Here is a 216,035-nt window from a genome sequence, read left to right on the forward strand (position 1 = left end):
TTCTTGCTCATAATAGGTCTGAAAATGAGCAAGGTTGTGTTTTTGAGAACGATCCTGCTCATTAAAAATCTTAAATGCATGATAAGTCCAGAAGAAGCCAACGACTTATCACCGAAGCACATCAATTCGGCCACAACTCGTGATAAAAGCAGTGACTTATCACCGAAATCGGCATAAATGGTGATAAGTCCAGAAGAAGCCAACGACTTATCACCGAATCACATCAATTCGGCCACAACTTGTGATAAAAGCAGTGACTTATCACCGAATCACATCAATTCGGCCACAACTTGTGATAAAAGCAGTGACTTATCACCGAAATCGGCATAAATGGTGATAAGTCCAGAGAAGTAAAAGACTTATCACCGAAAAAGTGCTAAGCCAATAAAGCTTTAAAGAGAGTGCTCTTGGCTATCGAAATTTTGCGTATTTTAGAAAACTGTAAGTTAGGCATTCAGACTAAATTATTAATCAACCCTATTTGACGCAGCGACATCAAAAAGCGGAATCCCTTCTGAAGGATTCCGCTCTAATCATCATTATTTACGCTTTTTTGTTGCCTTTGACCATTCCAAAAATGAATGATACTACCAGGATTAAAATAATTGCACCGAGTAGTGTACCAATGACGCTCATGCCGCCTATTGTTGGTCCAATGTCCAGGCCGAGTGCGTTACCAATTGATGCACCGATGATACCTGCTAAAATGTTACCGATAATACCAAATGGAATATCTTTACTAATAATTGCTCCTGCAAGCCAGCCTAAAATACCGCCGACGATAATTGTCCATAACCAACCCATCTTTAAGACCTCCTAAAATTTATAAATACGATGTTCTACTAGAATACATTGCCTATTTCAGGAGGAGCTAAACATTTTGAACGCAATTTTCTATACAATTTTCCGTGCGCTTCTTAAGATAAAGAACAATATAAGGGAAAGAACGCCGCTGGCTGCACTGATCCAGTATATTGAACTGTAGTCTGCATATTGTGCAACGAGCCCGAATGTAATGGCGCCGAGCCCGACACCTAAATCAAAGGCAGAAAAGAATGTCGCATTTGCCATACCGCGCTTACGGGGCGGTGTGGTATTTATGGCAGAGGCCTGCAGTGCGGGCTGGACTGTACCGAAACCGAGGCCGTACAAAATTGCTCCAGCGAACAGATATATCGGACTGTCTAAAATTGCGAGCAGTGTAAGACCTGCAATTATTAAAATAATACCCGGTATAAAGACAATGGCGAGTCCGCGACGGTCGTAGATGCGTCCGGCGAAGAAGCGTGTCGTAACGAGTGCGAATGCGTAAAGTATAAAATAAATTTGAATATAATGAGGCTGAAAGCCTTCTGAAAATGTATATGCCGGCAGGAACGTTGCAATACCGCCGAAAGTAAATGTAATGAAAAACAGTAATGCAGAAGCGGGCAGTGCTCTTTTCTCAAAAAAATTAAAGCGCGATGCAGTATCAGCATCTTCCTGCATTTCCACATCTGTCAGCGGTTCCGGTTTTACGTAGCGCACATTTAACGCGAGCACTAAAGCGATTAACGTAAGCGATCCGCAAATAATGAACAGTGTAGAGAATTCGATATGATTTACTAAAAACAACCCGAGAGCAGGCCCGATAGCGAGTGCGAGGTTACCGCTCAAGCCGAAAAATCCGAGGCCTTCTCCCCGGCGGTCTTTCGGTACCAAATCTGAAGCGATGGTGCCGGATGCTGTATTCGACAGCCCCCAGCCGACCCCCTGCACAATACGCACGACGACAAGAATTAATATCGTTGTACTGATGGCGAGTGAGTATAAGGAGATAACGAGAATAATGAGCCCGGTTATAAACACCGGCGCACGGCCTGTCGTATCGAGCATTTTCCCTCCGAAAGGTCGGATTAACAAGGCAGAGAAAGTGAAAATCCCGACGATAATGCCGACCCATGTTTCATTCGAGCCGATTTCCTGTACGTATAGCGGGAGTGTCGGCAGCGTCATTTGAAACGATGTAAAAATAAAAAAGTTCGCGATAACGATAATGATGAAATCTTTCGTCCATATTCTGGACTTGCGGTTAGACATAGATCACCCTTCTTATGTAAGTACGATATTTGTCTTTATTTAATGTTAAGTCTACATGAGAGCAGGCGGTTTTTCATCATACCAGGTACCTATTGTGTTATTTAAATTGATATGTATATGATATTATTAAAGAAATTACATGCAGGGAGAAGACCAGTGAATTTATTAATGATAGACAATTACGATTCATTTACATATAATCTCGTTCATTACATAGAGAGCAATCCATATAAGGCCGGAATTAAAGTGGTCACACCTGATCAATTAGACGATAAACTGATAGAGGAATTTAATATTATCGGCATTATTATATCTCCGGGGCCGTCGCATCCTAAGGACCGCCCGGAAGTGCTGGACTTTATCGGAAGGTATTATAAGAAACTTCCGGTATTAGGAATTTGTCTCGGCCATCAGATGCTGTGGCATATGTTCGGTGGAGTCGTTACACGCGGCGAACGTCCGGTTCATGGGCATGCCTACGATGTGTACCATGACGGCAAAGGACTATATAAAGATATTAAGTCGCCGCTTAAAGGCTGCCGTTACCACTCGTTAACATGCAGCGGGGAGCTCGCAGAATTTAATATTACCGGCCGCACGGCGGACGGCATCAACATGGCAATCCGGCATAAAGACTATCCTGTATTTGGCGTCCAGTATCACCCGGAAGCTATATTATCGGAGCATGGCAGAGCGCAGCTCAATAACTTTATACGAATTGCAGCGGAGGAAAGTCATGAGAGCACATACAAAGTTTAAGAAGAACGGTACGGTAGAAAACCTGTACTTTACTAATCCAGTGGAAGTAATTACGAAAGATACACCGTTTAACGCGGCTTTAAATAAAGCTGAGCAATATCAAAAAGACGGGCTTTATGCGGTAATCGGCGTGACTTATGAAAAAGATGATTATATTATCGGTATTTATAAAAATCCGGTATCCTATACAGAGTTTTTAGATGGAAAGCAGCCTGAAGTTTACAGTATGAGCACGCCTGAACTCAGTGAAACGCGTGAAGAGATTGAAAATAATATTGAGCAGGTCAGAAATTATATACTGGACGGGCATACGTATCAGGTAAACTATACCACGCGTCTGTATGGTAATTTCAGAGGCGACAGCCACCAGCTGTTTTTAAAATTAAGCGCGCAGAACAACGGCGACTACGCGATGTATATCGATTATGACGACAAGCAGATTGTCAGTCTGTCGCCTGAACTGTTCTTTGAAATGGATAACAATCGTAAAATCTCAACGAAGCCAATGAAAGGCACCGCACCAAGGTTTGAAGATCCAAAACAAGATAAAGCAAGCTATGAGTTCTTAAGGAATTCGAAGAAAGATCAGGCGGAAAACGTTATGATCGTCGATCTCTTAAGAAACGACATCTCGAAAATTGCCAAAGCCAATTCAGTTAAAGCAGCTGAATTATTTACGATTGAAAAATATCAGACGGTCTATCAGATGATTTCAACAGTGGAAGCGGATGTCAGAGATGATGTAACATTAAGTGATACGTTTGATGCATTGTTTCCGTGCGGCTCGATTACCGGTGCGCCGAAGCAAATGACGATGCGTCTGATAGAGAAATTGGAAAAAACACCACGCGGATTTTACTGCGGCGCGCTCGGGATTTTATACCCGGATAGAGCGTCCGTGTTCAACGTGCCGATCCGCACGCTGACAATTACGAGAGACCGTTATATTTACAGTGCGGGCGGCGGAATTACATACGACTCGAATGCCTCGTCCGAGTTCGATGAAATACTGCACAAAACTTCATTCTTAAAACAGGGACAGTATGAACTGATTGAAACGATGCGTCTCATAGACGGTGAAGTTAAACGTTTCGGCTATCACGAAAATCGTCTCAATAAGAGCAGAGCACACTTTAATTTTTCACCAGCTGATTTCAACAGAGCAATTGCTTCTTATATAGAAGGAAACGAACTCAATTCGGGAGTATATAAACTCCGTGTGACACTGTCGCGTGACGGTTCCCTAAATATCTCGCACGCGGCGCTCGATAAGAATAATCAGCCGATGATCTCCGTGATCGCAAAGACGCCTATACTAGGTGCACCGGACTTTATCGTGCATAAAACAACAGTGAGACATCAGTACAGTGGGAAAACAAATGATTCTGACGTCGTTTTATACTATAATGATAACTTAGATATTACGGAGTTTAATATCGGCAACATCGTCATTAAAGAAGCGGGGGAATTTTATACGCCGCCTTTGTCTGCAGGCATCCTTAATGGTGTTATGAGACAGTCTTTAATTGACGACAAAGTTATTACTGAACAGAATATAACGATGAATGATCTGCAGCTTAAATACGAAAATGGTCAAATTGACTTGTTCATGATAAATAGTGCGCGGGAATGGGTGGCAATCACTCTCCGTAAATGAGGTGACTTATGTTTACATTAATTTTAATATTACTCGTTGTTGCAATAGTCATACTGACGCATTTCGTCGTCACGTATCTCTTAAGAAATGACATTAAAATCGTCGGAATCACGATCGGTTTCGTCGGTGTCATTATTGCAATAATTGTTTTTGGCATCGCGATGGGTAGTTTTACAGAATACGTTGCCGGCGAATTGGAATTCTTTTACCGATAAGAGGAGTGGACTCATGATTTTTGCAAATGGAGATAAAATAATTACGTATCAAGAAGATGCGTCTGTAATTAAAAATATTAAAGCGCAGTTTGATAAAGACAATCTGAATATTGATAATCCTCATATTGGGGAAGTCGTGTTTACGAAAAATACAGTCAGTTTTTACTATGACCCGGTTGAAGTAATGGAAAATGAAAATACAATCGAACCGGCAGCTTATATCATTGCTTTAGTAAAGCCTGTGCTCGACAGTGTAAGCGGGAGGAAATAATATGAGTTTAATTATACAAGAAGGCGGACTGCTCACGATTCTGCAGACCGTCGACAAACAGACAAACAGCAAGCAGAAAAATAATGAGTATAATGGTGCGGTAGACAGTCTGTCACCGATGCTCGCAAATAAATTAGTCGGCAATGACGTCAATGAACCGACGCTTGAAATGTCAGGTCAGCCTGCGGTGATTCAGTTTACCGAGCCGACGATTATCGCTTATTCAGGCGGAGATTTTAACGGCAGAGTCAGCGAAGAATACATTCAGCCAAACCGTATTTACCACGTGGACCGGGGAGACGTTTTATCGTTTCAGGGCTCAACGCGCGGCAGCAGACTGTATCTGGCAATTGCCGGCGGTATTGCTGTAGAGAAATCAAACGTGCTGCAGTCAGGTGACGAGGTCACTATGCGCCGCAACTACACGGCGCTGCACGATGAAATTTTCCATATGATGAGCAACAAGCGTAAAGTCAGCTGGGGCATCGGCATCTATTCGCTTGTCGAAGTTTACTTATCGGATATTTACCATATCGTGAAGCGCCCGGATGTGCCGGCTGAAGTATACGAGAGACTTGAAGAACGTGAATACACGGTAACGCGGGAAGAAAACCGTATTCAGCTGTCAGTCGAAGGACAGGAAATTGACTTTGTGGGCGCGGCTTGTGTCAGTCCGGGAGTACTCGGCGGAGTATATCTTGAGAATAATCTGCCGACGATTGCACTGAACGATTTTGATGCTGAGACAGAATTGACACATATCGGTACAATTCCAAGCTATCATATGCACAAACTTGGCCAGAAGCGCCGCGGTTCTAAAATTAAGTTTAAAGCAGTCGACAGCGATGCTGCACATGCAGAAACATACGGTCACTATTTATGGGTGAACAGTCTGTTTAAAGCAATCGACTATAAAATATCAAAAGAACTCGTTAAAGAAAAAATGTAAATAGCGCACAATTATTACAGATCTCCTGTTACAGTAGACACTTATCGGTGTAAACTGCCAAGCAGGAGATTTTTTGCGGGATTATTAATACTAAATACAACAAACCTTAATAAAAATAATGTATAATATAGCAGATTAATTATATAACAACGACATACATAAATGTAGGAATGATATTTTATGGAAGCTATACTAAAAGAATATTTTGGATATGATAAATTTAGATACGGCCAGCAGGAAATTATCGAAAACATTTTAGCCGGAGACAACGCGCTCGGTATTTTACCGACAGGTTCGGGGAAATCACTGTGCTATCAAATACCGGGTTTAATGTTCGAAGGTACAACGCTGGTTATTTCACCGTTGATTTCTTTAATGCAGGATCAGGTGGATTCACTGAAACGCCGCGGCATTAGTGCAGAGTGCATTAACTCGACGATGTCTAAACGAGATTTAAATGATGTTATGGGACGTCTGGTGCGCGGGGAACTGCAATTTTTATATGTTGCACCGGAACGTTTTAACAATGAAGGCTTTAAAACGGCGATCCGCCATTCAGTCATACCGTTCGTCGCCTTTGATGAGGCGCACTGTATTTCAAAATGGGGACACGACTTCAGACCGAGCTATCAGAGCATTATTCCGGAACTTAAAGCACTGCTTCCGGATGTGCAGATTATTGCAGTAACGGCGACGGCAACTGAAGAAGTTGAAGAAAATATTCAGGAACTGCTTAACATTAAAAACAAGGCAGTATTTAAGACGAGTGTAAAACGCGAGAACTTACAACTGTCTGTAAACGGCACTTACCAGCGCGAGCAGTTTATTCTGTCTTATATTAAAGAACGCATCGGCACTTCCGGTATTATATATGTATCGACACGCGCAGAAGTTGAAAAACTGTCGACGTATTTAACGGATAACGAGATTGAAAACGTAATTTACCACGGGGGTCTCGGTAAAAAAGAAAGAAATGAAAACCAGCAGAAATTCGTTACCGATGAAGTGAAAATTGTCATTGCGACGAACGCCTTCGGTATGGGGATTGATAAGCCGGATATCCGTTATATCATTCACTTTAACCTGCCTGGCGATTTAGAGAGCTACTATCAGGAAATCGGGCGTGCAGGACGCGATGGTGCTTTGAGCGATTGTATTTTATTATCCACGCAGCGCGATGTTAATCTGCAGCAGTTCTTTATCGACCGTGCAAGTGCTTCAGATCAGTATAAAGACCATATGCGTGAAAAACTTGATTTGATGCTGCAGTATAATAAAACGAGCAAATGCCTGAGCAGTTTTATCGTGAAATACTTTGACCCGAATGAATACGTTGAAGCATGCGGCCAGTGTTCGAGCTGTTTGTCGAATGAACGTACTGAACCGATGACGTCTGAAGCACGGTTAATTCTAGAACTGATTCAGGAAACCGACGGCCAGCTGTCGAAGGAACTTGTGATTCAAGTACTCCGCGGAGAAAGCGCAGATAATATTATGGCGCGCGGTTTAGACTCGCAGGAACGCTTCGGTGTGCTGGACTCATACCGCACGAGCGACGTGAACCATCTTGTCGAAGAACTTGTGATGCGCGGCTATGTTCACTATTCGTCCTACAAAATGCATCTCGTCGAGAAGAGTTTTGATATATTGAACAGCAAAGTTAAAATCTACACGGTGCCGTACCGCAAACATTACAACGAAAGAGTCGACGTGTCGACGGACTCATCGCCGAACGAGGTTTTATACGATAAACTGCTGAATACACGTAAAGATTTGGCAGATAAATATAAACTGGACGAGGACGCAATATTTACCGATCATATTCTAAAAGAATTTGCTAAGAAAATGCCGAAGTCGAAACAGGACATGATGCACATTCAAGGCGTCGGCAACTACAAACTGAAACACTACTGTCCGTACTTTCTGGAAGAAATCCAGCAGCATGGCGGAAAAAGCATATAGATATTAAGGTTATGAATACCGGCCGGAACTCTGGAAGTTCCGGCGTTTTTATTTGGGTAACGTGTTAGAAGACGCCTTGAAAACATCGGTTGTGGCACAATGAGCGGGTTTCATGTCAGAGGTAACCGTTTATCTCACCAATGAGCGGGTTTCATATCAGAGGTAACCGTTTATCTCACCAATGAACGGATTTCATGTCAGAGGTAACCGTTTATCTCACCAATGAGCGGGTTTCATATCAGAGGTAGTTGTTTATCTCACCAATGAACGGATTTCATGTCAGAGGTAACCGTTTATTTCACCAATGAACGGATTTCATGTCAGAGGTAGAAAGCAAACGTCGGCGTCATTTCCACGAAATCGTCCACACAAGCAAAAAATCCCGACTCTCAATGAGCCGGGACCGCGTTAATTCAAACTATAAATACAAGTCTATCTTTTTTTCTTGCCAACGACTTTAAGTTTCTTCGGGCGGTTTTTCATGTACATGTAGTAGCTTGCCGCGAAGATTATAACATAGCCAAGAATCGACAGCATGTCCGGCACTTCATTAAAGACGATAATACTGAACAGTGCTGTAAACAGTATTGTCGAATAGAAGAAGATCGATATTTCTTTCGCCGGTGCGTAGCTGTATGCGATTGTCAGTCCGAACTGGCCGACTGCGGCAAATACTCCTGAGAGTATCAGCAGCCAGAACTGTGTCATTGTCATCGGTTCAAACTGATAGATAAAGAACGGCAGCAGAGCGACGGTCGAGAAGAATGAAAAGTAAAACACGACTGTATAAAATTTCTCGCGGCTTCCGAGTATGCGGAGTACCGTATAGGCACCGGCTGCGAAAACTGCACCGAGGACACCGATGAGCGCGAAGTATGTATCACTTGAAAATGACGGTTTAATAATAAAGATTGCACCAAGTAGTGCGACGATAATTGAGATTATCTGGAACCTCCGGATGTATTCTTTTAAAAATACAGCGCAGAGTATTATAGTAAAGAACGGGCTCAATTTATTGAGAATATCAGCATCGCTCAAGACCATCCGGTCGATGGTGAAGAAATTCAGCAGCACACCGATCAGCCCAAGTCCCGAGCGGAGCAGCAGCCAACCCTGATTTTCACGTTTTCCGAACAGGCTCTCTCTATAATAGAGAACGAGAGCAAGTGCAATCAGCATCGAGATAAAGTTTCTGAAGAAAGTCTTTTGTACGGTAGGCAGATCGCCGGAATATTTTACAAACAGAGACATCAGACTGAATCCAAGTGAAGAAATAATCAGGGCGATAATACCTTTTACAACATTGTTCATTAACAACACTCCAAATTAATTTGTACGATAATTTCAATAATTTCATCAAATAAAAAGGGGAAAAGTTTCGTTATTTTTTTTATGAAATAATTTCAGGCATTCCATCACATATCCACCGTGCATTACGGCGTTTTATCTTCATTTATTTAGCGTGAAATTTTTAGAGAAGGCAGTTTTTTACATTGCTAATGGCAGTTAAATATGAGAATATAGAACATGTTAAACCATATATATTGTGTCTAATTAATGTTTCATACACTATATGTAGTGGTATTCAAAGATAAAGCAAGTGAAACATAATTTTTTAATAGAGAAACATCCGGATAGAACATATGTTCTGTTTATGCTATCCTTGAAAGGAGATGACAAAGTGATTATTGCTTATTATTCAATGACAGGTAATATCCGTCGTTTCTTAAATAGTATGGACATTCCAGACACCTATGAATTATATCAAATAACAGCCGCCAATGTCAGAGAGAAAATTAATGAGTCATTTATTTTAGTCACACCGACATACGGCTTTGGAGCTGTACCTGATACTGTTAAAGAATTTTTACGAGTAAACTCTTATAATCTGTTCGCAGTCGCATCGAGCGGCAACCGGAACTGGGGACAGAATTTTGCCAGAGCAGGCGAGTATATAAGCAACGATTACAGTGTGCCGCTCTTAATGAAGTTTGAACTTCACGGAACGCCTGATGAGCGCGCACAATTTGTAGTTGAATTAGAAAGGGCAGGGGAATTGCATGAAAGTATTAGATGAAAAAACTTACAACCACGTTGAATTGAATAATGAAGTCACGCAGCGCGACGACAGCGGTTTTTATAAATTAGAGAAAGATCTTGAAGCACTTGAGGTATTTATGGAGGAAGTCGAAGCGAAGACAATCCATTTTGACTCTGAACTTGAAAGATTGCACTACCTCGTGGATAACGATTTCTATTATGACCTGTTCAAAGAGTACAGCGAAACGGCACTTCAGGATATTATCGATCATGCAGATGCAATTGAATTTAACTTCAAGAGCTACATGGCAGCTAGCAAGTTCTTTAAAGATTACACTTTAAAAACAAACGATAAAAAACAGTATCTGGAAGATTACAGACAGCACGTTATAATCGTCAGTCTGTACCTTGCGAAAGGTAACATTGAAACTGCAAAACGTTTTATTACGTCGATGATGGAGCAGCGCTATCAGCCTGCAACACCGACATTCCTAAACGCAGGCCGTGCACGACGCGGTGAAATGGTTTCATGTTTCCTGCTCGAAGTTGAAGATTCACTGAACTCAATCAACTATATCGATTCAACTGCAAAACAGTTAAGTAAAATTGGCGGCGGTGTCGCGATTAACTTATCTAAACTGCGCGCACGCGGTGAAGCAATTAAAGGTATCGAAGGTGTAGCTAAAGGCGTTCTGCCTGTAGCGAAATCACTGGAAGGCGGATTCAGCTATGCAGATCAGCTTGGCCAGCGTCCAGGTGCCGGAGCTGTTTACTTAAACATCTTCCATTATGACCTGCCTGAATTCCTTGATACTAAAAAAGTAAACGCGGATGAAGATATCCGTCTGTCGACAATTTCTACCGGTCTTGTTGTACCGTCTAAGTTTTTTGAACTGGCACAAGACAATAAGCCGTTCAACTTATTTGCACCACACACTGTGGAACGCGAATACGGTATTGCACTGGATGACATGGACATGGATAAAATGTACGACAAATTAGTTGCTAATGATAATGTTAGAAAACGTGAATACGATGCGCGTGATATGTTAAATACAATCGCACAAACTCAGCTGCAGTCAGGTTATCCGTACTTAATGTTCAAAGATAATGCGAACAAAGTACACCCATTAGGCGATATCGGACAAATTAAAATCAGTAACTTATGTACTGAAATTTTCCAGCTGCAGGAAACGTCGGAAATTAACGACTACGGTACGGACGACGTTATTAAACGCGATATTTCATGTAACTTAGGATCTATGAACATTGCTAACGTAATGGATTCGGGCAAAGTGAAAGAAACTGTACACGAAGGAATCGAAGCATTGACACTTGTTAGTGATGACACGGCAATTGCAAACGCACCAGGCGTTAAGAAAGCAAACGATGAACTTCATTCAGTAGGACTCGGCGCGATGAACCTTCACGGTTACCTCGCTAAAAATAAAATTTCATACGAATCAGCTGAAGCAAGAGATTTTGCAAACATTTTCTTTATGATGCTGAACTTTTATTCGATCGAAAAATCGATGGAAATCGCTGCAGAACGCGGCGTCACATTTAAAGACTTCGAACGTTCAGACTATGCGACAGGGAAATATTTCGAGCGTTATGTTTCTGAAGATATTGCACCTGAATTCGATAAAGTTGCAGAATTATTCTCACACATTAATATTCCGACTAAAGAAGACTGGGCGGAACTTCAGCAAAAAGTTGAAAAGAACGGTCTTTATCACGCTTACCGTTTAGCAATTGCACCGACACAAAGTATTTCATACGTGCAAAATGCTACAAGCTCAGTAATGCCGATTGTTGATACGATTGAACGCAGAACTTACGGCAACTCGGAAACATTCTACCCGATGCCATTCCTGTCTAAAGAGACAATGTGGTACTACAAGAGTGCGTTCAACACAGATCAGATGAAATTAATCGATATGATTGCAACAATTCAGCAGCACATCGACCAGGGAATCAGTACGATTCTTTACGTGAACTCGGACATCTCTACGAGAGAGCTCTCGAGATATTACATTTATGCTCACCATAAAGGATTAAAATCACTGTACTATACAAGAAATAAATTACTCAGTGTCGAAGAATGTACGAGCTGTGCAGTATAAAGGAGATTAAACAATGATTGCAGTTAACTGGAATAAAGACGATGACATGACGAATGTCTTCTGGCGCCAAAACATCTCACAGATGTGGGTCGAGACAGAGTTTAAAGTGTCGAAAGATTTATCATCATGGGCAGGACTGTCGGAAGATGAAAAAGATACTTTTAAAAAGGTATTGGCAGGTTTAACAGGCCTCGATACACACCAGGCAGATGACGGCATGCCGTTGATTATGCTGCATACTCCGAACCTTAGAAAAAAAGCAGTCTATTCATTTATGGGAATGATGGAGCAGGTTCACGCGAAATCATACTCACATATATTTACGACGCTGCTGCCGACTAAAGAAACAGATGACCTGCTTGATAACTGGGTAATGCAAAATGAGCAGCTGAAATATAAAGCAGACAAGATTGTTACAAACTATTATAAATTACTCGATAAAAACCCATCAGCTTACGATGGATACATGGCACGTGTATCATCGGTATTCCTTGAGTCATTTTTATTCTACTCAGGATTCTACTACCCGCTTTATTTAGCAGGTAACGGCCGCATGACGACAAGTGGTGAAATTATCCGTAAAATTCTTTTAGACGAATCAATTCACGGTGTGTTCACTGGACTTGACGCACAGGAAATGAAAGCTGAACTCACTGCTGAAGAGCAGGAACGTGCAGACAAAGAAATGTACGTATTGCTTAATGAGCTTTATGAGAACGAAGTCATTTACACGAAAAGTCTGTACGACAAGCTTGGTCTGACAGAAGATGTACTGAACTATCTTCAGTACAATGCGAACAAAGCGTTGGCAAACTTAGGCTTTGATCCTTACTTTGAAGAAAAAGGCTTTAATCCGATTATCGAGAACGCACTTGATACGACGACTAAAAACCATGACTTCTTCAGTGTTAAAGGTGACGGCTACGTACTTGCATTAAACGTTGAAGCCCTGCACGACGAAGACTTTGTCTTTAACGATTAATAAATTTAAGGCACTCCTCTAAATCAGAGGAGTGTTTTTTTTGAAGGCTTTCGTTCGATTTTTTCTGCGGTGAGGATAGCCGGCTGCTTCGGGACTGGTGTGACGGGGTTTCATGTGTATCCGGGCTCTGCGGGACTGGTGTGACGGGTTTTCATGTGTATCCGGGCTCTGCGGGACTGGTGTGACGGGTTTTCATGTGTATCCGGCTGCTTCGGGACTGGCGTGACGGGTTTTCATGTGTATCCGGCTGCTTCGGGACTGGTATGACGAGGTTTCATGTGTATCCGGCTGCTGCAGGACTGGCGTGACGGGTTTTCATGTGTATCCGAGAGTCACAGGCATTGGCGTGACACTGCTTCATATCTGCTCCAGAAAACTCAAAGATTATCGTAAAGAAATTTTACACTCCGGTCATAAAAATGTCATGACATGGAATTTAAAGTCATGCTCAAATAATGTATGATTGTAAAGAGAGAATTTTGAAATGGGGATACATAAATGAAAATTAAATCAGGTCTTTTATCAGTTATGCTGCTTGCAGGATTAACTCTTGCAGCTTGCTCGGACGAAGAGGGCGGAAATCACAGTGATATGGACCACGATAGTCCGTCAAGCGATGAAATTAGATCGCTTGAAGTTGATTTACAAACTCCACAGAGTGTTCAGTCAGGCGAAGCTGCTGAATTTACAGCGCATGTTACTTCTAATGAAGAAGACGTAACAGATGCAGATCAGGTCATGTTTGAAGTGTTGCAAGGTGAAGAGTCGATGGAAATGGTCGAAGTGGAACACACTGAAAACGGCGAATATGTATTTGAGTATACATTCGAAGAACCGGGTGAATACAGTGTCATTGCACACGTTGATGCGTATCAGCTTCATACAATGCCTGAAGAATCCGTGACTGTTGAATAATAGTGTATTATTATAGTAATACTACTACGGGCAATTCTAGGAGGATATTATGGATCTAACAAGTAAAACTTATATCGTGTCAGGTGCAGCGACTTCATTAGGCAGAGAGACTGCGTTGGAATTGGCTCAGAATAATGCGAATATTATACTGGCGGGCCTGGAGTACAGCGAACTTGAGGAAGTATACGAGTCGCTCGCAGATACACCGGGACAGCATAAAATTGTGCTGCTCGAACAGTCTAAAGAAATTGACTGGCTGGATATCGTCGATGAGATTGAAGCGAACTACAATTCCTTAAACGGTATTATTTTAGTACATTCGATTTTTACAGATGATAAAACAGTGTATAACGTCAGCTTTAATGAGTTCAGCGATGTAATGTATGAGCATGTGTGGGGAACATATCTTGGAATCCGCACGCTGCGTCCGCTGTTAAAAGTGGAGAACGATGCTAAAATTATTAACGTTATCGAACCGGCATTTGAAGAGGTTTTCGAACGCAACTTATACTATACGGTTACAGGAGCGATTGAAGCTCTTACGCATTCAACATCTGTAGAACTGCGCCGCGAAGATGTCGATGTATACGCGCTCAGCTACCGTCCGACGTATAAAACAACAGAAGAAGAGCGTAAGAATCACAAAGCAATTAAAAAAATTAAAGCAATTTTAGATCACGATAAAGAGATACCGACAGGCGAAACGATTATTATCAGTTAAAGCTGTACGGGTAAGCTGCCTCTAGGCAGCTTATTTTTATAATAAGAAATTAGTATGTACAAAGGGTTTGAATTGTAAAAACTGAAAGTGTATAATGCATGTATGGTTATCAATGATAATCATTTTCAATTAAGGTGGGAAGACATGATTCAGAAGTTGTTCAGGATAGATATTTTAATTTTCCTACTGATCGTTTTATCAATATTTTCTATGTTTGTCGGAGTCAGTCAAATTCATATATCGGATATCTTTAATTTAACTGAAAATCAGATGTCTATACTTATACATAGCCGCCTGCCACGGACAGTATCAATTATCATCGCAGGCGCATCACTCGCAGTCTGCGGACTTGTGATGCAGCAGCTAACACGCAACAAGTTTGTATCTCCAACGACAGCAGGAACGACAGAGTGGGCACAGCTTGGTATTTTACTCGGGTTGATATTTTTCCCGGCGCTCAGCATGATGGGCAGGTTATTTTTTGCAGTCGCATTGGCACTACTTGGAACAATGCTGTTCATGAGCATTATTACGCGTATTAAATTTAAAGATGTTATATTTGTGCCGCTTATCGGCATGATGCTCGGCGGCGTTGTCGCGAGTGTCTCGACATTTTTAGCACTTAGAGCCGATATGCTCCAGGCGATTTCCGGCTGGATGCACGGCAGTTTCTCAACGCTGATATCAGGCAAGTATGAAATATTATATATCAGTATTCCGCTATTTATCGTCGTATTCATATATGCCTCGCGGTTTACAGTCGCAGGCATGGGGGAAGACTTTTCGATAAACCTCGGAATGAACTATAAGCGTATCGTCAATATCGGGCTGTTTTTAACTGCTGCAATGACAGCAATTGTGGTTGTTTCAGTCGGTATGCTGCCGTTTCTTGGGTTAATTGTTCCGAATATCGTCTCGATATTTCGGGGGGATCATCTGAAAGGAACGATCACCATAACAGCTATTACCGGCGCAATATTCGTTATGATTTGTGATATTCTCGGACGTATCGTTATTGCACCGTATGAAATTTCAGTCGGTCTGATGATTGCTACAATCGGCAGTGCAATTTTCTTAATCCTCATTTTCAGGAGGGTCAAAGATGCATAAAAACACTAAAATGATTATATTACTGGCAATCTTATCAATCGGATTTCTCGCATTTTACACGCTGTACGGCTTAAATCCGGACATTTATTTTTATCAGCTGCCGTCCAGACTTAAACGCATTGTTGCGATTGTTACCGTAGCAGTATCCATCGCCGTTTCTACAGTCATCTTCCAGACGATTGTTAAAAACAGAATTTTAACACCGTCGATTATGGGACTTGATTCGGTATACACATTCATTCAGACAGCGATTGTATTTTTAGCGGGTGTCAGTTCGCCGCTGCTTTTAAACTCTCAGTACAACTACTTTTTAAGTATGGGTGTACTCGTATTGTTCACACTGTTTGTCTTTAAGTTTCTCTTTAAAGTAACTAAAAACAATATATTTCTGCTCTTGTTAATCGGTATTATACTCGGTACGTTCTTTGGAAATTTATCGACGTTTATGCAGATTTTAATCAGCCCGGAAGATTTCTCCATTTTACAGGGAACTTTGTTCGGTTCGTTTAACGCAATTGACGAATCGCTGCTTGGGATTACAGGGATTATTGTTATCGTCATGCTGGTGTTAGTCTTTAAAGACTTTCACTCGCTGGACGTATTGTCTCTCGGACGCGATCATGCGCTGAATTTAGGCATCAACTACGATCGTAAAGTATCCTTTCTGCTCGTTATCGTGGCAATACTCGTGTCCGTTTCTACAGCACTCGTCGGGCCGATAATGTTTTTAGGACTGCTCGTCGTCAATCTGGCGCACGAACTGTTAAAAACATTCAGGCATTCTTATTTAATACTCGGTACAGCGCTGATCAGTATTATTACGCTGGTCATCGGACAGATGGTCGTGCAGTTCGTATTCGGGAATAACATTGAATTAAGTGTTATTATTAACTTAGTAGGTGGGATTTATTTCATTTACTTAATGCTTAGGAGGAATCGTACATGATTAGTGTCAAGGGAATCACTAAGAAATACGGCAGTAAAACAGTCGTAGATGACGTCTCAATTGATATAGAAAAAGGTAAGATTACTTCACTTATCGGACCGAACGGCGCCGGTAAAAGTACAGTCATTTCAATGATCACTCGTTTACTCGATAAAAATAGCGGAGAAGTTTTGCTTGAAGGCGATAATATTTTCACCCAGCCGCACGGTGAACTTGCGAAAAAGATTACGATTTTAAAACAGGCGAATCACCTGGAACTTAAAATTACAGTAAGAGAATTAATTTCATTCGGACGTTTTCCTTATTCAAAAGGCAGATTGAATGATGAAGATGAACAAATCATCGACGAAGCAATCAGCTATATGGGACTGAAGGAATTTGAAGACCGCTATATTGATGAACTGTCAGGCGGGCAGCGTCAGCGTGCGTATATCGCAATGACGATTGCACAGGACACGGAATATATTTTCCTCGATGAGCCGCTGAACAACCTCGATATGAAACACTCAGTACAGATTATGCAGATTTTACGCAGACTGTGCCGTGACAAAAATAAAACAATCATTATCGTTATTCACGACATCAACTTTGCATCATGCTATTCGGATAATATCGTTGCACTGAAAGACGGTAAAATCGCAATCAGCGGGACTGCAAATGAAGTCATCACTAAAGAAGTACTTGAAGGCATCTATGAAATGGAAATTAATATAGAATCAATTTGCGGACACAGAATTTGTTTCTACTTCGATGGGGTCATCGAAGGGGATTCTTCAGAACTCGCAGCAAACTATTTAATCGGCAACGCGTAACGACGCCTGTCATTAAAGGAGGTGAGGATCCGGCATTCGAATGTGTTTAGTAAGTAGCGCAGTATTTTTTTAGCGGGGGCTGAAAAAACAATTAAGAGGAGAACAGAGAAAAATGGAATTTAAAAAATTATACTTAATGCTCACTATGGCAGTAATCCTAGTACTTGCTGCGTGCAGTGGCGGTTCAGAAGAAGATACATCAACAGAAGAAAATGCATCAGAGGAAACAGCAACGGAAGAAACAGCAGAAGAAGAGACTGCTGAAGAAGACGCTTCTGAAGAAGAATCTGCAGATACAATTGCTTATGAAAACCAATTCGAAATCGGATCCGGCGAACGCGACGAAGAAGGCCAAGGAACACAAATCGATGAAACTGTAGAGCTTCCTAAAAACTCAGATAAAGTCGTAATTTTTGACCTTGGTGTCGCTTCAACATTTGCAGCGCTTGGCCTTGAAGAAAACATTATGGGACTGCCAAAAGGTGAAAACAATGCTTCACTTGGCAGTACTATTTCAGACGTATATGAATCAGACGAAGACTACGTAAACCTTGGTGGACTCAAAGAGCCGGACTATGAAGCATTAGCTGCTCTTGACCCTGAAATTGTTATGATTCACGGACGTCAGGCAAACTCAAACGTAGTAGGCGAGCTTGAAAAAGCTGCTCCAAACGCTGAAATTATTCACGTTGCAGCAGACAACTCAAACTACTTTGAGGATGTTAAAGAAATGACGATGTTTATCGGTGAAATGTACGACGTGCAGGATAAAGCACAGGAACTTGTAGACGATTTAGATGCACAGCTTGCAGAAGTTAACGAAAAAGTTGCAGCTGCAGAATTACCAATGCTGTTCGTGCAGACTAACGGCGGAAACTTATCATTCCACGGTGTAGGCGGACGTTATGACTTCCTATACAACGATTTCGGATTCACTTCAGCAGGTGAACAGGAGGAGTCGGAAGAAACAACAGACAGCCACGGTAACGAAATCAGCTTCGAGTTTATCGCAGAAACTAATCCGGGACTTATTTTATTAATGGACCGCGGTGCAGCAGTATCTGAAGGCGAAGCAACATCAACAGATGTATTAGTTAATGAAGTAACTTCAGGCGTTGACGCAATTAAAAACGACAATGTTTATGAATTAAATCCTCAAAACTGGTACTTAAACGCAGGCGGTTACTTAACAGCATTAGCTCAAGTTGAAGAAATTAATGCAGCAGTAGACGCAGCAACAGCAGAATAATAATAGTATGATATCTATAGAGAAGAAACCGGAAACCCTGATGGGTTTTCGGTTTCTTTTGATTATAGTTGGAAATAGAGGGGGAGTGTAGGAAATCTTGCGTGCAAAGGAGTTATGCCCCTCTGCCTGTGAACAGATCTTGCGAGCAAAGGAGTTATGTTCCTCTACCTGTGACGGAAAATTTTACCTCTGCTGCGTCATTGCGGCGTTTACAACCCGCCCCACTCCCCGCAGTAGCCAAAAACGCAAGAAAACACAAAAAAACGGCGAACATTATATCCGTCGGCCGTCATAATCAATATATAATTCTATTTCTCTAACTTATCTCCAATAATACGGACTTCGCGGTGCAGCACGACGCCGAATCGTTCCTGTATTGTGTCCTGTACGTGATGTATCAGTTCTTCGTAATCGCTGGCGGTGCCGTCGTCGACGTTAACCATAAATCCTGCGTGCTTCTTTGATACTTCAACGCCGCCGATGCGGTGGCCCTGCAAGCCCGCATCCTGAATCAGCTTGCCTGCGAAGTTGCCGGGCGGGCGCTGGAATACGCTGCCGCATGACGGATATTCCAATGGCTGCTTTGTTTCGCGTTTTTCTGTCAAATCGTCCATCACAGCTTTAATGTCTGCATAGTCTTTATCAGCAGATAATTCAAACTCAGCAGAGACGACAACGAGGTGTTCTGTCTGAACACGGCTTGTACGATAGCCAAGTTCTAATTCATCGAGTGTCAGCGTAACGAAATCGCCCATTTCGTTAATGGCAGTGACGTGCTTCAGACAATCTTTGACTTCGCCGCCGTATGCGCCTGCGTTCATGTAAACCGCGCCGCCGACAGAACCCGGTATACCGCATGCAAATTCAAGCCCTGACAGCCCATGCTGCAGTGCGGTTTGTGATGCATCGATAATCGCCGCTCCGCTTTCTGCGATCAATGTATTATCCGTTACTGTAATATCATTTAACTCCAATAGGCTGACGACGATACCGCGTATGCCACCGTCACGAATAATAATATTCGAGCCGTTGCCGAGATATGTCACGGGGAGGTTATGTTCTTTAGCAAATTTAATAACTGCTGCCGTATCTTCAATCGTTCCGGCTTCGACATATATATCCGCCGCTCCGCCTGTTTCTGTATAAGTATATTTATATAATTGTTCATCTGTTTTAATGATTGATGAATTTAATATATTTTTAAGCTCCTGGTTAAGCTGTAAGTTATTCAAATCAATGTTCCTCTCAAATCATACTTATTTATATTATAGTTTAAATAGAGAAAAATTTAAACTCACATAAATTATGATATAATGTACCATATTATAAATAAAGTAAATTATTCATAAAGCGAGGTTCTTATATGAATGACAAATCGCTGATATTACGCCCGTTCGGTCTGCTGCTCGTTCTGCTGCTGGCAGCCTGCGGAAACAATTTGAAAGCTGATTTACATACTTATGAAGAAAGTACAAAACAGCTGATCAGCCTTAATAATGAATTTAATAGCACTGTTAATAATATGAATTTCGATAAACTTCAGGCAATGTACTACGCAGATGAAGAGGTGGATATTGAATATCTGCAGAATTTAAAAACGGAAGTCGATGAAAATCTCGTGCCCATTACAGACAGCCTCTCTGAAGAGCTGGATAATATCGAAGTAACAAACAGCGAACTCGAGGAAGTACACAGAATTATAAGTGAGAGCATCAGCGTAAAGCAGGATTTTACATCTCAGATGTCTTCATTTTTAGACTCCTATGTACTGTCAATTGACTCTAATTCACAGCTCGTCTCGCTGAGCCAGTCGTTTATTACGCATCAGGAAGAGCGCGACAACATTATTGAATCAGCTGAAAGTCCTGAGGAAATCGATGAGATTAACCAGCTGATTGAAGTAATCAATGCTAACAGTGAAGGCCTCGATGAACATTCTACTGAATTCCATAATAAAAAAAGCGTGGAAGAAAAAGAGCAGTATGCCAACGAGATTCTATTACCGATGCTGGATGATCATATTGCAGCACTGAACGCACTGAACATATCGACGGATAAAGCAACTCGTGCACGTACGATTTCACTCGAGATGCATTATAATTACCGCACGTATTTTGAAGAACGTAAAAAAGTGATGGGTTCTGTTGAAAACCTGCAGGAAGTATCATTGCAAAATGTGCTGCCCCTCGTTGAAACAGCAGCGACACTCGACAGCCAGTATGAAGAAGCACTTGAAAACCAAAAAAATGAGGCCCGCTAGGAGTCTCATTTTTTTACATTGTTGCCTATGTCTTTACCAGTCTGCATATTATGCAGAGGATGCTGCGGATCTTTTTCGATTTTTGAAATCATTACATTTCTTAAAATTACAGTAATAAGCCAAAATGCAAAGACTGCTAGCAATATCCAGGACATTAAATTGTTGTTGTCAAAGTCTAAAAAGAAAAGTACAACGACGATAAACAGAATCGCATTAAGCGAGTCAAGGAATGTCCAGCGTTTTAATTTTTTAGTCATAATTAATCCTCCAGTACAGTTGCATTATATCATATGTTTTTAAACTGATTTGCTATATTTTTAAATAAGTGATAAATTATATAAAGTTATGAAAGGTGTGATGAAATGTTAACTAAAATAACCAGTATAGATGCATTTCAAAATCTAATTAAAAATAAAACTGAATTCTATTTTTTAAAACACAGTAACACTTGTCCGATATCTGCATCGGCTTTTGAAGAATTTCAAAAGTTCCATTATGAAAGAGACATGGACGGCTATTATTTAATCGTCCAGGATCATCGCGACCTATCTAACTATATCTCTGAAACTTACGATATAAAGCATGAATCGCCGCAGGCATTTTACTTCTCCAAAGGAAACGTGAAGTGGCACGATTCACACGGTAAAATTACATTAAGCACTCTGTCGAGTGTAGAAGATTAAAAAAAAACGAGCCGGGGCTCGTTTTTTTATTATCCGATTGGGGCAAACATTACTCTGTTTTGTCCCAGTTTTTTCGCTTCAAACAATGCGCCTTCCGCTTCTTTTAACAAATCGCGTTTCGTCGCACCGGTTGTATCTTTGTATCCGACACCGACTGAGACAGTCGCATTGACCGTATCGATTTCGTTGATGTGGAATTTCGAATATTCGACGCTGTTGCGTATTGCTTCACCGAGGCGGACGGTTTTATCGAATGAAAGGTTTGGAATAATCATCGCAAACTCTTCGCCGCTGTTTCTGAACAGATGACCGCCTGTCGGCACGTAATTTTTTAACAGCGATGCCATCTGGCGGATAATTTTATCGCCGGAATCGTAACTGTGCTTGTCATTATACGATTTAAAACTATCGATATCGATTAGCAGAAGACTGAGCGTGTCGTCATTTTCAAAATGATCATCGACTAATTTGTCGAGCGATTTAACATTGCCGAGCTGTGTTAAGTGGTCGATAAATTCATCATCATCGATACGTTTGTTTAATCTGTATATCGTATTAATATCTTCATACATCATATGTGCAACAAATATAATCAGCGATGTTACAACGAGTAGTATTATACCCGTCATTAATGATATATTGTAGAAGAATTGGTTCAAGACAATCATATATAAAGAAGTGAAGATAATATTCGTCACAACTAAATTCGCATTCGTAATTTTACGCATAAATGGCACGACCATTAGAAACAGCATGTACAGCGCTAAAAACACGATATAGACTGAGGTACTGTGTTCAAAAATAAAGTGATAGAAAAAATATACGACAGCAGCTGACATCAGTCCGTAGTAAAATTTATTATATGCTGCAAGAATTAACAGCGGAATAAAAAACAGTGAAAATTCGCCCTGTGATGTGCTGAATGGTACGAGCAGTGACAAAATTGACAATGTTGTCATTAAGAGTGACTGAAACAAGCCTGTTTCCACAATCTTTTTTTCTTCGAAAAATTGAATACGGTAAAAGAGGTAGATACCGCTTATAATCAATGCGATATTTAAAAGGAAATCAATAAACATGGCGCGCCTCCTGACCGGATGAATTAATATCTTCATTATACAATGATTTATTCATTAAGGAAAATTATCATTTGATTCTTTAAAAAGGAAACTTTTTATACCAAATATGGTATATTTAATTGGATTAAAAATACGGGTGAGAATATGTATACTTTATTTATTTTATGTATATCGTTCGCGATATCTTTATTAATAGTGCCGCTTTTTATATACCTTGCGAAACGTTTCGGGTTTGTAGACTATCCAAACTACCGCAAAGTGCATAAGGTGCCGATGCCTTATCTCGGCGGCGTGGCAATATTGCTGAGTTTCACTATTGTAACGCTGTTTGCTCAGCCGGTTGAAACTGAATATAAACCGATTATTATCGGTGCAGCGGTTATCTGCCTGATTGGTCTGATCGATGACAAGTATGATCTGAAGCCGTTTATTAAATTTCTCGGCCAGCTCGTTGCCATCGCAGTGCCGATTTCTTACGGTATTGTAATCGATACGATTACGCCGTTCGGTTTTGAAATCAACTTTGGTGTCTTTTCCATACTGGTCACTGTTATTTGGCTTGCAGCGATTATTAACGCGATAAACCTGATCGACGGCCTCGATGGTCTGGCTACCGGAGTAGTGATTATTGCACTGGCGAGTATCGCAATTATTACAATCTTCCAGCAGAATATCTTCGTTATGATGCTCTGTGTTATTTTACTCGGCGCATGTCTCGGATTTCTGCCGTACAATTTTCACCCTGCAAAAATTTTTCTCGGTGATAACGGAGCGATGATGCTCGGCTATATTATCGGTGTACTGTCGATTATCGGCTTTAAAAACATTACGTTTATATCGCTGTTTTTCCCGATTATTATACTCGGCGTGCCCTTTATGGATATATTTTTCGCGGCAATCCGGCGGTACAGGGAAGGTGTGTCCGTAATGCGGGCAGATAAAAACCACCTGCATCACAGAGTGCAGCAGCTTGGGTTCTCCCACAGGGAGACCGTTGTGCTGATTTACTTTATTGCCCTCTTGTTTGCAATCGGCGGTGTGATTATGTATCTCGCAACCGTTCCAGGTGCGGTAATCATCGGCATTCTGCTGCTGTTTACTATGAACATTGTCGTCGAAGCGACAAATCTGATCGGTTCAAACCGGCGTCCGGTGTTGAACTTTTTCCAGAAAGTATTTAATAAAATTCCATAATCAGACTTTTTCTTCAGCGATAATAATATCGCCTGCTTCATAATAGAAACTGTTGCTGGTAATTTCTCTTAAGGTGTTGACGATTTCGTCAGCGCCTTTTTCTTTAACGTGAATGACGTAGCTCACTTTATCAGTGTAATCCTGAGAGACGATGGACGCATCAGTCGTACCGAGGAAATGTTCAAACTTGCTTGTAAAAGTGTAGTCGAGCGTAACAGTCAGCGGTATCACCGGGACTTCAACAGCCCTGCCGGCTTCCTGGACCGCACTCGATGCCCCTTGTGAATACGCGCGGATTAAGCCGCCGGCACCAAGTTTAATTCCGCCGTAGTAACGCGTAACGACAACTGTAACATTATAGAGCTCTTCTTTTTTCAGCACTTCCAGTATCGGCACACCAGCTGTACCCTGAGGCTCACCGTCATCGTCCGCCTTTTGAATCAGCGCACTCTTACCGACGATATAGGCGCTGCAATTATGCGTGGCAGCTTTATGCTCTTTCTTTATATCAGCGATGAATGCCTTCGCTTCTTCTTCTGATTCAGTCCGTTTTATAAACGATAAAAACCGGGACTTTTTAATAACGATTTTTGTTTTTGCACTTTTGTAATTCATGTATTTTTGTTCCATACAAACACCTCAATAATAGTTTATCATATGTCTGATATGTAGTAGAATAGTTACGAGATGAATTGGAGGAGACGCATATGAAAGTTGCGGTTGTCGTGGATTCGACAAGTTATTTGCCTGAGCATATTTTAACCGGACATAATATATATACAATTCCATTAAATGTAGTTGTTGGAGATAAAGTTTTAAAAGAAAATGAAATAGATAACAAATGGTATTATGCGGAAATGGCATCACTGGATGAACTGCCGACGACGAGTCAGCCGTCTATCGGGGATTATATTTTACTGCTGGAATCACTGTACCGTGACGGCTACACCGACGTAATCAGTTTTCATTTATCAGCTGAACTCAGCGGTACGTGTCAAAATGCGAGAGCAGCTGCAGCAAGCGTCGACGGTATTAACGTACACGTGGTCGATTCAGAAATTGCTGCTGCACCGCTTGGCTTTATGGCCTTATATGCAGCTCAGAATATTGACAAAAAACCGCTTGAAGAAATACTTGCAGATGCTGATGAGATGAAGAAAAAAGGCAACATGAACGCATTCTTCCTAGTCGATACACTGACTAATCTGCAAAAGGGCGGACGATTATCGAACGCTCAGGCATTTATCGGCGGACTGTTAAAGATTAAACCGATTCTTGAATTTCAGGACGGTAAAATTGTCGCAATCGAAAAAATCAGAACGCAGAAAAAAGCGATGCTGAAAATTGAAGAGATGCTGGAGGCTGAATTCGAAAAGCACGCTGGCAAAGAACTGAAAGCCTGCTTAATTCATGCTAACGCAGAAGAACTTGGTAAACGTTATAAGATTGAGCTGGAAGAAAAATTTCCGCAGGTTGAATTTATTCTGCAGGAATTTGGACCGGTTGTCGGTACGCATTTAGGGGAAGGCGCACTCGGCATCGGTTTTACAACGTATAACGTAGACACTACCGGCTTATAATTTTATATTTTTAAACCGCAGCTTATTCAGGCTGTGGTTTTTTTTATTGGAGGAATTATTATGATCTTAAAACACGGCGCACCGGATATTATGTTTGACAGGGGAGTAAAGAATAATCAGTGCCTCCGCTGCGGCAACCGTGACAAACAATTGTTTTACACTTATTATTCTTCATATGAAAATACGCACATTACGTACTGTCTGCACTGCGTTGCGCTTGGCCGGTCTGATTCAGTTAATCCGCTGTACGGCTCGGAAACAGAGCGTAAGAGCGAGAACATTGATTACAGGCTTGAATTTGAGCTGAATGATATACAAAAACAAGCGAGTGCGCGACTGCTTGATGCGATTAAGAATAAACATAATCTGATGCTTTATGCGGTGACTGGCGCGGGGAAAACTGAGATTACATTTGAAGGTATTAAGTATGCCCGGCAAAACGGTTTGAATGTGGCATTCATCTCACCGAGAATCGATGTGGTTAAAGAAGTTTATTTAAGACTGGCAGATGCGTTTAAAGGAGTGCGGATTGATTTAATGTACAGCGGCGTAAAATCGGTGTTCTCTCATATGTTTACAGTCTGCACCGTACATCAGCTGTTTAATTGCATCCATCATTATGATGTCATTATTATCGATGAAGTCGATGCGTTTCCGCTGCCGGAAGAACCGCTGTTAATGAGTACGATAAAACGGGCGGCTGCGGATGATGCTTCGATTATTCTAATGACAGCAACGCCAACACGTGAAATGAAATTACTTGCCGGAAAAGATAACATCGTGACGATTGCACGCCGCTATCACGGTTATGATTTAGCTGTGCCTAACATTGTCTGGCATAATGCTGACAAGTATATTAAAAAGAAAAAAATACCGCCAAAACTTATTGAACTGGTCGATGGGATTATGAAGGGAAATAGAAAAGTTCTTATCTTTTTTCCGGATATCAACATGATGAAATCACTGGCTGCGGTAATGGAAATTAAATACAAACGTCTGGAATCGGTCTACAGCGGAGATAAGGCACGGTATAAGAAAGTGCAGATGATGCGGGACGGCGAGCTCGATATTCTGCTGACAACGACTATTCTGGAACGCGGTGTCACGTTTTTGAATATGGACGTAATTGTCATCGACGCACACCGGTTCGATAGTGCAAGTCTGATTCAAATATGCGGGCGCGTCGGGCGGAAACCAAAAGATCCGACAGGAAATATCTGGCTGATGACAACGTTTAATACTGCCGGCATCACGAAGACGCTCACTGCCATCAGACAATTTAATAAAGGGAGGGATACGCTTTGAGATGTTTAAACTGTCATGAGGTGATTAATGAAGAACCGACACTGATCTCGCTTTTTAAGAAAAATGAGCCGCTGTGTTTCACTTGCCGCACCGGACTGAACTTTAAATATCCGGGAGCACGATGCGGCAGGTGTCATCAGCTTGTGGCTGAAAAGACTGACATGTGCCGCGACTGTCACGTTCTACATGCCATTTATCCTGATATTAATAAAATGTATACGATAACTGATTATAATGAAGAGATGAAGCTGCTCATGCACCGTTATAAGTTTATGCGTGACTATGCGCTCAGTGAAGTGCTTGCTCTGTTGTGTGCATTTAACTTTAAGCAGTACGATTACGTCGTGCCTGTACCAATATCAAAGGCACGGATGAAGGAGCGGACTTATAATCAGACGTCAGCTGTACTGGAAGTACTCGGTGTAAAGTACACGGATATGCTCGGTACTCAGAAGGTGAAAAGACAGTCGGAACTCTCCAGGCAGGAGCGTATAAACAGTACAAATCCATTTTATTTACTTGAAAATGTTAGCAGCATGAACTTAACGGGTAAGAGTGTACTTATAACAGATGACATTTATACGACCGGCATTACAATACATCAGGCGGCAAATGTGATCAAAGTATTAAATTTTCAGAATATTGATGTGTTAACGTTTTCAAAAGCGCAGCACATTTGATATAATGAAGATAAGAAACAAAGGTACCTACAAGGAGGGCTCATCATGATTAGAGTTGAAATCAGAGGCGAAAACATTGAAGTAACAGACGCAATCCGCGAACATATCGAGGAAAAAGTTGCAAAACTTGAACGTTATTTCAATGACGTACCAAACACACATGCACATGTAAACATCAAGGTTCGTAATAATAAACGCGGTAAAGTTGAGATTACGATACCTATGAAAGATTTAACATTGCGTGCGGAGGAAGGACACGATGATCTTTATGCAGCAGTTGATTTAGTAATTGATAAGCTGGAAAGACAAATTCGCAAACACAAAACTAAAATAAACCGTAAATTCAGAGAGAAAAACCCTGAGGCCGATTTCTTTAATGCAACAGCGTTTGAAAACGGTGCACAAGAAGATAATGAAAACAATGACGAGATAGCAATATTCCGTTCTAAGGAGTTCACGCTGAAACCGATGGATTCTGAAGAAGCGGTATTGCAGATGAATATGCTTGGTCATGACTTCTTCGTCTTTAATGATAGAGAAACTGACGGTACTAGTATTGTTTACCGACGTAAAGACGGTAAATACGGTCTAATCGAAACAAATTAATACCAAATTTCATGAAACCCTGACGGCGGTTTACCCGCCTTCGGGGTTTTTTAATGTTACATATTTTATTTTCCTATATAATGGTGGTAAAATGTAATGATGTATAAACAGGTAATTTTTCACGAGGGAGAGAAAATCCATGGGTGTTTTGGATAAAATGTTCGATGGCAATAAAAGAGAGTTAAAAGCGCTGCGAAAACAAGCACAGAAAGTGCTTGAACTTGCACCGGAAATAGAAAAATTAAGTGATGATGAAATTAAAAATAAAACTGCAGAATTTAAAGAGCAGTTACAGACTGCAGAAGGTGACAGAAAGAAAGAAGAAAAAATGCTCGACGATATACTGACGGAAGCATTCGCTGTAGTACGGGAAGCATCGAAACGTACGCTCGGCATGGAACCGTTCGAAGTTCAAGTAATGGGTGGTATTGCCCTCCATAAAGGCGATATTGCAGAAATGAAAACCGGGGAAGGTAAAACGCTGACAGCGACTATGCCCGTTTATTTAAATGCATTGGCAGGACGCGGCGTTCACGTTATTACAGTCAACGAGTATTTATCTGAAATTCAGATGGAAGAACTTGAAGTGCTGTATAACTTCTTAGGATTGACTGTCGGGTTAAACCTGAATGCTAAAAACAGTACTGAAAAGCGCGAAGCATTTGCGGCGGACATTACGTATACGACAAATAATGAACTTGGTTTTGATTATTTAAGAGATAATATGGTGACGTACAAACAGGACCGTGTACTCCGCGGTTTAAACTTTACCGTAATTGATGAGGTCGACTCGATTTTAATTGATGAGGCGCGTACACCGTTAATTATTTCAGGTAAAGCGAAGGAAAGAGAAACGTATTACTTACAGGCACACCAGTTTTCTAAAATGCTGAAAGAGGAAGAAGACTACACGTACGATATTAAAACGAGAAATATTCAGCTGAACGAATCCGGTATGGAGAAAGCTGAGAAATGGTTTAAAATCGATAACCTGTATGACGTTCAGCACGTCAGCCTGCTGCACCATATCAATCAGGCCTTAAAAGCGAACTTCTCAATGGAGCGGGACGTGGATTACGTCGTTGAAGATGATGGCATTTTAATCGTCGACCAGTTTACAGGACGCACGATGAAAGGCCGCCGTTTCTCTGACGGGCTGCACCAGGCAATCGAAGCAAAAGAAGGCGTGGATATTCAAAATGAATCGCGCACGATGGCATCGATTACTTTCCAGAACTTTTTCCGTCTCTTCCATAAGCTGTCGGGCATGACAGGGACAGCGAAGACCGAAGAAGAAGAGTTTATGAACATTTATAATATGCGTGTTACACAGATTCCGACGAACCAGCCGGTTCAGAGACTCGATAATACAGATAAAATTTATGCGGCAGAAGAAATTAAACTGCGTGCAGTTGTCGAAGATGTAATCGACCGCCACAAAAAAGGACAACCGATTTTAATCGGTACTGTAGCGGTTGAAACGAGTGAGCTGATTTCAAATCTGCTGAAAAAACACGGCATACGCCATAATGTCTTGAACGCTAAAAACCACGGGCGTGAAGCGGAAATTGTTAAAGAAGCTGGTAAAAAAGGCGCGGTTACTATTGCGACCAACATGGCCGGACGCGGTACAGATATTAAACTCGGCGAAGGTGTTAAAGATCTCGGCGGACTTGCGGTAATTGGTACTGAGCGTCATGAATCACGACGCATTGATGACCAGCTCCGCGGACGTTCCGGACGTCAGGGTGACGTTGGTGAAAGTACGTTTTACCTGTCCTTAGAAGATGATTTAATGCGCCGTTTTGGTTCTGAAAGAATTCAGAGCATTATGGAACGGATGGGTATGAGCGAAGAAGAACTGACGAGCAAAATGATTTCACGCGGTGTGGAATCATCACAAAAACGCGTTGAAGGAAATAACTTCGATGCGCGTAAACGACTGCTTGAATATGATGAAGTATTGCGTAAACAGCGTGAAATTATTTACGGTGAACGCGATGAAATTATCGATCACGATGATGTATCAGAACTGCTGAACGATATGCTTGAACGCTCTGTGCAGCGGACAGTTGAATTTTATGATCTCGATACCGAAGAAGATATCGATTATGAGCAGTATGTTAAGACTCTGACGGATATGTATCTGCCGGAAGACGAAATCAATGCTGATGAAATCCGCGGCAGAGGTGCTGAAGAAATCTATACGATTGTTATGGATAAAGTAAAAGCTCACCTCGCAGAGAAAGAAGAAACGCTCGGAGAAGAAAAAATGCGTCTGTTCGAACGTATGATGATGCTCCGCACGATGGACCAGAAGTGGGTTGAACATATAGACAGTATGGATCAGCTGAGAACTGGTATTCATCTCCGTTCATACGGTCAGATTAATCCGCTCCGTGAATACCAGAACGAAGGTATTCAAATGTTTGAAAACATGCTCGTTAATATAGAGGATGATACTGCTAAATTTGTGCTGAAGACGACAGTCCGAACGGATGAAGAAATGAAACGTGAACAGGTTGTAGATAAAAAACAAATGCAGACAGGCGACGGCAAACAAAAAGCTAAAAAACAGCCGGTTAAACGCCAGGTTAAAGTCGGCAGAAATGATCCGTGCCCATGCGGCTCGGGCAGAAAATACAAAAACTGTCACGGACAATAAGTTAGGGGAAAAAATATGGAATTAAGTGAAGTAAAAAACTTTTTACAAAGCAGCAGAGATAAGTTAAATGACTTTAGGGGGTCTCTTTGACTTAGAAGAAAAAGAGACTCAGATTCAGGAACATGAAGAACTTATGCTGGACCCGGATTTTTGGAACGACAGCGATAAGGCAGCGGAGGTCATCGCAGAGAACAACCATTTGAAAAAAATTGTCGATGGTTTTAATTCACTGCGCGACTCGCTGGACGATATTGAAACATCCCACGAACTGCTGCGTGAAGAATACGACGAGGAACTGGCGGAACTGCTTGATGAATCCGTTAAAGAAACGTCAGCGGCAATTGAAGAGTATGAACTGAATCTGCTCCTAAGCGGCGAACACGATGCGCTGGATGCAATGCTCGAACTGCATTCAGGTGCCGGCGGCACAGAGTCTCAGGACTGGGCAGAAATGCTGCTCCGTATGTATCAGCGCTACAGTGAATCAGAAGGTTTCAAAATTGAAACGCTGGATTATCAGAGCGGCGATGAAGCGGGCGTGAAGAGTGTGTCTATATCTATTAAAGGACCGAACGCCTACGGCTTATTAAAAGCTGAAAAAGGTGTGCACCGTCTGGTGAGAATATCGCCATTTGACTCGTCGGGACGCCGTCATACGTCATTCGCTTCATGTGAAGTAACACCGCTGTTTAAAAATACGGATATTAAAATTGAAATCAATACCGATGATATTAAAATTGATACGTACCGTTCAAGCGGTGCCGGCGGACAGCACGTCAATACGACGGACTCTGCTGTCCGTATTACTCATCTGCCGACAGGAGTTGTTGTAACCTGTCAGAATGAACGTTCACAAATTAAAAACCGTGAACAGGCGATGCAGATGCTGAAAGCAAAACTGTATCAGCGTAAGCTGGAAGAACAGCGTGCAGAAATTGACGACATTAAAGGTGAACAGAAAGAAATCGGGTGGGGAAGCCAGATTAGAAGTTATGTCTTTCACCCGTACTCTATGGTTAAAGATCATAGAACAAACTACGAGGTCGGAAATACGGATAAAGTAATGGATGGAAACTTATCACCGTTTATTCATGCGTATCTGCGCTGGAGTATGTAATATATTTGGAGGTCTGTAATAAATGAAAAAAATACTGCTGACTGCAGGCTTTAGTATTGTACTGTTACTCGGCGCATGCGGCGGAGGAAATGAAGAAGAAACAGAAGAAGCGGCTGTGGTAGGTGACGGACAAGCGACATCAGAAGACGGTGAAGCAGTATACCGTGCAGCATCATGCTTCAGCTGTCACGGTGCTGATCTTGAAGGTGCATCAGGTCCGAACTTGCAAGAAGTCGGTGCGAGATTGAATGAAGAGCAGATTCGCACAGTTGTAGTAGAAGGAACGAGCGTCATGCCGGGCGGTTTGGTTGAAGACCAAGAAGACTTGGATAATCTGGTTGAATGGCTGTCGAATCAAAAATAATTTAACAGAGAAACACGGGCACATTAAATTGTGCCCGTGTTTTTAAATTTTCAAGAATAAAAAAGACTTTATGGCAGCTATAAAAACTAGCGGCGGGAAGCTTATATTTCGAATTAAAACTGAAATAATATTTGTGAAAAATGCTGTGACAAAAATGGATAAGTAAAATTACTCATGATAGAATCAACGTTTATCAGTTTGAAATAACTTAAATAATATTTTATATGTAAAGAAATGCTCTCTAGATTTCCACTAAGTTTCTTTTATATTACAAGTATATTACAATCAGCTTTTCTGCAAATCCTTATGCTATAGTTTACATCGTATCGTAATAGATAGATGTGAACGTAAACATTAGACAAAAACATATAAAAGAAAATATATTAAACTAATTATCTAGCAGGAGGAAATTCACTTTATGAAAAAAACAGTAGTATCTGTAGCAACTTTAACAGCAATCACAGGTGTAGCAGCAACAGCGGTTTCGGCAGACGAGTATACTATATCCAGTGGAGACACTTTATGGGGAATAGCTAGCGAAGTCGGTACATCAGTTGCAGACTTAAAAGCTGATAACGAACTTTCAAGTGACATTATTTTCCCAGGTGACGTACTTACGGTTAATCCGGAAGAAGAAGCGGCACCTGCTCCTGCTAGTAACGAATCATCATACATAGTTAAACCGGGCGACACGCTTTGGGCTATTGGAGCGGAATTCTCGTTAGATTATAATGAAATAAAGAAATGGAACAACTTATCTTCAGATTTAATCTTCGTCGGTCAGGAAATTTCAATTGACGAATCAGCAGTTTCAGCTCCAGCAGTAGAAGAAGCACCTGCTGTAGAAACACTTGAAGAGCCAGTTGTAGAAGAAGTTCAAGAAGTTGAACCGGCAGCAGAGGTTGTTGAAGAGCCAGTTGTAGAAGAAGTTCAGGAAGTTGAACCAGCGGCAGAGGTTGTTGAAGAGCCAGTTGTCGAAGAAGTTCAAGAAGTTGAACCAGCAGCAGAAGTTGTTGAAGAGCCAGTAGAAGTTGTTGAAGAACCAACTGCTGATGAAATTGCAGCTGAACAAGCTGAAGCAGACAGAATTGCAGCAGAAGAAGCGGCAGCTCAAGAAGCAGAAGCGGCTGAAGAGGAAGCAGCTGAACAAGCTGAAGCAGACAGAATTGCAGCAGAAGAAGCGGCAGCGGCTGAAGAGGAAGCAGCTGAACAAGCTGAAGCAGACAGAATTGCAGCAGAAGAAGCGGCAGCTCAAGAAGCAGAAGCGGCTGAAGAGGAAGCAGCTGAACAAGCTGAAGCAGACAGAATTGCAGCAGAAGAAGCGGCAGCTCAAGAAGCAGAAGCGGCTGAAGAGGCAGCAGCTAAACAAGCTGAAGCAGATAGAATTGCAGCAGCTGAACAGGCTGAAGCAGACAGAATTGCAGCAGAAGAAGCGGCAGCTCAAGAAGCAGAAGCGGCTGAAGAGGCAGCAGCTAAACAAGCTGAAGCAGATAGAATTGCAGCAGCTGAACAGGCTGAAGCAGACAGAATTGCAGCAGAAGAAGCGGCAGCTCAAGAAGCAGAAGCGGCTGAAGAGGCTGAAGAGGCAGCAGCTAAACAAGCTGAAGCAGACAGAATTGCAGCGGCAGAAGTAGCAGCTCAAGAAGCAGACAGAATTGCAGCAGCAGAAGCGGCAGCTCAAGAAGCAGAAGAAGCTGAACAAGCAGCGGCTGAAAGAGCTGCGGAACAAGCGGCAGCAGAAGAAGCTGAGGAACAGCCTGCAGCAGCAACTCCTGTTTCTAGCGCAAGCAACGGCAAGAACTACTATTCATGGGGTACATGTGCATGGTACGTATTTGAAAAACGTTCATCAATGGGTATGAGCGTTGGGAATACTTGGGGCGATGCTAAGAACTGGGCATCTAATGCTCAGTCAGCAGGTTACTCTGTAAACAACTCACCTTCAGTAGGTGCTATTATGCAGGCTCCAGCTTACACTAATGGTTCATACGGCCAAGGTCACGTTGCAATTGTTGAGCGTGTAAACGGTGACGGATCAATCTTAGTATCAGAAATGCAGTTCGGTGGCGGACTTGGCGATCAAAACACGAGAACTATTAGTGCTTCTCAAGTTTCAAGCCATAACTTCATCCACTAATATACATTAATAAAATCAGCGGGAATCAGGTCTATTCTATATAGATTTGTTCCCGCTATTTTTATACCTTTGAATAAATTTAAGAAAATAGGCTATTTAATACTATAGAATAAATAATTCTTAATCGATTTTACAGTCAGCTGCTTTTATAATGATTTAGGCCTTTCACAGTGTCCGATAAACTAAAATCACTTCATATATTACAGTATTAGAAAGGAGTACAATCAATGAGAATTATTTCAAATGATCACGATACAACAGTTGCACTGACTTCTTTAATTATCCTCGGTTTTTTGAACATTATAACGTTCAAACAGATTAAAAAGCTTGATGATAAAGTGACAGAGATGAGCGAACAGTGGCGAAAGGATCGTAAGAGTGATAATCACAAAATATAGTCTGAAAATTTTTTGTTATTCTTCACATTTTCTTAACCTCGGCAGACGGTACTTTCCTAGTGCGGTATGTTAAAATGATTAAAATGATATTAGAGGGAAAGTGGATTTAATGGCGGGGAAAAGGGGTATTACAATAGTTATTTTTGTCGCGTTTTTTCTGCTCATTGGGATAAGTATCGGTGCCGTTATTAATGTTTCCGATGATCAGATGAGAGAGCGGAGTCTGCAGACGCTGCAGGATTCAGAGGGGCGCGATAATCATCATGCGGTCGGCTTAAATTTACTGAATACGGAGTCGGATGCTGTAATTAACAGTAAAGTACCGCTGAACGAAATTATTCAGAATAACGAAGTGACTGTTGTAAATTTTTTCGCTTCTTGGTGTGAGCCGTGTAAACGGGAAACGCCTGAGTTAAATGAGTACGCGATGGACACTGCAGACAGTGATGTTCAAATTGTCGGTATTAATATCGATGACAGTGTTAAAAATCGCGATGAGTTTTTAGAAACTTACGATGTGCAGTACCCTGTGTTCGAACTGACTGACGAGGCGGGTATGACAGAGGAGTTTAAAATCAGCTTAATGCCGACAACTTTTTTTATCGATTCAAATGGTGAAGTTGTGCGGGCGTATATTGGAGAAATTGGACCGGAATTGATCACGAATTACATTAACTATGTAAAGGAGCGACAATAAATGGGAGTACATCAATATTTTAAAAGTTTAAATGACCTGGAGAAGCTTGTCAGATGTCCCGGCAAGTTTAAGTATCAGGAGCACAACGTTGCTGCGCATTCGTTTAAAGTAACGAAGATTGCTCAGTATTTAGGAACGGTTGAGGGGCATAAAGGCAATGAAATCGACTGGCGTTCTTTATATGAGAAAGCACTGAATCACGATTACCCTGAAATATTTACAGGGGATATTAAAACGCCGGTGAAGTATGCTTCTCTCGAGCTGAACACATTGTTTATGGAAGTGGAAGAAACGATGACAACGAAGTTTATCGAAACTGAATTTCCGCCGGAGTATCAGCAAATATATAAAGAACGATTGAAAGAAGGCAAAGACAGCACGCTTGAAGGACAGATTCTTTCTGTTGCTGATAAAATCGATCTTTTATACGAATCTTTCGGTGAAATACAGAAGCGAAATCCCGAACCTCTGTTTTTTGAAATCTATGAAGAATCACTCGCAACGATTAAACGTTTTGATCATTTAGTATGCGTGCGGGACTTTTTGGAAAATATATTAACAGAAATGCTGTCGGAACGTTTCATTCCAAAAGATGAACTGTTTGAAATAACGAACTCTATTCTGAACCGGGAGTAGCCGCTATGGATTTGTACTGGTACATGATGGCAATGGTCGTTCCAGCTACGACTGTCGTAGTATTTACGCGGCTGACACGTAATAAGTACGTAGCAATAATGCTGACTTTTATTCTTTTTGGTGCATCGATATACAGAGGTTTTTACCCCAGTGAGTGGGTAATTTACATAGATTCTGCATCGATTTTTGTAGGCTATATAATAGTAGAAATTTTTGAGCTCGATAATTTTAATACGAATAATGAAGAGTAGAGATGACCGAACAAATGTTTGTTATTTCTGCTCTATTTTTGTTAAAATAGTATAGATTAATAAATGGAGGCGAAACAATGGCAGATTTTGAGTTAGTTTCTAAATTTGAGCCGGCTGGTGACCAGCCTCAAGCGATTGAAGAATTAGTAAAACAAATCGGGTCCGGACAAAGACACCAGACACTTCTCGGTGCAACGGGTACCGGTAAAACATATACGATGAGCCAGGTAATACAGAGAATCGGCAAGCCGACTCTGATTATTGCGCATAACAAAACATTAGCAGGACAATTATACAGTGAGTTTAAAGAATTTTTCCCTAATAACAGAGTGGAGTATTTCGTCAGTTATTATGACTACTTCCAGCCTGAAGCCTACGTGCCGAGCACCGATACGTTTATCGAAAAAGATGCATCGATTAACGACGAAATCGATCAGCTTCGCCACTCCGCAACGAGTTCGCTGTTCGAAGGAGATGACGTTATCGTTATCGCTTCGGTCAGCTGTATTTACGGTTTGGGTAATCCGGATGAGTACCGTGATTTAGTTGTGACTATCCGTACGGGAATGGAGCTCGACCGCAATCAATTTTTACGCAAGCTTGTCGACATTCAGTATTCACGTAACGATATCGATTTTAAACGCGGAACGTTCAGAGTGCGCGGCGATATCGTAGAGGTATTTCCGGCTTCAAAAGATGAACAGTGTATACGCGTCGAATTTTTCGGTGATGAAATCGACAGAATTCGTGAAATAGATTATTTAACGGGCGAAGTGTATGCAGAACGCGAGCATCTGTCAATTTTCCCGGCATCCCACTTCGTTACGCGAGATGAGAAAATGAAAGTCGCGATTGAACGTATTGAAGTAGAGCTGGAGGCACAGCTGAAGAAATTTCGCGCCGAAGATAAACTTCTTGAAGCGCAGCGTCTCGAGCAGCGGACGAACTATGACCTTGAAATGATGCGCGAGATGGGCTTCTGTTCAGGTATTGAAAACTATTCAGTGCATACAACATTGCGTGAACCGGGCTCAACACCGTATACGCTGATTGATTATTTTAAAGATTTTCTTATTATGATTGATGAATCCCATGTTACTGTACCGCAAATCAGGGGAATGTATAACGGAGACAAAGCGCGTAAACAAGTGCTTGTCGATCACGGTTTCAGATTGCCGAGTGCACTCGATAACAGGCCGTTAATGTTTTCTGAGTTCGAAGAAAAGGCGGAGCAGCTGCTCTACGTTTCAGCAACACCGGGACCGTATGAAATTGAACATACGGAGAAGATGGTTGAACAGATAATACGTCCGACAGGTCTGCTTGATCCGACGATAGACGTCAGACCATCAGAACATCAAATCGATGATTTAATGGAAGAAATCCATGGAAGAATAGAACAGAATGAACGTGTGTTAGTAACAACATTGACTAAAAAAATGTCGGAAGACTTAACGACGTACTTAAAAGAAGCTGGCATAAAAGTACAGTACCTGCATTCTGAAATTAAAACGCTTGAGCGTATCGAAATACTTCGCGAACTGCGCGTCGGGACTTACGATGTGCTCGTCGGAATTAACTTGCTCCGTGAAGGATTGGATATTCCGGAAGTGTCGCTCGTAACGATACTCGATGCGGATAAAGAAGGTTTCCTTCGTTCGAACCGTGCACTTGTACAGACGATTGGCCGTGCAGCCAGAAACAGCAACGGGCACGTTATTATGTACGCTGATAAAATCACAGATTCGATGCAGTATGCACTCGATGAAACGTCGAGACGCCGCGAAACACAAAAAGCATTTAATGAAAAACATAATATTACACCGATGACAATTAAGAAAGAAATCCGCGATGTCATCAGTGCGCATATAGACATTAAAACAGATGATAAAGTTAAGAAAAAATCCGCGACGAAGAAACTTACAAAATCAGAGCGCGAGAAATTGCTTGAGAAACTTGAACAGGAAATGAAAGAAGCTGCCAGAGATTTAGACTTCGAAACAGCTTCTGAATTGAGAGATGCAATATTTGAGATTCAGGCAGAAGGGTGAGTTACATGAAAAATCCATTCATCAGCATCAGAGGTGCAAGAGAGAATAATTTAAAAGGTATCGATTTAGACATTCCGAGAGATCAGCTCGTCGTTATGACGGGCTTATCAGGCTCCGGTAAATCGTCACTTGCTTTCGATACGATTTATGCCGAAGGCCAGCGCCGTTATGTCGAATCACTCAGTTCATATGCACGCCAGTTTTTAGGGCAGATGTCAAAACCTGACGTCGATGCGATTGAAGGGCTGTCACCGGCAATATCAATTGACCAGAAAACGACGAGCAATAACCCGCGTTCGACTGTGTCGACGATTACGGAAATATATGATTACTTAAGACTGCTTTATGCAAGGGCAGGAACGCCTTATTGTCCCATTCACGATATTGAAATTTCTTCCCAGACAATTGAAGAAATGACCGATATTGTGATGCAGCTGCCGGAACGTACCCGTATTCAAGTATTTGCTCCATTAATGCGCGGTAAAAAAGGACAGCATAAAAAATTAATAACTGATTTAAGTAAAGAAGGCTACGCACGTGTTGTCGTTGACGGAGACATGTTTGATATAGAAGAAGTACCTGAGCTCAGTAAAAATAAAAAACACGATGTAGATGTCGTGATTGACAGACTTGCAGTCAGAGAAGGAATTGAGACCCGGCTCAGCGATTCGCTGCAAGTGGCATTGGAGAAATCCGGCGGTAACGTCACAATTAATGTCATTGACGGCGAAGACCTGCATTTCTCTGAAAACTTTTCATGTCCGGAGTGCGGTTTTACGATTTCGGAACTTGAACCGCGTCTGTTTTCATTTAATGCACCGTACGGTGCATGTGCAGAGTGCGACGGCCTCGGCATGAAAATGTCAGTCGATGAAACACTCGTTGTGCCGGATCAGGAAATATCATTGGACGACGGTGCGATTATTACATGGCAGCCGATCAGTTCAACGTATTATACGCAGCTGTTAACACAGGCTGCAGACTATTACGATATCGATATGACTGTACCGTTTAAAAAATTAAGCGATAAAGAAAAAGATATTATTTTTAACGGCAGCGAAGATGAAATAAAATTTAAATTCGCTCAGGATAACGGTGTAGTTCGTGAACGCAAGATGGCGTTTGAAGGTGTGCTGAAAAATATCGACAGACGATATAATGAGAGTCCTTCCGAATATACGAGAAATGTGATGGGGCAGTATATGCGTGAAATTGAGTGCAAACGCTGTGACGGGTACCGTTTAAACGATGAGGCACTTGCAGTTAAAGTAAACGATACGCATATCGGACAAGTCGTCGAACGTTCTGTTAAGGATGGCATAGACTTTTTCGACAATATTTCTTTATCAGCTCAAAATGAAGAAATTGCAGAACCGATATTAAAAGAAATTGACAGCAGATTGTCATTTTTACGCAACGTCGGGCTCGATTACTTAACTTTGAACAGAAAGAGCGGCACGTTATCCGGCGGAGAAGCGCAGCGTATCCGTCTGGCAACACAAATAGGTTCACGCCTCAGCGGTGTGCTCTATATTCTGGATGAACCGTCAATTGGACTGCATCAGCGCGATAATGAACGTCTAATCAACACTCTAAAAGATATGAGAGAACTCGGCAACACACTAATTGTCGTTGAGCACGATGAAGATACGATGCTCGCGAGTGATTATTTAATCGATATCGGTCCGGGTGCCGGTGAACACGGCGGGGAAGTTGTTTCCTACGGTACACCCGAGGAAGTTATGGCAGATGACAATTCATTAACGGGCCAATATTTAAGCGGCAAGCGCGAAATAGCACTGCCGGAAAATTACCGGAAACCCGATAAGAAAAAAGCATTTAAGATTAAAGGTGCCAGAGAAAACAATCTGAAAAATATAGATGTTAATATTCCGCTAGGTGTACTGAATCTTGTAACCGGTGTGTCCGGTTCAGGAAAGAGTACACTGGTCAATGAAATTTTATATAAGAGCCTGCACCACCAACTCTATAAAACGAAAGAAGTGCCGGGCGAACACGATAAAGTCGAAGGCATTGAGCATATCGATAAAATTATTGATATCGACCAGTCGCCGATCGGCCGTACACCGCGCAGTAACCCCGCGACTTACACAGGCGTGTTTGATAACATCAGAGATGTCTTTGCCCAGACAAATGAAGCAAAAGTCAGAGGCTACCAGAAAGGACGCTTCAGTTTTAACGTTAAGGGCGGACGCTGTGAAGCATGCCGCGGCGACGGTATACTCCGTATAGAAATGCACTTCCTGCCGGATGTCTTCGTTCCATGTGAAGTGTGTCACGGAAAACGTTATAACAGAGAAACACTTGAAGTGAAATATAAAGACAAAAGCATAGCAGATGTGTTAAAAATGACAGTAGAAGAAGCATATTATTTCTTTGAAAATCTGCCTAAAATTAAACGTAAAATTAAAACACTCGTCGATGTGGGATTAGGATATGTACGCCTCGGCCAGCCGGCGACAACATTGTCAGGCGGTGAAGCGCAGCGTGTGAAACTGGCGAGCGAACTGCACAGACGCTCGAATGGCAAAACGCTGTATATTCTCGATGAACCAACGACAGGACTGCACTCAGAAGATATTAAAAACTTAATTGGTGTGATTCAGCGTCTCGTTGAACAGGGGGATACTGTTGTAATTATTGAACATAACCTCGATGTAATAAAAGTAGCGGATCATGTTATTGACCTCGGGCCGGAAGGCGGCGAAGGTGGCGGAAACATCGTCGTAAGTGGTACAGTAGAAGATGTAATTGCCAATGAAAACAGCCACACGGGACATCATCTTAAGAAGTGGTTAACCAGAAACCATTAGGAGGTAATATCAGTGGAAAGTAAAGAGCGTATTTTGAAAATGCTTGAAGAAGGCAAGATAACTTCCGAAGAAGCAATCGAACTGATGTCGGCATTAAACTCGAAATCAGAGCCAGAAGCTAAAGAGAGAAAGAAACATACAGAACAAGATTCGTCCGGGAACAATGAATCAACAGGATTATTCGGTGACTATGTCGGCCAGTTTGTCGATGAGTTTAATAAATTCGTCAACAAAGATAAAGTGAATGACACATATACAAACGTCAAAAGTAAATTCGGTACTCAGCGTCAGGCGAAACAGATGTTTGACGGACTTGAAAAAGCATTTGACTCAGTCGGCTCATCTTTTGATTCAGTATTTTCACAAGGGCCGAAAAACCGTTTAATTGAAACAGTTGACACGCCGTTCAGCAGCGTTTCAGTAGATATCGCGAATGGTAATGTTGAACTGAAAAAAGGGGAACGCGGCAATGTTGTAAAGTTTGAAATTACACCATTTTACAGAAAACTGGATACGAAGAAAAATTACTTCCAGGATATAATCTGTGATGTTAAAAATGACGAGCTCGTTATCGTGTCGGATGTTAAGTCTGCACGTGTTAACGTGATTATCGAAGTGACTGAAGAAACACTCAGACGCATCATTTTATCGACGTCAAACGGCAATGTTAAAATCGCTGATAAATCATTTACTGATCTAACTGTCGATCTTTTAAACGGAGATATTGAACTAGCTCATGTGCAGGCGAAAAATGCATTTATCCGCACATCGAGAGGGAACATTAAAGTTTCAGAGGGCGAGTATAAAGGCATTGAAATCGTATCTATGCTTGGGACAATTTTAACTGATAATCTCGATGCTAAAACGATTGATATTTCATCAAACGGTTCGGTTAATATTGCGCTTAAGAAGGAAACTGAAGAAGCCACAATTAATTCAAATATGGGCAGCATTAATATCAGCGTACCTCACGGCAGAGAGCTTGAAGGACGTCTGTCGACTGTTCTTGGACAGATTAACTATCCACCTGAACTTGATGCACGCTATATGAAACAGCAAGATATCGGTTTTAAAGAGCTGATGCTTATAAATAACACAGACGAAGCTGGAATGTTCCTTGAAGTCGGCACAAAAGTCGGCAGTGTGACATTGCACCGCAGCTAAAAAATATTAATAAGTAAGGGCTGGCGAATGCCAGCCCATTTTTTGCTATAATGTAAGTTACAGTAAACTGATTTAAGAGAAGCCGGCCGGAGGTGCAGGGATGTTAGTAGTAAAAGATTTAGTCGAAGAATTTAACTTAAAAATATGGGGCGGAAATACAGGGCTTGAAAACGAAATTCCAAGCTTTGATTTGTCACGGCCCGGGCTGGAAATTGCGGGATATTTTTCTCACTTTTCATCTGACAGAGTCCAGATACTCGGTATGAAGGAAATTTCATTTTTTGAAAGGGTGCTTTCAGATCAGGAGCGCGAAGACCGTGCAAAACGTCTGTGCAGAAAAGAAACACCGTGTATTATCGTCACACGCAGCCAGCAGCCGCCGCTTGAATTAATCGAAGCGTGCAACCAGACAAATACAGTGCTCTTAATAACAGAAGACAACACGACAAATTTTACGAGCCGTATTACTACATACTTAGAAAAAAAACTGGCTCCCGAAACCAATATGCATGGTGTGCTTGTTGATGTGTACGGTATCGGTGTAATGATTACAGGAGAGAGCGGTATCGGTAAAAGTGAAACTGCGCTCGAACTTGTTAAAAACGGGCACCGTTTAGTTGCGGATGATAACGTTGAAATTAAAGAGGTAACAAAAAATGTGCTGATGGGTTCGGCGCCTGAATTGATTCAGCATCTGCTTGAAATACGCGGTCTCGGAATTATTAACGTCATGACATTGTTCGGAGCAGGGTGCATACTGTCTGAAAAACGTATTATGCTGAATGTTCATCTGGAAAACTGGACTGATAATAATACATACGACCGTCTCGGCCTTGAAGATAAAAAAATTAAGATTTTAAATTCAGAAGTGACAAAAAAAGTAATTCCGATTCGCCCGGGACGAAGTCTCGCAGGCATTATCGAAGTTGCAGCTATGAACCACCGTCTAAATCAGATGGGGCATAACGCAGCGGTTGAATTTAACGACCGTTTAAATGAAAAGATTAAAAACAACGGAGGCAACTCATGATGATTTTAAACGCCGCCATCGATCCGGTGGCAATATCGCTCGGACCGTTGTCCGTTCACTGGTATGGAATTATTATATTAACCGGTATGATACTCGGATACGTTTTAGCAAACAGGGAAACGATAAAAAAAGGACTTCCTGAAGATTTATTTATGGATTTAATGATGTATATCATTATTTTCTCTCTTATCGGTGCACGTCTGTACTATGTCTTCTTCAATCTTGACCATTATTTCTTTAACCCGCTTGATATTATCAAAGTGTGGGAAGGCGGCATGGCAATTCACGGCGGTCTGATCGGCGGATTCCTTGCCGGTATAATCTATACGAGAGTGAAAGGCTACAGTTTTTTCCAGGTGGCGGATATCGCAGCTCCGAGCATACTGCTCGGTCAGGCAATCGGGCGCTGGGGAAACTTTATTAACCAGGAAGCTCACGGCGGGCCGGTAGCAAGAGAGTTTCTCGAGAACTTAATGATTCCAGAATTTATTATTAATCATATGAATATCGATGGCACTTACTATCATCCGACATTTTTATACGAATCGGTATGGAGTATAATCGGCGTTATTATCTTATTTATAATACGTGCGAAATTACCACTCGGGCACACAGTTCTAGTTTATTTGATATACTATTCAGTCGGCCGGTTCTTTATCGAAGGCATGCGCACGGACAGTTTAATGATCGGCGATATGCTCCGGACAGCACAAGTTATTTCGGTCATCGCGATAATTGCGGCAATCGCAATTATGATTTACCGTCAGCAGAGGTACGATTTGCCTAAATACGGCGCCGTATACGGCAATTACGCAGCTAAAGATGAACCTAAACACAATAAGAAATCATCAACAGTAGTGAATAAGAAGAAAAAAAGGAAGAAGTAGCATGAGGAAATTAACCCGGCATACGGGCTTTAAAATAAATCCGCTGTGGCATTTATACCGCACTGTATCGATAGTTAAAGTTGCTAAAAACTTTATCGTTATAGAAACGGGCCGATTTTTACCGTCGACTAAGCTGAAACATAAATTATACCGGCGTTTTCTGAATATAAATTTGGGCGAACACGTATCATTTGCGTATAAAGCGATGCCTGATTTAATGTTTCCGGAATTGATTACAATCGGAAAAAATTCGATTATCGGTTATAATGCAACGATACTGACACACGAATATTTAACGGATGAATATAGAATCGGCAAAGTCAATATCGGTGAAAATACGATGATCGGTGCGAATACAACAATTCTGCCGGGCGTTAAAATAGGCAGCGGTGTAAAAATCGGGGCAGGTACAGTAGTTTCAAAAGACGTTCCCGATAATGCACTCGTCTACGGCAATCCAATGATTATAAGGGAGAGAACATAATGACTAATAAAAAAGTAATCTCTCTCGATCAAAACGGAGAGCATTACTACAGGCAGGGTATAAAAAAAAGACAGCAGAATAATAAAAAAGACGCACTCCAGCTCTTAAAAAAAGCACACGATAAAAACCCGGACAATGCGGATTATTTATCTGAGTATGTATATGTCATGGCTGAAAATGGATTCGGCAACGAAGCGGAGCACTTAATTATCGAAGCATTCGTCAATGATGATTACAAACCGGAGTACTTTTATATATTAAGTCAGATTAATATTATTAAACACGATGCAAATAAAGCATTTTTATATGGTGTGCAATATTCTACTTACCACCCCGATACAGATTACGGGGATAAGCTTGAAGAAATGTTCGATGTGGAAATCGATGATGAGGACGAACTTGAAAAAGAAGCAGAACGATTTATCGGCCAGCAGATTTTCCAGCATTTATTTATGAACGCAAAAGTTTCAGAGTCACTTGATTACCTCGATTCATTGCCGATGGACATACAGCAGGAACGCGAGTTCAGAAATTTAAAAGCGATGGCTTACTTATTTTTAAATAAGTATGAAGATGCTGAAGTACTGCTTCGGCAACTCTTGGAAGACGATCAGACAGATATGCATGCACTCAGCCATATGACGCTGCTGCATTATCATACTGAGCAGTTTGATGAGTATGAAGCGTATTTGAAAAAACTTGAAATCGTTGAGCCACTTGATGACGATGCACGATTTAAAGTCGGACTGGTATTAAATTTTCTGCAGAAGTATGAACATTCATATAAATTGCTCTTCCCGCTTTACAAAAAGCAGAAAATAATCAATTTCCAGCTGCTGCATGCACTTAGTTTTTCGAGTCATCATCTAGGCATGCATGAAGCATCGAAAATATACTGGACACGCATGCAGAATTTCCATCCGGTGGATGAGAAGTTCAGTCCGTGGAATAAACAAAAAGCCGCAAATAAAATACTCGCACTGGAAAGTATGTATCTGCATGATGAAGATCAGCACAAACGACTGCTCGCCTTATATTTAATAAGTAAAATAGAACCGCGCGAAGCAATTATTGGTTTATCGATATGGGATCATATTGAAACGCTGGATGACTATGAAAAACTGTATGTGACATTTTTATTCCAAGGGTTGAAACTGGTCCGTCTTGGACAGATGCATATCGGACTGGAACTGCTATATGACTTATCATTCAGAGATGAAGAGACATTGCTGATGTGGATTAACTTGTTTCATGATCTGTATGAAAAGCATAAAGAGTTTGACGATATTGAAAGCCATACCGCAGCAGCGCTGTATTTATATCCCGGGGGACGCAAGCTGACTAAAAAAGGCGTCGCTGAAATGTTTAATACGACAGTTTACAGACTTAATAAAGCAATAGAGAGAATAAAGCAGATATAATGATTTACGGGCAGAAAGCCTATATAATTAATTATATGTAGTAATTTTTTAAAGGAGAACGATTATGGAAGAAAAAACGATATATGACGTAGTAATAATCGGTGCAGGACCTGCAGGCATGACAGCAGCAGTCTATGCCTCACGTGCAGAGCTTAAAACAGTAATGCTTGAACGCGGTGTGCCAGGCGGACAAATGGCGAACACTGAAGAAGTAGAAAACTTCCCGGGCTTCAGTATGATTACAGGACCGGAATTATCTTCTAAAATGTTTGAGCACTCGCAGAAATTCGGTGCAGAATACAAGTACGGCGATATTAAAAGCGTTGAACTTGACGGCGACATTAAAATATTGAAAACATCGTCTGAAGACATTTATACGAAAAGTGTTGTTATTGCAACAGGCGCAGAATATAAAACAATCGGCGTACCAGGTGAAGATCTGCTTCGCGGACGCGGTGTGAGCTACTGTGCAGTATGTGACGGCGCATTCTTTAAAGAGCGCGAGCTTGTCGTTATCGGCGGCGGGGACTCAGCTGTTGAAGAGGGTGTATTCCTGACTAAATACGCGAGCAAAGTGACAATTGTTCACCGTCGTGATGAGCTCCGTGCTCAGAAAATTTTACAGGACCGTGCATTTAAAAATGATAAAATTAATTTTATCTGGGATACAGAACTGCAGTCAATTAACGGTGAAAGCCGCGTAGAATCAGTAACGCTGAAAAATAAAAATACAGGTGAATCATATGACTTTGATGCACAGGGTGTCTTTATTTATATCGGTATGCTGCCGCTGACATCACCGTTTAAAGACCTCGGTATTTTAAATGATGACGGCTATATCGTCACGAATGAAGAAATGGAAACTGAAATTCCGGGCATATTTGCCGCAGGAGATGTTAGAGAGAAATCACTCCGTCAGATTGTTACAGCGACAGGCGACGGCAGTCTTGCAGCGCAAAATGCTCAGCATTATCTTGAGAAGCTGGAAGACAATGAATAATTAATAGTATCAAATCCCCCGTAAGGGGGTTTTTTCGTAACGTTATCCGTTATAATATAAGTGAATGGCAAGATTGAAAATAAGTAAATTTGAGGGTGTGCTTTATGAAAAATTTAATCATAATTACAGGTATGAGCGGTTCAGGAAAATCTGTTGCACTGGAAGCAATTGAAGATACAGGCTATTTTTGTATCGACAATCTTCCCCCGATTCTTATTCCAAAAGTCGTAGAATTAATGGAGTCCACTGACGGTAAAATGAACAAAGTCGCACTCGGCATCGATTTACGGGGCAAAGAGTTTTTCGATGATTTAATTCAAAAACTGGAGACAGTTCTTAATAATGAAAGTATTATGCTGCGTATTGTATTTCTCGATACGGATGATGAGAGACTCGTCAGCCGCTACAAAGAAACGCGGCGCTCCCACCCGTTAAACGAAGGAGTTTCCGTACTTCAAGCAATTAAAAAAGAACGTGACATACTCGATGACTTAAAAGGACGGGCATCCGTAATAATCGATACGACGGATCTGTCACCGAAAGAGCTGAGAGACCGTATCTTCACTTTATATTCAGGCGGGCGTGAAGAATTTTTTGCTGTCAATGTACTGAGCTTCGGTTTTAAACATGGAATTCCAATCGATGCGGATTTAATGTTCGATGTTCGTTTCCTGCCGAACCCCTTTTATATTCCGGAGTACCGTCCTTTAACCGGGCTGAATTCAGAAGTCTATGACTACGTCATGAAGTGGCAGGATACTGATACGTTTTACGAAAAACTGTACGATATGATTAAATATTTAATTCCTCAATATATAAAAGAAGGAAAATCCCAGCTCACGATTGCGATAGGGTGCACAGGCGGACAGCATCGTTCTGTTGCATTGTCTGAACGCCTTGCACAAGATCTGAAGAATAAGTTCGCATTTTCGATTAACACTACCCACCGTGATGCAGCGATAGAAGGAACACTGAATGAAAAAGATTAAAATCGCAATTATCGGCGGGGGCACGGGTCTGGCAGTTTTATCGCGCGGCTTAAAAGAATATCCGATGGATATTTCTGCGATAGTATCGGTAGCGGATGATGGTGGGTCAACCGGAATTATCCGCGATCAGATCGATATGCCTGCACCCGGAGATATCAGAAACGTAATGTCTGCTTTAAGTGAAGTGGAGAGCAAGCTCGAGCATTTGTTTACGTACCGCTTTAAAAAAGATGAAATATCAGGACATTCTCTCGGTAATTTAATGCTCGCTGCGATGTATGATATCAGCGGTGATTTTGCGACTGCGGTCAGCGAGCTGTCAAAAATATTAAACGTTAAGGGTACAGTAATTCCGTCGACAAATGTCAGCCCTAAGCTCGCAGCAAGAATGGCCGATGATTCGATTATTATCGGTGAAAGCTATATTCCGAAAGTGCAAAAAGAAATTAAGGAAATGTACTTAATACCGACGAATATCGATGCGACACCAGCTGCGGTGGAAGCGATACTGGAAGCGGATATTATCGTGCTCGGTCCGGGCTCATTATATACGAGCATCATTCCGAATCTGCTGCCAAAAGGCATTGCCGAAGCAGTGACAGAATCAGCAGGTATTAAAGTATACGTCTCGAACCTTTTGGAACAGCCGGGTGAGACGATGGGCATGTCAGCCTACGATCATCTTTATGCGATTGAAAAGCATTTGAAGGCACGTGTCATTGACTATGTTATTTTAAACGAACAGGACGTCAATGAAGAAATGGCGGATACTTATAAAAATAGAGGCGTCGAAACTATTAGAAGCGAGCGGGATAAACTGGAAGCGCACGGGGTGACAGTTATCACAGATGATGAACTGATTATCGTTGATGAAGAACGTGTTGTGCGTCATAACAATGAAAAACTCGCTGAAATTATATACGATATTGTGATTGATCAAACCGAGACATTGAAGTATTAGGAAAGATTTTGAAAGGAACGTGGTAGCATGTCATTTGCTTCCGAAATGAAAAATGAACTAACGAGAATTGAAGTGGACGAGTGCTGCATGAAGAGCGAACTGTCCGCATTAATAAAAATGAACGGCGCGGTCAGTTACTTTGATGGGCAATGGGTTATTAACGTACAGACTGAAAATGCTGCGATTGCACGCCGTATTTTCACGCTGATTAAAAATGTATACAGAATAGAAATTGATTTGCTTGTAAGAAAAAAGATGAAGCTGAAAAAGAACAACGTCTATATTTGCCGCATTAAAAAAGAATCTAAAGATGTGCTCGCAGATTTGGATATTTTTTCAGGCGGTATACTGACGAATACAATTACCGATGAAATTAAAAACAAGGAATGCTGCAGAAGAAGCTACTTAAGAGGTGCATTTCTTGCCGGAGGTTCTGTCAATAACCCGGAAACATCGGCATATCATTTAGAGATTGGCTCGCTGTATGAAGAACATGCACAGGCAATTACAGATCTGATGAACAGCTACGAATTGAATGCTAAATATATAGACCGTAAACGCGGCTATATTATTTATTTAAAAGAGGCAGAGAAAATTGCAGAATTTTTAAGTCTTATCGGCGGTTATCAGGCACTATTAAAATTTGAAGATATACGTATCGTTAGAGATATGCGCAACTCGGTTAACCGTCTCGTTAACTGTGAGACAGCTAACTTAAACAAAACAATTAACGCTTCGATGCGCCAGGTGGAGAACATTAAATTTATCGATGCAGAAATTGGTATCGATGAACTGCCGGAGCGCTTAAGAGAAGTCGCGCGTATCCGCGTTGAACATCAGGATATGACCTTAAAAGAAATCGGCGAAGCTGTGTCAACTGGCGCGATATCAAAATCAGGTATCAATCACCGTCTGAGAAAACTCGATGAAATCGCAGATAAACTGCGAAGCGGGGACGAACTCGTACTTTAAAATAGCTTACTAAATAAAAAATCGCACTTGCTTCCCTTCGAAGGAATTCAAGTGCGATTTTTATTTGTATATTCTTCTAAGTGTTTTATTAACTGTAAATGTCTTCAATCGCCTGCTCTAATGTTGGATACAGATATTTAAAATCGCTGTTTAACAGCACGCGCGGATGAACTTTCTGTCCTTCAGTAACGAGCAGGGCACGTTCTCCGAGTACTTTATCGATTAAGAAGGCGGGTGTTTTAAAGAAGTTCGGCTTGCCAAGGACAGCGCTCAGCACTTTTGAAAATTCATGCTGTCTGACCTGTACAGGAGCCGTGACATTCACCGGGCCGCTGACTTCCTGATTCACACCGATAAACAAGAGGGCGTTAATGACATCGTCGATATGCACCCACGAGTACCACTGCTTGCCCGTCCCGATGTCGCCGCCGATATTTGCTTTATACAGCTTCGCCATCGTCGGCAGAGCACCGTTGTCTTTATCAAGAACTAAACCGAAGCGGGAGTAAACGACGCGAATGCCGAGCATTTCTAATTTTGCTGCCGCCGCTTCCCACTGGTTAACTACATCCGATAAAAAGTTTGTCGAAGATAGTTTGTCGAATTCATCATATTCCACGATTTCACTTGTCGGATAATAGCCGACCGCACTCGCGTTTATGAATGCGAGCGGTTTAATACCGGATTTTTCCAGCCACTTGCAAAGCATATTGGTCATATTCAGTCTACTCGACAGAATTAATTCTTTATATTCTTCTGTCCATTTGTTATTCAAAGATGCGCCTGCCAAATTGTACACAAGATCAAAATCATCCGGTAGGTCTTTAGTCCAGTCCAAATTGTTAAAGTTATTATCATCGTATTTAATATAATGTATATATGGGTGCTCTGACGTCTGTTCCTGACGGGTTAAAATATAAACGTGATGGCGGTCTTTTCGGAATGCGTGTGTTAATTTGGAACCGATAAAACCTGTGCCGCCTGTGATGAGAATGTTCAAATGTTTGACCTCCCAGTATATAAGATTACTTTTATTTTAATTGAAAAAAGAGTTTAAGTCACGTATGTGACTTAAACTCTAAAATAATCATCTTATTTTTCCGGTTCCATAACATGGTCGATCAAACCGTATTCTTTAGCTTGTTCAGCAGTCATGAAGTTATCGCGGTCAGTATCTTTTTCGATTTTTTCAAGCGGCTGGCCTGTGCGGTCAGCTAAAATCTGATTTAATTTCTCGCGGGTTTTTAAAATGTGTTTTGCTGCGATCTCAATTTCAGTTGCCTGACCCTGAGCGCCGCCAAGCGGCTGGTGAATCATAATTTCAGCATTAGGAAGCGCGTAACGTTTTCCTTTAGCGCCTGCAGTTAACAGGAATGAACCCATTGAAGCTGCAAGTCCAAGGCTGATTGTCTGTACATCCGGTTTAATGTGCTGGATTGTATCATAGATCGCCATGCCTGCAGTCACACTGCCGCCTGGTGAGTTAATATAAAGATAAATATCTTTTTCAGAGTCCTGAGCTTGTAAGAATAACAGCTGGCTGACTACCGAGTTTGCAACGTTATCATCGATTGCACTCCCGATCATAATGATTCTATCTTTTAATAGTCTTGAATAAATATCGTAAGCACGCTCGCCACGATTTGTCTGTTCAATAACTGTAGGTATTAAATTCATAATATTGCCTCCTGTTTTTGTGAACTAATTTAATTGATATTATATTTATAACACATTAGTCAAATAAGGTCAAAAGAAAGAACTTCTGCTGTGAATCACTTTATCATATTATTTAATTACGCATTTCGTCAATAATTAGTCTTTATTACTCACAGCTTCCTTGCTATAATGAAATGTGCTTAATTTATATTATTCTACCCCCGTGGTGTAATGGATAACACGTAAGATTCCGGTTCTTAAGATGGGAGTTCAATTCTTCTCGGGGGTGCTAAAAAAGAGGTGGGCGAGTTGTCATTCGAAGAACTTGAAACAGTCGATAAACCCGATGATAGTTTAGACGAAGCCTTTGTCCGAAAAGTGTTCTTTGTCTGTTTAAACAGCGGGAAAATTTTACTTGAAAGCGGTGCGGAAACGTATCGTATCGAAGATACGATGGTCCGTATGGCCGGTAACTATGGTATCGATAATGTTCAGGTTTTTGTAACGACAACGGTAATTATTCTGTCGATGAATGATTACGCCCTGTCTCAAACTATAAGAATCGATGAACGTGCAAATAATTTACAAAAAGTCGTGAATATTAACGACTTATCAAGAAGCATTTCCAAAGGTTTGCCGATAAAGGATGCAATTAAGACTATAGAAAACATTCACGAAACTGAAATGTTTCCATTCTGGCTGGTCGTATTTACCGGTGGGATGGTTGCCATTATGTTTCTGCTTCTGTTTAACGGTGCGCCGGTCGATATTCCGGTCGCAGCTGCCGGAGGTATGGCGGGTGTGCTGATTACAGAAAGCATTCAGCGCTATACTAAAATAAAGTTTTTTAACGAGTTCTTTGCGGCGTTCTTTATCGCTGTAATATCTGTATTATATGTGGAATTCGGTCCGGGAGCAGCACTGGAAACTATTATTATTGCGGCAGTGATGCCACTCGTTCCCGGTGTGCTTATTACAAATGCAATACGTGAAATGATTCGCGGTCATCTGATGGCAGGAACGATGAAAGGCGCTGAGGCCTCGCTTACAGCGATTGCAATCGGTGCCGGAGTCGGCCTCGTATTCATGGCGGTCTAGGAGGGGAACAATGTTATATGCAGTTCAATTTATACTTAGTTTCTTCGCCTCTGCAGGATTCGGCATACTGTTTAATGCACCGAGAAGAACGATACTCGCCGGCGGAATGAGCGGTGCTTTCGGCTGGCTGATGTACTTTATCGCGACCGAGAACGATATACAGGCGGTCATCGCTTCGTTTTTAGGTGCGATTGTACTGACTGCACTATCGATAATGAGCTCCCGTAAACTGAGAGCGCCGATTATTATTTTTATTACATGCGGCATTATTCCTCTTGTACCTGGCGGTCTGGCCTACAATGCTATGCGGAGTGTGGTGCTTGAGAATTACGACATGGCACTTGCCTACGGATTTCAAGTAGCCCTCGTGTCGCTGGCAATTGCAATGGGAATTATTTCAACCGAGATGATAGATTCATTATTTCAGACATTGAAACGTAAAGTTAAAAATATGCGGAAGAAAGAGGTTTAACTAATGCTGAATCTTACTTATTACACTCGCGACAACTGCCACTTGTGTAATGAAGGAAAACTGCAGATCAGACTGGCATTGTCTGAACTGAGAGATAACGTAGTGAAACTGACAGAAGTGAATATCGATAACGACGATGAACTGCAAGAAGAATACATGGTCCGCATTCCCGTTCTAAGTGACGGCGGCAATGTGATTCAAGAAGGCGTTCTCGACTTTGTAACTATATACGATTACGTAAAAGGCAATTATAAATAATAGATTTAAGAAGAGCGGCGGACCGAAATAGTCTGCTGCTTTTTTAATAGAATGTACTTAAAATATTTTTAATGTTTTAATAAGCAGGCGAGATATGTATAATTAAAGTGAATATAAATTTGGAGGCGCATTCATGAAGAAGACTCTTGAAGATGTTGAATTAAAAGGCAAAAAGGTATTAATACGGGCAGATTTTAACGTACCGATGAAGAACGGAAAAATTACAGATGATACACGTATTAAAGCTGCTGTAAAAACAATTTCCTACGTTTTAGCAAAAGGTGGAAAAGTAATCTTATTTTCACACCTGGGGCGTATTGAAACTAAAGAGGACAAGCGTGAATATTCATTAGCGCCGGTTGCTGAGCGTTTAAGCGAGATTATGGGTAAAGAAGTTCTGTTCAGTGATAAAACACGAGGCAAAGATCTTGAAGAAGGTATCGGGGAGCTTAAAAATGGTGAGGTCCTGATGGTGCAAAATACGCGTTACGAAGATCTGCACAACTCGAAAGAAAGTAGAAATGATGCTGTGCTTGGCAAGTACTGGGCATCGCTCGGCGATCTGTTTGTTAATGATGCGTTTGGTACAGCGCACCGCGAACATGCGTCAAATGTCGGGATCAGTGAGCACCTGCCTACTGTATCCGGGTTTTTAATGCAGAAAGAAATTGAGTTTATCGGCGGAGCTGTCGATAATCCTAAAACACCATTCGCAGCAATTTTAGGCGGAGCAAAAGTATCCGACAAAATTAACGTCATCGACAACCTGATTAATAAAGCGGATAAGATTTTAATCGGCGGTGGCATGGCTAACACTTTCTTAAAAGCGCAGGGGCATTCAATTGGCACGTCATTAGTGGAGGAAGACAATATTAAAATTGCCGAGGAGCTGCTCGAAAAAGCCGATGGTAAATTAATACTGCCTGTTGACGTTGTTGTCGCTGCAGAATTTTCAAATGAGGCAGAACACAGCAACGTTTCGGTGGATAACATTCCGGATGATATGATGGCCCTCGATATTGGTACAGAAACAGTTAAGTTATATGAAGAGGCGCTTAAAGGAGCGAAAACAGTCGTCTGGAACGGACCGATGGGCGTTTTTGAGATGTCAAACTTTGCACAAGGTACAGTCGGTGTCTGTCAGGCAATCGCAGAACTTGAAGATGCGGTTACAATTATCGGCGGCGGAGATTCTGCAAACGCAGCGCAAGTCCTTGGATTTGCTGATCAATTCAGCCACATTTCAACAGGCGGCGGTGCATCGTTAGAATACTTAGAAGGTAAGGAATTGCCGGGTCTGAAGGCAATCGATAACGCTGAGGAGGAGTAAGTCATATGCGTACACCATTTATTGCAGGAAACTGGAAAATGAATATGACAGTATCAGAAGCATCGGATTTTGCTGAAGAACTGTTAAAACTTAATCTGAAGGAAGGCGTAGAGGCGGTAATTTGTGCGCCTTTTATCGACCTGCCTGTACTTGTTGAAAAATTTAAAGAAACGAATGTTAAAATCGGAGCACAGAATGTCTACTACGAACAAAATGGCGCATTCACGGGAGAAATCTCAGCTTTGATGCTTCAGAATTTAGGCATCGATTACGTTATTGCGGGGCATTCTGAAAGAAGAGAACTTTTTGGAGAGTCTGACAGCGACGTTAATAAGAAAGTGCATGCTGTGATTGAGGCAGGCATGGTGCCGATTATTTGTGTCGGTGAGACAGAAAAAGAGCGCGAAAGCGGCGAGCATGAAGTGAAAGTTGCACGCCAGATTAAAGCGGCTCTTGAAGGTATTAAAGCTGAAGCGGCAGACGAACTTGTTATCGCTTATGAACCGATTTGGGCGATTGGCACAGGGAAAAGTGCAACGAGCGACGATGCTAACAAGATGTGCCGTTTGATCAGAAGTGAAATTGAAAAACTTTATAACGCGGAAACTGCAGAGCATGTACGTATTTTATACGGCGGTTCTGTTAAACCTGCAACGATTGAAGACTTGATGTCTAAGAGCGATGTAGACGGTGCGTTAGTCGGCGGCGCTTCATTGAAGACTGAAGATTATACGGCGTTAATCTCAGGAGCAGCGCAATGAAAAAGCCTGCTGCCTTAATTATTCTGGACGGTTTTGCCGAACGTGATGAAAAGTTCGGCAATGCAATTGCGCATGCAGAGATGCCGAACTTTAAAAGATATAAGGATGAATACCCGTATGGCAGGTTAAGTGCTTGCGGTCTCGATGTCGGTCTGCCTGAAGGGCAGATGGGCAACTCCGAAGTCGGTCATTTAAATATTGGTGCAGGACGCGTTGTGTATCAGAGTTTAACGCGCATCAATAAGGCGATTGAAGATGGCGAGTTTCATCAGAATGAAGTGCTGTTAAGCGCGCTTAAACATGCGAAGACAAATAATAGCAAACTGCACATTATGGGACTTTTGAGCGACGGGGGTGTGCATTCTCATTACAGTCATCTGTTTGAAGTGCTGAAAATGGCCAAAATTAATGGCCTTAATGATGTGCATGTACACGGATTTTTAGACGGGCGCGACGTGAGTAAAGCGTCGGCCCTGACCTACATAGAAGAGACGGAGCGACAGTTTGAGGACATTGGTGTCGGCAGCTTTGCAACAGTGAGCGGCCGCTACTACGCAATGGATCGCGACAAACGCTGGGACCGCGAACAGCTTGCATACGATGCACTGGTTCACGGAAAAGGAACGGTTTTCCCTACTGCTGCTGCGGGTATTGAGGCAAGTTACCACGATGAGGTGTTCGATGAATTCGTTGAGCCGTTTATCGTTAATGAACTGGGGACTGTCGGTAATAATGATGCAGTTATTTTTATTAACTTCAGACCGGACCGTGCAGCGCAATTGTCGGAAGCATTTACGGCTTCGGCATTTGATGGTTTCGACTGCGGCGGGACAATCGATAATTTAAAATTCGTTACATTTACAAAATACAGCGAAGCCGTTTTGGCGGATGTAGTATTTGATAAAATGGACTTGGTTAATACGCTGGGTGAAGTCGTATCTGATGCCGGGAAAACTCAGCTCCGCATTGCGGAAACTGAAAAATACCCGCATGTGACGTACTTTATGAACGGTGGGGGTCATGATGAATTTGACGGCGAATCGCGTATTTTAGTCAATTCACCTAAAGTGGCGACATATAATCTGCAGCCGGAAATGAGCATTTATGAAGTGACGGACCAGCTGCTTGGTGCATTGGATGAGGGGAACCTCGACATGGTGATTTTAAACTTTGCGAATCCGGACATGGTCGGCCACAGCGGTATGCTTGAACCGACGGTCAAAGCGCTTGAAGCGGTAGACGAATGTCTCGGTAAAGTAGTCGATAAAATTATCGCCCAGGATGGCACTGCGATTATTACAGCCGATCACGGCAACGCGGACGAAGTGGTGACGATGGCAGGCGAGCCGATGACGGCACATACGGTTAATCCGGTGCCGGTGATTGTTACGGACAAGTCTGTTATGCTGCGTGAAGGCGGACGTTTATCAGACTTAGCACCGACGATGCTTGATATAATGACGATTAATCAGCCTGAAGATATGACAGGTAAGAGCCTTTTAATTAAAAATACGTTATAATAAATTCGAACTTAACTAATAAAGGAGTAGGATGACATGCCATTAATTACAGACGTATATGCACGTGAAGTTTTAGACTCTAGAGGAAACCCGACAATCGAGGTTGAAGTGTTAACAGAAAGCGGCGCTTTTGGCCGGGCACTCGTTCCTTCAGGCGCTTCAACAGGGGAACATGAAGCGGTAGAACTTCGTGATGGTGATTCATCACGCTTCTTAGGCAAAGGTGTAGAGCAGGCAGTAGAAAATGTTAACTCAATTATTGCACCTGAATTAATCGATGGGGAATTCACTGTCTTAGAACAGGTTTCAATCGATAAAATGCTTATTCAGTTAGACGGGACGAAAAATAAAGAAAAATTAGGCGCTAACGCTATATTAGGTGTATCAATTGCCGTAGCGAAAGCAGCAGCAGATGTTCTCGGCCAGCCTTTATATAAATACTTAGGCGGATTTAATGCGGTGCAGCTTCCTGTACCGATGATGAATATTATTAACGGCGGCGAGCACGCTGACAACAGTATCGACATTCAGGAATTTATGATTATGCCTGTCGGCGCATCTACCTTTAAAGAAGCACTCCGCATGGGCACGGAAATTTTCCATCACCTTGCGAAAGTTTTATCAACTAAAGGCTACAGCACTGCAGTCGGTGACGAAGGCGGATTCGCTCCAAACCTGAAATCGAACGAAGAAGCTTTAGAAGTAATCGGCGAAGCAGTTGCTGCTGCAGGTTACGAGCTCGGTTCTGATATCGTTCTTGCGATGGACGCAGCTTCAAGCGAATTCTTTAACAAAGAAACGGGCAACTACGAGCTTAAAGGTGAGGGTAAAACTTACTCGTCAGAAGAACTTGTTAACTGGTACGGTGAACTTGTTAATAAGTATCCAATCATTTCAATCGAAGACGGGTTAGACGAAAACGACTGGGCAGGCACGAAGTTACTGACTGACAAAATTGGCGATAAAGTCCAGCTTGTCGGAGACGACCTGTTCGTTACAAACACTGAGAAGTTAGTTCAGGGAATTGAACAGGGCGTTGCAAACTCAATTTTAGTTAAAGTAAACCAAATCGGTACGCTGACGGAAACATTCGAAGCAATCGAAGTCGCACAGCGCGCAGGTTACACAGCAGTCATCTCACACCGCTCAGGTGAAACAGAAGATACGACAATCGCTGACATAGCTGTCGCAACAAACGCCGGTCAAATCAAAACAGGTGCACCATCACGCACAGACCGCGTAGCAAAATACAACCAGCTGCTCCGCATCGAAGACGAATTATACGAAACGGGCACATACAAAGGCCTGGCATCATTTTATAACTTGAATAAATAAGTGATATAAGTGGAAAACCCCTCGTGAGAGGGGTTTTTGTTTTGTGGTGGATAGGATAGTGAGAGCAGAGATGAGCAAGGTGGGTCAAAAAGTGATGAGCTTGCTCATAATTGGTGTGTAAATGAGCAAGATGGATCAAAAAGTGATGAGCTTGCTCATAATTGGCGTGGAAATGAGCAAGATGGATCAAAAAGTGATGACCTTGCTCATAATTGGTGCGTCAATGAGCAAGGTGGGTCAAAAAGTGATGACCTTGCTCATAATTGGTGCGTAAATGAGCAAGGTGGGTCAAAAAGTGATGACCTTGCTCATAATTGGTGTGTAAATAAGCAAGATGGATCAAAAAGTGATGACCTTGCTCATAATTGGTGCGTCAATGAGCAAGATGGATCAAAAAGTGATGACCTTGCTCATAAAATATGTGAAAGGGTGCAGACGATAGATGAAAATAAAAATTCCACTCAAAAACGCAATTTTTGTAAGTTGAGTATTTATTAGAATAATATTTTACCTTCGCGTTTATACTTGCGTACTGTGGAGCTGCTGACAACACCTCCACTTAACTTAGAAATCTTGGCGGCTGACACTTCCCATGATTCATTTAAAGTTTTCAATTCATCAATGAGTACCAGAACTATTTCGAAAGTACTAAATGTTTTAGTACATGAACGACAGCAATATTTATATGAATTAACCCGCTCCAGCTCCGCGACCGAATCGCACTGATAACAAAAGACGCCGGGAGGAGCTCCTCAAAGCAAACGTTCGCCGGCAAGTCGTACATGGATTTCTTCAAACGGCGGCTGTCCAGATAGCTTGAGAGAGCACTTTGGTCATAACGATTGGATACACAAATACCGCCTAGCCGCCGGTGTGTATTGCTCGGCACCAGCAGATTTTCTAAATTTGGCATATTGTAAATAGTTTGCCGCGGATTTACAAAAACTAGGTGCGAGGTGATGTCGTAGTTAAATCCGCCGGACCGAAGCAGAAAGTCGAGCGAAGTCCGCTGGCGGTTGACCTGCATGCTTAAGTCTTTGTATTCCCGGCCGCCGGTGAAGTGCCAGGACTTCGCACCGTAGACTAAATCAAAACCGAAGTTTTTCACTTCGAATGTATAAATACGATCACCGGCGACAAGCACGTTATCAATCTGAACTTCGCTCAAACCGCTGGCCACCTTCATCGTCGTCGCACCAGGATCAATTTTAAAGCGGTAATCTTTTAAATGGTATACATCGAGTTCCTGCACAAGCTCTTCGAGAAGTTTATCGAAACCGAGCTCTCCAGCGTAGCCGCGATGCAATTTATCCCTTTCTTTTTCTTCGGTCTCACCGAGAATTGTCCGCCTTGATAAAATCTGCAATTGTTTAAATTTTAATGGAATTATACGCATAGTATTAACATAGAATATAAGTGAATTATCTCCAAATGACAAAAATTCAAAAAATGAATTGTAAAATAGACAGTTCTTGCAAAATCACTCACTGCCCCTAATGTAACAACTACATTACAAAACTGCTGTTTACATTGCACATACAGTAAATTTTTGGTACTATTTATACTGTTAATATAAATCGGAGGGGTATCTTCATGCAGACACTACTCATCGTTCTGTTAATCATCGTGTGTATATCGCTTATCGCTGTAGTGTTACTACAATCCGGAAAAAGTGCCGGCCTGTCAGGAGCAATCGGCGGTGGTGCTGAGCAAATGTTCGGTAAGCAAAAAGCGCGCGGAATGGATCTTGTTCTACATAGAGCAACTGTAATTTTATCAATTCTATTCTTTATGATTATGCTGTTACTGACATACTTAGGTTAATACGATAAAGGGTGAGCCCGAATCCGATTAATACAGGATTCAGGCTCTTTTTTTATGATTGGAACGATGATTCTTTAGTATCACAGAAATTTAGCGTACAATAAAAGTAACACTATTTTGAGGTGACCTCATGAATATTAAATTACCTGAGAAATTTTACTTTAAAGAGCCGAGCGGCGATAATGCAGTTCTTCTGCTGCACGGTTTTACGGGCAACACGTCTGATGTGAGACAGCTCGGCCGGTATCTTCAGAAAAAGGGAATGACTTCTTATTCGATAAACTACGAAGGCCACGCGGAACATCCGAAGAAGATTACAGAATCTTCTCCGTTCGTCTGGTATAAACAGGTGGTTGAAGCGTACGATTTTCTAAGAGATGAGGGCTACAGTAATATTTTTGTAGCCGGTGTATCAATCGGTGGTGTAATGGCGCTGCGCCTCACGTTGGAGCGCGATGTTACGGGGCTCAGTACGATTTGCAGTCCAATGTATATGAAGGAATCTTCGAAGTTGTACGCGCAGTTTATCGGGTATGCAGAAAAGTATTTGAAGATGTTTGAAAACAAAACGCCTGAGCAAATAAAAAAAGAGACTGAAAATCTTAAGATGACAGGGACTTTTGATGATATCAGCACGTTTATTAATATGGTAAGAGGGAATTTAGATGATGTTAATGTCCCGCTGTTTGTGGCCCAGGCAACGCATGATAAAGTAATTGACCGAGACAGTGCAAATGTTATTTTTAACAGGACAGGGACTGAAGAAAAAGAAATTAAATGGTACGATAAAGGCGGTCACGTACTGACTATAGATGAAAGCAAGGAAGAATTATTTGAAGATATATACAATTTTATTGAGCAGCACGAATTACAGTAATAACAATAGATATGGAGGATTACAATGAGAGACTTTAAAGAAGAAATACTAGCCATTGTAAATAGCGATGACTACAAACCGATGACAATTGATGAGTTTAAAGAATCTTTTGGAGCGGATGACTCGGATGAATTCAAAGATATGGTGAAAACTTTAGTCTCTCTTGAAGAGTCCGGTAAATTAGTCCGAACGAAGAAAGACAAATATATGAAATCACCTGACTCAAACAAAGTGAAGGGTACTTTATCAATGCACAAACGCGGCTTTGGATTTTTACGTCCTGAGGAAGAAGAAATAGAGGATATTTTTATTCCGCCGACAGCAGTAAATGGTGCATTTGACGGTGATACGGTACTGGTTGAAGTCGAGAAGAGTACACGCGGCGATAAAACAGAAGGCCACGTGGTAAGCATTCTTGAGCGCGGAGTAACGAAATTCGTCGGAGAGTACAGTGCAAATGTTAACTATGGTTTCGTTGTGCCTGACTCGAAGACATTTAAAACCGATGTGTTTATTCCGAGAAATAATAATCTCGGTGCAATTGACGGCCACAAAGTGCTCGTTGAAATTACGAAGTTCCCGGATAATCCCGACCAAGGCAATCCGGAAGGCCACGTCGTTCAAATTCTCGGCCATAAAAATGATCCGGGAGTAGATATTTTATCGATTATATACCAGCACGGCATCGACATTGATTTCCCTGATGAAGTCCTGGAACAGGCTGAAGCAATACCTGACGAGATTAATCAGGATGATACTAAAGGCAGAGTCGATTTAAGAGACGACTTTACGATTACGATTGACGGCGCAGATGCGAAAGACCTTGATGATGCTGTCAGTGTGAAGAAATTGGATAACGGCAACTTCGAACTGACTGTCAGTATTGCCGACGTGAGTCATTATATTACGAAGAATTCGGCCATGGATGAAGAAGCGTATCACCGCGGCACGAGTGTTTATTTAGTTGACCGCGTAATTCCGATGATTCCGCACCGTTTATCAAATGGAATCTGTTCGTTAAATCCGCATGTCGACCGTCTGACACTGAGCTGCCGTATGGAATTTACACCGGGCGGTAAAGCGGTGGATCACGAAATTTTTGAGAGTGTAATTAATTCAGATTACCGTATGACTTACGGTGATGTGAATCTGATGCTGACAGATAAAGACGAGAGCGTTATTAATGAGTTTAAAGAAGTGTATGAGCCGCTCTTGGAAGCTGAAGCACTTGCAGCAGCATTGCGCGCTAAACGCGAAGGCCGAGGCGCTATCGATTTTGATTTCGATGAAGCAGCTGTAGTTGTCGGCGAAGACGGCACACCTGAAGATATCGTCTTAAGAAATCGTGGTACGGGCGAGAAAATGATTGAAGAATTTATGCTTGCAGCAAACGAAGCGGTCGCAGAGCACTTCCATTGGATGGATGTACCGTTTATGTACCGTATTCACGAAGAGCCAAAAGAAGAGAAACTGAACAAGTTCTTTGATTTCCTGACAGGTTTTGGTGTTGTAGTTAAAGGTAAAGGCAATCAGATTCATCCTCATGCACTGCAGGAAATTATTGAAGAAGTTAAAGGCCGTCCGGAAGAAATGGTTATTTCAATGCTGATGCTGCGCTCGATGCAGCAGGCGAAATATTCACCGGAGTCTCTCGGTCACTTCGGACTGTCGACTGAGTTTTACACTCACTTTACGTCACCGATTCGCCGTTATCCCGACTTAATTGTTCACCGTTTAATACGTGAATATCTATTTAACGGGAAAACAGATGCGAAGACAATCCGACGCAATAAGAGCGAACTGCCTGAGATTGCCAAGCATACTTCAGAAAGAGAGCGCCGCGCCCAGGATGCTGAGCGCGACACTGATGATCTGAAGAAAGCGGAATTCATGCTGAAACATGTTGGCGAGACTTTCGAAGGTGTCGTAGCCGGAGTAATGAACTTCGGTATGTTCGTTGAACTGCCTAATACAATTGAAGGACTTGTTCACGTCAGCCATATGACTGATGATCATTACAATTTCAATGAACGTGCCATGGCAATGATTGGGGAGCGTACAGGTACTCAGTTCCGTATCGGCGATAAAGTTGAAATAGAAGTGCTTGGTGTAAACCTTGAAGAACGCTTAATAGACTTTAAAGTTGTCGGCATGCCTGACAGAAAACGTCCGGAAAGAAGAAGCGCACCTGTTACCATTAAAGGTGATGCCAGAGATAACAAAAAAGAAAAAACACGCTCACGTGAAAAGAAAGGGAGCTTTAGTAAAGGCGGCAAGAAAAAACCTTTCTATAAATCTGTGGCGAAAAAAGGGAACGGAAAGAAGTAGAGGCTTATGAGTAAACACAACCAGAAGACTAAGCCGCTGGCACAAAACCGCAAAGCGAGTCATGATTACTCGATCGATGACACGATTGAAGCGGGCATTGTGCTGAGCGGTACAGAAATTAAATCAATACGACGGGGCTCAGCGAACTTAAAAGACTCGTATGCGCGTGTTTATCAGAATGAAATGTATGCCTACAACATGCACATTGCACCGTACGAAGAGGGCAACCGTTTTAATCACGAACCCTTGCGCACACGCAAGCTGCTCCTGCACCGTAAGGAAATTAATAAACTCAGAGGGCATCTTGATGCCCCGGGTAATGCGATTATTCCGCTGAAACTGTATATAAAGAACGGCATGTGCAAAGTGCTGTTAGGAGTTGCAACTGGTAAGAAAAAATACGATAAACGCGAAGATCTGAAGAAGAAACAAATGAAACGCGAAATTGACCGTGCAATGAAAGAGCAGTTCCGTTAATTTGTCAATGGGTTTTTATCGTGTTATAATATTAAGTGCTCGACGAAATACGTCGGTATTTAATTAATCCGGGGACGTTCCGGATTCGACAGGGGCTATTCGGGCATTTTAAGCGTGTCGGAGGTTTCGGCTTCGTCATCAACGATACTCAGTTATAATAACTGGCAAACAAAACAATTTCGCAGTAGCTGCCTAAGAGCGCTCTGCATCATCCCATGAGCTTTCCTATGGCCCGTGACGATGATCCAATTGAAATAGGATACGCTCTTTAATCTGCGGTCGGAAGATTGAGAGAAGAGATTAATCGGACTAGCATGGAATGAGGTTCGTTCATTACCATCATCCATGTGAAACTCAATAATGGACTACACACGTAGAAAGAAATGTTGCGAGGTCTCTGGACGCGGGTTCAACTCCCGCCGTCTCCATACTAAGACTCAATCCTTAAAGGGATTGGGTCTTTTTTTGTTTTATTAATATTTTATTCGAGTCATTTAATTAACCTTTAATCATTCGTCTACCGATTCATAACTTTTCCTGTGTAATTTATGTGTTAACACATCAAAGAAAGGGAGATATATTATGAAGATGGTAGTTATCCCATCGGGGTTTAAAGAATCTTTAAGTTCAGAAGAGGTAGGGTTTGCAATTGAAAAGGGAATTAACCGTGTCAGCAGAGAACACGATGTTATTGTGATTCCGATGGCTGACGGCGGGGAGGGTTTTGTTGAAACAATTGTTAAGTTAAAAAAAGGGGAAATTGTTAATACGGCAGTGACAGGACCGGTCGGTAAGAAAATAAATTCTTTCTTCGGTATTTTCTATGAAACGGTGTGAAAACTGCAGTAATAGAAATGGCTGCGATTGCAGGACTCCGCCACGTGCCGTATGATCAGAGAAATCCTTTATATACGACGACATACGGTATCGGTGAAACGATTATTGAAGCGCTGAACAATAACGCCGAGAGAATTTTAATCGGCTGCGGCGATTCAGGTACTTCGGACGGCGGTAGCGGGATGGCGCAAGCTATCGGTGTTAAGTTTTACGATAAAAATAATGAACTGTTAAATATTACAGGTGGTGTGGATATCGGTAATATTCACCATATTGATATGTCTGAAATTGATCCGCACATCCAGAATGTAAGTATAGATGTTGCAGTAAACTGGAAAAATGTACTCTGCAGTGAAAGTGGTGTGGCGAAAGTTTTCGGTCCTCAAAAAGGAGCGTCAAAAGAAGATGTGCAGCTCTTATCGAACAACTTCGACCATTTAGCGAAACTGCTTAAACAGCTGACCGGCACTGATTTATCATATGTAAACGGAGGCGGTGCATCAGGCGGTCTCGGTGCTGGGCTTGCGGGATTTATCGGTGCGGAGCTTCATCCGCGCTTTGATATTATACGCAAGTATATAGAGATATCTGATGCGATTCAGACCGCGGATATCGTAATTACCGCTGAAGGATGTATCGATTATCAGACGCCAAACGATAAAATACCGTCTGAAGTGGCGCGCATCGCAAAACAATATGATAAACCTGTTATTGCGTTTGCCGGAACAATCGGTAAAAAAGCGAGTCTGAACTATGAAAGCGGCATCGATGCGTATGCGAGTATTATTCCAAAACCGGCAACACTTGAAAAGTCCATGACAGACGCAGCGAAATGGCTTGAAAAATGCACAGAGAATACGATACGTCAAATTATGATTGGTACACAGCTAGCCCGGAATATTGAAGAATCCCCGGAGCAGTCCGTTAAATGACACTTAAATATAAAGTGCTGGGTATCGTATTTATACTGATTGCTGTGCTGATCGGTCTGTTAAAGGAATTGGATTACCTCGGTTCCTTAAGTTTTATCATATTTATATTTGCGCTAGGCATGTTTATATTTTCCAGTCTGCCTGCAGGACTCGTTGCATGGCTGTCGTTATGTGCCGGGGTTCTCTTTGGGCTGCCGGAAGAAATTATCTTTGAATCATTTAATGTCGATATTGTATGGCTGATGATTGGAGCATTTATAATTGCGGAAGTATTGGTCAAAAGCGGGCTGCTCAGCCGATTGACGCAATGGATAGAGCGACACTGTTATACGAAAGGGCGCGTGACATTCTTTACGTTTTTATTGATTCAGATACTGTCAGTCGCTGTGCCATCTACGTCGGGCAGAGCATCCGCAATGCTGCCTGTCTACAATATTTTAAGCGGCAGATTTCATCATCATAAGAAATTTTTCGGGATAGGAATACCGGTTCTGATTCTGATGGGGGCGAATACGACACTGCTTGGTGCAGGGAGTCATATTATTGGTATTGGAATTCTAAGTACGCAGACCGGCGAATCAATATCATATGTCGAGTTTTTAATATACGCGATGCCTTTTGGGCTGATCGTCGGACTGATAACTCTATTTATATTAAAAATGATGTACTTTAAAGATTTTGGCTATGACTTCGAAGTTAAATCTGAACAAGAGAAAAGACCTTTTACTGAAAGAGAGAAATCTGCACTGATTTTGGTCGGGATTACAATCCTGCTCTGGCTCGGTGAACCGGTTCATGGACTCGATATCGCATTTGTCACAATACTAATGAGCTTAATAATGATGCTGCCTCACTTTAAGTTAATCAGCTGGAAAGAAGGGCTCTCAAGCGTGTCATGGAGTTTAATATTCTTCGTTGCGGGTGCAGCAGCACTGGGTAAGCTGCTGGTTGATTACGGAGTAACGGATTATTTTCAATATATATTAATGACTTTATTCAGCGGATTGAATGTCACGTCGGAACTGACGATTCTCTTAATCATTATATTAATCAGTGTGTTATCGCATATTCTGATTACGAGCCATACGACACGGGCAGTAGTTTTAATACCGGTATTTATAATACTGGCAGAATCATTTAATTTAAATACACAGGCAGCGGTATTTATCGCGCTGCTAGGAATTAATTTCTGTGTGACGCTGCCGGTCAGCTCAAAAGCGCTGCTGATATTTTACGAAAGTGAAGACCGTCCGTTTGAAAGCCGGGAACTGATGAGGATGAGTATGATGCTTCTGCCTGTCTATATTGTGCTGATGATTTTAACGTATTATATGTACTGGCAGCATATCGGCTCGAATTAATTTAAATTTATGTTTAAGCTGCATCTGAGTGGGAATATACTAACTGTACAAAAAATACTATTTATTTAATTAAGGAGTGTTTTAAATGGCAGAAAAAGATAGCAAGTTCGAACAGTTAAAAGGTAATGCTAAAGAGACAATAGGTAACGCAGTAGGAAACGAGAAGATGGAAAAAGAAGGCATGCAGGAAAAAGCTGCTGGTAAAGCGAAAGAATACGTAGAAAAAGGTACCGATAAAGCTAACGAATCTATCGATAACTTTTCTGACAAATTTAAAAAATAATATTTACAAAAATGGAGCTGTATGAATTACGGCTTTATTTTTGTGATTAAATACTATGTTTGGATTAAAGTACAATTCGAGAGTAAGATTGAACTGATACTAAAATATTAGGAGGCATTTATAATGGCAGTTAAATATGAAATCAATGCAGTAAACACAGGCGGCCGTAAAGGTCATGTTACAACAGGCGACAAAGCAATCGATTCACCGGTAATTCCGCCGGATCAAAGTGGCGAGGGTGTTAACCCTGAACAATTATTCGCTGCAGGTTATGCATCATGCTTTAATGGCGCATTCGACTTAATGATTAAAAAAGGCGGCGTTCGTAACGCAGAGCCGGAAGTTGATTTGACAGTACGTCTTGAAGAAGACGGCGAAGGCGTTAAACTTGGTGTAGATATTAAAGCTAAAGTTAAAAACATGTCTCAGGAAGACGCAGAAAAATATTTAGAGCAGGCACACGATTTCTGCCCGTACTCTAAAGCAACACGCGGCAATATCGACGTGGATCTATCAGTAGAAGTAGTAGAATAATTATAATAGAACAAAAAGAAGAGTCCGTGAGGGCTCTTCTTTTTGTTGCTGCCGGATATAGGGGGCTTGAGAGGTGATATATCTCCACGGCGGCACAGAATACGTGAGAGCACGCCACCAGAGTCAAAACTAATTTACTCTATCTCTACATCAAATATCGCATTCTCACCTGAATCGTTCATCAGAGGCTCGAATACAGCAACCACATCTTCAGGCGCCTTGACTAATCCGTAGGCCATGTGACCGGTGATACTTTCTCCTGGAGCAAGATCAGCAGGCAGGGCGCTGTCCATGTCATAGCTTCTTACGTGTTCACCGCCTGCTTCCAATGTTATATCGCGTCCTGCAGGAAATACTTCATCACTACCATTTTCGTAGGTAACATCCAGCACGAGTACGCCGCTGACGTCGATAATACTGGTGTCATTGCGTTCATCTGTTAAGTAGGCATCGTTTATAGTCACTGTAATGCCGTTAAGCTCAACTGCCTCGCCGATTTGGTAGTTGTCTGTTTCTGCTGCTTCGCCTGCTTCTTCATCGACTTCGTCAATTTCAACAACTTCCACTTCTTCATTATCTGATGATATTTCCGGTTCTTCGTCATTCTCTCCACTGCTGCATGCTGACATAAATAATGCTGCAGCCAGTGCTGGCATAAAGATAAACTTTTTCATTTACTTTAACCTCCGGGATACTATAATGGTTTTATGATACCATTAGATTGAAATATCTATCAATCGCATTCAGTACGTACAAAGGGGAAGACTTATGAATACAACGAAAATTGTCGTCACACTTTCTGGTCATAATGACGACGAAATAAATGCAGAAATTAGCAAGGCGAAAGAGAATATAAATGATTTTGATATTGTTGAAATACGCGGTGATGTATTCGATGCTTTAAACCGTGAGGATCATGCTAAAAATGTCAGCTGCATTATCGATGAATTTAAACCGCTGAATAAGGAAATAATTTATACATACCGCACAGCGAGAGAGGGCGGCAGCGGTTCTAAAACGACGGTTGAATACGAAGCTCTTTTGAAAAAAGTGTGTAAATTAATGGACATTGATTATATCGACATCGAAGTGGACACAGGTGATAAAATTATCGCTTCCATCAGTGAAACTGCACGTGTGAATAATGTGGCTTGTTTGATGAGCCATCATAATTTTAAAGAGACGCCGGATACAGAAGGTATTTTATCGATGTTTAATAAAATGAATACGCTTGGCGGTGATTTGTATAAAGTTGCATATTTCCCTCAGAATGAGGCGGATGTCAGCAATGTAAGCGCAGCAGTAAAAATTGCTAAACAGCAGTACGGGGACAGAGTGATCGGGATTTCGATGGGAGAGCTCGGCAAAGTGACGCGCACTGCACAGGGTGAAGCGGCTTCTGCTTTTACATACGGCTTTATAGCGAGAGATGCGGCACCGGGACAGATTCACGTTACAGAATTACGTAAAACTTTTACAAAATAAAATATTAAGCAATTTTTACATCCGCTTAACAGCAGCATAATAAACCGGTGGTAGAGTAAGAACTAGAAGATATAAAAATACAACTCTTCTCCCCGACCCCCTTGTCCGAGACCTTCCCCTGAGGTTTCGGACTTTTTTCATTTTTACATATGTATAAATTAATTTATCTGGGGTATTATAAAAGTAAGAATTATTTCTTACTCGGGAGGATAACTATGATTACATTTTATGAATACCCTAAATGCACAACTTGCCGCAAAGGTAAAAAGTTTTTAACAGATAACAATCTGGAGTTCACTGTGATCGATATGGTTAAGCATGTACCTGCGAAAGATACATTAAAAGGTATCCTGGACAAATCATCCCATCCAATTGATGATTTCTTTAACAAGCGCGGTACTAAATTTAAAGAGCTGGGCCTGAAAGAACGTATGGATGACCTCAGTGAAGAAGAAAAACTGGAGCTTCTTGCAAGTGACGGAATGCTGATTAAACGCCCAATGGTGGTACTTGATGAGGATGTATTATTAGGTTTCAAAGAGGAAACTTATAAAAATGCATTACTGAAATAATTCCGCTTGCTTAAAGTGTGTTAAATATGTAACAATGAGTATGATAAGTTAAAAGGGAGGTTTTAGCGTGTCATTACCACAAGATTTAAAGTACAGTGAAGATCATGAGTGGATCAAAGTTGAAGGAAATACTGTTACTATCGGTATTACTGATTTTGCACAGTCTGAACTTGGAGATATCGTTTTTGTCGAACTTCCAGAAGAAGGCGACGACATCTCTACAGGTGATTCATTCGGCAGCGTAGAATCAGTGAAAACTGTTTCAGAACTATATGCACCAGTTTCCGGTTTAATCGTTGCTGTGAACGAAGAGCTTGAAGACAGTCCGGAACTTGTGAACGAAAATCCATATGAAGATGCTTGGATGCTGAAAGTTGAACTTTCAGATGAAAGCGAATTAGATAATCTTCTTGACGCTGCTGGTTACCAGGCAGTAATCGAGAAATAATAACGTCAACTCTGGACTTTTGTCCGGAGTTTTTTTAAACTGGTATTTATTGCTTAAAGTGAATTTATATTAAAAATTTAACTAAGGGTGATACGAATGAATCTTTCTGATAAAGTACTCATTGTTGAGGGTAAAACGGACAAACGCAGATTGGAAGAAGTGCTGGTGGAGCCTGTACAGATTATTTGCACATTTGGTACGATGGGTATTTCAAAACTTGATGAAATTATTGAACAGCTTGGTGATTCTCAAATTTTTATTTTATCCGATGCGGATAAAGAAGGAAGAAAAATTCGTAAATGGTTTAAAAAACATCTAAGTGAAAGTACACATATTTATATAGATCCGAAATTTGGAGAAGTTGGACGCTGTCCGCATGACTATCTCGCAAACCTCCTCTTAAGACATGGATTTTATGTAGATACGAGCCTAATAATGAAAGGTAAGTTTAATCGTGAAGGAAATAATTTCAACGGAAGATATATTAAAGAATATACGGGATAAGGAACGCTACATTATTTTCGGTTTTGCCACAATGTGTAAAACATGTGATATCTCTGAGACGATGCTCAGTGTCGTTGCTGAAGCGAAACAGATTTCCTATGAACGTATCAACTTAAATTTTTATACAAGATTGATCGAATATTATCAGATTCGTTCTGCACCGGCATTGCTGCTGTTTAAAAATGGAGAACTGGTCAAAGAAGTTTATGCGTTCCAGTCTGTTCCTTATTTAAATGAAGTGCTGGAAGAATTTCTGTTTGACTAATGTCGAATAGTCTGATAATATAGATTTAATCAAATATTAACTCTTATCAAGAGTGGTGGAGGGATGTGCCCTTTGAAGCCACGGCAACCGTCACTGTGACAAGGTGCCAAATCACCGGATTGATATCCATAGATGAGAGGCATAATGAACGTTTAAAAGCCTACTCATTTTTGGAGCAGGCTTTTTTTATTGTTTCACTAGAGAGGAAAGGGAATTCTAAATGATAGACATTAGTAATGTTACTAAAATATTTAAAACTAAAAATCAAAATATAACTGCAGTGGATAATGTCGGATTAAATGTTAAAGAAGGTGAAATCTTCGGTGTTATCGGCTACTCGGGTGCGGGAAAGTCCACACTAATCCGTCTACTAAACGGACTGGAGCAGCCGACAGATGGAACTGTTACTGTAACGGGGGACGAGATCAGTCAGATGACGATGAAGGAGCTGCGTAAAAAACGCCAGAAAGTATCGATGATTTTCCAGCATTTTAATCTGCTCTGGTCGCGTACAGTCGCTGAAAATATCAGTTTCCCGCTGGAAATCGCAGGGATGCCGAAAAAACAACGTCAGTCACGTGTAGCGGAATTAGTTAGACTGGTCGGACTTGAAGGGCGCGAAAATAACTATCCGAGTGAATTGTCGGGCGGTCAGAAACAGCGTGTCGGTATTGCGAGAGCATTATCTAATGAACCGCAAGTATTGCTGTGTGATGAAGCAACGAGTGCGCTCGACCCGGAAACAACGGATGAAGTCCTCGATCTGCTCGTTAATATTACGAAAAAGATGAACTTAACTATCGTCTTAATTACTCACGAAATGCATGTTATTAGAAAAATATGTGACCGCGCGGCTGTAATGGAGAACGGTAAAGTTGTAGAAGTCGGCCCGGTTATCGAATTATTCCAGAATCCTCAATCTAACGTAACGAAACGTTTCGTTAAAGATGATATTTCGGATGATGACCATACGGTTGCGATTGAAGAAATTAAAGCAGCATTCCCGACATCGACAATCGTCAAGTTGACGTTTGTCGGTACGCGTACCAAATCTCCGATTGTGTCACAGGTCATTAAAGATTACGGGCTCGATGTGAATATTCTCTCGGGGAATATTAAACAGACGAACCAGGAATCATACGGCCATCTGTACATTGCTCTTGATATTAATCAGGATACACTCGAAAAAATTACTGCAGAGTTTAAAAAGCATGACGTCACGCTGGAGGTTGAAAGCAAATGAGTGAATTTCTAACAGCATTTAAAGAAATGTTCGCTTTCGAAAACGTGAAGTGGGATGCAGTCCTTGAAGCGACTTACGAAACAATATATATGACAGTAATTGCAACAGCCCTGGCCTTTGTTATCGGTTTAATACTGGGAATCATTCTCTTCTTATCGAAAAAGAATGACAAGGGTATAGCGAAACCAGTATACGGGGCAACATCATTTATCGTTAACCTGTTTAGAGCGATTCCATTTATCATTCTAATCATTTTGATTATGCCGTTTACAAAAGCAATTATGGGAACGGTAATGGGTTCAAACGGTGCGCTGCCTGCACTGATTATCGGTGCGGCCCCGTTCTTTGCACGCTTAGTTGAAATCGGTCTGAAGGAAATTGACAAAGGTGTGATTGAAGCGGCTGAATCGATGGGTGCCGGCACTTGGACACTCATTTGGAAAGTGCTGATTCCGGAATCACTTCCAGCCTTAATCTCAGGTATTACAGTGACATCAATTATGCTCGTAGGTTCAACTGCAATTGCCGGTGTTATCGGCGCAGGCGGTCTTGGTAATCTCGCATATATGGTCGGCTTTACTAGAAATCAGCCGGATGTCACACTAGTTGCAACTGTAGTAATTCTGGTCATCGTATTTATCATCCAAATTATTGGAGACTTCTCATCAAGAGCAGTTGATAAACGCTGATCTACAAATAAAAAATATAATGAAAAGAGGCTATTACATGAAGAAGATATTTGGTATTGTCACTCTGTTTGCACTCGTATTAGTTTTAGCGGCATGCGGTAACAGTTCGGAATCAGAAGAAGGAACAGAAGGCACTGCTGAAGGCGAGCCTGCTGAAATCTCAGTTGCGGCGTCACCTGCACCGCACGCTGAAATTTTAGAAAAAGCAGCTGAAATTTTAGCTGAAGAAGATATCACAGTAAACGTTGAAATCGTTAACGACTACACTACACCGAATAGACTGTTGGCTGACGAAGAAGTAGATGCTAACTTTTTCCAGCATACACCATACTTAGACGGTGAAGTGGAGTCCCACGGCTATGAACTTGAGAGCATAGGCAACGTGCATATCGAGCCAATGGCAGTATACTCAAATGACTATGATTCACTGGAAGATATTCCAGATGGTTCGACAATTTTAGTATCGAACAACCCGGCTGAAGAAGGGCGTTTCTTATCATTCTTCGTTACTGCCGGTTTAGTAGAAATCGAAGAAGGCATTGAAATTCAGGATGCCACATTCGATGACATTACAGAAAACCCGCACAACTTTGAATTCGATAACAACACTGCACCTGAACTGTTAGTAAATATGTATGAAAATAACGAAGCACCTGCAGTAATAATCAATGCTAACTTCGCAATCGATGCAGGCTTAAACCCTGTTGAAGACTCAATCGTTGTAGAAGAAGGCGACTCGCCGTACGCTAACCTTGTTGCTGTAAGAGCAGGCGACGAAGAACGTCCGGAACTAAAAAGACTGATTGAAGTACTGCAGTCTGAAGAAATGGTTACATTTATTGAAGAAGAATACGGCGGCACGATTATACCTGCACAATAATTTACAAAAAACTCTGGGCTGACTAAATGTCATTCCAGAGTTTTTCTATATTGTGAGTACAATCATCAGCATAAAGACGACGATTAAATATATTAATGAGTATTTCAAATTCATATTGGCCCAGCGCTGTTTATCATCAGTACGGTATCCTTTTACTGATAAAATAATCCAGCCGCTTGTTAAGAGTATCGACACGGCGAAGAATATCCAGCCGAATGTTCCGAGTAAAATGAACGGAACAGGAAGCAGTGCAATGACGTAATACAGGTTCTGTCTGATAGTGGCATCAACACCGATAACGACAGGGAGCATCGGCACGCCGGCTCTCGTATAGTCGTCCAGACGTTTAATGGCAATTGCCAGCGTATGCGGAATCTGCCAGATGATTAATATGTAGAATAGTGCAATCGGCACGACGTGACTGGCAGGGGCAATGACTGCCCAGCCGATCAGCGGTGTGAATGCGCCGGATATGCTGCCGATTATCGTGTTGACAGTATATCTTCTTTTTGACCAGAAAGTATAGAGGACGACATAGAAAAACCAGCCTAAAAATGAATAGATGGCTGCCTCAATTGTTGTCAGCATCATCATTGTCATTCCGATAATTGTCGTAACAATTGCAGCAATGAGCACACCTTTTAATGAAAACGAACCGGTTACAGTCGGACGGCGCTGCGTGCGGTCCATTTTTTTATCGAGATCATATTCAAACCAGTTATTGAACATCAGCGCACCGGATATAACGAGCGTGCTGCCGCCCATAGTTAAAATAAAGAGCAGCCAGTGATCGGTAAAGTGCTCTCCATTAAAATAAAGTGCCAGCCAGTACGCTGTAAATACAGGGAGTACATTGGCGACAAGGACTTTGCCTTTTAATAAATATTTTATATCGGTTAGTAGTTTTATAATTTTTGACGGACTGTCAATTGAAGCATTATTTGTATTCAAAAAATTCCCTCGCAAGTGTTGTAATCATTTATAGTACATTATACCAGTACTGACTTATTCGTGAAATGTACGAATAGATAAATTATGTGAACTAAATGTTTTTGGTAATAAAATACAGGGTATAAATAAAATTAAGCGGAGGAGGAGAGTTTGAATGGAGAACAATGAACAGCCGCACAGCAATATAGTCAGTAACGGTTTCGACAAAACAATCGTTATTATTACGTATGTGTTAATGTTTTTCACAGCAGTAATCGGACCATTAATTGTCTGGGTAATTAAAAAAGATGATGATCCTGCAACAGAGGCTGCATTACGCAATTTAGTAAACTTCGGTATTTCATACACGATTTATTTAATTATTGCAGGTTTAACGACGATAATACTCATCGGTTATTTATTAACGCCGATTATTACCGTCGCGTTCTATATATTTATTATCATTGGTATTGTTAAATCATCGGATGGTGAGATTTACAAGGCACCATTTACGATTGATTTTATAAAGTAAAACCCCTTTGCCAGACAGCAACAGCTGTCTGGTTTTTTATGTATAATTAATTGTGCCGCTTGAACAGTAATGGTAAAATAAAAGTGTACTTTAACTCTAAAGTACAGAGGAGGAAGTACTATGAATGAATTCAATAACTCACCAGACAACGGCTCAGACAAAACACTGATCTTAGTTTCCTATATCGTGTCACTATTTACAGCTGTAGTCGGCCCGCTCATAATCTGGGCATTAAAAAAAGATGATGATCCACTAACTGCGGATGCGCTCCGCGACGTTGCAAACTTCGGTTTATCGTATACGATTTATATGTTCGCAGCATGGCTGACTTCATTTATTTTAATCGGCCTGATAGTCGGCCCGATTGTAACAATTGCATTCTATATCTTTGCAATTATCGGCATCGTTAAAGCGGTAAACGGTGAAGCTTACAAGCCGCCGTTTACAATAGATATATTTAAATAAATTAAAAGTAAAATTACACTTCTAAATGATATGAAAGTCATTTAGAAGTGTTTTATTATTTTGTGAATAATGTTCTTTTACAAGCCTCAACCCTTTAAACTGCGTACTTTCTAAGGTATAATGTATAGGTGTTGTAAAGAGTCTGGTACTTTGACTATAGATTAGAATTATTATAAACTATAGAAGTATTAGAAAATCTTAAATTTCAATTGGAGGATTAGACATGGCATCTGTTTTAGAAATTAAGAATCTACACGTTGAAATAGACGGTAAAGAAATATTAAAGGGTGTTGATTTAACACTTAAGCAGGGTGAAATTCATGCTGTAATGGGACCGAACGGTACTGGTAAGTCTACACTTGCACAAGCTATCATGGGTCACCCGAGCTATGAAGTTACAGAAGGTGAAGTTCTTCTTGACGGCGAAAACATTTTAGAAATGGAAGTTGACGAGCGTGCTCAAGCTGGTTTATTCCTTGGTATGCAGTATCCATCAGAAATTTCTGGTGTGACAAACTCAGACTTCCTGCGTTCTGCAATTAATGCACAGCGTGAAGAAGGCGACGAAATTAACTTAATGCAGTTCATTAAGAAATTAGATAAAAACATGGATTATCTTGAAATGGATCCGGATATGGCTACACGTTACTTAAACGAAGGGTTTTCAGGCGGAGAGAAGAAGCGTAATGAAATCCTGCAGTTAATGATGCTCGAACCTAAATTCGGTATTTTAGATGAGATTGATTCAGGTCTTGATATTGACGCGTTAAGAGTAGTTTCTGAAGGTATCAACAAGTTACGCGGTCAGGAGTTCGGTGCTTTAATCATTACTCACTACCAGCGTCTACTTAACTACGTTACACCTGACGTTGTTCACGTAATGATGAGAGGTAAAGTAGTTAAATCAGGCGGTAAAGAGCTTGCTGAACGTCTGGAGTCTGAAGGTTACGACTGGATTAAAGAAGAACTTGGCATCGATGACGAAACTGTCAACGCTGAAGATAAATAAGACGGGAGGATCACTATGGCTACTGAATTAAATGCATTCGAACTGAACAAGGAAGAGATTATTGCCAATGCAAATACAAGAGGCGAATCAGAATTCCTACTCGGTAAAAGAAAAGAAGCAGTAGATAAATTTGATAGTCTTGACATGATTAAACCTGACAAGACTAAGGTAGATAAATGGGACTTCTTTAACGTTACTTCACCGGCAGTTGAAAGCAGTACTTATAATACGCTTGAAGAATTACCGGAAGCCGTTAAAGAATTAATTGACCTAGATAACAGTAAAAATATATATGTTCAGCACAATAATACACCAGCTTACCTGCGTCTTGACGAAGACCTTAAAGCAAAAGGCGTTATTGCTGAAAACATCATTGACGCAGCAAACAATCATCCTGAACTTTTAGAAAAGTACTTTATGACTGAAGGCGTTAAAATTGATGAGAACAAATTGACAGCGTATCACGCTGCACTATTAAACGGCGGAATCTTCATTTATGTGCCAAAAGACGTACACATTGAAGATCCGATCCAGATGGTAGTACTTCACGACGATAAAGATGCTTCATTATTTAACCACGTGCTGTTAGTAGCAGGCGAAGGTTCTGAAGTAACTTACGTTGAAAACTACTTTACAAATCTTGAATCATCAACTGAAAAAATTAATATTATTTCAGAAGTTATTGCACTGAATAACTCTAAAATCACTTACGGTTCTGTAGATTTCCTGCCGAAAGAAATGACAGGATATGTTAACCGCCGCGGTGTAGCTTCAGATGATGCTAATATCGACTGGGCTTTAGGTTTGATGAATGATTCAAATATCATTTATGACAATACAACTTATTTAAACGGTGACCGTTCTGAATCGGATCTTAAAATCGTAACTGTTGGACGCGGTGAAACGAAAGCAAACTTCACAACGCAGATTATCCACTACGGTAAAGATTCAAATGCTCACATTTTAAAACACGGTGTAATGAAAGACCAGGCTACCAGCATCTTTAACGGTGTCGGCTATATCAAGCACGGTGCTACAAGAGCTGACGCTCAGCAGGAATCACGTATTCTTATGCTCAGCGAAAAAGCGCGCGGTGATGCGAACCCGATTCTTCTGATTGATGAAGATGATGTTACAGCAGGACACGCAGCATCAGTCGGCCGTGTTGACGATCTTCAGCTCTTCTATTTAATGAGCCGAGGGATCGAGAAGAAAGAAGCGGAACGCCTTGTTATTCACGGCTTCCTGGATCCGGTAGTTAAAGCACTGCCTATCGAATCAGTAAGAAACCAACTCAAAGAGATTATCGAGCTTAAGGTATTATCTTAAGGAAGGGAGGGCTCTGACGAATGGATATAAAAAAGATCCGTCAGGATTTCCCGATACTTGGTGAACAGGTAAACGGAAAAGACCTCATATATTTAGATACATCGGCAACGAGTCAGACACCGTTAAAAGTAATCGAAGCTATGAACGATTATTACAGAGAGTATAACTCAAACGTTCACCGCGGGGTTCATACTCTCGGTACGAAAGCGACAGATGCATATGAAAAAGCGCGCATGAAAGTGCGCAGCTTTATCAATGCGAAGCGCTTTGAAGAAATCGTTTATACACGGGGAACTACAGCAGCTATTAACTTAGTTGCCCGCAGTTTCGGTGACCTGGTTATTGAAAGCGGCGACGAAATTGTCGTCAACGAGATGGAACACCACGCGAATATTGTCCCCTGGCAGCAGCTTGCGAAACGTAAAGGTGCAAAGCTTGTCTTTATTCCATTGGAAGAAGACGGTACTATAGCACTTGACAGCGTTAAGGCTGCAATGAGCGACAAGACGAAAATCGTTGCGATTACACATGTATCGAACGTACTCGGGACTATTAATGATATCAAGTCTATTGCTGAAATTGCTCACGCTCACAATGCGTATATTTCTGTCGACGGTGCACAGGCTGTACCTCATATGGCAGTTGACGTACAGGATCTTGACGTCGATTTCTACGCATTCAGCGGACATAAAATGCTCGGACCGACAGGTATCGGTATTTTATACGGCAAAGCTGAGTTGCTTGATAAAATGGAGCCAATTGAATACGGTGGAGATATGATTGATTATGTATATAAAACCGAATCGACATGGACGGATCTGCCTGTGAAATTTGAAGCAGGTACTCCGATGATTGCCGAGGCTGTCGGTTTAAATGCAGCAATCGATTATATTAACGAACTTGGTATCGACAACATTTATCAGCATGAGAAAGAACTTGTAGCATATGCTTATGACAAAATGTCTGAAATAGAAGGTATTGAAATTTATGGGCCGGGTAAATATAAACGTGCCGGACTCATTACTTTTAACCTTCAAGGCGTTCACCCTCACGACCTCGCAACTGCGCTGGACTCTGAAGGTATTGCCGTACGCGCCGGACATCACTGCGCACAGCCGCTGATGAAATGGTGCAAGGCATCGTCGACAGCAAGAGCAAGTTTTTATATATACAACACGATCGAAGAGATCGATCAATTTATTGAAAGTCTGGAAAAAACGAAGGAGTTTTTCTCGTATGAATTTTAACAACCTGAATCAGCTGTATCGCTCAGTTATTATGGACCACTATAAAACACCCCGTAACAAAGGGGTTGTTGAAAATGGTTCGATGACAGTTGAAATGAATAACCCGACTTGCGGTGATGAGATTCAGCTCACATTGAACGTTGAAGCGGGCATCATTAAAGATGTTAAGTTTCAAGGAGAAGGCTGCTCAATTTCCATGTCCAGCGCATCTATGATGACAGAAGCTATCATGAATCAGCCCGTAGACAAAGCATTAGAAATGGCTGCTGAATTTTCGAATATGATGCTTGGTGAGGAATACGATATCACTGAAGATATGGGAGACATTGAAGCCCTGCAGGGAGTAAGCCAATTCCCGGCACGTATTAAATGTGCAACACTCACTTGGAAAGCACTGGAAAAAGGATTCAAAGAATCCGAAAAAATATAGTATTGAGGAGCGATCATATATGGTTAAGCAAGCACCCGAAATTGGCGATTACAAATATGGTTTCCACGATAAGGACGTCTCTATTTTCCGTTCTGACAGAGGATTAACTGAAGAAATCGTCCGTGAAATTTCAAATATGAAAGAAGAGCCGCAGTGGATGCTGGACTACCGTCTAAAATCATTGCAGCATTTCTACGACAGACCAATGCCTTTATGGGGCGGAGATTTAGGAGAATTAGATTTCGACGAAATCACGTACTACGTAAAGCCGTCTGAACAAACTGAACGTTCATGGGATGAAGTGCCTGAAGAAATCAAACGTACATTTGATAAATTAGGTATTCCTGAAGCTGAGCAGAAGTATTTAGCTGGGGTTTCAGCTCAATATGAATCAGAAGTTGTTTATCACAACATGGAGAAAGATCTTGAAGATCAAGGCGTTATCTTCAAAGATACTGACTCTGCATTAAAAGAGAACGAAGAATTATTTAAAGAATACTTCGGAACTGTCGTTCCATTTTCTGATAATAAGTTCTCTGCATTGAATTCGGCTGTATGGTCGGGCGGATCATTCATTTACTGCCCTCCAGGCGTTAAACTGGATACACCATTACAGGCGTACTTCCGTATTAACTCTGAAAATATGGGTCAGTTTGAACGTACTTTAATCATCTGTGATGAAGGTTCAAGCGTACACTATGTTGAAGGTTGTACTGCACCGACATATACGACAAACTCACTGCACTCTGCTGTAGTTGAAATTATCGTTAAGCGTGATGCATACTGTCGCTACACAACAATCCAGAACTGGGCAAACAACGTTTACAACCTGGTAACAAAACGTACTTTCGTTGATGAAAACGGAACTATGGAATGGGTTGATGGAAACATCGGTTCTAAGATTACTATGAAATATCCGGCTATCTTCCTTAAAGGTGAAGGTGCACGAGGTATGACATTATCAATCGCTTTAGCAGGTAAAGGACAATTACAGGATGCCGGTGCGAAAATGATTCACTTAGCGCCAAACACATCTTCTACAATTGTTTCTAAATCAATTGCAAGAGCCGGCGGTAAAGTATCTTACCGCGGTCAGGTACACTTCGGCAGAAAAGCACACGGTGCACGATCTAACATCGAATGTGATACGCTGATTATGGATAACGAATCGACTTCAGATACGATTCCATACAACGAAATTTTAAATGATAACATTTCTCTTGAGCACGAAGCGAAAGTTTCGAAAGTTTCAGAAGAACAGTTATTCTATTTAATGAGCCGTGGACTTGGTGAAGAAGAAGCGACAGAAATGATCGTTATGGGCTTTATCGAACCATTCACAAAAGAATTACCGATGGAATATGCAGTAGAAATGAACCGTTTAATCTCGTTCGAAATGGAAGGGTCAATCGGTTAATACAGTTTAATATATTGAGAACCGCCGCATTTATTTGCGGCGTTTTTTTTGTATTTAAGTAATAATTGATGTATTATTGAAAAAATTCTAATAAAAGGTGTATATAGTTTTTTATAGGGTATTTGAATTAGTATAATTTCAGGGGTGATTATATTGGGAGAAGGTACAAATGTAAAAGACAAGAGCAGTAAGGATATCAGTCAGAAGTTTCCGCATACATATGCGATACTGCTGTTCATCGTAATTTTAGGGGCAGCACTGAGCTACATAGTTCCTGCAGGTGAGTATGAGCGGGTAGAAGTGGATGACAGAGTAGAAGTTGTTGGTGGAAGTTACCACAGTGTTGAACAGAATCCTGTTTCTATTATGGATTTGTTCATGGCAATTCCTACCGGATTAAATGAAGCAGCCAATATTATTTTCTACATATTTCTAATTGGCGGTGCTTTTGGTGTTATTCGTGCAACAGGTGCACTGGAAGCAATTATTCAAAACGTAATGAAGAATGTTCAAAAAAATGAATTTATGCTGATACCGGTAATTATGACAGTATTTTCTTTCCTTGGTTTTACAACAGGTATGGCTGAAGAAACTATTATCTTCGTGCCAATCGGTATTATGCTGGCGGTTGCATTAGGGTATGATGCAATGGTTGGAACAGCTATGGTAACGCTAGGTGCTGCTGCCGGTTTTATCGGCGGGATGTTTAATCCTTTTACAGTCGGTATCGCACACGGCATAGCTGAACTGCCGATATTTTCAGGATGGGGCTTCCGTCTGATTGTGTATGTTTTTGTATTATTAGCAGGAATATTATTTGTAATGTCCTATGCTAAAAAAGTTAAAAAAGATCCAAAACGCAGTATTGTTTACGAAGAAAGTCAGACTGGACAGCTAAACTTTACAGATGATGCACTGGAACTGACAGAGTTGAGAAAACGTCATATAGTAATTGTTTTTTTATTCGTACTGACTATTGCAATTAACGTCTATGGTATTTTTGTCCATGGATGGTTCTTAACGGAACTGGCGGCTAACTTCTTTATCGTTGGTATAATTATTGGTTTCGTAGGCGGCTTGAAATTGAATGCTGTATTCGATGCATTTATCGACGGCATGAAGATCGTTGTTTACGGCGCTATTATTGTCGGGTTTGCGAGAGCAATTTTAGTTGTGCTCGAATCAGGTTTGATTATAGATACTATTATTTACAGTATGAGTGCTATGCTGGATAACGTGCCAACAGCGCTGACAGCAGTCGGTATGCTGGGAGTGCAAGTTATCATTAACTTCTTTATTCCTTCGGGATCAGGACAGGCAATGACAACGATGCCGATTATGATACCGCTATCCGATCTTCAGGGGATACCGCGTCAAGTTGCAGTTCTGGCTTACCAGTATGGAGATGCAATTACAAACAGTATTATTCCAACATCTGCATCATTAATGGGTGTACTTGCTATAGCAGGTATTCCATATATTAAATGGGTGAAATTTGTTTGGAAACTGGTATTAATTTAGCTGCTTATCGCGGCTATTGCTTTAGTCGTTGCAACATTAATTAACTTACAGTAAAATTTTTTAAGAAGACAGTAACAGTGAATGGTATGTAATATTTGTATCATCCAACTCTAAGGACTTATAATAAGGATAACAACTTAAAAAGGCAGGGAGATAAATGGATAACTTACAAGTATTTTATGACATCGCTTTAACGCCGGATGAGTATCGTGAAAAACTTACAGACTTAAAAGACGGTTTCGATAAAATTTATAACGAACACGAAATAACGAAAGATAATGAATTTGAGAACTTCAAAAATAGTGAGATGGTGCTGCTCGTTATCGCTGAACCATGGTGCGGTCACTGCATGCTTAACCTTCCAATTCTGTTTAAACTCGCAGAAGAAGCTGGTATTGATGTGAAAGTGGCACTGCGTGATGACAATGAAGAACTGATGAATGGTTACTTGACTAACGGCAACAAAGTAATTCCGAAAGTCATTGCGATTAACAAAGAAGAAAAAGAAGCAGCAGTGTGGGGCCCGCGTGCACCGATGACAGCAGTTATTCAAAAAGATATTATGAAAGATATGCCGGAAAAAGGCACAGATGAATACGATGCAGCGTTTAAATCTGCGATTACAGAAATGAAAGAAAAATTCAAGACATCACCTGAACTGTGGGATGCTGTCGAAAAAGATCTAAAAGAAACATTAACTGTTAAATAATATTAGAAATCCACGGACTTTTAATGATCCGTGGAGTTTTTTTGTTATATAACAACTAAACTCCGCTACGCTGTTTCAGCTTTTCTCTTACTGATAAATACTCCGACTGCGAGTATTAAAATAATTCCAGCAACCTGATACATGCCGAGGCCGACATTTAACAGGATGACAGACGTCAGCACTGCAGATACAGGTTCCAGCAAACCGAGTATCCCGGCTTCTGTTGAACTGATGTACTTCATGCTCGTAATGTACAAGTAGAACGCGAGCGTTGTTCCTAGCAGTATGGACAATGCCAGTATAATAATCTGCATTGCCGTCCAGTCAAATGAAAAATCAAACACCCATATCGGATGAATGAAGTTCATAATAATACCGCCTGTCAGCATTGATCCGCCGACAAGCTGAAGCGGGTGTATGAGCTGGAGCAGCACTGGTGCATGTAATGTATAGTAGGCGAGTGCAACACCGGATGCGAGTCCGAACATCAATGCAGCTGGCGATACTGCAAGGTTGACCAGATTGCCGTTTGTAGCAATTAGAATAACTCCGATAATCATTGCACCGATTATAAAGGCCTCTGCTCTTGTCCATGGTCTGTATTTCTTTATCACTGCATACAGAATAATATAAATCGGTCCGGTACATTGCAGCACAGTAGCAATAGCAGCATTGCCGTAGCCGATTGCCGCCATAAATGTATACTGCACCATCGTCATGCCGAGGATGGAATATATTGAGAACATGAGCACTGTATGTTTATTCCAGACTGTACGATGTTTCTTCCGGAAAAATAAAGTGTATATAGATAATAGGATAATACCGCTGATCGTCAGCCTGGCTGTAACATACCAGTTAACGTCGACTGGTGTCTCGGTAAATATATAATCGGACGCAGTCCCGCCGATACCCCAAAGCGCGGCCCCGATAATAACAAAAATTAACCCTTTAACATGAGCTGAATTTTTCATAGAAATCCCGCCTTTTATTTATTTTTCAAACCCATATACTGCAGACGGCTGTTAAACAGTTTCGGATACGATAAATATCCGACCATAACAGAAGCGGCAGTTGCGTTGGTCAGTATTAAAAATAAAATGAGCAGCTGATACATGACAGCTTCCATCGGCGCGGCTCCACCGATAATCAACCCGCTCATCATGCCTGGAAGCTGGACAAGTCCAATAGTTTTTTGTGATTCTATCGTCGGTATCATACTCGTTTGAATTGCTGATTTTAAACTTCGGGAAACCGCATCTTTCGGCTGCCCGCCAAATGATAAAATAAGCTCTATCATTTCTTCACTGTTTTCAAGTTCATCGGTAAATTTACTGACGAACAATAATGACAGCACCATGCAGTTACCGATAATCATGCCGCTGATTGGAATAATCTGTTCGGGTTCAAAATCGAGAATGCCGAACCCGAGCATAATTGTCATTGAAACAGCTTCAACTGCTGTCAGGGTTAAAATGATTATCCATTTGATACCGGGAATTCGCGTACCTTTTTTAATAACGTTCTGACTGGCAGCACCAATCATTACTATTATCATTAAAATCATGTAAATGCTGCTGTCACTGTCGAAGACAAAAGTCAGTATCAAACCGACAATAAGCAGCTGGACAATAGAACGGACCGAAGCGATAACAATATCTTTCGTAAGCCCCAGTTTCAGTACAATAGCAATAAGAAGAGGAATAATAACAAAGACACCGGAGAGCAGAAGTTCCTGAAAGCCCATTAGCGTTCACCTCTTAAAAATTGCTGGATAACTGTATTCTCTGAACTGTATAATGTATCAATTGAGCCTTGAAGGAGCAGCTTACCATGATTTAAAAACCAGATATCATCGCTGACGCGTTCAGCCTGAGCGAGATCATGTGTAATCCAAATCACAGTCAGCTGATGTTCCTGCTGCAGTTTCATTACCAGCCGTTCAATTTCTCTGACCAGTGTGTAATCAAGACTCGATGTAATTTCATCGAGCAGCAGTACTTCAGGTTTTGAGACGAATGTGCGCGCTAAAGAAATACGGCTCTTTTCACCGCCGGACAGTGTTTTGATTTTACGCGATAAAAATGATTCATCGAGTTCGACCATGCCGAGAAGTCTGGCGGCACGCTCATGACTCAGCTTTTCATTAAATATTTGCAGCGGCAGATTTAAATTATCGTACACTGTGCCGCTAAGCATCGGCGCACTTTGAAATGCCATGCCTGCTTTTTTTCTGAGAGCGGTAATGTCGATACCGGCTATATCTTCACCGCGGTAAAAAACACTGCCGGCATCCGGAGATATCAGTCCGTTAATATGTTTAAGGCACGTTGTTTTACCAGCCCCGCTCGGGCCGATAAAAGTCGTAATTTTATTTTCTCTGAAAGACCCTGTTATATTGTGCAATATCGATTGATAACTGACATTTTGAAAGTCAATAATCTCCATGGTTCAAATCCTCCAATGTAAATGTGCTAAAATGAAGTAAGGTGATTTAATGATTTATATAGGATTGACAGGGTGGGGCGACCACGATTCGCTGTACACCGAACTCTCAAATAAAAAAGATAAATTAATTACATATGCTTCACATTTTCCAATTGTTGAACTCGACTCAACATACTATGCGGTGCAGCGCCAGTCAACGGTGGAAAAATGGTGCGATCAGACACCTGATACCTTTAAATTCGCAGTGAAAGCTCATCAGTTCATGACGGGGCACAGCGACTACAGAGAGCATTACGATTCTATCAAAGATGTCTTTTCTGCCTATAAAGAAATGCTGATGCCTATGTTTCACAGAAATAAACTTGCATTTGTCCTGCTGCAGTTTCCGCCGTGGTTTGACTGCAGCAGCAAAAACATACGCTATGTAAAATTTGCAATCGAATTGCTGAAACCTTTTAAAGTCGCAGTGGAATTTCGTAATCAGACATGGTTCCGTGATGATTTTAGAGAACATACACTGGAATTTCTGCATGACAGCCAGGTCATTCACAGTATTTGTGATGAACCGCAGGCAGGAATCGGTTCAGTTCCTTTCGTTAACCGCGTTACGGATGATACAGCATTTATACGCCTGCATGGCCGGAACGTTCACGGCTGGACACAGCAAAACCGTACATCCGAAGAGTGGCGGGACGTGCGTTATTTATACGATTATAACAGACAGGAACTCGAGTGGTTAAAAAAACAAATCAATATACTGCAGCATAAAACGAAAGATATCTATATCGTTTTTAACAATAACTCAGGAGGTCACGCAGCTGGCAATGCAAAACAGTTAATCAGCATGCTGAATATAGAATACAGCGGACTCGCGCCGAAGCAGCTGAAACTATTCTAAGGGGCTGGGGTCATGGAATTTATCGTGCTTATACTAATTGGTTTACTTTCTTCTATACTGGGCTCTCTCGTCGGTATCGGCGGGGGTGTCATCGTTGTTCCGGCTTTAATGTTTTTTGGGCTGACACTCGGCCTGCTGCCGGCAATAACACCGCAGACGGCGGTCGGTACATCGAGTATGCTTTTAATATTTACAGGTATGAGCGCGATGATTTCATATGCGCGAAACAAGCAGGTTGATAAGCAGAATGGTATTCTGTTTTTAATCGGGTTAATGCCGGGGGCATTTGCAGGCTCATATGCCAGCAGCTTGTTTACAGTTGACAGTTTCAACTTATACTTCGGGATATTCTTAATTTTTATCAGTATTCTCTTAGTAATCAGAAACAAAATTAAGCCGATGAAAGTTTTCCAAAACCCTAAGTATTTAAAACCTCACCGCGATAATCAGGGTAATATTTATCACTACGGCTTTCCGCCGTATCTTGCTATTACGATAACATTTATCGTCGGTTTTATAACAGGCCTTTTCGGTATTGGCGGAGGTGTCTTGATGACACCTTTAATGCTGATGGTTTTCCGTATGCCGCCGACAATTGCCATCGGTACGAGTATGATGATGGTATTTTTCTCCGGTGTATCGTCGGCATTCGGACATGTGCTGCAGAATAATGTCGTTTATTGGTATATACTAATGCTCGTACCGGCAGCGGTCGTTGGAGCGACTATCGGTGTGAAAATTAATCAGCGGTTCAGTTCGGATGCTTTAGTTGTACTGCTTCGTACCGTCTTGTTTATACTGGGATTATACTTGATTTTACAAACAATTCTTTAAGGAGTGCTCGTATGGAAGTAAAAATTTATCATACTAATGATATACACAGTGCATTACATAATTACATGAAGTTCACGAGCTTCATTAAAAATAAAAGACGTCAGTTCAGAGACAATATGTTTTATGTCGATATCGGCGATCATGTCGACCGTTCGCATCCATATACAGAAGCGACACTCGGAAAAGGCAATATTGAATTGTTGAATAATGCTACATGTGACGTGGCTACGCTCGGAAATAATGAAGGAATCACCCTGACAAAAAATCAGCTTAAGCATCTGTACGACGATGCCGAGTTCGATGTAATCTGTGCGAATCTGCGCGAAGTGGGCAGTAAAGAACCGTATTTTAAGCCTTACACTATTAAAGAAACAAACGGTATAAAAATAGGTTTTATCGCAGCGACAGTGGAATTTACACCCTTCTATCTGGCATTAGACTGGGAAGTGGCAAATGCTTTTGACTGGATAGAAAAGTATTTACGGGAACTGCAGCCCCAGGTTGATGTTATCGTGATGATGAGTCACTTAGGTATGTACGACGATGAAACACTCGCAAACAAATTTCCTGAAATTGATTTGATTTTATCCTCGCATACGCATCATCATTTTGATAAAGGTGAACGTGTCAACGGTGTGCTGCTTGCAGCAGCAGGCAGATATGGAGAATACATCGGCGAAGTGACGCTTGAATTTAAAGATGGTGAGCTCACCGGCAAAAAAGCGGTCCTGATTGAATCGGATATATTATCCCAGGTTGAAAACGATTATTATAATAAAGGTAAAGCAATTTTAAAAAATACTGTCGTAAAAGAAGATGCACTGCCGATCGACCGGAGATTGTATTCAGCAGGACGGTTCAGTTCTCTGCTGGCATATATGCTTACAGATTTTACTAAAAGCGATGCCGGACTCATTCATACAGGGCTTATAGCAAGTCCGTTTGAAGGCGGCGAACTGACTGAATACTCACTTCATAAAGTGCTGCCGCATGCGATTAATGCAGTCCAGATAGAACTCACGGGGCGCGAAATGAAAGAAGTGTTTACTCAGGCAAACCGACATGAGTATAAAGATGAAATCGTACGGGGACTGGGTTTTAGAGGAGATATTTTCGGCTGTTTCGTTACTGATAATATTCATTATATCCAGTCGGAACGCGAATATTATATCGGTGACGAACTCATTGATGAAAAGAAGAAATATACACTTGGAACACTTGACATGTATACGTTTGGCAGAATTTTTCCGCAGTTCAGATATTCGAAAAAAGAATATATGGTGCCGGACCTGCTGCGAGATATCATAAAAAATTATCTTGAAGCGGTGTAGTCTTTTCAATCCTGAATATGCTATAATGTAAAATAATTGAATAAAGAAAAAGTAGAGGTTGCACTTTTCAACAGTAAAGTATTTCAGCAGGCATGCGTTTAGAAAATACTTGAAAGGGGAAAGTGCCGAAGGATAGTACCGGCAGGTATTTGTTCTGGGGTTCAGTTAAACAGGCTGGGCACTGTCAGTTACATGATGCGCTACATTTAATAGATAAATCATAAATGCGTGCACTGTCAGCGTATTTGTGGTTTTTTTTATTGAAAAAATTAGGAGGAAGAAAGATGGAATCATTTTTAAATTGGGAATATATGCCGTTAATCCCGCCCCTGCTTACACTTATTCTTGTTGTAGTAACAAGAAAAGTCGGCATTAGTTTAGGTGCAGGAATTATTACCTCGGCATTTGTTATTGCGAACGGCCAAATTGGTGAATTTTTCACATTGGTAGTTGATTCATTTCTGGCAATATTTATTGAAGACGGCGGTTTGAACACGTGGAATGCATACATATTAATTTTCTTAACACTGCTCGGAATTATGACAGCATTTATGAATATGTCAGGCGGTGCGCGTGCATTTACTAACTGGGCCCTGACTAAAGTTAAATCCCGCCGCGGTGCAGGTCTAATGACCGGAATGCTCGGTATTATCGTTTTTATCGATGACTATTTCAGTGCATTAATCGTCGGTCAGGTTGCAAAACCGATTACCGACAAGTATAAAATTTCAAGAGCGAAACTGGCTTACTTGGTCGATACTACAGCCTCACCGGTAGCGGTGATGTCGCCTGTATCCAGCTGGGGTGCAGGAATTATGGGGCTTACAGCACCGCTTTTAATCGGAGCAGGTATGACGCATATTTCACCGTTCCAGAGCTTTATGTATATGATCCCTATGAACTTCTATGTCATAGCGGCAATTGTTATGATGTTTATCGTTATTATTTTTAAGTTCGATATCGGACCGATGCGAAAACAAGAAGAGCTGGCAATTAATGAAGGTATTCTGCGCGATAAGGTACCTGAATTTGCAGAGCAGGATGAAGACCTGCCTGTCCATGAAGGCTCAAGCGCAAGTGCATTAATCGTGCCGATTGCCGGTCTTGCACTGACCGTTATCGTTGCGATGTATATTACAGGCGCAATGGAAGGCGGAGACTGGAGCGTCTTCACTGTAATGGAAAACACATTAATTACACACGCACTGTTAATCGGCGGTATCGCCGGTTTGGTGCTGACGCTGGTTTACTATTTCAAGCAGACGAAAAATGATAATGATTTCAGCGGCAGACATATTCTGCTTGGCATCAAAACAGGATTTCTTGCCATGTTCCCTGCGATGATGGTATTAACATTCGCATGGATGATCGGCGGATTAATCAGTCAGCTGGGCACAGGTGAACTGCTCGGTGCAATGGTTGAAAATTCGAATCTGCCAGTAGTCCTTCTGCCGGCTGTGATATTTATCGTTGCATGTATTATGGCGCTTGCTACAGGTACGAGCTGGGGTTCATTCGGTATTCTGATTCCTGTTGCCGGCGAAATTATTATTTCACTTGATGCAACTGAGCTCTTACTGCCGAGTGTTGCAGCAGTATTGGCCGGTGCTGTGTTCGGTGACCACTGTTCACCAATTTCCGATTCGACAATTCTGTCGTCTACAGGATCCGGCAGTGATCACATCGTCCACGTTATGACGCAATTGCCATATGCGCTTATTTCAGCATTAATCGGACTTGCCGGTTTTATCATACTGGGAATTACTACGAGTGTACTATGGGCACTAGCGGGCGTTTTCGGCGGCCTTCTTGTAGTGTTTGTTATCGTTAAATTTATGTACCGCCCGGTAGCTAAACAGAACGCATAATGGTAAAAATTATGCTATCATGGATGTATTAGTTTGATTAAAGGGTGTGCGTCTATGATTACGATTGATCATATGAACTTTGAACTCGTGGAAAATTACCGCGATGCATTTGATGAAGAAATATTTATTGAAAAATACAGCGAACTGCTGAACAAGTATGATTACATCGTCGGTGATGTCGGTTATGAAAAACTGAGGCTTGCCGGTTTTTATAGAAATGGAAAACGTAAAGTGGAACCGGACAAACGGGTCAATGCTATCGAAGAGTATTTAAATGAATACTGCAACTTCGGATGTGCGTACTTTATTTTACGAAAAGTTTCAAAACACGAATTACAAGAACAGACTGAAGAGTCTGATGAAGAAGTTCAGGAAGAGGCCGGGCCGTAATGGACCGGTCTCTTTTTATTATCTGGGCGCAGGCATATGATATGATAAGAGAGAATAATAATGATGAGGTGTAGAAATGTATTTTGTAGATAAAAAACTGTTAAACAAGCGTCTCGACTACATTGAAGGACTTGCAGAAACGATTGACACTGAGAATAATCTAGCGCTTGAAAGAGCCTGTCACATGCTTATAGAAGCGACAGTCGATGTAGGTAATATGATTATCGATGCGTTTATATTAAGAGATCCCGGTAACTATCAGGATGTGCTTGATATTTTGGCTCAGGAAAAAGTAATAGGGCCTGAAGATGCAGAGAAGTTTAAAAATACGCTGCAGTGGAGAAAAGAACTGACGAGAAACTATCAGGCAGTGAATCACGAAGCAATGCGTGCAGATTTTAAAGAGAACATCAGTGCTTATAAAGATTTTAAGAAGAGCATTGAATATTTTTACAAAAATGATTCGCAGGCCGTAACGGCATTCAGCGGGGACGATGATGTATAAAGGATATTTAATCGATCTTGATGGCACGATGTTTAACGGTAACGAGGTCATTGATGGTGCTATTAATTTTATCGACCGTTTAAATGTTTCGGGCATTCCCTATTTATTTCTGACGAATAATGCGACCAGACATCCTGAAGAAATTCTTCAAAAGTTTGAGACGATGGGCTTTACAACGACAGTAAATCATATATACACGTCGGCAGCTGCAATGAAAAGCTATCTTGAACAGGAATTCAATTCACCGGGAGTATATATAGTCGGGACTGACAGTTTTAAAAACACGCTGACTAAAGATAGCAGTATTGTATTAACTGAGACGGCACCGGATGCGGTCGTTATGGGTCTCGATACATCAATTACGTTTGACAAAATTATTACTGCCTGCCGGCTGATTCAGGAAGGCGCGCGCTTTCTTGCGACAAATCCTGATATAAAGATTAAAACGGATTTTGGTTTTTCTCCTGGGAACGGCTCATTCGTAAAACTGGTCAGTGAAGTTACTGGAGTCGAGCCTGTCATTACCGGCAAACCAAACCGTTATATTTTAGATGGTGCTTTAGCACGGTTAAATTTGCTGCCGGGTGAAGCGGTAATGATTGGTGATAATTACGACACTGATATTTTAACGGGAATTAACGGTGGGCTGGATACGATTCATGTTGGTACAGGTGTGCATTCTAAAGAAGAAGTAATGACGAAAGAAATACCGCCGTCACATGTAATTGATACGCTTTGTGACTGGCAGTTATAAGTTTAAGGAACACTCTCGTGTTAACCATTTTAAATATTAGGTTAACACGAGAGTGTTTTCCTGTTATGATATAACTAATCAAAATTACAGGAGTAATAATATGAAAACTAAACATCTTGTTTTTGCTGCATTATTTACTGCACTGATTGCTGTCGGTGCACAAATCAGAATTCCTCTTGGCCCGATACCGTTTACGCTGCAGGTGCCGATGGTGCTCCTGGCTGGAATGCTGCTTGGGAAGAAATTGGGATTAATTTCAATTACAGCATATATATTTATCGGCCTGATCGGTATTCCGGTCTTTGCAGGCTCCGGAGGCTTAGGGTCTCTCGTATCACCGTCATTCGGATTTGTGCTCGGTTTCATTCCCGGTGTAGTGATTACAGCTGTCGGCGGCAATGAACATACGGGACGAATGATTACCTTTACGCTCTTAGGTATGGTGACGATATTTATATGCGGTGTGCTTTATTTCGCGTTTATTATGAATACGGTAATCGGAACTCCTATGTCTCTGACGGAAATATTAATGGCTGCGGTCGTACCGTTTTTAATTAAGGATGTCATATTAGCCGTGTTAACGGTCATGTTTGCGAAGACTTTAACACAGAGAGGACTTATGCTGGCGTAAAAATAGGACTTTCAAATGATGGATTTTTAAGAGAATTTCTATTATAATGTTCTATATATAGAAAATGCTCATAAATGATTGGAGTGAAGTATAATGGCAGTCAGTCAGGATACAATGTATGAACAAGTTGAAGAAGTATTAGATAAATTACGTCCCTTCCTTCTGCGTGATGGCGGAGACGTTGAACTCGTAGATGTTGAAGACGGTATTGTGAAGCTCAGACTTCTAGGCGCATGCGGAACATGCCCAAGCTCAACGATTACTCTTAAAGCCGGTATCGAACGTGCACTTCTTGAAGAAGTACCAGGTTTTGTTGAAATCGAGCAAGTGTTTTAAATTGCAACTAGAGACGTGACGTCTCTAGTTTTTTTATTTTTTAAGGTGGGGAGCATGACCAATGTATACAATTGTAGAATTTTGCAACGCTAATATGCAAAAGGGAGCTCACGATGTGTATGCTCAGCTGGATAAAAATCCGGCAATCGATGTCGTCGATTATGAATGCACAAATAATTGCGGTTTATGCAGTAAAAGTTTTTTCGTTCTCGTAGACGGGGAGATCGTAGCTGCTAAAAATAATGAGCAGCTTCTTGAAAAAACGTATAAACGGATTGATAAAAATAATCAGGCATTTGATGAGTGAACTCATCATTGGTGCTAACGTTTTTCGTATAGTATAATTAAGATATTGAGATTTTTATAACAAAGTATTTAGAACAGGAGTGATTTTTATGTCATCAGTAACACTGACAGAAAGTGCGGCGTACGAAGTTAAAGATATGCTGAAAGCAAATGACATGTCGGAAGGTTTCCTGCGCTTTAAAATTCAAGGTGGAGGCTGTACGGGATTAACGTACGGTATGGCTGCAGAAGGTGAAGCATCGGAAAAGGATGAAGTATTCGAATTTCACGGTGTTAAAATGCTCGTTGCCAAAATGGATCTGCCTGTTGTAGACGGTACTGTGATTGATTTTAAACAGTCGCTTATCGGCGGCGGGTTTACGATTGAAAACCCGAATGCAAGCTTGTCATGCGGCTGCGGTTCGTCATTTAGAACTAAAGCAAATGCCGGTGCTCCAGGAGACTGTTAAAATTAGTGAAAACGCTTGAAATATTAACATTTAGTGCTAATATATAAAATGGTATAGAAACTGATATAACAGTTTATAATATATAAAACATATTCGCTGGGAAGGAAAATAAATTATGAGCTATGAAAGAAAAAAAGTCTTAGTACTTGGTGCCGGTTATGCAGGTTTATCTACAATTAGTAAACTGCAGAAAATTATTGGGGTCCAGGAAGCGGACATTACTTTAATTAACAAAAATGAATACCACTATGAGTCTACTTGGCTGCACGAAACTGCAGCAGGTTCAATTAACTGGGAAGACGGTGTTTATCCGATTGCCAAAGTAGTCGATAACATGAAAGTACGTTTTATTCCTGCAGAAGTAACTAAAATTGATCGCGACCAGCAGGTTGTTGAAACCACTCAGGGCGAATTCGAATTCGATACGCTTGTTGTGGCACTAGGATTTGAAAGTGAGTCATTCGGCATTAAAGGAATGGACGAATTTGCAACGACAATCGTCAGCCCGGAAACTGCTGTAACGACTCGCGAAGAGATTGAACAGAACTTTATCAAGTATAAAACATCAAAAGACCCTAAAGATCTTTCTATTCTTGTCGGTGGAGCAGGTTTTACCGGTGTTGAATTCCTGGGTGAACTTGTTGAAACTTTACCTGAGCTGTGCAAAATACATGGTATTGACTACAACGACGTTAAGATTACGTGTGTAGAAGCAATGCCGTCAATGCTGCCAATGTTTTCGGATGAATTAACTCAGTACGCAGTTGATTTCCTTGAATCACGCGGTGTAGAATTTATGCTTGGTACTGCAATTGTTGCAGCAAATGAAAATGGTTTCGTTGTTAAAGTTAACGATGAAGAAGTCCAGCTTGAAGCTTCAAGTGTAGTATGGACAGCGGGTGTACGCGGTTCACGTCTGATGGAAGAGTCTTTTGAAGGCGTTAAACGCGGACGCATTATCGTTAAAGAAGACTTAACAATTGAAGGTTATCCGAATATCTTTGCAATCGGTGACGTAGCAGCTGTAATGAACGGCACTGGCGAAAACGCTCGTCCGTATCCTACAACAGCTCAAATTGCAATGCAGTTAGGTGAGCACACTGCTAAAAACATTAAACTTCAGTTAAACGGTGAGAAAATGGAGCCGTTTGCTTACGATGACAAGGGAACTGTATGTTCACTTGGTGCCAATGACGGAATCGGTGTAGTATTAGGCCGTGAAATCAAAGGTAAATCAGCAGCATTTATGAAGAAAGTCATCGATACACGTGCAGTCCTGAAAATCGGCGGCGTTGTATTAGGTGCAACAAAAGGTAAATTCCTGTAATTTTAAAAAAATCAGCATTATGCATGGGTATATATAATGCCCATGCTTTTATTTTTTGGAGGAAACAATTATGGCAATGAATATCGTCCAGCTGTTTATATCTGTGCTGCTGTATTTTGTCTTGTTTTATGGAATCAGTTTTATTCTGAACATGATTTTAAAAATGACATGGATTATGGCGTTCGTTTATCCGGTAATAGTGTTATGGATTATCGGCAGAGTATCATTATTTGACTACATAGCAAGTCCCGGTGAATCCTTCGGTATTTTATGGGATAATATCATCGGTATATCAATGTTTGATGTTATCATTTTAGGCAGTGGATTTATCGGAATTATTTTAGCAGGCATGACAATACGCTACTTAAGAAAAGCAGGTTATCAAATGTTTTAGGGGGAACACATTTTGAATATTAAATTTGAAGAAAAATACATTGCTGACGATTCAGCAATTGTGATCGGTCTACCTGAAAATATAAAAGAGCTGAAGAATTTCGATGAACTCGATACATTATTAAATGGTTTAACTGAAGAGATTATTTCGGCAAACGTACTGTCTGATACATTCGGTAAAGTGACAACGACCGGTGTTACTATTCAGCGTCAATACCGTAAAGTTGTAGCTGTCGGTTTAGGAGACAGCAGTGAATTAACTGCGCTGAAAGTACAAAAAGCTGTCGGTAAACTGTTCCAGTTTATGGACGGGGAAAAAGACAGCCAAGCTCAGTTTATTTTAGATACATTTGCTTTTGAACCTAAAGAAGTCGCTGATGCAATAGGCATGATGTCTGCAGTAAGCAATCACGTACTGATGGGTTATGATACGTCCGATAAAAAGCAGTTCCGCGATGAATTGGATGTCACACTGATTACAAAAGAAGATGTGAAAGCTGGTTACGATCACGGAGCAGCACTTGGCAACAGTATTATACTTGCCAGAGATTTCGCGACAATGCCGCCTAACTTGCTGTATCCGGAAAGTTTTGCCGATGAAGTGGCCGTGCAGTTTAAAGAACGCCCATATATAAAAGGTGAAGTAAAAGACTTCGATACACTCGTTCAGGAAGGATTCGGACTGCTGGCAGCAGTAGGTAAAGCATCTGTCAGAAAGCCGAGACTCGTAACGATTGAGTATAAGCATCCAGATGCGCAAAGCGACGAGCCAATCGCATTAGTTGGTAAAGGAATTACTTACGACTCAGGCGGCTATTCGCTTAAAACACGTACAGGCATGCGCTCAATGAAGTATGATATGAGCGGTGCAGCAAACGTTGTTGGCATGATGGACGCGATATCGAAATTAGAACTGCCGGTTCACGTTGTTGCAGTGCTTGCACTCGCAGAAAACATGGTGGATGGCAATGGTATGCGGCCTGACGATGTATATCAATCGCTGTCAGGAAAAACAGTTGAAGTATCAAATACTGATGCTGAAGGCAGACTTGTACTGGCTGATGCTGTGTACTACGCTTCAACGACGTATAACCCTAAAATAATGATGGACTTTGCGACGCTGACAGGTGCAGTGATACAGGCAATCGGTGAAGACCGTACCGGTGTATTTACAAACCAGGGCAGAAAATTTATCAATAACCTTTTAATCAGCAGCAAAGTGACAGGCGAAGACATCTGGCATTTGCCGATATCGGAACTTGAAGACGACAGAGTAAAACAATCTGACATTGCAGATTTAATTAATGCAGACTTTAAGCCGGGCGGAGCATCATTTGCCGCTGCATTTATTAACCAGTTTACAGAAGAAACACCGTGGGTACATTTTGATATAGCAGGCACAAGCAATACATCAAGTACAACACCATTCGCTAAAAAAGGATCTACAGGTGTAATGATTCGGACGATAGTGGACTTAATCGAATCGGGTACGCTGTATGAATAAAGGGGTACTAAAAACACTTGGCATTACAATTACAGTTGATGAGATTGGTAAATGTGCAGTAGAAATGCCGATTACTGAAAAAGTACTTCAGCCATTCGGATACGTGCACGGCGGTGTTAATGTCTTACTGGCAGAAACTGCAGCAAGCATGGGTGCATTTAAGATGATTGCCGATGATGAGATAGCCTTCGGAATGGAGATCAATGCCAATCATCTGAGAGCGAAACGTGAAGGCACACTGACAGCAACTGCACTTTTAAAACACGGCGGCTCAACATCACAAGTATGGGAAATCGAAGTGACCGATGAAGACGACGAGCTGGTAGCATTAAGCAGATGTACCGTGGCAATAAGGAAAAAGAGATAATTAAATAAAGATTAGTAGAGGGAATCCGCAGTGCTGTGGATTCCCTCTTTTGTGATGCAAGTTTCTGGGACTGGCATGAACGGGTATCATGTGTATCCGAGCCTCGCGGGACTGGCGTGAACGGGTATCATGTGTATCCCAACCTCACGGGACTGGCATGAACGGGTGTCATGTGTATCCGAGCCTCGCGGGACTGGCGTGAACGGGTATCATGTGTATCCGAGCCTCGCGGGACTGGCGTGAACGGATATCATGTGTATCCCAACCTCACGGGACTGGCATGAACGGGTATCATGTGTATCCCAGCCACAAGGGACTGGCATGAACGGGTGTCATGTGTATCCTGAACCAAGAACACGAAAAATCTTTATTAAACAAAAAAATTCCTCCGGAAATTTCCGGAGGAATAAATTAAATTAATCGTTCAGTTCTTTATTTTTACTGCGTTCAATTTTTAATCTTACAGTTTCTTCTGTTTCAACTTCAGAGCCTGTTTCATCTCGTTTCAATTCGTTAAGAATTGTCAGCTGATAAGGTTCAACATCGGAGTGAAAGGCGCTTCTTGCAACAAGATGTGCGCCGACAGGTGCAGAGATGAAAATGAATAACACAGCCAGCAGTAGCTGCGTATCCACTTCTGCATGGTAATACGCAAAGTATATAAATACTCCTATAAGTGTCATTCCAACACCGAGCGTTGAACTTTTCGAAGCTGCGTGCAATCTTGTGTATGTATCCGGAAGGCGGATTACACCGACTGCTGAAACAATTGTGAAAAAGGCGCCGCCGATTAAGAAAAATGTGATCAGACTAACTATTATTATCTCTGTCATTTTCAATAATCACACCTTTCTCCAGGAATTTGGCAAAGCCGATAGTTGCGATAAATCCGATCATACCGATCAGCATAATGACGACGAGCAGGTATGATGTATCGAGTGCTATCGATACCAGTCCGATCATTCCCATCAGCGTGACACCGAATGTATCTAGTGTAATAACTCTGTCATGCAGTGTCGGTCCTTTAAGAACTCTGTAAATCATACCGAGCATTGCGAATGCGAATGCAATGATACAGATGATAACTACTATATTGATAAAGTTTGTCATGGTTTAGCCACCTCTTTTATTACATTTTCAAAAGAAGTTTTAATGTTAGCAATTTCTGCATCAGCATCGTCCATATCGAGACCGTGAATATAAATAATAGAGTAGTCTTCGGAAATAGCTACCACAACTGTACCCGGTGTTAAAGTAATCAGGGTGGACAGCAGTGCGACTTCCCATTCTTCTTCAAGATCATTTGGATAAGCATAGAATCCGGGATGAATGTCAATTTTAGGTGCCATTACGATGCGTACTACATCGACGTTGGCTTTTACCAACTCAATGATAAAGACGAGGAACAGACGTATCATCCAGTACAGACGCTTCAGATAAAAACGGCCGGGCAGGAAGTTGCGCAGTATATAAACAGCTACGAGCCCGATTATATACCCGGTAACGAATGTCCCGACAGTAAAGTCTCCATTCATAAATACCCATAAAAATGCTAAAACGATGTTAATTAAAAGTTGAAATGACAATTATTCCACCCCCATCAAATAATTAGAGTATGAAGACGGGTTGTAGAATGATTCTGCCGCCATTTCAAAGATAGGGAATAAGAAATCAGCTGAGAGTCCGAATACAGTTGAGACGATTACAAGTCCGATAGCCGAAAACAGTAACTTATCTGATTTGATATTTTTAAGCTCAATCGGCTCAACAGGTTCTCCCCAAAATACTTTGATGAATATTTTCATAATGCTGTATAACACAATCAGGCTCGACAGCAGCACGATGACAGCAGCGATTGCATGCCCGTTATCAAATGCAGACTCGACGATAAATAACTTACCGAAAAAGCCTGGGAACGGGGGAACACCTGCGAGTGAGAGACTGGCGACAAAGAACATCCAGCCCGCAACAGGGTGCTGCTTAATCAGCCCGCCAAGATCAGCTGCATCGTTTTTACCTGTCCGGTAAATAATGAAGCCGATCAAAAGGAACAGTGCTGCTTTAATAACAATATCGTGGATCAGATAGTACATCGCACCTACAGTGCCGGCGTAGTCCATCATTGAGAATCCAACGATAATCACACCGATTGCAATCATAATATTATAGATAATAATTTGTTTCATATCAGTGTAGGCAAGAGCTCCGATACAGCCGGCTACAATTGTTAATAGTGCCAGCAGCAGAAGTATCTGATGGGTGTAAGCTACGTCAGTAGTAAAGAATAGTGAATATGTTCTTGCAATTGCATAAACACCAACTTTAGTTAGCAGTGCGCCGAACAATGCAATTACCGGAATTGGCGGTGCACTGTAGGAGCCGGGCATCCAGAAATATAACGGGAACAAGCCTGCTTTTGTAGCAAAAACGAATATAAATACAACCGAGATAATTGTCATTATGGCAAGGCTGCCTTCATAACTCGAAAGTTTGATATGGATGTCAGCCATATTAAGTGATCCTGTAACGGAATACAGATATGCAAGTCCTACCAGGAAGAAGTTTGATGACACAATATTAACAACCAGGTACTTAAACCCTTCCTGCAGCTGGACTTTACGGCTGCCTAATGTAATTAATACATACGACGCGAGCAGGAATACTTCGAAAAACACAAACATATTGAAAAGGTCACCTGTAGTAAAGGCGCCATTTATTCCCGTAATCATAAACAGAACCATAGGATAATAATAATATTTCTCTCTTTCATATCCAATTGACTGGAATGAATAAATGATAACGAAAAACATTACAATTGATGTTGTAAACACTAAAAGAGCAGCGGTCATATCATAAACAACACTAATACCGAATGGCGCTGACCAATTACCAAGATAAGTAACCATCGTACCGTTAATATATACATAATAGATGTTAAATGCTGCAAAACCAATCAAGATTAAACCAGCTACAGCCGATATAATTCGATGAGGCATCGGACGTTTGCCGATAAACAGCATAATGACACCGGCAATGAACGGAAGTATGACTGGGAGCATAGGTAGTATGTTAGTCGTCATGTGGAACTCCTTTCATATCTTCAGTGTTATCCGTACCGAGCTCTTTATAATTTCTGAGCAGAAGTACGAGACTGTATGAAGTCAGTGCAAATGAAATTACAATTGCTGTCAGAATTAAAGCCTGGGGCAGTGGATCAGAATAAGAAGTAACTGCCTCATCAAGAACCGGCACGCTGCCCCGTTTTAACTGTCCCATAGTCAGAATCATTAAGTGTACTCCATGAGACAGAATCGAAAGGCCGATGATAATACGCAACACACTTTTCGATAAAATTAAATAAGTCGCACTGGCAATTAGTATTCCTGATAAAAATATAGTGACGAGTTCCATTATTCTTCTGTCCCCCCAACGAGTGTAATAATCAATAATGATGTCCCAGCGACAATAAGGAATACACCGATATCAAAAAGTACTGCTGTATGGAGTGCAACTTCTCCGAACACCGGCACGTTAATGTATGTATGCTGGTGTGTGAAGAAAGGAACGCCGAAGAAAAATAGCAGCGTAGGTACGAGAATTGCAAATGCCAAACCAACACTGATCATTAAATGAAAGTTGACCGGAATCATTTTCTTAACTGTTTTGTAGTCGTAGGCCATAAGCAGCAGTATGATGGCTGAAGCCGCAAGCAGACCGCCGACGAAACCGCCGCCCGGTGTGTAGTGACCTGCCAGAAATAGGTTTACAGCAAACAACAGGATGATGAGAAATATCACTTTAGAAGTGAATTGTATAAACACATCATTCATCTGGCGTTGAACTTTACCGTAGCCAGCTCTTTTAAGCGTGCTCTTCATTGTCATCATCCTTTCTTGATACTTTTGCTTTCATCAATGCATAAATTCCAATTCCAGCGATTCCGAAGACCAGAGTTTCCATTAAGGTATCGTAACCACGGAAGTCTACCAGTATTACGTTTACCATATTACCTCCGGCAGCCAGATCATAGACGTGATCAATGTGATACTGACTGATCGATTCAAACAGTCTGTTTGAATATGCTGCCAGACCAAACAGAATAACGATAACTCCGACACCTGCAGAGACGATAAAGTTCGTAAATTTAAATTTAATGCTTTCTTCATGTTTCGAGCGTTTCGGCAGATGATAAAAACAAACGAGGAATAATGTCGTCGTTACTGTTTCTATCGCAAGCTGAGTGAGTGCAAGGTCCGGCGCTCTGAAGAATGCGAAGAACAATGCCATTGAAAACCCTATTGCCCCGAGCATAATAATCGAAACCATGCGTGAGCGTGTCATCATAATAATTGCTAGAGACACTAAAATGATGAGTACGAGAGCCATGTCCTGAATACCGACTTCAGCGAAGTCATCAAATGTAATCGGCAGTCCCGTATAGAAAGTCGTAACGATACCGAGAACGACGAAGAATCCGAAAATATAAACCATGTAATCTCTCAGGAAGCCGCTCATAATACCGTCTGTCGCTTTAGCTGAGCCAAGCTGGCTGTATATAAGACCCTGATCGTATAAATGATTCAAAGTAAATTGCTCTTTGTGATAATCGTAAATGAACATCCAGCTGCTTCTGAATAAGTAAAGCACTGTACCGATTACAACTATGGCGACTGTCGCCCACAGTGCAGGATTATCAAACCCATGCCAGTGTGAAATTTTAGTATTCAATGCCGTATCTGTACCGAGTATGCTCATTGCTGCAGGATCGATAATTGAACCTGACAGAATGTTCGGGAACAATCCGAAAATTATAACCAGTGACGATAAAATAATCGGTGAAGCCAGTAATAATTTTGGAGCTTCATGCGGCTCTTTCGGCGTATCATGTGTACGTTTGCCGAAGAAAACACCGTGAATTAATTTAATAGAATAAACGAATGTGAAAATACTGCCGACGATTGCAAGAATCGGGAACAGTACACTCCAGTCAGCCAGCACACTGAAGTTCGCATTGCTTATTTCAAACATTGCCTCAAGGAACAATTCTTTTGACAGGAATCCGTTAAATGGAGGAATACCTGCCATCGATAATGCTGTAACCAGTGTCATTGTAAATGTAATAGGCATCAGCGTCATTAAGCCGCCGAGTTTCTTCATGCTGCGTGTGCCGGTTTCGTGATCGAGAATACCGGCAACCATGAACAGCGCCCCTTTAAATGTTGCGTGGTTAATAATATGAAACACTGCAGCAACGACTGCGACTGTGAAAATCTGTTCGTTGGCACCTGTAGATACTGCAAGTGCCCCGACTCCGAGGAGACTCATAATGAGACCGAGCTGTGACACGGTCGAGTATGCAAGTATTGCTTTTAGGTCATCCTGTTTAATGGCGTTGAATGAAGCCCAGAACAGTGTGACAAGACCGATAACTAAAATCATCCATACCCATAATTCGCTGAATGCGAAAACCGGTGTAAATCTTGCAACTAAATAGAGACCAGCTTTAACCATCGTAGCTGAGTGCAGGTAAGCACTGACCGGTGTCGGTGCTTCCATAGCGTCCGGCAGCCATATGTAAAACGGAAACTGTGCAGATTTGGTAAACGCACCGAGCAGTACTAGAACAACTGCCAGCGGTGTGAGAGGGCTTGCCATGATTAAATCAACATTGGCAATCATCTCTCTAATGCTGAACGTATCTGTAATAAGATGCAGAATAATAAATCCTCCGAGCATCATAAATCCGCCGAAGAAAGTGATCAGCATTGATTTTTGTGCACCGTAAATCGATTTCTCTTTAGTAAACCAGAAAGCGATTAACAGGAAACTGGAAATTGAAGTCAGTTCCCAGAAGAAGTAGAGCATTAAAATATTGTCACTTAAAACTACTCCGAGCATGGCAGTCATAAAGATAAGCAAGTAGACATAAAAATTGCCAAGCTTTTCGTCTTTTGATAAGTAGCCGATAGAATATAATACTACCAGCGCACCAATACCGGAAATGAGTATTGCAAACAGTAAGCCGAGACCATCTATGTAGACGTCAAAATTCAGCCCGATACGGGGCATTAAATTCAATGTATGATGGAAAACTTGATTATTAGCAATAGAAGGTATTAAGCTAAATAAGTATGCGACTATCACAGTCGGAATAGGTAAAACAAACCAACCGAGATGTACATCTTTAACATACCTGTAGATTATTGCGATTGCGATTGCAGCAATAACAGGTAAAAATATTGCGAAATGTATCAATGTCAAAGTGTATCCTCCTCTAACGTTATTATATTTAACCATTATACATTAATATTAATTGTAAATAAACGCTTACGGTTTGAAATTTCAGGCTATTCTCGTATACTGTATATATAGTAGTAAGTAGTATTGAATTTAAAATATTTATTTTTTTAATTTCATTATTACTGCTGCAAAAATGAAATTAATAAAATTTTTCCAGGAGGCCAAATTCATGGCATATTCACAATTAACAACAGAAGTTTTAGAAGGCGAAACAAAAGCGGTAATTAGAACAAACATGGGTGACGTAACAGTTAAGCTGTTAAACAATGTTGCACCTAAAACTGTAGAGAACTTTGTAACACACGCGAAAAATAAATATTACGATGGATTAATTTTCCACAGAGTAATTAAAGACTTCATGATTCAGGGCGGCGACCCGACTGGTACAGGCATGGGCGGAGAAAGTATTTGGGGAGAAGCATTCGAAGATGAATTTTCCACAGATGCATTCAACCTGTACGGCGCACTGTCTATGGCTAATGCGGGACCAAACACAAACGGCTCACAGTTCTTTATCGTACAGCTGAAAGACGTACCGGCTGATATGATTTCACAACTTGAAGGTGCGGGTTACCCGGCTGAAATCGTTGAAAGCTACAAAAAACACGGTGGAACTCCCTGGTTAGATCAGAGACATACTGTTTTCGGACATGTTATTGAAGGTCTTGATATTATCGAGAAAATTGCTGACGTTAAAACAGGAAGACAGGACAAGCCTGCTGAAGATGTAATCATCGAAACAATTGAAGTAACAGAATAATATATGTAATTAAGAGATGTGCAGCCGTGTATTTAATACAGGCTGTGCATTTTTATTTTGAAAAAAGAAGGGAAATATATACATATTTAATATAGATATTACAAAAATCCTGCTGAAAGTATCACAAATTAGTCATTATTATAATATTTAATCCATAAAACACTCTGATATACTTGTGTGTGTAAAGGTGAGTGATTTAAAAATGATGCCGTTCCTTTATTTCCCGGAAGATAAAACGGAATACATTCCAGCTCTTATCATGTTACTTCTTTTTATATTACTTGCGTTTATCGTGTACAAACTTATTAAAAAATATTCGCGCAATGAAGAAGAGAAGATGAAAGAATTCGAAGAAAAAGTTCTCGAAAGACTTGAACATGAGTATAAGGATGACTCCACACGGAAATAGTAATCTAACTAAAATAAGAAACCTATTATTTCTGTGTGCGACCTCAGAGCTCCGCAGATTTACATAACTGATATGAAAAATACGCGCACATATGCCATCTTGGTGTATGTGTTTTGCTATGTTATTTTTTTGGTTACTTCAGCTAACTGTGTTAAAATGGTGATGGATTTAATAAAAGAAGTAAATAAGTAGGGATAACATGGCAAAAAAATACCGGATCGGCCAGTTCGTCAAAGTGAAAATTACTGGTATTCAGTCGTACGGTGCTTTTGTCAAAACTCCTGATAATCGTGATGGTCTGATCCATATTTCTGAAGTGATGAACGATTACGTTCACGATGTGAATCAATATTTATCTAAAGGCCAAATAGTAAAGGCTAAAATTGTCAGCATTGATGAAAACGGTAAAATCAGCTTATCATTGAAAGAAAATGAATACTTTAAGAACGAAGAGAAAAAAAGAGATAAGCGTTCTGTATTAGAGAAGATCAAGGATACCGAGAAATACGGTTTCCAGACGCTGGCAGAACGAATGCCGCTCTGGATAGAAGAGGCAAAAGAACGTATGAAAGAATAATGCCAGTAGTAAAACCTGTAATAATTACAGGTTTTTTATTTTATCTTCCGATGAATATATATTCATTCTAAATGTATTTATTCCACTGGAATTACGGCTTAATAAGTATAAAACACCAGTTTAATGTATACGTTTTCAAACTTTGCAAAGACTATTGGAACACGGTTTAATAAATCTCTTGATAATAATGTTAATTACAGTCATGATGGTGATGAATACATATTTAATAATGTATATTTAAATGACTTTTTAAACATAAAAGGGGGAGAAATTAATGAGAAGTGAAGAAATCATCAAAAAGACAGAACGGTATGATACGGATATTTATAAACCGCTGCCGATTGTAATTTCTGAAGCGGAAGGCGTATGGGTGAAAGATCCTGAAGGAAATAAGTATTTGGATATGCTGAGTGCATACTCTGCGGTGAATCAGGGACACCGTCATCCTAAGATTATTCAGGCATTAAAAGATCAGGCGGATAAAGTAACCCTGACATCGAGATCGTTCCACGTCGACTGTCTTGGAGACTGGTTCGAAAAACTCAGTGAAATCTCCGGTAAAGAGAGAGTCCTGCCGATGAATACAGGAGCTGAAGCTGTTGAATCCGCAATTAAGGCGGCGAGACGCTGGGCGTATGAAGTAAAAAGGGTGCCTGATAATCAGGCGGAAGTAATTGCCATGAAAAATAACTTCCACGGCAGAACGATGATTCCAATGTCGATGTCGTCAGAGCCAGAATACAGAAGAGGATTCGGTCCTCTTGGTGAAGGTTTCCAAATTGTTAATTACGGAGATTCAGAAGCGCTGGAAGATGCGATAAATGATAATACTGCTGCAGTTATCTTAGAACCGATTCAAGGTGAAGCGGGTGTTAATATTCCGCCGGAAGGCTATTTAAAAGCAGTGAGAGAAATTTGCGACCGCAACAATGTCCTGTTTATCTCGGATGAAATTCAGGCGGGCCTTGGACGTTCAGGAAAAATGTTTGCAACAGACTGGGATGAAGTCGTGCCTGATATGTACATTTTAGGAAAAGCGCTTGGCGGAGGCGTGTTCCCGGTATCAGTCGTACTTGGTGATGACGAAGTACTTGGTGTACTGAATGAAGGATCGCACGGTTCGACATTCGGCGGCAACCCGCTGGCGGCCAGAGTATCAGAAGCAGCACTAGACGTGATTATCGATGAAAAGCTGTCAGAGCGTTCATTGGAGCTCGGAGAATACCTGCTCGGTGAACTGAAGAAAATCAGCCATGAAGCTATAGTAGACATTCGCGGCAGAGGGCTTTTTATCGGTCTGGAACTTAATAAAAGTGCACGTATATTCTGTGAACAGCTTAAAGATGAAGGCGTGCTCTGCAAAGAAACTCACGGTACGGTAGTGAGATTTGCACCGCCGCTAGTTGTGACGAAAGACGAACTTGACTGGGCCCTCGATAAAGTTAAAAAAGTTTTTAACAAAGATACTTTCTAAAAATAATCTTTATGATACAATATGAGATGAAAACAGTTACAAAAAAAGGCGGATCAAAATGTCAGAAGAAATTAGTTTAGTTGAATCTACACAGCGCATCATTAAAGAGGCGCTCGATAAGCTTGGTTATAACGACGATATGTACCAATTAATCAAAGAACCTTTACGTACACTAAAAGTGCGTATACCGGTGAAAATGGATGATGGTTCAGTTAAAGTATTTACGGGATACCGTGCACAGCATAACGATGCAGTGGGTCCTACTAAGGGCGGAGTTCGTTTCCACCCGAGCGTTTCAGAAGATGAAGTTGTTGCATTGTCTATGTGGATGACTCTTAAAGCAGGTATTGTTAACCTGCCTTACGGCGGCGGTAAAGGCGGAATCATCTGTGACCCGCGCGAAATGAGCATGGATGAAGTCGAAAGACTGTCACGCGGTTACGTTCGTGCAATTTCTCAAATCGTTGGACCGACTAAGGATATTCCGGCACCGGATGTATTCACAAACTCGCAGATTATGGCTTGGATGATGGATGAGTACAGCGCGATTGACCAATTCAACTCGCCTGGATTCATTACAGGTAAACCATTAGTACTCGGCGGTTCAGAAGGCCGTGACAGAGCTACAGCACTAGGCGTTGTAATCTGTCTTGAAGAAGCACTTAAAAAGCGCGATATGAAGATGGAAGACATTCGTATTGTCATCCAGGGATTCGGTAACGCAGGCAGCTTCCTGTCTAAATTCCTATTCGACAGAGGTGCGAAAATCGTCGGTATTTCAGATGCCAACGGTGCACTTCATGACCCGAACGGTCTTGATATCGACTATCTTTTAGAACGCCGTGACAGTTTTGGTATGGTAACGAATCTGTATGAAGATGTATTATCAAACGATGAGTTATTTGCACTTGATTGCGACGTTATTATTCCGGCAGCAATCGAGAACCAGATTACTGAAGCCAATGCGCCGAACATTAAAGCTCAAATTTTATGTGAAGCAGCAAACGGACCAACTACTACTGAAGCTACACGCATTCTGACTGAAAGAGGCGTTCTGATCGTTCCGGACGTACTTGCATCAGCAGGCGGAGTAACAGTATCTTACTTCGAGTGGGTACAAAACAACCAGGGTTATTACTGGAGTGAAGATGAAGTAAACGAGAAGATGGAACAAAAACTCGTTTCAGCATTTAACGAAATCTATGACCTTCACGAAAACCGTCAAATTGATATGAGACTTGCAGCATTTATCGTAGGTCTTAAAAGAACTGCAGAAGGCTCACGCTATCGCGGTTGGGCATAAAACTGATTATTTTAGAGGCAAAACCCTTTTGGGTTTTGTCTTTTTTTGATTATCTGCAGTTTTTTTGAGTTATCTCACCAATGAGGGGGTTTCATGTCAGAGGTAATCGTTTATCTCACCAATGAGCGGATTTCATGTCAGAGGTAACTGTTTATCTCACCAATGAGCTCGTTTCATATCAGAGGTAGCCGTTTATCTCACCAATGAGCGAGTTTCATATCAGAGGTAACCGTTTATCTCACCAATGAGCGAGTTTCATTGCAGAATTAATACTAAAATAAAAAGAATTTGCAAAAATTTATTACACCTGATAAAGTCAATCATATCAATATTTCAGAGGATTATTAAGAATGAATTTTCAGATAAATTGAATTTAACCCTTGCATTTATATTTTAAACTTGTTAGTATTAAAATCAATTCGAAGGAAGAGCAGTAACATATATCGATTTACAAGAGAGCCGGTGGTGCTGTGAACCGGTATTTCATATATGCGAATGGACTTCTTTTATAAAACTTTAATTTAATATAACTTTTAATGAGTGGACCGGGCTTTACCGGTCAATATAGGTGGCACCGCGGCTCTCCGTCCTTAATATTTTTTAATATTAAGCATGGAGAGTTTTTTATTTATACTAATTTAATATCAGCAAATGGATTGAGTAGCAGCAGTCTTACGTTAACAGAGAGCCGGATATGGTGGAAACCGGCAGCGTGTTCTGCTGTGAATTGGGTTCCGGTTTTTAGGTTTGCTCGGGTAATGCCGTTATGCATTTGAGTGAAGTGAAAACTTCAACTGAGGTGGTACCGCGGTTTAACATCGTCCTCCATGACATTTTGTCATGGGGGATTTTTAATTTTTAGGAGGAATATATTATGACATTAAATATTGCAGCAGTAACTGAAAAGACAATGATAAAAGTAAAAGACGGCAGTGATTTATCGTATAAAGAAATGCATGAATTTTTTACAGAAGTGTTAGACGGTAAAGTAACAGATGATGAACTCCGAGATTTCATAATCGCACTAAGCGATAAAGGTGAAACTGTAGATGAAATTACAGCTATTGCCGAAGTATTGAAGTCATATGCGAAAGATATTCCAAATGTAAATAATAAAGTAATGGATAATTGCGGCACCGGCGGGGATCGATCCCGGAGTTTCAATATCTCAACAACTTCAGCTTTTGTGCTGGGAAGCTGCGGAGTAACTGTCGCAAAACACGGCAACAAGAGTGTTACGAGTAAGACGGGAAGTTCAGATGTACTGCAGGCACTTGGCGTAAATTTAAATTTCGACGCTGACAGAGTTGCGAAAGAATTAAACGAGTCAAATATTACATTTTTAAGTGCACCGCATGTACATCCGAAAATGGGACAGATTATGAGAGTGAGGCAGACCTTAAAACGTCCGACAGTATTTAATTTTATCGGACCATGTATTAGTCCGCTCGATCTGGACTATCAGTTTTTAGGCATCTACGACCGTAAAAAGCTGATGACAATTACGAAAGTACTGCAGCGTTTAGGACGTAAAAATGCAGTAGTAATGAACGGTGCAGGCCATATGGACGAAGCAACACTGCTTGGAGAAAACCATCTCGTATTTTTACGCGGCGGTGAAATAGAAGAAGTCGTTATCGATCCGACAGACTACGGATTAACACTGTGCGATAAGAGTGACATTGCAGGCGGAGACGGTTATGAGAATAAAGAAATTCTCGAATCAGTATTAAAAGGAACCGCAACACGTGCACAAATCGAAACAGTACTGCTGAATGCAGGCATTGGTCTGTTCGTCGCAGATGAAGCAAAATCAATTGGCGCAGGTATCCAAAAAGCGAGAGAAGCGATTCAGTCGGGGAAAGCATATAACAAACTGCAGGAAGTCATTAAAAATAATGAGGAGTCGAAAGTATGACAATATTAGACGACATTGTAAAAGTGAAAAAAGAAGAACTTCTGAAATATCCGGAGGAAGTTGAAATAATTACAAGAGAAAAACCGCTGGACTTTACAGGCAGGCTTGACCGTAATAACGGTATCGCTCTAATCAGCGAAGTGAAACGCGCTTCACCGTCACAAGGTGACATTAATGCAGTGATGGATCCGCTGTCTCAGGCAAAATCCTACGTCAAAGGCGGAGCTGATGCGATCAGCGTGCTGACGGACACAAGTTTCTTTAAAGGTACTTTTGATGACTTAAAAAAAATTGCTGATGAAGTAGATGTCCCGGTACTGAACAAAGATTTTATTATCGATAAGCGGCAGATTAACCGTGCCTATAACCACGGGGCCGATATTGTTTTGTTAATTGTCACGATACTGGAAGACGAAGTACTGCAGGATTTATACAATTATGCAACAGAGCTTGGCTTAAATATTATCGTTGAAGTTCATGACGAAGACGAGTTAAAACGCGCACTGAAAATTTCACCGAAGATTATCGGTATTAACAACAGAAACTTAAAAACGTTTACTGTTGATATCGGCAATAGTGAAAGGCTCCTTAAAAAATACGGAACGAATGATATTTATTTCATCGCCGAAAGCGGCATTCATACAGAAGCTGATGCCGGGCGCATGAAGCAGGCGGGCGCGGCAGGAATGCTCGTCGGAGAATCGTTAATGAGAGCAGACAGCATCGCAGAAAAAATTAAAGAATTGAAATCGGGTGAAGTGTATGAAAATTAAAATCTGCGGAATTAAAACAGTAGCAGAAGCGCAGCTGGCAGCAGCAGAAAAGCCGGACTTTATCGGCATGGTACTGGCACCGAGCAAGCGCCGTATTAATCTGGAGACAGTGACAGCAATTACTGAGAGCTTAAAAGGAACTGGTATAAAAACTGTCGGTGTTTTCGTTAATCCTTCTAAAGAAGAGGCGGATGCCGCATTAAACGAAGCGGGTCTGGATTTTATACAATTTCATGGCGACGAGGACAAAGATTTTGTTGAACAATATAAAGGACGAGCGATTAAAGCTTTTCCTTCGAACTCGGAATTGTCGTACAAAGAACGATTTAATTACGATGCGGAGTATATACTGATCGACAGTCCGAGAGAAAAATATTACGGGGGCAGCGGTGTTGTATTTAACTGGTCTGAATTGCCTTTAGCTGAAATTGATAAATCCAGACTGGCCCTTGCCGGCGGGTTAAATCCCGAAAACGTTAAGGAAGCGGCAGCCATTGCCGGTCCTGCACTTATCGATGTATCCAGCGGAGTAGAAACTGACGGTCAAAAAGATCCTGAAAAAGTCGCAGCATTTATAAAAAATATAAGAGGTGGACAAAATGACAGAAACTTATAAATATCCAAGTGCGGATGGTAAATATGGTGAATTCGGCGGCACTTACGTAGCTGAATCATTAATTGCGACACTTGAAGAATTAAAAGAATCATATAAAAAGGCAAGTGAGGATCCGGAATTCCAGCGTGAATTTGATTATTTAATGAAAGAATACGTCGGCCGTGAAAATCCGCTGTACTATGCGGAACGCTTAACAGAGAAACTCGGCGGAGCCAAAATATATTTGAAACGCGAAGATTTAAATCATACCGGTGCACATAAAATTAATAATGCTATTGGCCAGGGACTGCTGACTAAATATATGGGTAAAACTAAAGTAATTGCGGAGACAGGCGCCGGACAGCACGGTGTCGCGACGGCGACAATCGCAGCCCTCTTAGGCCTTGAATGTAAAGTGTTTATGGGGGCGAAAGACGCGGACCGCCAGGAGCTTAACGTGTTCAGAATGGAACTTTTAGGTGCAGAAGTCATTAGAGTGGAACAGGGCACTGCGACCTTAAAAGATGCTGTAAACGAAACGATGAGATACTGGGTTCAGCATATGGAAGATACACACTATGTACTAGGATCAGTACTTGGTCCGCATCCGTTCCCGCAAATTGTACGTGATTTCCAGAGCATTATTTCAAAAGAAGCAAAAGCGCAAATATTAGATAAAGAAGGACGTCTGCCGGATAAAGTTGTTGCATGTATCGGCGGCGGCAGTAATGCGATGGGAATGTTCTATAATTTTATCGAAGACAAAGATGTTGAATTAATCGGAGTAGAAGCCTCAGGAGAAGGCATCGATACAAATAAAGTGGCTGCTGCAATCAACCGCGGTTCAGTCGGTATTGCACACGGTGCAAAAATGCATATGCTGCAGGATGAAAACGGTCAGCTGCAGGGAACGCATTCAATTTCAGCAGGTCTCGATTATCCCGGAATCGGTCCGGAACACAGCTTTTTATTCTCAACGAAACGTGCGAGTTATGAATATGCATCAGATGAAGAGGCGCTGAATGCATTCCAGAAATTGTCACGCACAGAAGGCATTATTCCGGCACTGGAGAGTTCGCATGCCATTGCATATGTTATGAAGATTGCACCTGAACTTCCAAAAGATGAAATTATCGTCGTGTCGTTATCAGGCAGAGGGGATAAGGATGTTGAAATGGTGAAGAGAGAACTGGAGGCGAGAAGAACAAATGACTAAAACTCGTATTGAAAATATGTTTCAGACACTAAACAGTCTAGACGATAAAGCATTTATCGCGTATATTATGGCAGGAGACGGCGGACTCGATAAACTTGCCTATCAAATTAAAACACTGGAGGAAGCGGGAGTGGATCTGATTGAAATTGGTATTCCGTTCAGCGATCCTGCAGCAGACGGCCCTGTCATCCAGCGTGCCGGTTTACGCGCACTTGAACACAATGTCAGTCTTAGGGATATACTGCAAAAGCTTACAGAAATTAAAGATGAAATAAATGTGCCTTACGTCTTAATGACTTATTATAATCCGGTCTTTAATTACGGACTCGGGCAATTCGCAAAAGATGCAGATGCCGCAAATATCAGCGGAATTATTGTGCCGGACGTGCCGCTTGAAGAGGAAGCTGAACTTAAAACAGTATTAAAAGGTAGTGATATTGCCATTATCCGTCTCGCGACATTAACGACGTCAGATGACAGGCTGAAAGAGCTGTTAGATGAAGCGGAAGGATTTATCTATGCAGTAACTGTTAACGGCGTGACCGGTAAACAAGCAGGCTACAGCCAGGAAGTGTTTGATAATCTCAGTCGTATTAAAAATAAAAGCAAAGTACCGGTATGTGCGGGATTTGGAATTAACTCAAGAGACGCTGCAGCAGCGCTTGGCGAGCACTGTGACGGTGTTATCGTCGGCTCGGCAATTGTAGAAATGTTTAATAATGCAGAAGAAGATAATATTAAAAAACTTATTCCTAAAAAGAATGCCGTGCATGCTAAATAGCGATAAATCATCATTAATCATGTTATAATAAATGAAAATAATTTGATAATCTATACTAAAAGACTATATTACAAATATAGTCTTTTAGTATTTTTACAGTGAGGGAAAACACTTGAACGAATTAATCGAACTTTTGACGACTGAACAGGGGATAGAGACGCTATTTCAAAAATTTGAAGACTTAGGTTTTATCGTAGGATTTCTGCTCGTGTTTATCGAAGCGTTCCTGCCGTTTTTACCGCTTGTCGTAATTGTTATTTTAAATATTAACTCATACGGTATTATTGTCGGTTTCCTCGTGAGTTACACCGCCAGTGTGGCGGGCAGCTATTTAGTGTTTTTAATTGTCCGCAATTTATTCAGGCATCCGGCACAAAGATATATAGAAAAGCACGACAAGCTTAACAAAATGCTGAAGTTTATCGATGAACGGGGATTTACATTTTTATTCATATTACTGTCACTGCCGTTTACACCGTCATCAGTCGTAAATGTTATCACAGCTTTATCTAATATAAGAAGACATGTATACTTATATATATTATTAGCGTCAAAATTTATTATGATATTATCGATGACACTTGTCGGTTATGACATAACTTCATTTTTTGACTCACCGTTAAAACTTATACTCTCGCTGGTATTTTTAGTACTGTTATATCTGCTTTCAAAATGGTATCAGAAATATCTGGAAAGAAAAATGAATAAATAAGAGGTGTCATAATTGGCAAAAGAAATTCGCGAATGGGCTGTAGCAATCTTAATTACAATTGTGGTAATTGCTGTCATACGAATGTTTCTCTTTGTCTCATTTTCAGTCGATGGGCTAAGCATGGATCCGACATTAGAAGATGGCGACAGAGTAGTAGTAAATAAATTTATATACGACCTGACTGATGTTGAACAGGACGATGTAATCGTCTTTAATTCAAATGAAGACTCAGCTTACGTTAAACGTGTAATTGGTGTGCCTGGTGATAATGTAGAGATGGTAGACCGTACTGTATATTTAAATGGTGAACCGCTGCAGGAAGATTATGTCACCCACCAGGGTGAATCCTATATGGACAATTTCACACTGAGCGATATGGGTGTTGAAGACGGAGTAATCCCGGAAGGTCATTATCTGGTACTCGGAGATAACCGTCCGGTCAGCAGAGACTCAAGAGACTTTGGTTTAATCACCGAGGATTCTATTATCGGTGAAGTTCAGCTCAGATTCTGGCCGCTGAATGAAGTAGCTATTGATTTTTAATTATAAATATTACTAAAAGGAGATATTAGGGAATCTAATATCTCCTTTATTCAAGTCAGGGGGCATATTGTATGGGAATCACATTATGGACAGGCACGAGCGGTACCGGTAAAACAAGCACCATGTTTAATGAAATTGAAGCGCTGACAAAAGATTCACCGCTCGGTTCTAATATATATATCGTTACACCGACGCAAAATACATTGAGTTATGAACAGCTCATTACCCAGCCAAAAAATGGTTTTGTTACCGGCAGTATGCGGACGAGTGTGTTCAGTTTTACCAGACTGATGTGGCACGTTTACAATGAGCTCGGGCAGCCTGAAAAAGAATCACTGTCTGAAGCGGGACATGTAATGTTCATGCACAAACTGATGAATGATATGAAAGAAGTTTTAAATTATTATCATACATCCGGCGGCTACATAAAATTTTCTGAGAAAGTGCTGGAGCAGATTACAGAATTCAGAGCATATAACGTCCAGCCTGAACAGCTTTTTGATATGGAGTTTGAGAGAGGCAGAACGACAGAAAAATATGAAGATTTAAATAAAATATATTCTATGTGGTCAGAACGTATTACGGAATATAATATTGAAGATTTAAATATGATTCAAAATTTTATAGATGACATAAACCGTAAAAAGAACATTCGTACATTAAAAAATGCAGTAATTTATATCGACGGTTTTCACAACTTCACTGAAAGTGAATTCGATTTAATTTATGCTCTTGAAGGCAAGGTAAAAGAAGTTAATCTGCTCTTAACTCACAGCAAGTCTGAAGGCAGCGAACAGGCGCAAAGAGATATACTGCTGTTCAGAAAAACTGAAGCGGTAGTTACAAGACTGCAGGAACTGTTCGGTGAGCATTACGTAGAATTCCGTCACTTTGATGATGAATTTCTCCGTGCAAAACGTACCGGCCTCTCGCAGCTTGAAAAATTCATTACAACAGGTAAAAAAATGACAAACTACGATGGCATCACGATTACAGAATCGCCGTCGGTGCAGGAAGAAGTTATTGAGGTTGCCCGTAATATTGAGACGCTTGTCCGCGAAAAAGGTGCGAAATATTCCGATATCGGTATTTTATACCGTGATTCGAGCTATGAGGAACATATAAAAACGACATTTAAGCGGTTCAATATTTCCTATCATATGGATGCTGAGCACTCTATGGACTGCAACCCGTTCACACAGCTCATTATTGCACTCCTTGAATGTTATAAGAGCCGTTTTCAGAGTTCATCATTTTTAAATGTTCTTAAAACCGGATACTTAAATAACGGGAACGATGATCAGCTGCTCGCTCACCTTGAAAATATTATTATCGAGCGCGGACTGACAGGATATGAATTGTTCGATGATGAGCGCTTTTCAATTGAATACCGTTTGGATGCAGAAGGTACGATTGACCGGATTGATAATACGGAATCGCTGAGTGAGATGATTGATTATAAAAACAATAAACTCGGACAGCTGAAAACATTTTTCAATGCATTAAAAGAAGGCAGCACGGTTAAAGATTACGTATCAGCCATTTATAACTTTATCGTCGATAATGGAATTTTAATTAAACTGGAAGATGAAATTCATGAGCTGGAAGAAACAGATGTGAGACTCAGAAACGAAACTGAACAGTCATATAATTTATTTATCCGTCTCTTAGACGACAGCTATACTGTTTTTAAAAATGAAGAAACAGACTTTTCACTATTCTATGAAACGTTTATTGACGGCTTAAAATCAGCGACTTTTAATACAAGACCTGCAACAATTGATCAGGTGATAATCGGACTGATGGATCTCGCTAAAGTGGAAAATAAAAAGTATATATTTATAGTGGGTATGAACTACAATGTGATGCCCCAGGAATCCCGCAGCACAACGATAGTGACCGATGAAGAGAAACTTATTTTGAGCAATCGGGGAATCACGTTATCACCGAGCGCGCGAACGCTCGCCCAGGATGAGCGCTTCGTCTTTTACCTCGGTGTGACACGTCCGACAGATGAGCTGTTCATCAGCTGGTCATCAACGCTGCAAAATAAAGAAGCGACAAAAATCAGTCCGTTCGTTGCGGAATTTTTACCAGGAGAAACGGAAAATGTGCTGAATTACACCTACCGCAAAACTGCACATTATGATGTGAAAAGCTCAATCCGGCTGATTTCGAGTATACGCAGTATGGAAGCACTGGAGCATTTTAAACTCCGCCAGCTCATGTCGACGGATAAAGAATATCTGCAGGATTTAAGCAGTGTGCCCCAGTACAGGCATTTTATTTCTGTCTATCAGTTATTAAAAACAGGTGACAGACAGGCCGTTATTAAACGTTTGAGACGAAATCTGACCTATGATAATAAAGCACGTAAAATTAACAATGCTACGGCAGAACAGTTATACGGCGGAGAAATGAAAGCAAGTGTGTCGCGTTTTCAGTCGTATTTCAACTGTAATTTCCAGCATTTTTCAAATTACGGTCTGAAACTCAACGTCAGACAGAACTATACGGTAAGGCCGCTTGAAATTGGTAACTTGTACCATAATGCACTGGAAAAAGTCGCTCACGATTTAAATATGACGCTCGAACATGATGATGACAAAATCAAGAGTACGGTGAAAAATGCAGTGGAAACTGTTCTCAGAACGATCAGCTACGGTATTTTTGAACGGTCCGAATATTATTTATCACTGAAGGAGAAAGCAGTGCAGGCAATTACGACGACACTGCTCTTTATGAAAGATATCGAAACACTCGGCAACTATAAGATGACCCTGATTGAAACGGTATTCGGTAAAAAAAATGATGAACTCGGCGAGCTTGTTCTGGCAAGCCCGAACGGTAAAAAAATCATTCTGCGCGGTAAAATTGACAGGGTGGATACCTATAAAAACGACGGCAAAGTTTACGTAAATATTATCGACTACAAGTCGAGCGCAAGAGATTTAAGAAAGTCAGATGTGCTTAACGGTGTCGAATTGCAGATTATTACGTATATGTACGTGCTGATGAAGAAAGCAGAAGGATTGCTGGACGGAGAAATTATACCGAACTCGATGCTGTTTTATCATGTTAACGAACCGAAGGTTAAAGCCGAAGACGAAACTCAGGCACAGAAAGAACGCCAAAGTGCGCTGAAACCGAAAGGGCTGTTCGTAGCAGACGATAATACGTTAAATATCGACGGCAACAGAGGGCTGGAAAATTTAATTACAGATACTGAATATATTAATGAATATTTCCCGCTGCAGGAGAAAAAAGACGGCACTTTTAACAGCCATTCGAAAAAACGTGTGCTGTCGTCAGAAATGTTCAAGCATTATTCCGACTACGTGATGGGGAAATTTAAAACAGCTACAGATGAAATTTACGACGGCAATACGCTTGCTAATCCGATTGATACGAATGGCGGTCTGCCATGTCAATTCTGTGATTTTAAGGCGGCATGCCATATCGATAAATTAATAAATGCAGAAGATTACCGGACGAACCGTATTTCGGACGAAGATATAGAGGCATTTGAAAGTGAGGTGCACGATGGTTAAATTTACTGCTGCACAAGAAGAGGCAATCAAGACTAAAGGATCGGATGTATTAGTATCCGCAGCGGCGGGTTCGGGTAAAACAGCCGTGCTCGTAGAACGTATTAAGCAGAATATAATCGATGGGAATTATTCTATCGATGAAGTATTCGTATCGACGTTTACGAATAAGAGTGCAAAAGATATGAAAGATAAAATCGAACGTGCACTCCGTGAGACTTATAATACTACGCCGGACCCCCGTTTGAATGAAGAGATTATTAAACTGAACGATGCGCATATATCCACACTGCACAGTTTTTGTCTGTATTTGATTCAGACACATTATAATGCGGTTGGTCTGCCGCCGGACATGCGTACACTCGGCCAGGTCGAGGCTGAAATCCGGCTGCAGAATATTATCAGCAATGTATTGGAACAATTTTACGTTACTGCCGATGACGACTTTTTAAAACTCGATCAGTTTGTCACGAGTAATAAGGATAACAGCGAGCTTCATAAACTTGTAACACAGCTGTATCACGTCGCTATAGCAACAAAGGATCCGGGCGGATTTTTAAATAATATAATCGATCAGTATATTTCTGAAGATAAACTTACAGCTATACTGAATGGCTATAAAGCGGTTATAGAACGGAAATTAAAGAAACTGGACCAGGATCTGTATACGCTTAGAGCGGAATACGATAGTGCAGAACGTGATGAAGAATTAAAAGAGAAACCGATTGATGATGCATATGAAAAACTTGCTGTCATGCACAAATACGTACTGCAGGCGCTCGAGAGCTTCAACAATGAAGGGTATTTCAAATTGCCGCCGGCAAAACTGGTTACAGGGGCAAATGCTTTTATTAAAAGTGCTACAGCATACGGCAATGAATTAAACGAACGCTTTAATAAACCGGCGAACGCTCTGTATCAGGAGCTCAGCAATTTAAAACAGTATACACAGGATGATGTAAAAGCAGAACTTGCACCGCTGAACGGCATGAACAATCAATTAATCAGCATTGTGTCAGATGTGATTGAAGCGTACAGAAAAGATAAACAATCGTCTAATGAGATGGATTTTAATGACTACGAACATTACGCGCTCGGTATTTTAACTGCCAACGAATCTGAAATTGCGAACCGTTATAAAGAACAATTTAAAGAAATTATGATCGATGAGTATCAGGATGTTAACCGCGTGCAGGAAGCAATTATCCAGCTGCTGAAATCCGGCGGGGAAGACGATGGCAACTTGTTTATGGTAGGTGACGTGAAGCAGTCAATTTACCGCTTCAGACAGGCAGCACCAGATTTGTTTATCGATAAAAGCGAACGGTTTAATGAACCGGACAGCGGCACGCTGATACAGCTTAACCGAAACTTCCGTTCGCGTTCTGAAATACTCGACGCGACAAACTTAATTTTTGAAAATATTATGGATAAAGAACTTGGTGAAATTGATTATACAGATGAAGAAAAGTTAATTAAAGGCATCGAGACGGCAGAGCCGGAATCGACAGTAGAAGTGCTGCCGGTAATTTACGATAAGACTTTAAAATCGGCGGAAGCAGATGAACTAGAAATTAAACAGATTGTTAAATTGGTGCAGGAACTCTACAAAAAAGGTGCGGGGTATCAGGATATCGTTATTTTAAACAGAAACCGTTTCGCACCTGACGTTATGCGCCATGAATTCCAGAAAGCAGATATTCCTATTAGTATCGACGTCAACAAAGGATATTTTGAAACCTTTGAGATTTTAACGATGCGGAGTATTTTATCGCTGATAGACAATCCGCTGCAGGATGACCACTTAGCCGGAGTGATGCGTCTGCCCATGTTTGGTTTCAGTGAAGAAGAAATCTCGCTGATTCGGATTGCTTCAGAAGAAAAATATTTATATGAAGCACTGACAGAATATAACGGTGATGAATTTATATTAAGAAAAATAGAGGAGTTTGTCGGCACATTTAAAGAGCTGAAGCTGCATGCGAAATATTTAAGCGTGCCGGAACTCATCTCTGAAATATATTTTGAGCTCAATATTCTGGAGTTCTTCAGCGGTTTGCCTGGCGGTTCTGCAAGACGCGCAAATCTGAACGGGCTGATTGACAGAGCCCTCGAATTTCAGTCGATGAACAATACGAGTTTATATCAGTTTATCAGCTATATTGATTTTTTAATTTCAGAAGGCAAAGATTTCGGAGAAGAAGGTTCGCTTGAAAATACAGATGATGCAGTACGCGTAATGACGATTCACAGTTCTAAAGGGCTGGAGTTTAAACATGTAATATACGCGGACTTGAAACAGAACTATACGCTGACTAAAGTGACGCGTGTATACGTGCATCCAAAGCTCGGTATTGTATTTAATAATTTTAATGCTGAATTAAATTATCACTATGAGAGTATTCACGGCTTTACCGCAAATGATTTTCTGAATATCGAACAGCTGAGTGAAGAATTAAGACTGATATACGTTGCTCTGACAAGGGCCGAGGAGAAATTATATCTGCCGCTGATGTTTAAAGGTGAAGCGGCCTACAAATACGATTTCAGCCGCATGGAAAAACCTTCTTTTGAAACGCGTGCGGAGCTTCGCTCGGCAATGGACTTTTTAGCTCCGGTATTAATGCAATCTGATGTTCCGTATATCGAAGTGAAGGAAGCGGAATTGTCAGCTGCTGCCGAAAATGAACGAATAGAGTATACGAGTCTCGAAGATATCGATGCACTGAACGCGGATATTATGCCTGAAGTTCGTGAGAGGTTATTTTACACATATCCGAATACTGGTGATACTGAAGTAACGACGAAGGAATCGGTCACGTCCATTAAACGGAGGAATGAAACAATTCCTGACGGTGCTGAGTACATTAATCATACAAGCGAAGTGAATTTAAGGGAACCGAATTTCCTGGCGGATTCTCTTGAAGCACCGATTTTCGGGACGATTATGCACGAAATGATGATGCATATTATGCATCAGTGGCAGACGCTCAGCCTGATGGATGACAATGCGAAAACTGCATATATAGAAACACTCATCGATAATTACAGTGAGAACTACGAGCTGTTAAGCACAGTGCATATTAAAAAAATGAAAGAAAATGCTGCACGCTTCTTTAACGACAGTACGATGAATGATCTTTTAAATAAACAGCAGGGCATATATACTGAATTGCCATTTATAATGAGCCAGGAGGCAATCGGTTATGCAGAACACCCTGAACAGATTGTCCAGGGGATTATCGACTGTCTGTTAGAGTATGATGATCACTATACTATTATTGACTACAAGACAGACCGTGTAGCGGGAACGAATTTAACAGGTGAACAGCTGGCTGACAGATACAGCACGCAGATGGACATATATACAAAATCAGCGCATGTCTCACTTGGCAAGCCGGTAACTGCCGTGCTTTACTTTTTTGATTATGGGGCGATTCCAGTTGAATGATTCAAACAGACATATTTATTTTATTGGCGGAATATCGCTGATACTGCTATTTATATACAGCGGCCTATATTTTATGATGCCGCTTAATGAACTTAACCCGTTCGAATATTTCTTCGGCCGGGACCTGAACGTTTTTAATATTGCTGATATTATTACGGGCGGTTCAGCATTACCGCTGATCAGTATTATTATTGGCTATATGCTCAGCCAGTACGGCTATACCGGTAAAAAACATCTGGCCAAAGTGCTTGGCACCGCACTCGTAATATTACTTTTAAATGCAGTGCTTATTTTCGGTTTTGATGCGATGCCGTTTATAATTCTTATGGGATTTATCGGCCTGATTTTTGTCGGCCGCCACTGGATAATAACGCTGGCGGCATCGCTGGTGTTATACACACTCCATTTAATGTTTAATGTGGTGCTGGAAATTATTACAGGGCTGAATTCTAATATTCAGCATATGTATTCCGGTATTCAGCGGGTCAATGAATTTATCAGTACGTACAGAAGCACAGACTACCTTGCGATTATCAATATGAACGTAGATATACTGACAGGGCACGGTACGGATTCCCTTTACAGCGCGGTCTTTATCATCTTACCTTCAATCTTACTCGGTATCGCATTAAGAGAGCTGGGTTTTTCAGGATTCATTAAAGACAGTCCGTATATCAGCGGCGGAATTATTATGGTGCTCTTAGCCGGAGGCATTGCAACAAAGCTTCTGCAGGTGCTTTCTCTCGGAACAACTGCAGGAGAGACATTGGGTGAAGGATTCGGCGGTCCGGTAACAGCGATCGGCTACTTTATGATCTTCCTGTATCTTGCTGATATCATTCCAAAACCGGTGTTTAACCTGTTCTATAATTTGGGTAGATACGGATTAACTTCATATATAGTATTTAATATTCTGATGATGTTTATATTTTACGGTTTCGGCATGGCGATGTACGGTCAGATCTCCGTACAGATGCTGCTGCTTATCGTCGCAGCACTTTATATTCTGCTGCTTATTGTGTCGAATGTGCTGGCTAAATATAATATTCCCGCATTAGAACGAACTTTTCTGATAAATGAGAAAATGAAACAAGAATAATTAAATAATGTTTGTTATACTGTATGAAAGAAAACAAAGGAGATTGTCCAATGAAATTTTTAACTTTTGAATTTGAAGAAAAGAATTATTATGGTGTCAAAGTAAAACGTGAGGATAGTGCATGGATTATTCCGCTCTTATTCCAGGATTTCAGTGATGTTAAGGATTATCCGAGAACATTACTGGAAGGCATTACTGAGTACCACACATTGGATTTTCAGGAACTTGTCAGAAAGCTTGTTGAAAGTGCAGAAGCATCTGATAATGCTGATAAGTACAAAGCGCCATTTGAAAACATTAATATTTTAGCGCCGGTTAAACCGCCGAATAATACAATCGGTTTTGGCCGTAACTTCAAAGCTCATACTGAAGAAATGAAAAGTGAAGTTGAGCTGTATGTGTTCACAAAAGCAAATTCAAGCCTGGTCGGAGATGAAGATACAATATCTTCATTCACAGCTATGACTGAGCAGCTGGACTATGAAGGGGAACTCGGTGTTGTTATCGGGAAAGAAGCAAAAAACATAGACAGTTCAATGGCTTTCGATTATATTTACGGCTACACAATCGTCAATGACATTTCAGCGAGAGAATTACAGAAATCACACAAACAGGCATTCTTATCGAAAAGTATGGCAACACCGATGGGACCTTATATTGTAACTAAGGATGAAATTCCAAATCCGCAGGATACGACAATTGTGACTAAAGTTAACGATGAAATCCGTCAGGACGGCAGTACGTCGTTAATGGTAAGAAAAATCGATGAACTGGTTGCAGAACTGTCTAAATATATGACGCTTCAGCCAGGAGACGTTATCGCAACAGGTACACCAGCTGGTGTCGGTGCCGGAATGAATCCTACAGGATTCTTAAAATCAGGGGACACAGTACGTGTTTCAATCGATGGAATTGGAACATTAACGACACACATAGAGTAAACATTCCATGATATACTACTACAGGAATCATTAATGTAGAGGGGGAATCAGACTATGTTACATTTACACTTAACGGCAATTATTGTTTCGTTCATTTTGTTTATTGCAGTTTACTTTATGTACAAAAAGAACAATACTGCTGAAAACAAACCGGCATTTATTATGCATATGGTGTTAAGAGTGTTCTATCTGCTTGTATTATTCAGCGGAATCATGGTTTACGTCGGCAATATGGAAGGCATCAGCAATGCAGGGTCACATATGCAGTACGGCATAAAAGCACTGCTTGGAATTCTTTCAATTGGATTTATGGAAATGGCTATCGTAAGACTTAAGAAAAATTCTGCAAAAGCGACGGTACTTTTAGTTATTTGTCTTATCGCTATCGTTGCAACAGTAATTATGGGAGCAATGCTGCCACTAGGTATGCTTAGTTTCTAAACTGAATGATTAATTAAAATGCCGGTCTGTTAAAATTTAACGGACCGGTATTTTTATCTTTAAGTTATTAAATTTTGATTCCGTGTTAAAATAAAATTTATGAACAATTAGTGAAACCAGAAACTATTGAACTGAAGTTTAGTATACTTATAATTATACGAATAAAAGGTAGGATAAAATTATGAAGAGAATTTTAACGCTTGTGAGCATGATTCTGACAGTGCTGTTTGTAAGCAGTAACGCAGTATCAGCTGAAGAGAATACATATGACAGAGTTTATATGATTACTGTCGACCGTTTTTTAAATAATAATACAGGCAATGATGTCGGAGTTACTCCGGACGGCGACCCTTATTATCCTTTTGGCGGTGACTTTGACGGCATTGTACCTTATCTTGAGTATGTTAAGGATATGGGCTTTAATACGATTATGCTGTCACCGGTAATGGAGCGCGCCGAAGATGATTATCTCGGCTATGATGTGACGGATTACGGCGCGCTCGCACAATCTTACGGCAGTCCGGAAGATTTCGAGAAGGTAATTGATGAAGCGCATGAATTTGATTTAAAAGTTATTGTTGATATGCCGGCTGTTGCAACTGATGATTATACAGCATTAGAAGCACCGGTATTTAACGAAATTCAGACAGATTACTACGCAGATATCGACAGAGAAATAATCGATCTTAACAACGCGGATAATCAGGAAACATACCGTGCAATGGTTCAGAACTTTATCGATACTTACGATGTAGACGGTATCAGCATGTTTATCAATCAGGATGGGCTTAATGCTGAAGAATTTTTACCTGAAGATATCGATACTTACGGAATTTTATCGACAGAAGGGTTAACTGCTGAAGGCTTCGATACGATAGCAACGGAAGAATTCAGAGCAGATTTAGCACAAACATACGGCGGAATTAATCAGGAGCTTCCTGAATTCCCTGAAGATGAACAGATGATTATGGCAGACCACTGGTTCTCTGAACGTTTTACTTACCACGCGGCAGAACAGAATATGTTCCCGGGTACAAGAGTGCAGCAGCTCGGGAACTACTTATACGCTTATCAGGGACCGAGTGCGATGACATACGGTACAGAAGTTGCATTTAACGGCAGCAGCTATCCGGAAATTCACCCGCAAATGGACTTTAGAAGTGATAAGGAAGTTATTGAGTATCTTGAGAACATCGCAGTAGTATATAGAAACCACGCGATTATGCAGGCACCGGAATCAGAAACTGAAACAATTCTGAACGAAGACGGACACTATGTAGTTAAATATTACACAGATGACGTTGATTATATATTGAATGTAAATAATACGGCTGAAACAGAATCTATTACATTTGAGCAGTCAGCTGAAGAAGAAGGTAAAGTATACAGCGGAATGCTTATCGGAGATATGATCCGTCCTCATGACGGAGAATATATCGCTGTACTTGATAGAGAAGAAACAGAACTGTATTCAGTCATTGAAGAAGCCGGCTTTAACAATGGCTACTTATACTCAGCATTATTAATCTTTGGACTGTTTGCGATATTTATCTGGGTTGCAGCAAGACGCAGCAGAAAATATAAAGCACAAAGAGAACAGGAAAAGAATAATAAGTAAGCAATAGATTGTGAATCGTACTTCTTTTAATGGGGAGTGCGATTTTTTTGTTTTAGGATGAATGGTGCTCCCTTGCCCGCAACAGCCTCTCATAGGCAGAGGAAGACAATTTAGCTTGCAAGCAGCACAAAAAAAGCCGAATTCATCAGCAATGAATTCGGCTTCCTTCAACTTATTTTTCCTTGGCTTTCTCAATCGCTTTATAGCCTACCATATTAATAACGTCTTTCGGACTGGAGAAAGGTGGTGAATAGCCAACTTCAATATTGATCAGATCGTATGCTGTGCCGCCGAGTCTGGTGTGTGCCGATAATACGTCAATGCGTTTATCGACACCTCCGGTTCCGACGACTGCAGCTCTTAATATAATTCCGCTCTCTTTTGAGACGTATACGCGCACATGTATCGGTGCTGCATCGTTCATGTAGCCGGATTTATTTTTCTGTTTCTGATCGACAACAAAGTGAGGAATGTCCGCCACTTCTTTTTCAGATAAACCGAATATCGCAATATGATAGTCGAAAAATTTAACGATGTTTGTTCCGAGAAATCCTTCATGTGTAATCGACTTGTCCCCGGCAATCTGGTTGGCAATAATATGTGCAAGTCTGTGCGCCGGCCATGCCAGTGCTGCCTGCATTGTCAGCTCAGGTACATGCTGATAATGCGTGACAGTCGCATCACCGAGAGCATATATATTATCAATATTTGTCTGACCGTTTTTATTAATAGGAATAAGTCCATCGTTTAAAATGACGTTTGAACTCTCTAAAAATACTGTATTCGGTGTAATGCCGACGCCAGTAATAATAAGTGGTGCATCAATCGTTTCACCGTTTGTTAATACTGCTTTTTTACCTTCAATACTGTCGATTTCCGTATTTAACTTCAGTGTAACACCGTGTTCGGTCATTGCTTCATAGAGTACGCCGTTCATATCCGCTTCAATGTTTTTATATATCTGTTCATCATGCTGCAGAATCGTAACGTGAATGCCTTTGTCAGTTAAGTTCTCGGTAACTTCAAGACCGATGTATCCGGATCCTACGAGCACTGCTTCTTTAATTTTATTATCTTCTATATAAGACATTATATAGTCCAGATCTTCCAGCTTATGAAGCGAAAATACCTGTTCTGAGCCTTTTACAGAAGATAGCTTTTTCGGTGAACCGCCTGGAGATAAAATAAGGTAATCATATGAATCGGTAAATTCTTGCTTATTTATTTTATCAAGCACAGTGACAGTATTATCTGCAGAATTAACAGCGATGACTTCATGTTCCGTTTTCACAAAGATATCTTTGTCTTTAAATTTCTCCGGAGTCATGTTTACCAGACTATCCCATTTTTCGACTTCTCCGCCGATGTAATAAGGCATACCGCATGATCCGTAACTGACATCGCGGTAGCGTTCATAAATGACGATTTCAATTTCCGGGTTTAACCGGCGCAGCTGGGATGCAGCAGTGGCACCGCCTGCGACACCTCCAACCACTATAACTTTAGTCATTACTATTTAACGTCTTTAAAGTAAAACAATGCGATAGTGCCATCGCCTGTATGTGAACTGATTGTCGGTCCGATGCCGGAAATATTAATCGACTCAATTGCAGTGTTGTCCAGCAGCTGTTTCTTCAAATCATTCGCAAGTTGCTCAGCGTCAGCATGAACGATATGTCCTGTGCCGGAGGCACCTTCTTTAACTGCGAGTTCAGTCATGCGTTTAAACACTTTTTTAAGACCTCTGTGTTTTTCGAGGGGAACTAATTTCCCATCTTCAACGTGCAGCAGCGGTTTAATGTTTAACAGTCCGCCTAAGAAGGCTGAACCTTTCGATAAACGCCCGCCTTCAGCTAAATAGTTTAAGTCGTTCACAGTAAACAGGTGTCTGATTTGTGAAATATCTGTCTCAACTTTTGAGATAACTGCATCTTTATCGTCACCTTGTGCTATATAGCCGGCCGCACGTTCAACGATAAGACCAAGGCCATAGCTGACTGCTGATGTGTCAATTAATGTTATATCAGCATCAGGATACTCCTCATGTACCGTATCTCGGGCAATCACTGCACTCTGGTATGTTCCGGATAAAGCGCTTGATAAACCGAGATATATAATACTTTCATTCTGTTCTGCATATTTTTTGAAAATTTTAGCAAAACTCTCCGGATTCGGCTGACTTGTCATTGGACGCTTGCCGTCTTTAATTGCCTGGATAACTTCTTCGCTTGTAATTTCAATTTGATCAACGTAGCTGACGTCGCCTATCTGGATTGATAAAGGCTGAACTTCAGCATTTAATTCACGTGCTTTCTCTATAGAAATATCAGCGCAGCTGTCGATTATAAGTTTCATTATAATTCCTCCTTAAGGTTTCAGACGCAGGTCGAAAAATTCGTTTAAGAAATGACCAATACCGTCATTATTATTGTTTGATTTTGTAACGTAATTAGATATTCCTTTAATGTCGTCAATAGCATTCTTCATTGCGACACCGTGTTCAACATACTGAAGCATTTCTGTATCGTTATCTTCATCACCAAATGCGATAGTGCGGCTTCTTGGAATATTTAAAAACTCTCTGGCATAGTCGACGCCGACAGCTTTATTAATTCCTTTTTTAATGATTTCAAGGACCGGATACGGTGCGCCCCAGCGGCGCTGTTCAATGACTTCAGCAAAGAGTTCATCGAGTGTTTGACGGATATGGGGCATTTCAGACTCTTCAGCCTGTACGAGAATACTCGTCACATCTTCATTAATCGTGTCGTATAAATTACCGACACTGATTTTAGGATCTCCCATTTTAAATGCATCGAACAATACGCTGTCATGATAGTGTATATATATATTATCTTTAACTTCTGCAACAATATTTTTAATATTAAGTTCCGGTATTTTCCTCGCAATTGCTTTAGTAATATCAAGATCCAGCGTTTCGTGTTTCATTTGGAAACTGAAATCTGTCGGATGATGGACAAATGCGCCGTTAAAGTTCACGACAGGCGTCGTCATTTTTAATTCTTTATAGTATGGAACACTTGCCCGGTAGGGACGCCCGGTAGAGATCATCAGTTCATGCCCTTGTTGTTTAAGTGTTGTAAGCACTTCTTTTGTATACGGAGTAATTGTTTTTTCGTCCGTTAATAGAGTGCCGTCTAAATCTAAACAGATTAAATGCTTGTCCATATAAATCTCCCTTTATCTATGTTTAAATTAAAATGTTTCTACTTAATAATAGCATTTATATTTATTGAATGTATAATTTTTGTTATAGTTATGATATATACACTACAGTTAGGAGTGATTAGTTTGGATAAAGCAATGGAAGAGAGCATGTACGGTGCGTTAGAAAACGTTATTGACCCCGAACTTGGTATAGATATAGTAAACCTTGGTTTAGTTTATGGTGTAAACCTTGACGACGAAGGAAACGCAGGAGTAGAAATGACTTTAACATCGATGGGCTGCCCTATGGGGCCGCAAATCATGGGACAGGTCGAACATTCTCTGTTAGAACTGCCTGAAGTCAAAGATGTACAAATTGCAATCGTCTGGAACCCGCCATGGGATAAAGACAAAATGACACGCTATGCGAAAATTGCATTAGGTGTCAGCTAATATTATTTTTAGCAGCGAAAAACCCGCGAAGAATTTTCTTCGCGGGTTTTTTATTATGCAGAGAGAAACTGATAAAGTATTGAAAATGTACCAAGTGCAAAACAGTAATAGACAAAAATAATAAGATTGCCGCGTTCCATGACATTCTGCAGCCATTTAACTGCAAAGTAGGTCGCAATAATTGTCACGATAAATGCCAGCAGATATGCCAGCCATAAAGTACTCATGTTTGGATCATTAACAATGTCTCCAATCGAAATCATTGCAGTACCGACAGATACCGGAATGTATAACAGGAAAGCGAAACGCAGGGCATTTTTCTGACTTAATCCGACAGCAATCGCACCGACAATTGAAGCGCCGCTGCGGCTGATACCCGGTGTCAGAGCCATACACTGTGCAATACCGACAATAATTGAATCTTTGATTGTAAGGTCACCGTCTCGTTTAACACCGCGTTTATTTTTAATGAATAAAAGAGCGAGACCGGTAACGAGCAGCATTAAGCCGACAAAACCGATTGAAATATTTTCACCGATGACATCTTTTAATAATAAACCTGCAACACCGACTGGAATAGTAGCGATAATAAGACAGATTGTATACTTAAAATCGGTCACTGCATCGTTATCTCTGGCACCGTTAAAAATAAATCTCCATAAGTTTTGAATAATACTGATAATATCTTTTCTATAGACTATCAGAATTGCAATCAGCGAAGCTGTATTTAAAAATATTTCAAACGACAGCCCCTGTGCTTCGATGCCGAACAGTTCACGAGCGATTACCAGGTGACCGCTGGACGACACAGGAATCGGTTCGGTAATACCCTGAAGCAGTCCTAAAAATACATATTTAATAATAGTGATAATATCCAACGTTAAAACTCCTCCTTAAATACCCATCACTAAATATATGATAAATTGCTCAATATTGCTATTAATTACTTGATTTAAAGAATAAAAAGCGTATAATTAAATTAAGGTCAAAAAAGGTCAAACATCTTTTAGACCTAATTTTACTTAACTGAGGTGAAGTAAATTGGATATTAATAAAATGACTTTGAAAGTACAAAACATTATTGAACGCGCACAGCAGGAAGCTGTTGAGCTGAAACTGCAGTCCATTGAATTGGAGGCAGTATTAAAAGCTATGCTGACAGCAGATGAAAGCATGGCATCCGATATACTGACTCGAGCAAACGTTAATACTGAAGAAATTATTGAAGAATACGACAGAAAATTAAAAACTTATAATGCAGTAACTGGAGACAGCGTTGAATACGGCGTATATATGTCGAACGGCTTTTCGCGATTATATAATAATGCAGAAAAGAAAATGGCAGAGATGGAAGATACATTTATCTCGCAGGAACACATACTGCTTGCTGCTCTTGAAGAGGACAGCATATTAAAAGAAGCAGTCGGCAATAAAGATGAAATTATTAAAGAAATTGTGAAAAAAATCAGAGGGGGAAATCATGTGACGTCACAAAATCCTGAAAATCAATATGAAGCCCTGGAAAAGTACGGGCGTGATCTAGTAGAAGAGGTACGTAAGGGGAACATGGATCCGGTCATCGGCCGCGATGAAGAAATCCGTGATACCATTCGTATTTTAAGCCGTAAACGAAAAAATAACCCGGTATTAATCGGTGAACCGGGTGTAGGTAAAACAGCAATTGTCGAAGGGCTTGCACAGCGCATCGTCCGTAAGGATGTTCCTGAAAGTCTGCTCGACAAAACAGTATTTGAACTCGATTTAACATCACTTGTAGCGGGGGCAAAATACCGAGGCGAGTTTGAAGAAAGACTGAAAGCAGTATTAAAAGAAGTTAAAGAATCAGATGGCAGAATTCTTCTGTTTATCGATGAAATTCATATGCTCGTCGGTGCCGGTAAAACAGACGGTGCGATGGATGCGGGCAATATGCTGAAACCGATGCTGGCAAGAGGCGAACTCCACTGTATCGGTGCGACAACGCTTAACGAATACCGTGAATATATTGAGAAAGATTCAGCACTTGAGAGACGTTTCCAAAAAGTTCAGGTGCCTGAGCCGGATGTTGAAGATACAATTTCAATTTTACGCGGACTGAAAGAACGCTATGAAGTCCACCACGGTGTAAGAATTACAGACCGTGCACTCGTTGCGGCGGCCGAACTTTCGGACCGCTATATTACAGACCGTTTTTTACCAGATAAAGCAATTGACCTGATGGACCAGGCGAGTGCGACAATCCGTACAGAAATGGGTTCTAATCCGACGGAACTGGATCAGATTAACCGCCGTGTGATGCAGCTTGAAATTGAAGAACAGGCGTTGAAAGGTGAACAGGATACGGTATCGGCAAACCGCCTGGCAGAACTGCAGACCGAGCTCGGAGATATTAAAGAAGAGCAGAAAACACTGCAGAATAAAGTCGGCAAAGAAAAAGAACAGATTCAAAGAGTTAATGATAAACGTGCCGAAGTTGATAAAGCGCGTCAGGAATTAGAAGAAGCAGAAAATAATTACGAACTTGAACGTGCAGCGGAACTGCGCCACGGAAAATTACCGCAGCTTGAAAAAGAGCTGGCTGAATATGAAGCGGATATGCAGGAAGCATCAGCAGGTGGAGGACGTATTATAAGAGAAGTTGTGACTGAAGAGGAGATTGGGTTTATCGTCAGCCAGTGGACGGGAGTTCCGGTAACGAAACTCGTCGAGACTGAGAAAGATAAACTGCTCAAACTCTCAGATATACTTCATGAACGCGTTGTCGGTCAGGATGAAGCGGTTGATCTTGTAGCAGATGCAGTCATTAGAGCACGTGCGGGTATTAAAGACCCGGACAGACCAATCGGCAGCTTCCTGTTCTTAGGACCGACAGGTGTCGGAAAGACAGAACTTGCGAAGACACTCGCTGCAACGATGTTCGACTCTGAAAAAAATATGATTCGCATCGACATGAGTGAATATATGGAAAAACATTCAGTGTCGAGATTGATCGGTGCACCGCCGGGATATGTCGGTCACGAAGAGGGCGGGCAATTAACAGAAGCCGTTCGTCGTCAGCCATATTCGGTTATTTTAATGGATGAAGTGGAAAAAGCACACCCGGATGTGTTTAATATTTTACTTCAGCTACTTGACGAAGGCCGTCTGACAGACTCTAAAGGACGCAGCGTCAACTTTAAAAATACAATAATCATTATGACATCAAATATCGGTTCTCAGCATCTCTTAGACACTGTTGTTGCAGACGGTGAACTGAACGATGAAACGAAAGATATAGTGATGAGCGAAGTACACAAGCACTTTAAACCTGAAATTATTAACCGGATGGACGATATCGTTATGTTCAGCCCGTTAACGCAGAAAAATATGGGTGCCATTGTCGATCGTCTGATTATAGATTTAAACAGACGTCTCGATGCTCAGCATATGTCACTTGAAGTCACAGATAATGTAAAAAATTGGGTAGCTGAAAGTGCATATGAACCGCAATTCGGTGCTCGTCCGTTGAAACGATTTATTCAAAAACATATCGAAACACCACTCGCAAGAAAACTCATTGCGACAGATATAACAGAAGGACTGCACATTAAAGCAGACTATATCGAGGGTGAATTAGTATTTGAAATAGAATAAGAATGTGAAAAGACGCCTGAAACTTTTGTTTCAGGCGTGTTTTTGTTTGTGTTGAATACAGGACTGGCATGACAGGGTTTCATATGTATCCGGGTTCCTCGGGACTGGCATGACGGTCTCTCATGTGTATCCAGCAACATATAAGAGACGAAAACATTCAAAATAAAACAGCAGCCAATTCTAATGAATTGACCGCTCCTTTAAGTTAAATAATTATTTTCTTGTATCTTCAATCGCCTCATCGAGTTCATTTGAAAATACTTTTCTGATTTCATCATCGTAGCCTAGAGTATCCTGAAGTAATCGTTCAACTCCGTCGCGGTATTCCAGCACATCCTCAATTTCGAAGTAAAGTTTGCCTGAACGGCGGACGAGGAAGTCGGTCGGTTTGATAACCATTTCATGCAGTATGCCGTAAATCACTTCTGCATATAAAGGTTTCGGCAAACCGTATTTTTCATTATTGTCGTTCGTGATACCAGCATATTGATAAACCGCTTCAACATTGCTGCCGTATTTCATTGCTAGGTGATGTCCTTCTTCCAGACTGAGGCCGTAGCTTGATGCTTTACGGCTGATGTTATCGACATAGTTTTGATAGCCGACACTGCCTCCGACGTCACCGCCTGAGACCGGTTCGTTTTTAGTAGAGACTTTTCTAATATTCATCTTATGATTTTTCTTTAAGTAGTCGGAAACATTATCAACGATTTCCTCTGCCATATGACGATAACCTGTTAGCTTGCCGCCTGCAATTGTAATTAGACCGCTCGTGCTGTGCCAGATTTCGTCTTTACGTGAAATATCTGATGCATTTTTACTGCCGGATTGAATGAGCGGACGAATGCCTGCCCATGATGATTCAATCATCGACACATCTGCATTTAATCCTGGGAACATAAAGTTAATGGCATTGATCAGATATGCTTTATCTTCAGCGTCAGCTGTTGGATTTGTTTTGTTTTCACCGTAAAACGTATCTGTCGTTCCGACATAAGTTTTACCTGCGCGCGGAATGGCAAAGATCATTCGTCCATCTTCTTTAGTATCGAAGTAGACTGCTTGTGTCAGGGGGAAATTTTCCTGTTTCAAGACGATATGAACACCTTTAGTGTGAACTAAATGTTTCTTCGTCTGTTTACCCAGCTTATCATTTGCGCGTACATCGTCGACCCACGGGCCGGTTGCATTAACGACTGCTTTACTTTTAATTTCATAGGATTCATTTCTGAGAACATCTTTTGCAATAATACCGGTAACTGTACCGTTGTCGTATAAAAATCCATCTGCCTTAACGTAGTTGACTGCATCCGCTCCGTATCCTGCGGCTTTTTTCATAACTTCAACAGTCAGTCTCGCGTCATCTGTTTTATATTCAACATAATGACCGCCGCCCTGCAGGCCGTCAGTTTTAATATTTGGCACACGTTCAATGACTTCTTTTTTCGTGAGCATGTTTCTGCGTTCATTTTTATCTACTTGGGCAAGTGAATCGTAAACTTTCAGCCCGACACTCGTAGTAAATTCACCGAATGTACCACCCTTATGAAATGGCAGAAGCATCCATTCCGGTGTTGTAACATGCGGACCATTTTCGTAAACGATGGCACGTTCACGTCCCGTTTCCCTAACAACATTCACCTGCATTTGTTTTAAATAGCGGAGACCCCCGTGAATTAATTTCGTACTTCTGCTGCTTGTACCCTGGGAGAAATCCTGCATTTCAACAAGCGCTACATTCAAACCCCGCATAGATGCATCGAGGGCAATACCGGCGCCTGTAATTCCGCCGCCAATTATAAGTAAATCGTATTCAAATTTCGACATATGATCGAGCTGGTGTTTGCGTGTAAGTGCGTTTAACATAATTCTCCTCCTGTATTTTAAAAACTTTATTTATTAATCTGGTTTGAACATCTGCGTCGCCCGGACGGCACTCTGCCATCCGCTGTACAGAGACTCACGCTTACCAATGTCCATCAGCGGTGTAAATGTAGAATCTGTTTTACTGAGTTCCTGCAGTGCTTCCTGTGACTCAAAAAAGCCGGTGGCAAGACCTGACAGATAAGCAGCACCAAGCGCAGTTGATTCTAATATTTTTGGGCGTTCAACTTTTGTCTGTAAAATATCCGACTGAAACTGCATCAGGAAGTTGTTGGCAGAAGCACCGCCGTCTACCCGCAGCCTGTCGATTTTAATGTCTGCGTCCAGCTGCATTGCATCGAGGACATCTTTCGTCTGATAGGCAACAGCTTCAAGCGTAGCCCGGATGATATGTGCTTTCGTTGCACCGCGGCTCAGTCCGAACATCGCACCCCGGGCTTCTGAATCCCAGTAGGGTGCTCCGAGACCAGTAAAAGCCGGGACGACGTAAACCCCTTCCGACGAGTCGACTTTCAGTGCATACTGTTCACTCGTTTTAGAATCGCTGAAAAATTCGAGACTGTCACGGAGCCATTGAATCGCACTGCCGGCAACAAAAATAGAGCCTTCCAATGCATAATTCACCTTGCCGTTAATACCGACAGCAATTGTAGTTAACAGACCGTTACTGCTTGAAGTCGGTTCCTCACCTGTGTTCAAGAGCAGGAAACAGCCGGTGCCGTAGGTGTTCTTTGCATCACCTTCATTGAAGCACGTCTGGCCAAAAAGCGCCGCCTGCTGATCCCCGGCAATACCGGCAATTGGAATGTTATAACCGAAAAAGTGAGACTTTGTCGTGTAACCGTAAACTTCACTGGATGACTTCACTTCAGGCAGCATGTGAGCAGGTATATTTAATATCGATAAAAGTTCTTCATCCCATTTGAGATCATATATATTGTATAAGAGGGTGCGGCTCGCGTTTGTATAGTCCGTTACATGAGTAGCACCTTCAGTGAACTTCCATATAATCCAGCTGTCTATTGTGCCGAATAAAAGATTGCCGCTGTCAGCTTTTTCTTTAGCGCCGTCGACATTGTCGAGAATCCACTTAATTTTAGTGCCCGAAAAATAGGGATCAATCAAAAGCCCGGTCTTTTCTCTGAACAGCGTTTCATAACCTTGTTCTTTTAAATCAAAACAAATATCCGCGGTCTGCCTGGATTGCCAGACAATCGCATTATAAATCGGCAGCCCGGTATGTTTATCCCAGACAACTGCAGTTTCCCGTTGATTTGTAATGCCGATTGAATCAATTTCCGCCGGTGTAATATTGTTTTCTATCATTACTCCGGATACGACTGACAGTACAGAACTCCATATTTCATTTGCATTATGTTCAACCCAGCCTGAACGGGGGAAGTGCTGCGTAAATTCCCGCTGATTTGAAGCGGCAATTTTACCTTCCTTATCGATGAGTACGGCACGTGTACTCGTCGTGCCCTGATCGATGGACATGACATATTTCTTCATAATAAGATGACCTCCAAAAAAGATGGAATTGAATATAAAATTATTATACCCATTTTACAGTAAAGTTAAAAAATTCAAATAAAAAACCGGATTTCATATGAAATCCAGTTTAGTGTTCGTCGCCTGCATGCGGATCTGCTGACATTTTAGTCAATCCATCAAGAATGAAGATTGATAGTGTAATGATTACAGCTAAGACTACACCGATCCAGAAGTTTAAAGGACCGCCGCCAGCAAGACTGTTAAGTATGAAGTTAACCATCTGTGTGAGCATGAATGCCCATAAAAATGTAACGAGATATCTCATTAGTGAGAAGCCTCCGATTTAACGTATTTTATACCTTCATTTTACATGAAAAAAAATATAAAGTATAGTGTTAAAAAAATAATTCTTGAAAACGCTTGCAAAATTTAAAGGCGTCTAATAAAATAAGGATGCAAGTGATTATGCATCAATGCATATTAATAAATTGCATACAGAAAGTTTATAATTTTTGGACAATTCATATTGCCTTTTTGACAGCGTCTCTATACAATAGAAAAACAAACATAAGAATTTCCATAATTTGAAAAAGAGAAAAGTTTTGACAAAGGGAAAGTTAAGGTGATTTAAGTGGGAGAAGAACTACTCAGCATTAAAAATTTAACGACATCCTTTAAAATCGACGGTACTTATTATCCTGCCGTTGACGGCGTATCACTGGATATTAAGCCGAATGAAGTGGTGGCACTTGTAGGAGAATCAGGATCAGGAAAAAGTGCGACGGCATTTTCATTAATGAAGCTTCACAGAAACGCACGCATTGAAGGCCAGGTGGATTTTGAAGGGAAAAATCTTCTTCAGTTCAATGAAAAAAAGATGAACAATATACGCGGCGGCGAAATGGCTATGATTTTCCAAGATCCTATGACAGCGCTGAACCCGTTAATGAAAATAAAGCTTCAGATCATGGAGACTTTGAAAATACATAAGACAAAAGCTAAAAGTGAAAGAGAAAGCTATGCAATTGAATTGCTGTCGAAAGTAGGAATACCAAATCCGGAACGTGTCGGAGAAGCGTTCCCTCATGAACTTTCAGGTGGTATGAGGCAGCGTGTTGTTATCGCAATTGCGATTGCGAACAGACCGCGTCTTTTGATTGCAGATGAGCCGACGACAGCACTGGATGTAACAATCCAGGCACAAATTCTTGATTTAATCAGAGAATTGCAGGAAGACTTAAATTCAGGGGTGTTGCTCATTACACATGATCTTGGTGTGGTAGCGGAGATGGCGGACCGGGTAGCTGTAATGTATGCCGGGCAGATTGTGGAAATAGCGCCGGTGAGAGAATTATTTAAAGATCCGAAGCATCCTTATACGCGTTCGCTGTTAAACTCACTGCCGAACGAAGGCCAGACGGGCAGCAAACTTCACGTTATTGAAGGAGTTGTACCGGCTTTGAATAAGATGGACAGAGATTCATGCCGATTTGCACCGCGCATTCCGTGGATTCCGGATGAAGCACATGAACATAACCCGGAGCTTCGGGAAATTAGTCCGGGACATTTAGTCCGATGTACTTGCTATAAAGACTTCTATTTAAAAACTGATACAGATATCAGACTTCAGGTAGAGCAGCAGCAGATGGAAATAGATGCGGCAGAAGAGGTGAAAGAATGACTAACCTTCTCGAAATAAACAATTTAAAAGTGTATTACCCGATAAAAGGGGGATTTTTCAACACTGTTAAAGACCATGTCAAAGCAGTTGATGGTGTGTCACTGACGATACCTCAGGGAACTTCGTACGGTCTCGTTGGAGAATCTGGTTCAGGGAAGACCACGACAGGCAAGGCAGTTATCGGTTTGAACCACATCACGGAAGGAGAAATCCTTTTTGACGGCAAAGCGATAAGCGGCAGCGGGAAATCTGTTGAAAACAGTAAAGAAATTCAAATGATTTTCCAAGACCCGTACTCCTCATTAAATGTACGTAAGCGTGTATTTGATATCGTGAGCGAGCCAATTAGAAATTATCATAAACGTACAAAAGATGAACTGATTGCAGAAGTACTCGGTCTGCTGCAGAAAGTCGGCCTGCCTCCAGGTTCACTGTACAAGTATCCGCATGAATTTTCAGGCGGACAGAGACAGAGAATCGGTGTGGCGCGTGCCATTGCACTGAATCCGAAACTGATTATTGCAGATGAGCCGGTTTCAGCACTCGATGTGTCGGTACAGGCACAGGTACTTAACTTTATGCAGGACATTCAGGAAGAACTGGATTTGACGATGCTGTTTATTGCGCATGACTTAGGGGTTGTTCGTCATATGTGCCAGCATATCGGTATTATGTATCAGGGACGTCTCGTTGAAGAAGGCACAGCTGAGGATATTTTCAATAATCCTCAGCACCTGTATACGAAACGTTTAATCGCTGCGATTCCAGATACGAATGTAGATAAAATTGATGAAAATCTGCATATTCGCCAGTCGGTGAAGGAAGAATACGATCAGCATTTCCACGAATATTTAGATGAAGATGGCAGAGCATTGCCGCTGATAGACATTTCGGCGACACATAAAGCAGCACTGCCTGTAAAGGGGTGAAAGGCTGAATGTTAAAATTTACTATTAGACGGTTGATTATATCGTTTCCGCAAATTATTTTATTAAGTATTCTAGTATTCTTCCTGGGTTCTTTAATGCCGGGAGATGCTTTAAGCGGTCTGATTGACCCGACAGTACCAATTGAACAGATAGAACGCCTGCGTGAGCAGATGGGATTAAACAATCCGTGGTACATCCAGTACAGAGACTGGATGTTTGCAATGCTCCAGGGTGACTTCGGCACCTCATTCTTTAAACAGCAGCCGGTGCTTGATGTTATAGGCGACAGAATGCTGAACACAATATGGCTGTCATTATTCTCAGCGGTATTAATATACTTAATCGGTATTCCATTAGGCCTTGTTTCAGGAAGATGGAACGACTCACCGCTCGACAGTCTGATTACTGGTTACACATACTTAGGGTTTGCAACACCAACATTTATTTTCGGTTTAGTTTTATTGTTAGTATTTGGCTACACACTGGGCTGGTTCCCGACAGGGGGTTCAGTTGGGGCAGGAGTTACGCCTGGCACATTTGAATATGTAGTCAGTAAGATACAGCACCTTATACTGCCGAGTTTCGCAATAGCTTTAATCGGGCTGGTCGGTACAGTTCAATACTTACGGAGCGGTATTATTGAAACAAAACAGAAAGACTTCATCACTTTAGCGCGTGCTAAAGGGGTAACAGAAGGCAAAGTTTATACGAGACACATTTTCAGAAACTCAATTTTACCGATTGCTGCATTCTTCGGTTACGAAATTACTGCATTATTAGGCGGCTCGCTGTTTATCGAAACAATATACGGCTATCCGGGTATGGGACGTTTATTCCTTGAATCAATATCAATCCGGGATTTCTCAGTAGCAAACGTACTTATTCTAATGTACGGAATGCTCGCAATCATCGGTACACTATTGTCAGATATTATTTTAAGTATAGTGGATCCGCGTATCCGCATTAAGTAAGGAGGGGTGTATATTGGCTAACGAAAGAGAAGACAAAAACAGATTAAAAGATAATCAAAAAGACACGTACAAGTTCAATGAAGAGTCGGAAAACAGAGAACACACCCCGCCTGAAAAGGGGGATGCATTTTCACTGCGTGATAAAGACAGCAGTGAAAGTAAAGAGCTCGATATGAGCGTTAAAGCAGATTTGCCGCACGGTGCAGTGGGGCATGGTGCACTCGACATGAAAAACCTCCCGCGCTCGAAGCCCGGCTGGAAAATTATATTTGAGGAATTAATCAGCGATAAACTCGCATTGTTTTCTCTTATTATATTAGTGATTATTACATCTTATGTATTCGGTTTAACGATGTTTCTGAATCAGGCGGCAATCGTCAAAGTAGATTTATTCGCAATTAACCAGCCGCCAAATGATGACTTCAGACTCGGCACGGATTACGGCGGCCGGGATATCTTCGGACAGCTTATTATCGGAACGAGAAACTCGCTTGCTATCGGTTTCATTGTAACGGCTTTAAGTGTCGGTTTTGGTATCGTTTACGGTGTTGTCTCAGGTTACTTTGGAGGACATATTGATAACGCCATGATGCGTGTCGTTGACTTCTTCATGGTACTGCCTTTCCTGATGATCGTAGTTGTATTTGTAACAATCGTTCCTTCATATGATATCTGGACGTTCTCATTAATTATGGCAGCCTTCCTGTGGACAGGTACTGCCAGACTGATACGTTCAGTGGCAATGCAGGAAAAAGAGCTCGACTATATCAATGCATCAAGAACGCTTGGAAGCTCGAACATTAAAATAATTTTCAAGCAGTTGATGCCAAATATGGTTGGTCTGATTATTGTTAACGCCACATTGTCATTAGCAGCGAATATCGGGATTGAATCGGGACTGTCATTTATCGGTTTTGGTTTCCCTGAAAGTACACCGTCACTAGGTACACTGATGGCGTATGCGATTCAGACACAGACACTGCAGAACAGATGGTGGATTTGGGCCCCTGCTGCAATACTTATTTTAATCTTAATGCTGTGTGTAAGAAACATCGGAGAAGCGTTCAGACGTGCCGGAGATGCCCGTCAGCGCAATGCATAATTAAATAACACAATCTTCTAAAAATTTATTGTAAAAATGCATAACTATGCTAATATGAATATTAAGAAAACTTTACAAACATATTATGGAAGAATTTGAATTTTGATACTAAAGTTCGGAACTCTGAACTTTGTATATATATCAAGCAGTGAAAAACAAAGGAGGAAATAAAATGACTAAAATTTCTTGGTCGAGATTTTGCTTCCTTATGACGCTGGCACTTGTTTTAGCGCTGGCAGCATGCGGGGGAGATTCTTCAGAAGAAGATACATCTACAGATGATGCTTCAACAGAAGAATCTGGAGATGAAGAGTCATCAGAGGAATCTGGTGAAGAAGGGGATTCTGCTACTGGGGAAGTTTACAACTATGAAGACTTCGAAAAAACAGTATCTAAAACAGGAGATCCATCAGGTGAAGGAACTTTAAATATTGGTTATTCATCAGATACTCCATTTGAAGGCACACTTAACTGGGCATTCTACCAAGGGGCTCCAGATGCGGATATGATGGCACACTTCGATGAAGCTGTACTCTCAATGGATGCGGATTTCCAGTACACGAACGAAGGTGCTGTACAGTATGAAATGAACCAAGATGATAACACTGTAACGTTCACTGTACAAGATGGTGTTATGTGGCATGATGGTCAGCCATTAACTATCCAGGATTACGTTTCTTCATATGAAATCATCGGACACCCTGATTACGACGGTGTACGTGGTTCTACAGACGGCTTTACATTAATCGAAGGTTACGAAGAATATAGAAGCGGCGATGCTGATTCTATTTCAGGTATCGAAATCGTCGATGAACAGACAGCTGTATTTACTTATACAGAACTTGCTCCATCATTAACAGCAGGCGGGTTCTGGTCATACGCATTCCCGACTCATCATTATGAGGGAATGGAAGTTTCAGAAATGGCTGCAGCACCTGAAACACGCGAAAACCCAATCGGTATCGGGCCATACAAAGTTGATTCAATCGTTCCAGGTGAATCAATCTCAATGTCTAAATTCGAAGACTACTGGCGCGGCGAACCTGGACTTTCAGAAGTTACAGTACGTGTAATCGCACCATCTTCAATTGCAAGTGCAGTTGAATCAGGCGACATTGATATCGCTAAGAGTTTCCCGACTGACCAGTATCCGGATGTTGCGGATATGGAAGGTGTGGAATGGTTAGCTAATATCGACGGAGCATACACTTATATCGGATTTAAACTCGGCTCTTGGGATGCTGAGGCAGGCAAAGTAAATTACAACCCTGAAGAAATGAAGATGGGTGACGTAGAATTACGCCGCGCAATGTGGCATGCAATTGACAACGATGCAATCGGTGAACGTTTCTACAACGGTCTTCGCTGGAAAGCAACTTCATTAATTACGCCTTACCATGCTAACTGGCATGAAGAGGTAGAAGTTCCTGCATACGACCCGGAAGAAGCAAACAGCATTCTTGACGCAGCTGGTTACGAAGATGTAGACGGCGACGGCATGAGAGAAGACACTGAAGGCGAACCATTAAGCATTAACTTCGCATCTATGTCAGGCGGAGACATTGCTGAACCATTAGCAAACTATTACATTCAGTCTTGGAGAGATATCGGCTTAAATGTTGAATTAACTAACGGTCGTCTTATCGAGTTTAACTCATTCTACGATATGGTTGAAAATGACGATCCTGAAATTGATATCTACCAGGGTGCATGGGGTGTAGGATCTGACGTAGACCCTTCAGGTCTTTACGGTCCGGATGCTCCATTTAACTACACGCGTTATGAAACAGAAGAAAGTACTGAATTATTAACAGCGGGTAACTCACAAGAAGCACTTGATACTGATTACAGAAAAGATATTTACAACCAGTGGTCAGAACTTATGGTTGAAGATATTCCTGTAATTCCAACTCTTTACCGTGCATTTGTGACACCAGTAAACGAAAAAGTAATCAATTACTCTGAAGATTACGAGTGGAACGAAGATCTGTTATGGTACCGCGTTGGTGTTGAAGACGCAGAATAATAAGTACTAATAGGAAGAAACCGGAGATAAAAGTCTCCGGTTTCTTTTCTGTTTATTTAAAATTTTAGGTTTGCTTTTAATTGAACAATCCTGTAAATTATGATAAATTAGTACCTAGTAATATAATGAGACTATAAGGTGTGAGAAGCATGAAAAATGTAGGGATTCTCGGCATTGGTTCATATACACCAGAAAAAGTATTTACGAATTTTGATTTTGAAAAAATTCTTGATACTTCTGATGAATGGATTAGAGAAATGACAGGTATAGAAGAACGACGTTTCGCTGTAGATATGGAAACGAGCGAAATGGCTTTTTATGCTGCTGATGCAGCGATAAAAGATTCAGGCGTTGCAAAAGAAGATATTGACTTTGTTATTGTAGCTACTTCTACAGGAGACCAGAAGTTTCCGTCAGTTGCGAATATGATTCAGGAGAAACTTGGCTTGAACAATATTCCTTCTATGGATCAGCTGGCTGCCTGTACAGGTTTTATATATGGGTTATCGACAGCGGAAATGTTCGTGAAATCCGGCAATTATAAAAATATTCTGGTTGTCGGTGCTGATAAATTAACGGACATCACTGACTTTGAAGACCGTTCTACGGCTGTGTTATTCGGTGATGGTGCCGGTGCAGTTGTTGTTGGCGAAGTTGAAGAAGGATTTGGCATCAAATCATTCGAACTCGGCAGCAAGGGTGCGGGCGGAAAATATTTATACGGAGATAAAGAAAAAGGATATATTCGTATGAATGGACGTGAAGTCTTTAAATTTGCAGTGAGACAGATGGGTGAATCCAGCGTTACTGTATCAGAAAAAGCAGGTATTGCTAAAGAAGATATCGATATGTTGATTCCACACCAGGCAAATATTAGAATAATGAATGCGGCAAGAGAACGTATGGGTCTGCCTTATGATAAAATGAGTGTAACTGTAGATAAATACGGAAATACCTCGGCAGCATCGATTCCTCTCAGCATGGATTATGAAGTAAAAAGAAACCGTATCAAACCGGGAGACAATATTGTCTTAGTCGGGTTTGGCGGCGGTTTAACATGGGGCGCAGTTTGTTTAACATGGGGTACTAAGAAGGAGGACTCTTAATGTCTAAAAGGAGAGTTGTAATTACCGGTGCAGGGGCATTGACACCGATTGGTAATACAGCAAAGGAAACGTGGCAGAATGCATTAGCGGGTAAAAATGGTATAGCAGAAATTACAAACATCGATACGGCACAGTTTAATGTTCATATCGGCGGAGAAGTAAAAAACTTAAATGTTGAAGATTTTATCGAGAGAAAAGAAGCACGTAAAATGGACAAGTTCACGCAGTTTGCTGTTATTGCGGCAGAAGAAGCGGTAAAAGATTCAGGGCTTGAAATAAACGACAGCAACGCCGACAGAATTGGCGTGTGGATCGGTTCCGGTATCGGCGGAATTCAGTCGCTGGAAGAAGGCTTTATCGCGCTGACGACTAAAGGCCCAAGACGAGTCAGTCCGTTCTTCGTTCCGATGATGATTCCGGATATGGCGAGCGGCCAGGTATCCATTCGTGAAGGTGCGAAGGGACCAAACGGCGCAACGGTAACAGCATGTGCAACCGGTACGAATTCTATCGGTGATGCATTTAAAATTATCGAACGCGGTCAGGCGGATGCGATGATAACGGGCGGTACTGAAGCACCAATTACTAATATGGGTGTCGCAGGATTCCAGGCGAACAGAGCATTATCAAATTCAAACGACCCTGAATACGCATCGCGTCCATTCTCTGCAGACAGAGACGGATTCGTTATTGCTGAAGGCGCAGGTATCGTTGTAATAGAAGAACTTGAACACGCGAAAGCACGCGGTGCACAGATTTACGCTGAAATTGTCGGTTACGGCTCAACAGGTGACGCACACCACATTACAGCACCGGCACCAAACGGTGAAGGCGGCGCACGCGCAATGAAAGAAGCATTGAAAGATGCAGGGATTGAACCTGAAGAAGTGCAGTACATTAACGCACATGGTACGAGCACGCCGTACAATGATGAATTTGAGACAATGGCAATCCGTACGGTCTTTAAAGAACACGCGGATAATCTTTTTGTGAACTCGACTAAATCAATGACGGGCCACATGCTCGGCGGTGCAGGCGGTATGGAAGCAATCATTACTGCCTACAGTCTGCGTGAAGGGAAAATTCACCCGACAATCAACTTAACAAATCAGGCACCGGAATGTGATCTTAACTACGTGCCGAACGGTGTGGAAAAGGCTGACCTTAAATATGCTGTATCAAACAGCTTAGGTTTCGGCGGGCACAATGCATCGTTAGTATTTAAAAAATACGAAGACTAAAAATATATTTTGAAGCACGTTCTGCCTCGGGTGGAGCGTGCTTTTTTTGGTTTGTGCGGATGTTTGGTGTTTGCTCCGCAATGAGACACCGCTTACCCACAAAAAATCCTGACAGAATCAAAGTTCTGTCAGGATTACTTATTATTTTCTCTGCTTTCTGCCAAGTCCCATCGCGCGTTCCATTTTTTCAATCATTTTATCTGCTTTTCGTGCTGCTTTGTCGCGGCCAGCATCAAGAATATCATCAAGCTCATCGCTGTTCAGATAGTAATTATATTTTTCCTGGAAACCGACCAGGAATTCTTTGACGACTTCGCCGAGGTCTTTCTTAAAGTCCCCGTAACTTGAGTCTTTATATTCCTGAACCAGTTCATCGATTGTTTTATCAGTTAATGAACTGTAAATAGTAAGGAGATTTGAAATTCCCGGTTTGTTTTCTTTATCGAATTTAATTTCCGTATCTGAGTCAGTCACTGCAGAACGGATTTTTTTCGCTGCCTGATTCGGATCATCGAGTAAAGTAATAAATGACTTTTGATTGTCATCACTTTTACTCATCTTCTTAGTAGGCTCATTCAGACTCATAATACGTCCGCCGACTGCAGGAAGTTTAATTTCAGGCAGTGTAAAGATGTTGTTGTATCTAGAGTTGAAGCGTTCGGCAATATTGCGGGTAAATTCAATATGCTGGGTCTGATCATCACCGACGGGTACAACGTCAGAGTTATAGAGTAAAATATCGCCCGCCATTAAAGCAGGATACGTCAGCAGTCCGACAGAGATTCCATCTCGCTGGTTTTGCTTCCGTGCTTTATCTTTAAACTGTGTCATGCGTTCCAGTTCGCCGATATAAGAAGTACACTGCAGCATCCATGCAGCTTTAGCATGTGCTGAGACTTCACTTTGTATAAATAATGAGATCTTGTCCGGATTAAGTCCACTAGCAAGATAAATTGCCGCAAGTGCGCGTGAGTTTTCACGGAGTTTTAAACGGTCCTGCTGAACAGTTATTGCATGCTGATCAACGATACAGAAATACGAATCGTATTCCTCCTGCAATTCGACGAATTGTTTATAGGCACCAATGTAGTTTCCGATAGTCGGAATACCGCTTGGCTGTACGCCTGAGAATAATGTTTTCATTAATGTCACCTACATAGTTTTAGTTAGTATCTTAATATTAATACTCTTTTAGCAGTTGTGCAATCACGTGGAGAATTTAACATAAATATATGTCAAATTAAATGGTGATTATACAGTATTCATACGTTAGTACTATATACTTTGACCAATTTTGATGTTATTATAAGTATAAGGTAACTAAGTTGAAGACAGTAATATTTAATGTCAGATTAATTAATAATTTTTAAGATTATTACAATATTCTCATTTTATTTTAATGTTTGTTGCCTATAATAAGAATTGTCAACAAGAGGCAGAGTTACATACTGGTGAGATGTTTAAAGGTTGCTTTAAACGGGTATAGACTCTTGTTAGAAATAAAAAATTGGAGTGTGAGTTACATGGTAGTACTATTTACTTCTCCAAGTTGTACGTCATGTCGTAAGGCAAAAGCATGGTTGCAGGAAAACGATATTCCTTATACGGAACGCAATGTATTTTCTGAACCGTTAACTTTAGACGAAGTTAAATCTATTTTAAGAATGACAGAGTACGGGACTGAAGAAATTATCTCGACTCGCTCTAAAACTTTCCAAAAATTAAATGTTGATATTGAAAGCCTTCCTATGAATGAGCTGTATACTTTAATTATGGAGAACCCTGGATTATTGAGACGTCCAATTATTATGGATGAAAAACGTTTACAAGTGGGCTACAACGAAGATGAGATCAGACGCTTTTTGCCACGCAGTATTAGAACATTGCATCTAATCGAAGCTAAACGCCTAGCAGAACTATAATTTAATATAAGTACGATGATTAATTTGATATATGTATGAAGTTCAGTACGCCTGCAGATGATTTGCTATCTGCGGGCGTTTTAACATATAATAATAAGACAAATCTAAAATTTGGTATTATATTGTAATCCTTAGTATAATAAGCAGAAATGATGGTAAGGGAGTGAGCAGGATGAGAATTGAAAGAGTGAACGACTCGACCATTAAATTCTTTTTAACATACAGCGATATAGAAAGCCGAGGCTTTAATAAAGAAGATTTATGGATGAACCGTCAGCGCGGCGAAGAATTTTTCTGGACGATTATGGACGAAGTAAACAACGAGCAAACTGATGATTTTGCTATGGATGGTCCATTATGGATTCAAGTGCACGCGTTCGACAAAGGTATAGAAGTCGTTGTGTCTAAGTCCCAGAATGAACATGATCCGTATGGCATGGAGCCTTATGCCATGAATATTGAAAACCGGGAAATCGAGTCATTTATCGATAAAACCATCGATGAACGTAAAACTGACAACACTAATAATTTTGATGTTCCAGTCATTAATGAGCCGCTGATGGTTTACTTTAATGACTTTGAAAATCTAATAAAATATACTCATGAAGTTGAAGTAGATGAAACATTGTATGAAGATTTACTTTATGTACTTGATGGTAAATATTATTATCAGGTCTTCTTTGACTACAGAACGCATTTTGACAGTATGGAAGGTATTGAATCAAAGCTGCTGGAATACAGTGAGCCGACTTCGATTGCCAGTGCCTTACTGGATGAATATGGAAAAATTATAATGAGTAATAACGTTCGTGCACAGGTAAGAAGATATTTTCAGGAAAATTAATTAACTTGTACGAAAAAAAAATAAAACCTCCTTTTTCCCTATATATAGGTAAAGGAGGTTTTTTTATGTATATTGCAAATGATGAACAGGGTACACAGATTTTAGCACATAATGCAGTGAAAAACGGAAGGTATTATTGTCCTGTCTGCGACACACCGGTCGTCCTGAAAGCTGGAAGCGTGAAGGTTCCGCACTTTTCACACCATCATATTTTGCAGTGCAGCAGGTATTTATACAAAAGAGAGTCATTGCTGCATTTAAAATTGAAACATGATTTATATTTGGAGCTGAACCGATTCTACGTCACAGCAATGGAATATTACCTTGAAAGTATCGAGCAGATACCGGACCTGCTTATAGAGCAGCGTCTTGCTCTTGAAATTCAGTTATCGAGAATCAGTCCGGAATTAATTCTGTCGCGTACAGCGGGGTATTATAAGCTCGGTATGCGTGTGATGTGGCTGCTTGATGAAAAGGAAATCAAAACGGAAGGTCTTCACGTCTATTTAAATCATTTTCAGCTGTCGACAATGACGAATGATATTGTCTATACGGTAAATCCGGACACACTGATCGTTACCGCATGGCATATCGGTCATACAGCTGGTCTCAACCGCTTTACGTTTAAAAAAGAAAATATCGAGCTGCATGAAATACTCACATATGTCAAAAGTGATGTGTGGGACGAAACCTATACACTTACGAGAGGGACTGTGAAGAAGATAATCCAGCGGGAAAAGGCTCAGAAATCAGTACTTAATCCGACTTTAACCTATATGTATCAGCTGGGTCTGACACCGGATACGCTGCCTGCATTTCTTTATATTACCAGTTTTGAAGAAAGATATATTATAAACTCTCCAATCGAATGGAAATTATATATTTATTACCATTTATCGATGGGTATTTTTGATCGTGAAAAGTTTTTTCACTTTATAAAATTAAGAGCTATCTCAGATATTCCTAATAAAAAAACGCTTGTTCAGTCATTATTAACTTTTTATTTAAAAGTTTTTCGGTTTTCGAAAGATATTGCTTGAATTAAGAATAAATTATTGAGAAAATTGTGTTACTAATAAACGGAGGTTTTTATTTATGGGGAAATTAATTACTAGAGAAGAACAACAGCTGGAAAATACATGGGACTTAACGACAATTTTTAAATCTGATGAAGATTTCGATGCGGCGTACAAAGCGCTTGAAAATAAGATTGCCGATAATAACCAATTCAAAGACGGTTTTGATTCTGCAGAAAAACTCGCGGATGCGCTTGAACTGGAAAGATCACTTGATACAGAACTTGGGCAGCTTTTTGTTTACGCTCACTTAAAACACGATCAGGATACTTCAAATGATACTTACAGCGCACTTGAAAGCCGTGCAAGATCACTTGCTGTTAAATATTCAACAGCGTGGAGCTTCCTCGTACCGGCAATTATGGCAATTCCGGAAGAGACATTAAAAGAATACGCTGACCACGAACGTCTCAGCGAATTTAAATTTGACCTGGAAAAACTGAACAAACAGCGTCCGCACATTTTAAGCGATAAAGAAGAACATATTATTGCACAGGCTGGAGAAGTAATGCACACGCCGACGCAGGTTTACGGTATGTTCAACAACGCGGATGTCGACTTTAAGCCTGCAGTGGACAAGGACGGCAAAGAGCATGAATTGACTCAGGGCAACTACGTAGAAATGCTGAAATCATCAGACAGAACTCTGCGTGAATCTGCTTATAATAATTTATATGGTGAATACAATAAATTTAAAAACACACTCAGTCAGACGCTTGCAGGGGTCGTGAGTACACATGCATTCAGTGCGGATGTCAGAGGCTATGATTCAAGCCGTCACCAGGCATTATCAAATAACCATATTCCTGAATCGGTGTATGACAACTTAGTTAATACAGTTAACGACAATATGCACCTGCTGCACCGCTATACTGAACTGCGCAAGAAGTTCTTGAATGTTGACGAACTGAAAATGTACGATATGTACGTGCCGTTAGTCGAGGACACAGATTTCGATATGACATACGATAACGCAAAAGAATGGCTCGTTAATGCACTTCAGCCGCTTGGTGAGGAGTATGTGAACATCGTTAAAGAAGGACTTGAGAGTCGCTGGGTAGACGTCTATGAGAACAAAGGGAAACGTACAGGTGCGTATTCATCGGGGACATACGGCACCAATCCTTTTATCCTGATGAACTGGCAGGACAATGTAAATAATCTGTTCACACTGGCACACGAGTTTGGACATTCTGTGCACAGTTATTACTCACGTCAGAACCAGCCTGCAAATACGAGCGGTTATTCTATATTTGTCGCAGAAGTTGCGAGTACTTTTAATGAGGCACTCCTTGCAGATTATATGTTTAAGAAACTTGACGATAAAAAACAGCAGCTCTATTTACTGAATGAACAGCTTGAAGGATTCAGAGGCACTGTTTTCCGCCAGACGATGTTTGCGGAATTTGAACATGCAATTCATGTAATGAAAGAATCTGGCGAACCGCTGACTGCCGGGAAGCTGAGCGAAGTATACGGGAAACTTAATAAGAAGTACTTCGGTGAAGCGGTTAATTACGACGAAGCGATTGAAGTAGAGTGGGCAAGAATTCCACATTTCTATATGAATTATTACGTTTATCAATATGCTACAGGTTATGCTGCTGCAGCGAGTCTGTCAAAACAAGTACTGGAAGAAGGAGAACAGACAGCACAGCGTTATATTAATGAGTTCCTGAAAAAAGGCTCATCAAATTACCCGATTGAAATATTAAAAAATGCCGGAGTCGACATGACAACGAGCGAACCGATTGAAAATGCACTGGAAGTTTTTGAAGCACAATTGACAAAATTTGAAGAATTACTCACTGATTTAGAAAAATAAGTATGTGAATTCGTTTACATTATGACAATAATGTGAAAAACTGTTCAAAGTGTTGCTTGAGGCTTATTACCATGCTATATTTAACTCATGAAAATTTTATCACTGAAACATACCCCTTTGTTAACAGTGAAAAATTTCTCCCATCCCCTTTGTTTGAGTAGCACATTATAGAAGATGTGCTACTTTTTTTATGCGCATTTTTAACTGAATATTATAAATTATAAAACCATCTGTGACATATGTCACAGATGGTTTTTTTTATTTATATATAATTGAAGTAAGGAAATAATCAGGGAGGGACGTCTATGAGTAAGGAAAACGAACAAAAAAATGAGCTCATCACCGATGACAAAGAATCGCTGAAGGGCACACTGTTTGCAACGATTGTATTCGTCGGAGGAGCCATAGTGTTATGGACACTCGTATTGCTCATATTATTTATTATGCGTTTTTAAAAAGAGGGGGATCAGGAAATGAAAATGCACAAATTTGAAGAAATCTGGCTAATTTTATCGGTAGCAGTAATTATTATTGCTATGGGTATTACAGGTTATCAGGCATTTGCTCTCGGTATGGGACCGCCGAGTCATAAAGAAACGATAGATCCTGCACAGGTGGAAACGACAGCACCTTTTGATAATCCGGGAGTATATGAAGTCGGAGACAATGAGTATGAAGTGGTTATGACGCTGGAAGCCTTCCAGTTTGTACCGAATGAAATTACAGTGCCAAAAGGTGCAGAAGTTACATTTATTATGACATCGAAAGATGTGGTTCATGGTGTTAACGTGCCGCACACAAATTTAAATACGATGGTCATGCCCGGTCACATACAAAAAATTACACAGACATTTCATGATTCAGAAGAATTCATTATGATTTGTAATGAATATTGCGGTACCGGACATAACATGATGTCCGCCACAATAACGGTGGAGGAGTGATGGCATGGAAAGCTTAAGAAAAGTACAGGTAAGTTCTCTGGCACTAACTAACTTTGCGGCCGCGTTCATCCTGCTTTTGCTTGGCGGATTGTTCGGATTAATTCAAGGATTGAACAGAGCGGGAGTGCTTGAAATTGTCGGCGGGCTGAATTATTACGAACTGCTGACTGCACATGGTATCTTTTTAATTTTAGGTTTTACTACATTATTTATGAACGGCTATCTGTATTCAGCTGTAGATTATGTGCTCGGCGGATTATCTAAAACCGTGAGAGTGCTCGGCTGGCTCAGTTTTTCGAGTTTTGTTGCAGGTGCACTGCTAGTTACAGTAATGGTACTTGCAGGCGAAGCAACGGTACTGTATACATTTTACGCACCGATGGCTGCCAGCCCGTGGTTCTACATCGGCCTCGTTTTCGTAGTACTGAGTATCTGGCTGTCCGCAGCAGGTGTATTTATCAGCGCATTCACATGGAAGAAGCGGAACAAAGGCAAACATCTTCCGCTGTTCGCATTCTTTGCAGTCGGGGTATACGTGCTCGTGACATTTGGTTCACTTGGCGTGACGTGGGAAGTATTAATGTTGATTCCATGGGCTTTCGGCTGGACTGAGACGATAAACGTCCTGCTTACAAGAACGTTGTTCTGGAGCTTTGGACATACACTCGTTAACGTCTGGTATCTGGTTGCTGTATCTGCCTGGTACATCGTGCTGCCAAAAGTAATCGGCGGTAAAATATTCAGCGATAGCCTCGCAAGACTCGTTGTGATTCTTATTGTAATTCTGAACGTGCCCGGAGGATTCCACCACCAGATTGTGGACCCGGGATTCACTGAAGGCCTTAAGTTTATGCACTTATTTATGAGTCTCGCTATCGGGTTCCCTTCACTGATGACAGCATTTGCACTGTTTGCAACGCTTGAGCGTGCAGGACGTAATAAAGGCGGCAAAGGTCTTTTCGGCTGGTTCTTTAAACTGCCGTGGAAAGACGTTCGCTTCATTACGATAATGCTTGCGATGATTTCATTTATCTTCGGGGGAGCAGGGGGAATTGCGCAGACCAATAATCAGCTGAATCAAGTTGTTCACAACACGATGTGGGTTGTCGGTCATTTCCACGTCACTGTTGGAGTGGCCGTAGTCCTGACATTCTTCGGATTGATGTACTGGCTTATCCCGCATCTGTCGGGACGTATTATGACTTCGAAAATTCATAATCTAGGTATATGGCAGACGATGTTCTGGACAGTAGGAATGTTGTTCATGACAATCTCAATGTCAGCAGTTGGACTGATGGGGTCACCGCGCAGAACGGAGTATACAACATACGGTGATAGTGCAACAGCCCTCGGCTGGGATCCGTACCTGCTGTTTGTCGGTGCAGGCGGAACGCTGCTCTTTATCGGCGTTGTACTGATGGTTTATATAGTGTTTAACTTAATGTTCTTTGCACCAAAAGGTTATACGGAATTTATGGCAGCTTCTGATGAAGGTCTGCACCATACACCAAAATGGACGGAAAACTGGGGACTGTGGGTCGTGCTTGCAATCGTTATTATATCTATGGGATATGTCGTGCCGATTATTGATATTATCGAAAATGCACCGCCGGGTTCACCGCCAATCAGAACATGGTAATACGGAAATTTTAAAGGAGGATGGATACTGTGAAAAAAGACATTGCTGCAAGTATCGGTATAGTCATATTCGGTATCATCCTCCTGTTTTTTACGACAAACGGGTTTACTGCATTTACAATGGAACAGCAGCGAATCCAGGATTTGCAAACACAGCCGCCTGAGTTTCCGGACATTGAAGTGGTCGATCAGACAGGGGAGTCATTTAACTTTAAAGATTTTGAAGGAAAGCATGTATTAATGACATTCATCTATACGTCATGTGCTGCGGCTTGCCCTGAAATGACGACGAATATGAAGTACGTATACGAGAAGACAGACGATAAATACTTCGAAGAAGACCTGATATTTTTAAGCGTGTCATTTGATATGGAGCGAGATACAGTTGAAGTACTGGACCGTTATGCTGAATATTTCAACGCAGATCCCGCATCGTGGAAAATGCTAAGAGTACTTGATGATAATGACCTTGAAATACTGCTTGATACTTACGGAGTTACAGTAATACCTGAAGGTGATACTGATTATCAGCATAATACGTCATTTTATATTTTAAATCCTGAAGGGCAATTAACAGAAGTCCTTAATTTTAAAGAGCCGGATATCGCAGCGGAAATTTTGACGGAACATCTTGAAGAACAGGAGGAAAAGTAATGAGACAATTTTACTATGGTCTGGCACTCCTTCTGTTTCTCGCACTGCCGCCTGTCCGTCATCTCATGGAATCTATTATGGCGATGCACATGCACATGCAGATGATGCTGCTGTTCGTTTCAGGACTTCTCATGTCTCCTTTTATACAGAAGAAAATCCCCGGGGTGTTTGCAAAGTTTAACAAAACGGGGTATCCGGGGCTGCTGCTGTTTTTAATTATTCTCTTTTACTGGATGCTGCCGAGAACGATGGATGAATCATTGGAAATATGGTCAGTGGAACTGTTCAAGTTTATATCGCTGCCGTTTCTGGCCGGAGTACCTCTCAGGGACAGCTGGCCGAAACTGCGTGAAGCGGCACAGGTTTCATTCTTTCTCATACTTGGTGTTATCTTTTCAGCTTTAAGCTATTTGTATGTCTTTTCGGAAAGTACGCTGTGCAACAACTATTTAATGACAGATCAGAAAACTGTAGGTTACGGTTTTATGTTTCTGGCAGTAAGTATACTGATTTACGTATTGCTGATGCTGTTTACCGATCAGCGGCAGTATTTTGAACAGGATAGCGGGTAGTTATTTTAAAGTAATATAATTATTAATTTTTACTGTATTGAGAATAATATAGCCCTCTTTATTTTCATACATTAAACCCAGCTTTTTAAACAGTGAAATATTACGGCTGACTGTTTCCCTTGATAAACCGATCATGCTGCCGATATCCTGTTTGGTTACACGAAGTGTAATAAGTGAATTGTCCTCGTCTATATCCTTACCGTAACTGACGGCGAGTCTTAAAATAGATTTCAGCAGCTGTTCATCGGCAGGGTGGAGAATTTTATCATATAGACGGTTTTGCAGGTCGACAATCATCGAACCTAAATATTTAAACATTTTATCATTATATCACTATGGTTTTTCAGCAGTGTTTCGAAATCTGCTTTTCCAATCATGAGTACTTTGATTTCATTCATCGACACAGCATTGGCGGGATAAGGATCATCACGGAAGATTGCATGATGGGGAACCATTTCCCCGGCGCCGAAAAAATTGACAATCTGTTCACGTCCATCAGCGCTGTATCGGTATACTTTTATGTTGCCATCGATTATAAAAAAGAAATATTCCATTTGATCGTGCTGATAAAATAAATGATTGGATTTATGGAAATGTCTGATATGAGTAATTTTAGCAATTTCCTGCTGTTCCTCATCAGTCAGCGTGTTAAATATAGTGATTTGAGAGATTAAGTCTTTAAGCATAGATTTCTACCCCCCTTGTTCCTTCCAGTATAATACAAAAAAACGTCCCGTATATGCTGTTTTCAGCTGTACGGGACGTTTTTAAATTTATATTTTAGTCTGCAGCGGAATTGAAGATTGTTTAAGCTGATAAAAAGACTGATTGTTTAAGTTGACTTCATCTATCAGGCGCTGCAGGCGCAGCTTCTTCAGTTCATTCAGCAGTAATCCAGCACGCCATTCGAAAATAGTTTTCAATTCATCAAAACTGACGAGTTCGTGTGCCCTGATGTAGTCGATAATACTTGGAAGCTGTCTTTTTTCTATTTCAATACCAATCAGCTCATTAATAATATAAGTGTAGATGTGATACGGATAACAGCCGTCGACTTTAACGCCTTGTGATTTCACATCGCCCGAGAAAAAGACCATGGCAGGCAGATTTTCGATATCCATTTCCCTGAAGACAGATAAATCGTACTTCAGCATTGCATCGAGTGTCGGCGAGTGCAGGTCCTCATGGAATGAATTTAAATCGATTCCCGCGAGTCTCGCACTCTCATCTATCATATCTTTAGTACAGATTGTATTAACCGGGTTAATCCGGTTAAATATATATCTGATAAAAGCACGGGCCTTTGACTGCCCTTGGATTTCCGCGGCTTTATAAGCAAGCGCAACATTATCATCACTTGCCGTAGACTGAGCCTGGCATTTTGTCAGAACAGACAGCGACGGAGCCAGAATTTTTTTAATAGTAATATGTCCGCGGTATTCAATCAGTAATTTATTGATTATGGGTTCCATAGCAATACAGTCATTTGAAAATGGATCAAAGAAATAAAAGATTTCGACTGTATGATCCGACTGCTCCAATAACAGCAGGTCTTCACTATTATTTTTGCTCACGTATTTCACCTCTGTATTTTTGTTGAAGGCAGTTAATATTCACTGTTTACCATATGCTTTGCAGTGAGAGTGTAGCGTGCCATCAAATACTCACGTAATTCATCTTCTATCTCGACGTCCAGTATTGCCTGGTTCATATTTTCAAGCCAGGCTTCACCAGCTGCAGGTGAGATTTTAAAAGGCATATGCCTCGCCCTGAGCATCGGATGGCCGTATTGTTCATTATATAAATTCGGTCCGCCGAGGAACTGTGTTTGAAACAGTTTCTGTTTATAAGCAGTTTCGGTAAAATCCTCGGGAAAAAGATGATTAATCCGGTCGTCATTTTTAACATAGTCATAAAATATATCTATCATCTTATGGAGCTTTTCCTCACCAATTTCTTTATATGCTAAAGGCATCAGTTAACCCCCTTTTTTTGTTTGAGTGTATTGTAAAATCGTGCGCTTTTAACAATTTCTTCTCGTCGTACGATACCATAATTATTAAGAATTTGCGTGAATTCTGCCTTTCCTGTGCCAACATCCGGCGCCTCGAATTCGAGTTCGTAGTCGATCATGCCAAGATAAATGCTCTTATCGAGAACGAGCAGACCGCTGTGTGAAGGTTTTTCAAAACGTTCAGTAATCAAGGAACCCTGAATAGAAAGGTTATTTGTCGTTATATTACGTTTCGTTAATTGTTCCCGTATATTTTCCGGAATGTTGTTTTCATTTATTATAATACCTTCTGAGAGATCGATATTTGTTAGTCCTGAGTATTCGTAAACGACATGACGTTCATCGGGGATTTTAACAGTCATCAGCTGTTTTTCATCCTGCACTCTTATTCTCAGCATTAATAAATTTTGAATAAGCTGAAGCTCATTATTATCTATGTAGTAGTTTGTTAAATGCATCGGTTTTTCGCCGGAGAAATGATCGCTCTGTATTTTACCGTATTCACTTTCCGTGAGTAAGTTTTTAAACTCTATTTCTTTTTCGAACATCATTACCACTCCTTACAGTTATTATCCTTAAATTTTTTAAACCTGTAAAGCAAACAGATTCTATATATAAGCTTTCACGGAATATGGTAGAATAAATTACGTCAGATGTAAAAAATATCGGCCTTTACAGTGGAGTCTGGAGGATGAATTTAATTGGAAGAATGGAGTATATTTTTAGCCCCGTACAGACAGGCGGTGGAAGAACTGAAAATTAAGCTTAAAGGGATTCGAAAAGACTATCAGATTACGAGTCAATCTTCACCGGTAGAATTTGTAACATCGAGAGTCAAACCCGTACAAAGTATAATAGAAAAGGCGAGTACGAGAAACATTCCTTATGATAATCTGCGTGCACAAATGTACGATATCGCGGGCATACGTATTATGTGCCAGTTTGTTGATGATATTAATGTAATTACAGATCACATCAGGTTACGCGATGATATGAAAGTAATCGAAGAGCGGGATTACATTGAAAATACTAAAGAGAGCGGCTACCGGTCATATCATATTATTATCGAGTATCCTGTTGAGAGTGTGAATGGCAAGATTAATATTCTTGCTGAAATTCAAATTCGTACGCTCGCGATGAATTTCTGGGCAACGATTGAACACACTCTGAATTATAAATATTCAGGAGAGTATCCACCGGAAATTAAAGACCGTCTGCAAAACGCAGCTGAAGCGGCATATTTACTTGATAAGGAAATGTCGGAAATCAGAGAAGAAGTTCAGGAAGCGCAGAAATACTTTTCCAAGAAGCGCAATATATAAACGAAATCAGGTGATGATATGAGATTTGCTATAGTTTCAAAAGGGGATACAAAATCGAATGCACTGACTGATAAGATGATGAACTACATGCTCGAGATGGATATGGTTCTCGATGAAAAGTCGCCGGAAATTGTTGTTTCTGTCGGAGGTGACGGTACATTGCTGCAGGCATTTCACCGCTATCAGCATATTGTCGGTGAAGTATCATTTGTCGGTGTGCATACAGGACATCTTGGATTTTACGCCGACTGGGGACAGGATGAAGTTGAACGCCTGATAATGGCGCTGAAAAATGATGACTTTGAAATCGTGGAATATCCGCTTGTTGAAGTGATGATTCATTATGACCAGGTCGGTATGGAAACAAAGTATCTCGCCTTAAATGAAGCAACGCTCCGGATGACGAATGGCTCGACTCTCGTTATGGATGTGGATATTAGAAATCGGCATTTCGAAAGGTTCAGAGGCGATGGCCTGTGCATTTCTACACCTTCAGGTTCGACTGCTTATAATAAGGCGCTTGGCGGCGCAATTATACATCCGTCCATCGAAGCGGTTCAGATGACTGAAATCGCATCGATAAACAACCGTGTTTTCCGGACAGTGGGCTCACCGCTCGTACTGCCGAAACACCATTTCGTCAATGTCAGACCGGTAAACAGTGAAGAATACCAGATGACAATTGACCATGTAAACTTAGTGCATAAAGGTGTAAAATCGATTCAGTTTTCAGTAGCTGAAGAAAAAATACGTTTTGCACGCTTCAGGCCATTCCCGTTCTGGCAAAGAGTGCACGATTCATTCATTTCATAAAAGTTTTTGTTGAGAGTGGGTATGAGTATGTCAAGAGACGACAGAGAAATAGATTTTGAGGCAGTGAGACAGAGTCTGATTAAATATCTTGATGAAGAGAATCTTGATAGTTTCAGAGATATTTTTATGGACCTGCACAATTATGAGCAGGGTGAAATTTATCAGACACTGACAGATGAACAGCGTCACACTTTATATAAGTTTTTAAGTCCCGGGGAAGTGTCGGATTTTTTCGATCTGCTTGAACTTGAAGCGGATGAGTATGAAGAATTGCTGGATAAAATTGATGCCCGTTATGCGGCTCATATTATCGGCGCGATGCAGTATGATAACGCCGTGGATATTTTAAATGAAATATCACGCGAAAAAATGACGACTTACTTACCGCTGATGGACAAGGAAGATGCAGCGGAAATACGCAGCCTGATGAACTACGAAGAAGATACTGCCGGCGGTATTATGACGACGGAAATTGTCAGTATAAACAGCCAGATGACTGTGCGTGAAGCTATGCGCTATTTAAAAGAAATGGCGACGGAGTCAGAAATGATTTATTATCTGTTTGTTACCGATTCGGACAATCGTCTTGCTGGTATTATTTCACTCAGGGAACTGATTGTTGCCGATGATGATGAATACATCGGTGATGTGATGACTGAACGCGTCGTGTCAGTACGTGTATCAGATGACCAGGAAGAAGTCGCGCAAATTGTGCGTGATTACGATTTCCTGGCAGTACCAGTTGTTGATTTCCAAGATCATTTAGTCGGTATCATTACAGCCGACGATATTATGGATGTTATTCATGAAGAAGCCGGAGAAGACTACTCGAGGCTTGCCGGTATGAGTGATAACGAAAGTACATCCGATACTGCAATGGAAACGGCGAAAAAACGTCTGCCTTGGCTGATCGGACTAACGTTTATGGGTATGATCACAGCGTGGATGCTGTCGTTCTTTGAAGATACACTGGCGCGCGTTGTGCTGCTCAGTGCATTTATTCCTGTTATTAGCGGGATGGCGGGGAACACTGGTACGCAGTCGCTCGCTGTTGCAATACGCGGTATTTCGACAGGCGAGATTAAAGAATCCAGCAAATTAAAACTTGCGGGACGTGAACTTGGCTCCGGATTTATTACCGGCATGGTCTGCGGTATTGTTATTTTTCTAATTATTATCGTGATGTACCGCGAACCTGTACTCGGTATTATCGTCAGCGGCAGCCTGATTGCGTCGATGTCAGTTGCGACTATTATCGGTACAGTAGTGCCGCTGTTAATGAATAGAATGGGGATTGACCCGGCTATTGCCAGCGGCCCGTTTATTACGACAGCAAATGATATTATCAGTCTGCTTATATACTTTGCACTGGCAAATGTATTTATGTCGAGCTTATTATAATGATATTTCTTGCAATGGAGCTTAATAAAATGTAGATTAGTAGTAGGTACTAATACTAGGGATGAATTAGGAGGATTTCTGAATGGATTTATCAGGTAAAACATATGTAATTATGGGTGTAGCAAATAAAAGAAGTATCGCCTGGGGTGCAGCGCGTGCGCTGGATAAGATGGGTGCAAAACTTGTATTCACAATTCTAGGCGAACGTTTCCGTAAAGAGCTGGATAAGCTTCTTGATGACCTTGAAGGCGAGCACGATATTATCGTTGAGTGTGACGTAACAAGTGATGAAGATGTAGCTAAAGCATTTAAAGAAATCGGTGAAAAAACAAATGGCATCGACGGTGTTCTTCACGCAATCGCATTTGCAGATAAAAATGAATTAACTGGCGGATACAGCGAAACTTCACGTGACGGGTTCAAAATGGCACTCGATATCAGTGCTTACTCATTAACGATTGTTTCTAAGTATGCAAAAGAAATTATGAATGAAAACGGCAGCATCGTAACGATGACTTACCTTGGCGGCGAACGTGCAATGCCTAACTACAACGTTATGGGTGTAGCAAAAGCAGCGCTTGACGCTAGTGTACGTTACCTGGCTTACGATCTTGGCGAGCAGGGAATTCGTGTAAATGCGGTTTCTGCAGGTCCTATCCGTACGCTCAGCTCATCAGCTGTTGGTGAATTCAAATCAATCCTTAAAGAAATCGCAGAACGTGCACCGTTAAAACGCAACGTTGACCAGCTTGAAGTTGGTAACACGGTAGCATTCCTGTTAAGCGATCTGTCTAGCGGTATTACTGGCGAAGTACTTCACGTCGACAGTGGTTACCACATTATGGCATAATAAAAAAACTCCCTTTCGGGAGTTTTTTTATTGGCCTAATTTAAATGTATCTGTAACGTGCCAGATGCCGTTTTCAAGCTGCACACATAAACTGATTTTATCAAGTGTTTCAGAATGTTCGATACCAATCATTTGTAAATGGCTGAGTGTATCTTCAAATTTTTGAGCTGTTTCTTCCTGCGCAAGAGTAAAGTGGGGTACAAACGGATGTGAAGCTTCGCCGTAAAAGTTACCTTCATTAAATGCGTCATGAATTGAATTTAAAGTTTCGTTAGGTTCAACTTTAAAGTAAACAACTTGTTTTTTTGGAGCAAAACTTGAAACTTTCTTAATTTCAATCTCAGTGGGCTTATGTTTTGAAGCCACACTCTTAACAAATTCTTCAATTTGAGGTTTTTCATGTTCTTCTGCTTCAAAAGCTTCTTTTACTGTAATATGCGGTGCGATATATGAATATCTAGCATCATAACGCTTACGATATTGGTTCACAGTATCCTGAAGTTTTTTAGATGGAAATAATGCTATTCCAAATTTCATTTAAAATGCCTCCCTAAACGATTTGTTTCAAGTATATCATTATACGAAAAAAATTGTATACGTTTTCTATCTAAAAAAATGTTCGAGTACATTTTTTAGTTCCGGTTTCCATGTTTTCCAAATATGACCGCCTTCAAGTTCACGGTATGTGTATTCAAGAGGTTCATTTTCAAGCACGGCATTCAGCTCCCGGTTCGGTGTGAGAAAGTCAGCCTGCTGTCCCATAATAGTTTTAAAATCGTCTTCTTCCAGTCCGATTGTATGGTAAATATTTAAATTAATCAGACTCATGCTGTTTTTAAAACGGCTGATAAACTGCTCGTCGACGAAAGGGCTGAAAGCAAGTACCTGGCTGAACGTATTCGGATATGTCAGTGCAACTGACAGAGCGAAGCTGCCGGCGAGACTCTCGCCCATTAAAAGACGGCTGTTTGCCATTTTTAAAGTTTTAAAGTTATTGTCAATAAAACTGTTAAGCTCACGCCCGACAAAAGTGACGAACTTTTCATGCTGTTCTCCGTTCGGGCTGAAGTAATGATTGCGCCATTCAACTGAAGGATATGGTACACCGACAATGATTGCCCGTTCCAGTTCATCATCAGTTTCCATCTTTTCAATTAATCGCTCAAGCTGTCCGTACTTAAAGAAATCCTGCGAATCGAAAGTAATAATAACATTATATTTATAAAGATCAGAATACGATTTAGGCAGGTAATATTGTATTTCGAATGATTCACCGCAAACCTCCGAGTCAAGGGATGTGGTATGTACTTTTCCTGGTGTTTTATCCATATTAACGCCTCCTTACATAGTATATTACCAATTTGACGCGCGAGATAACATGTATTTCTGAATATGCTGTTTATATAGTATGAAATTACAGGCGGTAATGATACAATATGAACAAAATAATATATTTTAGAGGTGCCACCTTATGACTAATAAACTTTGGTTTCAAAGCGGTATAGCACTTATTATTACCTTTGTTATTATTCTTATCGCGATGCAGGTTCAGGTTATTTTTGAACCATTTATTACGATAGTAATGACAATATTTTTTCCGGTATTAATAGGCGGGCTGCTATACTACATAACCGAACCGATTCAGCGCTTTTTAGAAAAACGCAATGCGCACAGACTTGTCAGTATTCTTGCCATTTTTATCATTATATTAATAGTTATTGCGATTATTGCGCTGACAGTAGCACCGATGGTAACTGAACAGGTGCAGAATCTAGTATCGAGGCTCCCTATACTGCAAAGTGAAGTGCAGAATTTAACAAACTACTTATTAAGCCAGCGTGAGCGGCTGCCATTTGATATCGATTTGCAGTCAGTGACTCAGGATGCGCTCGATATGGGAACTAACGTGCTGAGCGGCTTTGTCTCTAATGCGATTACGATAGTGACAAGCACAGTAAGTGTGCTCTTAACGTTAGTATTGGGGCCATTCTTCTTCTTCTTTATGCTGAAGGATCACCAAAAGTTCATTCCATCTATGACATCACCGTTCAGCGGAACATTCAAACAGTTTTTAATTGAATTATTACATGATATCGATCAGACACTCCGTTCATTTATTCAGGGACAGATGCTGGTATCATTTATCCTTTGTATTATTTTATACATCGGATATACGATTATCGGTTTAGACTATGCACTGCTTTTAGCAATATTTGCACTGTTTATGAATATCGTGCCTTTCGTCGGTCCGTGGGTTGCATTTATTCCTGCCGGCCTGCTTGCACTTATTCAGGATCCGGTAATGCTTATTTGGGTATCACTCATCACGCTGATTGCCCAGCAGATTGAAAGTAACTTAATTACTCCAAACGTTATGGGACAGTCACTCGCACTGCACCCGCTGACGGTAATTACCATCGTTCTTGCTGCAGGGAATATCGCGGGCTTCATTGGTATTCTTGTAGCAATACCGACCTATGCGGTAATTAAAACTATTATCCAGAACATCTGGAGATATCGTACAAACTTGAAAAATACAATGCTGACAGATCTGTCAAAAACCACTTAAATAATGTTGATAAAACCCGTACGGACTCCTTAGTGGAATCCCGTACGGGTTTTTCGTTTGTCCTTTTCAAGTGTCCTGACCGATATACAGGTTAGAACGTAAAAAGGAGGAGACAAATGAATCCTATAGCATATTTAGTGAGTCATGGATTTAAAGTTACATCTGATCCAGCGAAGTATAAAAGCGGCATCTGGGGACTCAGAAATTATACGGTAAATGGATATAATTACGACAATTACTGCGGCGGCTACCACAGAGCTTACGATCTTGTGAAGTATGACCGGGCACCAATTCCTGCAGTGTTTGAAGGCATGGTTACTGCCGGTACGAACAGTTACGGTAATTTTGGCGGTACTGTAGTTATTGCTAATAAAAATTTGGGCTTCCAGGCAATCTACGGACATTTAGCCCGCCCGCTCACGGTGCGTCCCGGACAGCATGTAAAAGCGGGGGATATTATCGGTTATCAGAGCAATACGAATTACCAGAACGTCAGGATGGACAGCCATCTTCATATTCAATTTCAAAGATACGGTTATATAAACGGGGAACGGGATTTTGTCTGTACAGGTATTAATCCGCTGACGGTAAACGTCGATAAAAAGGGGTATACCGCGGCCTGGCTGTGGAGCGGCACTTTTACTTCCAAAAAAGTTATAAATATACGTGAATTTCCATCTTTAACTGGAACGAGAGTTGGTTTTACGAATGAGAAAATGAAATTTTATTTCGATAAGCTGTATGATAACGATGGCTACTGGTGGATCAGGAGTAAATACAAGGAGCGTACAGTGTTTATCGCGTGCGGAAAGAAGGTTTCGGGGGTTGTGTTTAAAGAGACAAAACTTTACGGGACAATAAGCGGACTGAATACTGCAAAGGGAAAAGAATAAGAAATAAAAAAATCCATGCGCACCTGATTAAGGCTGCGTATGGATTTTTTTGTCGTTAGTTATATCGTGAAGTATTTTGTTAATCTGCACCTGGTTTACTGCTTCCATTAAGAAATAAGCAATAATAGCATAAACGATAATACCGCCGATTAAGAGCAGGTTACTTTGAACAACGCTTAGTAGGACAGCGGGTAAGAATACAGCGAGAGTAAAGAGAACGAGCATAATGATTCTGTTTGAGCTGATGCTGCGCTGAGCATCTTTCAGTTTTGAATCATACTTCTGATTAACTATGTCCATGTTTACGTAACGATCATCATTGTATACATTAGTAATGTTTACATTACCGTGCAGATCATCTTCAACAAAACGTAAATCCATATGGCTGTTATTCCATGTTAGTAAATTAAAGAATGACATAAAATTTCCACCACCTATGTTAAAATTGTAAAATTTAGTATATAATCTAATCATATTATATTTTAGAAGGGTGGTCAATAAGTCTTACAGCACACCTGAATATAACTATTTGAATGACAGGTGCACTTCTAACTGACTTCTTCTGTAATATAATGAATTTCAGCAGAACAGTTCTTACATTATACCACTATTGCTGTAGTGGTATGCAGTATTATATTGTTATAACACAAATACATTTTATTTGAGATGTGTAATTTAGCAATATACAAATTAAAAAATAAGTATATAATATATAATTAATCACTCTAACTAGGAGGAGTAGAAAATGGCAAATACACCGAAAGAAAAGCAGTTTTCAAGACGTGACTTCTTAAAAACGACAGGTGTGGCAACAGGTGGAATCATCGGAGGTTCTTTACTTGGCGGATTGGTAGGATTCAATCTCGACGGTTCATCTTCCGGGGAAGACGCGGCAACTACAGAAGATACGGCTTCAGAAGAAGCTTCAACAGGAAGTAAGACAGGCGGATTAACAGATAACTCACGTGTATTCTTCCATAACGATTTAGACTTCAATACTGTATCTGCAGCAATGGAACGCATTTTCCCGGAAAGTGAATCAGGACCGGGAGCAATCGAACTGGGCTGTGCATTTTACTTAGACGGCCAGCTTACAGGACAGTACGGCTTTAACTCTAAAGAATACATGCAGGGACCTTTCAGGGAACCATTGCCGACACAGGGTTACCAGTCAAACTTAAATCGCCGTGACTATTTCATGCTTGGTATTAACAAGCTCAATGAAGAAGCGAATAGCCGTCACGAAGCGAATTTCCCGGATCTTGAAGATGGTCAGATGGATGACATCCTGACTGACTTTGAATCGGGAGAAGTTGATCTAGGTGTGCCTGCACATACAGCTACAGCGAGCTATTTCTTCACGATGCTGCGTGCAGCAACAATTGAAGGGGCTTATGCAGACCCGGTATACCGCGGAAACCGCGACATGGCCGGCTGGAAAATGAAAAAATTCCCAGGACACCAGATGTCATATATTCAGTATATTGAAGATGACGAGTTCCATGAAATTGAGCCGGAACCGGTATTCGGCATGGCTCACTAATATATTGGCCAATAATTCACAGACTCTGATGAAATTCATCGGAGTCTGGATTTGATTAAATGACAAATCCAGACTGAGAATAACTGAGAGGATTGTTAAAAGAATCCAGTATTTAAATTTTTTAAAGGGGGAAAAATTATGGTAACAACGTTAGATAAAGTAGATGTAGTAACAGTAGGAGTCGGCTGGACAGGCGGTATTATCGCAGCAGAAGCAACTAAAGCAGGCTTAACAGTGATGGGACTTGAGCGCGGGAAAAAACGCGGTACAGCAGACTATCAGCATGTGCATGATGAGCTGAAATACGCAGTACGTTATGAATTAATGCAGGATGTAGCAAAAGAAACGATTACTTTCAGAAATAACAAAGATCAAAAAGCATTGCCGATGCGCCAGCAAGGTTCATTCCTTCTAGGTGATAATCTCGGCGGAGCAGGAACACACTGGAACGGACAGACGTGGAGATTTTTACCTTATGATTTTGAAATTAAATCGATGACAGAAGAGCGCTACGGTAAAGAGAAACTGCAGGAAGATGACGGCTACCAATTTGAGGACTGGGGAATTACATACGATGAACTCGAGCCGTACTTCAATACATTTGAAAAAACCGCAGGTATTTCAGGTGAAGACAACCCTCTTGGAGGGAAACGTTCGGAGTCATATCCGACTCCGCCGATGTTAAAATCACGTATGCTCAGAATGTTTGAAGAAGCTGCGAATAATATGGAGCTTAACCCTATTATGATGCCGTCTGCAAACCTTAGCCAGCAATACGAAAACCCTGATGGCGAAACGATTAATGCTTGTCAGTACTGTGCTTTTTGTGAACGTTTTGCCTGTGAGTATGACGCGAAAGCAACACCTGAGATTACAGTAATTAAAACGGCACAGAAAAGCGATAATTTCACACTGCGTACACATGCTAACGTTGTTGAGATAATAACAGATGAAGACGACGATACGAAAGTATCAGGTGTGAAATTTGTCGATACATTGACGGGGGAAGAATTTATTCAGCCGGCAGAAATTGTCGCTCTGACTAGCTACATCTTTAATAACTATAAACTGCTTGCTGTGTCGGATATTGGTGAACAGTATGATCCTGAAACCGGCAAAGGTTCGCTCGGACGTAATTACTGTTACCAGATTTTCGGCGGCGCAACTGGATTCTTTGAGGAGCAGTTCAATACATTTATGGGTGCCGGTGCACTCGGTATGGCGCTGGATGATTATAACGGGGATAATTTTGATCACGAAGACTTAGACTTCCTGCACGGCGGAAACATGGCGATAACTCAAACCGGTGCGAGACCGATACTTAGTAATCCCGTTAAAAGCGGAACAGCATCATGGGGCGAAGAGTTTAAAGAAGAATCTATTAAAAACTATACACGTGTGTTATCTGTTTCAGGTCAGGGAGCAACAAGTCCTCACAAGGATAACTATTTGAGCATGGATACAGAGTATAAAGATGCCTTTAATGTGCCGCTGGTACAGCTGACTTATAATTTTACTGATCAGGACAGAGCCAGACAGAAATATCTTGCTGAACGTGCAGGTGAAATCCTGGAAGAAATGGGCGCGTCCCACGTTGATCTTTCAGCTGAGCTGACAGATTACAATATCGCACCCTACCAGTCAACGCATAATACCGGAGGTACGACAATGGGTGCTGACCCTGAAACAAGTGTGGTAAACAACTATCTGCAGCACTGGGACCGCGATAATTTATTCGTTGTCGGTGCCGGGAACTTCCAGCACAACAGCGGCTACAACCCGACTGCAACAGTAGGAGCACTTGCATACCGCTGTGCAGATGGTATTATTAAATATGCTGAAGATGGCGGACGCCTAGAATAAGAATAAGGTGATGTATAATGGAACCGAAGAATAATGAGAATCGGGATCCTGATAACAAACATGTAAATAATGAACCTGAACTCGTCTCTAAACGTAAAAAGGTAACGAAAGAGGAGCCGTATGCCCCGCTGACCGATCATCTTGAGGATTTAAGATCAGTCCTGATTAAGTCTGCGGTGACGATTACAATATGGTTTCTAATTATCTTTTCAACTGTCGGCTGGTGGTTTCCTGTCGTGTCAAAAGGTGCGGAAATCGTCGTTCTCGGACCGTTTGAAGTCATCCGTTTCTATTTAAGAACAGCCGGGGCTATCAGCATTGGGTTTTCCATCCCGTTTATATGCTGGTTCCTGTGGCAGTTTATGAGACCGGGTCTTGTGGACAAAGAAACACAATTCCTGAAAGGCTCGCTGCCGGTTATGCTGCTGCTTTTTGTAACCGGTTTGTCCTTTGGGTATTTTATCGTTCACCCGTTAAGCTACTTCTTCCTTATTGAAATGGGAGAGCAGAATTTTAATGTACTTGTAACGGCGGATGAATATATGTCGTTCTTATTAATAACGACGATACCGTTCGGACTGGTTTTCCAGCTGCCGGTTGTCGCATTATTCCTGCATCATATTGAGCTTTTAACTGTTGAAGTAATGACGACGATGCGTAAATATGCATATTTCACACTGCTTGTTATTACAGCGCTGATTGCACCGCCTGATGTGTTTACACACCTGGTGACGCTGATTCCGATGATTCTTTTATATGAGCTGAGTATTATTCTGATTAAGAGAAAAGAACGGAAATTAGAAGCAAAAGCAGCTAAAGAGGAAAAAGCCAAAGAGAAAACAGAGAAAAAAGATCGTAAATAAAATAATTTTTAAACAAGCGGATTCGGCAGTATTGCCCTGTCCGCTTGTTTTTTAATGAAAAATGACATAACTCTATCTTTAAGCGGGTATTTTCATGTATAATTATTTAAGTTGAAAGGTGGTAACTGAGATGAAATCAACGATGCTTCTATCTCTTTTGAAGATAAAAACCACGTACGGAAATTTTCCGGAAACTGTCAAAGATATTACAGCGGATTCCAGGGAAACGCACGAGGCTGCTGTATTTGTAGCAATTAAAGGACATCAGACCGACGGACTCGATTATATGGAAGATGTAATTAAACGCGGCTGCCGTTTTATCATAGCAGACAGATATGTGGAGGTGCCTTCAGATATTGGCCTTCTGGTAGTGAAAGATCCATCAAAAACTGCAGCATTATTTGCCGAATATATTTATGATTTTCCACATGAATCGCAGACGATGATCGGTGTGACCGGAACGAACGGCAAGACGACAGTCTCGACAATGATTCATAATCTGAGTATGGCACTCGGTACTAAAAGTGCTTACCTTGGAACGAACGGATTCATGATTAATGAGACGCATATGGTGTCAGCGAATACTACACCGGAAACCACACGACTCCATAAACGCATAAAAGAAGCGCATGAAAATGATACTGAAGTCTTTACGATGGAAGTATCATCCCACGGTTTGAAGCTGGGGCGTACTTTTGGCATTAACTTTGATATTGCGATATTTACGAACTTGACGCAGGATCATCTGGATTTTCATAACAGCATGGATGAATACGGGCATATTAAAGGCCTGCTGTTTTCACAGCTTGGCCAGGATGTAAAAAAACATAAATATGTCGTCTTAAATAACGATGATGCATGGTCTTCAGTGTATAAAGACATGACGCCGTTTGAAACGATTTCTTACGGCATGGACAGCACAGCTGATTTCTATCCATCGGATATTCAGGGCAGCCTTGAAGGATTTACTTTTACATTGAATACACCGGAAGGCAGCTTTGATGTGAACTCACCTTTTGTCGGGGAATATAACATCCAGAATTTAATGTGCGCAGTTATTAGTGAGTGGCTGCAGGGCTATGAGATTGAACGTATTTTATCGGCAGTACCTGCAATGAAACCGGTTGAGGGCAGACTTGAAGTACTCGATCCAACATTGCCGATAGATATTATAATAGATTTTGCACATACACCGGATGCGCTCAGTAAAGTAATCAATTCAGTGAAGCCGTTTGTGACAGGCAGATTAATATGTCTGATTGGTATGACAGGAGAACGGGATTATTCAAAAGCCGCAGAAATGGGTGCTATCGCAACGCTTGCGGATTATGCTATATTCACCCCTGATAACCCTGCGAACGACGATCCTGAAATGCTTGTAAAGCTGCTTGAAGAAGGAGCGGTCCATGATAATCACGTATCGTATACAGACAGGGAAGAAGGAATTATTCACGCGGTGGATATTGCAGAACCAGGAGATACAATTATTCTTGCATGTAAGGGGCGGGAACCATATCAGATTATGGAGAACTACGTGAAAATGCCGCACAGAGATGATTTAATTGCACTTGATGCAGCATACAGAAAATACCGGAGTGAAGAGTATGTTGACAACGACAGTACAATTTAACGGAACAGCATTTACAGTATATATTGCAGAATTCGAAGGAACTTATATTATCAGCATACCGGAACTGGCATTCAGTATGCAGATGAATAATAGCCTCGGTGCCGAAGAGATGGCTGATGAGCTGGTTATCCATCTCTTTACGCTGCTTGATGAAGATGACAGTGAACATGCCGCAAAAGTAATACTATCAGTAATAAGAACTGAGCAAGGAGACAATAATGGAAATAAAAGATGAAATACAAAAACGTAAGACGTTTGGGATCATATCCCACCCGGATGCTGGAAAGACGACGCTGACAGAAAAGCTGCTGTTATTCGGCGGTGCTATTCGTGAAGCGGGAACAGTTAAAGGTAAGAAGACCGGTAAATTCGCAACGAGTGACTGGATGAAAGTAGAGCAGGAACGTGGAATCAGTGTTACGAGTTCCGTGATGCAATTCGACTTTGACGGCTATAAAATAAATATTCTAGATACACCGGGACACGAAGATTTCTCGGAAGATACGTACCGTACATTAATGGCGGTAGACTCGGCGGTTATGGTTATCGATGCAGCTAAAGGTATTGAGCCGCAGACATTGAAACTATTTAAAGTTTGTAAAATGCGCGGCATTCCGATTTTCACATTTATTAACAAATTAGACCGCGTAGGTAAAGAACCGTTCGAACTGCTTGAAGAAATCGAATCAACACTCGAGATTGAAACTTATCCAATGACCTGGCCAATCGGTATGGGGCCAAGTTTCTTTGGTATCATTAACCGCCGCGAGCGGACGATCAATCCTTTTAGAGAAGATGGTAAGTTGACACTGGACGATGATTATCAGCTGACTGAAAGCCATAAGATTGAAGAAGATTCAGCATACAGAGATGCAATTGATGAATTTATGCTGGTGGAAGAAGCGGGAGACGATTTTGATGAAGAAAAAATTGCATCAGGCGATCTGACACCGGTATTCTTCGGTTCGGCATTATCGACATTTGGTATTGAAGAGTTCCTCGACACTTACGTTGACTTTGCACCTGAGCCGACCGGCCGTGAAACGACGGATGGAACGGAAGTAAGTCCGACAGACGAAGATTTTTCAGGGTTTATCTTTAAAATTCAGGCGAATATGGACCCGAGACACCGCGACCGTCTTGCTTTTATGAGAATTGTTTCAGGTAAATTTACGCGCGGTATGGATGCGGTACTTGACCGCACTAAAAAGAAGACAAAAATCTCGCGTGCCACGATGTTTATGGCTGATGATAAAGAAACAATCGATGAAGCATATGCCGGTGATATTATCGGGTTATACGATACAGGCAACTATCAAATCGGGGACACTCTATACAGTGGGAAACCGCGTGATTTTGCTGCACTGCCTCTGTTCACGCCGGAATTATTTATGAAAGTTTCTGCTAAGAACGTTATGAAACAGAAGCATTTCTATAAAGGTATCGAACAGCTTGTACAAGAAGGTGCGATTCAGTATTACAAATCAATGCATACGAATCAGCCAATCTTAGGGGCGGTCGGACAGCTTCAGTTTGAAGTGTTCGAGCACCGTATGAAAAATGAGTATAATACGGATATCGTTATGGAGCCTGTCGGCAAGAAGATTGCCCGCTGGGTTGAGAATGAGGAAGATATTAAAGATTCAATGAACTCGCCGCGTGCAAACTTAGTGTACGACCGCTTTGATCAGCAGGTCTTTCTCTTTGAAAATGAATTTGCTATGCGCTGGTTCTCGGATAAGTATCCTGAAATTAAACTGTACAGCCTGCTGTAGATAAAATTTCACTTTACTTTTTACATGTAATAAATTATATTTAATAAGAATTGAAAAACACTTATAACGAACCTGTATTTTAAGGGGAGTAACGAATAGGAAACTATCAGTGTATCGTCATTACGGAGAAATCCCGGTACATTGAGCAATATATATTATTGTATCGTGAGACCTTAACAGACAGTGCTGTGCAGATAGTATGCACAGACTGGCCTGTTTAGGTCTCTTTTTGTGTTTGATATAAAAAAGGAGGAAACAAAAATGGATACAGCTGTATTACTGGAATATGCATGGGTTCTGATTGTATTAATCGGCCTGGAAGGTTTACTGGCAGCAGATAACGCTGTCGTACTTGCGGTTATGGTACGTCATTTAGATCCTGTAAGAAGAAGAAAAGCATTGTTTTACGGACTGCTCGGAGCATTTGTGTTCCGCGTTATTGCGATATTATTACTCGTTTGGCTCGTACAATGGTGGTGGGTTCAAGGATTAGGTGCGCTGTACTTATTCTACGTCTCAATATCACACTTAATTGCTATTAGAAAACATAAGGACAAAAGTGCTGATGATCTAATTGGAGAGCAGAAAGATAAGAAACAATCAGGATTCTGGATGACTGTTTTCAAAGTTGAGCTCGCGGATATTGCATTCGCAGTAGACTCAATTTTAGCTGCAGCAGCGATTGCACTTGCATTGCCTGCAGTCGGCGGGGATTTCTTCGGAATTAACGCAGGACAGTATACTGTAATGCTGATCGGTGGACTTATCGGGGTAATCATTATGAGATTCTTCGCTAACTATTTTGTTGAACTTCTTGCGAAACGTCCATCACTTGAAATTGCCGCATTCGTTATCGTCGGCTGGGTAGGGGTTAAACTGGCAGTACTGACACTAGCACACGAAGCAGTTGGAATTATTCCGGCTGAATTCCCTCATTCAACAACTTGGAAAATTATCTTCTGGTCTGTAATGTTAATCATCGTTCTTGTCGGCTGGTTCGGCGGCGGTAAAAAAGAAGAAACTGAAAAATAAGCATAGTTTTAAACGTATAATTGGCATGAATTTTTAAAAGGCCTTATAATTACTTGTAAAGTATGCAGATGGAGTGATTATTATGAGTGATGAAAGAAAACGTCCGATTGACAGAGAAAAATACAGACGGACAGCAAGAAATTTCACGGATAAAAATCAATCAGCTGAAGAAGCGGAAAATCAGTTTGAATTTACAAGGTCACGTGAAGAGCAGCGGGAGTTCGGCGCAGATAATGATACTTACGATAATAGAGAAGTACATGATTCTGCAGAAGAACCTGAGAGAGATTCGAATTACCGTACTGTAACAGAAAAACAGAAAAATTCCGGCGGAGGCGGCTTTAAATCATTTTTACTGCCGCTGCTCGCAGGGATTATCGGTGCACTTCTCGTGCTCGGTGCGTATCTTTTATTTACGGGCACAGACGAAGAAGAGAGCGCAGAACAGCAAACGGACGAAGAGACGGCATCCGAAGTGGATTCCAATCAGGATTTATCTGAAGTAAAACAACAGCTTGAAGAAGAAAATGCCGATAAGTTGATTACAGATACAACAGCAGCCGTACAAAAAGCAAAACCGGCAGTTGTATCAGTGATTAACATGCAGCGTATTCAGTCAATTATACCCGGAATTAATACCAGTTCCGACGAGGCAGAAGAAGCGGGCAGCGGTTCCGGTGTAATTTATAAAACAGAAGGCGATATTGCCTATGTAGTAACAAATCAGCATGTGGTCGACGGTGCTGAAGAGATTAAAATTAATCTGGAAAGCGGAGACTCAGTTGATGCAGAGCTCGTCGGTTCGGATATCTGGACAGATCTTGCGGTTCTGAGCATTCCATCAGACGTCGTAGAAACGACGATTGAATTTGGAGAAAGCAGCAATCTGCTTGTCGGTGAACCGGCAATTGCGATTGGTTCACCGCTTGGTGAAATGTTCTCCGGTTCAGTATCACAGGGGATCATTTCAGGTCTTGACCGTTCTGTTCCCGTCGACCTTGACGGAGACGGCTCAATAGATTGGGAAGCGAGCGTTCTTCAGACTGATGCAGCAATTAACCCAGGTAATTCCGGGGGTGCTCTGATAGACGCTAACGGGCGTTTAATCGGTATTAACTCTATGAAGATTGGAATTGCTTCAGTCGAAGGCATCGGTTTTGCAATTCCCGTTGATGAAGTGAAGGAAGTTACGAGTCAGCTGGAGGAAAATGGTGAAGTGACAAGGCCGTTCCTCGGTATAACATTGCAGGATCTGCTGAATGTTGCATCATCACCTGTGTACGATCAGCTGCAGCTGCCACAAGAAGTTAAAGGCGGCGTAATAATCAGCGGTGTACAGGAAAATTCTCCTGCTGCACAAGCTGGACTGCAGGAACTCGATGTTATTACTCATCTTGACGGCGAACCAATTAACAATATGGTTGAATTGAGACAGCATCTCTATTATGCGAAAGCAGCCGGTGAAGAAATGACAATCGACTTTTACCGTAATGGTGAACAGCAGTCGGCGACTGTAGTACTTGAATAATTAAAAATAATTTTAACGGAATCCCGCTTAAGGACTTCCGTTTTTTTTAATCTGCAAAGGTTTTTTGTTGTATAATGTGGCTATAATCTTTTATTAAGTGATTTACGGATTGGAGATAGTCTTTTTGAAAAAATTACGTCGGTGGTTTACAAACTTGAGCCCGCAAAGGGGCATACTGCTGTATTATTTTCTGGCTTTAGCCGCAGCTGCTGCATTGTTAAGTATTCCTGTATTTTATCAGGGAGACGGAATTCCATTTATCGATACACTGTTTGTCGCGGCATCGGCAATCTCTGTTACCGGTTTAAGCACAGTGACAATTGTGGAAACATTTAATATCCCCGGATATATTCTGCTGATGTTCTTAATGAATCTTGGGGGTATCGGAATAATGGCAGTCGGCACACTGCTCTGGATTTTACTCGGCCGGCGCATCGGAGTCAGAGAACGGCGTCAGATTATTGCCGACAATGCACAGTATAAAATGTCAGGGGCAGTGAAGCTTGTTCTCGATATTATTACGCTGCTTATCGTTGTAGAGATATTCGGTGCAATAATATATTTTTCGTACTTTTATATGCAGTCGGGTGATTTAGCACATGCACTGCTCCATGGTACATTTTTATCTATATCCGCAACGACGAACGGCGGACTCGATTTGTACAGTAATTCTTTAACACATCTTGAAGGGAATTTATTTATTGAAATACCTGTGATGTGTCAGATTATATTAGGTGCAATCGGTTATCCGGTGTTGATTGAGCTGAAGCACTTCTTCAGCAAACACTCACCGGGCTTCCGCTTTTCATTATTTACGAAAGTTACAGCATCGACATACGGCATACTGCTCCTGATTGGTACGGTTTTAATATTCCTCCTCGAGGCCGCAAAATACTTTGAAGGTAAAAATATTCTGTCGTCAATAATGACGAGTATGTTTTTATCAGCAAGTACAAGGAGTGGCGGTATAACAACTGTTACTGTGGAACAGCTGACGGAAACAACGCAGCTTATTATGAGTGTGCTTATGTTTATCGGTGCATCACCGTCCAGTGCCGGCGGGGGAATACGGACGACAACATTTGCTATACTGATACTGTTCCTTATATCTTTCTCAAGAGGGCGTCAGCACATTAATGTGTTTCAGAGAAGGATTGCAAAAAAAGATATTGAACGGGCATTTGCAGTATTTATTCTCGCTGTCGGTCTCGTTTTCGCTGGTATTCTGACAGTATTAATTGTAGATGGACATCAATTTACACTGACCCAGATTATTTTTGAAGTAACTTCAGCTTTCGGCACGACGGGTACATCGACAGGAATAACTGAAGATTTATCAACCTTGAGTAAACTAGTAATCATGTTATTTATGTTTATCGGCAGAATAGGATTTGTTTCATTCTTACTGTCAATCGCAGGCAGACAGCGAGAACTGACTTATAAATACTCTGAAGAACGCCTGATGGTAGGCTAAATCAGCAGGGAGTGAACTAAATGGTTTCTGAATTTTTAAATGTTAAATTATATATTACACAGCATATGAATGAACGTCTCGGTAAAAGAGAAGGTGTTACATTCGGTAAAATATCCAGCGCGGTTAACAGTATGAATATGAAGGAATACGAACGGCCGATATTTTGCGATCTCGGCGGAGCGGTCGGAAATTCTGTAAATACAAAGGGGCCGCAAAATCCTCATATTATGAGCATGAATCACCTGCGCTATAAATTTGCGACACTCAATGTGAATGACCTTCATAATATTGGCGGTACGAGTAAAGCGATGAGAACATCGTATTTTCCATGGATCAGCACAAATATAGTACAGAAATATACGAATGAACCATTTTACGGGCAGCCGTACAGAATATTTAATATGAACAGAATGAAAATTGCAGTAGTAGGCGGATATGGTGGGCCGGGAGAAGATAAAACAGAGCAGATTTCAGTGGTGAATCTGCAGGCATCATTAAAAAAATGGCTGCGATATATGCACAGTATAGAAAATCCGGACTATGTTATCGTCTTTGTGTCCGACTTTACAGACGACTCAGCATGCATTGAAGAATTAAAAAACAGTCTGGAAGGAGTCGGGATTGTAATTACCGGTTCAGCTTACGAAGCGAATTATGATGAACAGACACCGGCATTCAGCACAACCCGGGTACACGGGGAGAAAGTTCCCTTGTATCATCACGTGCATAACGGACATATAATGGAACTCGATATCCGGTTTAAAACGAGAGTTAATACATTTGAGTACCTCGGTCACAGCATAGCTGTAAGAGATAAAGAATTCTCCAAAGTCGCTGAGGACATTGAATATCTAGATCTTGTTTACAGATACTTGTGAAATTGATTGACCCGCCTATTCGCGGGTTTTTTTAATTGGAGCTGGCATGATTGTGTCTCATGTGTATCCGGGATCTTTGGGACTGGCATGATCGGGTCTCATGTGTATCCGGAATCTCCGGGACTGGCGTGACCGTGTCTCATGTGTATCCAGACCCGCCGGGACTGGCATGATCGGAGGACAACTGTTTATTCCGGATAAACACAACACAAAAAAGCCATCTGCAGCTGCAGATGGCTTTAATAATAAAATTATTCGATTCCGAAACCGTCACCGTACTGGTTTTGTGCGCCTTCTTCAGTGTAAGCCGGCGGATTATCGAGTGTAAAGTTCTCGAGTAAATCTGTGCTGACTTCCTGTACCGGCTGGATTTGTTCACCAAGTCTGATGCTGATTAGATCATTGGCTGTTGATGGATCAAGTCCGAGTATATCGCGAATGGTATTGGATAATGCGAAGAGATGTTCTTCGTCCGGCCATGCGTAGTATATACCGTTAGACTGAGCTGTAAATCCTGTACCCTGCAGCTGTGATGATTCAAATGTTACGTCATTGAATAAATAATATGATGCGAGCGAGCGGATATCACCTGTCGCAAAGTTATGGCTGGTATTGCTTGTAAAGATGTTAATCAAATCGTCAACTTGTGACAGTGTACTGAATGATTGAGCCTGTTTAAACACTGCTTCAATAAGGTCCATCTGTCGTACACCGCGACCTAAATCTGAGTCGATACTTCTGTTGCGAATAACTGCAAGTGCCTGTTCACCGCTTAAGTGCTGAACTCCCGGCTGAAGGCCGTTCATTTCATAAGGTACATCGAATTCAACACCGCCGATTGCATCGACTATTTCTACAACTGCGTTCATATCAACGCGGACGAATTGGTCGACCGGTACGTTTAATAATGATTCGACTGCATTCATTGCACCGACAGGTCCGTTAAATGCGTGAGCGTGGTTAATCTTATCGAAGTAATTCATCGAATCGATATACGCCAGCGTATCACGCGGAATGTTTACCATTTTAACGTCGTCATTATCGCGGTCAAATGTTGCTAAAATCATACTGTCCGAACGGAAGTGCTCAGCGTTAATCTCACCGTCCTGTGTTCTTTCAGCATCGGCATCGATACCGAGGATGAGTACAGTAAAGTTATCGTTCGATGCATCGACATCGTCGACGCGGAGTTCAGAACGGTCGCGGTCAATTTCCTCATAAGAATCTGATATCCCGCTGTTAAAAGCATTAAATAGGTAAAGAATATAGATGACTGCTGCGAGGAGCACGACACCTAAAATGATAAAGATAGTCCATAGAATTTTTTTCATACTAATACCCACTTTGGAAGATTTTCAATGTTAATGTAAATATATATTTAATTCACTGCGGTTGTCAATGAAAGGTATTAAAAAAGGCAAATGGTCAAAGCCATTTGCCTTTTTAAAATATTAATCTGTCGAATCATCAATAATTTTGTATCTTTTATGATTAACTACAGTTTTTTCGAACATTTCATGCTCGTCAAAATTATCATTAATAGTAAGATCAACAATGACGGAATTATCATTAATCTTTTCAACTTTACCAATCATGTCATCAAATGAAACAATGTTACCTACTTTAACATCTAATTCTTCTTTTTCTTTCTTCTTAGCGTCCATGTAAATTCCTCCACTACAATAGTGATAATGACTGACATTATACTATATATACAGAGAATTACAAGTATTTACCCTTAATGCGAAAAGCTCCCCCTCGAGCTTAGCTCTCGCATTTCTTCTTACATTTTTCGCAGTTGAGACACTGACGCCGAGTATTTCAGCAGTTTCCTTTAGAGAATATCCTGACAAAGCGAGTGTAAACCACCGGTATTCACGTGTATTCAGTATTTTGGCAGCTGTATTTTCAAGATTATAAGAATCCCCTGAAGCAGGTGTTTCAAGAATGTTATTTTCAACCGGTGTATAGCGTTCCTGATAACGTGACACTTTTCTGATCTCGTCAATCAGCCGCTGGCGTATGAGCGTATAGACAAACTGTGATTCACTGCATGCAGTTTTACTCATATCAAATTTATTAAGCGCTTCAAAAACAGCAATGCGGCCAATCTGCATATATTCATCTTTATCATATAAAATATTCAGCTGCTGCACGATACTGTGAATCATCGGTTCGTAGGAAGTAATTTTATCGTTTACTGTCATTTAAGCAGTCCTTAAATGAATCGATTCATATTTTTTATTTCCGGATGTCTATAATATATGAAACATTATGCAGATGATAAAACGCAGAAAGAACTAAAATTGTAAGCTTAATACAACTTAAATGCTATTTTTGTTAACAATAGTTATATTTATATTAAATAAGTTAACTTAAGGTTATAATTAAGAGGCTTTATTAAATTGATGATGGGGTGAGAATATGCTGACTGTCCCTGAGCTGTCTCCGCAGGTGCTCTATATTGAACCGGTAGCAGAGCCTGGATACTTATGCCGTGCTGTTCATACTGATGGTGTAATATACTGTAGTAAGACTTCGGAGAAATGGATTGATGATACACTGGTATACTTTTATTCAAGCAGTATTAAAGTGAAACGTCAGAACGTGAAACTGATACATAATGTCCACCGCCTGCAGCCGATTATTATCGACGAGAAATATCAGTTTGTATTTTTTCCGCTGCACAGCTGCAAATACAAAAATCCATTCTTTGTGAACCTGCACCAGCTGATTGATTTTAAAATGGTGAACGGCAAACTGGTCATTATATTTATAGACGGCCGGGAAGTGGAAACGGACTACGATTATAACTTTGCAAAAAAACAGTATGAAAAGACGCTGTTTATACTCGACAGATCTGTAAAAAATCAAAAAGCGCTCAGAAGGTACTTTAAAGATAGGGAGGGATAAGAATGGCGATACTCGCAGCCGGCGGTATTTATAAAAATCAAAAACAGAATCTCACCGGCGGCGTATTTTTATCTGCCCTCGCAGCACAGCATACATACAGCGATGTGTATCTGCATACTAATTTCAGCTCAGAAGAAACTGCACTGACTGCCGAATTAAAAGAAACGTTGCGTAAAAGCGGAGTCACTCATTCAAGTGCACAGGCAGTATCAGCGCCGTACGGTATCGTCAGCGCTGATGAGTTTATCGTTAACTCTAATGTGTATGAAACATTTAACCCGAAAGCAAAGTATTTACAGCAGCTTGATAAAATTATCTTAACGACAGATATCGGTGAACGGGATTTCAGGTATATATTAAACTTTGCGCGTAAACGAAAGCTCGAGACAATTGTGTTTAGCTGCGGTGAATATATACCTCAAGTCAATGATGAAGATTTAATTATTCTTGATGACAGCGGTATACCTAATTATCATCATTATTTAAATGAGATAAAGTCAATTCTTACAGAACGTGAGTTTATCAGCAGTACACCAGCAAAAAATCGTCAAATACCTGAAACAGGTCTGCGCAAATCGGGGAAGATGTTTATCCAGTTGTTATTACTCGCTTTAGTACTGATATTGTTATTTACCGGCGGTTTTAAACTGCTGGAATCAATCAGCACAGACAGTGAAACCTTTAAAGCAGAGGTCGACTGGTCAAAAGAAGTTGTGCACGATGACTGCAGTACAGTTGAAACATGTGCGGATCTCGGTGACCGTTATTTGTCAGACCTCAGGGAATATGTTGACCTGCAGGATGAACCGCATATATTTTTTGAAAACAGAACACGGACAACATTTATCAATTATGAAATAGAAGACTTTGAAATTACCGGCAGTGATGTAAAAAATCCGCTGCCGTTCGGTGATGAAGAAACATTTAAATCAATGTGGAATGTCTTTCAGCAAGTATTCCCGAAACGTTATATAGAGGACATTAATGAATATCGCCTGTTCTCGGATGGTGAAGGAAACACTGCAGCTTATGTGACGATTAAAGAGGATGGTACGGTGCTGGCGATGGATGTGAGAGACAATACCCACAAAGCGACGCAGTACCGCAATCTGATACATGAATTTGGACATATCTATTCATTGCCGATTGAAGACTTTGACGAGGCATGCAGCAGTACAGATATATCATGTATTAAAGAGGATACAATTATTGCTAACCATGCAGACCGGTTCTGGTCGCAGTACGATGAATCATGGCTTGAAAACTCCGATAAAAGCCGCTTCCAGCTCGAAGGTTTTTACAATAATAATGTAACGGATTTTTATGTTCCGTATCAGGCAACGAATGTTAAAGAAGACTATGCAATTACATTTATGAAATTTATCACGGAGAAAATTCCCTCAAACAGTTCTCAACTGCGCGATGTTAAAGTACAATCAATGTATGAAGACGCTGAACTCGTCGCGTTGAGAGTGGACATATTAAAATCATTTGTCCAGTTGGAGAAGGAGAGAGCAACTTGAAACTAAAAGTTAAAGTGAGAGATTTTGAAAGCGGCATTTCAATTATTAAAATAGATGTACCTGCCGAATCCACAGTCGATCTGCTGCTTGGAAAACTGGTGCAGGAAGATCTGATATTTGAATCGTACTTACCAGGCATCAAGACGACGGGGTATACATATGGGGAATTTCACAAATTAAAAACATCCAGCCTGTTTCACGGCAAGGAAAAAGCGATACTGACATCTGACAAAGTAGAGATTACAGTAACGCAGAAAAAGTCGGAAGAGGGTCAAAAAGCAGGGCAGGTGCTGCTCGACTACTCGCAGCTCGTCAATGTAGTTGATAAATTCAAGGAACTGGAGAACAGTACAAATGTAGAATACGGCACTGTATTTTTTGTTCAGCAGGAAAAACACCAGTATTTAATCAGATATGAAGAACACGGTTTTGAATTTTATCATTTTAAACTGCAGTATGACAATGCGTTTAAAGATGAAGACAGATTCCCCTTCCTGATACTTGAATTAAAAACAAAACAGGAGCTGACGGCAAGTGAACTGAAATGGATACGGACAATTATGTTCCCGTCAAAAGAACGCAAAAATCCGATTATCCATATGGAAGTATCTAAGCTGAACCAGGACATCGTAGATGAGCTGGCCACTCTGGTACACAGAGTTATGGTGATTATCGGAAAGTTCCAGGTGAGTAAGAAGTCACTGGAATCAGCAGATAAACTGCCATCATATGTGCAGCTGAATGAGAAAAACTCTATCGGCTTTGTGGAGATTGAGCAGCTGAAGCGGATAGTGGAGGCGTAGAAATCAGAATATAATAACTAGTAAGTGAGCCGAATAATTCAGCTACTTATTTATTTTGGGAAGTAATGAGGTATTGTAATGAAAATAGAACGGAAATTCAGACCAGAGATAGAAGGTTTGAGAGCAGTAGCAGCATTGCTGGTAGCAGTGTATCATATTTGGATGATGCGTGTTTCCGGCGGCGTAGATGTATTCTTTGTAGTATCAGGTTTTTTAATCACAACTTCATTACTTTCAAGGTATGCAAGAGACGGATATATTAATTTCTTTAGTTTTATATTTGGTTTGTTAAAAAGATTATTACCAAATGCATTGCTTGTACTAACTGTTGTTTTAATAGCAAGTTATTTTATAATGCCAGAGTATAGACATGCTGGAATAATTAAAGAAATATTCGCATCGATATTTTATTTTGAGAACTGGCAACTGGCTATTTCCGGAACAGATTACTTAAATCAGGGAAATGAAAAAAGTCCGGTCCAGCATTTTTGGGCAATGTCTATCCAAGGTCAGTTTTATGTTATCTGGTTTTTAGTTATAAGTTTAGCTATTTTAATTCACAAGAAATTTAAAATCGAGTTCAAAAAATCATTTCTTGGGCTATTATTAATTTTAATAGCGATATCATTTATCTTTTCTGTATATTTGACCGGTATAAATCAGCCACTGGCTTATTTTGATACACGTACTAGAGTATGGGAGTTTGGACTAGGCGGACTACTATTACTTATTATATATAGAATAAAATTACCGAAATTTTTAAGCACAATAATGGGCTGGTCAGGTTTAGTTATATTGTTGAGTACAGGTATGCTATTAGACGTGGAAAACAGTTTCCCAGGTTACATTGCCTTACTACCTGTAATGGCAGCAGTTTTCATATTGGTAGCAGGAGAAAATACATCGAAACTTGGTGTAGAGAAGTTCCTCGGTAGTAAATTTATGGTTTGGCTAGGTGGATTAAGCTACGGACTATATTTATGGCACTGGCCATTACTGAGCTTTTACTATGTAATTTTTGATACAACAGATGTGAGTATTCTGCATGGAATTCTGATTATCTTTATTTCGTTAGTATTGAGTTATTTAGCAAATCGATTTTTAGAAAAACCTATTAATCAATTGATTGGAAAAAATAATTTTACTTTTAAAAAATTCTTGCCGATTATACTCCAATTGGGAATAGTCATCATTTTACTGGGTGTCTGGTTTATAGGAAGTGAACTGAAAAGTTCACAGCAGGAGAATCTTGCTGGAAATAGTGAACACCCTGGAGTACTTGCAGAAGAAATATCGTTTTCGCCAGAAGGTACAGAACCTATACCGGCTCTCGAAAATGCTAAAGACGATAGAGCAGATGCATATGCTGATGGATGTCAGATTTCACCTGGAGATTCCGAAGTGAAAATTTGTGAGTATGGAAATACTGATGATTATGACTATACAATTGCGTTAGTGGGAGGATCCAAGTCTACACATTGGCTTCCGAGTCTGCAGGAACTTGGGGATAATTACAGGATACTGAATGTAACGAAGAGCGGTTGCAGATTTTCGTTAGATAATAATGAAAGTATCGCTGATGATTGTTATGAGTGGAATACTAAAGTAGTGGATGAGCTTGCAGAGTATAATCCAGATGTAGTGGTGGCATTAGCAGATGTTGCTCGTCCCGCTTATGAGGAAGTGCCTGAAGGATTTATAGAGCAATTTGAAAAGCTTAATAACTATGACATTCCAATATTGGCTATTAGAGATACACCCTATTTTGCCAAGGATGTTGTTGAATGCCTGAGTCAAGACAACGGAATTAACGAATGTAGCATAGAAAAATCTAAAACGATATCTCCAACTCCGGCATGGGAGAAATTATCAAACCCACCGGAAAATGTGATGTATGTAGACTACACAGATTATATATGTGATGAAGAAAAGTGTCCTCCTGTGGTAGGGAATATTGTTGCATATCTTGATAAAAGCCATATGACAGCGACTTTCAATAAAACCTTTTCACCAATTATTCGCAAAGATCTAGAAAAAATATTATTAAATTAAAATTAAAGCCATGCCAACTTTTATAAGTTGGCATGGCTTTTTATTATAGTTCTTTTTCCATATATTTATGTGGAATGCCTGCATCATCAAATTCATCAGAAGAAACGTGGTAGCCAAGTTTCTCATAGAATTTAATTGCGTGTACCTGTGCACCGAGCTTTGCACGTGTGTAACCATTCTCCTCAGCATGAATATGAACGAAGTTCATCAGCGCCTGACCGAGGTGCAGTCCTCTGGCAATTTTCCTTACAGCCATGCGTTCAACCTTGATTAAGCCTTCGCCGACATCACGGTATCTGACTGTGCCGATTGGACGGTCATCAAGAGTAAGAAGAATATTTACCGCCTCTCTTTCGTATTCATCCACTTCTTCTTCAGGCGGTACGTTCTGTTCTTCTACAAAAACTTCTTTTCTAATTTCGAGACATTGATTGTAGTACTTTTGATCATCAGTTATTTTAAGTTCCAATTCATCACCTACATCGCATTTTTTCTTCGTATAATCGTATACTGCCAAAACACTTTAAGCTGTTCGATATTCCAGTAATCCATACCGAGAGACAAAGCAGGGCGGGTATTAAATCTAATGTTGCTAGCTTCTGCTGCTGCCAGTGCAATATATTGGATATGGGGTTTTAACTTTTTAAACTCATCTGATAATTTGCCGTCTTTTTGAATCCAGTCCAGCGGAAAAATATAGTCGAAAATATTTACAACTTCATATATTTCAGGAATTGCAGTAATGTAACATGCTGCATCGACAGATGGATTATTCTGTGATTCTGAAAAATAGCTTCTTAGAGATAAATATAACTCTTTATGCTCGTGATTCATATAAAAATATTCATTTTCAATCTTGGGCTGATTGCTGTTTTTAATCAGATCTTCCAGATTATCCATCATTTCATGAATATTAGTCACTTTGTCATATGATTTTCTCAAAACAGCCACCTCCACTTAATTAATAATAGTAACCGTTATTAGGTGAATTGCTATTGCTGCCTTCATAGTATTCATCTTGCGTTTCTGTACCATCATCATAGTAGCCATCATCTTGTTGATTATTTGTACCATCATCATAATAACCGTCCTGCTGAGTGTTTGTACCATCATCGTAAGTGCCGTCATTATTATAATTTTCTTCTTGTGATTGCTCATTAGTACCTTCATTTTGAGGTGTCTGATTATCCTGGTTGAAGTCACCGTCTGTAGTATCTTCTAGATCATCTTCACCTTCAATATCTGATTCTTCATAATCAAATTGTTCAGTTTCAAAACCGTCGCCGTAAGGACTTTCGTATCCTTCTTCAGCAAAAAATGGAATACTTTCCGGCTGATGTTCAGTCAGCATATACTCATCCAGATATTCGTAAGGAACAAGATAATCGCCTAATCTTAGCTGCAGTAAATCAAAAGGTTCAGAAGGTTCTATTTCCAGTATATCGCGGATTGTATTTGACAGAACAAATAAGTGTTCATCATCTGCTCTGTAGAAATATGCTCCATTACCTTGATTCCAATAGTCACTGCCTCTTAATTGTGTTGAATCGAATGAAATATTATTAAAAGCATAGTAGGAAGCAAGCTGGCGGATATCTTTAGATGTAAAGTTATGTCTTGTGTTATCTGCTACCACTTTTATCAAATCATCTATTTTACTTAAACCGCCTGACGATTTAACTTTGTTAAGTACCGCTTCAACAAGCTCCATTTGTCTGTTTCCGCGGCCTAAATCTGAATCTACGCGTCTGCTTCTAACTACAGCAAGTGCTTCTTCACCGTCCAATTCCTGAACGCCGGCTTCGAGCTCAACCCGTCCTTTGTCATGCTGATTAGGCTCATTCATATCAAAAGGAACATCGAATTCAACTCCGCCTATGGAATCGACAATATCTACAACGCCTGCCATATTAATACGTACATAGTAATCCACAGGTACATTTAAAAGCTTTTCCACAGAATCCATTGAAGCTGAAGGACCGCCATACATGTGTGCATGATTTATTTTGTCAAAATACCCTTCAGTTTCTATATATGCAAGTGTATCCCTTGGAATATTCACTAATTTTACATCATCACTATTTTTATCAAAAGTTGCAAGTATCATACTGTCAGTACGGAAATCATCACCGCCTAAATTTTCTTTTTCAGCACGTGATTCGTTCTCATCAGTACCAAGAATCAGCACTGTGAAGCTGTCTTCAACGTTAGCATCTTCTTCCCGTAAATCAGATTTTTCTCTGTCTGTCGGTTCGTATGAGCTGCTGACACCTTCATCAAAAGTATTATAAAGACTGTAAATATAAATCCCGGCGCCAATCAATATTAGCAGCAGGACAATTACAACTGTCCAGATTATTTTTTTCATCAAAGTAATAGACCCATTTCTTGTTTAGATTTTAAAATACATTAACTTCTATTATAATGTTAATAAGACATAATTTAAAACAATATATTAAAATACAGAGGGTTGCAAATGAAAAAGATAACGATGTTCGTATGGAATAATTTTGTGAATGATGCAAGAGTACTGAGAGAAGCTACGGCGTTAACTGATTTAGATTATACAGTAACTATAATCGCTAAGAAAGAATTGTCTGAAATGCATCTTTCTTCCAGTGAGGAAGTTAGAGGAAGAGTGTTTGTAAATAGACCTTTAAAGATCGAATTACCGCAAAAGATAACTGATAAAATTAAGTCATCTATTTTAATCAAGCATATACCAAACATGCTGTTAATGTTCAAAATGATAATGCTTGGACGAAAGTATGATACAGACGTGTACCATGCACATGATTTAAATACTCTAATACAAGGCATTGTGAGTGCAAAATTGCGTGTAAACAGAAAGCCATTAATATATGACTCCCATGAAGTCCAGACGAGCAGAACGCACTACAGTTTTGACAAGATATATAAAATAGAAAAGTTTTTACTGAACTTTGTTGATGAAGTAATTGTAGAGAATGACACACGGGCAAACTATCATAATGATTTATATGGTATCCGTCCAACTCCGATACATAACTACTCTGAACTATATAATATTGATGAAGTTAAAGCATTCCCAATAAGGGAGAAATATAATATTCCTGAAAGTACAAAAATTGTGCTGTATCAGGGAGGAATGCAGGAAGGCCGAGGACTGTTTAAACTGCTTGATGCGTTTAAAAATATTAATAATGGAAAGTTAATTATGCTTGGTGATGGAAAAGAACGTCAAAATCTGATAGATTATCATAGTGAATTAGAACTTGAAAACAAAGTGATATTTATAGACAGAGTACCTTATAAAGAACTGAGAAGTTATACAAAATCTGCAGATATTGGTATACAGTTTTTAGAGAATACGAATTTTAATCATTACTCTGCTTCTTCTAATAAGCTATTTGAATATCTAATGGCTCACGTTCCTGTAATTGGATCTGATTTGCCTGAAATCAAAAAAGTAATCGAAGAAGAGAAAGTCGGTTTAACAGTTGAAGAGTCGAATACAACAGAGTTACAGCAGGCTATTCAGAAATTAATTGATGATGAAGGTAAAAGGAATTATTTTAAGAAGAATACTCAAAGAGCAAAACATAAGTATAACTGGGATAATGAGAAACAGATATTGAATAATATTTACTATGAGATCTAAGTGTTATCATGTTTTGCAGGTAACACTTTTTTATATTTAATAGAAGTCTTAACAGACAAAATGATATAATGATTATTGGTTTTTTATATTGTTCACGTAACAATATTTTACTGCATATGTAATTAAGTGAAAAATTGAATTGAGGAAAACTATGCTGAAAATTATAGAATTTTTTAAGGAACAATGGCATCACAGACATTTAATATGGAAACTTTCTATTTATAATATTAAAAGTCAATATGCTAATCATTATTTAGGTGCATTTTGGAATATACTTCAACCACTTTTACAGGTTCTAATATATTTCATCGTATTTGGTTTAGGCTTGCGTGGAGATAGAGGGGATGTAGAAGGCATACCATTCCTTGTCTATCTGATTTCAGGTCTGTTCCCATGGCTTTATATTCAACAAGGTATTAATGGTGCTTCAAATGCAATACAGGGTCAGCTGTCATTGGTTACGAAAATGAAATTCCCGGCGAGTATTTTATTATCGACAGCAATTTTAAATGGATTATTTAATTTGCTACTTGTAACGACTATCGTAATAGTAATTAGTATATTAAATGGATATTCTGATCCACTGCATTACTCGGCATTGTTATATTTCATATTTGCAAGTTCGGCGTTGATTTTAGGTATTTCATTAATAATGTCATCACTCGTAATTATTATCAGAGATATGAAAAATATATTGCAGAATATCATCAGAATGTTTTTCTTTATGACACCGATATTCTGGTCATTAACAGAAGCTAATGAGATACTTCAGACGTTGGCATCGCTCAATCCGTTTGCGTACTTGCTGATGAACTACAGGTATGCATTGGTATTTGAGAATGCGCCGTTATATGGTGAGATGGGAGACCATCTGTATTTTTGGTCATTAACAGTTATATTAATCTACATCGGAGTTCACATCCACTATAGATTTAAAAATAAACTGGTAGATTATTTATAAGAGGAGTATTTTCATGAATGTTGAATTAATAAATAAACTAAAAGAATATATCATTACACCACAGCTTTTTGAAGTGTTGGTACAGGAAAATATAAACCAGAATATATACAATGAATTCGATATTAATTCCAGTGAACGTACACTGGGGAATTTAAATAATCAGGTTGTACGAATATTAGGTTTACGTGAAATAGATGGTAATTTTTACGGTTTAATAGAGTTTGGTGCTAATATCATCGGATGGACAGTATTGGAGAATTCAATTTTTATTCATCCAAAGAAACTTGAATCCGTGAAAATTGATTTTGATAAATTCACAACACCTGTATTTAACAGACAGATTAATATAAATAAAGATTTGGTCCTATCATTAAAAGGTAGATTGCTTACATCCAAATCTTTTATAGAAGCAGACGGCCAGCAACTGGAAATGATTTATTTGAAAGGAAAATTCCAGGGATTTGTTTATCCGGGAGATATTATCAGAGGAATTGATACTTCAGACAATATAATGCTGGATGAAAGTGTCCAGTTATTTAGGGATTCCAATCTGGTTATCGATCAGGAGCCTGTTGTCGAAACAATAAAAGCGACGGTAAGTCTGGTTTTTCCAGAACTTAACTTGGCAAAGCTGTTTACTGAAAACCAAACATCGTGGGTTAATTTAGATGAACTGGACTATGACACAAGTCACTTGATAATTAATAATGGTCCACTGCAGGAAAACTTTATACAGCTGCAGACTAACGAGCGGAAGAAAACAAAAAGTATCATTGAATCTTTATTAAAAAGACAGATTGAACTTGAAAAGAATATTGATAAATATGAAACACGTCTTAACCGCGTAGAAAAACTCTACAATAACTTGAGGAATTCCAAACTTGGTAAGATTCAAATCGCGATATGGGAAAGGAGAGGGAAATAGTGGATAAAAACTTTACCGTTAAAGAAAATGAATTAGTAAAAGAAGAAGAGATGATTAAAGGCTTCGATGATCTTGGTAGAATTGAGCGTCTTCAACATTACGTCAATCTACTCGATGAAGATTACTTTAGAGCCTTGGAACACTTAAGTAATGAGAAAATGTATAACTCACAGTATAAATACTATGAAAAATTTGAACAAAATGGCAAAACAGATTTTCTAGAAGAACTTGAAACTTATTTCCCTGAAATCAGCAGAAGTAACGGCTCCAGGTTCTATAAGAAACTGGATTATAATATCGGAATCATCTGTGACGAGTTTGTTTACAACGCCTACAAAGATTCAGCTAATATTAAATATATTTCAGCAGACAGCAACGTGGCAGACAGTCATTTCGACTTTGTCATTATAGTTAGTTCCTGGAGAGGGATTGATGGCAGCTGGGCACAAGTGGCATCACCGCGAAGTGATAAACGTGAAAAGTTAATGAATATGGTGTCTGCATTTAAAAAGTCTGGTATACCAACAGCATTTTACTCTAAAGAGGACCCTGTTAACTTCCATCTGTTTAAAAATATTGCAAAAGAATGTGATGTAATTTACACAAGTGCAGTTGAGATGGTTGAGAAATATAAAGAATACTGTAATAACGATAACGTTCATGTTATGGAATTCGGAGTAAATCCGAGATACCATAATCCAGTTGGCAGCAGAACACAGACTGCAGAACAAAATAAAGATCACGTCTTATTTGCCGGCAGCTGGACTGAGAAGTATCCAGTAAGAAATAATGAATCTGCAAGGATGTTCGATGGTGTTAAAGAAAATGGTTTTGATTTAACAATTGTCGACAGAAATCTCGAGTTGAGAAAAACCAGATATCAATTCCCGAAAAGATACATTGAAAACTTAACCTATCCTATGGAACATAATGATTTAATGGACACGCACAGATTAATTCCATGGGCTATCAATGTCAACTCTGTTAAGTATTCTGAAACAATGTTTGCCAACAGAGTTTTTGAATTGCAGGCAATGGGCAATCTCATGCTGACTAATTACAGTATGGGTGTCAATAATAAGTTTCCTAACTTATTTATAGTGAACACCAAGGCAGATGTGAAACCCATGCTTAATAATCACTCAGAGAACGAATATGAAGATATGAGAGCAAAAGGCATCAGACAAGTTATGCTCAATGAAACAGGGTTCCACAGAGTTTCTCAATTCGCTGAAAACTTTGGTTTGCAATCAAATATTGATGAAAAGAAAATTTTAGTAGTTGCTTCTGACGTTTCTGCTAAAATACAGGAATCATTCGACAGACAGATGTATGAAAACAAAAATTTAATTAATGAAGATGAACTGACTAAAATAAATATTAGTGATTATGATTTTATTACTCACTTTAGTGATGAATTTATTTATGAAGAATATCATCTGGAAGATTTACTTTCAGCATTTGTTTATACAGATGTGGATTTTGTAACTAAACAAAACACAAATCTTCATGACTATTCACAAAGCTATGAGAATCTTAGCTTAACAATGTTCGATATCACTGTTTTAAACAACAGTTTTAGAACAGAGTCTGAGAACGGATATGTAATTCCAATGACAGAAATTATGACGGATATCCCAGAGAAAACTAATAGTGAAAAATTGGTTTCAGTCATTGTACCGATCCATAACAATGGAAGATATTTGGAAGATAAATGCTTTAGAAGTCTTACAAGATCATCTATTTTCGATAAAATGGAAATTATTTTTATAAATGACGGAAGTACTGATGAAGAGACGATCAGTATAATTAACCGTTTAAGACGACGCTATCCAGACGTTGTTTATGTAGAGTTCCCTGAAGGCTCGGGAAGTGCGTCAAGACCAAGAAACGAGGGAGCTAAGATTGTCAAAACACCATATCTGACGTATCTGGATCCCGACAATGAAGCTAGTGGAGACGGATATGCAGATTTACTGGATAAGTTAATTAAGAATCCTGAATTGGACATGGCTGTTGGTAATATTATGAAAGAAGATAATAAGCGGCGTGCTACATTCAAGTATTCCGGTACTGTAAAAAAATTCAACAATAAAAAACTGTTAATTGAAGACACTCATAAATTTATGGAAGAGTCAGCACTCCGGGCCCAAAGTATACAAGCACTAATAGTTAAGACAAATATTATTCAGGATAACAATATCGAGATGGTAGAGGGAGCAGCCGGACAGGATACAGTTTTCTTCCAGGAACTGATTTTAAACTGCCACAATGTAATAGGAGTAGAAACTTTTGTGCATATGTATTACGCAGCAGTAAGCGGTTCGGTTACAAATACCATCGGGAAAAAATTCTTTGATAAATATTATAAGTTGGAAATCGAAAGAATACCATTCCTTAAGGAACATAATTTATTGGAAACTTATCTGAATGAAAGATTTAATTTCTATGTTAAAGGATGGTATTTATCACGGATAGATCGTATTAAACCAGAAGAAAGACACGATGCAATTACAAGGTTCTTAGATATATACAGCCTGTATGATCAATATGACAAAGTTGAAGACAATGATTTGCTGGAACAAATAGAATCATTAAAAAATGAAGTTAACTATAAGGGATGAAACTGATGCCGGGTAGACTTGATATATTTAAGCGCAAAAATAATAAATTTAAATTTGTAGATAATATTGAAGAACATGATTTTATAAAGCTTATTAAATACGATAAACGAACTAATAAAATCGCAGAATCTGCATTGGATAATCTTATTATTCCATTTCCTAATTTTGAAGCTGCAGACTTTAATAAAGTGCACGATTGGAATGCTGAAAATGATAAGTATGGCAAAAGTTATCAGCTTTATATTCACTCACTGAGATTTGTGAGCAGTCTGCTGTTACAGTATGAAAAAAATGAAGATATTAAATATTTAAAGAAAGCAGAAGTGTTTATCGAATCCTGGATAAAATTCATGGACTCCAAACCTCAAAGTGAAATGCTCTGGTACGATCATCCGGTAGCGAACCGGGTGCAGAATATTATTCATTTCTTGTATCTGGCTAAAAACAAATTGAATATTAATGAGAAAAAGTATTATAAAGTGCTCAGGAAACACGGAGAGTTTCTAATGGATGACAGCCATTATAATTATAATAACCATGCATTAATGATGGACCGTTCATTAATGATACTCGGCAACATACTGGATGATTATGATTTATTCAGTACAGGTTACCGCAGATCAATAGAAACTTTCTGGTATTCATTCAGCAGCCAGGGAAGTCACCTAGAGAACTCTCCAGACTACCATCGTATGGTTTTGAAGATGTATCTTGAGATTGAAGAATATTTAAAAAAACATAATCAGACATTTGGAGATACAATCAATCAGTATCTTGAGCTGGCTCTGGACTTCTTACCGGTTGTTGCAAGACCTGATAAACGGATTCCTGCACTTGGTGATTCAGGAAACAGTGCGCTGGGCAGAGTTAAGAAATACAGAAATTTTTCTGATTCTGAATTAGGACTGACAATAATTCAAAAAGATGAAAAAAGTAAATTCTACTTATCATTTATATCCGGATATTCATCAGTTACTCATAAACACAGGGACGATTTAAGTCTGACTCTGTTTTATGCAGACGATGATATATTAGTGGATTCAGGGAAGTTTAATTATGGTAAAGATATAAGAAGAAGATACGTCATGTCACCAGAGGCGCACAGTACATTACTTTTTAAAAAAGAAGATTACAAACTTGTAAAAGAAAACAGGTTTACCCGAAAAGTACGGACAGATAAATATTTCGAAAATGAAAATTATACGCTGGTCCAGGGAATTAATGAGAGTTTTGAAAACTCACAAGTATCCCGTCTTATCATTGTCTTAAGAAAATATCCGGTTGTTATTCTGCTGGATAAAGCTTCCAGCGGCGTTGAAGAAACAGTTTATCAAAATTTCAATTTATCTCCAAAATCAAAAATAGAAGAATACAGAAATGATTTTGCCGGGATTCTGACAAAATCGGGAAACAGAGTAACCTTTACACAGATAGGCGATGTTAAAGAGAAAGTGGATATAACATCATCTCAGACAGAGCCGGTTCAGGCCATCGTGACAACAGGTTATGGAAAAGCTGCTGAAACCAAACAGCTCAGGTTTTCTGCAGCAGTAAATAACAGCAATAGTTATGTTTTTAAAACAGTAATCAGTATGGATGACTCTCTAAATATACAGATGACAGACATAGACGAATCTGCATTAAAAATATCTGTAAATGGTGAAGAGATTTTTATAAATATATAGGTGATAATGATGAAGAAAGTCACGATGTTTGTATGGAATCATTTTACGAACGACGCACGGGTGATGAGAGAGTGTCTTACATTGAGCCAAAATGGATATGATGTAAATTTAATTGGCATTGCAAATAAAAAAATTCCCGAAGCTATTCCATATGAAGAAATTAATCAGAACTTTAAAGTGCATCGTGTACCAATGTATCCAAAAACACTTGAGTATTACTTCAAGCGTAAAAAAAGAGTGACGGCAATAACAGCAGGAGCGACAGCTTTAATGTCACCTCTTTTATATAAATATTCAAAGAGTAGCCTGGTGCTGATGTTAAGTACTTTAATTGCAACAGGAGTTATTTTAAAAAATAATTCATTGAGACAAAATACAGTTAAGCTCATTCGAAGTTTAAGAATGATTCTAAAAGGTATTCAGCTGAAAGCAGATATTTATCACTCCAATGATTTGAATACACTTGCTCAGGGAGTAATCTGCACAATACTGCACGACAGTCAACTCGTATATGACTCTCATGAGGTCCAGACTGATCGTACAGGGTATAATCCTGATACTGTAAAACTAGTAGAAAAAAACTTAATAAAATTTGCGGCTGAAACAATTGTTGAAAACGCAACGCGTGCAAAAAAGCATGAAGAATTATATGGATATTTACCTAAGACACTCCATAACTATTCGAAATTTTATGAAATAGACAAAGTTTCCGATGTAGATTTATATGAGATGCTGGATATCGACCGTTCAAAAAAAATATTGCTTTATCAGGGCGGCGTCCAATTTGGGAGAGGACTTAATGTACTAATCAATTCAATGGAGTGTATCGAAAACGGCGTTCTTGTTATTATTGGTGACGGAAAATTGAAAGCAGATTTAATGGAAGAAACTTCTAAAAGAGATTTAACAGATAAAGTTAAGTTTCTTCCAAAAGTGCCTCTCGAGGATCTGCCATCGTATACTAAGCAAGCTTATATAGGTTACCAGGTGCTGCAGAATACAAGCTATAATCATTATTCTGCATCTTCCAATAAACTTTTTGAGTATATTATGGCAGAAGTACCTGTTGTCAGCTGTGACTTTCCTGAGATTAAGCGTGTGGTTGAAGAAGAGAATATAGGGCTTATTGTAGATACAGAGAAACCCGAAAGTATTGCTGCAGCAACTCAGAAAATAGTTGATAATCCCGAACTGAGAAATGAATTAAGTATGAACTGCAGAAGTGCAAAGTTTAAATATAACTGGGAAAATGAAAAAGAAGAGTTACTTAATATTTATAAAGAATTGAGTAACTGAGAGAAGGTTGAATATGACTTATAAGGTTAAAGTCGAAAATGTTTCTAAAATATACGATATGAACAGAAGCCGTAAAGATAAATTACTATCACTATTTACGTTCGGATATTTTTATAAAGAAAAGCCTTTTTATGCATTGAGAGATATATCATTCGAAGTGGAACCGGGAGATTCAGTGGGAATAGTTGGATTGAACGGATCTGGTAAATCAACATTATCTGACTTGCTTGGAGAAGCGACAGTACCCAGTGAAGGTAAAATTACTATTAATGGAACCAGCTCAATGATTGCGATTAATGCAGGTTTAGATCAGGAGTTAACCGGTGTAGAGAATATCAAAAAGAAATGTTTAATGCACGGTCTCTCTGAACAGCAAATAAAAGAGCGTTATGACGATATTCTAGAATTCAGTGAATTGGATGACTTCATTAATCAGCCGATCAAATCTTATTCCAGCGGGATGAAATCCCGTCTCGGTTTTGCGATTGCAATTCATACAGACCCTGATGTACTTATCGTTGATGAAGCTCTATCAGTTGGTGATGAAACTTTCTCCAATAAATGTCTTGAGAAAATAAAACAATTTCAAAAAGAAGGTAAAACAATCTTTTTTGTTTCACATTCAGCCAAGCAGGTAGGCAAGATGTGCAACAAAGCAATGTGGATACATTATGGTGAATTAAAAGATTTTGGAAAGTGTGTACCTATTGCAAACGAATATGCACGATTCATAAATAAATTTAAAGCGATGACCAAGGAAGAACAATTGAATTATAAAAAAGAAATGATTGAAAAACAGCAGGAGAGAAGCAGCGATATTAAAATAAAAAAATATCGCAGACCTTTATATAAATATATTCCTATACTTTCTTTATTAGGGGTGTTTGTTTACAGTCTCTTATTGCAATTAAATCTTATTTGATAAAAGCAGGAGGTACAATTGTGAAGTTTAATAATACTTATTATCCAGGATCTTACATCATTTCACCCTTAGAAATATCTGAAAGTTTATCTGATTTCTCAGTAATAAATATTGGAAAATACAACCTTTATTTATCAACAGATATTCTATTTGATTATGCAGAAGATGAGGACGGATATCTACTTTTAATTGGATATTGCTTTGATATAAGAGATGGTCTTTTATCTCAAAAAAATATCCTTGAAAACCTGCTATCTCAAAAAGATATTGTGAGTGAACTGGATTATATAAATGGACGCTATGTAATTTTCAAACACAAAGATGAAAAACTGGAGCTGTATTCAGATGCATCCCAGCTCCAGCCTCTTGTTTACCATAAACAGACCAGGTCGCTTGCCTCACATGATAAACTGCTTGCCGATTTATTGAGTGATAATGGGACAGATATTAATCAAAGAGAAGATTTAAGTCATCATACAGAATTGGATTACACCAGATTTTATAACGTATTTAAGCTTAATCCCAGTCTGATGCTGGATATGAATGATTTCACTTTTACGCGTATATATCCTCGAACTGACTTAACAGAAGAAACTCCTGAAAAAATTTATAAAGAAATAACCCCGTATCTTGATGAATCAATTAACTGGTTAAAAAATAATAAGAACGAAAAATTCCTGACAATTACTGGAGGAATAGATTCCAGGGTTTCTGCAAGTCTGTCTAAAGGAGTACCGGGAATTGAGTATTTAACTTATTTGACCCCCCAAAAGAAACTTTCTACTAAAATGGCCAAAAATATATATAAAATTGACGAAGATATAACAAGGCAGATGAAAAGTAATCTCGGATGGAAGCATGAAATAATAAATATATTTAACTATCAGGTGTCAAAAGAACAGTATAGGGAGTACAATGAGCTTTTTAACTCAAAACATTCATTTGGACTGAGAAACTATTATGAAAATCATAAAAATTACCGGCATGCTCTTCACGTAAAATCTACAGTGTTTGGCATGGGTAAAGCTGATTTTAAAATGAATCTTGATAATTCAGAAGAGAACTTTGAATTTTATACCAGTTGTCTGCACGGCCTCCCCGACACCCTTATTTCTTCCGACAGTTTTGATAAAGAGATTAATGAATATTATAAAAGAAATCTGGTTGAAGAAGGTGTGACACGCGGTAGACACTATTTTGATATATTTCATCTCGAATCCAGAATGGGTAACTGGCACAGTACTTTAACGCTGGAAACTGATCCTCAAGCTGATGAATTTATATTTACCAACACAAGATTATTAATTGATTATATTCAGCAGCCGTCTATATCAGAGCGCAGAAATTACACATTGTACAAAAAAATTATTAACAATTATTGGCCGGCGCTGCTGCACTTTGGTATAAATAATAATTTAAATTATTACGAGCAGGAAACTAAAAACAATTTCTACTGTGAAAACCTGAATATAAAAGGCAGTAGTAATTTAGTTTTTGTTGTAAAAGATAATCAATTCTTGGTAAAACCAAAGAAAACACCAATCAGCTTTGACGATCTGTTTACAATAAAACTTGACTCAACAGAAAATAAAAAATATTTATTGAGAAGTACCTACACCAATCCTAAAGGACAAGGTAATATTCGTGTAATTATTCGTTCAAATAAAGAACACAACGTTTACGACATCTTAAAATTGAATGAAGGTATAGAAATTGAGGTCGGTCCGGAAGGGATATTTATCATAATGATGTACAACAGACTGTTCATAAACTCGTCTTGGAAAGATGCCGGAGAGCTTTTATTCGAAAGTTTGTAAAAGGAGAGAATTAAAAATGTCTAAAGATATTTTAAAGAATCCGTTTATTATCTCAAATAAAAATATAGAAATGAATAAACTTATTACATCCAAAGTCATCAAACTATCCAAAGGCTTTTTATATTACAGCAGTGATACGGATATTACTGAACATAGAACAGATGATATTAATTTTATTTTAATCGGCTATGTGTTGGATACTTACAATGGATTAAGCTCATGTAATGAAATACTGGAAGAATTGTCAGGCTTGTATCTTCAGGATTACAATCTGTTCTTGGATAAACTTGATTGTTTGAACGGCCGGTATGTCATTATAGCAAATACCGGAATAGACACTGAAATTTACAATGATGCTACAGCATTACGGCCGATATTCCAGTGGAATAAGTCTATTTTTGCGTCTCATGAAATACTGGTTAAAGAAGCGGCTAAGATAGGCTGGAATACCGAATTAGAAGATTTTGGCGTTAATAACGGTTATCTTGATTATACAAATACAGTAGATGTTTATAAGTTCAATCCGAATTTAAAATTCTCGTTTAAAGATAGAGAGTATGAACGAATCTATCCGAGACACTCATACGAAGTTATGAATAAGGATGAAATCTTACAAAAATTAATGATGAATTTTGATGAACAGATAAAATGGCTTAATAATACAGATAAAAAATTATATTTCTCAATTACAGGCGGTTACGATTCAAGAGTATCATTATCGTTAGTAAAACCCATGCTTGAAAAAGTTACTTTCTTCACATATATTGCTGATTTAAGCAGGATCAAAGACGGTGTCCGAAAAAATATATACTTAAAAGATAAAGATAATGTAGAAAAAATTGGTGATAATTTAAACTTGAATCATCACATATATGATTTGAAAAATTATTATCCGGATGAAAATTTTAAAGAACAGCTGAGCAACAGCATTTCTTCCAATCACTCCTTAAATGTAAGTTACTTAATGTATAAGGAGTTTGAAGAAAACTCTATCCATGTTAAATCGACCCTTTATGAAATTGCGAAAATGCCTTATCCTGAAGAAATGGATTTCACATTAAATTATAATCGTCTTTTCAGATTAAGTACTAAATGGCAGACTGTTAACTTTAAAAGATTGGTGAAAGATAAAAAAGCTTATTTTAATAATTTTATTGAAAGAACAAAGTTTAAAGAAATTGAACGATTCAATTATAATCTGCCTTTGCTGCTATTTTGGGAAAGCAGAATGGCAAACTGGCACGGAAATATCACTCAGGAAACTGAGCATACAAGTGAAACATTTATCTTTTTAAATAACAGATATGTATTGGATTTATTAATGCGTGCAGATTTTGATGTGCGAAAAAATAAAGAGCTGTTAGAAGATATAGTTCACTATAAATGGCCGATTATTCAATATTTTGTACCTAATACATACCGCACGTTAAAAGAACAGGCTGAAAATAAAAACAATTTAGAACTGCAGAATTTATCCTTGAGACTTACTAGTATTTCTAATTTAGATATGAAATTGGAAAATAACAAAATTTTTTTTAAACCTTCAGAAGATACATATCTTTTCGATGATAGGGTTGGACTTCAAATAAAGAATACCGGTAATAAAAATAAATATCTTAAAATAAAAGGCGGCTATAAACACCCGGTTAAAAATATTTTCATTAAAATTAATGATGTCAGATATTCAATTAATGAAGTGACAGACGGGATAGATATAAATCTGTCTCCGGAAGATGACTTGACAGTTGAATATCACTATACAAGAAACTTTAAAAATAAATCCTGGTTTGATGCCGGAAGAATCACAGTGGAGTGTATGGAGTGAAAAAATGAAGAACATCGATTTAAAGTATATCTATGACAATAAACCGCATACGGAAATGAATCAGTATCCAATAGGTATTCAGAGAAATACGATATTGCAGTATATTGATTTTTTAGAAGAAAATAATTATAAACATTATGTAAAGAAGTTGAAAAAAGGGCATCGTTCGATCACTTTAAAAAGAGAAGATGGAACGAATATAGATGTATTAAAAAGCCCGATTTATCCTACAAACTCTAAAGTGGGAAGACAAATTGCGATAGATAAATTCAAAACTGAGAAACATTTAAAGGGAGCAAACTTACTTACAACGAATTCAGCAATCTATCAAATGGACGATAGAGAAGAAGCAAAATTAAATGCTTTTAAAGATAAAGAATTAGAAAAAGGGATTGTTATTAAGCCTTTAAATTTATCATTAGGTAAAGGCGTATTCGTCAACGTTACTAAAGAAAATTTTGATGAACACTGGAATCAGTGTGTAAAGATAATGAAAAAAATGGCCGTACAGAAGAAGATGGCTTAATTCTGGTTCAGGATTTTATGGATGGTTTTGAAGTAAGAGCAACAATTTTGGAAGGCCACTTAATATCTGTCGTCGCCAGGGTACCTGCTTTTGTTAAAGGTGATGGAATTAAAACTATAGAAGAATTAATTGATGAAAAAAATAAAGCGCGTCAAGCCTGCGGATTTTTAAGTAAAAATTTAATTAAGAAATCAGATGCTGTTAAAGCTTTTATCGGAAATGAAGGGTACACTTTTAAAAGTGTACCTAATAAAGAGAGTTATGTTTTACTTTTATCGGTTTCCAATACATCTTTTGGTGGAGAAGTAGTTGAAATAACAGACTCTGTCTCTGAAGAAACGAGAGAACTGGCATTAAATTCATTGGCAGCTCTACCTGATATGTCTTGCGGAGGTATTGATATAATGATTCGGGATTTTGAAGATACTGCTCCCCGTGTTATAGAGATTAACCCGTTTCCAGTTTTAGGGCTTACGACTTATCCTACTTATGGCAAGCCTCAAAATCCATTTAAATATTTTATTGAGGCTTTTTATACAAAAGATAAATTAATATATAACCTGCCGCTTAATCCACACGAAAGAAAAACAACTAAAAAACTGTTTGGATTATTTAATTATTCATCCAAAAAAAATGACTTAGAGAGTTTGAATTCAGATTTATATATCAGGAATTATTTCAAATATTTTGAGCGCCAACATGAAATGCTCAGGAGACAATATTCAAATAAGGTATAATCAGCATCTTAATTTATAAATGTTTATGTTATCATTATAGAATCATAATGAATTATTACATAAAAATATAGCAGTTTTAAGAAAGGCTGAACTTAATTGTTTGGCCTTTATCTTTGTAAAAGTTAAGGTGACTTATGAAAATATTATTAATCACACAAAATTTCTATCCGGAAATCGGTTCCGGTGCGAATAGATTAAAAAACTTATATATCCAGCTGTTTAAAAAACATGACGTCGAAGTGCTGACGACAAATCCATCGTACCCGAATGCAAAGATGTATGATGAAGATAAATACTGGAGCAATGACCAGATAAATCATTCGAAAAATATAATGAGACTTAAAATGAGAACGGATAAGCAAAGTAAATCGATGGCATTCCGTTTATTATATTATTTTGAACTTGCTTACAAGGTACGAGTGTATGTGAAAAAATATCAGCATATGTACGATGCTGTTTATGTCACGTCACCTAACATATTTCTTCCGTGGGCTGCCTTTTTCCAAAAGAGAAGTAAAGGTGTCCAGCGTATTTTAGAAGTGCGGGACCTTTGGCCGGACAGTGTCCGTGATGTTGAGAAAATGAATATCGACTTATTCTTTCCGATCTTAAAATTCATGGAAAAAATGCTCTACAAGCAATCGGATAAAATTGTTATTAACAATGAAGGGTTTAGAAAATACATAAACCGGATGATAAAAAAGAAGCCTATATTATTTTTACCGAATGCATTTACTGAAAAAGAAATTGGGTTTGAAGATGTTCCTGATGAATTTCAGGTTATTTACACCGGTAATATTGGCTTTGCACAAAGCTATGAAAAACTTCAGGAAATGGCACACAAACTTGAAGAAAATAAAATTAACTTTAAAATCATCGGTTATGGAATGAACGCTCATTTATTCCAATCATATATTGAGTATAATAACTTTGAATATATTACTTTCGAAGAAGAAAAAACGAGAGAAGAATGTCTGGTTGAGATACGCAACTCAAATATTCAGCTGTCTATTTTAAAAGACAGCGAAGTATTTCTCAATGTACTGCCCGGCAAGGTGATTGACGGGATTGCCTCAGGTGTTCCGGTTGTAACGAACCTTGGCGGCTATACAAGTGAGCTCATTAATGAATATCATGTTGGCTATGCTAAAGAAAAAGCAACATCTGACGAGCTTGCAGATGCAATTAAAAAAGTTAAGGAAGATAACGAGCTGGAGTCGACACTCAGAAATAATGCAAAACAGCTTCTGAAATCACATTTCCTGTGGGAAGAAAATATTGAAAAATTAGAGCATTTTATATTCGAAAAAGAGTTTAAGCGGTAATATCCCAGCTTAAACTCTTTTATTAATGTTAAGTAAAGATATTTTAATGTAAAATGAATATACTGAGTATAAATATTATCTTTCTTAGGGGTTTAAAAATGAATTCAATATTAAATACATTAAAAACAATAATACCTCGCAGTATGAGAAAAAGGTTAATAAGAAAAGTAACGTTACAGGATATTACGCTTCATAGTGGATTCGTAGTCATCAATCTAACACTGAAAAACTTTTATAATTTTAACCTGAATAACAAGCTGAATATTACACTCTCAAATGGTGAGTATACTGAAACACTTGAGTACTCTATTGAAAAAAATATGCTGTCGATACAGCTTACTGACAGTACATTTAAAAAAACAACGGGGAATTCTTCTATTAAGATTTCTGTTGACGGTAAAAATATGATTATTGATTCCAATACGGATATTGAGAGTAAAACATCATTCTTTAAGGATGGAAAATATTATAATATTCTGGTGAACGGTACTTTAATTCTTGAGCATCTTTTAGCGGAATATACTTTTAATCAATCTTATATCAATGCTGAGGAAATAAATGTTTCCTATGAGAATTTATCGATAAAATTTGATGCTGAAATTAATATGGAACGCTACAATATAGCACTGCTTTATGCCAATAAGATCGTTGAAGTACCTAACACCGGCAGCAGGGCGGTAATGGCTGCTTCGGATTTTAGAAATATTACCATGGGCAGAGCAGCAGTTTATGTTGTTAAAGGTTTCGAAATGACACCGGTCAAGCTCAATATAGATGAAGTGAATTTAACGACCCAGGAACATAATCTAAAGTTTTTAAATGAGGATCATGAACTTTATGCGTATGTTGAAAACCATGAGATTGAAATAACGAATGTTGCAGCTGAAATATCAGGGGACAATGTACTTATAAAAATGTCGTACAATGAAAGTTTTGACATTGATACATTTGTTGCCGTAGATACAATTTCCGGTGATGAAGAATCATTCGCAGTAAACAAAACCGCTCCCGGTGAACTTGCAGTATACGTTCCTCTAAGCGTACTGGTTAATGAGTTTTCAAGGAAAAAATTTAAGCTGATAACGGCCTCAGAGGAGCCCCTTACACTACAGCCTAATGTGACTCATGCAGATATGCTTGGTTTCGGTGAACGTCTCGTTCTTAATTACGAACACGAAAATATAAAACTCTGGTTTTATAAGAGAAAAGATACGGCGCTTGGCTTTAAAGTGACCCGCCCCCGTATGCGGAGACAGATAACCGAGATTGAAGGTTTTAGTTTTGAAGGTTTCATAAAGGGTGAAGAAAACTTTATAGACTGTGACACCTATATAATTTTTGAAGATCGTTACAGTAAAGATTCAATTCAGGTTCGGGTCGATGACGAATTCACTATAAATTTGGCCGACTTAAATTTAATCTCAATTAAAAGTAAAGATAAAACAATATTAGATGTGTTTGTTGCAATGGTTCATAAAGACGGAGAAATAGTGCGGAAAGAAAAGATTAAATATAAGTTCTCCGACTATAACAAAGATAATTATTACGGCAGCTATTCTGAAAAGGACTCGGAAGACAGCGTTCATTATCACTTAATCACAACAACACCATTTGATAACCTTAAAATAGAAACATTCTCTATTCCGAAAGAAGTAGAAATACCCGGTGATACAACTGAGAAGGATTATAACATTTGGCTTGTCGGAGAGCGTTACGATACGGCACAGGATAACGGTTATGCATTCTACAAATATCTGCGCGAGCAGACAGACATAAACGCGTATTATACTATCGAAAGCGGGGCGCCTGATTATTACAAGATAAAATCGGATCCGCACGTATTGGTATTTGGTTCAGCAGAGCATTTCGACATCGCATTTAAAGCAGGTGTTCTGCTCGGCACACATGATCTTGAAAATCTGCTACCTTACAAGCCTGCACGCGGTTTTTTCAACTACGAAGACACTGTAAAAGTATTCCTTCAGCATGGTGTGCTTGGCCGTAAGAGGGTGGAGTATCATAAAAAATATTACGATTTGCCGTTCGACTTATTTATAGTCAGCAGTGAACCCGAGAAGTACGACGTTGTAATGAAAAAACTTGGATACGATGATGAAGATGTTGCAATTACAGGGCTTGCCCGGTTTGATTCATTGCCTCGGGGGAACAAAACAAAAGATATACTGCTTATGCCGACCTGGCGTGACTGGATTAATACAGATGAGGCATTTCTGACGAGTAAATATTTCCATAACTACAATGGGCTGATTCACAATGAACGCCTAATTAAAATTTTGGAAGATAATGACGTACAGCTGAACTTTTACCCGCATTACAGAGCGCAGATGTATTTTAACGATGAAATTTTAAACCCGAGCAATAATATTAAATTTATTCAGCTCGGCACTCGGACAGTACAGGAACTCCTGATTGAGCATTCATTGTTAATAACGGATTACTCGAGTGTGAGCTTTGACTTTACACTGATGAATAAGCCCGTTATTTACTATCACTTTGATGTCAGAAAATTTTTCAGACAGGGAAAACTCCGTCCGTTATTCCAGACTTTTATCGGTGATATTGCGCGGACCGAAGATGATTTAATCGATTTAATTGAAACTCAGATTAAGCTGAACTTTAAATCGGATCAGCCTGATATTTCAGGCATATTTAAATATCAGGATCATGCTAATTCAGCACGGATATATGACAGTGTTAAAGATAAAATTAACAGTAAAATTAATAAGTAAAAAGAAACCATCCGGCTTAGGATGGTTTCTTTTTACGTTCCGTATATATGCTTAACTAAATCTCTGCTCGACTGGCCGCTGCTGTATTTATTCCACTGGTCATTAAAATCTGTAACTTTCTGGATATCGAAATTGTTTTCCTGTATCTCTTTAATAATATCTTCTGTACTGTACGCAATTGGACCGGGCATATATGATTCATAGTTAAACCAGATACCGCGTTCTTTTTCATACTCCTTTAAATCGTAGGGGAAGAATATCATAGGCTTATTCAGAATTGAAAATTCAAACGGTATCGACGAGTAATCCGTAATCAGTATATCTGAAGAGACCAGCAGCGAGTTAATTTCAAAACCTGTTGAGACGTCAGTGACAAACTCATCATTATTAAAGCCGGACAGTTTAACGGCAGGATGAAGTTTTAACAGCAGATGATACTCGCTGCCAAGACTTTTTTTCATCAAATCAATACTTAGATTTACATCTGCCAGTTCAAATTGATGATCTCTGAATGTGGGTGCATAGAGCAGTACTTTCTTACCTGTAAGTTCTGGCAGCGCAGCATGTACTTTTTTTGCTGCGTTGTTAACAGCCTCTCTACTGTAAAAGAAATCAGTTCTCGGGACACCGGTTTTGATCATGCGGCTGTCATCTGCTTCAAAGGCTTCACCAAATATATAAGCCATTTCATCCGAACCGACAGCAAAGTAATGGAATCTGCTGTAGACTTTTTTAAAGCGGTCATATGTGCTGCTCCGTCGGTCTTTTATTGTTTTATCTCTGTATCCAAAATATTTCACCGCACCATTGGCATGCCATAATTGAGTACATTTTACTGAGGCACGGAAATTACAGGCAGCGAGTACCACGTGATAGTTATCGATAAAAATATACTTACCTGTCGCGAGATGATACATTCCCCTGATTAAAGAGAAAACTTTGCGCGGAGTAAAATCAACGATATTATCTGCCTTGATATTGTTAAACGTTTTTTGTGAGCGGGGTTCTTTTAATATGTAAATTTCTGATGAGGTCTGTTTCTTTACTTCATCAATGACATATTCTATATTGTCACCGAACGATGACAGCATTATCGTTTTGTCTTTCAGCGGCATCAGACTAAATATATTAAAGATAGTGCTGAGCACAGCAAGGTAAAAAGCAATGGCTGCTTCTTTAATCATTTTTCTGCTTTAGCTCGTCTTTAATTTTTGTTGTTGAAACCCCGCTCGTTCTCGGCAGATAAACGACTTCACAATATTCTTTAAGAAAATCGAATTCACCTTCCCAGTCATTGCCCATTACAAAAGTATCGACACTGTATTTTTTGACGTCTTCGACTTTCTGGTCCCAGTCATTCTCGCCGATAACTTCATCGACATATTTAATTGCTTCGAGAATTTGTTTGCGCTCTTCGAATGAATGGTAAGCCTCTTTGTGCTTAAGAGTATTGAACTCATCTGTTGATACAGCAACGATTAAATAGTCTCCAAGTTCTTTCGCACGTCGCAGTATATTTATGTGTCCTGTATGAAGCAGGTCGAATGTTCCGTAAGTAATTACTTTTTTCATGATAATTTGCCTCCGTTAAAGCATTATTAAAGTGTTTTGTAGTATTATGAATTATAGCATAAGATAATTATGAAAACTTTGCAGGTGTGGTGGATATGAAAAAAATTAAAAATTTAGCATTAAAATTATATAAAATAGCATTCTGGATATGCGGAAAGTCTTTTAATAAAGATAATTCGCTGATTATTTTTGAGAGTTTCCTCGGAAAACAGTATAGTGATAATCCTCGGGCACTATACGAATATATGTCGATTCATTACCCGGAATACAGATTTATGTGGAGTGTCGATAAGCGATACACTGATGTGTTTGAACGTTACGACATTCCTCATATAAAGAGATTTTCTCTCAGCTGGATGATTTATATGAATAAAGCGGTACTGTGGATTTCAAACAGCAGATTACCGCTCTGGATTCCAAAGCCAAAAGGGACGACGTATTTGCAGACATGGCATGGCACGCCGCTTAAAAAACTTGCGGTTGATATGGATGAAGTCCATATGCCCGGCACTGACACAGAACGCTACAAACGCAACTTCACCCGTGAATCTGCAAAGTGGGATTTTTTAGTCTCACCGAATGAATATTCAACTGAAATATTTAAAAGAGCGTTTAAATTTGAGAACCACATGCTGGAAACCGGATATCCCCGCAACGACTTCCTGTTTACTAACAGCGATGATGAAGCGATTCAAAACCTGAAAAAAGATTTGAATCTGCCTGAGGATAAGAAGGTGATTTTATATGCCCCGACCTGGCGAGATGATTCTTATCATGGTAAAGGACGCTATAAATTTAATCTGGAATTCGATTTGAAAGAAATGTACGAAGCATTGTCTGACGAATATATTATTATTTTGAGAATGCATTATCTGGTCAGTGAGAATCTTGACATCAGCGAATATGAAGGTTTTATTTATGATTACTCGAAATACGAAGAAATCAGGGATTTATATGTCATTTCAGATATGCTGATTACAGATTATTCATCAGTATTTTTCGATTATGCAAACTTAAAAAGACCGATGATATTCTACGTTTATGATATCGATAATTATAGAGACAAACTCAGAGGGTTTTACTTTGATTTTGAAAAGAAAGCTCCGGGACCGCTCGTTACTACGACAAACGAGCTCCTTACAGCAATTGAAAATACGAAAAATGAAGACTTTAACGAAGTATATAATACTGCAGAATTCCGCAGCAGATTCGGTGCACTTGAAGACGGTAAAGCGTCACAGCGTGTTGCTGATGAAGTTATTTGTTATTTAAGAAGTAAAATTGTATAATTCACCATTGATGAAAATTTGAGGTTGTGAGTAACTTATGAAATCCATGTGGAAAGTATTGCAGGAACAAATTGCCCACTTTTATTTAGTGCGGCGCCTGTCAGTTTATGATGTGAAAAGTAAGAATCAGAATAATTATTTAGGCATAGTGTGGGAAGTATTGACTCCGGTTATCAGTATTCTTATATACTGGTTTGTGTTTGGTACATTAAGGTCCCGTGCACCAATTGAAATGGGTGGTATGGAAGTACCGTTCTTCTTCTGGCTGTTTATAGGATTTGTCGTCTGGACATTTTTCTATCAGGCAAGTATAGAATCGTCCAAATCGATTTATACCAGACTGAAGATGCTGTCAAAAATGAATTTCCCGTTAAGTGTAATACCTAATATTCCGATATTTTCAAAGTTTTATACGCATTTAATTATGCTTACTATCGCTTTTATCGTGTTCCAGTTTGCAGGCTACTATGTCAGCGTATACTTTATTCAGATTCCGTATTTTATTTTTGCAACGTACGTGCTGATATATTCGTTTGCTTTGATTACATCAACACTGTCAACGCTAATTCGGGACGTTCATTTAGTGCTTAACTCGCTGCTGCGCATGCTGCTTTATTTATCAGGCGTGCTGTGGCCGCTGTCGATGCTGTCGGGTTTCCCAACGCTGATGGTGATTATGCAGTTAAATCCGCTGGTATATTTAATTGAGGGTTACCGTGCTGCATTTTTTGGCACAGAATGGTTCCTTGTTACACAGTGGGAATATTCATTATACTTCTGGGGACTGATGTTCGTTATGCTGTTTATCGGTTCGGTGCTGCATATTAAATTCAGACGTAATTTTATCGATTACTTATAATGGGGTTTAAAAATGACAAAAGCTATTATTACTAAAAATGTCGTGAAAAAATATAAACTTTACGAGAATCAGAAGGAGCGCATGCTTGATCTTATTAGTCCTAAAGGGCATGGTGAGGACTTTTATGCGCTGAACGGTGTGAATTTTGAGGCGGATAGAGGCGATGTTGTCGGTTTTATCGGCATTAACGGTTCCGGTAAGTCGACGCTGTCGAACATTATTGCAGGCATCGTCCCTGAAACCAGCGGGGAAGTACAGGTAAACGGTCAGCCCGCGCTTATCGCAGTCGCTGCAGGTTTAAATGATGATTTAACAGGGCGCGATAATATAGAGCTGAAGTGTTTAATGCTCGGATTTTCAAAGGATGAAATTAAAGCGCTCGAACCTGAAATTATTGAGTTTGCAGAACTTGAAAACTTTATCGATCAGCCGGTTAAATCGTACTCAAGCGGAATGAAATCAAGACTCGGTTTTGCTATCAGTGTAAAAGTGGATCCGGATATTTTAATTATAGACGAGGCGCTGTCGGTCGGAGATAAAGCATTTGCAGATAAAAGTCTGAAAAAAATGCTCGAATTTAAAGACCAGGGAAAAACGATGATTTTTGTCAGCCACTCTATTGGACAAATGAAATCGTTCTGCGATAAAATTCTGTGGCTCGAATTTGGACGTGTTAAAGCGTTCGGCGAGGTCAAAGATGTACTGCCGCTGTATGAAGCTTTCCTTTTAAAATGGCAAAATATGCAAAAAGATGAAAGAGATTTATACAGAACTAAAATAATGTCGAAAGATCCAAGCGAAAATAAATATAAAAAGCTTGGCGATTTAATGGTACTGGATGACGATGAAGAACTTGAGGCATCTCATACCTACTCGGTGCGGCCGGTCAGCAAACTGGTGCATTTAAAAGCCTATACGACGTATGTATACAAAGCGCCGAATGAAGAAGATGGCAAAACGGATGCTCAGCATTTAAAGAATAAAGTATATTACGTAAAAAGAGAAGCGACATACCAGTTTGAGAATTATTACCTGCTGAGTACTAAACCAAGCGGGGAAGATGGTGTTATCGGATGGATCAGAGGAATAGAAACATCTGCGCATGTTCATACACTTGTGGACAATGACAAAAAAACATTTTACTTAAAAGGGCGCGGCTATGCATCGACTGAACCGTGGGGCGGTAAGCGCCAGTATGTTCATGAATCTCTTGAACAACATAAAGGATTACCTTTTAATGTGAATGAAACAATTTTAGTCGGCAATAATATCTGGTACAGAGGAATTATTGAAGGCGAAAATGAATCTGCATGGGTACACAGCAACAATGTGGCAGCTGATATAGAAGAATTAAATGATGATCAAAATGATTAAGAGGTGCTTGTGCACCTCTTAATTTGTTTAATACAAAGTTTCTGACGATGTGAAGAAACCATCGGCACCAAGACTTGTCAGCCGGTCGGCTTCTTTTTGACTCTTCACAGTATATGGATAGACTTTTAAACCGTATTTGTGGCATTCTTCAATGAATGCAGCATTGGCAATTTTTTTATGCGGATGCACACTGACAGCATTGAGTCCTGTCATGCTTACATACTTTCCGGCATTAATCATTGGATAATGTATTAGGAATCCGAGTTTAATATTTGGATTGCATTCTGCAATGCGGAGCAGAGCCGTATGATCAAATGATGAGACTATAATATTATCGAGATTATAATGCTTGAGTACAAGGTCTGCGATATGCTTTTCTATACCGATATGACGCTCAGGAGAATTTTTAATTTCAATATTAATTAAAATATCATCAGGCATAAACTGAAGCACATTTTCTAAAGAAGGTATTGTAGCACCTGCGAATTTCTCGTCAAAATATTTACCGACATCTATAGACTGCAGTTCATCATAAGTATATTGATTAACTGCAAGTTTTGCGTCTTTATTATAACGTTTCAGTTTGTAATCATGAACGATTACAGGTACGCTGTCTTTCGTCAGCTGGACATCCAGTTCAATCGCACGGGCGCCGTAATCAAGCGCTGTATTAAAGGCGATTTCAGTGTTTTCAGGTGCAACAGATTCAGCACCGCGGTGTGCAAACACAGTAACCATATAAATTCACTCCAATTTTAATTAGACTTTAATATTCATAGTGTAACATCTGAAAGTAAATAAATTATTAAGAAGATGTAAGAAAGGAAGAATCGCTGTGACGGTAAAATATAACACTGTTAAGCTGATGGACATTGATTTTATCAATATATCCAGATATTCGTTTTTAAATAAAATAGTCTATCCAGCTATCGAACAAGAGAAAAAATGTTTTATCGTCACGGCAAACCCGGAAGTTGTGATTGCAACACGGGATGATCCAGACTTTAAAACAATAGTGAAAAGCGCAGATTACGTTCTTGCTGACGGTATCGGGGTCGTTAATGCATCGAAGCTTATCAATAATCCGATTAAAGAACGAGTCACAGGTGTAGATTTGATGTACGACCTGCTTAAATATGCGTCTGATAATAAGAAACGCGTATTCTTCTTAGGAGCCAGTGAAGAAGTAAATATTAAAGTAACAGAAATTGTCGAAAAGGACTATCCCGGCCTGATAATAGCAGGCAGAAAGAACGGCTACTTTAACAGATATGATGATGATATCGCAGATTATATAGCCGGTACAAAACCGGATATTGTCTTCGCTGCACTTGGTGCCAAACGGCAGGAAGGCTGGATACATCATTATATGGACAAATTCGATAAAGGAATATTTATCGGGGTCGGCGGCAGTTTCGATGTACTGAGCGGACAGATTAAACGGGCACCTGAGATATGGATTAAACTGCAGCTCGAGTGGCTGTACCGTTTAATAAAAGAACCTCACAGAATGAAGCGGGATTTAAAAGTTTTGGAATTCATGCTGCTGCATGTGCCGGTACTTAAAAGAATTATGAAATGGCTTGGTTTCTCCAAGTCCAAATCAAGATCAACCCGGGACGGCATACGCTGATGAAAAACAGGGCAGAGTAATCTGCCCTGTTTTTCTATAGTTAAATATTTTTTTATGGTAAAATATTTTTAAGATTCAGAACACCATGCAGCGGGGGAGATTGAATGACCGGAGAAATGATATTTGTCGCAGTCATCATCGTATTAATGTTAATAGGTTTATCATTTGAGGTTATTCGTGCAGATTTTTTAATCTTTTTAGTACTGGTGATATTTCTAATAACCGGCGTTATAAGCAGCGGTCAGGCATTAAGCGGCTTTTCGAACGAAGGAATGTTGACAGTACTGCTCCTGTTTATCGTAGCGGGCGCCATTCAGAAACACGGAATTATTGAGCTGGTTGTCTATAAACTGCTTGGGAAAACCCGGAGTGTAAAAACAAGTATGATAAAGGTAATGCTTCCGGTCGGACTGGCGTCGGGTTTTCTTAACAACACACCGATAGTCGTTGCACTGACACCGATAATTAGAGACTGGGCGATAGATAACGGCTACAGTCCATCAAAATTTTTAATTCCTTTATCTTACATTACAATTCTTGGCGGGACGATTACAATGATTGGTACGTCTACGACGCTGGTCGTTCACGGTCTGCTGATTAGTGCAGAACTTGAAGGATTCTCCTTCTTTACACTGGCAGTGGTCGGGCTGCCGATTACTGCCGCTGGTCTTATATACTTGCTGACGATCGGATATAAGCTGCTGCCGGAACATCTTGGTGCAAAAGAGCAGATCAGTCAGGAGACTAAAGAGTTTCTGGCAGAAGCAATTATTGAAAAGAATTTTGAACACGAAGGACAAAGCGTAACCAAGCTTGGCCGTGATGTGCTGGACGGAATATATATAATTGAAATTATACGTAATGGTAGCAGAGTTTATCCAGTTACGGGTGAGACTAAAGTTCTGAACGGAGATCATATTATTTTTTCCGGCTCATTAAATACAATCGGGAAAATACAGAAATTTAAAGGTGTAACGATTAAAACAGGTTCCGAACTCACACTGGATGATGTAAGTAATAAAGACAGTCATTTAGTTGAAACGGTAGTTTCACATAATTCGGCTCTCCTTAATAAAACATTGAAACAGGCTAATTTTAAAACGCGCTACGATGCCGGTGTTATCGCTATTCACCGTAATAACCAGCGTATTAAAAGCAGGGTGGGAGACATCGTTCTAAAAACAGGTGATACTCTCTTACTGCTTGCGGATAATGCATTTATTGATAAGCATAAATATTCTTCTGATTTTTATGTTGTCACTGACGTAGCACCGCCTGAAAACTTAAATCAGGATATGCGTAAAGGGTGGGTCAGCTTAATCGCCCTGATTTCTATGATTCTTGCGGTAACACTTGGATTATTCTCAATGCTTGAAGCAATGCTGGTTCTCGTCGTTCTGCTTATTGCTTTTAAATTCATTACACCAAATGAAATAAAGAAATTTGTTCAGTTTGACGTTATACTGCTTATTGCCAGTGCATTTGCTGTCGGTGCGGCGATGACAGAGTCCGGATTGGCGCAATATATAGCAGGCGGTCTGACATCACTTGCCACGCCGCTTGGAGTACTCGGTGTCATTATAATTATTTATATAGTCACTAATATTTTCACTGAAATTATTACAAACAGTGCAGCTGCTGTGCTGATGTTTCCAATCTCGCTTGAAGTGGCTAATGTGATGGATATAAATTATATGGGTCTAATAGTCACTGTTACTATTGCTGCATCAGCGAGCTTTATGACACCAATCGGTTACCAGACGAATCTGATTGTATACGGACCTGGTGGTTATAAATTCAGTGACTATATAAAAGTCGGTGCACCGCTTTCTATGATTACCATGATCATTGCATCTCTAATAATTTACGCTGTCTGGTTCTGATGAAAATACGGAATTAAATATTATATTTCAACAAGGTTACAACTATGTTACAATACTTTATGAACGAAATGAAAAAGTCATTGTTTGTGAGGTCCTAACTTGAGACAAATATTATTATCAATATTTGTATTATTTCTAATCGGATGTAATCAAAACGAAAAATTTTCTAAAGCAGAAGATTTATCGGCAGTTGCTAAAACACATTTCACTGCAAGTAACTTGGTTATAACGACATCAGAAGATACTGCAAATAATTTATCGAACAGCACAGCCAACACCGGCGATCACGATACTGAAAATATACTGAAAAACAATATAAGCGATGCTGAACAGTCAAATAGTGCAGCACTTGAAACGCTTCTCGTACAAATTAATGAAACCCATGACGATATATTTGATGTCTGGGATAATAACTTTATTCCGCTTTATAATGCATATCAGTTTGATGGGCTGGAAGTGGAGTATGCAGCTGATGAAATTACGAACTTAAATGAGAGTTATGTGAAGCTGGAAAAAGAAGTTGAAAATCTTTCAGTGCCTGATGATTTACCGGCAGGTGAACAGTTGCGGATTCAGGAAATAAAAGACGATCTGCTCCTTGCGATATCGAATCGCTCACTTGCGGTAATTGAATTTAAGTCTATGCTCGGCAGCGATGATGTTTTGCATCAGGCATTTATGGATATTCATATTGCCAATAGCAACCGCTATTTAGACGAAGTAAAAGAAGTTAATGCAGAACTCGGAGTTAGAAATGAAGAACTGATAACTGCTAAATAATATAATTAATAAAAGCGCCGTAATGACGTGATACCCAAAAGTTAGACTATTTGGTATTATGCTGATTTTAAGGTATGTTTCCTGTATTGAACAGGAGACATGCCTTTTAATTTTGTC

At 40.2% G+C, this 216,035-nt stretch carries 213 protein-coding genes, 1 tRNA gene, 1 other RNA gene and 2 riboswitches; of the genes, 167 read left to right on the top strand and 48 right to left on the bottom strand.

Annotation, left to right across the window (positions count from 1 at the left end):
• The 3 genes from H625_RS13835 to H625_RS0110595 form a co-directional block, all read right to left on the bottom strand.
• A partial coding sequence (locus H625_RS13835; protein WP_211222591.1) for a hypothetical protein occupies positions 1-203 on the bottom strand: 203 nt, incomplete at its 3' end.
• Between the two features lie 340 nt (positions 204-543).
• A complete protein-coding gene (locus H625_RS0110590; protein WP_026859882.1) occupies positions 544-804 on the bottom strand; it encodes a GlsB/YeaQ/YmgE family stress response membrane protein in 261 nt (86 codons plus the stop codon).
• Between the two features lie 90 nt (positions 805-894).
• On the bottom strand, positions 895-2,079 hold the full coding sequence (locus H625_RS0110595) for an MFS transporter (protein WP_026859883.1): 1,185 nt from the start codon (positions 2,077-2,079) through the stop codon (positions 895-897).
• A 156-nt stretch (positions 2,080-2,235) separates the two neighbouring features.
• Between H625_RS0110595 and H625_RS13050 the strand changes: the two genes are divergently transcribed.
• The 6 genes from H625_RS13050 (at position 2,236) to recQ (ending at position 7,892) form a co-directional block, all read left to right on the top strand.
• The gene (locus tag H625_RS13050) at positions 2,236-2,838 is read left to right on the top strand and encodes an anthranilate synthase component II (RefSeq protein WP_211222593.1); all 603 of its coding nucleotides are present in this window, start codon (positions 2,236-2,238) and stop codon (positions 2,836-2,838) included.
• Positions 2,816-4,495 carry an aminodeoxychorismate synthase component I gene (pabB, locus tag H625_RS0110605; RefSeq protein WP_026859884.1) on the top strand — a complete coding sequence of 560 codons (1,680 nt, stop codon included), beginning with the start codon at positions 2,816-2,818 and terminating at the stop codon, positions 4,493-4,495. The genes H625_RS13050 and pabB overlap by 23 nt, the downstream gene beginning before the upstream one ends.
• A gap of 8 nt (positions 4,496-4,503) precedes the next feature.
• Complete coding sequence (locus H625_RS0110610; RefSeq protein ID WP_026859885.1) at positions 4,504-4,710, top strand: hypothetical protein; 207 nt, start codon at positions 4,504-4,506, stop codon at positions 4,708-4,710.
• A gap of 13 nt (positions 4,711-4,723) precedes the next feature.
• Positions 4,724-4,981: a hypothetical protein gene (locus H625_RS0110615; RefSeq protein WP_026859886.1), complete on the top strand. Its 258-nt coding sequence runs from the start codon at positions 4,724-4,726 to the stop codon at positions 4,979-4,981.
• 1 nt (position 4,982) lies between these two features.
• Complete coding sequence (locus H625_RS0110620) at positions 4,983-5,930, top strand: 5-oxoprolinase subunit C family protein (RefSeq protein WP_026859887.1); 948 nt, start codon at positions 4,983-4,985, stop codon at positions 5,928-5,930.
• Between the two features lie 180 nt (positions 5,931-6,110).
• Positions 6,111-7,892 (top strand): DNA helicase RecQ, encoded by a 1,782-nt coding sequence (gene recQ, locus H625_RS0110625; RefSeq protein WP_026859888.1) that lies wholly within the window; start codon positions 6,111-6,113, stop codon positions 7,890-7,892.
• A gap of 432 nt (positions 7,893-8,324) precedes the next feature.
• Here the strand turns inward: recQ and H625_RS0110630 are convergent, their stop codons facing one another.
• Complete coding sequence (locus tag H625_RS0110630; RefSeq protein ID WP_026859889.1) at positions 8,325-9,203, bottom strand: DMT family transporter; 879 nt, start codon at positions 9,201-9,203, stop codon at positions 8,325-8,327.
• 343 nt (positions 9,204-9,546) lie between these two features.
• On the opposite strand from H625_RS0110630, the gene nrdI reads away from it, so the two are divergent.
• The 9 genes from nrdI to H625_RS0110675 all read left to right on the top strand — a co-directional run bounded on the left by nrdI (position 9,547) and on the right by H625_RS0110675 (position 18,793).
• Positions 9,547-9,969 carry a class Ib ribonucleoside-diphosphate reductase assembly flavoprotein NrdI gene (gene nrdI / locus H625_RS0110635; RefSeq protein WP_425402156.1) on the top strand — a complete coding sequence of 141 codons (423 nt, stop codon included), beginning with the start codon at positions 9,547-9,549 and terminating at the stop codon, positions 9,967-9,969.
• Entirely contained in the window at positions 9,953-12,058 is a 2,106-nt protein-coding gene (nrdE, locus tag H625_RS0110640) for a class 1b ribonucleoside-diphosphate reductase subunit alpha (RefSeq protein WP_026859891.1), read from the top strand. Before nrdI ends, nrdE begins: the two co-directional genes overlap by 17 nt.
• 13 nt (positions 12,059-12,071) lie before the next feature.
• Entirely contained in the window at positions 12,072-13,040 is a 969-nt protein-coding gene (nrdF, locus tag H625_RS0110645) for a class 1b ribonucleoside-diphosphate reductase subunit beta (RefSeq protein ID WP_026859892.1), read from the top strand.
• A gap of 498 nt (positions 13,041-13,538) precedes the next feature.
• Entirely contained in the window at positions 13,539-13,955 is a 417-nt protein-coding gene (locus H625_RS0110650; RefSeq protein ID WP_026859893.1) for a FixH family protein, read from the top strand.
• Between the two features lie 49 nt (positions 13,956-14,004).
• The gene (locus H625_RS0110655) at positions 14,005-14,676 is read left to right on the top strand and encodes an SDR family oxidoreductase (RefSeq protein ID WP_026859894.1); all 672 of its coding nucleotides are present in this window, start codon (positions 14,005-14,007) and stop codon (positions 14,674-14,676) included.
• A gap of 144 nt (positions 14,677-14,820) precedes the next feature.
• Entirely contained in the window at positions 14,821-15,786 is a 966-nt protein-coding gene (locus H625_RS0110660) for an ABC transporter permease (RefSeq protein WP_026859895.1), read from the top strand.
• Positions 15,779-16,732, top strand: a complete 954-nt coding sequence (locus H625_RS0110665; protein WP_026859896.1) for an iron chelate uptake ABC transporter family permease subunit — start codon at positions 15,779-15,781, stop codon at positions 16,730-16,732. Before H625_RS0110660 ends, H625_RS0110665 begins: the two co-directional genes overlap by 8 nt.
• Positions 16,729-17,544, top strand: coding sequence for an iron ABC transporter ATP-binding protein (locus H625_RS0110670; protein WP_026859897.1), 816 nt, complete (start codon positions 16,729-16,731; stop codon positions 17,542-17,544). The genes H625_RS0110665 and H625_RS0110670 overlap by 4 nt, the downstream gene beginning before the upstream one ends.
• Before the next feature lie 112 nt (positions 17,545-17,656).
• Entirely contained in the window at positions 17,657-18,793 is a 1,137-nt protein-coding gene (locus H625_RS0110675; protein ID WP_026859898.1) for a siderophore ABC transporter substrate-binding protein, read from the top strand.
• Positions 18,794-19,101: 308 nt separating this feature from the next.
• On the opposite strand, the gene murB is transcribed toward H625_RS0110675, so the two are convergent.
• On the bottom strand, positions 19,102-20,025 hold the full coding sequence (gene murB / locus H625_RS0110680; RefSeq protein ID WP_026859899.1) for a UDP-N-acetylmuramate dehydrogenase: 924 nt from the start codon (positions 20,023-20,025) through the stop codon (positions 19,102-19,104).
• 131 nt (positions 20,026-20,156) lie between these two features.
• On the opposite strand from murB, the gene H625_RS0110685 reads away from it, so the two are divergent.
• Positions 20,157-21,053, top strand: a complete 897-nt coding sequence (locus H625_RS0110685) for an EMYY motif lipoprotein (protein WP_026859900.1) — start codon at positions 20,157-20,159, stop codon at positions 21,051-21,053.
• A gap of 5 nt (positions 21,054-21,058) precedes the next feature.
• On the opposite strand, the gene H625_RS0110690 is transcribed toward H625_RS0110685, so the two are convergent.
• Positions 21,059-21,310 carry a hypothetical protein gene (locus tag H625_RS0110690; protein ID WP_035785845.1) on the bottom strand — a complete coding sequence of 84 codons (252 nt, stop codon included), beginning with the start codon at positions 21,308-21,310 and terminating at the stop codon, positions 21,059-21,061.
• A gap of 105 nt (positions 21,311-21,415) precedes the next feature.
• Here H625_RS0110690 and ytxJ point away from each other — a divergent pair, with 105 nt between their 5' ends.
• Positions 21,416-21,736: a bacillithiol system redox-active protein YtxJ gene (gene ytxJ, locus H625_RS0110695; protein ID WP_026859902.1), complete on the top strand. Its 321-nt coding sequence runs from the start codon at positions 21,416-21,418 to the stop codon at positions 21,734-21,736.
• A gap of 29 nt (positions 21,737-21,765) precedes the next feature.
• Here the strand turns inward: ytxJ and H625_RS0110700 are convergent, their stop codons facing one another.
• Positions 21,766-22,815 (bottom strand): GGDEF domain-containing protein, encoded by a 1,050-nt coding sequence (locus H625_RS0110700; RefSeq protein ID WP_026859903.1) that lies wholly within the window; start codon positions 22,813-22,815, stop codon positions 21,766-21,768.
• Between the two features lie 144 nt (positions 22,816-22,959).
• On the opposite strand from H625_RS0110700, the gene H625_RS0110705 reads away from it, so the two are divergent.
• On the top strand, positions 22,960-24,009 hold the full coding sequence (locus H625_RS0110705) for a glycosyltransferase family 4 protein (RefSeq protein ID WP_026859904.1): 1,050 nt from the start codon (positions 22,960-22,962) through the stop codon (positions 24,007-24,009).
• Here the strand turns inward: H625_RS0110705 and H625_RS0110710 are convergent, their stop codons facing one another.
• Positions 24,010-24,639 (bottom strand): YigZ family protein, encoded by a 630-nt coding sequence (locus H625_RS0110710; RefSeq protein ID WP_026859905.1) that lies wholly within the window; start codon positions 24,637-24,639, stop codon positions 24,010-24,012.
• A 77-nt stretch (positions 24,640-24,716) separates the two neighbouring features.
• On the opposite strand from H625_RS0110710, the gene H625_RS0110715 reads away from it, so the two are divergent.
• The 23 genes from H625_RS0110715 (at position 24,717) to whiA (ending at position 50,238) form a co-directional block, all read left to right on the top strand.
• A complete protein-coding gene (locus tag H625_RS0110715; protein WP_026859906.1) occupies positions 24,717-25,589 on the top strand; it encodes a DegV family protein in 873 nt (290 codons plus the stop codon).
• Positions 25,590-25,649: 60 nt separating this feature from the next.
• Entirely contained in the window at positions 25,650-26,894 is a 1,245-nt protein-coding gene (locus tag H625_RS0110720) for a DEAD/DEAH box helicase (protein ID WP_026859907.1), read from the top strand.
• A complete protein-coding gene (locus H625_RS0110725; protein ID WP_026859908.1) occupies positions 26,891-27,574 on the top strand; it encodes a ComF family protein in 684 nt (227 codons plus the stop codon). Before H625_RS0110720 ends, H625_RS0110725 begins: the two co-directional genes overlap by 4 nt.
• Before the next feature lie 45 nt (positions 27,575-27,619).
• The gene (hpf, locus tag H625_RS0110730) at positions 27,620-28,180 is read left to right on the top strand and encodes a ribosome hibernation-promoting factor, HPF/YfiA family (protein ID WP_026859909.1); all 561 of its coding nucleotides are present in this window, start codon (positions 27,620-27,622) and stop codon (positions 28,178-28,180) included.
• A 139-nt stretch (positions 28,181-28,319) separates the two neighbouring features.
• A complete protein-coding gene (secA, locus tag H625_RS0110735) occupies positions 28,320-30,845 on the top strand; it encodes a preprotein translocase subunit SecA (RefSeq protein ID WP_026859910.1) in 2,526 nt (841 codons plus the stop codon).
• A gap of 15 nt (positions 30,846-30,860) precedes the next feature.
• A protein-coding gene (gene prfB, locus H625_RS0110740; protein ID WP_211222595.1) for a peptide chain release factor 2 occupies positions 30,861-31,962 on the top strand; the annotation gives its coding sequence in 2 pieces (ribosomal slippage) (positions 30,861-30,923 and positions 30,925-31,962; 1,101 coding nt in all).
• Between the two features lie 22 nt (positions 31,963-31,984).
• On the top strand, positions 31,985-32,326 hold the full coding sequence (locus tag H625_RS0110745; RefSeq protein WP_026859912.1) for a c-type cytochrome: 342 nt from the start codon (positions 31,985-31,987) through the stop codon (positions 32,324-32,326).
• 418 nt (positions 32,327-32,744) lie between these two features.
• Positions 32,745-34,463, top strand: a complete 1,719-nt coding sequence (locus H625_RS13305) for a CHAP domain-containing protein (protein WP_051239069.1) — start codon at positions 32,745-32,747, stop codon at positions 34,461-34,463.
• Positions 34,464-34,690: 227 nt separating this feature from the next.
• Positions 34,691-34,861: a hypothetical protein gene (locus H625_RS13670; RefSeq protein ID WP_156897228.1), complete on the top strand. Its 171-nt coding sequence runs from the start codon at positions 34,691-34,693 to the stop codon at positions 34,859-34,861.
• A 109-nt stretch (positions 34,862-34,970) separates the two neighbouring features.
• The gene (locus tag H625_RS0110760) at positions 34,971-35,558 is read left to right on the top strand and encodes a TlpA family protein disulfide reductase (RefSeq protein ID WP_026859913.1); all 588 of its coding nucleotides are present in this window, start codon (positions 34,971-34,973) and stop codon (positions 35,556-35,558) included.
• Positions 35,559-36,194, top strand: coding sequence for a YfbR-like 5'-deoxynucleotidase (locus tag H625_RS0110765; RefSeq protein ID WP_026859914.1), 636 nt, complete (start codon positions 35,559-35,561; stop codon positions 36,192-36,194).
• Positions 36,195-36,199: 5 nt separating this feature from the next.
• Positions 36,200-36,445, top strand: coding sequence for a CsbA family protein (locus H625_RS0110770; protein ID WP_051239070.1), 246 nt, complete (start codon positions 36,200-36,202; stop codon positions 36,443-36,445).
• A 77-nt stretch (positions 36,446-36,522) separates the two neighbouring features.
• Entirely contained in the window at positions 36,523-38,496 is a 1,974-nt protein-coding gene (gene uvrB / locus H625_RS0110775; protein WP_026859916.1) for an excinuclease ABC subunit UvrB, read from the top strand.
• Positions 38,497-38,501: 5 nt separating this feature from the next.
• Positions 38,502-41,330, top strand: a complete 2,829-nt coding sequence (uvrA, locus tag H625_RS0110780) for an excinuclease ABC subunit UvrA (protein WP_026859917.1) — start codon at positions 38,502-38,504, stop codon at positions 41,328-41,330.
• 12 nt (positions 41,331-41,342) lie between these two features.
• Positions 41,343-42,494, top strand: coding sequence for a DUF4097 family beta strand repeat-containing protein (locus H625_RS0110785; protein WP_026859918.1), 1,152 nt, complete (start codon positions 41,343-41,345; stop codon positions 42,492-42,494).
• Positions 42,495-42,594: 100 nt separating this feature from the next.
• Complete coding sequence (hprK, locus tag H625_RS0110790; RefSeq protein WP_026859919.1) at positions 42,595-43,524, top strand: HPr(Ser) kinase/phosphatase; 930 nt, start codon at positions 42,595-42,597, stop codon at positions 43,522-43,524.
• Entirely contained in the window at positions 43,521-44,411 is an 891-nt protein-coding gene (lgt, locus tag H625_RS0110795; protein ID WP_026859920.1) for a prolipoprotein diacylglyceryl transferase, read from the top strand. The genes hprK and lgt overlap by 4 nt, the downstream gene beginning before the upstream one ends.
• A 1-nt stretch (position 44,412) precedes the next feature.
• A complete protein-coding gene (locus H625_RS13675; protein WP_156897229.1) occupies positions 44,413-44,895 on the top strand; it encodes an acyltransferase in 483 nt (160 codons plus the stop codon).
• Positions 44,895-46,316, top strand: coding sequence for a tetratricopeptide repeat protein (locus H625_RS13500; RefSeq protein ID WP_156897230.1), 1,422 nt, complete (start codon positions 44,895-44,897; stop codon positions 46,314-46,316). The genes H625_RS13675 and H625_RS13500 overlap by 1 nt, the downstream gene beginning before the upstream one ends.
• Before the next feature lie 64 nt (positions 46,317-46,380).
• The gene (gene trxB / locus H625_RS0110805) at positions 46,381-47,316 is read left to right on the top strand and encodes a thioredoxin-disulfide reductase (protein ID WP_026859921.1); all 936 of its coding nucleotides are present in this window, start codon (positions 46,381-46,383) and stop codon (positions 47,314-47,316) included.
• Between the two features lie 104 nt (positions 47,317-47,420).
• The gene (gene rapZ / locus H625_RS0110810) at positions 47,421-48,305 is read left to right on the top strand and encodes an RNase adapter RapZ (protein ID WP_026859922.1); all 885 of its coding nucleotides are present in this window, start codon (positions 47,421-47,423) and stop codon (positions 48,303-48,305) included.
• Positions 48,292-49,266: a gluconeogenesis factor YvcK family protein gene (locus tag H625_RS0110815; RefSeq protein WP_026859923.1), complete on the top strand. Its 975-nt coding sequence runs from the start codon at positions 48,292-48,294 to the stop codon at positions 49,264-49,266. The genes rapZ and H625_RS0110815 overlap by 14 nt, the downstream gene beginning before the upstream one ends.
• 27 nt (positions 49,267-49,293) lie before the next feature.
• Positions 49,294-50,238 (top strand): DNA-binding protein WhiA, encoded by a 945-nt coding sequence (gene whiA / locus H625_RS0110820; protein WP_026859924.1) that lies wholly within the window; start codon positions 49,294-49,296, stop codon positions 50,236-50,238.
• An 88-nt stretch (positions 50,239-50,326) separates the two neighbouring features.
• On the opposite strand, the gene H625_RS0110825 is transcribed toward whiA, so the two are convergent.
• A complete protein-coding gene (locus H625_RS0110825) occupies positions 50,327-51,238 on the bottom strand; it encodes a TIGR01777 family oxidoreductase (RefSeq protein ID WP_026859925.1) in 912 nt (303 codons plus the stop codon).
• A 92-nt stretch (positions 51,239-51,330) separates the two neighbouring features.
• Positions 51,331-51,915 carry an ATP-dependent Clp endopeptidase proteolytic subunit ClpP gene (clpP, locus tag H625_RS0110830; RefSeq protein ID WP_026859926.1) on the bottom strand — a complete coding sequence of 195 codons (585 nt, stop codon included), beginning with the start codon at positions 51,913-51,915 and terminating at the stop codon, positions 51,331-51,333.
• 196 nt (positions 51,916-52,111) lie between these two features.
• Here clpP and H625_RS0110835 point away from each other — a divergent pair.
• The 9 genes from H625_RS0110835 to H625_RS13680 all read left to right on the top strand — a co-directional run bounded on the left by H625_RS0110835 (position 52,112) and on the right by H625_RS13680 (position 58,942).
• Positions 52,112-52,183 (top strand) — tRNA-Arg (locus H625_RS0110835).
• 11 nt (positions 52,184-52,194) lie between these two features.
• Positions 52,195-52,992, top strand: a complete 798-nt coding sequence (locus H625_RS13065; protein WP_169516144.1) for a threonine/serine exporter family protein — start codon at positions 52,195-52,197, stop codon at positions 52,990-52,992.
• Positions 52,993-53,002: 10 nt separating this feature from the next.
• A complete protein-coding gene (locus H625_RS0110845; RefSeq protein ID WP_026859927.1) occupies positions 53,003-53,464 on the top strand; it encodes a threonine/serine exporter family protein in 462 nt (153 codons plus the stop codon).
• 3 nt (positions 53,465-53,467) lie between these two features.
• Positions 53,468-53,722, top strand: coding sequence for a glutaredoxin family protein (locus H625_RS0110850; protein WP_026859928.1), 255 nt, complete (start codon positions 53,468-53,470; stop codon positions 53,720-53,722).
• A gap of 133 nt (positions 53,723-53,855) precedes the next feature.
• The gene (locus H625_RS0110855) at positions 53,856-55,052 is read left to right on the top strand and encodes a phosphoglycerate kinase (protein WP_026859929.1); all 1,197 of its coding nucleotides are present in this window, start codon (positions 53,856-53,858) and stop codon (positions 55,050-55,052) included.
• A gap of 5 nt (positions 55,053-55,057) precedes the next feature.
• On the top strand, positions 55,058-55,813 hold the full coding sequence (gene tpiA, locus H625_RS0110860; RefSeq protein WP_026859930.1) for a triose-phosphate isomerase: 756 nt from the start codon (positions 55,058-55,060) through the stop codon (positions 55,811-55,813).
• Complete coding sequence (gpmI, locus tag H625_RS0110865; RefSeq protein WP_026859931.1) at positions 55,810-57,333, top strand: 2,3-bisphosphoglycerate-independent phosphoglycerate mutase; 1,524 nt, start codon at positions 55,810-55,812, stop codon at positions 57,331-57,333. The genes tpiA and gpmI overlap by 4 nt, the downstream gene beginning before the upstream one ends.
• Positions 57,334-57,369: 36 nt before the next feature.
• Positions 57,370-58,668: a phosphopyruvate hydratase gene (gene eno, locus H625_RS0110870; RefSeq protein ID WP_026859932.1), complete on the top strand. Its 1,299-nt coding sequence runs from the start codon at positions 57,370-57,372 to the stop codon at positions 58,666-58,668.
• A gap of 121 nt (positions 58,669-58,789) precedes the next feature.
• On the top strand, positions 58,790-58,942 hold the full coding sequence (locus H625_RS13680) for a hypothetical protein (RefSeq protein WP_169516145.1): 153 nt from the start codon (positions 58,790-58,792) through the stop codon (positions 58,940-58,942).
• A gap of 360 nt (positions 58,943-59,302) precedes the next feature.
• On the opposite strand, the gene H625_RS0110880 is transcribed toward H625_RS13680, so the two are convergent.
• Positions 59,303-60,064, bottom strand: coding sequence for a nuclease-related domain-containing protein (locus H625_RS0110880; RefSeq protein ID WP_026859933.1), 762 nt, complete (start codon positions 60,062-60,064; stop codon positions 59,303-59,305).
• Positions 60,065-60,261: 197 nt separating this feature from the next.
• Between H625_RS0110880 and secG the strand changes: the two genes are divergently transcribed.
• From secG to H625_RS0110920, 10 genes are all read left to right on the top strand, one after another.
• The gene (gene secG, locus H625_RS0110885) at positions 60,262-60,492 is read left to right on the top strand and encodes a preprotein translocase subunit SecG (protein WP_026859934.1); all 231 of its coding nucleotides are present in this window, start codon (positions 60,262-60,264) and stop codon (positions 60,490-60,492) included.
• Between the two features lie 130 nt (positions 60,493-60,622).
• The gene (locus H625_RS0110890) at positions 60,623-61,369 is read left to right on the top strand and encodes an alpha/beta hydrolase (RefSeq protein ID WP_026859935.1); all 747 of its coding nucleotides are present in this window, start codon (positions 60,623-60,625) and stop codon (positions 61,367-61,369) included.
• Positions 61,370-61,393: 24 nt separating this feature from the next.
• Positions 61,394-63,697, top strand: coding sequence for a ribonuclease R (gene rnr / locus H625_RS0110895; RefSeq protein WP_026859936.1), 2,304 nt, complete (start codon positions 61,394-61,396; stop codon positions 63,695-63,697).
• A 6-nt stretch (positions 63,698-63,703) separates the two neighbouring features.
• On the top strand, positions 63,704-64,174 hold the full coding sequence (gene smpB / locus H625_RS0110900; protein ID WP_026859937.1) for an SsrA-binding protein SmpB: 471 nt from the start codon (positions 63,704-63,706) through the stop codon (positions 64,172-64,174).
• A 70-nt stretch (positions 64,175-64,244) separates the two neighbouring features.
• Positions 64,245-64,605, top strand: a transfer-messenger RNA (tmRNA) gene (gene ssrA, locus H625_RS13505).
• Positions 64,606-64,756: 151 nt separating this feature from the next.
• Positions 64,757-65,011 (top strand): glycerate kinase, encoded by a 255-nt coding sequence (locus H625_RS14045; protein ID WP_425402157.1) that lies wholly within the window; start codon positions 64,757-64,759, stop codon positions 65,009-65,011.
• A gap of 17 nt (positions 65,012-65,028) precedes the next feature.
• Entirely contained in the window at positions 65,029-65,943 is a 915-nt protein-coding gene (locus tag H625_RS13070) for a glycerate kinase family protein (RefSeq protein ID WP_425402158.1), read from the top strand.
• Positions 65,940-67,304 carry an SLC13 family permease gene (locus tag H625_RS0110910; RefSeq protein ID WP_026859938.1) on the top strand — a complete coding sequence of 455 codons (1,365 nt, stop codon included), beginning with the start codon at positions 65,940-65,942 and terminating at the stop codon, positions 67,302-67,304. Before H625_RS13070 ends, H625_RS0110910 begins: the two co-directional genes overlap by 4 nt.
• Before the next feature lie 85 nt (positions 67,305-67,389).
• Positions 67,390-67,587 (top strand): CsbD family protein, encoded by a 198-nt coding sequence (locus H625_RS0110915; RefSeq protein WP_026859939.1) that lies wholly within the window; start codon positions 67,390-67,392, stop codon positions 67,585-67,587.
• 123 nt (positions 67,588-67,710) lie between these two features.
• On the top strand, positions 67,711-68,121 hold the full coding sequence (locus H625_RS0110920; RefSeq protein ID WP_026859940.1) for an Ohr family peroxiredoxin: 411 nt from the start codon (positions 67,711-67,713) through the stop codon (positions 68,119-68,121).
• Between the two features lie 134 nt (positions 68,122-68,255).
• Here H625_RS0110920 and H625_RS0110925 read toward each other — a convergent pair whose 3' ends face one another.
• Positions 68,256-68,795 (bottom strand): hypothetical protein, encoded by a 540-nt coding sequence (locus H625_RS0110925; protein WP_026859941.1) that lies wholly within the window; start codon positions 68,793-68,795, stop codon positions 68,256-68,258.
• Positions 68,796-68,889: 94 nt separating this feature from the next.
• Between H625_RS0110925 and aroD the strand changes: the two genes are divergently transcribed.
• The 8 genes from aroD (at position 68,890) to H625_RS0110970 (ending at position 74,207) form a co-directional block, all read left to right on the top strand.
• Positions 68,890-69,606 carry a type I 3-dehydroquinate dehydratase gene (aroD, locus tag H625_RS0110930; RefSeq protein WP_026859942.1) on the top strand — a complete coding sequence of 239 codons (717 nt, stop codon included), beginning with the start codon at positions 68,890-68,892 and terminating at the stop codon, positions 69,604-69,606.
• A gap of 215 nt (positions 69,607-69,821) precedes the next feature.
• On the top strand, positions 69,822-70,178 hold the full coding sequence (locus H625_RS0110935) for a Spx/MgsR family RNA polymerase-binding regulatory protein (RefSeq protein ID WP_026859943.1): 357 nt from the start codon (positions 69,822-69,824) through the stop codon (positions 70,176-70,178).
• Between the two features lie 67 nt (positions 70,179-70,245).
• Complete coding sequence (gene gcvH, locus H625_RS0110940) at positions 70,246-70,626, top strand: glycine cleavage system protein GcvH (protein ID WP_026859944.1); 381 nt, start codon at positions 70,246-70,248, stop codon at positions 70,624-70,626.
• Positions 70,627-70,722: 96 nt separating this feature from the next.
• Entirely contained in the window at positions 70,723-71,130 is a 408-nt protein-coding gene (locus tag H625_RS0110945; RefSeq protein ID WP_026859945.1) for a toprim domain-containing protein, read from the top strand.
• A 31-nt stretch (positions 71,131-71,161) separates the two neighbouring features.
• Positions 71,162-71,395: a thioredoxin family protein gene (locus H625_RS0110950; RefSeq protein WP_245573132.1), complete on the top strand. Its 234-nt coding sequence runs from the start codon at positions 71,162-71,164 to the stop codon at positions 71,393-71,395.
• A gap of 40 nt (positions 71,396-71,435) precedes the next feature.
• Positions 71,436-71,534, top strand: a riboswitch (SAM riboswitch).
• A gap of 81 nt (positions 71,535-71,615) precedes the next feature.
• A complete protein-coding gene (locus H625_RS0110960) occupies positions 71,616-72,638 on the top strand; it encodes a methionine ABC transporter ATP-binding protein (RefSeq protein WP_026859947.1) in 1,023 nt (340 codons plus the stop codon).
• Positions 72,635-73,327, top strand: a complete 693-nt coding sequence (locus tag H625_RS0110965) for a methionine ABC transporter permease (RefSeq protein ID WP_051239072.1) — start codon at positions 72,635-72,637, stop codon at positions 73,325-73,327. The genes H625_RS0110960 and H625_RS0110965 overlap by 4 nt, the downstream gene beginning before the upstream one ends.
• A gap of 37 nt (positions 73,328-73,364) precedes the next feature.
• Positions 73,365-74,207 carry a MetQ/NlpA family ABC transporter substrate-binding protein gene (locus H625_RS0110970; protein ID WP_026859949.1) on the top strand — a complete coding sequence of 281 codons (843 nt, stop codon included), beginning with the start codon at positions 73,365-73,367 and terminating at the stop codon, positions 74,205-74,207.
• 45 nt (positions 74,208-74,252) lie between these two features.
• Here the strand turns inward: H625_RS0110970 and cyoE are convergent, their stop codons facing one another.
• Positions 74,253-75,158 (bottom strand): heme o synthase, encoded by a 906-nt coding sequence (gene cyoE, locus H625_RS0110975; RefSeq protein WP_026859950.1) that lies wholly within the window; start codon positions 75,156-75,158, stop codon positions 74,253-74,255.
• 154 nt (positions 75,159-75,312) lie between these two features.
• Between cyoE and H625_RS0110980 the strand changes: the two genes are divergently transcribed.
• The 9 genes from H625_RS0110980 (at position 75,313) to H625_RS0111020 (ending at position 83,796) form a co-directional block, all read left to right on the top strand.
• Positions 75,313-75,669, top strand: coding sequence for a DUF4870 domain-containing protein (locus H625_RS0110980; RefSeq protein WP_026859951.1), 357 nt, complete (start codon positions 75,313-75,315; stop codon positions 75,667-75,669).
• Between the two features lie 120 nt (positions 75,670-75,789).
• The gene (locus tag H625_RS0110985; RefSeq protein ID WP_026859952.1) at positions 75,790-76,134 is read left to right on the top strand and encodes a DUF4870 domain-containing protein; all 345 of its coding nucleotides are present in this window, start codon (positions 75,790-75,792) and stop codon (positions 76,132-76,134) included.
• 223 nt (positions 76,135-76,357) lie between these two features.
• Positions 76,358-77,143 (top strand): Fe-S cluster assembly ATPase SufC, encoded by a 786-nt coding sequence (gene sufC / locus H625_RS0110990; protein WP_026859953.1) that lies wholly within the window; start codon positions 76,358-76,360, stop codon positions 77,141-77,143.
• A 15-nt stretch (positions 77,144-77,158) separates the two neighbouring features.
• Entirely contained in the window at positions 77,159-78,472 is a 1,314-nt protein-coding gene (sufD, locus tag H625_RS0110995) for a Fe-S cluster assembly protein SufD (RefSeq protein WP_026859954.1), read from the top strand.
• A 20-nt stretch (positions 78,473-78,492) separates the two neighbouring features.
• Positions 78,493-79,719, top strand: coding sequence for a cysteine desulfurase (locus tag H625_RS0111000; protein ID WP_026859955.1), 1,227 nt, complete (start codon positions 78,493-78,495; stop codon positions 79,717-79,719).
• Complete coding sequence (gene sufU / locus H625_RS0111005; RefSeq protein WP_026859956.1) at positions 79,709-80,149, top strand: Fe-S cluster assembly sulfur transfer protein SufU; 441 nt, start codon at positions 79,709-79,711, stop codon at positions 80,147-80,149. The genes H625_RS0111000 and sufU overlap by 11 nt, the downstream gene beginning before the upstream one ends.
• A gap of 19 nt (positions 80,150-80,168) precedes the next feature.
• On the top strand, positions 80,169-81,566 hold the full coding sequence (sufB, locus tag H625_RS0111010) for a Fe-S cluster assembly protein SufB (protein WP_026859957.1): 1,398 nt from the start codon (positions 80,169-80,171) through the stop codon (positions 81,564-81,566).
• 153 nt (positions 81,567-81,719) lie between these two features.
• Complete coding sequence (locus H625_RS13075; protein WP_084135847.1) at positions 81,720-83,087, top strand: YfcC family protein; 1,368 nt, start codon at positions 81,720-81,722, stop codon at positions 83,085-83,087.
• A 157-nt stretch (positions 83,088-83,244) separates the two neighbouring features.
• A complete protein-coding gene (locus tag H625_RS0111020; RefSeq protein ID WP_026859958.1) occupies positions 83,245-83,796 on the top strand; it encodes a thioredoxin family protein in 552 nt (183 codons plus the stop codon).
• Positions 83,797-83,861: 65 nt separating this feature from the next.
• Here H625_RS0111020 and H625_RS0111025 read toward each other — a convergent pair whose 3' ends face one another.
• Genes H625_RS0111025 through H625_RS0111035 form a run of 3 tightly spaced genes read right to left on the bottom strand, consistent with a single transcriptional unit; the run spans position 83,862 to position 86,241 of the window.
• Positions 83,862-84,767 carry a DMT family transporter gene (locus H625_RS0111025; protein WP_051239073.1) on the bottom strand — a complete coding sequence of 302 codons (906 nt, stop codon included), beginning with the start codon at positions 84,765-84,767 and terminating at the stop codon, positions 83,862-83,864.
• A 14-nt stretch (positions 84,768-84,781) separates the two neighbouring features.
• A complete protein-coding gene (locus H625_RS0111030; RefSeq protein WP_026859960.1) occupies positions 84,782-85,540 on the bottom strand; it encodes an ABC transporter permease in 759 nt (252 codons plus the stop codon).
• Positions 85,540-86,241 carry an ABC transporter ATP-binding protein gene (locus H625_RS0111035; protein ID WP_026859961.1) on the bottom strand — a complete coding sequence of 234 codons (702 nt, stop codon included), beginning with the start codon at positions 86,239-86,241 and terminating at the stop codon, positions 85,540-85,542. The genes H625_RS0111030 and H625_RS0111035 overlap by 1 nt, the downstream gene beginning before the upstream one ends.
• Positions 86,242-86,290: 49 nt before the next feature.
• Here H625_RS0111035 and H625_RS0111040 point away from each other — a divergent pair, with 49 nt between their 5' ends.
• From H625_RS0111040 to H625_RS0111110, 15 genes are all read left to right on the top strand, one after another.
• Entirely contained in the window at positions 86,291-87,139 is an 849-nt protein-coding gene (locus tag H625_RS0111040) for a DUF72 domain-containing protein (protein ID WP_026859962.1), read from the top strand.
• Between the two features lie 12 nt (positions 87,140-87,151).
• A complete protein-coding gene (locus H625_RS0111045; protein WP_026859963.1) occupies positions 87,152-87,973 on the top strand; it encodes a sulfite exporter TauE/SafE family protein in 822 nt (273 codons plus the stop codon).
• Positions 87,974-87,984: 11 nt separating this feature from the next.
• Positions 87,985-89,304: a bifunctional metallophosphatase/5'-nucleotidase gene (locus tag H625_RS0111050; protein WP_026859964.1), complete on the top strand. Its 1,320-nt coding sequence runs from the start codon at positions 87,985-87,987 to the stop codon at positions 89,302-89,304.
• Positions 89,305-89,348: 44 nt separating this feature from the next.
• Positions 89,349-89,515, top strand: a riboswitch (Lysine riboswitch).
• Between the two features lie 73 nt (positions 89,516-89,588).
• Complete coding sequence (locus tag H625_RS0111055) at positions 89,589-91,172, top strand: Na+/H+ antiporter NhaC family protein (RefSeq protein WP_026859965.1); 1,584 nt, start codon at positions 89,589-89,591, stop codon at positions 91,170-91,172.
• Between the two features lie 54 nt (positions 91,173-91,226).
• The gene (locus H625_RS13080; RefSeq protein ID WP_051239074.1) at positions 91,227-91,562 is read left to right on the top strand and encodes a YutD family protein; all 336 of its coding nucleotides are present in this window, start codon (positions 91,227-91,229) and stop codon (positions 91,560-91,562) included.
• A gap of 76 nt (positions 91,563-91,638) precedes the next feature.
• Positions 91,639-92,067 (top strand): DUF86 domain-containing protein, encoded by a 429-nt coding sequence (locus H625_RS0111065; RefSeq protein ID WP_026859966.1) that lies wholly within the window; start codon positions 91,639-91,641, stop codon positions 92,065-92,067.
• On the top strand, positions 92,060-92,821 hold the full coding sequence (locus H625_RS0111070; RefSeq protein ID WP_084135849.1) for a TIGR01457 family HAD-type hydrolase: 762 nt from the start codon (positions 92,060-92,062) through the stop codon (positions 92,819-92,821). The genes H625_RS0111065 and H625_RS0111070 overlap by 8 nt, the downstream gene beginning before the upstream one ends.
• Positions 92,822-92,921: 100 nt before the next feature.
• Positions 92,922-93,452, top strand: coding sequence for a biotin transporter BioY (locus H625_RS0111075; protein WP_026859968.1), 531 nt, complete (start codon positions 92,922-92,924; stop codon positions 93,450-93,452).
• A gap of 93 nt (positions 93,453-93,545) precedes the next feature.
• Entirely contained in the window at positions 93,546-93,788 is a 243-nt protein-coding gene (locus H625_RS0111080) for a NifU family protein (RefSeq protein WP_026859969.1), read from the top strand.
• A gap of 61 nt (positions 93,789-93,849) precedes the next feature.
• A complete protein-coding gene (locus tag H625_RS0111085) occupies positions 93,850-94,095 on the top strand; it encodes a DUF1450 domain-containing protein (protein ID WP_026859970.1) in 246 nt (81 codons plus the stop codon).
• Between the two features lie 88 nt (positions 94,096-94,183).
• Entirely contained in the window at positions 94,184-94,543 is a 360-nt protein-coding gene (locus H625_RS0111090; protein ID WP_026859971.1) for a HesB/IscA family protein, read from the top strand.
• Positions 94,544-94,658: 115 nt separating this feature from the next.
• A complete protein-coding gene (locus H625_RS0111095; protein ID WP_026859972.1) occupies positions 94,659-95,870 on the top strand; it encodes an NAD(P)/FAD-dependent oxidoreductase in 1,212 nt (403 codons plus the stop codon).
• Positions 95,871-95,946: 76 nt separating this feature from the next.
• Positions 95,947-96,264 (top strand): YuiB family protein, encoded by a 318-nt coding sequence (locus H625_RS0111100; RefSeq protein ID WP_026859973.1) that lies wholly within the window; start codon positions 95,947-95,949, stop codon positions 96,262-96,264.
• 12 nt (positions 96,265-96,276) lie between these two features.
• Positions 96,277-97,767: a leucyl aminopeptidase family protein gene (locus H625_RS0111105; RefSeq protein WP_051239075.1), complete on the top strand. Its 1,491-nt coding sequence runs from the start codon at positions 96,277-96,279 to the stop codon at positions 97,765-97,767.
• The gene (locus H625_RS0111110) at positions 97,760-98,134 is read left to right on the top strand and encodes a PaaI family thioesterase (protein ID WP_026859975.1); all 375 of its coding nucleotides are present in this window, start codon (positions 97,760-97,762) and stop codon (positions 98,132-98,134) included. Before H625_RS0111105 ends, H625_RS0111110 begins: the two co-directional genes overlap by 8 nt.
• Before the next feature lie 416 nt (positions 98,135-98,550).
• Here H625_RS0111110 and mnhG read toward each other — a convergent pair whose 3' ends face one another.
• The 7 genes from mnhG to H625_RS0111145 are packed head-to-tail and all read right to left on the bottom strand — an operon-like array spanning position 98,551 to position 104,395.
• Positions 98,551-98,967, bottom strand: a complete 417-nt coding sequence (gene mnhG, locus H625_RS0111115; protein WP_026859976.1) for a monovalent cation/H(+) antiporter subunit G — start codon at positions 98,965-98,967, stop codon at positions 98,551-98,553.
• Complete coding sequence (locus H625_RS0111120) at positions 98,945-99,244, bottom strand: Na(+)/H(+) antiporter subunit F1 (protein WP_026859977.1); 300 nt, start codon at positions 99,242-99,244, stop codon at positions 98,945-98,947. Before H625_RS0111120 ends, mnhG begins: the two co-directional genes overlap by 23 nt.
• The gene (locus tag H625_RS0111125; RefSeq protein ID WP_026859978.1) at positions 99,241-99,720 is read right to left on the bottom strand and encodes a Na+/H+ antiporter subunit E; all 480 of its coding nucleotides are present in this window, start codon (positions 99,718-99,720) and stop codon (positions 99,241-99,243) included. The genes H625_RS0111120 and H625_RS0111125 overlap by 4 nt, the downstream gene beginning before the upstream one ends.
• Positions 99,721-101,214 carry a Na+/H+ antiporter subunit D gene (locus tag H625_RS0111130; protein ID WP_026859979.1) on the bottom strand — a complete coding sequence of 498 codons (1,494 nt, stop codon included), beginning with the start codon at positions 101,212-101,214 and terminating at the stop codon, positions 99,721-99,723.
• A complete protein-coding gene (locus H625_RS0111135) occupies positions 101,204-101,545 on the bottom strand; it encodes a Na(+)/H(+) antiporter subunit C (protein ID WP_026859980.1) in 342 nt (113 codons plus the stop codon). The genes H625_RS0111130 and H625_RS0111135 overlap by 11 nt, the downstream gene beginning before the upstream one ends.
• Positions 101,545-102,012 (bottom strand): Na(+)/H(+) antiporter subunit B, encoded by a 468-nt coding sequence (locus tag H625_RS0111140; RefSeq protein WP_051239076.1) that lies wholly within the window; start codon positions 102,010-102,012, stop codon positions 101,545-101,547. Before H625_RS0111140 ends, H625_RS0111135 begins: the two co-directional genes overlap by 1 nt.
• Complete coding sequence (locus tag H625_RS0111145; RefSeq protein WP_026859982.1) at positions 101,996-104,395, bottom strand: Na+/H+ antiporter subunit A; 2,400 nt, start codon at positions 104,393-104,395, stop codon at positions 101,996-101,998. Before H625_RS0111145 ends, H625_RS0111140 begins: the two co-directional genes overlap by 17 nt.
• Positions 104,396-104,603: 208 nt before the next feature.
• On the opposite strand from H625_RS0111145, the gene H625_RS0111150 reads away from it, so the two are divergent.
• From H625_RS0111150 to H625_RS0111235, 18 genes are all read left to right on the top strand, one after another.
• Positions 104,604-105,194, top strand: a complete 591-nt coding sequence (locus H625_RS0111150) for a peptidylprolyl isomerase (protein WP_026859983.1) — start codon at positions 104,604-104,606, stop codon at positions 105,192-105,194.
• 187 nt (positions 105,195-105,381) lie between these two features.
• Positions 105,382-105,603, top strand: a complete 222-nt coding sequence (locus H625_RS0111155) for a hypothetical protein (RefSeq protein ID WP_342664949.1) — start codon at positions 105,382-105,384, stop codon at positions 105,601-105,603.
• 199 nt (positions 105,604-105,802) lie between these two features.
• On the top strand, positions 105,803-106,180 hold the full coding sequence (gene ygs, locus H625_RS0111160; protein WP_026859985.1) for a S1 domain-containing post-transcriptional regulator Ygs: 378 nt from the start codon (positions 105,803-105,805) through the stop codon (positions 106,178-106,180).
• Between the two features lie 274 nt (positions 106,181-106,454).
• Positions 106,455-107,654 carry an ornithine--oxo-acid transaminase gene (locus H625_RS0111165; RefSeq protein WP_026859986.1) on the top strand — a complete coding sequence of 400 codons (1,200 nt, stop codon included), beginning with the start codon at positions 106,455-106,457 and terminating at the stop codon, positions 107,652-107,654.
• A gap of 58 nt (positions 107,655-107,712) precedes the next feature.
• Entirely contained in the window at positions 107,713-108,957 is a 1,245-nt protein-coding gene (locus H625_RS0111170) for a Glu/Leu/Phe/Val family dehydrogenase (RefSeq protein WP_026859987.1), read from the top strand.
• Between the two features lie 874 nt (positions 108,958-109,831).
• Positions 109,832-110,875 (top strand): anthranilate phosphoribosyltransferase, encoded by a 1,044-nt coding sequence (trpD, locus tag H625_RS0111175; protein ID WP_084135851.1) that lies wholly within the window; start codon positions 109,832-109,834, stop codon positions 110,873-110,875.
• Positions 110,872-111,648, top strand: coding sequence for an indole-3-glycerol phosphate synthase TrpC (gene trpC, locus H625_RS0111180; protein ID WP_026859989.1), 777 nt, complete (start codon positions 110,872-110,874; stop codon positions 111,646-111,648). The genes trpD and trpC overlap by 4 nt, the downstream gene beginning before the upstream one ends.
• A complete protein-coding gene (locus H625_RS0111185) occupies positions 111,638-112,264 on the top strand; it encodes a phosphoribosylanthranilate isomerase (RefSeq protein WP_026859990.1) in 627 nt (208 codons plus the stop codon). The genes trpC and H625_RS0111185 overlap by 11 nt, the downstream gene beginning before the upstream one ends.
• Positions 112,248-113,459: a tryptophan synthase subunit beta gene (gene trpB / locus H625_RS0111190; RefSeq protein ID WP_026859991.1), complete on the top strand. Its 1,212-nt coding sequence runs from the start codon at positions 112,248-112,250 to the stop codon at positions 113,457-113,459. The genes H625_RS0111185 and trpB overlap by 17 nt, the downstream gene beginning before the upstream one ends.
• Positions 113,452-114,240, top strand: coding sequence for a tryptophan synthase subunit alpha (gene trpA / locus H625_RS0111195; protein ID WP_026859992.1), 789 nt, complete (start codon positions 113,452-113,454; stop codon positions 114,238-114,240). The genes trpB and trpA overlap by 8 nt, the downstream gene beginning before the upstream one ends.
• A 112-nt stretch (positions 114,241-114,352) precedes the next feature.
• Entirely contained in the window at positions 114,353-114,952 is a 600-nt protein-coding gene (locus H625_RS0111200; protein WP_026859993.1) for a TVP38/TMEM64 family protein, read from the top strand.
• A gap of 12 nt (positions 114,953-114,964) precedes the next feature.
• Positions 114,965-115,495 (top strand): signal peptidase I, encoded by a 531-nt coding sequence (gene lepB, locus H625_RS0111205; RefSeq protein ID WP_026859994.1) that lies wholly within the window; start codon positions 114,965-114,967, stop codon positions 115,493-115,495.
• Positions 115,496-115,566: 71 nt separating this feature from the next.
• Positions 115,567-119,046: a PD-(D/E)XK nuclease family protein gene (locus H625_RS0111210; RefSeq protein ID WP_026859995.1), complete on the top strand. Its 3,480-nt coding sequence runs from the start codon at positions 115,567-115,569 to the stop codon at positions 119,044-119,046.
• Complete coding sequence (gene addA / locus H625_RS0111215; protein WP_026859996.1) at positions 119,039-122,494, top strand: helicase-exonuclease AddAB subunit AddA; 3,456 nt, start codon at positions 119,039-119,041, stop codon at positions 122,492-122,494. Before H625_RS0111210 ends, addA begins: the two co-directional genes overlap by 8 nt.
• On the top strand, positions 122,487-123,593 hold the full coding sequence (locus H625_RS0111220; RefSeq protein ID WP_026859997.1) for a DUF418 domain-containing protein: 1,107 nt from the start codon (positions 122,487-122,489) through the stop codon (positions 123,591-123,593). The genes addA and H625_RS0111220 overlap by 8 nt, the downstream gene beginning before the upstream one ends.
• A 50-nt stretch (positions 123,594-123,643) precedes the next feature.
• Positions 123,644-124,534: a fumarylacetoacetate hydrolase family protein gene (locus H625_RS0111225; RefSeq protein ID WP_026859998.1), complete on the top strand. Its 891-nt coding sequence runs from the start codon at positions 123,644-123,646 to the stop codon at positions 124,532-124,534.
• A gap of 54 nt (positions 124,535-124,588) precedes the next feature.
• Positions 124,589-124,975: a DUF1516 family protein gene (locus H625_RS0111230; protein ID WP_026859999.1), complete on the top strand. Its 387-nt coding sequence runs from the start codon at positions 124,589-124,591 to the stop codon at positions 124,973-124,975.
• Positions 124,976-125,156: 181 nt separating this feature from the next.
• Positions 125,157-126,593, top strand: a complete 1,437-nt coding sequence (locus H625_RS0111235) for an alpha-amylase family glycosyl hydrolase (RefSeq protein WP_026860000.1) — start codon at positions 125,157-125,159, stop codon at positions 126,591-126,593.
• A gap of 172 nt (positions 126,594-126,765) precedes the next feature.
• On the opposite strand, the gene H625_RS0111240 is transcribed toward H625_RS0111235, so the two are convergent.
• From H625_RS0111240 to H625_RS0111250, 3 genes are read right to left on the bottom strand one after another with little or no spacing between them, the layout of a single operon-like run.
• Positions 126,766-128,103 carry a CoA-disulfide reductase gene (locus H625_RS0111240; RefSeq protein ID WP_026860001.1) on the bottom strand — a complete coding sequence of 446 codons (1,338 nt, stop codon included), beginning with the start codon at positions 128,101-128,103 and terminating at the stop codon, positions 126,766-126,768.
• A gap of 2 nt (positions 128,104-128,105) precedes the next feature.
• A complete protein-coding gene (locus H625_RS0111245; protein WP_051239077.1) occupies positions 128,106-128,948 on the bottom strand; it encodes a DegV family protein in 843 nt (280 codons plus the stop codon).
• A gap of 12 nt (positions 128,949-128,960) precedes the next feature.
• A complete protein-coding gene (locus tag H625_RS0111250) occupies positions 128,961-129,782 on the bottom strand; it encodes a Cof-type HAD-IIB family hydrolase (protein ID WP_026860003.1) in 822 nt (273 codons plus the stop codon).
• Positions 129,783-129,917: 135 nt separating this feature from the next.
• Between H625_RS0111250 and H625_RS0111255 the strand changes: the two genes are divergently transcribed.
• The gene (locus H625_RS0111255; protein ID WP_213810032.1) at positions 129,918-130,214 is read left to right on the top strand and encodes a metal-sulfur cluster assembly factor; all 297 of its coding nucleotides are present in this window, start codon (positions 129,918-129,920) and stop codon (positions 130,212-130,214) included.
• Between the two features lie 53 nt (positions 130,215-130,267).
• Here the strand turns inward: H625_RS0111255 and H625_RS0111260 are convergent, their stop codons facing one another.
• A complete protein-coding gene (locus H625_RS0111260; RefSeq protein ID WP_026860005.1) occupies positions 130,268-131,092 on the bottom strand; it encodes an undecaprenyl-diphosphate phosphatase in 825 nt (274 codons plus the stop codon).
• Positions 131,093-131,255: 163 nt separating this feature from the next.
• Between H625_RS0111260 and clpB the strand changes: the two genes are divergently transcribed.
• Positions 131,256-133,847: an ATP-dependent chaperone ClpB gene (gene clpB / locus H625_RS0111265; RefSeq protein WP_026860006.1), complete on the top strand. Its 2,592-nt coding sequence runs from the start codon at positions 131,256-131,258 to the stop codon at positions 133,845-133,847.
• 213 nt (positions 133,848-134,060) lie between these two features.
• On the opposite strand, the gene H625_RS13685 is transcribed toward clpB, so the two are convergent.
• The 3 genes from H625_RS13685 to H625_RS0111280 form a co-directional block, all read right to left on the bottom strand.
• Entirely contained in the window at positions 134,061-135,716 is a 1,656-nt protein-coding gene (locus tag H625_RS13685) for a glycerol-3-phosphate dehydrogenase/oxidase (RefSeq protein ID WP_026860007.1), read from the bottom strand.
• Positions 135,717-135,746: 30 nt separating this feature from the next.
• A complete protein-coding gene (glpK, locus tag H625_RS13690) occupies positions 135,747-137,243 on the bottom strand; it encodes a glycerol kinase GlpK (RefSeq protein WP_026860008.1) in 1,497 nt (498 codons plus the stop codon).
• A 109-nt stretch (positions 137,244-137,352) separates the two neighbouring features.
• Complete coding sequence (locus H625_RS0111280; protein WP_026860009.1) at positions 137,353-137,550, bottom strand: YjzD family protein; 198 nt, start codon at positions 137,548-137,550, stop codon at positions 137,353-137,355.
• Between the two features lie 306 nt (positions 137,551-137,856).
• Between H625_RS0111280 and H625_RS0111285 the strand changes: the two genes are divergently transcribed.
• The 7 genes from H625_RS0111285 (at position 137,857) to fabF (ending at position 146,281) form a co-directional block, all read left to right on the top strand.
• The gene (locus H625_RS0111285) at positions 137,857-138,906 is read left to right on the top strand and encodes an ABC transporter ATP-binding protein (RefSeq protein WP_026860010.1); all 1,050 of its coding nucleotides are present in this window, start codon (positions 137,857-137,859) and stop codon (positions 138,904-138,906) included.
• Complete coding sequence (locus tag H625_RS0111290) at positions 138,903-139,835, top strand: ATP-binding cassette domain-containing protein (protein WP_026860011.1); 933 nt, start codon at positions 138,903-138,905, stop codon at positions 139,833-139,835. Before H625_RS0111285 ends, H625_RS0111290 begins: the two co-directional genes overlap by 4 nt.
• A gap of 8 nt (positions 139,836-139,843) precedes the next feature.
• Entirely contained in the window at positions 139,844-140,806 is a 963-nt protein-coding gene (locus H625_RS0111295) for an ABC transporter permease (protein WP_026860012.1), read from the top strand.
• Between the two features lie 226 nt (positions 140,807-141,032).
• Positions 141,033-141,908 (top strand): ABC transporter permease, encoded by an 876-nt coding sequence (locus H625_RS0111300; protein WP_035785927.1) that lies wholly within the window; start codon positions 141,033-141,035, stop codon positions 141,906-141,908.
• A 172-nt stretch (positions 141,909-142,080) separates the two neighbouring features.
• The gene (locus H625_RS0111305; protein ID WP_026860014.1) at positions 142,081-143,934 is read left to right on the top strand and encodes an oligopeptide ABC transporter substrate-binding protein; all 1,854 of its coding nucleotides are present in this window, start codon (positions 142,081-142,083) and stop codon (positions 143,932-143,934) included.
• 149 nt (positions 143,935-144,083) lie between these two features.
• Positions 144,084-145,040, top strand: coding sequence for a beta-ketoacyl-ACP synthase III (locus H625_RS0111310; protein WP_026860015.1), 957 nt, complete (start codon positions 144,084-144,086; stop codon positions 145,038-145,040).
• Entirely contained in the window at positions 145,040-146,281 is a 1,242-nt protein-coding gene (fabF, locus tag H625_RS0111315; protein ID WP_026860016.1) for a beta-ketoacyl-ACP synthase II, read from the top strand. The genes H625_RS0111310 and fabF overlap by 1 nt, the downstream gene beginning before the upstream one ends.
• Before the next feature lie 141 nt (positions 146,282-146,422).
• Here the strand turns inward: fabF and trpS are convergent, their stop codons facing one another.
• A complete protein-coding gene (gene trpS / locus H625_RS0111320) occupies positions 146,423-147,424 on the bottom strand; it encodes a tryptophan--tRNA ligase (RefSeq protein WP_026860017.1) in 1,002 nt (333 codons plus the stop codon).
• Between the two features lie 380 nt (positions 147,425-147,804).
• On the opposite strand from trpS, the gene spxA reads away from it, so the two are divergent.
• The 9 genes from spxA to H625_RS13085 all read left to right on the top strand — a co-directional run bounded on the left by spxA (position 147,805) and on the right by H625_RS13085 (position 155,756).
• Positions 147,805-148,203 (top strand): transcriptional regulator SpxA, encoded by a 399-nt coding sequence (spxA, locus tag H625_RS0111325; RefSeq protein ID WP_026860018.1) that lies wholly within the window; start codon positions 147,805-147,807, stop codon positions 148,201-148,203.
• Between the two features lie 172 nt (positions 148,204-148,375).
• Positions 148,376-149,047 carry an adaptor protein MecA gene (gene mecA, locus H625_RS0111330; RefSeq protein ID WP_026860019.1) on the top strand — a complete coding sequence of 224 codons (672 nt, stop codon included), beginning with the start codon at positions 148,376-148,378 and terminating at the stop codon, positions 149,045-149,047.
• Between the two features lie 65 nt (positions 149,048-149,112).
• Complete coding sequence (locus H625_RS0111335; RefSeq protein WP_026860020.1) at positions 149,113-150,087, top strand: competence protein CoiA; 975 nt, start codon at positions 149,113-149,115, stop codon at positions 150,085-150,087.
• A gap of 55 nt (positions 150,088-150,142) precedes the next feature.
• Complete coding sequence (pepF, locus tag H625_RS0111340) at positions 150,143-151,948, top strand: oligoendopeptidase F (protein ID WP_026860021.1); 1,806 nt, start codon at positions 150,143-150,145, stop codon at positions 151,946-151,948.
• Positions 151,949-152,253: 305 nt separating this feature from the next.
• The gene (locus tag H625_RS13695) at positions 152,254-152,403 is read left to right on the top strand and encodes a hypothetical protein (protein WP_156897234.1); all 150 of its coding nucleotides are present in this window, start codon (positions 152,254-152,256) and stop codon (positions 152,401-152,403) included.
• An 18-nt stretch (positions 152,404-152,421) separates the two neighbouring features.
• Positions 152,422-152,892 (top strand): cytochrome c oxidase subunit II, encoded by a 471-nt coding sequence (locus H625_RS0111350; RefSeq protein WP_026860022.1) that lies wholly within the window; start codon positions 152,422-152,424, stop codon positions 152,890-152,892.
• 4 nt (positions 152,893-152,896) lie between these two features.
• Positions 152,897-154,531: a cbb3-type cytochrome c oxidase subunit I gene (locus tag H625_RS0111355; RefSeq protein ID WP_026860023.1), complete on the top strand. Its 1,635-nt coding sequence runs from the start codon at positions 152,897-152,899 to the stop codon at positions 154,529-154,531.
• A gap of 29 nt (positions 154,532-154,560) precedes the next feature.
• Positions 154,561-155,184 carry an SCO family protein gene (locus H625_RS0111360; protein ID WP_169516146.1) on the top strand — a complete coding sequence of 208 codons (624 nt, stop codon included), beginning with the start codon at positions 154,561-154,563 and terminating at the stop codon, positions 155,182-155,184.
• Positions 155,184-155,756, top strand: a complete 573-nt coding sequence (locus tag H625_RS13085) for a hypothetical protein (protein WP_035785857.1) — start codon at positions 155,184-155,186, stop codon at positions 155,754-155,756. Before H625_RS0111360 ends, H625_RS13085 begins: the two co-directional genes overlap by 1 nt.
• Here H625_RS13085 and H625_RS0111370 read toward each other — a convergent pair whose 3' ends face one another.
• From H625_RS0111370 to H625_RS0111390, 5 genes are all read right to left on the bottom strand, one after another.
• Positions 155,757-156,074 carry a Crp/Fnr family transcriptional regulator gene (locus H625_RS0111370; RefSeq protein ID WP_026860025.1) on the bottom strand — a complete coding sequence of 106 codons (318 nt, stop codon included), beginning with the start codon at positions 156,072-156,074 and terminating at the stop codon, positions 155,757-155,759.
• Positions 156,059-156,442 carry a Crp/Fnr family transcriptional regulator gene (locus H625_RS0111375; protein WP_026860026.1) on the bottom strand — a complete coding sequence of 128 codons (384 nt, stop codon included), beginning with the start codon at positions 156,440-156,442 and terminating at the stop codon, positions 156,059-156,061. The genes H625_RS0111370 and H625_RS0111375 overlap by 16 nt, the downstream gene beginning before the upstream one ends.
• 87 nt (positions 156,443-156,529) lie before the next feature.
• Complete coding sequence (locus H625_RS0111380; protein ID WP_051239079.1) at positions 156,530-157,330, bottom strand: DsbA family protein; 801 nt, start codon at positions 157,328-157,330, stop codon at positions 156,530-156,532.
• A gap of 32 nt (positions 157,331-157,362) precedes the next feature.
• A complete protein-coding gene (locus H625_RS0111385) occupies positions 157,363-157,731 on the bottom strand; it encodes a globin domain-containing protein (RefSeq protein WP_026860028.1) in 369 nt (122 codons plus the stop codon).
• Positions 157,731-158,318, bottom strand: a complete 588-nt coding sequence (locus H625_RS0111390; protein ID WP_026860029.1) for a CYTH domain-containing protein — start codon at positions 158,316-158,318, stop codon at positions 157,731-157,733. Before H625_RS0111390 ends, H625_RS0111385 begins: the two co-directional genes overlap by 1 nt.
• A 153-nt stretch (positions 158,319-158,471) precedes the next feature.
• Between H625_RS0111390 and yjbM the strand changes: the two genes are divergently transcribed.
• The 4 genes from yjbM to fabI all read left to right on the top strand — a co-directional run bounded on the left by yjbM (position 158,472) and on the right by fabI (position 162,156).
• Positions 158,472-159,092: a GTP diphosphokinase gene (gene yjbM, locus H625_RS0111395; RefSeq protein WP_026860030.1), complete on the top strand. Its 621-nt coding sequence runs from the start codon at positions 158,472-158,474 to the stop codon at positions 159,090-159,092.
• A gap of 18 nt (positions 159,093-159,110) precedes the next feature.
• On the top strand, positions 159,111-159,905 hold the full coding sequence (locus H625_RS0111400) for an NAD kinase (RefSeq protein ID WP_026860031.1): 795 nt from the start codon (positions 159,111-159,113) through the stop codon (positions 159,903-159,905).
• A 21-nt stretch (positions 159,906-159,926) separates the two neighbouring features.
• Positions 159,927-161,306, top strand: a complete 1,380-nt coding sequence (gene mgtE / locus H625_RS0111405) for a magnesium transporter (protein ID WP_026860032.1) — start codon at positions 159,927-159,929, stop codon at positions 161,304-161,306.
• A gap of 82 nt (positions 161,307-161,388) precedes the next feature.
• Positions 161,389-162,156 (top strand): enoyl-ACP reductase FabI, encoded by a 768-nt coding sequence (fabI, locus tag H625_RS0111410; RefSeq protein ID WP_026860033.1) that lies wholly within the window; start codon positions 161,389-161,391, stop codon positions 162,154-162,156.
• 27 nt (positions 162,157-162,183) lie between these two features.
• On the opposite strand, the gene H625_RS0111415 is transcribed toward fabI, so the two are convergent.
• Together H625_RS0111415 and H625_RS0111420 are read right to left on the bottom strand one after the other, a co-directional pair.
• Positions 162,184-162,693, bottom strand: a complete 510-nt coding sequence (locus H625_RS0111415; RefSeq protein ID WP_026860034.1) for a 2'-5' RNA ligase family protein — start codon at positions 162,691-162,693, stop codon at positions 162,184-162,186.
• A 66-nt stretch (positions 162,694-162,759) separates the two neighbouring features.
• Entirely contained in the window at positions 162,760-163,485 is a 726-nt protein-coding gene (locus H625_RS0111420) for an alpha/beta hydrolase (RefSeq protein WP_026860035.1), read from the bottom strand.
• A gap of 142 nt (positions 163,486-163,627) precedes the next feature.
• On the opposite strand from H625_RS0111420, the gene H625_RS0111425 reads away from it, so the two are divergent.
• Positions 163,628-164,725, top strand: a complete 1,098-nt coding sequence (locus tag H625_RS0111425) for an AI-2E family transporter (RefSeq protein ID WP_026860036.1) — start codon at positions 163,628-163,630, stop codon at positions 164,723-164,725.
• 116 nt (positions 164,726-164,841) lie between these two features.
• A complete protein-coding gene (locus H625_RS13310; protein WP_026860037.1) occupies positions 164,842-165,618 on the top strand; it encodes a M23 family metallopeptidase in 777 nt (258 codons plus the stop codon).
• A 27-nt stretch (positions 165,619-165,645) separates the two neighbouring features.
• On the opposite strand, the gene H625_RS0111435 is transcribed toward H625_RS13310, so the two are convergent.
• Positions 165,646-166,038, bottom strand: a complete 393-nt coding sequence (locus tag H625_RS0111435) for a hypothetical protein (RefSeq protein ID WP_026860038.1) — start codon at positions 166,036-166,038, stop codon at positions 165,646-165,648.
• A gap of 325 nt (positions 166,039-166,363) precedes the next feature.
• Between H625_RS0111435 and H625_RS0111440 the strand changes: the two genes are divergently transcribed.
• The 10 genes from H625_RS0111440 (at position 166,364) to H625_RS0111485 (ending at position 178,204) form a co-directional block, all read left to right on the top strand.
• On the top strand, positions 166,364-167,161 hold the full coding sequence (locus H625_RS0111440) for a gluconate 2-dehydrogenase subunit 3 family protein (protein ID WP_026860039.1): 798 nt from the start codon (positions 166,364-166,366) through the stop codon (positions 167,159-167,161).
• A 138-nt stretch (positions 167,162-167,299) separates the two neighbouring features.
• The gene (locus H625_RS0111445; protein WP_026860040.1) at positions 167,300-169,024 is read left to right on the top strand and encodes a GMC family oxidoreductase; all 1,725 of its coding nucleotides are present in this window, start codon (positions 167,300-167,302) and stop codon (positions 169,022-169,024) included.
• A gap of 17 nt (positions 169,025-169,041) precedes the next feature.
• Positions 169,042-169,887, top strand: a complete 846-nt coding sequence (gene tatC, locus H625_RS0111450) for a twin-arginine translocase subunit TatC (protein WP_026860041.1) — start codon at positions 169,042-169,044, stop codon at positions 169,885-169,887.
• A gap of 130 nt (positions 169,888-170,017) precedes the next feature.
• The gene (locus tag H625_RS0111455; RefSeq protein WP_026860042.1) at positions 170,018-171,517 is read left to right on the top strand and encodes a UDP-N-acetylmuramoyl-L-alanyl-D-glutamate--2,6-diaminopimelate ligase; all 1,500 of its coding nucleotides are present in this window, start codon (positions 170,018-170,020) and stop codon (positions 171,515-171,517) included.
• On the top strand, positions 171,492-171,752 hold the full coding sequence (locus tag H625_RS13095; protein WP_035785873.1) for a YueH family protein: 261 nt from the start codon (positions 171,492-171,494) through the stop codon (positions 171,750-171,752). The genes H625_RS0111455 and H625_RS13095 overlap by 26 nt, the downstream gene beginning before the upstream one ends.
• On the top strand, positions 171,736-173,292 hold the full coding sequence (locus tag H625_RS0111465) for a peptide chain release factor 3 (RefSeq protein WP_026860043.1): 1,557 nt from the start codon (positions 171,736-171,738) through the stop codon (positions 173,290-173,292). The genes H625_RS13095 and H625_RS0111465 overlap by 17 nt, the downstream gene beginning before the upstream one ends.
• Positions 173,293-173,553: 261 nt before the next feature.
• Positions 173,554-174,324: a TerC family protein gene (locus H625_RS0111470; protein ID WP_026860044.1), complete on the top strand. Its 771-nt coding sequence runs from the start codon at positions 173,554-173,556 to the stop codon at positions 174,322-174,324.
• An 82-nt stretch (positions 174,325-174,406) separates the two neighbouring features.
• Complete coding sequence (locus H625_RS0111475) at positions 174,407-175,852, top strand: S1C family serine protease (RefSeq protein ID WP_026860045.1); 1,446 nt, start codon at positions 174,407-174,409, stop codon at positions 175,850-175,852.
• A 154-nt stretch (positions 175,853-176,006) separates the two neighbouring features.
• Complete coding sequence (locus H625_RS0111480; protein WP_245573133.1) at positions 176,007-177,326, top strand: TrkH family potassium uptake protein; 1,320 nt, start codon at positions 176,007-176,009, stop codon at positions 177,324-177,326.
• Between the two features lie 20 nt (positions 177,327-177,346).
• Complete coding sequence (locus tag H625_RS0111485; protein ID WP_026860047.1) at positions 177,347-178,204, top strand: metallophosphoesterase family protein; 858 nt, start codon at positions 177,347-177,349, stop codon at positions 178,202-178,204.
• Between the two features lie 251 nt (positions 178,205-178,455).
• Here the strand turns inward: H625_RS0111485 and H625_RS13100 are convergent, their stop codons facing one another.
• The 3 genes from H625_RS13100 to H625_RS13110 form a co-directional block, all read right to left on the bottom strand.
• Positions 178,456-179,535, bottom strand: coding sequence for an LCP family protein (locus H625_RS13100; RefSeq protein WP_051239080.1), 1,080 nt, complete (start codon positions 179,533-179,535; stop codon positions 178,456-178,458).
• Between the two features lie 120 nt (positions 179,536-179,655).
• On the bottom strand, positions 179,656-179,868 hold the full coding sequence (locus H625_RS13105; RefSeq protein WP_035785876.1) for a DUF2187 family protein: 213 nt from the start codon (positions 179,866-179,868) through the stop codon (positions 179,656-179,658).
• Between the two features lie 42 nt (positions 179,869-179,910).
• Positions 179,911-180,411 (bottom strand): sigma-70 family RNA polymerase sigma factor, encoded by a 501-nt coding sequence (locus H625_RS13110; RefSeq protein ID WP_051239081.1) that lies wholly within the window; start codon positions 180,409-180,411, stop codon positions 179,911-179,913.
• Positions 180,412-180,628: 217 nt separating this feature from the next.
• Here H625_RS13110 and H625_RS13115 point away from each other — a divergent pair, with 217 nt between their 5' ends.
• From H625_RS13115 to H625_RS0111520, 4 genes are all read left to right on the top strand, one after another.
• On the top strand, positions 180,629-181,117 hold the full coding sequence (locus H625_RS13115) for a competence protein ComK (protein WP_051239082.1): 489 nt from the start codon (positions 180,629-180,631) through the stop codon (positions 181,115-181,117).
• A 2-nt stretch (positions 181,118-181,119) separates the two neighbouring features.
• Positions 181,120-182,640, top strand: coding sequence for a hypothetical protein (locus H625_RS0111510; protein WP_026860048.1), 1,521 nt, complete (start codon positions 181,120-181,122; stop codon positions 182,638-182,640).
• The gene (locus tag H625_RS0111515) at positions 182,637-183,443 is read left to right on the top strand and encodes a hypothetical protein (RefSeq protein WP_026860049.1); all 807 of its coding nucleotides are present in this window, start codon (positions 182,637-182,639) and stop codon (positions 183,441-183,443) included. Before H625_RS0111510 ends, H625_RS0111515 begins: the two co-directional genes overlap by 4 nt.
• 78 nt (positions 183,444-183,521) lie before the next feature.
• A complete protein-coding gene (locus H625_RS0111520) occupies positions 183,522-185,495 on the top strand; it encodes an acyltransferase family protein (protein WP_026860050.1) in 1,974 nt (657 codons plus the stop codon).
• Between the two features lie 43 nt (positions 185,496-185,538).
• Here the strand turns inward: H625_RS0111520 and H625_RS0111525 are convergent, their stop codons facing one another.
• The 3 genes from H625_RS0111525 to H625_RS13120 are packed head-to-tail and all read right to left on the bottom strand — an operon-like array spanning position 185,539 to position 187,863.
• Positions 185,539-186,012 (bottom strand): GNAT family N-acetyltransferase, encoded by a 474-nt coding sequence (locus H625_RS0111525; protein WP_245573134.1) that lies wholly within the window; start codon positions 186,010-186,012, stop codon positions 185,539-185,541.
• Positions 185,973-186,446 (bottom strand): DUF2538 family protein, encoded by a 474-nt coding sequence (locus tag H625_RS0111530; RefSeq protein WP_035785878.1) that lies wholly within the window; start codon positions 186,444-186,446, stop codon positions 185,973-185,975. Before H625_RS0111530 ends, H625_RS0111525 begins: the two co-directional genes overlap by 40 nt.
• Before the next feature lie 10 nt (positions 186,447-186,456).
• Positions 186,457-187,863 carry an LCP family protein gene (locus tag H625_RS13120; protein ID WP_084135855.1) on the bottom strand — a complete coding sequence of 469 codons (1,407 nt, stop codon included), beginning with the start codon at positions 187,861-187,863 and terminating at the stop codon, positions 186,457-186,459.
• A gap of 108 nt (positions 187,864-187,971) precedes the next feature.
• On the opposite strand from H625_RS13120, the gene H625_RS0111540 reads away from it, so the two are divergent.
• From H625_RS0111540 to H625_RS0111600, 13 genes are all read left to right on the top strand, one after another.
• Complete coding sequence (locus H625_RS0111540) at positions 187,972-189,135, top strand: glycosyltransferase (RefSeq protein WP_026860053.1); 1,164 nt, start codon at positions 187,972-187,974, stop codon at positions 189,133-189,135.
• A gap of 151 nt (positions 189,136-189,286) precedes the next feature.
• Entirely contained in the window at positions 189,287-190,096 is an 810-nt protein-coding gene (locus tag H625_RS0111545) for an ABC transporter permease (RefSeq protein WP_026860054.1), read from the top strand.
• Between the two features lie 13 nt (positions 190,097-190,109).
• A complete protein-coding gene (locus H625_RS13930; protein WP_026860055.1) occupies positions 190,110-191,021 on the top strand; it encodes a hypothetical protein in 912 nt (303 codons plus the stop codon).
• Positions 191,021-193,645: a glycosyltransferase gene (locus tag H625_RS0111555; protein ID WP_245573135.1), complete on the top strand. Its 2,625-nt coding sequence runs from the start codon at positions 191,021-191,023 to the stop codon at positions 193,643-193,645. The genes H625_RS13930 and H625_RS0111555 overlap by 1 nt, the downstream gene beginning before the upstream one ends.
• A gap of 5 nt (positions 193,646-193,650) precedes the next feature.
• Complete coding sequence (locus H625_RS13125; protein WP_051239083.1) at positions 193,651-195,330, top strand: heparinase II/III domain-containing protein; 1,680 nt, start codon at positions 193,651-193,653, stop codon at positions 195,328-195,330.
• Between the two features lie 6 nt (positions 195,331-195,336).
• Positions 195,337-196,626 carry a glycosyltransferase gene (locus H625_RS0111565; RefSeq protein ID WP_245573136.1) on the top strand — a complete coding sequence of 430 codons (1,290 nt, stop codon included), beginning with the start codon at positions 195,337-195,339 and terminating at the stop codon, positions 196,624-196,626.
• A gap of 13 nt (positions 196,627-196,639) precedes the next feature.
• Complete coding sequence (locus tag H625_RS0111570) at positions 196,640-197,548, top strand: ABC transporter ATP-binding protein (RefSeq protein ID WP_026860058.1); 909 nt, start codon at positions 196,640-196,642, stop codon at positions 197,546-197,548.
• A 20-nt stretch (positions 197,549-197,568) separates the two neighbouring features.
• Positions 197,569-199,365, top strand: coding sequence for a hypothetical protein (locus H625_RS0111575; RefSeq protein ID WP_026860059.1), 1,797 nt, complete (start codon positions 197,569-197,571; stop codon positions 199,363-199,365).
• A gap of 16 nt (positions 199,366-199,381) precedes the next feature.
• On the top strand, positions 199,382-201,190 hold the full coding sequence (locus tag H625_RS0111580; RefSeq protein WP_026860060.1) for a hypothetical protein: 1,809 nt from the start codon (positions 199,382-199,384) through the stop codon (positions 201,188-201,190).
• A 4-nt stretch (positions 201,191-201,194) separates the two neighbouring features.
• Positions 201,195-201,716, top strand: coding sequence for a hypothetical protein (locus H625_RS0111585; protein ID WP_026860061.1), 522 nt, complete (start codon positions 201,195-201,197; stop codon positions 201,714-201,716).
• On the top strand, positions 201,668-202,453 hold the full coding sequence (locus H625_RS0111590; RefSeq protein WP_026860062.1) for an ATP-grasp domain-containing protein: 786 nt from the start codon (positions 201,668-201,670) through the stop codon (positions 202,451-202,453). Before H625_RS0111585 ends, H625_RS0111590 begins: the two co-directional genes overlap by 49 nt.
• 134 nt (positions 202,454-202,587) lie before the next feature.
• Positions 202,588-203,778, top strand: a complete 1,191-nt coding sequence (locus H625_RS0111595; protein WP_026860063.1) for a glycosyltransferase family 4 protein — start codon at positions 202,588-202,590, stop codon at positions 203,776-203,778.
• A 98-nt stretch (positions 203,779-203,876) separates the two neighbouring features.
• On the top strand, positions 203,877-206,528 hold the full coding sequence (locus tag H625_RS0111600) for a CDP-glycerol glycerophosphotransferase family protein (protein WP_051239084.1): 2,652 nt from the start codon (positions 203,877-203,879) through the stop codon (positions 206,526-206,528).
• Between the two features lie 32 nt (positions 206,529-206,560).
• Here the strand turns inward: H625_RS0111600 and H625_RS0111605 are convergent, their stop codons facing one another.
• Positions 206,561-207,712, bottom strand: a complete 1,152-nt coding sequence (locus tag H625_RS0111605; RefSeq protein WP_026860065.1) for a CDP-glycerol glycerophosphotransferase family protein — start codon at positions 207,710-207,712, stop codon at positions 206,561-206,563.
• The gene (gene tagD, locus H625_RS0111610; RefSeq protein WP_026860066.1) at positions 207,705-208,100 is read right to left on the bottom strand and encodes a glycerol-3-phosphate cytidylyltransferase; all 396 of its coding nucleotides are present in this window, start codon (positions 208,098-208,100) and stop codon (positions 207,705-207,707) included. The genes H625_RS0111605 and tagD overlap by 8 nt, the downstream gene beginning before the upstream one ends.
• Before the next feature lie 95 nt (positions 208,101-208,195).
• On the opposite strand from tagD, the gene H625_RS0111615 reads away from it, so the two are divergent.
• From H625_RS0111615 to tagH, 3 genes are read left to right on the top strand one after another with little or no spacing between them, the layout of a single operon-like run.
• Positions 208,196-209,389, top strand: coding sequence for a CDP-glycerol glycerophosphotransferase family protein (locus H625_RS0111615; protein WP_026860067.1), 1,194 nt, complete (start codon positions 208,196-208,198; stop codon positions 209,387-209,389).
• Positions 209,390-209,426: 37 nt separating this feature from the next.
• A complete protein-coding gene (locus tag H625_RS0111620) occupies positions 209,427-210,248 on the top strand; it encodes an ABC transporter permease (RefSeq protein ID WP_026860068.1) in 822 nt (273 codons plus the stop codon).
• 12 nt (positions 210,249-210,260) lie between these two features.
• Entirely contained in the window at positions 210,261-211,622 is a 1,362-nt protein-coding gene (tagH, locus tag H625_RS14010) for a teichoic acids export ABC transporter ATP-binding subunit TagH (RefSeq protein ID WP_035785882.1), read from the top strand.
• Between the two features lie 27 nt (positions 211,623-211,649).
• Here tagH and H625_RS0111630 read toward each other — a convergent pair whose 3' ends face one another.
• Positions 211,650-212,360 carry a glycerophosphodiester phosphodiesterase gene (locus tag H625_RS0111630; protein ID WP_035785885.1) on the bottom strand — a complete coding sequence of 237 codons (711 nt, stop codon included), beginning with the start codon at positions 212,358-212,360 and terminating at the stop codon, positions 211,650-211,652.
• 97 nt (positions 212,361-212,457) lie between these two features.
• On the opposite strand from H625_RS0111630, the gene H625_RS0111635 reads away from it, so the two are divergent.
• The 3 genes from H625_RS0111635 to H625_RS0111645 all read left to right on the top strand — a co-directional run bounded on the left by H625_RS0111635 (position 212,458) and on the right by H625_RS0111645 (position 215,918).
• Entirely contained in the window at positions 212,458-213,255 is a 798-nt protein-coding gene (locus H625_RS0111635; RefSeq protein WP_026860070.1) for a WecB/TagA/CpsF family glycosyltransferase, read from the top strand.
• 104 nt (positions 213,256-213,359) lie between these two features.
• Positions 213,360-215,138 (top strand): SLC13 family permease, encoded by a 1,779-nt coding sequence (locus tag H625_RS0111640; protein WP_026860071.1) that lies wholly within the window; start codon positions 213,360-213,362, stop codon positions 215,136-215,138.
• A 99-nt stretch (positions 215,139-215,237) separates the two neighbouring features.
• Positions 215,238-215,918 (top strand): hypothetical protein, encoded by a 681-nt coding sequence (locus tag H625_RS0111645; RefSeq protein ID WP_026860072.1) that lies wholly within the window; start codon positions 215,238-215,240, stop codon positions 215,916-215,918.
• Positions 215,919-216,035 lie beyond the last annotated feature (117 nt).

This window comes from Jeotgalicoccus psychrophilus DSM 19085 (genome assembly GCF_000425845.1).
Taxonomy (GTDB): Bacteria; Bacillota; Bacilli; order Staphylococcales; family Salinicoccaceae; genus Jeotgalicoccus; species Jeotgalicoccus psychrophilus.

Excerpts from the sequence above, each read along its gene's own strand:
- H625_RS0110850 (WP_026859928.1), top strand. The coding sequence starts at position 53,468 with ATGCTGAATCTTACTTATTACACTCGCGACAACTGCCACTTGTGTAAT.
- H625_RS0110760 (WP_026859913.1), top strand. The coding sequence starts at position 34,971 with ATGGCGGGGAAAAGGGGTATTACAATAGTTATTTTTGTCGCGTTTTTT.
- H625_RS0111385 (WP_026860028.1), bottom strand. The coding sequence starts at position 157,731 with ATGCCTTTAGCATATAAAGAAATTGGTGAGGAAAAGCTCCATAAGATG.
- H625_RS0110910 (WP_026859938.1), top strand. The coding sequence starts at position 65,940 with ATGACACTTAAATATAAAGTGCTGGGTATCGTATTTATACTGATTGCT.
- H625_RS0110880 (WP_026859933.1), bottom strand. The coding sequence starts at position 60,064 with ATGCGTATAATTCCATTAAAATTTAAACAATTGCAGATTTTATCAAGG.
- H625_RS0111615 (WP_026860067.1), top strand. The coding sequence starts at position 208,196 with ATGAAAAAAATTAAAAATTTAGCATTAAAATTATATAAAATAGCATTC.
- H625_RS13675 (WP_156897229.1), top strand. The coding sequence starts at position 44,413 with ATGAGGAAATTAACCCGGCATACGGGCTTTAAAATAAATCCGCTGTGG.
- H625_RS0111025 (WP_051239073.1), bottom strand. The coding sequence starts at position 84,767 with ATGAAAAATTCAGCTCATGTTAAAGGGTTAATTTTTGTTATTATCGGG.
- H625_RS0110690 (WP_035785845.1), bottom strand. The coding sequence starts at position 21,310 with ATGACTAAAAAATTAAAACGCTGGACATTCCTTGACTCGCTTAATGCG.
- H625_RS0111055 (WP_026859965.1), top strand. The coding sequence starts at position 89,589 with ATGGAATCATTTTTAAATTGGGAATATATGCCGTTAATCCCGCCCCTG.
- H625_RS0111000 (WP_026859955.1), top strand. The coding sequence starts at position 78,493 with ATGGATATAAAAAAGATCCGTCAGGATTTCCCGATACTTGGTGAACAG.
- H625_RS0110915 (WP_026859939.1), top strand. The coding sequence starts at position 67,390 with ATGGCAGAAAAAGATAGCAAGTTCGAACAGTTAAAAGGTAATGCTAAA.
- H625_RS0110710 (WP_026859905.1), bottom strand. The coding sequence starts at position 24,639 with ATGGAACAAAAATACATGAATTACAAAAGTGCAAAAACAAAAATCGTT.
- uvrB (WP_026859916.1), top strand. The coding sequence starts at position 36,523 with ATGGCAGATTTTGAGTTAGTTTCTAAATTTGAGCCGGCTGGTGACCAG.
- H625_RS0110595 (WP_026859883.1), bottom strand. The coding sequence starts at position 2,079 with ATGTCTAACCGCAAGTCCAGAATATGGACGAAAGATTTCATCATTATC.
- mecA (WP_026860019.1), top strand. The coding sequence starts at position 148,376 with ATGAGAATTGAAAGAGTGAACGACTCGACCATTAAATTCTTTTTAACA.
- H625_RS0111185 (WP_026859990.1), top strand. The coding sequence starts at position 111,638 with ATGAAAATTAAAATCTGCGGAATTAAAACAGTAGCAGAAGCGCAGCTG.
- trpC (WP_026859989.1), top strand. The coding sequence starts at position 110,872 with ATGACAATATTAGACGACATTGTAAAAGTGAAAAAAGAAGAACTTCTG.
- H625_RS0111585 (WP_026860061.1), top strand. The coding sequence starts at position 201,195 with ATGAAGAACATCGATTTAAAGTATATCTATGACAATAAACCGCATACG.
- H625_RS0110935 (WP_026859943.1), top strand. The coding sequence starts at position 69,822 with ATGATTACATTTTATGAATACCCTAAATGCACAACTTGCCGCAAAGGT.
- H625_RS0111070 (WP_084135849.1), top strand. The coding sequence starts at position 92,060 with ATGTATAAAGGATATTTAATCGATCTTGATGGCACGATGTTTAACGGT.
- H625_RS13305 (WP_051239069.1), top strand. The coding sequence starts at position 32,745 with ATGAAAAAAACAGTAGTATCTGTAGCAACTTTAACAGCAATCACAGGT.
- H625_RS0110620 (WP_026859887.1), top strand. The coding sequence starts at position 4,983 with ATGAGTTTAATTATACAAGAAGGCGGACTGCTCACGATTCTGCAGACC.
- H625_RS13095 (WP_035785873.1), top strand. The coding sequence starts at position 171,492 with ATGTTGACAACGACAGTACAATTTAACGGAACAGCATTTACAGTATAT.
- H625_RS0111090 (WP_026859971.1), top strand. The coding sequence starts at position 94,184 with ATGTCATCAGTAACACTGACAGAAAGTGCGGCGTACGAAGTTAAAGAT.
- tpiA (WP_026859930.1), top strand. The coding sequence starts at position 55,058 with ATGCGTACACCATTTATTGCAGGAAACTGGAAAATGAATATGACAGTA.
- rapZ (WP_026859922.1), top strand. The coding sequence starts at position 47,421 with ATGAAAAATTTAATCATAATTACAGGTATGAGCGGTTCAGGAAAATCT.
- H625_RS13100 (WP_051239080.1), bottom strand. The coding sequence starts at position 179,535 with ATGAAAAAAATTCTATGGACTATCTTTATCATTTTAGGTGTCGTGCTC.
- addA (WP_026859996.1), top strand. The coding sequence starts at position 119,039 with ATGGTTAAATTTACTGCTGCACAAGAAGAGGCAATCAAGACTAAAGGA.
- H625_RS0111335 (WP_026860020.1), top strand. The coding sequence starts at position 149,113 with ATGTATATTGCAAATGATGAACAGGGTACACAGATTTTAGCACATAAT.
- H625_RS0111545 (WP_026860054.1), top strand. The coding sequence starts at position 189,287 with ATGCTGAAAATTATAGAATTTTTTAAGGAACAATGGCATCACAGACAT.
- H625_RS0111540 (WP_026860053.1), top strand. The coding sequence starts at position 187,972 with ATGAAAAAGATAACGATGTTCGTATGGAATAATTTTGTGAATGATGCA.
- H625_RS0110965 (WP_051239072.1), top strand. The coding sequence starts at position 72,635 with ATGAGTGAATTTCTAACAGCATTTAAAGAAATGTTCGCTTTCGAAAAC.
- H625_RS0110675 (WP_026859898.1), top strand. The coding sequence starts at position 17,657 with ATGGAATTTAAAAAATTATACTTAATGCTCACTATGGCAGTAATCCTA.
- H625_RS0111425 (WP_026860036.1), top strand. The coding sequence starts at position 163,628 with ATGACTAATAAACTTTGGTTTCAAAGCGGTATAGCACTTATTATTACC.
- H625_RS0111620 (WP_026860068.1), top strand. The coding sequence starts at position 209,427 with ATGAAATCCATGTGGAAAGTATTGCAGGAACAAATTGCCCACTTTTAT.
- H625_RS0111255 (WP_213810032.1), top strand. The coding sequence starts at position 129,918 with ATGGAAGAGAGCATGTACGGTGCGTTAGAAAACGTTATTGACCCCGAA.
- H625_RS0111250 (WP_026860003.1), bottom strand. The coding sequence starts at position 129,782 with ATGGACAAGCATTTAATCTGTTTAGATTTAGACGGCACTCTATTAACG.
- glpK (WP_026860008.1), bottom strand. The coding sequence starts at position 137,243 with ATGAAGAAATATGTCATGTCCATCGATCAGGGCACGACGAGTACACGT.
- spxA (WP_026860018.1), top strand. The coding sequence starts at position 147,805 with ATGGTAGTACTATTTACTTCTCCAAGTTGTACGTCATGTCGTAAGGCA.
- H625_RS0110920 (WP_026859940.1), top strand. The coding sequence starts at position 67,711 with ATGGCAGTTAAATATGAAATCAATGCAGTAAACACAGGCGGCCGTAAA.
- H625_RS0111565 (WP_245573136.1), top strand. The coding sequence starts at position 195,337 with ATGATGAAGAAAGTCACGATGTTTGTATGGAATCATTTTACGAACGAC.
- whiA (WP_026859924.1), top strand. The coding sequence starts at position 49,294 with ATGTCATTTGCTTCCGAAATGAAAAATGAACTAACGAGAATTGAAGTG.
- H625_RS0110660 (WP_026859895.1), top strand. The coding sequence starts at position 14,821 with ATGATTCAGAAGTTGTTCAGGATAGATATTTTAATTTTCCTACTGATC.
- H625_RS0111415 (WP_026860034.1), bottom strand. The coding sequence starts at position 162,693 with ATGAAATTTGGAATAGCATTATTTCCATCTAAAAAACTTCAGGATACT.
- mgtE (WP_026860032.1), top strand. The coding sequence starts at position 159,927 with ATGAGTATGTCAAGAGACGACAGAGAAATAGATTTTGAGGCAGTGAGA.
- H625_RS0111640 (WP_026860071.1), top strand. The coding sequence starts at position 213,360 with ATGACCGGAGAAATGATATTTGTCGCAGTCATCATCGTATTAATGTTA.
- H625_RS0111235 (WP_026860000.1), top strand. The coding sequence starts at position 125,157 with ATGAAGAGAATTTTAACGCTTGTGAGCATGATTCTGACAGTGCTGTTT.
- fabI (WP_026860033.1), top strand. The coding sequence starts at position 161,389 with ATGGATTTATCAGGTAAAACATATGTAATTATGGGTGTAGCAAATAAA.
- H625_RS0111130 (WP_026859979.1), bottom strand. The coding sequence starts at position 101,214 with ATGACGACTAACATACTACCTATGCTCCCAGTCATACTTCCGTTCATT.
- H625_RS0111580 (WP_026860060.1), top strand. The coding sequence starts at position 199,382 with ATGTCTAAAGATATTTTAAAGAATCCGTTTATTATCTCAAATAAAAAT.
- tagH (WP_035785882.1), top strand. The coding sequence starts at position 210,261 with ATGACAAAAGCTATTATTACTAAAAATGTCGTGAAAAAATATAAACTT.
- mnhG (WP_026859976.1), bottom strand. The coding sequence starts at position 98,967 with ATGACAGAGATAATAATAGTTAGTCTGATCACATTTTTCTTAATCGGC.
- H625_RS0111040 (WP_026859962.1), top strand. The coding sequence starts at position 86,291 with ATGATTTATATAGGATTGACAGGGTGGGGCGACCACGATTCGCTGTAC.
- fabF (WP_026860016.1), top strand. The coding sequence starts at position 145,040 with ATGTCTAAAAGGAGAGTTGTAATTACCGGTGCAGGGGCATTGACACCG.
- pepF (WP_026860021.1), top strand. The coding sequence starts at position 150,143 with ATGGGGAAATTAATTACTAGAGAAGAACAACAGCTGGAAAATACATGG.
- H625_RS14045 (WP_425402157.1), top strand. The coding sequence starts at position 64,757 with ATGAAGATGGTAGTTATCCCATCGGGGTTTAAAGAATCTTTAAGTTCA.
- H625_RS0110845 (WP_026859927.1), top strand. The coding sequence starts at position 53,003 with ATGTTATATGCAGTTCAATTTATACTTAGTTTCTTCGCCTCTGCAGGA.
- H625_RS13125 (WP_051239083.1), top strand. The coding sequence starts at position 193,651 with ATGCCGGGTAGACTTGATATATTTAAGCGCAAAAATAATAAATTTAAA.
- H625_RS0110715 (WP_026859906.1), top strand. The coding sequence starts at position 24,717 with ATGAAAGTTGCGGTTGTCGTGGATTCGACAAGTTATTTGCCTGAGCAT.
- H625_RS0111355 (WP_026860023.1), top strand. The coding sequence starts at position 152,897 with ATGGAAAGCTTAAGAAAAGTACAGGTAAGTTCTCTGGCACTAACTAAC.
- H625_RS0111600 (WP_051239084.1), top strand. The coding sequence starts at position 203,877 with ATGAATTCAATATTAAATACATTAAAAACAATAATACCTCGCAGTATG.
- H625_RS0111595 (WP_026860063.1), top strand. The coding sequence starts at position 202,588 with ATGAAAATATTATTAATCACACAAAATTTCTATCCGGAAATCGGTTCC.
- H625_RS0110925 (WP_026859941.1), bottom strand. The coding sequence starts at position 68,795 with ATGAAAAAGTTTATCTTTATGCCAGCACTGGCTGCAGCATTATTTATG.
- H625_RS0110745 (WP_026859912.1), top strand. The coding sequence starts at position 31,985 with ATGAAAAAAATACTGCTGACTGCAGGCTTTAGTATTGTACTGTTACTC.
- H625_RS0111455 (WP_026860042.1), top strand. The coding sequence starts at position 170,018 with ATGAAATCAACGATGCTTCTATCTCTTTTGAAGATAAAAACCACGTAC.
- H625_RS0110630 (WP_026859889.1), bottom strand. The coding sequence starts at position 9,203 with ATGAACAATGTTGTAAAAGGTATTATCGCCCTGATTATTTCTTCACTT.
- H625_RS0110970 (WP_026859949.1), top strand. The coding sequence starts at position 73,365 with ATGAAGAAGATATTTGGTATTGTCACTCTGTTTGCACTCGTATTAGTT.
- H625_RS13080 (WP_051239074.1), top strand. The coding sequence starts at position 91,227 with ATGATTACGATTGATCATATGAACTTTGAACTCGTGGAAAATTACCGC.
- H625_RS13120 (WP_084135855.1), bottom strand. The coding sequence starts at position 187,863 with ATGAAAAAAATAATCTGGACAGTTGTAATTGTCCTGCTGCTAATATTG.
- H625_RS0111300 (WP_035785927.1), top strand. The coding sequence starts at position 141,033 with ATGAAAAACCTCCCGCGCTCGAAGCCCGGCTGGAAAATTATATTTGAG.
- H625_RS0111290 (WP_026860011.1), top strand. The coding sequence starts at position 138,903 with ATGACTAACCTTCTCGAAATAAACAATTTAAAAGTGTATTACCCGATA.
- H625_RS0111305 (WP_026860014.1), top strand. The coding sequence starts at position 142,081 with ATGACTAAAATTTCTTGGTCGAGATTTTGCTTCCTTATGACGCTGGCA.
- H625_RS0110890 (WP_026859935.1), top strand. The coding sequence starts at position 60,623 with ATGAATATTAAATTACCTGAGAAATTTTACTTTAAAGAGCCGAGCGGC.
- H625_RS13670 (WP_156897228.1), top strand. The coding sequence starts at position 34,691 with ATGAGAATTATTTCAAATGATCACGATACAACAGTTGCACTGACTTCT.
- hpf (WP_026859909.1), top strand. The coding sequence starts at position 27,620 with ATGATTAGAGTTGAAATCAGAGGCGAAAACATTGAAGTAACAGACGCA.
- ytxJ (WP_026859902.1), top strand. The coding sequence starts at position 21,416 with ATGTTAACTAAAATAACCAGTATAGATGCATTTCAAAATCTAATTAAA.
- H625_RS0110815 (WP_026859923.1), top strand. The coding sequence starts at position 48,292 with ATGAAAAAGATTAAAATCGCAATTATCGGCGGGGGCACGGGTCTGGCA.
- H625_RS0111210 (WP_026859995.1), top strand. The coding sequence starts at position 115,567 with ATGGGAATCACATTATGGACAGGCACGAGCGGTACCGGTAAAACAAGC.
- H625_RS0110945 (WP_026859945.1), top strand. The coding sequence starts at position 70,723 with ATGAATCTTTCTGATAAAGTACTCATTGTTGAGGGTAAAACGGACAAA.
- H625_RS13930 (WP_026860055.1), top strand. The coding sequence starts at position 190,110 with ATGAATGTTGAATTAATAAATAAACTAAAAGAATATATCATTACACCA.
- H625_RS0110980 (WP_026859951.1), top strand. The coding sequence starts at position 75,313 with ATGGAGAACAATGAACAGCCGCACAGCAATATAGTCAGTAACGGTTTC.
- H625_RS0110950 (WP_245573132.1), top strand. The coding sequence starts at position 71,162 with ATGTGTAAAACATGTGATATCTCTGAGACGATGCTCAGTGTCGTTGCT.
- H625_RS0111075 (WP_026859968.1), top strand. The coding sequence starts at position 92,922 with ATGAAAACTAAACATCTTGTTTTTGCTGCATTATTTACTGCACTGATT.
- H625_RS0111435 (WP_026860038.1), bottom strand. The coding sequence starts at position 166,038 with ATGTCATTCTTTAATTTACTAACATGGAATAACAGCCATATGGATTTA.
- lgt (WP_026859920.1), top strand. The coding sequence starts at position 43,521 with ATGATGATTTTAAACGCCGCCATCGATCCGGTGGCAATATCGCTCGGA.
- H625_RS0110770 (WP_051239070.1), top strand. The coding sequence starts at position 36,200 with ATGGATTTGTACTGGTACATGATGGCAATGGTCGTTCCAGCTACGACT.
- H625_RS0111225 (WP_026859998.1), top strand. The coding sequence starts at position 123,644 with ATGAAATTTTTAACTTTTGAATTTGAAGAAAAGAATTATTATGGTGTC.
- H625_RS13085 (WP_035785857.1), top strand. The coding sequence starts at position 155,184 with ATGAGACAATTTTACTATGGTCTGGCACTCCTTCTGTTTCTCGCACTG.
- H625_RS0110655 (WP_026859894.1), top strand. The coding sequence starts at position 14,005 with ATGGATCTAACAAGTAAAACTTATATCGTGTCAGGTGCAGCGACTTCA.
- H625_RS0111050 (WP_026859964.1), top strand. The coding sequence starts at position 87,985 with ATGGAAGTAAAAATTTATCATACTAATGATATACACAGTGCATTACAT.
- sufC (WP_026859953.1), top strand. The coding sequence starts at position 76,358 with ATGGCATCTGTTTTAGAAATTAAGAATCTACACGTTGAAATAGACGGT.
- H625_RS0111470 (WP_026860044.1), top strand. The coding sequence starts at position 173,554 with ATGGATACAGCTGTATTACTGGAATATGCATGGGTTCTGATTGTATTA.
- tagD (WP_026860066.1), bottom strand. The coding sequence starts at position 208,100 with ATGAAAAAAGTAATTACTTACGGAACATTCGACCTGCTTCATACAGGA.
- H625_RS0110985 (WP_026859952.1), top strand. The coding sequence starts at position 75,790 with ATGAATGAATTCAATAACTCACCAGACAACGGCTCAGACAAAACACTG.
- eno (WP_026859932.1), top strand. The coding sequence starts at position 57,370 with ATGCCATTAATTACAGACGTATATGCACGTGAAGTTTTAGACTCTAGA.
- secG (WP_026859934.1), top strand. The coding sequence starts at position 60,262 with ATGCAGACACTACTCATCGTTCTGTTAATCATCGTGTGTATATCGCTT.
- gpmI (WP_026859931.1), top strand. The coding sequence starts at position 55,810 with ATGAAAAAGCCTGCTGCCTTAATTATTCTGGACGGTTTTGCCGAACGT.
- H625_RS13115 (WP_051239082.1), top strand. The coding sequence starts at position 180,629 with ATGCTGACTGTCCCTGAGCTGTCTCCGCAGGTGCTCTATATTGAACCG.
- H625_RS0111465 (WP_026860043.1), top strand. The coding sequence starts at position 171,736 with ATGGAAATAAAAGATGAAATACAAAAACGTAAGACGTTTGGGATCATA.
- H625_RS0110610 (WP_026859885.1), top strand. The coding sequence starts at position 4,504 with ATGTTTACATTAATTTTAATATTACTCGTTGTTGCAATAGTCATACTG.
- H625_RS0111630 (WP_035785885.1), bottom strand. The coding sequence starts at position 212,360 with ATGGTTACTGTGTTTGCACACCGCGGTGCTGAATCTGTTGCACCTGAA.
- H625_RS0111165 (WP_026859986.1), top strand. The coding sequence starts at position 106,455 with ATGAGAAGTGAAGAAATCATCAAAAAGACAGAACGGTATGATACGGAT.
- H625_RS0111375 (WP_026860026.1), bottom strand. The coding sequence starts at position 156,442 with ATGCTTAAAGACTTAATCTCTCAAATCACTATATTTAACACGCTGACT.
- H625_RS0111475 (WP_026860045.1), top strand. The coding sequence starts at position 174,407 with ATGAGTGATGAAAGAAAACGTCCGATTGACAGAGAAAAATACAGACGG.
- H625_RS0110650 (WP_026859893.1), top strand. The coding sequence starts at position 13,539 with ATGAAAATTAAATCAGGTCTTTTATCAGTTATGCTGCTTGCAGGATTA.
- H625_RS0111280 (WP_026860009.1), bottom strand. The coding sequence starts at position 137,550 with ATGAGATATCTCGTTACATTTTTATGGGCATTCATGCTCACACAGATG.
- H625_RS0111135 (WP_026859980.1), bottom strand. The coding sequence starts at position 101,545 with ATGGAACTCGTCACTATATTTTTATCAGGAATACTAATTGCCAGTGCG.
- H625_RS13105 (WP_035785876.1), bottom strand. The coding sequence starts at position 179,868 with ATGGACGCTAAGAAGAAAGAAAAAGAAGAATTAGATGTTAAAGTAGGT.
- H625_RS0111420 (WP_026860035.1), bottom strand. The coding sequence starts at position 163,485 with ATGGATAAAACACCAGGAAAAGTACATACCACATCCCTTGACTCGGAG.
- H625_RS0111085 (WP_026859970.1), top strand. The coding sequence starts at position 93,850 with ATGTATACAATTGTAGAATTTTGCAACGCTAATATGCAAAAGGGAGCT.
- H625_RS0111110 (WP_026859975.1), top strand. The coding sequence starts at position 97,760 with ATGAATAAAGGGGTACTAAAAACACTTGGCATTACAATTACAGTTGAT.
- tatC (WP_026860041.1), top strand. The coding sequence starts at position 169,042 with ATGGAACCGAAGAATAATGAGAATCGGGATCCTGATAACAAACATGTA.
- H625_RS0110960 (WP_026859947.1), top strand. The coding sequence starts at position 71,616 with ATGATAGACATTAGTAATGTTACTAAAATATTTAAAACTAAAAATCAA.
- secA (WP_026859910.1), top strand. The coding sequence starts at position 28,320 with ATGGGTGTTTTGGATAAAATGTTCGATGGCAATAAAAGAGAGTTAAAA.
- H625_RS0111520 (WP_026860050.1), top strand. The coding sequence starts at position 183,522 with ATGAAAATAGAACGGAAATTCAGACCAGAGATAGAAGGTTTGAGAGCA.
- H625_RS13070 (WP_425402158.1), top strand. The coding sequence starts at position 65,029 with ATGGCTGCGATTGCAGGACTCCGCCACGTGCCGTATGATCAGAGAAAT.
- H625_RS0110590 (WP_026859882.1), bottom strand. The coding sequence starts at position 804 with ATGGGTTGGTTATGGACAATTATCGTCGGCGGTATTTTAGGCTGGCTT.
- H625_RS0110855 (WP_026859929.1), top strand. The coding sequence starts at position 53,856 with ATGAAGAAGACTCTTGAAGATGTTGAATTAAAAGGCAAAAAGGTATTA.
- H625_RS0110615 (WP_026859886.1), top strand. The coding sequence starts at position 4,724 with ATGATTTTTGCAAATGGAGATAAAATAATTACGTATCAAGAAGATGCG.
- trpD (WP_084135851.1), top strand. The coding sequence starts at position 109,832 with ATGACATTAAATATTGCAGCAGTAACTGAAAAGACAATGATAAAAGTA.
- H625_RS0111230 (WP_026859999.1), top strand. The coding sequence starts at position 124,589 with ATGTTACATTTACACTTAACGGCAATTATTGTTTCGTTCATTTTGTTT.
- H625_RS13110 (WP_051239081.1), bottom strand. The coding sequence starts at position 180,411 with ATGACAGTAAACGATAAAATTACTTCCTACGAACCGATGATTCACAGT.
- H625_RS0111100 (WP_026859973.1), top strand. The coding sequence starts at position 95,947 with ATGAATATCGTCCAGCTGTTTATATCTGTGCTGCTGTATTTTGTCTTG.
- ygs (WP_026859985.1), top strand. The coding sequence starts at position 105,803 with ATGGCAAAAAAATACCGGATCGGCCAGTTCGTCAAAGTGAAAATTACT.
- trpS (WP_026860017.1), bottom strand. The coding sequence starts at position 147,424 with ATGAAAACATTATTCTCAGGCGTACAGCCAAGCGGTATTCCGACTATC.
- trxB (WP_026859921.1), top strand. The coding sequence starts at position 46,381 with ATGGAAGAAAAAACGATATATGACGTAGTAATAATCGGTGCAGGACCT.
- H625_RS13500 (WP_156897230.1), top strand. The coding sequence starts at position 44,895 with ATGACTAATAAAAAAGTAATCTCTCTCGATCAAAACGGAGAGCATTAC.
- H625_RS0110720 (WP_026859907.1), top strand. The coding sequence starts at position 25,650 with ATGATCTTAAAACACGGCGCACCGGATATTATGTTTGACAGGGGAGTA.
- H625_RS0111370 (WP_026860025.1), bottom strand. The coding sequence starts at position 156,074 with ATGTTTAAATATTTAGGTTCGATGATTGTCGACCTGCAAAACCGTCTA.
- trpB (WP_026859991.1), top strand. The coding sequence starts at position 112,248 with ATGACAGAAACTTATAAATATCCAAGTGCGGATGGTAAATATGGTGAA.
- H625_RS0111295 (WP_026860012.1), top strand. The coding sequence starts at position 139,844 with ATGTTAAAATTTACTATTAGACGGTTGATTATATCGTTTCCGCAAATT.
- H625_RS0111350 (WP_026860022.1), top strand. The coding sequence starts at position 152,422 with ATGAAAATGCACAAATTTGAAGAAATCTGGCTAATTTTATCGGTAGCA.
- nrdF (WP_026859892.1), top strand. The coding sequence starts at position 12,072 with ATGATTGCAGTTAACTGGAATAAAGACGATGACATGACGAATGTCTTC.
- H625_RS0111400 (WP_026860031.1), top strand. The coding sequence starts at position 159,111 with ATGAGATTTGCTATAGTTTCAAAAGGGGATACAAAATCGAATGCACTG.
- H625_RS0110685 (WP_026859900.1), top strand. The coding sequence starts at position 20,157 with ATGAATGACAAATCGCTGATATTACGCCCGTTCGGTCTGCTGCTCGTT.
- H625_RS0110700 (WP_026859903.1), bottom strand. The coding sequence starts at position 22,815 with ATGTTTATTGATTTCCTTTTAAATATCGCATTGATTATAAGCGGTATC.
- H625_RS0111065 (WP_026859966.1), top strand. The coding sequence starts at position 91,639 with ATGTATTTTGTAGATAAAAAACTGTTAAACAAGCGTCTCGACTACATT.
- H625_RS0111030 (WP_026859960.1), bottom strand. The coding sequence starts at position 85,540 with ATGGGCTTTCAGGAACTTCTGCTCTCCGGTGTCTTTGTTATTATTCCT.
- trpA (WP_026859992.1), top strand. The coding sequence starts at position 113,452 with ATGACTAAAACTCGTATTGAAAATATGTTTCAGACACTAAACAGTCTA.
- H625_RS0111445 (WP_026860040.1), top strand. The coding sequence starts at position 167,300 with ATGGTAACAACGTTAGATAAAGTAGATGTAGTAACAGTAGGAGTCGGC.
- H625_RS13680 (WP_169516145.1), top strand. The coding sequence starts at position 58,790 with ATGAGCAAGATGGATCAAAAAGTGATGAGCTTGCTCATAATTGGCGTG.
- H625_RS0110765 (WP_026859914.1), top strand. The coding sequence starts at position 35,559 with ATGGGAGTACATCAATATTTTAAAAGTTTAAATGACCTGGAGAAGCTT.
- H625_RS0111245 (WP_051239077.1), bottom strand. The coding sequence starts at position 128,948 with ATGAAACTTATAATCGACAGCTGCGCTGATATTTCTATAGAGAAAGCA.
- rnr (WP_026859936.1), top strand. The coding sequence starts at position 61,394 with ATGAGAGACTTTAAAGAAGAAATACTAGCCATTGTAAATAGCGATGAC.
- H625_RS13695 (WP_156897234.1), top strand. The coding sequence starts at position 152,254 with ATGAGTAAGGAAAACGAACAAAAAAATGAGCTCATCACCGATGACAAA.
- nrdE (WP_026859891.1), top strand. The coding sequence starts at position 9,953 with ATGAAAGTATTAGATGAAAAAACTTACAACCACGTTGAATTGAATAAT.
- H625_RS0111170 (WP_026859987.1), top strand. The coding sequence starts at position 107,713 with ATGTCAGAAGAAATTAGTTTAGTTGAATCTACACAGCGCATCATTAAA.
- H625_RS0111390 (WP_026860029.1), bottom strand. The coding sequence starts at position 158,318 with ATGTTCGAAAAAGAAATAGAGTTTAAAAACTTACTCACGGAAAGTGAA.
- H625_RS0110705 (WP_026859904.1), top strand. The coding sequence starts at position 22,960 with ATGTATACTTTATTTATTTTATGTATATCGTTCGCGATATCTTTATTA.
- H625_RS0111510 (WP_026860048.1), top strand. The coding sequence starts at position 181,120 with ATGGCGATACTCGCAGCCGGCGGTATTTATAAAAATCAAAAACAGAAT.
- nrdI (WP_425402156.1), top strand. The coding sequence starts at position 9,547 with ATGCTATCCTTGAAAGGAGATGACAAAGTGATTATTGCTTATTATTCA.
- H625_RS0110665 (WP_026859896.1), top strand. The coding sequence starts at position 15,779 with ATGCATAAAAACACTAAAATGATTATATTACTGGCAATCTTATCAATC.
- H625_RS0111485 (WP_026860047.1), top strand. The coding sequence starts at position 177,347 with ATGGTTTCTGAATTTTTAAATGTTAAATTATATATTACACAGCATATG.
- H625_RS0111045 (WP_026859963.1), top strand. The coding sequence starts at position 87,152 with ATGGAATTTATCGTGCTTATACTAATTGGTTTACTTTCTTCTATACTG.
- smpB (WP_026859937.1), top strand. The coding sequence starts at position 63,704 with ATGAGTAAACACAACCAGAAGACTAAGCCGCTGGCACAAAACCGCAAA.
- H625_RS0111240 (WP_026860001.1), bottom strand. The coding sequence starts at position 128,103 with ATGACTAAAGTTATAGTGGTTGGAGGTGTCGCAGGCGGTGCCACTGCT.
- H625_RS0111140 (WP_051239076.1), bottom strand. The coding sequence starts at position 102,012 with ATGAAGAGCACGCTTAAAAGAGCTGGCTACGGTAAAGTTCAACGCCAG.
- pabB (WP_026859884.1), top strand. The coding sequence starts at position 2,816 with ATGAGAGCACATACAAAGTTTAAGAAGAACGGTACGGTAGAAAACCTG.
- uvrA (WP_026859917.1), top strand. The coding sequence starts at position 38,502 with ATGAAAAATCCATTCATCAGCATCAGAGGTGCAAGAGAGAATAATTTA.
- H625_RS0111120 (WP_026859977.1), bottom strand. The coding sequence starts at position 99,244 with ATGACAAACTTTATCAATATAGTAGTTATCATCTGTATCATTGCATTC.
- clpP (WP_026859926.1), bottom strand. The coding sequence starts at position 51,915 with ATGAATTTAATACCTACAGTTATTGAACAGACAAATCGTGGCGAGCGT.
- H625_RS0111310 (WP_026860015.1), top strand. The coding sequence starts at position 144,084 with ATGAAAAATGTAGGGATTCTCGGCATTGGTTCATATACACCAGAAAAA.
- sufD (WP_026859954.1), top strand. The coding sequence starts at position 77,159 with ATGGCTACTGAATTAAATGCATTCGAACTGAACAAGGAAGAGATTATT.
- H625_RS0111020 (WP_026859958.1), top strand. The coding sequence starts at position 83,245 with ATGGATAACTTACAAGTATTTTATGACATCGCTTTAACGCCGGATGAG.
- H625_RS0110670 (WP_026859897.1), top strand. The coding sequence starts at position 16,729 with ATGATTAGTGTCAAGGGAATCACTAAGAAATACGGCAGTAAAACAGTC.
- H625_RS0111150 (WP_026859983.1), top strand. The coding sequence starts at position 104,604 with ATGGCATATTCACAATTAACAACAGAAGTTTTAGAAGGCGAAACAAAA.
- sufB (WP_026859957.1), top strand. The coding sequence starts at position 80,169 with ATGGTTAAGCAAGCACCCGAAATTGGCGATTACAAATATGGTTTCCAC.
- H625_RS13310 (WP_026860037.1), top strand. The coding sequence starts at position 164,842 with ATGAATCCTATAGCATATTTAGTGAGTCATGGATTTAAAGTTACATCT.
- H625_RS0111095 (WP_026859972.1), top strand. The coding sequence starts at position 94,659 with ATGAGCTATGAAAGAAAAAAAGTCTTAGTACTTGGTGCCGGTTATGCA.
- H625_RS0111080 (WP_026859969.1), top strand. The coding sequence starts at position 93,546 with ATGGCAGTCAGTCAGGATACAATGTATGAACAAGTTGAAGAAGTATTA.
- H625_RS0111035 (WP_026859961.1), bottom strand. The coding sequence starts at position 86,241 with ATGGAGATTATTGACTTTCAAAATGTCAGTTATCAATCGATATTGCAC.
- hprK (WP_026859919.1), top strand. The coding sequence starts at position 42,595 with ATGTTAGTAGTAAAAGATTTAGTCGAAGAATTTAACTTAAAAATATGG.
- recQ (WP_026859888.1), top strand. The coding sequence starts at position 6,111 with ATGGAAGCTATACTAAAAGAATATTTTGGATATGATAAATTTAGATAC.
- sufU (WP_026859956.1), top strand. The coding sequence starts at position 79,709 with ATGAATTTTAACAACCTGAATCAGCTGTATCGCTCAGTTATTATGGAC.
- H625_RS0111605 (WP_026860065.1), bottom strand. The coding sequence starts at position 207,712 with ATGATTAAAGAAGCAGCCATTGCTTTTTACCTTGCTGTGCTCAGCACT.
- H625_RS0111570 (WP_026860058.1), top strand. The coding sequence starts at position 196,640 with ATGACTTATAAGGTTAAAGTCGAAAATGTTTCTAAAATATACGATATG.
- aroD (WP_026859942.1), top strand. The coding sequence starts at position 68,890 with ATGAATACAACGAAAATTGTCGTCACACTTTCTGGTCATAATGACGAC.
- H625_RS0111440 (WP_026860039.1), top strand. The coding sequence starts at position 166,364 with ATGGCAAATACACCGAAAGAAAAGCAGTTTTCAAGACGTGACTTCTTA.